Source organism: Nonomuraea sp. NPDC026600 (genome assembly GCF_040638335.1).
Taxonomy (GTDB): Bacteria; Actinomycetota; Actinomycetes; order Streptosporangiales; family Streptosporangiaceae; genus Nonomuraea.
In genome coordinates, this window is record NZ_JBEZYD010000012.1 from 56,450 (window position 1) to 276,153 (window position 219,704).

Genomic DNA, 219,704 nt, shown 5'->3' on the forward strand with positions numbered 1-219,704 from the left:
CCGCTGTGTGACCATCCGTACGTCGAGGTCGCCGAGATCGTCCCAGCCCCGCAGCAGGGTGGCGGCTCCGAGCAGCCGTCCCGCCTGCTTCGACCGATCGCGGCGCTGCTCGATCGCGGCGACCACGGCCGCGATCGAGGCCGCGACCGGCGTATGCCAGGTCAGTGTCAGGTGCACCGCCGGGTGGTCGAGCCGGCGTAGCGCCTTGTCCGGGAAACCCTCCGCGACGTCCACTTGGGCGAGCACGCCCAGCAGCAAGGCGGCCAGGTGCGGGGTCGACCGGCCGGGTGGCGCCTCGGCCAAGCCGGCCCGGGCATGTTCGCGGGCCGGCCCCGGCCGCCCGGCCCGCCACTCCAGTCGCGCCAGGCCCAGGCGCACCTGAGCTTGCGACTCCGCCGACCCGGTCCGCTCGGCCTGGTCCAGCAAGTACGTCAGCTGCCGCCGCCCGCCATCCACGTCGCCGGCTTGGGCCAGATGCAGTGCGGCCGCCACCTCGCTCTCCATCGTGTGCTCGGGCATGCCGAGTTCCTGGAAGTACCGGCTGGCCCGCTCGGCCAGCCCCAGCGCACCGGCCGGGTCGCCGGCCCGCTGCAAGGCCGAATTCAGGGTGCTCAGCGTGATCCCCAGGCCCCATCGCTCGCCGAGTTCCTCGAAGCCGGTCAGCGCGCGCGACAACAAGTGCGTCGCCTCGGAGGCGTGCCCGATGTTCATGGCCAGCACGCCTGGAACCAGCAGAGCCAACGATCGGCTCCAGGGATCCGTTCGCTCATCCGGGGTACTGAGCATGTCCGGTGCGCTTCGATCGTGTCCCGAGCCTACGGCGAGTGCCAACCGGGCCATCTCCAGAATGGGGTGGGTGCCGGGGGCGACGCGCTCCAGCGCCTTCTTGATCCGATCGAAGGCCGCTTGCGACTCCTCCGGTCGGCTGATGGCCTCAGTGGTGGCGAGCGCGTGCGCGGCGACCACCAGCGCGCGTGCCTGCGGCTCGGTCGAGCCGCGAGCCTGGAGCACCCGGCCGAGCAGGTCCAGCGACTCCGGCGGGTGGTCCCGCATGAACCAGAACCAGCACAGCGCGACACCGAACCGGACCGCCAGGTCCGCGTCGCCGGACTCGACCGCCCAGCGGATCGCGGCCGACAGGTTGTCCCGTTCTGCGGACAGGCGGACCAGCCAGCGCAGTTGGTCGGATGTGCGCAGGTACGAATCCGCCGTCTCGGCCAGCTGAAGAAAGAACCTGGCGTGCCTCCCGCGTACGACATCGACTTCGTCACGCCGGGTCAGTTGCTCGAGGCCGTACTCCCGGATGGTCTCCAGCACGCGGTAGCGCGGCTCGAGCGGGTCGGCAGGCTCGGCCGGGTGTAGCAGGGACTTGTCGACCAACGCCGCCAGGAGTTCCCGGACGTCGCCCAACCGGCCGATCGCTTCCGCCGCGTCCTCGGTGAAGGTGCCGGTCACGACCGCCAGCCGTTCGAGCAGCGCTCGCTCGTCGGTGTCGAGCAGGTCCCAGCTCCAGGCCACCGCCGCGCGCAGGGTCCGGTGTCGCGGAAATGCGGTGCGGCTGCCCGCGGTGAGCAGCCGGAAGCGGTCGTCCAGCCGTGCCGCGACCACCTCTACCGGCAGGGCCCGCAACCGTGCCGCCGCCAGCTCGATCGCCAGCGGCAGGCCGTCCAGGCGGCGACAGATCTCCACCGCCGCCGTCAGCGTGCTGCCTTCCAAAGTGAAGCCCGGCCGCACCGCGGCGGCCCGGTCGCGGAACAGCCGGACCGCCGGGCAGGCGCGGGTCCGCTCGACCGTCGACCCCGGTTCCGGCAGCTCCAGTGGCAGTACCGGATGCAAGGTCTCGCCGTCGATCCGCAGGGGTTCCCGGCTGGTAGCCAGCACCCGCAGCCTCGGGGACCGGCCGAGCAGGGCCCCGGCGAGCGCCGCGGCGGCCTCGATCGCGTGCTCGCAGTTGTCCAGCACCAGCACCAGGTCGTCGTCCGTGAGTGTCTCCGCCAGGTGGTCCAGGACCTCCTGCGGGGTGACAGGCCGTGACGGTACGCCCTCTTCGCGCACCCGCAACACGTCGAGCACCGCACGGGGCACGTCGTCCGCGCTGACCGGGGCCAGCGGGACGAACCACACCCCGCCGGATGGCGTGAGCTGCCGGCCGATGGTGTTGGCCAGCCGGGTTTTGCCCGCTCCTCCGGGACCGACCAGGGTGACCAGCCGAACTCGACCGAGCAGTCCGACTACGCGGCGAACGTCGTCATCGCGGCCTACGAAGCTGGTGAGCGGGACGTCCAGGTTGCCGGGCGATCGCCGGGGACGGGGAAGTTCACCGCGCAACACCGCCAGGTGGGCCTCCTGGAGTTGCGGCCCGGGATCGCTGCCGAAACTGTCCGCAAGCAGGCCGCGGATCCGCTGGTAGGCGGCCAGCGCCTCGGCTCCGCGACCGTTCAGCGCCAGGGCCCGGATCAGCTGGGCGTGCAGCCGTTCGCGCAACGGGTGCGCGGCGGTCAGCGATTCGAGTTCGGCGACCAGGTCGAGGTCGGCGCCGAGCACAAGCTCGGCTTCGACCCGGTCCTCCAGGGTGGCCAGCCGGGCCCGCTCAAGCCGTTCGGCCTCGGCGGCGGCGAACGGCGCCTGCCGTACGTCCGCCAAGGCCGGGCCGCGCCACAGGCTCAGGGCTTCGCGCAAGGTGGCGGCAGCCTCGGCGGGCCGGGACTGCGCGTGCCGGCGCCGACCCGCGCGGGCCAGCCGCTCGAACCGGACGGCGTCGACTGCGTCCGGCTCGGCGGCCAGCCGGTACCCGGCCGGGCCCGAGGTGAGCAGCGTGGGGTCGCCCAGGACGCGCCGCAACCGGGACACCAGCGATTGCAGCGCGTGCAGGGGGGCGTCCGGTGCCGCCTCGCCCCACAGCGCCTCGACCAAGGTCGCCGGCCGGACGGCACGCCCGGCGTCCAGCGCCAGCCGGGCCAGCAACGCCCGTAGCCGCGCGCCCCCGACCCGCGTCGGGCCGGCAGCGGTGTCCAGCACCAGGGAGCCGAGGACGCCGACGCGCACCCGTCCACTATCGCCGCACGACTCGACCGCATTTGCCATGGCCAGGAGTCTGTCAGAGAACAACCCCAGCGCCGGGATCTCCACTTACCACGCCTACACCCTTTGCTTCGTGCATCGCCGTCGAGTTCCCCTTGGCCGAAGAACCCTCACCACGAGGCCCCCGAGCTCGGCAGCGAACGGGCGGAACCCGCATCCGCTGCGGAGCAGCGATGACCATCAATCCCGCCTGACCTGCTCAAAGGACGAGTAACACCAGGTCGGGGGTATATCTGTTGGATTTTCCGCGATTGTTACCGGGACCCCCCTTAGGACCGGAGCAGCCTGCGGGGCGGGACCCGGCCGCCGGACCGGCCCGACCCTGGGCGGGTCGGGGCCCACCTTCGGGGCGGAGACGTACGGGTCAGAGCGCCCACGGGGTGAGCTCGGGGCGTTTCGGGTCGAGGCCGTCGCCGGAGGAGGCGCCGCGCAGGCGGCGGGACACCCACGGCACCAGGTGCTCGCGGATCCACTGGGCGTCCTCGCGGCGCCTGGCACGGGGGTCGAGGGTGCGCTCGGGCCACGCCTTCTGCCAGTCGTCGAACGGCACGCCCAGCACGTCCAGGACCCGGGCGGCCACCAGCCGGTGCCCGTCCTGGTTCATGTGCAGCCGGTCCTCGCTCCACGCCCGCCAGTCCCGCAGCCCCTGCATGGACCACTGGTCGACGAGCCGGCACCCGTACAGGTCGGCGATGGAGCGGATGTGCAGGTAGAAGATGGCGAACCGGCCGCGCAGCCGCCGCATCACCGGCGTGTCACGCGGGTCGACGCCGGTGAACAGCAGCACGTCGGCGCCACTGGCCCGCAGCTCGCGCACGGCGCGGGCGAGCCGCTTGGCCATCACGTCGGGGTCGCTGCCCGGCCGGAGCAGGTCGTTGCCGCCCGCGCACAGGCTGACCAGGTCGGGCGCCATCTCGACGGCGATCGGCACCTGCTCGGTGACGATCTGGTCGAGCAGCCTGCCGCGTACGGCCAGGTTCGCGTAGCGGAAGGACGGGTTGTCGGCCGCCAGCCGCTCGGCCACCCGGTCGGCCCAGCCACGGTAGTGGCCGTTCGTGCCGGGGTCGTTCAGTCCTTCGGTAAAGCTGTCACCAAGAGCGACGAATGAGTCGTATTGCCTCATGACCTGCTGCTCATCTCCGCCGTGCCGTGGTGCGTCAGGACATCCGACTGTAGTGCGAACCCCGCCGCCACGCCCGGCGCCACCCCGACACGAGCGAAAGGCGTCCGTACGAAAGGCGTCATCGGGCGACCGCCCGGTAGGCCGCCTCCAGGAGCTCCTCGGACGGGCCTTCCAGCCGTCCCGGCTTCGCCAGTCCGTCGAGTACGACGAAGCGCTGCTTGGCGCCCCGGTTCTTCTTGTCCAGGCGCATATGGTCGCGCAGTTGCGGCCAGGCGTCGGCCCGGTAGGCGGTGGGCAGCCCGACCGAGGTGAGGATGGACCTGGTGCGCTCGACCAGGTCGATCCCGATGCGCCCGTCGAGCCTCGACAGCTCGGCGGCGAACACCATGCCGATGGCGACGGCCTCGCCGTGGCGCATGCTGTAGTCCTCGGCCCGCTCGATCGCGTGGGCGAGCGTGTGGCCGTAGTTGAGGATCTCGCGCAGCCCGGCCTCGCGCAGGTCGGCGCCGACGACGTCGGCCTTGACCTGGATCTTCCGCTCGATCAGCTCGCGGGTGTGCGGCCCCTCCGGCGTCGCGGCGGCGTCGGGGTCGTCCTCGACCAGCATGAGGATGGTCGGATCGGCGATGAAGCCGCCCTTGATGATCTCGGCGAGCCCGGCCACGTAGTCGGCGCGCGGCATGCTCGACAGCGTGCCCAGCTCGCACAGCACGCCCGCCGGGGGCAGGAAGGTGCCGACGAGGTTCTTGCCTTCGGGTGTGTCGATGCCGTTCTTGCCGCCGACCGCCGCGTCGACCATGGCCAGCAGCGTCGTCGGCACCAGCACCACCTGGACGCCGCGCAGCCAGGTCGCGGCGATGAACCCGGCCAGGTCGGTGGTGGCTCCCCCGCCGACGCCCACGACGGCGTCGGAGCGGGTCACGCCGTAGCGGCCGAGGGCGGACCAGAGCTCGGCGGCCACCTCGACCGACTTGGCCCGCTCGCCGTCGGGCACGGGCAGCTCCACCACGTCGTATCCGGCGCCGGACAGCGCCTCGCAGACCGGGCGGGACAGCTCGGGCAGGCCCGCCGGGTGGATGACGGCGACCGTGCGTACGCCCGGCTTGAACAGCCCGGCCAGCTCCGGCAGCACCCCGGTGCCGATCACCACGTCGTACGGGCTGTCGCCGCGTACGGCGATCCTGGTCGCGCTCATGACTGGAGGCCCTTCAGGATCTCTTCGGCCAGCTCGGCGGGCTCGCGCTTGTCGGTCACGACCGTCAGGACGGCGAGCCGCTCGTAGATCGGGCGGCGCTCCTCCATGAGCTTCTTCAGCTGGCTGCGCGGGCTGAGCACGAGCAGCGGCCGGGCGGAGGCGAGACCCACCCGCTGGACCGCGTCGGCCAGGCCCACCTGGAGGTAGACGACCGGGTGGCCGGCCAGCAGCGCCTGCGCCTCCTCGTTAAGCACCGCGCCGCCGCCGAGGGACAGCACGCCGTCATGCTCGGCCAGCGCCTGGCGTACGGCCGCCAGTTCGAGCTCGCGGAAGCGGGCCTCGCCGTCTTCGATGAAGATGTCGGCCACGGGCTTGCCCGCGACCGCCTCGACGTCGGTGTCGGTGTCGCGGAAGGAGACGCCGAGCAGGTCGGCGAGCAGGAGGCCGAGAGTGGTCTTGCCGGACCCCGGCGGGCCGATGAGGACGGCCTTCGTCATTTGATCACCATCGATGAGAGGTAGCCGGACAGGTTGCGGGCGACCTCCTCCACGGAGTCGCCCCCGAACTTCTCGAGCGCCGCGTCGGCCAGCACCAGCGCGACCATGGCCTCGGCGACGATGCCCGCGGCCGGGACCGCGCAGACGTCGGAACGCTCGTGGTGCGCCTTGGCCGCCTCGCCGGTCAGCACATCGATCGTGGCCAGCGCCCGCGGGACGGTGGAGATGGGCTTCATCGCGGCGCTGACCCGCAGGATCTCGCCGTTGGTCATGCCGCCCTCGACGCCGCCCGCGCGGTTGGTGATGCGCTTGACGCCGTCGGCGGCGGTGTATTCGATCTCGTCGTGGGCGCGCGAGCCGGGCCGGCGCGCGGTCTCGAAGCCGTCGCCGACCGCCACGCCCTTGATGGCCTGGATGCCCATCAGCGCCCCGGCCAGCCGGGAGTCGAGGCGACGGTCCCAGTGGGTGTAGCTGCCGAGCCCCGGTGGCAGGCCGTAGGCCAGCACCTCGACGACGCCGCCGAGCGTGTCGCCGTCCTTGTGCGCCTGGTCGATGACGGCGACCATCGCGGCGCTGCCCTCGGGGTCGGCGCACCTGACGGGGTCGGCGTCGATGCGCTCCAGCTCGTTGGGGCCGGGCAGGTCTTCGGTGGGCGTCTGGGCGCCGCCGATGGAGGTCACGTGGCTGACGATGTCGACGCCGAGCGCCTGCTTGAGGAAGCGCCTGGCGACCTCGCCGAGCGCGACGCGGGCCGCGGTCTCGCGGGCGCTGGCCCGGTCGAGGACCTGGCGGGCGTCGTCGAAGCCGTACTTCTGCATCCCGGCCAGGTCGGCGTGGCCGGGTCGGGGGCGGGACCTGGGCGCGTTCCTGGCCAGCCCTTCGAGCTCGGCCGGGTCGACCGGGTCGGCCGACATGACCTTCTCCCACTTGGGCCACTCGGTGTTGCCGATGCGGACGGCGATCGGGCTGCCCATGGTGCGGCCGTGCCGGACGCCGCCGGCGATCGTCACCTGGTCCTGCTCGAACTTCATCCGGGCGCCGCGGCCATAGCCGAGCCGGCGGCGGCGCAGGGCCTCGTCGATGGCGGCCGTGGTCACCTCGACCCCGGCCGGCAGGCCTTCCAGAACGGCAACGAGCTCGGGGCCGTGGGACTCTCCGGCAGTCAACCAGCGCAACATGCGTACAAGTCTTCCACGTGCCGCCTAGTGGGATGTCCGGCGTTCACTGGCCGAGACAGAGCGCCGTGAGCGCGCCGAGCAGCATGAACGGGCCGAAAGGGAACTGCGTGTCGCGTGTGGCGCGTTTGGCGAGGAGCAGGGCGATGGCGTACAGGGCGCCCAACAGCTGGCCGCCGACGGCCGCGACGACCCACGCCTGCCAGCTCATCGCCGCGGCCGCCATGCCGATCAGCCCCGCGAGCTTGACGTCGCCCAGGCCCATGGCCTCCGGCCTGGCGAACCAGAGCACGGCGTACGCGGCGGCCAGCGCCAGCGCGCCCAGCAGCGCCCTGGACAGCTCTCCCGTGGGGAGCAGGGTCAAGGCCAGGATCGGGTACGACGGCAGGGTGATCACGTCCGGCAGCCTCGTGGTCCGCCAGTCGATGATCGCCAGGGCCGTGCCGATCAGGGCGAAGTAGACGTACGGCAGGCCCGCGCGCCAGGCGACGAGCGCGGCGACGGCGGCGGTGGCCACCTCGACGGTGGGCGGCCGGCGCGGCACGGGCGGCGTGCGCAGCAGCGCGTCCAGGGCGGCGTGGGCCTCTTCGCGGGTGTCCGAGGGGTCGGCCACGAAGCAGTCGGCGAGCGTCCTGACGTAGCGGCCGGCGATCAGGCCGAGCAGCGCCACGAGTGCTACCACCCGCCGACCCTACTTCCTGGAGAACCAGCGGCGCTTGCGTACCGGCTCGACGCGGGCCACGGTCGCGCCGGAGATCTGGTCGAGCGTGCCGGACTCGATGGCGGCGAGCGCTTCCAGCACCTCGCCCTCGATCACGAACGGCACCGGCCCCGCCACGTCCACCACGACCGCCGCGACCCGCTCACCGGCGGCGGCCCGGCAGACCTGGAGCAGGGTGGCCTGGATCGGCCGGGCGTCGGGCCGCCACCTGGTCAGCGACTCGGTGCCGGTGAACGCCGGCACCGCCTCCCTGCCGTCCTTGCCGACGAGTTTGGGGAGCGCCATCTCGCTCTCCTTCTCCTGCCGCAGCCCGCGCTCGCCAACCTCGGACTCGGTCAGCAGGGCGACCACGGGGACCAGGAGCCGGACGCCGGTCAGGGCGTTCAGCACGTCGATGGCCTCCGCCGTGCCTCGCTGGTAGGAGGCCAGGGCGGCGGCCACGGCGGGCGCGGCCGCGCCGTCGTCGCCGGGGTCGAGTGGCTGCGGAATGCTGGGCACAACCCTCGACACTACCGGCGGCGGCTCACGGCCAGGCCCGCGACCCGGCGCTCAACCGGACACACCGCGGACCAGTGGCGGGCTCGCTATCCCAGGTCGGCGATGGCGGCGACCGGGCCGCCTCCCGACGGGCCCTGGTGGACGGCGGCGACCGAGACGAACACCGCCGGGTCGCCCGTGACCGCCGCCGCGACTCCCCCCACCGTGGCCTTGATCTGGCGGTGCCAGTGCACGTCGGAGTCGTCGAGCATGATGTTGCGCCGCCCCCTGACCCGGCCGGAGGGGTCGGCCTCGCACTTCATGAAGACGTTCACCAGACGGTCGCCGAGGTCGCTGTGGTGCGGCCGTTCGGGGAGCGGAAGCCCGGAGTCGCGGATCGCCTCCCAGATGCCGTCGGCGTCCAGGGCGTCGCGCATCACGCCGTGACCGATGCGGTAGCGCCCGCCGATGCCCCGGACGTTGCCCACCAGCACGATCTGCGCCCGGTCCAGCTCGACCCCGGACGAGCACGACGCCACCGAGGAGTACAGGGACAGGTCCTTGTGGATCTGGTCGGCCCGCGGCATGTCGATCTCGCCGAGGGCGACGGCGATGCCGAGGGCGGTGGTGGAGTTCGACAGGTCCATGGAGGGGCCGGTCTCCTCGATGGCGGTGTCCTGGCCGCGGCTCTTGGCGTCGGTGATGGTGGCCAGCGTGAGCAGGGGCGTCTTGGTCTGCACGTAGTGGACGTCGCGCGGGTCGTCGATGCCCGCGATCTTCATGGCCTCGCGCACCCCGGCGGCGACCTTCTCCACCATCGCCGGGCGGCCGATGTCCTCCGGCAGGATCACGTCGCTCATCGCGACCCCGACCGTCACCCGCGGCTCGTCCGACTGGGGAGCGTGCGCCGGGTCGGTGGTGGCGAACACGGTCGCGTGCGGGCTGAGCACGCCGTCCGTCCCACCCGACCACACCAGGGGTACGGTCTCCGGCGCCGGATGCCCCTTGGCCGCGAGCACCTCACGGAAGGCCCGGTCGGCCAGGATGCGGGTGTAGTCGTTCACGCCGCCGTTGCCCTCGGTCTTGCCGACCACCGCGAGCACCCGGCGCGCCTCGATCACCCCGTCGTCGATCAGCCGCGCCAGGCCGGAGGCGTCCGTCACGCTCTCGATGGGCACCTTGCGCACTTCTATCGGATCCGGCATGACAACCCCTGTTCGGCTATTCGGCGGCGAGCACACGGGACTCCCAGATGTACCCCGGTGACCCGCAGGACACGCTATCCACCAGCGAATCGGCCTTTCACCGGCAATGTCTGCCCAACGTGGCGGCCGGCCTCGGCGATAGGGTCACCGGTGTGATTCGCGAAGCACACGTCAACGGGATCAAACTCGTCTATCGCGAGGAAGGCGACCCGGCCGCTCCCCCGCTGGTGCTCATCCCCGGACGGACCGCCGACCACAACGACTGGAACGGCGTCACCCAGCACTTCGCCGCCCGCTATCACGTGATCGCCCTCGACCTGCGGGGTCACGGCGCCAGTGACTACCCGGGCACGTACGCGCTGCGCGACATGGCGCGGGACGTCGTCGCGCTGCTGGACGAGCTGGGGTTCGAACGGGCGACGCTGGTGGGGCACTCGCTGGGCGGCGCGGTGGCCTATGTCATGGCCATGACCTGGCCCGATCGCGTCGAGCGGCTGGTCCTGGAGGATCCGCCTCCGCCGGACCCGATGAAAGATCGTCCGCCGATCGTGGAGGACGGCGAGTCCCCCGGGTTCGACTGGCGGATGGTGCACGACACCGAGCGGCAGTTCCTCGCGCCCGATCCGGCGTGGGCCGCGGGGCTGGCCTCGATCACCGCGCCGACGCTGGTGGTGTCGGGCGCGAGCCATCTCGATGTCGAGACGGTGGCGGCGCGGATCCCGGGGGCCGAGCTGGTCACGATCGCCGTCGGGCATCTCATCCACGTCTCCGCGCGCGCGGAGTTCCTGCGGGCCGTCGACGCGTTCCTGGCCGGTTGAGCGGCTCAGCTTGGGTAGTCCAGGGTTCGTGCAGGTGAAGAAGCGTCTGAACAGGCTGGCGCTGATGGCCCCGACGGTCGGGCAGTGCGCCGTGGGGGCCGCGCTGGCCTGGCTGGTGGCCAAGAACCTCCTCGGGCACCCCAGCCCGTTCTTCGCCCCGATCGCGGTGATCATCAGCATCGGCGTGGGTCTCGGGCAGCGGCTGCGCCGGATGGTCGAGATGGTCGCCGGGGTCAGCGTGGGCGTGGGCGTCGGCGACCTGCTGGTGTCCTGGATCGGCTCGGGCGCCTGGCAGATCGCGCTCGTGGTGGCGCTGGCGATGGCCATCGGCGTCCTGCTCGACAGCGGCTCCCTGATCGTTCTGCAGGCCGGGTCCTCGGCCATCCTGGTCGCCACCCTGCTGCCCCCGTCGGGCGTCGGCGGGCTGAACCGGATGCTCGACGCGCTGACCGGCGGCGTCGTGGGGGTCATCGCGCTGGCCCTGCTGCCGGCCAGCCCGTTCACCCTCGTGGCCAAGCAGGCGTCGGGGATGTTCGAGGCGCTGGCCCACGCGCTGCGGCAGATCGCGGTGGCGATCGAGAAGTCCGACCCCGGCCTGGCGGCCGAGGCGCTGGACGCCGCGCGGGGCACCCAGGCGAACGTGGAGCAGTTCAAGCAGGCGCTGGCGACCAGTTGGGAGATCGCCACCATCTCACCGCTGCACCGGCACGGCCGTTCCCGGCTGGACGGGTACGAGACGGCCGCCGTACCGCTCGATCACGCGGTCCGGAACGTCAGGGTGCTGGCCCGGCGGGCCGTCTCGGCTCTGGAGGGGCCGGGCGCGCCGCCTGCCTGGATGCCGGACGCGCTGCGGGACCTGGCCGACGCGACCCTGCTGCTCCGGCAGGAGCTGGCCCGCGGGCACGAGCCGAACCGGGCCCACCAGGCGATCCTGGCGGTGGCGGGGCGGCAGGGGACGGAGCGGTGGGGGTTCTCGGCCAGTGTGATGGTCGCGCAGTTCCGGTCGATCGTCGTGGACCTGCTCCAGGCGAGCGGCGGCGACCGCGAGCAGGCGGTGGCCGCCCTCCCGCCCCTCGACGCACCCGGCGAACAGGACATCCCCTAGCGCTGGTGAACGGCGCTTTCCGAGTGCTCGGCGGGGGCAGCCGACGCGCCCGAATCAGGGCGATGTGACCTTAATGTCACAAAGATCCGCCAGGGTAGAGGGGTGCGAACGAGGCTCAGCGATCATGTACGGGAACGGCTGAGCGGGTTCGGCATGATGGCGCCCTCCATCGCGCAGTGCGCCGTGGGCGCGGCGCTCGCCTGGACCGTCGCCATCCACCTGCTCGGCCACGCCCGCCCGTTCTTCGCGCCGATCTCCGTGTTGATCTGCGTCGGGGTGGGGCTCGGGCAGCGGCTGCGCCGGGTGGCCGAGCTGGTGGTGGGGGTCAGCCTCGGCGTCGGGGTCGGCGACCTGCTGGTGTCCTGGATCGGCTCGGGCGCCTGGCAGATCGCGCTGGTGGTGGGGCTGGCGATGACCACGGCGGTGCTGCTGAACAGCGGCGCGCTCTTCGTGGCGCAGGCCGGATCGTCCGCGGTGCTGGTCGCCGCCCTGGTGCCCACGGACGGCGCCGGGGGCTGGGACCGGATGGCCGACGCGCTCACCGGCGGTGTCATCGCCGTCGCCACGGTGGCGTTGCTGCCCGCCAGCCCCTTCACGATCGCCGCCAAGCACCTGTCGGGCGTGCTCGACGCGCTGTCCACGGTGCTCGAACGGGCCGCGGAGGCGATCGAGAAGCGCGACGTGGACCTGGCCGCCGAGGCGCTGGAGGAGGCCCGCACCACCCAGGCGGCGGTCGAGGAGTTCGAGCGGGCGGTGGAGACCAGCAAGGAGATCACGCTCATCTCACCGCTGCACTGGCACCGCCGCGGCAGGCTGGCCAGGTATGAGACCGCGGCCGTGCCGGTGGACCTGGCCCTGCGGAACGCCAGGGTGCTGGCCCGCCGGACACTGGCGGCGCTGGGCGAGACGAGCCCGCCGCCGAGCTCACTGGCCGAGGCGATGCGCGAGGTGTCGGAGGCGGCGCTGCTGCTGCAGCTCGAACTGGCGGCCGGCCGCGAGCCCACGCTGGCCCGGCAGGCGCTGCTCGCCGTCGCGGCGCGGGAGCGTCCCGAACAGCTGGGCTTCTCCGCGCACGTCATCATCGCGCAACTGCGCTCCATCGCCGTGGACCTGCTCCAGGCGACCGGGATGGATCATGAGGAGGCGACTGCGGCGTTGACCCCGCTGGACGCGCCCCACGACGAGGACGCGACCGCCTGAACCGTGGCCGAGGTGGACACCCGGAGAGCCCACCTCAGCCCCGGAGGTCCGCCAGCAGCCTCGGCGCGTCGAGACCGGCCTCGCCCTTGTTCCAGTTGCAGGCGCACAGCTCGTTGGACTGCAGGGCGTCGAGGACCCGCAGGACCTCCTTGACGTTGCGGCCCACGGAACCGGCGGTCACCATCGCGAACCGGATCTCGTCGTCCGGGTCCACGATGAACGTGGCGCGCTGGGCGACACCGTCGTCACCGAGCACCCCGCACGCGGCGGACAGCTCGCGCTTGATGTCGCTCAGCATCGGGAACGGCAGGTCACGCAGGTCGTCGTGGTGCTTGCGCCAGGCGTGGTGGACGAACTCGGAGTCGACGGAGACGCCGAGCACCTGAGTGTCACGGTCGGCGAACTCGCGGTTGAGCCGCCCGAACTCGGCGATCTCGGTCGGGCAGACGAAGGTGAAGTCCTTCGGCCAGAAGAACACGACCCGCCACTTGCCCTCGTAGCTCGTGTGGTCGATCTCCGCGAACGCCTTCTCGGGGTCGAGGTCGACGCAGGCGGTGAGCTCGTACTCGGGGAAGCGGTCACCGACGGTGAGCAACGTTTCGTCTCCTTTGGGGGGCGATCCCTATCAGCGAGGCGCTGCCCACCCTAGCCCAGCTGCGCTCATTCCTCTCTGTAACCGTTCAGATTCACTTCCGTGAGGGGGCGTCTAGGCCGACAGCCGCTTCAGGCGGCTGACCGCCTCGTCGATGACCTCGTCCTTCTTGCAGAACGCGAACCGGACGAAGTGCCGGCCCCGGTCGGGGTGGTCGTAGAAGACCTGCGTCGGGATGGCCACCACCCCCACCAGCTCCGGCAGCCGCCGGGTCAGCTCCAGCCCGTCGCTGAAGCCCAGCGGCCGGATGTCGGTCTGCACGAAGTACGTCCCGGAGGGCCTGAGCACCTCGAACCCGGCCGTCGCCAGCCCGTCCATCAGCCGGTCCCGCTTGTGCTGCAGCCCGTCGCACAGCGCCGACACCCACTCCAGCTCGTTGCGCAAGCCGTACGCGACCGCGAGCTGCCACGGCGCGCCGGCGGTGAACGTGAGGAACTGCTTGACCGTCTGCACGGCCGTGATCAGCGCGGGAGGCGCGCAGATCCAGCCCGTCTTCCACCCGGTGACGGAGAACGTCTTGCCCGCGGAGGAGATCATCACCGTGCGCTCGCGCATGCCGGGCAGCGTCGCCAGGGGGATGTGCTCGACGCCGTCGAACGTCAGATGCTCGTACACCTCGTCGGTGATCGCGATCAGCCCGGCCTCCTGGCAGAGCTCGGCGATGGCGGTCAGCTCGGCGCGGGTGAACACGGTCCCGGTCGGGTTGTGCGGGGAGTTGACGAGGATCGCCCGGGTCCGCGGAGTGACGGCGGCGCGTAGTTCGTCCGGGTCGAAGGTGAAGCGTCCCTCCACGGGCCGCATCGTCACCGCCACCAGCCGCGCCCCGGCCAGCGCGATCGAGGCGGCGTAGGAGTCGTAGTACGGCTCGAACGCGATCACCTCGTCGCCCGCCTCGCACAGCGCCAGCACGCTGGCCGCGATCGCCTCGGTGGCGCCGACCGTCACGAGGATCTCACCGTCGGGCGCGTAGTTCAGGCCGTAGTGCCCGGCCCGGTGCTCGGCGACGGCCTGCCGCAACTCCGGGACGCCGGGGCCGGGCGGGTACTGGTTCGCGCCGGACACGATGGCCTGCACCGCCCGGTCCAGCATCGCCGCGGGGCCGTCGGTGTCGGGAAACCCCTGGCCCAGGTTGATCGATCCGGTCTGTACGGCCAGCGCGCTCATCTCCGCGAAAATCGTCGTACCGAAGGCGCGCATCCGGGATACAAGTGGTTCCGTCACGGCCCCAGACTATTAGTCTCCTCCTGTGATCACTCGGGTCCTGCTGGCGCTCACCCTCTCCGTGCCGCCCGTCATGGCCCCGGACGGTGCCGGGAAGAGCGCGTGTCCCGTCGCCATGCCCGATCACACGACCTGCGGTTTCCTGGTCGTTCCCGAGCGCAGGGACACGCCGGGCAAGACCATCAAGGTCGGCTACGCGGTGCATACCTCGACGGCCGAGGACCGCAAGCCCGACCCGGTCGTCTACATGAGCGGCGGCCCGGCCTCGGCGTCGATGCAGTTGACGGGGTTCTTGAGCCAGATGTTCCCCGACCGCGACGTGGTGACCGTGGAGCAGCGCGGCAGCAAGTACTCCCAGCCGACGCTGGGCTGCCCGGAGACGGCCGAGGCGATGCTGGACCGGCTGCGCGAGCCGTCGGCCGACGTCGGCGCCGCCGCGCTGAGGTGCCGCGAGCGGCTCCGGCAGCAGGGCGTGGACCTGCGCGGCTACAACACCAAGGAGATCACCGCCGACGTCGTCCAGCTACGCGAAACCCTCGGCTACCCCACCTGGAACCTGTTCGGGGTCAGCTACTCGACCCGGGTCATGATGGACGTGGCCGCCGCCGACCCGGCGGGCGTGCGGTCGGTGGTGCTCGACTCCTACCTGCCGGAGAACGTCGGCTGGTACGACGACGCCGACCGCAACCTGACCGACATCGTGGCCGAGCTCGGCCTGCGCGACCCGTTCGAGGCGATGGTGACCCGGCTGAACGCCCGCCCCGCCCGGGTGCCGACCACCGACCCGCTGCTCGGCACCAGTTTCACCGCCCGGCTGACCGGCGACGACGTGGCGACGATCATGGCGGAGGCGCTGCACGAGACCGACGTGATCGCCGTGGCGCCCGCGCTGATCGACGCGCTGGGCACGGGCCACGACGAGCTGCTGCGCCCGCTGGCCGACGCGGTGGGCGACGGGCTGGTCTCGCACGAGTTCGGGCTGTATCACGCGGTGCAGTGCCAGGACGAGGTCCCCTTTACTACCTTCACCACAAAATCCCGACTTTTCACCGTAAATAGCGACAAAGCGGTGTGTGATGCCTGGAAGCTTCCCAAGTCGGCGCCCGTCAACGCCACGACCAAGGCCCCGGTACTGGTCGTGGGCGGCCAGTACGACCCCACGACGCCGACCCGGACCAGCGAGCCCGCCGCCGAAGCCCTCCCCAACGCCCGCTTCGCGGAGTTCGCGGGCACGGGACACGCGGTGTTCCTGGTCAACGGCTGTGCCCGCCGCCACATCCTCGCCTTCGTGGACACTCCGTCAGGCGGAGCGGCTGCACCGGCCGCCGCTCCGTGCTCACCCGGGCAGGCCGCCGTCCACCCCCGGCTGAACCCGGGCGACGTGCGCGTGACCGGCGCCCCCTACCAGATCTCGCGGTCCCCCTGGCTGGCCGCCCCGCTCGCACTGTTCGCGCTGGTGTCGCTGATCCAGTTCGTCACGGGCGCGCTGAAGGGCAGGGCGCTGGCCGCCTTCGCCGGGCTGGCCGGGACGGCGTTCACGGGACTGGTCGGCGCGGCGGTGTGGGGCCTGATGAAGGAGAACGAGACCGCGCTGGCCGTCGGCCTGCCCGCGTCGGCCTGGCCGTACACCTGGGTGGCGGTGGGGTCGGCCGTACTGACGCTCGGCGCGCTCGCGCGGCGCCGTGGCCGGCCGCAGGCGGTGGCCGCCGTCACGGCGGCCGGATTCCTCGTATGGTGGTTCGCTTGGGTGCTGTGAGGCGTATCCGAGAGCTCGACGCGCTCCGCGGCTTCGCGGTGTGCGGCATCATGCTGGTCAACACCTGGCAGCACGCCGTGCACGACCCCAGGAACGGCATCGACTCGACGCTTGAGGCACTGTTCCAGAGCCGGTTCTACCCGATCTTCTCGCTGCTGTTCGGCATCAGCTTCGTCCTGGTGCTGGAGCGGGCCGGGCGGTGGGCGCTGCTGAGCCGGCTGTTCTGGCTGCTCTGCTTCGGGCTGGTCCAGCGCGTGTTCTACAGCGGCGAGGTGCTGACGGACTACGCGGTGTTCGGGGCGCTGGTGCTGCTGCCCGCCTCGTTCCTGGCCGGTGGGCCGCCCATGCTGATTCTCGGAGCGGCCGCGGTCGTGTGGGCGGTGCAGGTCGGGGCCGGGCCGATTCTCATCCCGGCGCTGTTCCTGCTCGGCATGGCGCTGATGGAGTCGCGCCCGCCCGGGCGGCTGCTGCTGCCGGTCTTCGCGGTCAGCGCGCTGGCCTCCGCGCTGCTCACCGCCGCCTGGTTCGTCACCCGCGCCCCGGGCGCTCCCGGCAACTGGACCGTCTACAGCATCGCCGCGCTCGCCGGAGCCGCCGCCTACTCCACCGGCCTGCTGCTGGCGCTGCGGGCCCGGTGGGCGGCGCCGCTGTCTGCGGTGCTGGAGCCGCTCGGGCGGATGGCGCTGACCAACTACGTCTCCGGCACGCTGGTGATCTTCCTGACGGGCCACCTGCTCAAGGCCGACCCGACCCGCCTTTCGGTGCTCGCGGTCGCGCTGGTGACGCTGGCCGTACAGGTTCCGTTCAGCGTGTGGTGGCAGTCGAAGTACAGGTACGGCCCGCTCGAGTGGATGTGGCGATGCCTGACCTGGTTTCGACGGGTGCCCAACCGGTTAGAGTCGGGCCGTGACCAGAATCGCCCTCTGCCAGATCCCGGTGTCTCCTGACCCGTCGGCCAACCTCAAGAGGGTCCGCGAAGCGCTCGCCAAAGCGGACGGTGCCGACCTGGCGATCTTCCCGGAAGCGACGCTGACCCGCTACGGCAGCCGCATCACCGAGCTGGCCGAGCCGCTCGACGGGCCGTTCGTCTCCGGCATTGCCGAGGCGGCCCGCGAGCACGGCGTCGCGGTGATCGCCGGCGTGTTCGAGCCGGGCCGGGACCGGGTGCACAACACCGCCGTGGCCATCGACGCGCAGGGCGCCATCCAGGCCACATACCGGAAGATCCACCTGTTCGACTCGTTCGGCGCGAAGGAGTCCGAGCTGGTCGCGCCCGGTGCCGAGCCTGTCGTGGTGGAGCTGGCGGGGCTCCGTGTAGGGCTGATCACCTGCTACGACGTCCGCTTCCCCGAGCTGGCCAGGGCACTGGTCGACCAGGGCGCCGAGCTGTTCGCGGTCATCGCCGCGTGGGGGTCGGGCCCGCTCAAGGAGGACCACTGGATCACGCTGGTGCGGGCGCGGGCGCTGGAGAACACGACGTGGACCGCCGCCGTCGGGCAGGCGCCCAATCCGGCCGAGTCGAGTGACGGATTCGGGGTGGGCCGTAGCATGCTGGTCGATCCGCTCGGCGTGGTCCGCGCGGACCTGGGCACCGGCCCGGGCATCCAGGTCGTGGAGGTCGACCCCGAGGTGACCATCTCGGCCAGGACCGCCCTGCCATGCCTCGAACATCGCGTACTAGGTGTCAAGCGATCGTAAAGTGGAACAGTGAGCAGAACGCAGATGCAGAAGGTCGTCCCGCCGCGTCTGCTCGTGCCCTACCTTTCGGGTAAACGCACGGTCATCTCCGGCTACGTCTACCGGTTGCAGGACTGCGCCCGGCTGACGACTCCCAGGCAGCTCTACTATGGACTCGACCTTACGTTCGAGGGATCGGAGCTGACGGCGGACGTGCCCGAGCTCTATGTCATGCGCTGGAACGCCCGCGACGCCGACACCTACGCGGTCCCGTACGGACCTCATATGGGCGGCGACTGGAGCGACACGCCGCCGTTCGCCGGAAACGGGTTCACCACCTCACGCGACCACGTGATCCCGCAGTTCCACACCACACCGATCCCCATCCCCGCGGGCGCCGAGATCGTGCACATCACGCACGAGCACGAGCGCCCCTTCGCCGCCTACGACGGGCTCACCTGGCGGCCCGCCACATGAGCGACGACATCACCCCCGTGGCCTCCGGCTTCGTCGCCCGCTTCGCCGAGCGCACGCTGCCCGCCGCGCTCGGCCCCGACAGCGACCAGGTCGTGCTGTTCAGCGAGGAGGAGCTCGACGGGTTCGAGGCGGGCTCCGGCGGCTACTGGCGGCGTTCGGTCAAGCGCTCCGAGCTCGAATGGCTGGTGCTGATCCGCACCGTGGGGGCCTTCGGCGGCGAGCCGTGCATCGTGCTCGACGAGGACGACGACGGCCTGCACATCGCCTACACCGGCCACAGCGGCATGAAGGCGGAGGCACTCGGCTACTGGATGGTCGACCATGGCGCCTACGAGGTCGTGGTGCCCCGCGAGGAGGTCTTCTCGATCCGCGTCGAACGGATTCCGGTCCCCTAGTCAACCGACACCCGCCTTGGGTGTCTTTGTACTGTGATCGACTCCTCCACCATGGCGCAGCCGTCATTCGCCGAACTGTTCGCCGCCCACTACCAGCCGCTGGTGCGGCTTGCGGGGCTGCTCGGCGCCGACGACCCGGAGGACATCGCCCAGGAGGCGTTCTCCCGGCTGCACGTCAGGCGGCTGCGCGACGACGGGGCGGCGGTCGCGTACCTGCGCACGATCGTCTGCAACCTCACCCGCAACCGCCTGCGGCACCTCAGGCTGGTCCGGTTACGCCGCCCCGATCCTCCAGAGCCGGAACACAGCAGCGAGCACACGGTGATCGTCGCCGAGGAGCACCGCGAACTGCTGGCGGCGCTCGACCGCCTCCCGCGCAGGCAGCGTGAGGCCCTCGTCCTGCGCTACTGGCTCGACCTGTCCGAACGCGAGATCGCCGACGTCATGGGCGTCTCTGCCGGTTCGGTCAAGACCCACGCCAGCAGGGCCCTGGCCGCGCTGGGCAAGGCGCTGAAGGAGGAGGACCAGTGAGCGATCTGGAAGCACGGCTGCGCGCGGCGCTCGAAGCCCGCGCCCAGACCTTCCCGGCCGGCCCGAACGCCTGGCTCGACGTCCAGCGCCGCACGCCCCCGCCGGTGCCCCGCGGGCGGTGGCTGCTCGCCGCCCTGCCCATCGCCCTGCTCGCGATCTTCGTCCCCTTCCTGCTCAACGGGGGCCTGGGCCGCAACAGCGCGAACGATCCCGACGGGGTCTACACGCAGCTCATGGAGGGCAGGACGGCGGCCGGGGAGCAGGTGATGATCGACGACCCGGCGACGGGCAAGCCGCTGCGCCTGTGGTTCACGCGGGACGAGGTCGGCGCTCCCTCGGTGTGCTACGTCGCCCAGCCCGCGGACGGCGATCCCTTCGGCTCGTGCCACGACCTGCGCACGGCCGAGATCTTTCAACGCAGCGGCATGTTCGAGGGCTCCACCCGGAGCGACACCCCATCCGCCTACGTGGACTACGGAGTGGCTCAGACCGACGTGACGAAGGTCACGGCCGTGCTGACGGACGGCAGGCGGATGGAGGCGACCCTGTACCGCTCCGAGGGCGCCCCGATGGTCATCTGGGCGCTGGCGCTGGCAGCCGGGGACCGGGTGTCCAAAGTGGAATTCGCCGACGCCAAAGCCCGGCAGGGCACGGACATGACGCCCAATAGCCTTACCAGAGAGAGCAACAGGGGCACGCCGATCGGCCAGGCGATGCGACTGCCCGGCGGGGTCACCGTGCGCCCCTACGACTTCAAGGTCCTGGGCCGCAGGATCTTCTGGTTCCGCCAGGGCAAAGAGCTCGGCTGGATCAACCTGGACACGAAGGATCCGACACCGGACCCCGTGCCGATGATCTTCTCCGACGAGGGCCTGATCTACACCGCCGCGAGCAGGGACACCGCCAGGATCGAGTTGGCGTTCGACTCCGAGGCGCCGATCACCTTGGTGGGTGTCCCGGATCCGTGGAACCTCGACCGCAACCTGTTCACCCTCACGCTCCCGGTGGTGCCCGACCGGTCGCCCGTCAGCTGGTTGGCGGGCTACGACGCGGCGGGTAAGCAGCTCTGGCGCAAGGTCTACCCACGTCGCACCGAACAGCCGAACTCGGAATTCAAGCGGACCAGCGAGCCCATCACCGTCCCGGGGACCGACGACTTCACCAACGGGCCGGTACAGCTCTCGTTCGGCAAATACACCTACAAGGGCGAGCAGAACGAACTGCAGCTGTGCGCCACCGGTGGCACCGGCTCCGATGGCGGCCCTCAGATCAGTTGCTCCAGGGTGAAACCCGAAGCCCCGTACGGCTCGTTCTCCAGCGGCCGGGTGGAGACCTACCTGCCGCTGCCGGGCAGCGTCCTCGCTTTCGGCGCGGCCGAGGACGACTGGCTGTCCGTCGACGCGGTGCTGGAGGACGGACGCCGCCTTCCCGCCACCCTGATGCGCGGCAAGGACCTGCCCGCGCCCGTGTGGTGGGTCAGGTACCCGCGCGACGCCAAGCTCGGCGCCTTCGCGTTCAAGGTGCGGGGCAAGCAACTCGAACAGGTCGATCTGAATCACCGCGGCTGGTGCTGGGAGGACAACAAGCCTCTGGACGCCGGCCACGTCTTCGACGGCGGGCTCACCGCCAACCTGCACGACGGCGCGTGCGTGAAGTGGGCCAAGGACGGCAAGGCACGGGCGGGCTCCTTCCAGCCCGTCCCGGGCGGGAAGTTGAGCGACCTGATCGCCGCCCCGGAGCTCCCGCTGCAGTGGGCGCAGGATCGGGAGGACTGGTACGGCTTCACCTTGCCCGGCACGGCCAAGGTCGACGTCACGCTCAAGGGAGGCGGACGCGCCACCGCGAGCACGACGCCCGACCCCTGGGGACAGGGCGTGCTGCTCTTCGCCGGGCCGGTGCCTGATGCGGTCGCCAAGCGGGGGCTGTCCTGGCCGGGCATGCGGTTCACCGGCTACAGCGCCGACGGCCGCGTGCTGTGGACGTACGAACCGAAGGAGCCGGGCTAACCACCCAGGTTGCGGAAACGGGCCTGGCGGGCCGCACGACGGTCCGCCGGGCTCCGCGCCAGCAGCTCGACGATCTCGTACTCCAGCGCCCGCCCCACCCGCTCGCAGAACGCGCGCGGCTCGTACGCGGCGTCCGGCACCTCCGGGATCACCCGGTCGACGATCCCGTCACGCCGCAGGTCGGTGGCGCGCACCCCCTGCAACTGGGCGATCTCCGGCGCGAAGTCCACGCTGCGATACAGGATCGCCGAGGCGCCCTCCGGCGGCAGCGGCGACAGCCACGCGTGCTGCGCGCACAGCACCCGGTCGGCCGGCAGCAGGGCGAGCGCCGCACCGCCCGCGCCCTCGCCGAGCAGCAGGCACACCGTCGGCGCGTCGAGCATGACCAGGTCGGCCAGGCAGCGGGCGATCTCCGCGGCCAGCCCGCCCTCCTCGGCCGCCTTCGACAGCGCCGCGCCCGCCGTGTCGATCACCGTGACCAGCGGCAACCCCAGCTCGGCGGCCAGCCGCATGCCACGCCTGGCCATCCGCAGCCCGCCGGGGCCCAGCGGCGAGTTGGGCCGCGTCCTGCGCCGGTCCTGGCCGAGCACGACGGCCGGCGCGCTGCCGAACCGCGCGAGCGCCAGCAGCAGGCCCGGCTCGTTCTCGCCCGCGCCGTTGCCCGTCAGCGGGGTCACCTCGGTGGCGGCCAGCTTGAGCAGCGCACGCGCGCCGGGACGGTCGTCGCGGCGCGAGCGGGTGATCGCCTCCCACGCCTCCACCGGCCGCAGATCCTCCTCGGGCGGCTCGCCGGCGACCAGCCCGGTGCGCTCGGCGCACAGCACGTTCAGCGCGCTGATCGCGATCTCCCGCGCGTCGCCGGCCGACACCACCGCGTCGACCAGCCCGTGCTCGTGCAGGTTCTCCGCCACCTGTACGCCTTCGGGGAACGGGTAGCCGTGCAACGACTCGAACACCCGCGGCCCGATGAACCCGATCAGCGCCCCCGGCTCCGCGGCCGTGACATGCCCGAGCGACCCCCACGACGCGAACACCCCGCCGGTCGTCGGATGCCGCAGATAGACCACGAACGGCAGCCCCGCCGCGCGATGCGCCTGCACCGCCGCGGTGATCTTCACCATCTGCACGAACGCGAGCGCGCCCTCCTGCATCCTGGTGCCACCCGAGGCGGGCGCGGCCAGCAGCGGCAGCCGCTCGCGGGTGGCCCGCTCGGCCGCGACGACGACCCGCTCGGCCGCCGCCACCCCGATCGACCCGGCCATGAACGAGAACTCCGAGACCACGACGGCGACCCGGCGCCCGCCGAGGAGACCCTCCCCGGTGATGATCGACTCGTCGTATCCGGACTTGGCGCGGGCCGAGGCCAGCTCGTCGGCATAGGAAGAGCCCGGCGCCACCGGATCGGCGGGCGGCGCGTCCCACGACTTCCACGATCCCGTGTCGAGGACCGTTTCGATCAGTGTGCGCGCGTCCGGACGGCTCACCATTGCTCCCTACTAACCGGCGTTGTTGCCATGTTGACGCACGAGAGTGCCCGCCGGTGCCACCTGATCCGCATCACCCCTCGCGCTCTTCGAGCCAGCGGAGCACGGCGTCGCCGTCCTGGCCCAGCGCGGGCGGCGCGGTGTGCACCACCTCGGCACCGTTCTCTTCCGGGCCGTTCTCCTCCGGGCTGTTCTCTTCTGGGCCGTTCTCGAAGCGCAGGGGCGGGCCCGGCAGTTCGATGCGGCCGAGTACGGGGTGGTCCACCTCGATCACCAGGCCCTGCGAGCGGGTCTGGTCCCAGGAGTAGACCTCGTCGATCGAACGGATCGCGCCCGCGGGCACTCCGGCCTCGCCCAGCCTTGCCAGCCAGTGACCGCGGTCGTGCGCGGCCAGAGCCTTCTCCATGTCGGCGATCAGCTCATCCCGGTGCGCGAATCTCTCCCTGTTTGTCGCATATTTAGCCATATTTGGATCTATGTCCAGTAGGGCTGCGACCTTCTTCCACTGGCCGTCGTTGGCAGCGGCGATCTGCAGCATCCCGTCGGCGCAATGGAAGGCGCCGTAGGGGGCGATCGAGGCGTGGTGGTTGCCGTTCGCGCGGGGCACCTGACCGCCCACGGTCCACGCGGTGCCGTGGTAGGAGTGCACTCCGGTGACAGCGGCCAGCAGGGAGGTGCGCACCACCCGGCCCTTGCCGGTCCGCTCCCGCTCGTAGAGCGCTCCGGCCACGCCGTACGCGCCGTGGATGCCCGCCAGCAGATCGGCGATGGACGCGCCGACACGGTACGGCTGGTCGGCCGAGGGCCCGGTCAGCGACATCAGACCGGCCTCGCCCTGGGCGATCTGGTCGTAACCCGGCCGCCCGCCCTCGGGCCCGTCGTGGCCGAACCCGGTGATCGACAGGATGACCAGGCGCGGGTTGAGCTCGTGCAACCGCTCGATGGAGAAGCCCAGGCGGTCGAGCACGCCGGTACGGAAGTTCTCGATGAGCACGTCGCTCTGCCGGACCAGACGCTCGACCAGCCGTTTGCCCCCGGCGGACTTCAGGTCGATGGCGATGGACTGCTTGTTGCGGTTCGCCGCCAGAAAGTAAGTGGAAATATCGTGATCCGGCCCGACGAAGGGCGGTCCCCAACTCCGGGACTCGTCACCCCCGTCCGGATGCTCCACCTTGATCACCCGTGCGCCGAGGTCGCCGAGCATCTGGGCGGCATGCGGGCCCGCCAGAGCCCTGGACAGATCCAGCACCACAATGCCGTCAAGGGGTCCGGACAAGGTCAGCCTCCAGAATCGCGTTCGTGGCGAAAGAGTATTCTTTCAGGCTCCGTGTTCTCTTCACTTACCCTGGGAGCCGTGAAATCGCCCGCCCGCCGCATCCAGGCGCTCGATCCGTCGTGCGGGCCGGTCCGCCTGGTCGCCGTCGACGGCCCCGCCGGATCCGGCAAGACCACGCTCGCAGGCGAACTGGCGGCCGAACTCGGCTGCCAGGTGGTGCACAGCGACGACTTCCCGGTGCCGTGGGACGAGGGCCCCGGCGGCTGGTTCGACGCCCTCGACGCGCAGGTGCTCCGGCCCCTTCAGCGCGGACTCCCGGGCGCGTTCCGCCGATATGACTGGGTACGCGATGAATACACCGACCTGATCACGGTTCCTGCCGCGCCGGTCCTGATCATCGAAGGCGTGGGGACGGCCCGTAGGTCGGCGGCTCACCTGTTGGCGTTCACCATCTGGGTGGAGGCTCCCGAAGACGTGCGGCTGCGCCGGGTTGTCGAGCGTGACGGTCCCGAGCTTGAACCCCGGTGGCGGGCCTGGTTCGTCACCGAGCGGGAATGGTTCGACGCCGACGACACGCGGGCCCGAGCGGATCTGGTCAACGTCAACTGTTGATCTCCGCTGCCTGGTGTCTCATCGGCGCTCATGCGCTTCGGGTCGCGCGCTACCACGCCACCGGGTTCGGCGGGCCGACACGGCGGCTCGCCTTTACAAAGTAGATCAATGCAGAAACATGGCCATTTCTCGGTACGCACGGTGAGTTGCCGAGCCGGGAATGCGCTGCACGTCTCTATATTCTCGAACAGTGGACATGGATGGTGCAGCGTCCGGCGATTCCGGCCCGGAAAGGAAGCGCGGCCTCCCCGAAATCGACCCCACTCTCCGGGCCACCGCGGCGGCCTCGGCGGCCGGCGCACTCGCCATCTGGTGGCCCGCGTTCACGCTCGGCGCGTACGACGCCATCTTCTTCGACGCCGTGCTGGGGATCTGGGCCGTGGCCGCGGCCATGCTGCTCTCGGGTCTGCTGCTGCGCAGCAGACGCGCCCTGCCCTGGGCAGGCTGGGTCGCGCTGGCACTCCCCTCGACCTGGATCGTGCTGGCCGTCCTGGCGCCGAGAACGCACGGGTTTCGCTACCTCCACTATTTCGAGGTGGTGCTCACCCTGGCGGGCGCGCCGGCCCTGGCCTGGCTCATGACGAGAATCCTGCTGCCCGACTACGCCGAACTCCCCGCACTGCACCGGCTGCGGGCCATCGCTGTCATAATCGCCGTCGGAGTCCTGGCCTTCCTGCTCGGCAAATTCAATCATCTGTTCCTCACCTGCGCTGATTTCGACGTCAGCGGCAACAACACCCCGCCCGGCTGCGCGCAGGGCCCGCCTTTCCATCTCCTCTGAGAGAATCGCGCCGGCTAGTTGTAGACCACGTCGCAGAGCGTGCCGACGAGCTTGAACGCGTACGCGTGGCTGTACACGCCGGTGTAGGTGCCGTTGAACCCGAACGTGTACGTCTCGCCGATCACCACGTCGGGGTGATACGCCGGGAGGGTGAACACGGGGTGCCACTGATTGCCCACGGTCAGGATCGCGTTCCAGGCGATCTGGGCGGCCTCGTTCTCGGGGAGCTCCATCGTGACCTGCCCGGTGGGCGGGTTGATGCGGCTCCGAGGGTGTCAATAGCCGCGCAGGCCCTAACAGGATGGGTGCGGGCACGGATGACGGCGGAGGTCACGCCTGATCGCGGGGCGGCATGGCGGCCAGCACCTTGGCCAGGGCCTCGGCCAGGTGGACGGCGTGGCGGGGATCGTCCATGAGCATCGACTGCCGGACCCAGACCACCTCCCGAGCAGCCGCCTCAGCGCCCGGGTACGGCTCCGCGCGGGCACCCTCCCGGGCGAGCGCCTCGAACGTCCCGAGCGGCGGATACCCGGCATCGAGCGGCACCCCCTCGGCGGCCATCGCGGCCAGCAGGAACTCCCGGTCCACCGGCACGTGGACGCGGAGCATGAGCAGGTGGCGGGAGTCACGCGTGGTACCCGGCGGTCGCGGCACCACACTCACGGGCAACTGTTCGGCGGCGAGTGCGTGTTCGGCGGCGGTGCAGAAGGACTCGCGGCGGTCGATCTCGGCGTCGAGGCGGTCGAGCCAGGGCAGGAGGAGGGCCGCCTGGATCTCGGTGAGCCGGAGGTTCCAACCGATCGTGGGGTGGCCGTACCACTGGCCGCCCTGTTTGCGGCCGAGGTTGCAGACCGACCAGATCGCCTCGTACGCGGCCTCGTCCCGGCAGACGATCAGGCCGCCCTCGCCCGCCGTCATGGCCTTGCTCGCCTGGAAGCTGTACACCCCGGCGTCGCCCAAGCCGCCGATCGGGCGGTCCTTGTAGGTCGCGCCGTGTGCCTGGGCGGCGTCCTCGACCACGACCAGGCCGTGGCGGGCCGCCAGCGCGTTGAGCGGGTCCATGTCGGCGGGGCTGCCGGCCAGGTGGACGGGCATGATGGCGGCCGTTCTGCCGGTCAGCGCCGCCTCGACGGCCTCCGGTGACAGGTGCAGGTCCACCGGGTCCACGTCGGCGATCACGGGCGTGGCTCCGGCGAGGAGCACCGCCGTGGCCGAGGCGACGAACGTGTAGGCGGGCACGATCACCTCGTCACCGCGCCCCACGCCCAGGCCGCGGAGCGCGGCGAACAGGCCCAGTGTCGCGTTCCCGACCGCCACGCCGTACGGCACGCCGGACCCGCGGGCGAACGCGGCGGTCAGGTCCGTGACGGCGGAGCCGCCCTGGGTGGCGCCCCACCGGCCACTCTCCAGGACCTCGGTGACGAGGGCGCGCTGGGCCGGGTCGAGCGGCGGCGGCCACGCGGGCCAGGGTGCCGAGCGGACCGGCGTACCACCGTGGAGGGCGAGTGTCACGGCAAGCATCCCTTTCGAGTCGGGGTCGGGGCAGACAGGCGTCGGACAGGGAGGCGGACGTCCGGGAAAGGCGGGGAGCGGGCAGGGGCGGGCGTCGGGGAAGGCGGTCAGGCGGGAAGAGCGAGGAGGCGGGCGAGGTTGGCGCCCTGGACGAGGGTGCGGTCGGGGGCGGTGAGCGGGGCGAGGGCGACGCGGCCGAGGCCGGTGCGCAGGTCGAGGAAGCAGGCGTCCGAGCCGAACACCACCCGGTCCGCCCCGATCATGGCGACGAGGCGGGCGATCCAGCGGCCGGTCATCTTGGAGCCGCAGGTTTCCAGGTAGAGGTTCGGGTGGCCGGCCGCCAGGCGGGCCGCGCGGGCGAAGCCGTACGGCCACAGCCCGGTGTGTCCCATCAGCAGCGGCACCTCCGGATGGCGGGCCGCGACGGCGGCGAACTGGGCCGGGTCGCTCCACGGCGAGTCGGTCTGGCCGTGGGCGAGAACGGGCAGGCCGAGGCCCCACACCGGCTCGTAGAGCGGATCGTCGAGGCGGCACTGGTGTACGTCGGGATGCAGCTTGACTCCCCACACGCCTTCGGCGACCAAAGGGGTGCGGTGGTGCGGGTTGTAGACCTGCCAGACGCCGAACCGGCCGGGGAAGCGCTCGGCGATCTCGATGGCCAGCCGGTTGCCGCGTTCGGCGTCCGGGCCGACGGCGAGCAGGTGGCTGATGCCCATCGCCGTGACGCCGATCCGGTCCATCGTGGCCACCAGCCCCTCCGCGGAAGGGTCGGGGATGAGGAAGTCGGGCCAGTCGCCTACGTGGCCGTGCGCGTCGAGGATCACAGGAGCCCGCTCAGGGAGCCGGCGGCGATCAGGTCGACGGCGGACGGCTCCAGGTCGAGGTGGTCGAGGAGGAAGCGGGGGCCGCAGTCGTCGGCGATCGGGGCGCCCGTGCCGAAGACGAGCCGGTCCGCCCCGAACCGGTGGGCGAGCCATTCGACGCCGCCCTGGGTGTTCACGGTGCCCATCTCCACCCAGACGCGGCGGGTCTCCGCCATCAGTTCGGCCACCGCGCGCAGGCGGCGGTAGCCGGGGTTGAGCAGAAGAACGCGCTGCTCGGGCAACCGCGCGAACAGCGTGAGGAGCTGGGCGGGCGAGGTCTCCTCCAGGTCGATCGCCACGGGCAGCGCCAGAGCGGCCAGCCAGCGCAGGGCGATCGGGCCGGTGAGGTCGAAGCGGTGCCGTTCTGGACAGAGCCTGATCATGCGGACGTTCCACTCCAGCACCTGGTGCAGGTCCGCGGGCGCGGACGCCCCCGGTACGCCGGGCACCACGACGGGCACCGGGATGAGCCGGGGGTCGTCCAGCCGGAGGAGGGCCTCGTTGCCCGCCTGCGCGTCCGAATAGAGGCTGAGCGTGTGGGTCACGCAGGCCCGATCGATGCCCAGCCGGTCCATCTCGGCCCGGGGGTCCGACGGCAGATCGTCGAACGGTACGGGGCCGATGAGCCGGTGGGCATCGATCACTGATTTCGGCACAGACCGAAATCTAGCCAGCGGCCGCCGGGACGGTCAAGGGCGGGCAGGCGGGGTTCAGCCTGATCCTGGCCAGGTTCCTGCCCACCAGGGCCCAGGCTCGCCAGGAACCGGGCTCGAAGTGGAGCTGGGGATTGGTGTACCACTCGTCGCCCAGGCCGGTGGCCAGCAGCTTTTCGGTGGTGCCCAGTTCGTAGGCGTTGCCGCCGCCGAAGAAGGTGGACACGAACACCTTGTTCCGATGTACGGTCAGCTCGCCGTAGCCGGAGAGCTTGCCCTGGCTGACCACCTTCTTGGTGGCCAGGTCCAGCGCGATCCAGGCGCCCGAGTCACGCTTGTACACGCCGTACAGCAGGCCGTTGTGCACCTTGATGTCTTGGAACGTACGGAAATTGGGGACCGGATCGACCTGCCAGCGCACCTTGCGGGTCCGCAGGTCGAAGGCCGCCACCGAGGCGGAGGTCTTGACCGGCGGGGTGCCGCCACCGCCCAGCACGTCGCCGCCCAGGTAGACGACGCCGAAGCCCAGCGAGAGGCTCATCAGGCTCTGACCGGGGATGACGTCCACGTACACGTCCATCTTCCCGGTGTCCGGGTCGACCACGGACAGGGCACCCGAGAGCTTCGCGCCGAGCGGGGCGCTGGCCACCAGGAGCTTGTCGGTCAGCGGGTCGTACTCGATGTCCCACGGCCGCTGCTGGTCGTGGCCCAGGTAGCCGAGCCCGCGCACCTGGTCGGTGCGGATGTCGATGGACAGGATCTGGCCGCTGGGGTACATGGCGGCGTAGATCTTGTTACCGCGCCGTACCAGGTCCTTGGGCTCGCCGGGCAGGCGGAACCTGCGCTTTTCGCCCGTACGGAGGTCGCGGACCTCCATCGAGAAGTGACCACCGATGTAGAGGGCGCGGTTGGGCACGAGCAGCATGCTCTGCGGCCGTTCGGCACCGGCGGGCAGTCCGGCCTCGATCAGGTCCACGAACTCCGACTTGCCCGTACGCAGGTCGAGCCACCACATGCCGCCGCTGCCCGAGACGCCGAAGAGGGTGTTGTCGTCGAGCAGTTGCAGCCGCCTGGTCTCGTCGCCGGGGGACGGCGGTTCGGCGATCTTCGTGAGCGTGGTGTCGCCGGGCCGGTAGCGGTAGACCGCGCCGTCCGGGCGGGTGGTGGTGTAGACGGTGCCGTCGGCGGCCACCGTGAGCATGTCGAGACTGCCCTCGGCCAGGGCTGGCTGCCTGGCGTCGGTGCCGTCCTTGCGCACGTCGATGAGCGTGCCGCCGCTGGCCGCCAGCACGCGGTCGCCGTGTTCCGCGACGGCGCCGACTCCCGTGGGGCCGGTGGCGAGCCGCGTGACCGCGCCGGTCGCCCGGTCGATCGACACGAGCTGGGCCTTGTCGAGCAGGCCGGCGTAGACGTGCTCGGCGTCCGCGGCGACCGCCCTGACGTATCGCTCACCTGCTGCCAGCACGCCGAAGTCGCGGACCGCGCCGGTGCTGGGGACGTACTCCCAGACCTTGCCGTCCGGATAGGTCCCCGCGTAGAGGGTGCCGTCGGGCGCCGCGGTCAGGCTCCAGACGAAACCGCCGTTCTTCCCGAACGAGTGCAGCCGCTTCACCTCGCCCGTCGCCGGGTCGAAGCTGTAGAGGTCGGGCACCGGGTACGTACCGACATAGATCTTGCCGCCGGACACGGCGGTGGCCCAGCCACCCTCCGCCTCGCCCGTGGCCGGTCCGTCGGGGAGCGTGACGCTCCTGACGACCTTGCGGGTGGCCAGGTCGATGTCCGCCAGTACGGGCGGCTTGGGGCCGCGTTCGACGACGTAGGCGTGGCCTTCGTGTACGACGGCGCCGACGATCGCGCCGGTGACCGATGCCGGCCCGAACGTCTCCACCCCCGGGCTGTCACAATCGACGGCGACGGCGGCGGCAGCGGTGGGAGCAGTGAGCAGTGCGGGTAACAGGCCTGCCACGACGACCAGGAGGGAGCGGAGCATGTGGGCCTCGCGTTCATTTCTGAGCAATTTTGGCCCTGACCGTAATCTTATGTGCAGCTGTTCGTCAATGGCATGATTGCCCGCATGGCGATTAGGGACAAGGCCGGTATGGTGTTCGACGCCTGGGAGCTGATCGGTGGACTGGAGGTGGCCCTGGATGTCGACGTGCTCGTGGGCGCCTACCCGGACCGCGACGGGCCGCCCGGGACACCGGCTTCCGTACAGGCGATGCTGGCCGAGCACCGGATCCGGGCGGGCGCGGTGGCGAGCCTGCGCGCGGCGCTCTTCGACATGCGCTCGGGCAACGACGCGACTCTCGCCCTGACGGCAGCCGACGAAGGAGCGGCGGCCGGCGGGCAGGCGGAAGCGGCGCCGGCAGGGTTCGTACCGGTCGGGGTGGTGGATCTGCGCGATCCCGTGGGAGCGGGCCGCGAGATGGACCGCCTCGCCGCGGCGGGAGTCAGAGCGGTCCGGCTGTTCCCGGACGAGCAGGGGGTGGAGGCCGGTTTCCCGTCGGTCCGGCATGTCGCCCGGCAGGCGGCGCGGCTGGAGATGGTGGTGCTGACCGGTGGCGACGTGCGCAGGTTCTGGCAGCCGTTCGCCGGGCTGGAGGTCAGCGTGGTCTTCCTCGACACGCACTTCTACCACCTGGGCGACTTCCTGGTGGCCGCCGCCGACGAGCCCGGCTTCCACACCTCCACCCGCCTGCTCAACTCCCCCGACGCGCTGGAGACGGTCGCCGCGGAGCTCGGCGCCGAACGGCTGCTGTACGGCTCTCGAACCCCCCACTACGAACCCCTCGTCCCCCTGCTCAGGCTGGCGACCAGCGGCCTGAAGGCCGACGAGGTGGCCGCCGTCGCGGGCGGCAACGCCAGGAGGCTGCTCGGATGATCATCGATGTCCACGCTCACTGGGGACCCTGGTTCTTCACCATGGACGTGGCCGGGGCCACCCTCGCCACCATGGACCGCTACGGCATCGACCGGGCCGTCGTGTCCTCCACCGAAGCCGTCATCTACGACGCCCCGGCGGGCAACCGCGCCCTGGCCACGGCACTGGGCGGACAAAACGACGGCCCGGAGCGGCTGTTCGGCTACGTCACCGTCAACCCGCGCAGGCTCCGTGAGGCGGACCGTGACCTGCGCGCATATCTGCCGACCGGCCGGTTCGTCGGCGTCAAGATCCACACCGACTACACGGGCTCGCCCGTCACCTCGCCGCAACTGCGCGACGCCCTCGAACTGGTCGCCTCGGCGGGCTGCCCGGCGCTGGTCCACACCTGGGGCGCCTCGGTGCTCGATCTGGCCCAGGTCTGCCTCGACACACCGGGGCTCAGGGTGATCTCCGGGCACATGGGCGCCGACGGGTTCAGGTACGCGATCGAGGCGGCCCGCGCCTGCGACCGCCTCTACCTGGAGCCCTGCTGGTCCCACGCCCCGGCGGGCCGCATCGCCGAGGTGGCGGCGAACGTGGACGCGCGGCAACTGCTGTTCGGCACCGACTCGACGCTGATCGACCCGTCGTCGGCCTTCGGCGCGGTCGCCGCGGCGAACCTCACCGGCGAGACGGCCGAGCGGGTCGCGTGGCGCAACGCGGCGGACCTGTTCGGCCTGGCGGCGACCTAGCCGCGTCAACGACGATCCGGACACGGCGACCTGGCCGCATCTACAACGATCTGGACATTACGGCCCGGCCCGTTATAGCGTGCGGCAAAACTTCATCAAGGGAGCCGCCCATGATCCCCCGTCGTCGTTTCCTGCAAGCGGCCGCCGCGGCCGTCTCCCTGGCCGCCGTACCGGCCCACGCGGCCCGAGCCCAGACCGCCGAAGCCCGGTCGGCCCGCGAGCCCGAGGGCACCGTCACCGGCCTCGGGCCCGCGAGCGTCGCCAGCCCGCTGGGCAACGGCGAGTTCGTGGGCGGCGTCCTGTACGTGGGCTCCCGCGGCCTGTCCCCCAACGTCGTGGGCGCCTACGACCTGGCCAAGGATGCGGTCACCACCCATTACGACATCCCGACCGGCGTGGGCGTCTGGGCGATGTGCCGGGTGGGCACCGACGTCTACGTGGGCACGCACGCCCGCTCCGACCTCTATCGCATCGACACCGTCGCGGGCCAGGTGACGAAGGTCGCCGAGTACCCCGACCGCTACATCTGGACCATGGCCTCCTCCCCGGACGGCAAGGTCTACATGGGCACGTCGGAGCCGGCCCGCGTCTGGGAGTACGACCCCGCGACGGGCACCAGCCGCGACCTGGGCCAGCCCGCCCCCGGCGAGGCGTACGTGCGCAGCATCCAGGCCGACGACAAGTACGTCTACGCGGGCGTCGGCACCCACGCCCACCTCATCGCGATCGACCGGACGACCGGCGAGAAGCGGGAGCTGCTCCCGGCCGCCCTGTCCGACCGCGACTGGGTGTCCAGCATGAACATCTCCGACACCCACATCGCCGGCGGCATGAACTCCCTCGCCGAGCTGGTCGTCATCGACAAGGCCGCGCCCGCCGACTACAAGATCGTCAAGGCCACGGCCCCGGGCGAGAAGTACGTCGTCGCGGTGCTGATCCACGACGGCCACGTCTACTTCGCCGGCCGCCCCTCGGGCACCTTCTACCGCTACGAGCTGGCCACGGGCACGCTGGAAGTGCTCGGCGTGCCGTACTTCGAGGCGCTCACGCACCGGCTACTGGCCCACGAGGGGCGCGTGTACGGCATCCAGGACAGCGCCGTCTTCGTGTACGACCCGGCCACGGGCACCCTCGACTACCTCAACCTGGTGCAGCGCGGGCTCAAGGCGGCGCCGGAGGAGCCGATGTCGGTCCACTCCGACGGCCACCGCGTCTTCGTGGGCGGCAAGGGCGGCGCCGACATCCACGACCTGGCCACGGGCAAGGTGAACAGGCTCGGCATCGCGGGCGAGCCCAAGACGCTGCTGAACGTCGGCGGCACCACCTACATCGGCGTCTACACCCAGGCCGCGCTCTACTCCTACCGGCCGGGCGACGCGGAGCCGAAGCTGCTCGCCCGTACCGGCAACCAGCAGGACCGCCCGCGTGACCTGGCCTATGACTCCCGGACGGGCCTGATCGTGATGCCCACGCAGCCGGAGCCCGGCCACATGAACGGGGCGCTGTCGCTCTACTCGCCGCGCACCGGCAAGTACGAGACCTACCGCCCCGCCGTCGAGCGGCAGACCGTCTACTCCGTCATCGCCCGCCGGGGCACCGCCTATCTCGGCACCACCACCCAGGAGGGCCTCGGCCTGCCGCCCTTCACGACGAGCGCCAGGCTGGCCGCGTTCGACCTGGTCAAGCGGAAGCTGCTGTGGCAGGTCGAGCCGATCCCGGGCGCGCGGTACATCGCCGCCCTCGCGCTGGGCCCGATCACCCTGTACGGCATGGCGAGCACGGGTGATGTGTTCGAGTTCGACCTGATCCGCAGGAAGGTCACCAGGACCCTCAAGGTGGGCGCGAAGGGCGGCGACCTGTTCGTCACCGGCCGCGTCGCCTACTGCACCGACGGCGACAAGGTGTACAAGCTGGACCTGGCCACGTTCACCGCGAAGACGATCGTCGAGGGCCTGGCGGGTCAGTGGTTCGGCGGCGAGCCGAAGCTGGCGCTGGACCCCTCGGGACGGGCCCTGTACGGCGTTCGCGGCCGCGACCTGGTCCGGATCGCCATCTCGGGCCACCGCTGAGCCGTCAGATCCAGCCGCGTTCCCTGGCCGCCATCCCCGCCTGAAAGCGGGTGATGGCGTTCAGCTCGTGCATGAGGTCGTGGATGCGGCGCTGCACGGTGCGTAACCCGAGCCCGAGCGCCCGCGCGATGCCCTCGTCGGTCAGTCCCCCGGCCATCAGCGCCAGCAGGTCCCTGGCCATGTCGTCGGGCCCGTCGGCGGGCGGCCGGGGCGCCGTGCGTAACGGGAAGCCGCGCCGCCACTCCCGCTCGAACAGCGCGATCAGCGCGTCCAGCAGCGCCGAGTGGTGCAGGATGAACGCCGCGTCGATCGAGTACGCCCCGCTGCGGATGGGGATCAATGCGAGCTCGTCGTCGGCGATCCAGATCTTCACCGCCGCGTCCGTCACCACGCGGATTTTCTCGCCGCGCGCCGCCGCGGCCTGGATCAGCTCCAGCCGGCCCGGCATCGCCAGCGCCTCCAGGTCGTAGACGCTGCGGTAGTCGACCCCCGCCTGGAGCATCCGCAGCTCGCGCTCCGTATTGCCGGACAGGTCCGGCATGACGTATGGGGGCTTGTCGATGTTGCGGAACATGCTCTGCGCGCTCTCCTGGAGCGCGTACGCCCGGCTGATGATGTTGTCGGTGCCCATGACCACCTCCACCTGCTCGGCCGGGTGCGCGGCGTACCGCGAGGCGCGCTGGAACGACGTGGTGAGGTCGTGGATGGCCGTGCGCACCTGGTGCAGTTCTTCCTCCTGGCGGCTGAGCATCGGCCGGATGGCGATGTCCGGCGCGACCGCCACATACCGGGCGCGGCGGCCCGGCAGCCGGCTGGCCAGCCCGCGCCTGGCGAATCCCGCGAGCATGCGCGCGGCCAGCGGCGTCGACACCCCGCAGTGCGTGGCCAGTTCGGCGGCCGACGACCTCGGGTTCTCGACGAGCATCGTGTACAGGCGGCTCTCGGCCGGTGACAGGCCGATCGCTTCGAGCATGGCGCCACCATACTCCTCCGGTGGCGGGATGCCGCCACCTGGCGGGTTTTGGCCCGTTCGGCGTACTTGTGCCCTGACTGAATCCCAGATTAGGTCAGCGAAGAAACGATCTCCATACACCTCTGGAGTGTGTTGTGCCCATACTGCCCCTCCCCCCGCGCCGTGGACTCGGGGCCTTACTCGGGCTGGCCCTGGCGGTGCCGCTGATCGCGGTGCCCGGACCGGCCACCGCCGCGGCGACCGCCACCACCGCCGCCGTCCCGGTGGCAGTCGGTACGGGCCCGGTCAAGGTCACCCTGATCACCGGAGACACCGTCACCTACTCCAAGGACGGCTCGGGCCGCGCGTCGGTGGTCGTCGACCCCGACGACGGCCGCGAGGCGCGGACCTACCAGGCCGAGCAGGACGAGCACGGCTACTACGTGATCCCCGCCGACGCCGGGCCGTACGTGAGCAGCGGCCTGCTGGACAAGGAACTGTTCAACGTCGACTACCTGGCCGTCAACGGGTACGGCGACGCCAAGGCCGACCGGCTCCCCCTCATCGTCCAGTACCAGCCGCAGGTGAAGTCCGGCGACGTCGCGGGCAAGGCCCGGTCGCTGAAGGGCGGCGCGGAGCCACTGGTCCTGAAGAGCATCGACGGCGCCGCGCTGAAGGTCGACAAGAAGCAGGCCCGAGCCTTCTGGCAGTCCGTCACCGGGGAGACGACCCCGGAGGCCGCGGCCAAGGCGAGCCCCGCCCTCGAGAGCGGCCTGCGCAAGGTGTGGCTCGACGGGAAGGCCAAGGCGCTCGACGACGTCAGCAACCCGCAGATCGGCGCGCCGAAGGCGTGGGCCGCCGGGTACGACGGCACCGGCGCCACGGTCGGCATCATCGACACCGGCATCGACGCCCAGCACCCCGACCTTCAGGGCCGGATCGCCGAGGCCCGCAGCTTCGTCCCGGCGGGCAGCCCCGGCGGTGGCGACCCGGCCAACGTCTCCGACAAGTTCGGCCACGGCACCCACGTGGCGGGCATCATCGCGGGCAGCGGCGCCGCGTCCAACGGCCGCTACAAGGGCGTCGCGCCCGGCGCCCGGCTGAGCATCGCCAAGGCGCTGGACGACACCGGCAGCGGCAACAACTCCGAGATCATCGCGGCGATGGAGTGGCAGGCGGCCACCGCGCACGCCCGGGTGGTCAACATGAGCCTGGGCAGCAACGGCGCGACCGACGGCACCGACCCGCTGAGCCAGGCGGCCAACGACCTGACCGCCGAGTACGGCACGCTGTTCGTGGTCGCGGCGGGCAACTCGGGCCCCGGCCGGTTCACCGTGGCCGCGCCCGGCGCGGCGACCTCGGCCCTCACGGTCGGGGCGGTCGACTCCGCCGACAAGATCGCGTCGTTCTCCAGCCGTGGCCCGCGCCTGAGCGACGACTTCGCGATCAAGCCGGAGATCACCGCGCCCGGTGTGAACATCATCGCGGCCCGCGCGGCCGGGACCTCGCTCGGCGAGGGCAGCAGCGTCCCGGGCGGCGGGCCGATCGACGCCAACTACACGGCGGCGTCCGGCACCTCGATGGCCACCCCGCACGTGGCCGCCGCGGCCGGCATCCTGGCCGCCCAGCACCCCGACTGGACGGCCGACCAGCTCAAGACCGCCCTGGTGGGCACCGCGAAGCCCCTGGACGCCACCTCGCCGTACGACCAGGGCGCCGGGCGGCTGGACATCGGCCAGGCCGTCACCCAGCAGGTCTTCGACGACCTGTCCACGGTGTCGGCCGGGTTCACCGACCCGTACACCGGCCAGACGCTCACCAAGAAGGTGACCTACCGCAACACCGGCAAGGACCCCGTCACGCTGGCCCTGTCGCTCGCGCTGACGCGCGACGCCGCGCAGGCGCCCGCCGGGATGGCCTCGATCACGCCGTCGTCACTGACCGTCCCCGCGGGCGGCACCGCCTCCGCGGACCTCACCATCGAGCCCAAGCTCGGCGAGCCCGGCTGGTACGAGGGCCGGCTGACGGCGACGGCCGGGACCGACCGGCTGACGGCGCCCATCGCCTTCCGCAAGCAGGCCCAGATGGACACGGTGCGCGTCAAGCTCGTCGGCAAGCCCGAGTGGTCGCTGCACCCCGGGCCGCTGTCCTTGATCAGGGTCAGCGACACCGATCCGCTCCTCGACGGCGAGCCGCTCAGCGTGACCACCGAGAGCTGGCGGACCACCGACGTGCCCGGCACGGTGGAGACCGTGATCAAGCTCGCCCACGGCGCCGTCTACTCCACGAGCGCCCAGCCGTGGTGGTACACCATGCCGGCCCACCAGCTCCAGTACGGCCTGCTGCTCGCCCCGGAGACCAAGCTCGCCGGCGACACCACGATCGTCCTGGACGCGACCAAGACCGAGCAGCTCCAGGTCAGCACGCCGCGCGAGTCGGAGCCGGTGTTCCTGAACACGATGAACGTCCGGACCTCCGCCGCGGGGCGGATGTACGCCGGCGCCGCGCTGCTGAGCTACGAGCCGGTCATCGCGGGCGGCTACTGGGTCACGCCCGTCAAGTCCAAGCCGGCCGTGGGCACCGCCACGTTCCTGTTCGACGAGATCCGCCGGGCCCCGGAGGTCTCGCTGAGCGTGCCGGGCCTGCGGCTGAACCCGCACTACGTCAGTGAGCACGACGCCCTGGTGCCCAAGTTCGCCGCCGACCAGCGCCTCGGCCTGACCACCATCGGCGCGGACGTCCGCGGCAAGCTGATCTACCTCCCCGCCAGGAACTCGCTCCAGCTCCTCCTGGCCGACCTGGATCTGGCGATCAAGGGCGGGGCGGCGGGTGTGATCACCAGCGACCGCTTCGCCTGGATCCTCAGCGCCTCCGCGTACACCGCCCAGAACAAGCTGCCCATCCTGTGGATCGACAGCGCCGAGGCCGACACCCTGGGCAAGGCCATGGCCCGCAAGCCGTACCCGACCGGCAAGCTGACCGTCCAGCCGACCAGCCCGTTCGAGTACAAGCTGGCCTACTACGTGAAGGGCGCCACCGCCGGCCGCCTGACCTTCGCCCCGAAGGCCCGCGACCTGACCGAGATCGACACCACCTACCACGCCCAGTTCCCCATGCAGCAGGGGACGTGGGGGCCGTACCCGAACTTCAACGAGGTCGACCACACCTTCATCCCCGTCCAGCCGCTCAGCGTCCGCGGCTCGCACCTGTTCGGCGCGCCCCTGACCCGGACCGAGTACTACAACACCACCGGCGGCGAGGTGCTGTGGCAGCGCGGCTACCAGTTCCGCGACCCCGCCACGGACACCACCCGCCTGGCCATATCCGAGCGGGCGTTCACCCGCGCCACCCAGGAGCGGGAGGACTGGAACGAGGCCCTCATACCCACCCAGATCACCAACGGGCCTGACAAGCCGGACTGGCCCGCTCCGTCGGTCTTCTGCGACGCCTGCCGCCAGGGCGACCGGATGCGGCTGCGCGCGCTCGCCCCGTTCGGCCTCGGCTACTACACGGACGCCTCCGACCCCAGCCACACCTACGTGGGCGCGCCGGGCGACGAGCAGACCCACCTGTTCAGCGGCAACACGGAGGTGCAGCCCCAGTACGACGAGATCGGCGTGCCCTACTACAGCGTGCCCGCCGGGTCGGGCACGTACCGGCTGACCGATGTGTGGAAGGACGCGTTCGCCGGCAAGCACCCCGGCACCAGCGTCGAGTCCGCCTGGACGTTCCGTTCGGCCCGGCCGGTGAAGGGCAACGCCCCCTACACCTGCATCGACACCGTGCTCTTCGATGACAAGCAGCCCTGCGCCAAGCTGCCGCTGATCCAGCTCCGGTACCAGCTCAACCTGCCGGGGAACGACACCGTGGCGGCGGGCCGCCTGTTCACCTTCACCGTCAAGGCCGAGGGCGCGTCCACGCTGCGGCTCTGGACCTCGGCCGACAAGGGCGCCCACTGGGCGCAGGCCACGGTCCTGCCGGGGCTGGGCGGCTCGTACAAGGTCCTCACGCTCAACCCCGCGGGCAGCATCACGATCAAGGCAGAGGCGAAGGACAAGGACGGCAACACGGTCACGCAGACCGTCGCCGACGCCTACCTCGCGAAGTAACTACCGGGCGGCGAAAGCGCCCGTGCTCACCACCGCGGCCCGTTCCTGCTCCGGCAGGGGCGGGCCGTACGGGTCGTGGGCGTGGGACTCCGGGATCCGGCCCTCGGCCGCCGCGAGCCACAGCATGCGCTGCACGTAGCCCTCCATGGGCTCGGTGAACGTGGCCGTGGCCAGGCGGTCCAGGCGGGCCGACGCGGCGTCGAAGGCACGCAGGTCCGAACCCCGGTAGGTGTCCATCACCGCGGCCGTCACGCCCACCGACGCGGCCGCGAGACCCACCAGGGCGGCTTCGGCACCCCACAGGAGCGACGGGCCGAACATGCGGTCCTCGCCGGTGATGGCCAGCCTGCCCTCCTGCCTGGCGAGGGAGATGGCCCGCTGGCAGCCCATGGCGTCGGACAGCAGCGCGGTCTTGAGCCCCGCCACGCCGGGGTGCCGGAGGAGGTCCCGCATGGTGTCGGGCGGGCAGGGGCGGGTGTAGAGGTCGAAGGCGATCATGGGCAGCCGGGCCGCCCGCCAGATCGCGTCGTGCCCGCCCAGCCGGTCGCCCTCTGCGGGGAAGACCAGAACGCCGTGCGCGCCGAGGGTCGCGGCCACCCGCGCCTCCTCCGCGGCCTTGGCGAAAGGCTCAGCCGCGCCGGACGGCTCAGGTGAGCCGCCGACGCCGACGAGGACCGGCACGCCCAGCGCGACCGCGCGCTCGATCACGGCGGCGCGTACGTCCGGCGCCAGGTACGGCCCCCGGCCGGTGTGGGCGAGCACCGCCAGCCCGTCGACGCCGTCCTCGACCAGCCCGGCGAAGTAGCGCGCCACCACGCCGAGATCCACCTCGCCCGACGCGGTCATGGGGGTGGCCGCGGCGGCGAGCAGGGCGCCGCGAAGACGATCACGCAGGGCTTGTGCCGAAATATCCACCCGAGAGAGCTTATTTCAACCCGGTCATCGCGATGCTGTTGACCAGGTACCGCTGCAACAGGAAGAAGACCACCAGGCACGGCACCACGGAGATCGCCGCCGACGCCATCAGCACCGACAACTGGATCTCCTCGGTCCGCAGCGTGGTCAGGCCGACGGTGAGCGTACGCGTGGCGTCGCTCTGCCCGACGACCAGCGGCCACAGGAAGTCGTTCCAGTGCCACAGGAACACGAACACACCCAGCGTGGCCAGCACGGGCCGGGTCAGCGGCACCACGATCGTCCAGTAGACCCGCCACTCGGAGGCGCCGTCCACCTTGGCCGCGTCGAACAACTCGTCGGGCAGCCCCAGGATGAACTGCCGCATCAGGAACACGGCCTGGGAGTTGGCCAGCGTCGGCACGATCAGCCCCCAGAACGTGTCCACCCCATCGAGGCTGTTGACCAGCACGAACGTCGGGATGAGCGTGGCCTGGAAGGGCACCATCATGGTCGCCAGGAAGGTCCAGAACATCGCCTGGCGGCCGGGGAAGCGCTTCTTGGCGAAGGCGTACCCGGCCATCGAGGCGGTGAGCAGGATGATCACCACCGAGACCAGCGCGTACACCAGCGAGTTGACCGTCCACCCCACGAAGCCGGACGCCGACAGCACCCGCGTGAGGTTGTCGAGCGTGAGCGAGTCCGGCCACCGCACGGGCAGGGTCGGCTTGCCCGCGGGCGACAGCGCGACGACCAGCATGGCGGCGAACGGGCTGACGGTCAGCACCGACAGCACGCCGAGCAGCGCGATCAGCGGCCAGCCGCGCCGCGTGCGCGTCATGTGTTCCCCCGGTCCAGGAAGCGGCGCTGGATCAGCGACACGATGAGCACCAGGGCGAACAGGACCATCCCCCACGTGGCTGCGTAGCCGAAGTCGAAGGACCTGAAGCCGTGGTCGTAGATGCCGTAGATGAGCGTGTAGGTGGCCCTGGCGGGACCGCCGCCGGTCATCACGTAGACGGTGTCGAAGGTCTGGAACGCGCTGATCGTCTCGATCACCAGGACGAAGAAGAGCGCGGGCTTCAGCAGCGGCAGCGTGATCCGGTGGAACCGCTGCCACGCCGACGCCCCGTCGACCCGGGCCGCCTCCAGGTAGGAGCCCGGGATCGCCTTCAGACCGGCCAGCAGGATCAGCATCGAGTAGCCGAAGCCCTTCCACACCGACACCACGGCCAGGGCCGGCAGCACCAGCGACGACTGCTCCAGGAAGGCCACCGGGCCCAGTCCCGCCTTGCCCAGGATCCCGTTGATCAGCCCGTCGAACTCGTAGATCCACCGCCAGATGACGCCCGCCAGCACGAAGCTGGTCACGTACGGCAGGAACAGCATGCCGCGGAACAGGCCGCGCAGGAACACGACCTGGTTCAGCAGCAACGCCGTGCCCAGCGAGACGAGCAGGGTGAGCGGCACGTAGACGGCCACGTACACGAGCGTCACGCGCAGGCTCGTCCAGAAGATCGCGTCGTCGAGCAGCCGGGCGTAGTTGTCGGCGCCGACGAAGTTCCACTCGCCGCCGATGTTCCAGTTGGTCAGGCTCATCCCCGCCGCGGCGAGCGAGGGGAAGATCCGGAATATCAGGAAAAGCACCAGCACGGGCAGCACGAACAGCAGTCCCGTGACCGGATCACGCAGGCGATGGCGCATTCCCTATCCGCCGTTGCTCAGCAGCGCGTCGGCCTCCTTGGCCGCCGCGTCCAGCGCCGTCTTCGCGTCCTCCTTGCCGAGCAGGGCCGCCTGGATGTGCGGGGCGATGACGCCCATCACCTGGCGGGCCTTCGGGTGGGTGTCACCCGGGAAGGCGTACTGCAGCGACTTGGCGAACTCCGTGGCCGCGGCCGACTGTCCCGGCACGGTCACGCCGGTGCGGGCGGGGAAGAAGCCCGACTCCGCGGCCAGGCTGGCGGCGACCTCCGGCGAGGACAGGTAGGTGGCGAACTTCTTCGCGGCGTCCTTGTTCTCGGTGTGCTTGGCCAGCACCAGGGCGCCGGGGATGCCGAACGCGACCCGCTTGGTGCCCTCCAGCGGCAGGCCGATGCCCACGTTCTCGGCGCCGATCGCGGCGCCGAGCTGGACGGCCTGCAGGGCGGTGGCCGCGTGGTACATCGCGGTCTTGCCGCTCGCCAGGGCGCCGCCCTCGATCTCGTTGCCCTTGCTGGCGGCGTCCGCGGGCAGGCCGCCGGCCGCCTTCAGGTCGAGCAGCAGTTGCAGGCTGTCGACGCCTTCCTTGCCGTTGAAGGCCACCGTCTTGCCGTCGGGGGCGAAGACCGTGCCGCCGTTGGCCCACAGGATGGGGTAGAAGCTCTGGTTGAGGCTGACCTCGGGCTTGCCGGGGTAGTCGAGGACGGCGACCTTCTTGGCGGCCAGCTTGGGCGCCGCCGCCTTGAGCTCGGCCAGCGTCTCGGGCGCCTTGTCGACGCCCGCCTCGGCGAACAGCTTCTTGTTGTAGATGGGGGCGGTGATCGTCTGGTAGATCGGCACGCCGTACAGCTTGCCGTTCACGGTCAGCGCGGTGAGCGCGCTGGGCAGGTAGGACGCCTTGTCCTTGGCCACCACGTCGTCGACCGCCTCGATGGTGCCCTGCTGGGCGTACTGCGGGATCTGGTCGGGACCCAGGACGACCAGGTCGAAGCCCTTCTTCGAGACCAGGGCCGTGGTGACCTTCTCCTGACGGCCCTCCCACGGCTGCTGGTCGATCTTGATGTCGATCGTCGCGTTCTTGGCCTCGAAGTCCTTCTCGATCTTGGACCAGAACGCCTGGCTCTTGGCCTGGTCCCCGATGACGGGGTACATCCAGAGAGTCACGGTGGTCTTGTCCGAGCCGCTGGATCCGCACCCTGCGGCGGCGAGGGCCAGGGCGGCCGTCAGGCCGAGTGCCGCGGTCTTCCTCATCGGCGGATTCCTTTCACGTAATACCGGTCCTGACCGAAACCTAATGACGGCGGCCGGTCGGGGTCAATGGCTGATGCCTGAACGTAACTACCGCCACACGGTTATCGCGTGGCGAATCGGGTGATCTCACGGGCGACGGCGTCGGCGTGCTCGGTCGTGTAGTGCTCGTTCCAGTCGATGATCAGGAGCGTCTCGGCGACCAGGCGCTCGGCCTCCGGACACGGGTTCGGGACGTAGCCGTGCAGCGGATAGCGCGAGCTCCCGTAGATGGGGCGGCCCCACAGGGGGGCGCGGTTCAGCGGCTCCTCCAGGTAACCCGCCCGTGCGGGTATCCCGGTCGCGGCCAGGTGCGCGGCCAGCTCCCGGGCGTCGCCCTCCGGCCGCACGACGGGGAACAGCCACCAGGCGTGCCCCTCCGGCCGCGGCAGCCGTACTCCCGGCAGGTCCCGAAGGGCTTCGAGCAGCCGTACGGCCGTGCGACGGCGGGCCGCGACGACGCCCGGCAGCTTGGCGAGCTGGGCCCGCGCGACGGCGGCCTGTAGCTCGGTCATGCGGTAGTTCAGGCCGAAACCGGCGTGCGAGCGCCCCGCCGCCCGGTCCCAGCCCTTGTCGGCGAACAGCCGCATCCGCCGCGCCGGCTCGTCGTGATCGGTGAGCGCCAGACCGCCGTCGCCACAGGTGATGTGCTTCCACTGCTGGAGGCTGAGGGTGCCGACGTCGCCCACGGTGCCCGCGAGCCGCCCGTCCGGCAGCTCGGTGAGCCACGCCTGGGCGCAGTCCTCGATCAGCGCGAGCCCGTGCTCGTCGGCCAGCGCCCGCAGCTCGTCCACCCGGGCCGGCGCGCCGAACAGGTGCACGGCCATGATCGCCCGGGTCCGCGGGCCGATCAGCTTGGCCACGGCGGCGGGGTCGAGATTGCCGTCGGAGGGGTCGACGTCCGCGAAGACAGGGACCGCGTTCTGCGCCAAGATGGGGGCCACGGTCCCGAAGTCCGTGATCGGCGTCGTGATGACCTCGTCTCCGGGGTCCGGCGCAGCCGCCACGACCGACAGATGGAGGGCCGCCGTGCCGGAAGCGCAGGCGACGGCGTGGCGGACGCCGTACATCGAGGCGACCTCGCGTTCGAGCGCCCGCGTCTCGGTCCCCCAGACCGAGCTGAGCATGCCCGAACGGATCACCCGCGTCGCGGCGGCCACCTCCTCGTCGCCGAGTGTGCGGCCCGCGGCCTCCGCCATGGACGGGAACTTCACAGGGGCTCCTCACAAGATATGATTGCGGTCTTGACCGAAATGAGCGAGAGGGAGGCGTGGGTGGGAATCGTCATCGGGGTCGTCGGCCCGCATGATCTGGTCGACGACGTCGCGGCCACCTGCGAGGAGCAGCCCGGCGTCAGCGCGCTGCGGCTCGACTACGACCACGAGTCGCAGGCACCCGCGATCGTCGAGGCGCACGCCGGCGCCGTGGAGGGGTGGCTGTTCACCGGCATCGTGCCGTACATGCTGTCGCGCGACGCCGAGACGCTGACCCGTCCCGCCGCGTTCGTCGACTACTCGGGCGCGACGCTGCTCAGCGCCCTGGTACGACTGCAGCACGAGGGCCAGGACGTGACCAGGCTGTCGATCGACACGCTGCCCGCCGCCGACGTGAGCGCCACGTTCGCCGAGGCCGGGCTGCCCGCCGACGCCCTGCGCACGCTCTCCTACCGGCCGGAGATGACCTCCAAGAAGGCGGTCGCCTTCCACCGGCGCGGCCCCGACCATCCCGTGATCACCTGCCTCAGCTCGGTGCACGAGGCGCTGCGCGGCCAGATGCACGTGCTGCGCCTGGCGCCGTCCGTCCATTCGGTCCGGGTGGCGCTGCGCCAGTTGCTGCTGACCGCCGAGGGGCAGGCGCAGGAGGACGCGCAGATCGCGCTCGGGCTGATCGAGGTCGAGACCGAGGAGGGCCTGCTGCGCGAGGCCACCGCGCTGGGCGGCACGCTGGCCGCCTTCCGGGGCGGCATCCATCTCCTGGTCACCACCCGGGGCCCGCTGTACGACGCCACGGGCGGCTTCACCGGCCTGCCCATGCTGGGCCGCCTGGCGACGCACAACCAGGCCGTACGCGTGGGTTTCGGGCTGGGCCGCAGCGCGGCGGAGGCGGAGAGCCTGGCCCGCCGGGCCCTGGCCCGCGCCCGGCGCATCGGCGACGTCGCGGCGGTCCTGTCGCTGCGCGCCGACACGGACATCGTGCTGGAGTCGGTGGCCGGCGTCCCGGCGTCGGGGCGGAACCTCTCGGTGATCGCCCGCCGGGTGGGCCTGTCGGTGGCGACGATCGAGCGCCTGCTGGAGGCGCGGGCGGCGGCGGGCGACGAGCCCCTCACCACCAGGGAGATCGCCGACCGCCTCGAGGTCCAGCAGCGCACGGCCCGGCGCATGCTGCACCGGCTGGAGCTGGCCGGGCTGGCCGAGCGCACGGGCAACCTCACCAGCGGCTCCAGCGGCCGCCCCCTGACCCTGTACCGCCTCACCCTCTGAGACGGCACACCCGAGGACCCCGGGCTCGCGGATCGCGGGCCTGGGGACGACGGGCTCGGGGATCGCATACGTGGGGGCGGCGCTCGCTGGCATGAGGGTCAGGCCAGCCAGCGGGACAGGCCGTCGCTGACGAAGTCGTCGTCGCGCAGCTGCGGGTAGGCGGCCCAGACCCGGTCGAGCTCCGCGAGCTGCCCCGGCGAGAGCTCCTCCGCCGGGTCCAGGCACCAGCGGCCGGCCAGCAGCCCCTGGCGGCGCAGCACCTCGTGGATGCCGGGGATGCAGCCGTGGAAGCCGTTCGCCGAGTCGAAGATGGCCGCGTTGGCGTCGGTGAGGTGGCCGTCGAGGGTGAGCAGCCGCCGGACGGCCGCGTCGTCGCCCGCGCGGGCCAGCTTGGCCTCCTCCAGCAGCTCGACCGCCCGCCGTACCCAGACCGCCCACTGACCGAGCAGCCCGCCGACGAACTCGATCTCGACCGCGTGCCCGTCCACGACCACCCGGTGCGTGGTGACGAGGTCGGCCAGGATGTGGTCGTCGTTGCCGGTGTAGAGGGCGACCTCGGCCGCGCGCCCGGCCCGGACCACGCCGTGGAGCACGTCGAGCGTGCGGTAACGGTCGAAGGGGGCGACCTTGATGCCCACCACGGACTCGATCGACGCCAACCTTGTCCAGAAATTTCGAGATAAGGTGCGCCCGCCGACGGCGGTCTGCAGGTAGAAGCCGATCACCGGCAGCACCTCGCCCACCGCCCGCGCCCGCTCGATCAGCCCGTCCTCGTCCAGCTCCCGGCACGGGCTCAGCAGCACCATGTGGTAGCCGAGCGACCGGGCCAGCTCGGCCTCCGCCACGGCCTGCCGCGTGCTCCCGGTCGCCCCGGCCACCAGGACGACCTCGCGCTCGTACTCGCCCGCCGTCCGCGCGGCCAGCTCCAGCACCGGCGGCAGCAGGTCGGTGCCGTGGATGGCGAACTGCGTGGTGTGCACGCCCACTGCCAGCCCGCCCGCGCCGGCCTCGACGTAGTAGCGGGTCAGCGCCCGCTGGCGGCGCTCGTCCAGCTTCCTGTCCTCGGTCAGCGCCAGCGGGTGCGCCGGAATCACCAGGCCGCGCCTGAACAGGTCGCGCACGGACATCTGCGCCTCTGGAACCGTGCTGAGCACGTCGAATCCCCCTCGGGTCAATGGGTAGGGCAGGCGGTTAGAAACGGCCGTCACGGCGTTCGAACTTGGTGGGCTTGCCGAGCAGCGGGCCACCGTCCGCCACCCAGCGGGCCGTGTGCTCGATCAGCTCGGCGGGCGTGAGCTCCGGGTAGCCGAACAGGCGGTGGCACTTGCCGGCGTTCGACAGCAGCGCCGTGGGCGCCTCCTCGCCGGTGAACACCGGCTCCTTGCCCAGCGCCGCACCGAGATCCCGCGCCGCCTGCCGCACCGAGATCAGCTCGGGTCCCGTCACGTTGAGCACGTACGGCGGCGTCTCGGCCAGCAGCAGCGAGCGGAGCACGACCTCGTTGGCGTAGCCCTGCCACACCACGTTGACCTGGCCGGTGGACAGGTCGATCGGCTCCCCGGCCAGGATCTTCCCGGCCAGGTCGACGAGCACGCCGTAGCGGAGCTCGACGGCGTAGTTGAGCCGGATCAGCGACATGCGCGTGCTGTTCGCCTCCGCGAAGTGCGACAGCACCCGCTCCCTGCCGAGGCAGCTCATCGCGTAGTCGCCGACGGGCCCGGTCGGCGAGCCCTCGAGGCTGCCGCCGCCGGTGACGGGGACGAGCGGGTAGACGTTGCCGGTGGACAGGGCGGCGATCCTGGCGTCCCTGTACCTGTCCGCGACCCGGCCGGGCAGGTACGCGTTGGTGAACCAGGTGGCGTGCTCGCGGCCCTCGGTGCCGAACTTGGCGCCGACCAGGAACACCACGTTCGGCGCGTCGGGAAGCTCGCGCAGCGCCCCCTCGTCGGCCACGTCGGCGGCGACCACGGTGGCGCCGTCGTCCTGGAGCGCCCGGGCGAGCCCCGGTTCGGAGAACCGGGACACCGCGATGATCCGCCGGTCGCCGCGCGTGGCGTTGAGCGCCAGCCGGACCAGGCTCGGGCCGAGCTTGCCGCCCGCGCCGAGGATCAGGATGTCGCCGTCGAGCCGGCTCAGGTCGCCGACGAGGGCGTCGCCCGGCCGCGCCAGCCGCTCCTCGAGTTCCGCTGTCGTCCGCACGCACTCTCCTCCGTTACGTCATTTACGGTCCAGACCGTAACTGCGCCGGAGTTGGGCTGTCAATGGGCGCCCTCGCGCGCCGCGACCAGAACCTCCAGGATGGCCCGGGTCTCCGCCCACGGGACGGGGCTCGGCGCACCCCCGATCATGGCCAGGAACGCCTCGATCGTCCCCTCGTAGCCGAGGCCCTGGACGTGGTCGTCGCCGCCCTCGATCACGATGGTGTCGGTGCCGCCGCGGCGGTGGACGGTGACGGTGTAGGACTCCTCGTCGGAGACGCCGAGGATCTCGACGGTGCCCGTGACGCCGTTGTCCCAGCGCAGGGCCATGACGCCGGTGTCCTCCGAGCGCAGTCCCGTGTAGTGCCTGGTGGCCGAGGCCGCGCCGGCCAGCCGTACGTCCGGGCCGAGCAGCGCGACCAGCAGCTCCACGCCGTGGATCCCCATGGTCACCATCGTGCCGCCGCCCTCGCCGGGGGTGTCCTGCCAGGCGTTGTAGCCGGTGGCCCAGAGGCCGACGTCATGCCGTACGGTGGCCCGGACCGCGAGCACGTCGGCGGGGTCCACCCGGGTTCCGGCGAAGGCCGGGGCGAAGCGGAGCACCGAGCTGGACAGCACGCGGTCGTGGATCGGCAGCCGGTCCAGCTCGCGCAACTGGGCGCGGGTGGCGACGGCGGGCTTGTTCACGAAGCAGGCCGCACCGGTGCCGAGCACGACCGCCAGTGCCCCGGGCACCCGTGGGTTCGGCACGGTCAGCACCACGCCGTCGGGCTCGGCGGCCAGCAGCGCGGCCAGGCTCGGCAGCACCTTGGCGGCCGGGTGCTCCTCGGTGAAGCGCGTCAGCCGCTCCGGGTCCTCCTCCCACACCAGCAGGTCCGCGTGGCGGGCCAGGGTGTGGGCGTCGGTGAAGGGATGGCTGGTGGCGAGACCGGCGAGGGCGACGCGCATGACGTCCTCCATTTCTGGATTTATCCGGGAATGGAGGACATCATGGCAGCCGCTAGAGTTCGTCCACCTCCGCGTGGGAGCGGCCGCCCGACAGCTTCGCGTAGCCGGGGCCGCGGTCGAAGAAGCGGCCCGCCGGCGGGCGCAGGTTGGCGCGGAGTTCGGCGGTGCCCTGCTCGTCGATGCGGTCGCCGTCCAGCACCACGCCGTAGTCGCCCAGGGCGCCCGCGATCGACACCTTGCCGTCGCGGACGTCCGCCGCCACCGCGCGCGGGTCCCGATCGTACGGCGAGCCCCAGCCGCCGCCCCCGGTGGTGCGGATGCGGATGGTCTCGCCCGCCTGCACCTGGTGGTCGTCCACCAGGCCCTCCATCTCCTTGCCCGCGATCTCGACCCGGAACGGCCGCCCGGCCAGCCCGCCGTTGACGCCCCAGCACGACAGGATCGACCGGTCGGCGATCGACATGTACGAGGCGTCCCGCAGCATCCTGATGTGCTTGTCGTAGCCGAGCCCGCCCCTGAACATGCCCGGCCCACCCGAGTCGCAGGCCAGCGCCAGCCGCTCGACCCGGAACGGCCAGCGCGCCTCGGCGAACTCGACGGGGATGTTGCGCGAGTCGGGCACCACGTGGATGGTGTCCTCGCCGTCGGCGTACCAGCGCCCGCCGGAGCCGCCGCCGAGGACCTCCCTCATCAGGTACGGGACGCCGTCGGCGTCGGCGCCGTGGACGCCGGTGTAGCGGATCGTCTCCTGGTCGGCCGGCATACGGCCGCCGGTGGCCTTGGCCAGCACACCTGCGAGCACGCCGAGCAGGCGCAGGATCACGAACGTCCGGGCGTTGGTGGGAGCTGGGAAGATCGGCGTGAGCAGCGTCCCCTTCTCCGGGAAGACCATCTCGATCAGGGGGACGACGCCCTCGTTGACGTCCAGCTCGGCCATGCGGTCGGGGGTGTCGGCGAGGTTGCGCAGGATGGGGGCCAGCCACTTCTTCAGGAACACGCCGTCGGCGTAGTCTCCCGCGTGGTTGATCGGCCCCTTGGCCTGCGGTGACGTACCGGTGAAGTCGATCTTCAGCGGGGCGTCCGCCGCGTGGTCGACGGTGAGCGTGATCCGCTGGGCGTGCAGTCTCGGCTCGTCCACGCCGTCGTGCTCGGCGTAGTCCTCCCAGGTGTAGGTGCCCTCGGGGATCTTGGTCAGCAGCTCGCGCCGGAACGTCTCCGTCGTCTTGCCGATGATCGCGTCGAAGCACTCCTCGACCTCGGACTTGCCGTACCTGTCGAACAGCTCGCCCAGGCGGCGCGCCCCCATGAGACAGGCCGAACACTCGGCGTCGAGGTCGCCCGCCAGCGAGTCGGGCATGCGCGAGTTGCGGATCATGATGCGCAGCGCGGCCTCGTTGGGCACGCCCGCGTCCCACAGCTTGATCGGCGGGACCATCAGCCCCTCCTCGAACACGCTGCGCGCGTGCGAGGGCATCGAGCCGGGCACCGAGCCGCCGATGTCGTCGTGGTGCCCGAACGCCTGCACGAAGGCCACCACCGAGCCCTCGTGGAAGACCGGGACGGTGACGCACAGGTCGGGCAGGTGGCCGATTCCGCCTTCGGACAGGTAGACGTCGTTGTGGAAGTAGACGTCGCCGGGCTTCATCGTGTCGATCGGGAAGTCACGGACGATCGGCTGGACCAGCGCACTGTAGGAGCGGCCGGTCAGCTTACGCAGCCGCGCGTCGTGGATGCCCGCGCGGAAGTCGTGCGCGTCGCGGATCATCGGAGAGCGGGCGGTCCGCGCGATCGCGGTCTCGACCTCCTTCTCCACGGAGGCCAGGGTGCCCTCGACGATCTCGATGAGAACGGGGTCAGCCACGCCGCACCTCCACGTTGCCGTACTCGTCCACCTCGGCGGTGAAGCCGGGATGGATGGGGATCGTCGAGCCGTACTCCTCGATGACCGCCGGACCCTCGACCACGGTGCCGGGGTCCAGGTCGGACCGCTGGTGGATCGGCGTGTCGGCGGCCGACTCGAAGTGCACGCTCCTGGTCGCCGCCGCAGGCCGCTCCTCGGTGCGCTCCTCAGTGCCCTCCTCAGTGCCCTCCTCAGTGCCCTCCTCGGTGCGCTCCTCGATGCGCGGCGACCGACGGCGGATGGCCGGGCGGGTGATGGGGCCGATGCCGGAGACGCGCAGGTTGACCCATTCGACGCCGTGCCGCTCGTCGTCGCGGTAGCCGTAGCCGTAGAGCTTCTCGTGCGCCTCGTGGAAGCGGTCCAGCACCTCCCGGCGCCACTCCTCGTCCACCTCGCCCGCCGGGGCGGCCACGCGCACCTCGTACGCCTGGCCGTAGTACCGCAGGTCGGCGCTGCGGGCGTAGACCGGCTCGTCGAAGCCCTCCCGGTCGAGCGCCTGCGCCGCCTCGCCCTCCAGCTCGCGGAAGATCTCCCCGGCCGTGGCCGGGGACAGGTCGCGGGTGACGTACGTACGGACGTAGTCGTTCTTGACGTCCACCGTGAGCAGGCCGAACGCCGACACGTTGCCCGGATCGGGCGGCACGATCACCGCCGGCAGGCCCAGGATGTCGATCAGCCGGCAGGCCAGCAGCGGCCCCGAGCCGCCGAACGTCACCAGCGGGAAGTCCCGCACGTCGAGCCCGCGCTTGACGGTGAGCTGGCGGATGGCGTTGCTCTGGTTGAACGCGCTGATCTCCAGGACGCCGGTCGCGGTCCGCTCGGCGCTGAGCCCGAGCTTGTCGGCCAGCGCCTCGATGCCGGTGCGCGCGGCCGCCACGTCGAGCGGGATCTCGCCGCCGAGCAGGTGCGGCGGGATGCGGCCGAGGAAGACGTGCGCGTCGGTGACCGTCACCTCGGTACCGCCCCGGCCGTAGCAGAGCGGTCCCGGATCGGCCCCCGCCGACTTGGGGCCGACCTTCAGCGTGCCCTCGGGCGAGATCCAGGCGATGGAGCCGCCGCCCGCGCCGACGGTGACGATGTCGATCATCGGGATCTTGCACGGGTAGCGGCCGATGGCGCCCTCGGTGGTGATGGACGGCTCGCCGTCGATCACCACCGAGACGTCGGTGGAGGTGCCGCCGCCGTCGAGGGTGATCACCGACGGGTGCCCCGCCGTGGCCGCGATGAGCGCCGCGCCCAGCGCGCCGGCCGCGGGTCCCGACAGCACCGTGGTGATCGGCTGGTTGACGACCTCGCGGGCCGACAGCACGCCGCCGTTCGACTTCATCACCGAGAACGGCATGCCGAGCCGGGCCGACAGGTTGGCCAGGTAACGGCGCATCGTCGGCTTGACCGCCGCGTCCACGAGCGTGGTGACCGACCGCTCGTACTCGCGGTATTCGCGCAGCACGTCGCTCGACAGCGAGACGACCGCCTCGGGGTGCTCGCGGGCCAGCACGTCGCGCATGCGCCGTTCGTGGTCCGGATTGGCGTACGAGTGCAGGAAGCACACACCGATCGCGGTGACGCCCTTGGCCTTGAACCAGCGCGCCACCTCGGCGGCCTGCTCCTCGGCGAACGGGCGCACCTCGGCGCCGGTGTGGTCGAGGCGCCCCCCGATGGTCTTGACCAGGTGGATCGGGACGATCCTCGGTGGTTTGACCCAGAAGTAGGAGTTGCCATAGCCGTCGGGCACGCTCTGCCTGGCGATCTCCAGGATGTACTCGAAACCCTCGGTCGTGATGAACCCCAGGTTCGCTATCCGATCCTCGAGCAGTTGGTTGGTGGCCACGGTGGTGCCGTGCACGACGGAACTCGCGTCGAGCTGGCCCAGCTTTTCGATACCCCTGACGAACCCGTCGGCTGGGTTCGCCGGGGTCGAGGGGGTCTTGGTCGTGACGATCTCACCGGTCTGGTCGTCCACCGCCACCACGTCGGTGAAGGTGCCTCCGGTGTCGACTCCGATACGGACGCTACGCATGGCTCCTCAGCTTCGGCGCCGGCCGAGCACTTCATCGATGACACGGGGCGCGTTCTCAGTGCCAACATATGCCGCCAACCGCACTACCAACTCCTGTGACCTGGCCAGTTCGGCCTCCACCCTGGCCTTTCCCGACTGCCCCGCCTGCACGCCGAAGTAGGCGCCGATGATCGTGCCGACCACCCCGGCCACACCCGCGAACAACGCCGCGAACTCCCTCGTGGCGAACACGGCGGCCCCGAAGGCCACCAGGATCGCGACGATCCCCGTCACGACCACGAGGAAGCCGTACCGCCACCTCGTGGCGTCGGCCTGCGCCGCCGTGAGGTCGTCGGTCGTCATCATCGCGTCGAGTGCGGGTGGTGGCTTCTCTGTGACCACGGATCCTCCTGATAACTCCAGGGGAGAAATGTCCCACGAGGTCATGGAACAAGCCAACCGCTAAGGTGGCCCCCTGTGACCGAATCGTTTGCCCTGTCCGCCGTCCCGGCCGGCGCCCGTGATGCCGTACTGAAGTTCTACTTCGGTCCCATGGACTGCGGGAAGTCCACACTCGCGCTTCAGATGAACTACAACCACGGCCGCCAGGGCAGGCGCGGGCTGGTCCTGACCAAGCACGACCGCTCGGGCGGACCCCAGGTCACCAGCAGGATAGGGCTCGGTCTCGAAGCGATCGAGGTCGTGGACTCGCTCGATCTGGTGGCGCTGGTGAACGGGCACGACCGGATCGACTACCTGATCTGTGACGAGGCCTGCTTCTACACCGTCGACCAGATCGAGCAGCTCGCCGACCTGGTGGACGACCACGGCATCGACGTCTACGCCTTCGGGCTGGCCTCCGACTTCAGGTCCGTGATGTTCCCGGCGGCGCAGCGGCTGTTCGAGCTCGCGGACGAGGTGTGCCGGTTGCAGGTCGAGGTGCTGTGCTGGTGCGGGCGGCCCGGACTGCTCAACGGGCGGATCGTGGGCGGGCAACTGGTCCGTACGGGCGAGCAGGTCGTGATCGGCGACACGGACGCGTCTCCGGTGCGCTACCAGGTGCTCTGCCGGCGCCACCACCGCTCCGGCCTCCTGGGCGAGGGCACTCTCTGACCCGACCCTGGGTCAGCTACCAGCTCTGGATCAGCCGACTCTGGATCGGCCGACTCTAGATCAGCCGGTCGAGCAGCTCTCTGAGGCGGGCCGCGTCGTCGGCCGGCAGCTTCGCCAGGAAGGCCCGCTCCGCCTCCTCGACGGCCTGACCCCCTTCGCGCAGCGTGTCGCGGCCGCGCGTGGTCAGCTCGACCATGTTCTTGCGCCGGTCGTCCGGATGCGGCCGGCGGCTGACCAGCTTCTTGCCTTGGAGCGTGTCGATCAGGGCGACCATCGTCGTCCTGTCGATCCGCAACCGCCGCGCGGCCTCCTGCTGCGACAGCGGATCGGCCTCGTCGAGCACGTGGAGCACGGCGAGCTCACGGCCGTCGATCCCGTACGGCTCCAGGGCCGGCCCGGTGAGCTGGGTCAGGCGCAGGTTCGCGTGCTTCAGCAGGTATCCAAGGCGACGTCTCGACACCTCCCGATTCTCGCACTAGCCTAATCATCAGTAGCACTGACAATCAGTGGAGCTGATCCATGCTGAGCTTTGGAATGAAGACCGTCCCCGTCGGCGTCACGTACGACGCGCTGCTGCGGACCTGGCAGCAGGCCGACGCCGTCCCGGTCATTGAGCACGCCTGGCTCTGGGACCACATGCTGCCGCTGTTCGGGCCGGTGGACGCGCCGATCCACGAGGGCTGGACGATGCTCGCCGCCCTGGCCGCGCGCACCTCCCGGCTCCAACTGGGGCTCATGGTGACGAGCAACCTCACCAGGCCGCCGGCCGTACTCGCCAAGATCGCGGCGACCGTGGACGCCATCGCGCCCGGCCGGCTGGTCCTCGGCCTCGGCGTCGGCGGCACGCACCAGCCGGGCGACACGCTCGTGCCCAGGGAGTACAACGCGTACGGCCTGCACATCGCCTCACCCGCCGAGGGCGTGGCCAGGCTGGCCGAGTCCTGCACGATCATCAAGCGGATGTGGACCGAGGACCGGTTCGACTTCTCCGGCCGCTACTACCAGTTGCGCGAGGTGGTGTGCTCGCCGAAACCCGCCGTCCCGCCACCGCTCCTGATCGGCGGGTGGGGCGACAGGACGCTCGGTGTGGTCGCCGAGCACGCCGATATCTGGAACGTGCCGGGGCCGCCGCACAACACGATCGAGTTCATCAGAGAACGGAACAAGGTGCTCGACGAGAAGTGCGCCGCCATCGGGCGCGACCCGGCGGAGATCACCCGCTCGACCCAACTCGTCGTCTCCACCGACGACCCCGCCACCGCCCGGTCATTGATCGGCGAGCTGGCCGACACCGGTGTGACGCACTTCGTCCTCGGCGTCCGCCCGCCCGGCCCCGCGAACGTGGCCGAATGGCTGGCCGAAGAGATCATCGCTCACACGGCACGGTAGCCGAGGACGTCACTCACCGCTCAAACGGCGCGGTAGCCAAGGACGTCACGGCTCAAACGCCGAGATAGAGCAGGGACGTCACCGCTCAGACGGCGCAGTACCCGTCGTCACAGCCGTCGGCCGGGTCCGCGAGGATGGTCACCGGCGTCTGGCCGGTGCGCGCCGCGACCTCGTCGAGCGCGGCGTCGAACGTCTCCGCAGGCTGCGCCCCCGAAACCGCGAACTGCCCCTCGAACAGGAACAGCGGCACACCCGTTATCCCCAGCGCCCGCGCCCGGTCAAGCTGCTCGCGCACCTCCTGGGCGCCCTCACCCGGCGGATGATCCACGCCCACCTCGGCGGCCAGCTTCGTGAGCACGTCCTGGTCACCGACGTTCAGCCCGTCGGTGAAGTGCGCGCGGAACAGCCGATCGACCGCCTCCTGGCCGCGCCCCTGCCGGGTGGCGAGCTCGACCAGCCGGTGCGCCTCGAACGTGTTCGCGCTGACGGCCTGCTCGAAGCGCACGTCCAGCCCCTCTTCGGCGGCCACGCCGGTGACCCGGGAGGTCATCTGCGCGACGTTCTCGCCGAACTTCCGCTCCAGGGCAGGGAGCAGCGGCTCACCTTCGGCGGGGGCGTCCGGGTTCAGCTGGAACGGGCGCATGGTGATGTCCACGATGCCGCCCTTGGCGCGGAACCGGTCGGCGGCGCGGGCGAAGCGGGCATGACCGATGTAGCACCAGGGGCAGACGATGTCCGAAAATATCTCGACTTTCACGCTCGATGACAACCTCCAGGACCCGGTCCCCATTCCACGGGCCTTGAACGTCCCATCAGGCCGGTCACCACATGGCCAGCTCCCCGACAGGCCGGTGGCCTGTACTCATCAGGCCGGTCACCCAGCAGCCGTTCCCGACAAACCAGTCACCCGGCGGCCAGTTCCTCCAGCCGGTAGGGGAGGTAGGCCGAGTCGTCCACCAGGGCCGAGGCACCGCGCCACCAGCCGAACCACTCCCCGCTCCGCCACATCCAATCGACCCGCTCAATGGTCGCCACCACGTCGCCGACCGTCTGCCACCGCTCGCCCAGTTGCTCGCGGGTGGCGCCGTGCCGTAGCGCCCAGGCACGCAGGATGCCGGCGGCGGCGGTGGGGACCTCGCGGGCGTACGGATCGGGGTCCTCCCCCGGCAGCCGGTGCGGCCCGAGCCCGGCCGCCACGCCCCAGCTCCACTGCGCCTCGGCGGGACGCGAATAACGCAACGAGTGGAAGTCGAGGTTCGAGCCCAGGTCCTCGTCAGGCCGCCGGGTGACGACCGCGTCGAGCCGTCCGCCGGCATCGAAGTGCACGACGAGCCGCTGACCCGGCTTCGCCCCCGCGGGCAGCTCGAAGCGGTCCTCGGCCTGCCACGAGTTCAGGTCCACCTGGGCAACGGGCTCGCCCCACATCTGGTCGGCCGCGTCGTCGGAGATCCAGGCGGCCAGCATCTCCAGCGCGGTCAGATCGGTCCACGGCTCGATCGCGACGGCCGTACGCAGCACCTCGTCGGGCGCGGGCAACTTGCCGCCCCTGGGCCGCGTCCACCACTCGTCACCCAGCTCGCGGGCGCCGACCAGCAGCGCGGCGATGGCGGCCAGCTCGGCGGACCGCCTGGTGAGGGACGCGCCAAGCGCCAGACCCAGACAGCGTTCGGTCCGCTCGTCGCCGAGCGCGGGGCGCGCGTCGCCGATCAGCGCCTCGGCGGTCGGGCGCTCCTCTCCGAGTAGGTTGCGTATGACTCGCCGGGCCTCGGTTCGTGCGTCTTCAGCGTGTGCCTGCCGCATAAAGCCACGCTACGCCTGGAGATCCTTTTCCGCGAGAGCTCAGCCCCACCCTCATGAGCAGCCGGTTTGACAACCTGGCCACCTTCGAGACCTCTGCCCCCTCGCCAGCGGCCGGTCCGTCGGAGGCGACGCCGAGCGCCGGACATCCCCCAAAAGCGAGGCCCAGCGCCAGGCGTCCCCAAAACGATGCCGACGTCCCTCGGGGCGATACCTGGTGGCGGGCGCGGCCGTTCTTCTCCGTATCGTCTCTCGACCGACGGGATGGTGAGCCGGCGGTCAGGGGCGTGGGCGTCGGCCCGTCCGGCCGAGCAGCCAGCCCACGGCGACGCCGGTCAGGGCGATGCCCGCCCCCATCCCGAACGACGCCAGCATCACCCACGGGCGCGTCTCCGTGTGGGTCCTGGGCGGGCGCTCGTACACGGCGGATGGGCGTTCATACACGGCAGGCGCCCGACGCCCCTCCGCACCCGCGGCCTCATCGGCCGCGCGCGCCACCGCGGCTCGGCGTGCGGCCAACTCGTCCACCCCCACCCCGCGCTCAGCCTCTCCCTCCGCGACCGCTCCCTGCCCGGCTCCGGAACGCACCAGCGCTCCCTGTCCGGCCCCGGAACGCTCCGCCGCTCCTTGCCCGGCCCCACGATCCGCCGCCGCCCGCTGCCCGGCCTCTCCGGCCGCGGGTACGCCACCGCGCACGGCGTACTCACCCTCCGGGGCGCGCAGATGATCCTCGACGGCCGCGAAGAACTCCCCCGCCGTCCTCTTGGCCACCGAGCCGAGCATCCGCTGACCCACCCCGCCGATCATGCCGCCGATGACCGCGTCGGCGTCGTAGTCGACCCGGGTCCCTTCGTCGACCTCGCTGAGCCGTACCAGCACGGTCGCCTCCACCGTCCCCGGAGCGCCCTGGCCGCGCGCCCGCAGCACGAAGCTCTCCGGCTCCGACGGTTCGGCCAGCGACACCTCGCCCTGGTAGACGCCCTTGATGGACGCGACCCCCGCCGTCACCGTCATCCGGTACGTATCCGGCCCCGTCTCCTCCAGGCGCTCACAACCCGGGATGGTGCGCACCAGCACCGCCGGATCCTGGAGCGCGTCCCACACGCGATGTCTCTCGACGCCGATCATGGCGCTACCTGCCACCTTCACATCGCCACTCTAGGGACGAAGCGACGTTCGCGATAAGGGCAACACTCGCCAGCCGGACGATCACTCCTTATCGGATGCGCTCACCTCGCGATCATGGCTGGCAGGATGGGGCCAATGTTGAAGGGTCGAGTCAGGGGACGAATCGTGTCGATCGTGGCCCATGTGGCCGATGTGCTGGGTGCCCGAGTCGCCCGCACATTCCCCGCAGGGCGCATGGCCGGTGTGGCCCGAGCAGCCCAAGTGGGCGGTTCGGCCCCCGTGGCCCGGCCCGGCCGCGTGGCCGCCGTGGCGGCGGTCGCGGTCCTGCTGGCCGGCTGCGCGACCGGCGGCGGGTCAGGCGGTACGGCAGACGGTCCAGGAGGCGACATGACCGGCGCCACGCCAGGCAGCACGTCCACCAGCACCACCGCCCCCAGATCCGACACGACCACGCAGCGACCCGACGGCCCGCCCGGCGCGGTGCCCAGGCGCGGCGAGGTGCGCGAGATCCCGGCCACCGGCTCCCTGCCTCCGGTGATCAGCTCGATCCCCACCACCCGCAAGGTCGTCTTCCTGACCATCGACGACGGCTGGGAACAGGACCCCGGCTTCGTCCAGCAGGTACGCGACCAGCGGATCCCGATCACGGCGTTCGCCATGCGGGACGCGGTGGAGGCCAAGGGCACGCCCGACCCCGCTGGCGGCCCCGGCCAGTTCGTAGGAGCCGGTAAATGGGGATATTTCCGGTCGTTACGTGACGCCCACGTACCCATCGAGAACCACACCCTCACCCACCCGAACCTCCGCCTCCTCGGCTACGACGCCCAGCGACGGGAGATCTGCGGCTCCTCCACCATCATCAGGAGAGAGCTGGGCACCAGGCCGACACTGTTCAGACCACCGTTCGGCAACTACAACACCGACACGCTCAGAGCCGCCAAGAACTGCGGCCTCAAGACGGTCCTGCTCTGGACGGCCACCGTGCAGCCCGGCGGCAAGATCGCTTACCAGGTGCCGGACAAGAAGCTGCGCCCCGGCGACATCCTCCTGATCCACTTCCGCCCGAACCTGGCCAGGGACTTCCGCATCCTGGTCGACAAGATCAAGCGCCGCGGTTTCGAACTGGGCAACCTCCAGGCGTACTTGGAAGCCGCCACCACCCGCTGAAACCGCCTGCTCCGATGGCATCCCCATACGAGGCGACATGCGCATCGCGGCGAGCCGGCTCGATAACCTGATCGCCTGCGTGAGCATGACGGCGGGAACGCGATGCCAATCCCGTTGAAGAGCCGGTGGGGTGGATCGTAAGCTGGCCCTGGTTGCTCCTCGCCGGGTCAGGCCCGGCCGATCACGAGAAGGCGATGCCATGGTCACCGCCCGGTCACTCCGGGGCGGATGACGAGACGGCCGTTCCAGCGGCCGGTGCGGTGCGGGTGACCGCACTTTTTCCGTCGTGTCCCGGTCTCGCGGAGATTCTCTCGTCCGCGCGGCGCCGGTCGCCGCGCACCTGATCTGGAGCACACGGAAATGTCGCACGACTCCCTGTCCGCGTGGTACGCGGACTTCTTCACCGAGCTGCCCAACGCTTTCTGGCGCGCGGCCGTACCCGAGTGGACGACCGCCGCCGAGGCTGACTTCGTCGCCCGCCTGGCCGGGCTCCGTCCCGGTTCCCGGGTGCTGGACGTGGCCTGCGGCAGCGGCCGGCACGCCCTCGAACTCGCCCGGCGCGGCCACCAGATCACCGGCCTGGACGTCTCGGCCGAGGCCATCGCCTACGCCCGCGCCACCGCCGCAGACGAGCGGCTCGACCTCGATCTGCGCCAAGGCGACATGCGGGCGCTTCCCGCCGACGTCCGGGCCGATGCGGCGATGTGCATGGGCAACGCCTTCGGCTACCTGGAGCATGCCGGCACGCAGAAGTTCCTCGCGGGCCTCGCCGGGCTCGTCGTGCCCGGAGGCACGCTCATCCTGGACTACGGGTTCGTGGCCGAGTCGCTGCTGCCGAACCTGACCCTGGAAGAGCCGCCGATGACACTCGGCGGGATCGAGGCCGTCTCGGTCAACGAGTACGACGCGGCGAACAGCCGCTGGCTCACCTCCTTCACCTTCCGCCGTGGTACGCAGGAGCACCGCGGGACCTCGGTGCAGTACGTCTACACCGCCGCGGAGGTCGTCCGGCTGGTCCACGAGGCCGGGTTCAGCGGCGTCGAACTGTACGGCGACGCCGACGGCACGCCGTTCCGGCTCGGCAGCCCCCGGCTGCTCTTGGTGGCCCGACGGCCGTAGGCCACCGGGCGGAGATCAAGGAACCGTTCCGGGCGCCGGCCGCGCCCGCCGACCAGGCGGGCATGGCCGGCGCTCCGCCATCGAGCCGCCGCGGTCTCCGACTCGCGCCGAGGCCAAGGCCCGCGCCACCCCGGCCCCCACCCAGCCCATTGGCGCAACCGGCTGACGCCCGGCGCCGTGGACCAGGTCCACCCCAAGTCGTACGCACGAATCAGCCCCTCGGCTGACGCGCCCGGACACCACCGCACGCCATCGTGAGACCACCGATCCGCAGGCTTGTGACGAAGATCGCATAGCCCAGCTCTACAGGCTGTAGTACTACTGTAAGTAGACGCACTACAGCTTGTAGAGCAAAGCACCCGGTGGGGGGAAGATGGACGCGCTCGATCTCGCGCGGTGGCAGTTCGGGGTGACCACCGTTTACCACTTTCTGTTCGTGCCGCTGACGATCGGCTTGGGCATCTTCGTGGCCGGGCTCCAGACCGCCTGGCACCGGACGGGCAAGGAGCACTACCTCCGGCTGACGAAGTTCTTCGGCAAGCTGTTCCTGATCAACTTCGCCATGGGCGTGGTCACCGGCATCGTGCAGGAGTTCCAGTTCGGCATGAACTGGAGCGAATACTCCACGTTCGTCGGCGACGTGTTCGGCGCACCCCTGGCCATGGAGGCGCTGCTGGCGTTCTTCATGGAGTCCACGTTCCTGGGATTGTGGATCTTCGGTTGGGAACGGCTGCCGAAGAAGGTCCATCTGGCGTGCATCTGGGCCGCCGCCATCGGCTCCAACTTGTCGGCATATTTCATCCTCGCGGCCAACGCCTGGATGAAGCACCCGGTCGGCTACGAGGTGGTCGACGGCCGCGCCAGGATGACCGACCTGTGGGCGGTGCTCACCAACCCCACCGCGACCACCCAGGTGCCGCACGTCATCGCCGCCGCCTTCATCGTGGCGGGCGGGTTCGTGCTGGCGGTGAGTGGCTACTGGCTGCTGAAGACGAAAGCCCCCATGTGGCGCAGCGCCGCGCGGGCCGCGCTGATCATGACCGCGCTGGCCGGGGCCGTCGTCGCGGGCACCGGCGACACCTCGGCCAGGCTGCTGTACGAGCAGCAGCCGATGAAGCTGGCCTCCGCCGAGGGCCTCGAACACGACACCGCCGGAGCCCCGTTCTCCATCGCCCCCGGCATCGAGATCCCGAACGTCCTCAGCTTCCTGTCCACCCACGACTTCACCGCCACGGTCCAGGGCACCGAGGACCTGCAGGCCAGGTTCGAGCGGCAGTTCGGCCCCGGCGACTACCGGCCGAACCAGCCCGTCGTCTTCTGGTCGTTCCGGGTGATGATCGTCTTCGGCCTGACCACGGTGGCGCTGTCGGTGCTCGGCCTCTGGCTCACCCGCCGCAGACGCGACATGCCCGATTGGCTGGCCCGGACCATGGTGCTGGCCCTGCCTCTGCCGTTCCTCGCGATGATCGCCGGCTGGCTGCTGAGCGAGATAGGCCGCCAGCCGTGGACGGTGGCGGGCGAGCTGCTCACGGCCTCGAGCGTGTCGCCCGGCGTGAGCCTCGCCGAGGTGGCCACCTCACTGACGATCTTCACCCTCCTGTACGGCGCGCTCGCCGTGGCCGAAGCCGTACTCCTGACCAGGCACGTACGCAAGGGCCCCGAACAGACGGAGCCCGTCCCCGCGACCGAGCGACTCCAGCCGTCGCTGATGTATTGAGGTGCAGACAGTGATCAACCTGTGGTTCGTCATCATCGCCTTCCTCTGGACCGGCTACTTCGTCCTCGAGGGCTTCGACTTCGGCGTGGGCCTGCTGGCACCGTTCGTGAGCAGGGGGCCCGAGCAGCACCGGCAGAGCCTGGAGACGATCGGCCCGGTCTGGGACGGCAACGAGGTGTGGCTGATCACCGCGGTGGGCGCCATGTTCGCGGCCTTCCCCGCCTGGTACGCCGGCATGTTCAGCGCCTTCTACCTGCCGGTGGTGCTGATCCTGGTCGGCCTGATCGTCCGCGGCGTCGGCCTGGAATGGCGCGGCAAGGTGACCAACCCGGTCTGGTGCGACCTGGGCATCGTGGCCGGCAGCGCCCTCCCGGCGTTCCTGTGGGGCGCGGTCTTCGCCGACCTGCTGTTCGACAGCGCGCTCGCCGCGCTCGTGGGCGGCCTCTTCACGCTGGCCACGTGCGTCCTGCACGGCGCCGTCTTCCTGTCCCTCAAGACCGACGGCCCGGTACGCCGACGCGCCCGCACGACCGCGCTGGCCGCGAGCGCCGTGGTCCTGCCGCTGGCCGTGGCGGCTCTGTCCGCCCTGGGCTCGATCCCCGCCCTGATCTCCATGGCGGCGCTGGCCGCCGCGGCGGCACTGACGTTCCGCCGCAGGGAGGGCTGGGCCTTCGCCGCCACCGCCGGCGCCATCGCCCTGGCCTCGGTGGCGCTCTTCGCCGAACTCCGGTGGGCGCCGCTACCCGGCCTCACGCTCACGGACGCGGCCTCGGGGCCGTACACCCTCACGATGCTGAGCTGGATCGGGCTGATCACACTGCCGTTCGTGCTGGTGTACCAGGGGTGGACCTACTGGGTGTTCCGCAAGCGCGTGGTCCTGACGCACTGACAGGACTCACCCGCGGGTGATGGAGAGGCGCATGTCGGTGTAGTCGAAGGTGATCGCGAAGGGCTTGAAGAACTCGTGGGTGAAGTTGGCGATCAGCTCGAAGCCGAACTGCGCGGACTGGCCTGGGCCGGGGAATCCGGGAAAGACCTGCTCGGCGGCGTGGCCGCGCACCTTGCGCCCGACCGCCCCGCCCAGGCTGATGCGCTCGGCCGTGATCGGATAGAGCTTGGTTCCGGCCTGTGGGATGGGATGGTCGTAGTCCACCTCCATGCCCACCCGCTCGGCGATCTCCACCGTGGTGTCGAGGCCGACGCCGATGCCGCCGGTGTCGACGGTGACCATCCGCGGCCCGTAGTCGCCCAGACTGCCCAGCGTGCAAGGGTAGTGGTCGCCGGCCAGCCACAGCGGGAGCCGGTCGGCGGCGCGTGCTCGCGGCGCGGTTCTGGTCTTGCGCCGCAGGATCAGGGCGCGGCCGGCGTAGTTCATCGTGGTCAGGAAGTGGTAGAAGATCGTCGTTCCGAACGCGCCCGCCGCCGGTGACCCGTCAGGCAGGGACGGCCGCTGCGCGTCGCTCCACTGCACCGGAAGGTTGCGGATCTCGACGTTACCGATCTTGAACGAGTCCAGGACGCCAAGCCAGATGGTGATCGGCTGATTGTTGGCGACCCCTCCCGAGTGGCTGGCCACCGCGCGCAGCCCCGCCGCTTCCGCCACCTCACGCGACAGGTCGAGCGTCGCGTAGGTGTCGAGCCAGAACCTCCCCGGTGTCCCCCCGTTCAGGCTGGCTTCGACGGCAGGCACGGGATCCAGGGTGACGAAGGGCACGTGCGCGCTCTGCGCCCCGCGAATCTGCCATGGTGTGCCGCTTATGTGGGAGTAGAGATCGCCGTACGCCTTGTCGCGAGGGCGGCCGGTGCCCTGGAGCAGCGGTACGGCGCGGGCGAGCTGATCTTGCCGGACGAAGCACTCGGCCAGCCGCTGCGCCGAGGCGATGTCGCCGGGCTGCAGGGCGACGGCCTTGGACAAGTGCTTCTCCGCGTCGCCGAAGCGGTTGGACAGCAGGGCGATGTAACCGACCTGGGCGTAGGCGTGCGCGTTCTGCGGATCTTCGCCCAGGAGGCGCCGATAGCCGCGCTCGGCCGCGGCGAACCTACCCTCCTTGAACAGCTGGTCAGGATCGTCCGCGGACGCGGACGCCGGGTTCGGGACGGAACCCAGCAGGGGAAGGCTCGCACCCGCGGCCACGGCCAGGCCCGCGCGCCGCAGGAACGCGCGCCGGTCGGGGGCCTGGAAATCGGCTGAAGGGGTCATATCAAGGTCCTCACGTCGTGCTCGACACGTCGCACCGCCGCGGTGATCGCAGCGATCGTGAGGCCACACAACCCGGAGGCATGTTTCCCCGGCGTTTCCACGGCCGCGCAGCCCTCGAAGTGGCCCCCGCGGCTCTTTCCGCAACCCTGTGAAGGATTCAGCGCAGCGCGGCCCGGCGACAGCGGAGCCCTTTAGGGGCGGTCCCCCTTGGTGTCCCAAAGCCCGACGAACGGTGCAGCGGTGGCGGTCAGGTCGGCGAGCATCCGCAGGGCGGCTTCGGAGGGTGAGCCCGGTTCGGCGTTGAACACGGCCACACGCTGCCCCTCATCGTCCGGCAGGACCATGAACTCGGCCATCAGCGCCATGGTGCCCACCACCGGATGGCAGTAGGTACGGGCCGCGGTGCCGCAATCACCCACCGCGTGGGCGGCCCAGAGTTTCGCGAACTCGGGACTTCCGAGGGCCAGTTCGCCGATGAGCTCGCTCAGCTCAGGGGCACCGGGGTGGCGTCCGGCGATCAGCCGCAGATCGGCGACGGTGGACCGGGCCTTACAGGTCCACTCGGAATAGAGCTCCCGCATGTGGGGGTCCAGGAACAGCATGCGGGCGATGTTGGGCCGGTCGGCGATCCGGTTCGGCGCGTCCAGGTCAAGATGGCCGGCCAGCAGAGCGTGCGCCATCGGGTTCCACGCGAGGACGTCGAGGAAGCGCCCCATGACCAGGGCGGGCACGTCCCCGAACGACTCGATCATGAGTCGTACACCCGGCCGTACCTGCTCGGGCTTGGCGGCGACCCGGCGGCGGGTCACCGAACGCCTCGGCCGGGCCAGTGAGTATAGATGGGCACACTCGGCATCGTCCAGACGCAGAACGCGGGCGACAGCGTCGAGCACGGCATCCGAGGCATTGGGACTCTGCCCTTGTTCGAGCCGGGTGTAGTAGCCGGCGCTCACCCCGGCGAGCTGAGCCAGCTCCTCGCGACGCAGGCCCGGCACCCGGCGCTGCCCCCCGTACGTGGGCAGCCCGGCATCCTCCGGCCGCAGCCGCGCCCGCCTCGATCGCAGAAACTCCCCCAGCTCCGCATATATCCCCATACGTACCAGTGTCGCGGAGCCACGGCTGTCGAGCCTGCACCTGTCAGATGTAGTCACCGCAGGTGTACACCCGGCAGGTGGCTGGGCCCGGCATGCCTGCCTGTCGCAGCCTGGTCCCTGCCAGCCACCAGACGAAACGGACATGCTGTGAAGATTCTTGTGATCGGTGCGACGGGAACCATCGGGAGCGCGGTGGCCGATCGGTTGGCGGTGCGCCATGAGGTGGTGCGTGCGTCGCGCCGTGGCCCGCTGCGAGTGGACATGGCGGACACCGCCTCGATCGACGCCCTGTTTACGCAGGTCGGCGAAGTGGACGCGGTAGTGTGCTGCGCCGCCAGTGGCAGCCTGACCCCGCTGGGCGCGCCGTCGGACCCGGACTTCTGGAACGGCCTCGACGGCAAACTCGTCGGGCAGGTGAACCTGGTACGGCGAGCGCTCGCCCACGTACGCGACGGCGGATCCGTGACGCTCACCAGCGGCCGGTTCGCCGCCCCCGTCCCGGGAAGCTCACTCGGCTATCTGGTCAACGCCGGCTTGGAGGCGTTCGTACACGCCGCAGCGACGGAGATGCCACGTGGCGTCCGCCTGAACACCGTCAGCCCCGGCTGGGTCCGCGAAACCCTCCTCGGCCTGGGCATGGACCCGGCTCTTGGCACCCCGGTGGACGAGGTCGCCCGCGTGTACATGGAGGCCGTGGAAGGCGCCGCCCACGGCCGTACGCTCACCGTGGGCACGTCGTGAACGCCGCAAGCCATCCGACGCCGCCCCAACAGACAGCTATTCCACAAAATCCCTCCACCTAGGGTGGTGTACGGCTAAGAGCCTCGGGCTGAAGGGCAGCGGCTAGTACACCTACCCCCGGAGTGGGAACTGTACGACCTGCGAAACAACTCCGAAGAACTGCGCAACGTCTACGACGCCCCGGCCTACGCCGGGATCCGCGAGGAGTTGAAGACCGCCATGTGGCGCGAACAGGCTCGCCTGGGCGACACTCCGCACCCGTCTCAGCCACGTCCGGCAGGGGCCGGGGACCTTCCCACCACTCCCAGCCGAACCTGAGAGGGCGCCAACCGGACGTTCTCCCAGGCGGGCTGACGCCCGCCCACTTGAAGGGCCTCGCTGCGCGCGAACTGACTTCCTGTGCGCTTTGCCAGCTTGACCGGCTGAACCAAGTTCGCCCGAGGCATGCGGAGGCGGGTAGACACCGTGTGGATGCCGACCTCCGCGGGGATCTCATCAGCCTGGCCCGCGCCGCTCTTCTTGACGTCCAAACAATTTCTCTTGCGAGAGCTGCGACAGGGGCCGCAACGCCTCCAAACCGCCCTCGCTCCAGGCTATGCGGCCTAAGCGCCCTCACCCCCCGAACGATCTCCCTGGTAGTCCTCCCCGCCTGAACCGGTCCGCCGTCCCCGCCGAAACACTCGTGATACTTCTGCTCGGTAGGTGTGCACCCACGCCCCTACGCATACTTCCGTCGTATCGCATTGCCAGCAGACCAACACAGCCCTGCGGTCCAATAAGGATAAAAGGAACAAAATCGCCGTTACAAGGAGTAAGGGATCGCTGCCCTGCATGCGAGGAGCAGTTAGGCACGAGCAAACGACCCAGCGGCCTTTGGGACCACTCCCGCATCCCGGGGTAGTCGCGCTGCCAGGTGGCGCTTACCAGCTCCCACCCTGGGACGAACCGCTGTACACACGGATGCAGCTGGTCAAATGAACGTCCCCAGCCACAGATCACGATGGCGCGAGTGGTTCAGTTAATGCGCTCGCCCTATAAGATCTCTCTTGGGCAACCGAAGATAATTCGGCTCAGGCCGTGACTACCATGCGAGCGGCAGATACATTGGTGCTGACGTTGTCATGTCACTGAGCTCTCCCGACTTGTGCAGGGGGCCGAAAGATGGGCGACGATATACCGGGACTGGTGGCAGAGCTGTCTCCTTACGTCGCGGCAGCAGTCGGGGCATACGGCGCGGCCGTGCTCGACAAAGTCACCGATGAGAGTGCTGATACGACAGTTGTTTGGGGCCGCCGCGTACTTCAGCGTGTTTTCGGCGCCAAAAAGGCAGAAGACGCCCCTGATGCCCTACGTGACTTGGCAGATAACCCTGATGACGCGGACCTCCAGGCGGTCTTGCGCGTAGCAATCGACAGAGCCCTGCAAGGGGATGACGAACTCGCACGAGAGGTCCAGCGACTGATTGATGAGGCGCGCCGGCGGTCTAGCTGTTATGGCCTCAATGTGAGCGTCAATGCCTCGGCTTCCGACCAGGCGCAGCAAGCAATTCAAGGTCATGGCACACAGACCAACACATTCCATGGCACCACAAGATAACGATGTACAAAGTTCAGATCAGCCACAAGGCAACCTTTATCATGAACCGACGGTAGTGAATGACAACATCGCGGGGACAAATCCGTCTTGCTTTAGAGACGACACACCGCTGGCAGTCGCTAGATGCACTCTTGCCGGAAGTTACGTTGCTGATCGAGCGCGGCGGCTACGACCTCCTCGAATCACCGTCAAATGCCTACATGCTCACGCAAACGCACCACTTGAAGCCCGACGACCTCGCAACATTATGGCGAGAACTGGACAGCACTACAGCCCTTCCCCTGGTGGCTGGACCTGATGCATACCAGAGCTTGGACGAGTTGCTCCATTGGTGGCGCGAGGCCTGTCAAGATAGTAAAAGACTCAGCGCGCCACAGGCCCACGTCTATCTGATGTGGCCCAGCCGGGAGACGTGGGGCATTCCTGTCCTTTACCAGCATGGCTTTATTCCCCAGACCTCGTTGGCGATCCGGGATCAAAACAAAGGCTCCTCTGCACAGGTGACCACAGGCCGCGATCCCATCGTACGGATTGCCACCCTTGGAGATATCGATATTATCGTCTCTCTCTGGCTTGAAGTAGTGGCCTACGATGCCGCGCTAGGGGTCGGCAGCAATCATCCTCGCGCTCCTACGCTTTTACGCGGTGCCGTGCTCGCTCTCTTTCAGAGATGTGAAACCTGGATATGGCTGGCAGAGGTCGATGGCAATGCCGTTGGCCTGTGCATAGTCGACCTGCCAGCGTTCTGCGCGGGTGTGGCGCCCTACGTCCGCAAGGCGCAACCAGTATACATATCGACGCTCGGCACGCAGATGGCTCATCGTGGCACGGGGGTAGGGACGGCACTGATAAGGCATGTGCACTCGGCTCTGAATAACGCTGGCCACCGGACCATTCTTTTGCATCATGCACTGCTCAACCCTCTTTCCGCACCGTTTTGGGCGCGACTGGATTATCGTCCGCTATGGACGATCTGGCGTAGCAATAGAACAACAGCCACCGGAGCATAAGATCCTTACATTCATAACATTGCAGCTTGGCCATAAAAGGAAAGGATCCCGCCACTGCGTCGTGCGGCACCAAATTGTCAACGCGATCTCCCCTTTTCATCCATCAGGATGAGAATAATCTCTGGAGAGGGTTATGTTCAAAAAACGCATCGGCCCGCATCCGCACGCGGCCGAAGGAAACGGAAGCGCCGGAGCGAACAGCTGCCCTGACATCTGGGAGCTCGAGTCCGGTGACTTCGCCATCATCGGCATGGAACAGACCGCAGCGCTAGAGCCGCATCTGCCCTCGGATGCCTTCCTAGACCCGGGCGAAGGAATTGTGGTGCTTCCAAGGCATGTGCTGATCAAGGCCCGCGAGAGCATCCCCTTAGAGTGACACTCCGACAGCAGATTCATCGGGCAGCGTCAGCACATTCCACTTCAGTAGAGTGGTTTGCGCTGACGCGCACCGAAAGGTGATCCGATTCGTCCATATTGTCACTTCTTGCCCGAGGAAGGCGTTATGAAAATCTACCCGCCAGCAACATATCGCCCGTTGAGTACCACATCGGGTGGAGTAGACGATTTTATGACCTTTTTCCGAGGGTTGCGCTCACGATGGGTAAAGGTTGAATTCCTACAAGAGTATGACGAGTCCGGATTTGCTGGATATGAAGCGTTCAAGCGCGGGGATCATGTCGAGGCCGCACGGTTGGTTCGCGATCAGGTTATGAATCAAGATGAGATTTATTCGCATGCGCGCGAGCGGGAGGTCGCCATGATCCGCCTCCGCATATGCCAGCTTCCCTTGACCTCATATCTGATTCACTACGAATTTGCCGCATACCTGGCTGACATTGAGCAGGGGGAAGATATACGGTTCATCGACGCGAGCGACGTCGGACGAATGTTTGCGGAGACGAACATCTCCGACTTTGTGCTTTTCGATGACAGAGTCGTCATCGCACTAATCTACGATCTTCAGACTTCCACGTTGGAGGAAGCACGACTGGTGGAAGATCCCGCGCTGGTGAAAGCATATGCAGGGGTCGCTGATCGATTGATTCAAGAATCCGTTCCCATGCTTGAGAGCCGAATCTATCTGGACGCGACAGCCAGCTAGTCAACGACTTCCCATATGTCACTCGTCGAGTGGAGTCATGATGGAAGCCAGCGAAAGCCGTGATGCGACTTGGAGGAATGAGCCTGCGCCTCGCCACGCAGCCATTCAAGCTTCCCGAGCGCAAGATCATGCGCAGCAGGCGGCACAGCAGTCTGGCATCCAATACAACTTCTTCCTCGGTTCCGCGCAGGCACGTTCCGTAGCCGCTACCGCACCGCCCATCGTCGTCCCACAATTGCGCATCCCCTCCCATGCCCTGCGCGGACGGGGCGAAATTCTTCAGCGCATAGACGATCTTATCCAGCTATCAACGCACGGCGAAGAGAAGCAGCCCTACGTGGAGCTTTTCTACGGTATGGGAGGGATCGGGAAGACGGCGCTCGCTCTGGAGATCGCTCATCGCGCCATGAAGAACCAGGTCAGAGTCTGGTGGATCCCCGCAGATGAATCGGACGGGATGAGAGCCGCCCTCTACGCTCTGGCTTTCTCACTGGGCGCCCGAGACGATGATTTCGATCATGCACACCCAGCCGATGTCCTGTGGACATACCTGAACGCGCTGAACTATTCCTGGCTTCTCATCATCGACAACGCGGACGACCCCGCCGCTCTCGGCAGCTCAAGCCGAGGAATAAAAGAAGGAACCGAATGGCTGCGCCCGCCGGCAACGGCAGGAAACGGAATCATCATATCGAGCCGTAACGGCAGGCCCGAACGATGGGCCCCGTGGATCAACATGCGATACGTACCTCCGCTGAGCTCCGACATAGGTGCTCAGGTGCTTGTTGATCACGCACCTCATGCGGGACGCACAGAGGACGCCGCATACTTGTCGATTGCTCTGGGCGGGGTGCCTCTCGCATTAGAACTTGCCGGGCGCTATCTCGCTTCGGTGGCGACTGATCCTTTTCCACACAAAGACTCGCTTAGAACTTTCCATGCCTACCGAATGAATCTCGATATACGACTAGGACAATTAGAGATGCCTGCAGAGGGACCGGGGGAAGCGGCCGACAACCGACGCGCTTTGAGCACCACGTGGGAGATGTCGCTCGATCTACTCGAAAGGCAAGGGCATGATCTGGCTCGGCCGCTGCTCAGGCTCCTTGCCTGCTGCGGAGCCTCTCCTGTGCCATACCTGGCCATCGTCAAGCCCGAGGTCCTGCAACGAAACACGCTGTTCGCCGACCCTTCACCCCAAAAAATAGGAGCGTCATTGCGCGCCCTTGCCGGTCTTGGGCTGATCTCTCTCGATCTTAACAACGCTCCTGAGGAACGGCCCATCCCCTCGGCAAGGGCGGAAGAGTGGAGTTACCGCCTCAGCATGCATCCACTTGTCCGCACGGTCACACTACGCAACCTCCGTAGCGAAGGAAAGCTGGCTGCCTACATAGCTGTCCTCGCCGAAACGATGGACGAAGTGACGCAAGTGCTAGACCCGGACGATGCAAGCCACTGGCCAGCATGGTCGGTCGTGGCTCCGCACTGTATCGCCCCTCTTGAGCTGATCGCGAGCTCAGATACATTCGATGCCGAGATCTGCAAGGCCGCCTTGGTCTCAGCGGAGCGTTCAGCCTGGTACCGATACATGGCAGGGCAATACATGCAGGCATGCATTGACTACCACATAATGCGAAATGTCGCCGATCGTTTCTTGGGCGCGGAGAGCATCGAAACGTTGACGATAGGAAACAACCTTGCGCGCTCCGTGAGGGAGAACGGTGACAACAGAAAAGCACAGGAGATGCTTCGAACAATTCTGGCCGTAGGACAACACTCACACGGACTCGAGCATCCGCTTGTGGTCAGCATCCGGCTCAACCTCGGCCGAACCCTTCGTGAGGACGGTCAAGTCGACGCTGCTGAGACGGAATTTCGGGATCTGTTGCAGCTCGCACGCCGCGTGCTCGGAGAACTGCATCCCGATACGATAAACACAGCGTTGAATCTTGGAGTCTGCCTCAGACGTCAAAGCCGATTCGATGAAGCGGAAACAGTCTATCGCAAGGTGTTGGCCGATTGGCGCGAGTTTCATTCCGAAGCCGAGCTCACTACATTGGACATCCGGTTCGAGCTGGCGGAGACGATGCAGCAAAGGGGCAATTTCGTCGCCGCCGAGACGGAATTGCGTGAGCTTCTGGAGACGGCCACTCGGGTATACGGAGAAGCCCACCCGAACACCTTGATCATCAGACATGGGCTTGCGGCCGTCATGAGATCCACCGGCCGCCTCGACGAGGCCCACACCGAGTTTCTTGAGGTATTGCGCCTGAAACGAAGTGGGCTCGGCGAAGATCACCCGCTTTCGAAGGCCACAGAGGCCGTCCTGGACGAGTCGGAGTGAGGTCTGGCCAAGCGGCTTTTCAAGCTCAATGAGGAAACGAAGCGAGACCCACCAGGGGTCTCTCTGAAACCGCGTCGAGCGTAGTGAGGGACGGGTGAGCGGCATGGTGAACCGGTGATGATCGGTCAATGCTGCGGGTTGACGGGTTCGTTTGGTTGACCCATCCAGCCAGCCTGGCGAAGCGTTCAGGAAGGCAGTCCGAGCGTAGTGAGGCCCTTCAGGGGGCAGGCGTCAGCCCGCCTGGGAGAGCGTCCGGAGCGAAGCGGAGGGCCTTTAGGGAGGGCCGGTGGTGCTGGCGCGGAGAATGACCCGGCCCGCGATCCGTTCGATCCGCCGTCGCCCCCGACCCCCATCCCGCAGAGCGAGGGCGATCACCCGCTCCCCCATCTCCTCCAACGGCAGCGCCACCGTGGTCAGCGGCGGCGTCAGGTCGCGTACCACGGGAATGTCGTCGAACCCCGCCAGCGACACATCATCCGGCACCCGCACCCCCCGCTCCCGCAACGCGGCCAGCGCCCCCACCGCCATCACGTCGGTGGCGGCGAACAGGCACGTGGCATCAAGCCCCCGGTCCAAAAGGGCGGACGCCCCGGCGTAGCCGCCCTCGCGGCTGAACGGCCCCTCCACGACCTGGCCGGCCGACACCCCGGCCGCCGCCAGCGCGTCGCGGAAGCCGCCGACCCGGTCCACGACCGTACTGAGGCCAGGCGGCCCGGACAGTACGGCGAAGCGCCGGTGCCCGAGCGCCAGCAAGGCCCTGGCCAGGGCGGCGGCGCCCGCGCGGTTCTCCGGCAGTACGGTGTCCACGCGCAGGCTGCGGTGCCGGCTGACCACCGCCACCCGGCCGCCGGCGTTCAGATAGGGCCGCAGTTCGACGCCCATGGCCCGCTCCCACCGCCGATCCTCGAAGCCGGAGCCGATCAGCAGGATCGCGCGGGCCCGCTGGGCGCGCAGCATCGAGACGTAGGCCACCTCGCGCGCGCTGTCGCGGAACGTGCTGGCCAGCATCACCAGCAGGTCGCGCTGCGCGGCGGCGCGCATGACGCCCCTGGCGATGCCGGAGAAGTAGGGGTCGCTGACGTCGTGGCAGATCACGCCGACGGTCTCGTTGGAGGCCCGGACGAGGGCCTGGGCGTGGGCGTTGGGTGTGTACGCGAGCTCGGAGGCGGCGGCCTCGACCCGGTCGCGCAGGTCTTCGCGGACCTTGGCGGTGCCGTTGAGGACGCGTGAGGCGGTGGCGAGGGAGACTCCGGCGGCCGTCGCCACATCCTGCAGGGTGACGTGAGCACGATCGGCCACTCGCCCTCCTGTAACAGGAAGTTCACGACCTTGACCCCTCGGCCGTACCGGGTTAGCGTACCGCAGGAAAGCGCTTTCAGATAGCGCTTTCTCGCATATGGCCTGATGGCACGCGGTGAAGGGAGACCTTCGATCGTGGTACAGACCGTTGATGGGATCATGCGGCGCGAGAGCCCGAGCTCGCGCGACCGCGTCGTGGAACTGGTGGACCGCTCTTGGCGGCCACTCGCCCTGCTCGCCGCCTGCTATGCGATCTGGTGGGCGATCACCGAGTTCGAGATCGTGCCCAGATATCTCGTACCGTCACCCGGGACCACCCTCCAGGTGATGGCCGACAAGGCCGGCTATCTCGGTCACCACACGCTGGTGACCGGCTATGAGACGGTGCTCGGCTTCGCGATCGCCGTCGTCGTCGGCATCGCCGCGGCCGTGCTGATGGTGGCCTCGGCGGAGGTCGAGAAGACGCTTTATCCGCTGCTGCTGTTCGCGCAGGTCGTCCCGAAGATCGCGATCGCTCCGCTGTTCGTGGTCTGGCTGGGGTTCGGGCTGACCCCGAGGATCGTGGTCGCCGTGCTGATCGCGTTCTTCCCCGTCGTCATCTCCATGGTCACCGGCCTGAAGTCGGTGGATCCGGAGATGCTCCAGCTGGCTTCGACCATGGGCGCGAGCCCGGCGAAGACCTTCGTCAAGATCAGATTTCCCGCCTCCCTGCCGTTCCTGTTCTCCGGGTTGAAGGTCGCCGTGACGCTCGCGGTCACCGGGGCGGTCGTGGGCGAGTTCGTCGGCGGCAACGACGGGCTCGGCTCGGTCATCCTGCAGGCCAACGGCAACATCGACACGCCCATGCTGTTCGCGGGACTCCTTGTCATGTCATTCCTCGGCGTCGTGCTCTTCGTCGCCGTCGAGTTCGCCGAACGGCTGCTGCTGCCCTGGCACGCCAGCCGCCGCGGTGACGCCGTAACCGTGACCTACTGAGGAAGCCATGAAGACACGCACGCTGATCGCCGCCTTAGCCTCGGCCCTGCTCCTGTTCGCCACCGCGTGCGGCTCCGGTGGCGGCGAGAAGACCACCAGCTCGTCGGGCAAGCAGCTCGACAAGGTCACGCTCACGCTCAACTGGTACCCGTACGGCGAGCACGCGCCGTTCTACTACGGCAAGTCCAAGGGCATCTTCGAGAAGCACGGCATCGACCTGACGATCCAGGCCGGGCAGGGCTCCCAGAAGACCGTGCAGGCCACCGGTGCCGGCCAGACGGACTTCGGGTGGGCCGACACCCCCGCGCTGCTCGGCGGGGTGAGCCAGGGCGTGCCGGTGAAGAGCCTGGGCGTCTTCCTGCAGACGACCCCGGCCTCGGTGCAGTTCTTCCAGGAGAAGAACATCACCAAGCCGGCGGACCTGAAGGGCAAGACGATCGCCTCGACGGCCGGTGACGCGCTCACCAAGACGTTCCCGGTGTTCCTCAAGGCCAACGGGATGACCGACGCCGACGTCAAGATGCAGAACACCGACCCGGCCGGCAAGATCGCGGCGGTCATGTCGGGGCAGACGGACGCGCTGCTCGGCTACGCCTCCGACCAGGGCCCGACCATGCAGAACAAGGCCGGCAAGCCGGTGGCGTACCTGCGCTTCTCGGAGTTCGGCCTGAACTACTACAGCAACGGCCTGCTCACCTCCGCCAGCTTCCTGCAGAGCAAGGCCGACCTGGCCAAGCGGATGGTCGCGGCCACCAGCGAGGCGTGGGCCACGGCGGAGAAGGACCAGCAGGCCGCGGTGGACGCCATGAAGGGCGCCTCGGAGCAGTTGCCCCCGGCGCAGGTGCTGCTCGACCAGTTCAAGACCACGACCACGCTGCTGCACACGGACGCCACCCAGGGGCAGGCGCCGGGTGTCAACACCGAGGCCGACTGGCAGAAGACGATCGACACGTTCGCCAAGGCCGGCCTGGTCTCCAACCCGCAGGCGCCCAGCGCCTACTGGGACTCCAGCGTGGCGCCGAAGGGATGACCGTGACGCAACAGGCCCCCGCCGTCGAGATCGACAAGGTGGCGGTGCGGTTCCGGGCGAAGAAGCGCGACGTGCTCGCGCTGGAGAACGTGTCGATGGACGTCCGCCCCGGCGAGTTCGTGTCCATCGTGGGCCCGTCGGGGTGCGGCAAGTCGACGCTGCTCAAGCTGGTGTCCGGGCTGCTCAAGCCGTCAGCGGGCGCGGTGCGGCTGCTCGGCGGCACCGTCGGCGGCCCGCGTCACGACGTCGGGTACGTCTTCCAGCGCGCCGCCCTGCTGGAGTGGCGTACTGCGCGCAAGAACATCCTGCTGCAGGCCGAGATGCGCGGCATGCCGCAGAAGGAGGCGGCCGCCCGGGCCGGCGAGCTGATCGCCATGACCGGGCTGACGGGCTTCGAGGACTCCTTGCCGCACGAGCTGTCCGGCGGGATGCAGCAGCGGGTGGCGCTCTGCCGCGCGCTGCTGCACCGGCCGCCGGTGCTGCTCATGGACGAGCCGTTCGGCGCGCTCGACGCGCTGACCCGGGAGCAGATGAACGTCGAGCTGCACCGCATCTGGCACGAGACCGAGACCACGGTCCTGCTGGTCACGCACTCCATCGCCGAGGCGGTCTACCTCGGCAACCGGGTGGTCGTCATGACGCCGCGGCCCGGCACGATCGCCGAGGTCATCGACGTGGCGCTGCCGCGGGTGCGTGACTACGCGGCGACCATGTCCCAGCCCGCGTTCGCCGCCGCGACCAGCCACATCCGCGATCTGCTGGGGGCCGCCAGCCACAGCGACTGACCGCTCCGGCCGCTCGGATCCGCCCCTCCCCCCACTGAGAGGATTCCGATGCCCACGTTCATCCGCCTATGCGCGCTCGGCCTGGTGCTGATCCTGGCCCAGTTCATCGCGCCCACCGCTCACGCGACCGCCGCAGATCAGCCGGCGACCGGCCAGGCGGGAGCCACAGCCGAGTGCGGCAGAGGCCGTACGGTCGTCCGCAACACCAACGCCGCCGCCAGTTGGGCGCCGGTGACCCCGGCGAAGTGGCAGTTCCCGGGCGACCAGGTGATCCTGGCCGAAGCGGGTGAGGCGCGTCCGGGCCCGCGCCGTCCCTTCGAGTACGCCGTGCTCGAGAAGGGCCCGGCCTTCGACTCGGTGCAGATCGACGCCGAAGTACGCCTCGACACCCCGACCAGCGTCAGCAACCGCGACGTGATCATCGTGTTCGGCTACCGCTCGGACACGGAGTTCTATTACACCCACCTCTCCCAGGACAACACCATCTACCCGCACAACGGCATCTTCGTGGTGAACAACGCCGACCGGCTGCGCATCGACGACCAGTGGAACGGGCAGGTCGGCGCGCCTCCCGCGGTCACCGACGAGCAGTGGCACAAGGTCCGCGTCCGGTTCTGCACCGACACCGGCCGCATCTCGGTCTTCGTCGACGGCTCGGCCACGCCGCTGATGACGGCCACGGACCACACCTTCACCTCGGGCCGGGTCGGCTTCGGCTCGTTCGACAACATCGGCAGGGTGCGCGGCCTGACCGTCACGGGCACCGCGGCCTGCAAGACCAACTGAACAACTCCCAACAACCCTCAGGTGGTGCACAGGAATGCCGAAATCCCTCCGATACCTCTTCGCCGCAATACTGGCGACCGCGTTATGGGCCCCGCCGGCAGCCGCGATGGATTCGACCCCGATCGACGATCCCATTCCGGAGAATCCCACCGCGTCCGGTCTCACGCTGACGCTGACCGAGTACGCCGCCTTCCCCAAGACCGAGCCGACCCCCGCGCCCACCGACCAGCGGCTGATGCGCTGGGCCAGGATCAACAACATCGGCGAGATCCCCGACGGGTCGCACCGCCAGTTCGTCAACGACCTCAACGGCAAGCTGTACCTGCTGAAGAACGGCCAGCCGCAGGAGTACCTCGACGTCGGCGCCACGTTCGCGCCGGACTTCCTCTCCGGCCGCGGCCTGGGCTCCGGGTTCGGGTACGTCGCCTTCCACCCGGACTTCGCCCGTAACGGGAAGTTCTACACCGCACACACCGAATGGGGAGCGGCGCTCACCACCAAGACGCCGGACCTGACCCCTCAGCCCGACACCAAGTTCCACGGCGTGCTCACCGAGTGGACGGCCACGAACCCGAAGGCCGACACCTTCAGCGGCACCCGCAGAGAGGTGCTCAGGCTCGGCTTCAACGGCCAGGTCCACGGCATCCAGCAGATCGACTTCAACCCGTTCGCGCGGCGCAGGGACGCCGACTACGGCCAGCTCTACATCGCGGCGGGCGACGGCGGCCGGGGCGTGTCGAGCGACGACCCGCAGAACCTGGCCATCCCGCAGGGCAAGCTGCTGCGCATCGACCCGCTGGGCACGAACGCGGCCAACGGCAAGTACGGCATCCCGGCGAACAACCCGTTCGTCACCAAGGCGGGCGCGATCGGCGAGATCTACGCGTACGGCATGCGCGACCCGCACCGGTTCAGCTGGGACCCGCAGGGCAACAGGCTGTTCCTCGGCCACATCGGCGAGCACGCCATCGAGGCGATCTACGAGGTCAAGGCCGGTAACAACCTGGGCTGGAGCGAGCGCGAGGGATCCTTCGTGTTCAACAAGGCCGACCGCTGCCACCTCTACACGCTGCCCGACGACGACGCGACGCTCGGCTACACCTACCCGGTCGCGGCCTACGACCACGACCCGCCGCCCGGACACTCCTGCACGGCCGACAGCGGTCACGCGGTGGCCGGTGGATTCGTCTACCGCGGCTCGCGGCTGCCCCTGCTCTACGGCAAGTACCTGTTCGGCGACATCGTCGACGGCCGCGTCTTCTTCACGATCGCCAGTCAGATGAAGCAGGGCGCCGCGCGCGCCACGATGTACCAGCCCAAGCTGGTGAACGCGGCCGGCACCGCGGTCACCATGCGCGACCTGGCCGGGGACGCCCGGGTGGACCTGCGCCTGAGCCGGGACGCCGCGGGCGAGCTCTACCTGCTGTCCAAGGCCAACGGCAAGATCTGGAAGGTCACCGGCGCCTGCTTGACGACGGCGACGCCATGAGACACCGGTATCTGGCCCCGGTGCTGGCTCTCGTGCTGACGGCGACGGTCGCCACCCCGGCCGCCGCCCACGACCGGCCCGGCGTGCTGCCCACGCTGCGCCACAACCTCGTCGCCGCCTACGACTTCGAACACCCGGTCCCCGGGGACCCCGCGCAGGAGCGCGACCAGGGCAGGTCGGGGACGAACATCACGCTGATCAATGGCGGCGCCGCCATGCGCGTGGCCGACAACGCCCACCGGGGCAGCGGGAACGCCATCCAGCTCCAGCAGGTGAACCCCGCCACGACGGGCAACGACGACTGGAAGGCCGGGGTCTACTCCGAGACCGGAGTGCCCACCCTGCGTGCCTTCAACGCCGTCAAGGGCGCCACCGTCATGGGCTGGTTCAAGATGACCGGCCAGAACCCCAGCCCCAACTCCAACACCGAGAACCCGGCCGACCAGTACGGAGCGATCGGGCTGGCCGGGGTGCTCAGCGGCAACTCCCAGGGCCACGACGTGCGGGCCCTGCTCGAACTCATCACGGTCAACGGGGAACTGCGCGTGGTCGCGCTGGGCAGGCGCGTCGACGGCGGCAGCTCCCAGACGTTCGCCGCGAGCGAGCCCTGGCAGAGCGTGCTCCCGCTGAACGAATGGGTCTTCCTCGCGGCCACGTTCGACTACGACGACACCACGATGAAGCTGTACAAGAACGGCCACCCGCTCGACGGCTTCTACACCCTCACCGGCGACCCGTGGGCCGTGGAGGGGGCGCCCGAACCCGATCTGACCTCGGCCACCGACCCCCGAGGCATCAAGATCGGCGGAAGCTACCCGCAGAACACCAGAGAGAACAACCCGTGTAACTGCCGGATGGACGACCTGATGTTCCTCGACAGGGCCGCCGCGCCCATCGAGATCTGGGCCCAGTACAAGCTGGCGACCCGAGGCTGACCGACTGGGGCTGGGAGGACTCCCACCGCCTTCCCAGCCCTCCGTCAGCCGCCAGTCTGCATCTGTTTGGTCCTGTGGTCCTTGAGATGGAGCTCACCGTGGAGACGCTCCTTTATCAGATCAAGCACCTTGCGGCTGGACAGCACGGTCCACCGGTTTCCGACCAGGTGCGGGTTGTATTCCGGCGCGGTGTCCATCCAGACGTCCTTACCGGCCTGGGTGGCGAACGTGTTCACGAAGAACTCGCCGTCCTGGGTCTTGCAGAAGCCCGTACGAAGTTCCTTGGCGTCCACCTGGATCTTCGGCTTGCAGCCCACCTTCTCCGACAGTTGCTCGACGGTGTATACGTTGTTGTCGGCCACAGCGGGCTTCTGCACGATGGCTTCGCCCCCAGCGTTCGCAGCGCTCTCGCCCGCTCCTACGGCGCCGCTGGCGTTCGTACAGCCGGCGGCGAGCCCGACCAGCAGTACAGAAGCAGCCAGACGTGGAAATGTCGTCATGTGCCGAGATACGCAACCCTCATAGGGCCGGTTCACTTTCGTTTGCGATAAAACCGAGATTCACCGCAAGACGACGCAGCCGCGCTCGGCCAGGCGGCGCAGCGCGTCCGGTTCGCCGTCGAGTTTGTTCCAGCGCAGGTCGAGCTTCTCCAGCGCGGGCAGCTCGCCGAGGCTCTCGGGCAGCGTCCTGAGCCGGTTGTTACGGAGGTCCAGATGCGTGAGCCGGGCCAGCCCCGCGACCGCGCCGGGGAGCGAGCGCAACTGGTTGTTGCGCAGGTCGAGCACGCGTAGCTCGCCGAGCTCGCCGATCAAGGCAGGCAGCGCGGCTAGCCGGTTGCCCTGCAGGTGCAGCTCGCGCAGCCGGCCCAGGCCGCCGATGGAGGCGGGCAGCTCCGCCAGCCGGTTGTTGTAGAGGCGCAGCTCGACCAGCGACGCCATGCCGCCGAGCGCTTCTGGCAGGCCGGTCAGCCGGTTGTCGGTCACGTTGAGGTAGGCGAGCCGGTCGAGCCGGCCGATCGCGGCGGGTACCTCGGTGAACCGGTTGTCGCTCAGGTAGAGGTAGTCGGTCAGGTCCAGGTCGCCGATCTCCGGCGGGATCGCGGTGAGCTGGTTGTGCCCGAGGTCGAGCATGCGCAGCCGGGTCAGGCCGCCGATCGCGGCGGGCACGTCGGTGAGCGCGTTCTCGGCCAGGTTGAGCGATTCGAGCCGGGTCAGCTTCCACAGCGCGCCGGGGACGCCGGTCAGCCGGTTGCCGCCCGCCGCCAGGTGCCGCAGCCCGCCGGCGAGCCGCGTGGGCAGCGTCTCGATGGCGTTGCCGTACAGGGAGAGTGTCTCGAGGGACGGCGGGCACCCGGGCACCTCGGTCAGCCGGTTGCCGTCGAGGTGCAGCGCCCGCAGCGCGGTGAGCCCGGCCAGGCTCGGCAGCGAGCTCAGGCGGTTGCCGTCGAGCCGGAGTTCGGCCAGCGACGTCAGGCCGCCCAGCCACGCGGGCACCTCGGCGAGCTCGTTCCAGGCCAGGTCGATCAGCCGCACCTCGCCGAGTTCGGCGGCCGAGCCGGGGAACGTGGTCAGACCCGCGCCGGGTGCGCGCAGTTCGTCATGGATCGTCACGGCGCCGATCATCGCACGGGGTCCGGCTCACGTATCGGGCTGAGTGTCCTGCCCGGCGAGGTTCCTGAGGTCGAACAGCTCGGACGGCGAGATCGGCATCCGGTCGATCTCGATGCCCTCCGCGTCCTCGATCGCCCCCGCGATCACCGCCGAGACCGGGATCACCCCGGCCTCCCCCGCGCCCTTGATGCCGAGCGGGTTGAGCGGCGACGGCGTCTCCAGGTGGGCGGTCTCGATGTGCGGGATCTCGGTGACGTACGGCATGAGGAAGTCCATGAACGAGGCGTTGAGCAGTTGCCCGTGCCCGTCGTACACCATCCGCTCGTACAGGGCGCCGCCGATGCCCTGGGCGACTCCCCCGTGGATCTGCCCCTCCACGATCATCGGGTTGATCAGCCGGCCGCAGTCGTGCACGACCGCGTACCGCAGGACCTTGATCTCGGCGGTCAGCGGGTCGGTCTCGACGATGGCGGCGTGCATCCCGGCCGCGAACGTGGACCTGATCGGCGAGTAGTAGTCGCGCCCCTCCAGCCCCGGCTCGTCACCCTCGGCCACCGGCGGTTTGTCGGGCGAGGAGGTGCCGGAGAACTGGGTCGCCTTGGCCGTCTCCTCGTCGAAGGCGTACCGCAGCGGGTTGGCCAGGACCGCGACCGTGGACAGCGGGATCGAGGCGGACGGGGTGCCCACCACGTGCACCAGGCCGTCGGCGATCTCCAGGTCGCCCGGGTCGGCCTCCAGCGCCTCGGCGGCGATGCGCAGCGCCTTCTCGCGCACCTTGCGGCAGGCCAGCGCGATGGCGTTGCCGCTCATCACCGCCGCGCGGGAGGCGAACGTGCCCACCGCGTACCCGAACCTGCGCGTGTCGCCCGTGACGACCGAGATCCGCTCGATGGGCACACCGAGCTCGGTGGCGGCGATCTGGGCGAACACGGTCTCGTGCCCCTGCCCCTGCGAGGTGAGCCCGGTAGAGACGTGTACGCGGCCGTCGGAGGTGATCTGGACGTGGCCGCCCTCGTACGGGCCGACGCCGGTGCCCTCGACGTAGCAGCCGATGCCGATGCCCCGGTGCTCGGCGGGCTCGAAGTCGTCCCAGCCGATGAGCTCCTTGAGCATGCGGAGCATCGCGGGATAGTCGCCACTGTCGTAGATCAGCGGGCGGCCGTCCTGGAAGATCAGGCCCTGGTCGTAGGGGAACTCGTCGGGCCCGATGAAGTTCGCCGCGCGCACCTCGGTGCGGTCCTTGCCCAGGTAGCGGGCGATCTTGTCCATCGTCCGCTCCATGCAGAACACGGCCTGCGGCCGTCCCGCCCCCCGGTACGGGGTGACCTGCACGGTGTTGGTGTAGACGGCGGAGAACTCGACCCGATAGGCACCGATCCGGTACGGCCCGAGCAACTGCGTCGAGGTGATGATCGGGACGATGATCCCGTACGGCGTGTAGGCGCCGTGATCGTGCAGGATCGTCACGTCCAGCCCGTTGACCACCCCGTCGTCGTCGAACCCGACCCTGACGTGCTGCACCTGGCCCCGCTCGTGCGCCGAGGAGATGAAGTGCTCGCGCCGGTCCTCGGTCCACTTGACCTCCTGGCCGAGGCGCATCGCCGCCCACGGCACCAGGATCTCCTCCGGCCACGGGTGCACGATCTTCACCCCGAACCCGCCGCCCACGTCGGGCGCGATCACCTCGACGTGCGGCAGGGGCAGGCCCAGGGCGGCGGCGACGGCCATGCGGACGCTGGTCGAGGTCTGAGTGCTGGTGTAGACGCGCAGGTCGGAGCCGTCCCATCGGGCGTACACGCCGCGGCCCTCCAGCGGCATGCTCGCGCTGCGCTCGATGTCGAGCCGGAAGGCCAGCGTGTGCGGCGACGCCTCGATGGCCTCGCGGGCGCTCCGGCCCGTCCGGCTCGGCACCTCCTGCACCAGGTGAGCGCCCACGTTGCCCGGTACGTCCTCATGCACGAGCTGCGCGCCCTGGACCGCCTCCTCCAGGCCCACCACCGGCTTGAGCGGCTCGTAGTCGACCTCGATCAGCCCGCACGCGTCCTCGGCCAGGTAGCGGTCCTTCGCCACGACCATCACCACCGGCTCGCCCACGTGCCGGACGACGTCCCTGGCCAGCGGGTAGGCGGTGCGGCCGTGGGTGAGCGCGGGATGCGGGATCAGCAGCGGCAGGGGGCGGCCCACCCGCTCGGGCAGGTCCTCCCAGGTGTAGATCGCGACCAGGCCGTCGACGTCGAGCGCGGCGCTCACGTCGATGTCGCGGATGCGGGCGTGGGCGTGCGGCGACCGCACGAACGCCGCCTCCAGCGCGCCGGAGCCCAGGTCGTCGAGGTACCGGCCGCCGCCGGTGAGCAGCCTGGGGTCCTCCCGGCGCTGGACCGCCTCCCCGAACAGCCTGGTGGTCATCCCTAGGTCTCCTCGGCGATGAGTTCCGCCGCCCGGTGGACGGCCTTGACGATGTTCTGGTAGCCGGTGCAGCGGCACAGGTTGCCGGACAGGCCTTCGACCACCTCCTCGTCGGTGGGCGCCGGGTTGTCCCGCAGCAGCGCGGTCACCGTACAGAGGAAGCCGGGTGTGCAGAAGCCGCACTGCAGCCCGTGGCACTCCGCGAACGCCCGCTGCACCGCCGACATCCCGTCCGCCCCGGCCAGCCCCTCCACCGTGGTGATCTCGTGCCCGTCCACGGTCACCGCGAACGTCAGGCACGACCGCACCGGCTCGCCGTCCAGCAGCACCGTGCAGCATCCGCACACGCCGTGCTCGCAGCCCACGTGGGTGCCGGTCAGCCCGAGGTCGTGACGCAGGCAGTCGGACAGCAGCCGCCGCCCGGGCACCCGCACCCGCCGCGCGGCGCCGTTCACCACCAGCGTGATCTCGTGCTCCAAACCGGCCTCCCTTCATGTCCCTGCTGAATCGCTACCCCACGGTCGCGCCGCCTCACGGGCCGCGTCCTTCAGCGCCTGCTCGGCGAGGACGCCGACCAGCTGCAGGCGGTACGCGGCGCTCGCGTGGATGTCGCCTTCCGGCTCGGTCTCCGCTCGTACGGCCTGCGCCACGGCGGCCCAGTCGACGGCCGAGGCGGGACGGCGCTCGCACAGCCCGCCCACGTCCACGACGACCGGCACCGGGCCGACGCTGACGCAGGCCACCCGGGCGGCGGTGATGCGCAGGTCGTCGTCCAGCGTGACCATCGCGCACACCCCGGCCAGGGCGTAGTCACCGTGCCTCCTGGCCACCTCACGGAACGCCGTGCCGGACCTCGGCGGAAGCGCCGGGAAATATGCGGAGACGGCCAGCTCACCCGGCTGGACGGCCGACTCCATCGGCCCGACGAAGAACTCGGCGGCCGCCACCTCGCGCAGACCCTCCAGGCGGGCCAGCCGCACCGACCCGCCGAGGAGGGCCAGCACGGCGGGGAGCTCGGCGGCCGGGTCGGCGTGCACCAGACTGCCCACCACCGTGCCCCGGTTGCGGATCACCGGGTGGGCGACCAGCCGGAGCGCCTGCCGCAGCAGCGGATGCCCGGCCAGCCGCTCCACCTGGGAGTGCCTGGCCAGCGCGCCCACGGTGACGCCTTCCGTGGACGGGTCGACGGTGGCCAGCGATGCGATGCGGTTGATGTCGACCAGGTGCTCGGGCGCCGCCAGCCGCATGTTGAGCATGGGGATCAGGCTCTGGCCGCCCGCGAGCACCTTGCCGTGCGGGCCCACCTCGGCGAGGACGTCGAGGGCCTCGCCGAGGTCGCGCGGCGCGTGGTGCTCGAACGGCGGCGGCTTCACCCGGCGTCGCTCCCCAGGGGGGCCGGGCCGCTGCCCGGGGCGGGTCCGGCGATGGCCCGCAGTAGGTGATAGCCGCCCACGACGACGATGGTGCCCAACGCGATGCCCTCCAGCCGGAAGTCGCCGCTGATCAGTTGCTTCACCGGTCCGATCGCCAGGATGATGCCCGCGCCGATGGGGACCATGTTGACCGGGTCGGCGAAGTCCACCCGGTTCTCGATCCAGATCTTGGCGCCGAGAAGGCCGATCATGCCGTACAGGATGACGGTCACACCGCCCAGTACGCCAGAGGGCGTGGCGGAGACCAGCGCGCCGAACTTCGGGCTGAGCCCGAACAGGATGGCGATGAGGCCGGCGATGTAGTAGGCGGCGGTGGAGTAGACCTTGGTGGCGGCCATGACGCCGATGTTCTCGGCGTAGGTGGTGGTGGGCGAGCCACCGACGGCGCTGGTCACCACGGTGGCGATGCCGTCGGCGGCGATGGCGCGGCCGACGTACGGATCGACGTCGGTCCGCGTCATCTCTCCCACGGCCTTGACATGACCGATGTTCTCCGCGATCAGCGCGATCACCGCGGGCAGCACGAGCAGCACGGCCGAGAACTTGAAGTCTGGCAGATGAAACGACGGCAGGCCCACCCATGGCGCCTCACCGAGCTTGGAGAAGTCGACGCGCAGGTGCGGGGCGATCTTGATCGCGCCGTCGGTGTAGGCCGGGACCTGGCCGAAGAGCTGGTCGGCGACCCAGGACACTGCGTACCCGACGATCAGGCCGATGAGGATGCCGATCCGCCCGATGAAACCCTTGAACGCCACCACGACCACGAACGTCACCAGCATCGTGATCAGCGCCATCCACTGGTCCTGCGGCCAGTAGACGTCCGCCACCACGTACGCCAGCCCGAACCCGATCAGCATGACCACCGCGCCGGTGACGATCGGCGGGAAGATCCGGTGGATGATCTGCACCCCGAGGAAGTGCACGGCCACCCCGGCCAGCGCGAGCACCAACCCGACGACCAGGATCGCGCCGGTCACGATGGCGTCGGCGCCCGCGGTGTCGCCGCCGAAGATCGCCCTGATGGCGAACACCCCGCCCACGAACGAGGCGCTGGTGCCCAGGTAGCTGGGTATCCTGCCCTTCACGATCAGCAGGAACAGGATCGTGGCCACGCCCGACATCATGATCGCGACATTGGGGTCCAGCCCCATCACCAGCGGGAACACGAACGTCGCGCCGAACATCGCGATCACGTGCTGCGCGCCGAACCCGATCATGCGCGGCCAGGTCAGCCGCTCGTCGGGCCGGACGATCTCACCGGGAGCCAGGTGCTTGCCGTCGCCGTGTTTGGTCCAACCGAAAACCATGTGAGCCCCTCTTCACCCGGGCTGCCGCTTCCAGTGCCGCCCCGCAGGCTCCTTCTGCATCCCGCCTGAGATTCGTGCTGCCGTTGCGGGCACATTAGGCCCGTGAGCGTGCTCGTACACGGGCATGATCTGCCAAATTCGCTTTCCTGACCAGAGGTGTGGTTGCGCACTACCTTCGGGGGGTTCGGTGAGCGGTCAGTTCCAGTGCGGCGGGCGGTGGTAGACGGCGCCGTCGCGGCCATGCACCACGTCGGGGAACTGGGAGCGCCGCACGACGGCCGCACCGATGGGGAACCACGCATCGCTCACCTTCCGCAGGTGATTGGACCTCCTTTCAGGAGGGAACACGGCAACGACCTTGGTCTTCCTGCCTCGCCTCTCATCGAGTCGCCGGATCCCGTGGATGGCGGCACAGAGATCAGAGTCTGCGGACACCAGCAGCACCACATCGACCTGGCTGGTCGCCACATCGCCCACCATCGCCGTGGCGAGCGCGACGTCGGACTGCTTCTCCGTGTACGTCCGCCGGCTCGCTCCGCAACTGCGACACCGCATCACCTGCTCCTGATATCTCCCCATGACCACCTCCACGCCTTGGCTCGCCACGGCCGCCATGTACGCCCCCTGACGCGCCATCGCGGGCGGGTCGTCGCGGATAGCGGCGGTGAAGTAGCGGACCGAGACGAGACGCTGCCCAGGTCGGAGGAGAGCAACGGACATCGACCAGAGGTCCAGCCACAAGAGTCTCCGTCCCGCGAGCTCGCGCAAGCCGTAGTACAGGTTGAAGCCATCGATATACACGCCGACGCGGTCGAATTCCAGATTCGACTTGTCGCCCATCGCCATCACGCCCTAACATGGAGTCACCACCCCCGGGGCTACGTTCCCGGGCTCTACGGCCCCCGGCGACGGGGGCCGTTTCTTTTTTCACTCTCATGTTCGAGGATAGTAAACAGCAAGTAATCTCGCGGTGACTTCCCGTGACTTCAGTGCACCTGGATCGAGAACCCGTCCCCCGTCACCACCTGCCCCGCCCGGATCTTGCACGTCTTGCGGAGCTCCACCTCCCCGTCCACCGACACGAGCCCTTCGGCGATCAGGTGTTTGGCCATGCCGCCCGTCTCCGTGACCCCGCAGTACTTCAGCAGGTCACACAGCGGGATGTACTCGGAGCGCAGTTCGAAGTCCACGACCACTCAGCCTAGATGCCCCGCATGCGCAGCACGTGCAGGGCCAGTGTCAGGTTGAGGCGCAGGTGCGGGTCGTCGGTGAAGTTGCCGAGCAGGCGCTCCAGCTTGCCGATGCGGTAGCGCAGCGTGTTGTAGTGGAAGTGCAGCCGCCTGGCCGTCTCCGCCACGTTGAGGTTCGTCTCCAGGAGCACCTGCAAGGTGCGGCGCAGGTCGGCATTCTCGGCGTCGTTGTCGAGGGCCAGCGGTCCCAGCGTCTCGCGGACGAACGCGTGCAGCTCCTCCGTGTCGTTCACCAGCGACAGCAGCCGATAGACGCCCAGCTGGTCGAAGTGGGCCACCGCGCCGGGGCCGTGGAGCTGGCGGCCGACGCGGGCCGCCTTCAGTGCCTGCGAGTACGCCTCGGGCAGCAGTTCGGCGCCGGGCGACGGGCGGGAGGTGCCGGTCGAGAACGTGGCGGGCGGCACGTCGGCGAACGCGGAGGCGGCGTCCTTGGCCACCCTGGCGGCGTCCACCGTGGCGTCCAGCACCGCCACCACCTCGTGCGAGAAGCCCGCGACCGCGCCCTGGGGGTCGTGGCGGCGCATCGCCGCCACCCAGCACGCGACGAGGCGGTCCTGGGTGGCGCGCTCGTCGCCGTCCGGGTCGAGCTCGGCGACGAGCACGGTGACCGGCCGTTCCAGGTCCCAGCCGAACGCCCTGGCCCGCGCCGTGACGCGCTCGGCCGTGCCCGCCCGGCCGGTGAGGACGTCGCGCAGGAAGTCCGCCCGGTACTTGCTCTCGACGGCGTTGACCGCCTCCTGCCTGGTGACGACGAGGGCGGCGACGGTCGCGGCGCGCTCCAGGATGCCGACGTCGCTGTCCCGGATCGTCCCGGCCGGGCTGTAGGCGACGATGCGGCCGTGGTGGTGGCCGCCCGCGACGACGGGCACAGAGGCGAACGCCCGGGTGCGGCCGGCCGTACCGGAAGCGGGCGTGCCGGAAGGGGTCCGGCCCGAGGCGGGGGCGGGGATGAGCGGCGGTCCCTCGTGCGCGATCGACTCCCACAGGAGGGTCACGTGGTCGGCCGGCCCGGCCGTGGCGAGCACCCGCCCGCCGCCGTCCACCGCCGCCACCGCGACGTCGAGCAGCGCCGCCACCTCGGCGGTCACCTCGTCGAGCCCGCCGCCGGCCAGCACCACCTGTACCAGCGCCCGGTGCGCCTCCTCAGCGCGGGCCAGCACGGCGGCCTGCCGGTTGAGGATGTCGGTCAGCACCTGGTTCAGGATGTCGTCGAAGCCGACGTCGTTCGGCAGGATGATGAGCGGGAACCCGAGCCGGTCGGCCTGCTCCACCATCTCGTCGGGCAGTTTGTCCACGTACCTGCCGAGTTTGATGGCCAGCGCCGCCAGTTTGCGCTCGTCGAGGTCGGCCACCAGGCGGCCGAGCGACTGCGGGGTGTTGCGCAGCGGGTAGCCGGTGGTCAGCAGCAACTCGTGCGGTTTCACCCAGGCCAGGATGTCCGGCACCTCCATGACGTTGAGGCGCTGCACGATGCGGCCCAGCCCGCTCTCGCCCGCGATCAGGCGGGCGTCCGCGAGGGTCGAAACGCCGAGCACCTCGCCCACGGACACGCCGTGGGTGATCGTGCCCGTGCTGGCGAGTCGGACTGGGGGCTCCATGGGGAGATTGTGACCCCAGAAGCGGTCTGTCAGGAAGAGCCAACCTTCCCGCTGACTGTTGGCAAATTTCTCCGTACGGAGGGTTGTCCGAGACGTTCTACGGTCAGGTCCAGGTTCGGTAGGGAGGTTCGGTGACCGTCGGTACTCATGCGAGGCGCCCGCGTACCCATGTGACAGGGGCGGCCAGCGCGGCGGTACGCCCTGTGCTGGAGGCGCCGCGACGGCCCGCGCGCGTGCTGGCCGTCTTCCCCGCCGGGGTGTACGTGGAGGTCAGGACTGATCTTGAGCCGTCCGTGATCGCCGTCATCACGGGCGCGGCGACCCGGCTGCCCAACTCCGTGCTGCTGGCCGCCGACCTGCCGCACCTCACCGTGGGTGACGAGGCCGCCGTGGGCGACGGTTCCATCGAGCTGGGGCGGCTGAGCCTGCGGGCACGCCGCTGGTGGGATCCCGCGCCGCCGCTCGGTCAGGTCGATCCGGTACGGCTCAGGCAGGCCGCCCCTCTCCTGGCCCCCGGCGAGCCGGGACTGGCGGGCAACGCCGCCATCGAACTCCTGGCCACCAGCTGCGCGAGCGGCCGGTTGCTGGGCGTGGTGACGGCGGCCGAGCAACTGGTCGGCCTCGGTCCGGGGCTGACGCCGAGCGGGGACGACGTGCTCGCCGGGCTGCTGGTGACGCTCAGGCACCTCGGCGCGGCGGCCGGGGCGGACCGGGCGGTGTGGCTGGCGGACTGGCTGGCCGCGACCGTGACCTACGACGCCCGCGCCCGTACGACGCCGATCTCGGCGACGCTCCTGCACTGCGCGGCCAGAGGCGAGGCGAGCCCCGAGGTGATCGCCGTGCTGCGCGGCATCGCCGGGCGGCAGGAGCTCGAACCGGCGCAGCGGCGGCTGCGGCGGCTCGGCCACACCTCCGGATCCGATCTGCTCCAGGGCATCTCCATCGGCCTGAACTCCATCCTTGCCATGACCGAATCCCCGAGTCCGACCGAAAGCGGGATCGGAACCCCGGTGAGCGTGCTCGGATGACCCGCGACGCGGTGCTGCTCCGCAAGGGCGTCTACCACGACTCGGTCACCCTCATGCGGGTGAGCCGCTCGCTGTCGGACCTGCCCGGCATGCAGGTGGCCATCGTCGCCATGGCCACGGAACTGAACCTCGGCCTGGCCCGCGACCTGGGCTTCGACCTGCCCCCCGCCGACCCGGGCGACCTGCTCGTCGCCCTGCGCGGCGACGGTGTGGACACCGCCGCCGGCGAGCTCGACCAGGTCCTGGCCCGGCTTTCCGCCTCCCGGACCCAGGCGGCCGACCAGCCCCCGCTCACCACCCGCTCGGCCGCCAGGACCCCGGCCGACCTGGTGCTGGTGTCGGTCCCCGGCGAGCACGCCTTCTGCGAGGCGCTCGACGCGGTCCACGCGGGCCTGCCCGTGATGATCTTCAGCGACGGCGTCCCGGTCGCCCAGGAGCGGCGGCTCAAGCTGCTGGCCGAGGAGCGTGACGTGCTGGTCATGGGCCCCGACTGCGGCACCGCCGTGATCGCCGGCGCCGGGCTGGGCTTCGCCAACGTGCTCAGGCCGGGCCCGGTCGGCGTCGTCGCGGCCTCCGGCACCGGCGCCCAGCAGGTGACGTCCCTGCTCGACCAGGCGGGGGCCGGGGTGAGCCACGTGCTCGGCGTGGGCGGCAGGGACCTGTCGGCCGAGGTGGGCGGCCTGTCGACGATGCGGGCGCTGCGCATGCTGGACGACGACCCGGCCACCGAGCTGATAGTGCTCGTCTCCAAGCCGCCCGACCCGGCGGTGGCGCGGGCCGTACGGGAGGTGGTGGAGACGCTGCGTACGCGGGTCGTCTCCGCGCTGCTCGGGGAGCGCGACCTTACGGTGGCGGCGGAGGAGGCGCTGCGCGCCCTCGGCAGGCCGGTCCCCGCATGGGAGTCGTGGCCCGGCTGGTCGCCCACGTCGACGTACACGAAGCTCAAGGGCATCTACTCGGGCGGCACGCTCTGCGCCGAGGCGAGCCTGATCGCCGGGGCGGGCGAGTTCACCGACTACGGCGACGACGCCTACACCCGGGGGCGCGCCCATCCGATGATCGACCCGACGCTGCGCCTGGAGGCGCTCGCCCAGGTGGAGCCGGGCGACGTGATCCTGATGGACGTCGTGCTCGGCCACGGCGCCGACCCCGATCCGGCGGCCTCGCTCGCCTCGGCCATCGCCCACGTCACCGCCCGCACCGCCCATCACGCCCCCAGCCACGCGACCGGGCACGGGGCCGCCACCGTCATCGTCGCGCTCATCGGCACCGAGGGCGACCCGCAGGGCCTGCACCGGCAGGCCGCCGCATTCCGCGAGGCGGGCGCGACCGTCTTCACGTCCAACGCCCAAGCCGCCCGGCACGCCAGGAACCTCCTATGACCCTGCTCTCCGGCCCGCCCCACGTGATCACCGTCGGCGCGGGTCTCCTCCAGGAATCGCTCGACGCGCAGGCCGTGCCCACGACCGCCGTCGCGTGGCGCCCGCCCCTGCCCGGCACCGCGGACGCGCTCGCCCGGGTGCTCGCCGACCCGCGCCTGCCCGCGGCCAACGAACGCGCCGTCGGCCGCCTGACCTCGGCCCGTCCCCAGCTCGTCGGCGTACGACGGGCGTCGGAGGTGCTCGCCCTGCCGGATCTGATGTTCCTGCACGCGGGCCCGCCCATCGACTGGGAGCGCGCGTCGGGCCCGATGCGCGGGGCGCTGATCGGCGCGATGCTGCTCGAGGAGTACGCCCACGACGTGCCGGCGGCCGAGCACCTGCTCGCCTCCGGGCGGGTGCGCCTGGAGCCCTGCCATCGGCACGCGACGGTCGGCCCGATGGCGGGCGTGGTGAGCCCGTCGATGTGGATGCTGGAGGTGCTCGACACCGAGCACGGCGGCACGGCGTACTGCTCGCTCAACGAGGGCCTGGGCAAGGTGCTGCGTTACGGCGCGTACGGGCCCGAGGTGCTCGACCGGCTGCAGTGGATGGACCGGGTGCTCGGGCCCGTCCTTTCGGCGGCGATCGAGCTGAGCGGGCCGATCGACCTGCGCGCGCTGATCGCGCAGGCGCTGCAGATGGGCGACGAGCTGCACAACCGCAACCGCGCGGCCACCTCGCTGCTCCTGCGCGAGCTGGCCCCGTGGGTGGTCGAGGCCGCGGCCGGCAGCGCCGCCGAGGTGCTGCGCTTCGTCAACGGCAACGACCACTTCTTCCTGAACGCCGCCATGGCCGCGGGCAAGGTGAGCACCGACGCGGCCAGGGACGTGCCGGGCTCCTCGATGGTCGTCGCCATGGCCCGCAACGGCACCGATTTCGGGGTGCAGGTCTCGGGGCTGGGCGATCGGTGGTTCACCGGTCCGGCGGGCGTACCGGACGGGCTCTACCTCGGCGCGTACGGCCCTGCCGACGCCAACCCGGACATCGGCGATTCCACGATCACCGAGACGTCCGGCCTGGGCGGGTTCGCGATGGCGGCGTCCCCGGCCATCGTCCGCTTCGTCGGCGGCGAGGTGGCGGACGCGGTGGCGGCGACCCGGTCCATGTACGAGATCACGCTGGCCGAGCATCCCGCCTATCAGATTCCGGGGCTCGGATTTCGCGGCACGCCGGTCGGCATCGACCTCACGCTGGTGGCAAGGACCGGTGTGCTGCCCGTCGTCAACACGGGTATCGCGGGCCGCGTGGCGGGCACCGGCCAGGTCGGCGCGGGCCTGGTGAAACCGCCCGTAGAGGCATTCACCAGCGCATTGATGGCACTGGCCGACTGCGCTGACTGATCCATTTGATGGATGATATTTCCGCACGTCAAGGCATGAGTAAGAAGCGAGTTGGGTTTCCCTTGGCAATGACCTGCCTATATCGTGGCCAACGCTCATAATCTGGAAGTATGGCGGCGCGACGCTTGTGACCGATGAGGCTGGAGATTGGGGCGGGAACATGGCAGCCGACCGCTTGCTCAGCGGCCCCGGTGCGGAGGGAAACGCTTCACAGAGCCAGGGTCGTCTGATCGGCAGGCGTTACCGGTTGATGTCACCGGTCGGCCGAGGCGGCATGGGGATCGTGTGGCACGCGCATGACGTGCTGCTCGCCCGCGACGTGGCTGTCAAGGAGCTGATCCTGCCGTACGGGCTCGACCAGACGGGCAGGCAAGTGGCCCACCGGCGCGTGCTGCGCGAGGCCAGGTCCGCCGCGCGGCTGACCCACCCGGGCATCGTGACCGTGCACGACGTGGTCGAGGAGGACGGCCGGCCGTGGATCGTCATGGAGCTGGTCCGGGCCTGGTCCCTCGAACAGGCGGTCCGGCAGAGCGGACCGCTCCCGGTGATCCAGGCCGCGGAGATCGGCATCCGGGTGCTCGACGCGGTCAGGCACGCGCACGCGGCCGGGATCCTGCACCGTGACATCAAGCCGGGCAACGTCCTGCTCACCGCGGACCGCGTGGTCCTGACAGACTTCGGCATCGCCGCGATCGAGGGCGACGTCACCATCACGCAGACCGGGCTGCTCATGGGGTCGCCCGCCTACATCCCGCCGGAACGGCTGTCCGGGCAGTCGATCACCCAGGCGGCCGACCTGTGGTCGTTCGGGGCGACGATGTACGCCGCGGTCGAGGGGCGCCCGCCGTACGAGGGGCCGGACCCGATCGCGGTGCTGGGCGCGGTCCTCACGCAGGAACCGGTCACGCCGCAGCGGGCGGGCGCGCTGGCACCGGTGATCGAGGGCCTGCTGCGCAAGAACCCGGCCGAACGTTTCACCGCCGAACAGGTCACCGACATGCTGGAACGGGTCCTGCACGCGCACGGCTCGGTCCGCCCGCGCCCCGCCGAGTCCGCGCGGTCCCTGCCGACGCAGTCGGACTCGACGCCGGCCGAGTTGCTGCCGCCGCTGGACCCGCCGTCCGGGCCGATGCCGTCACGGATCGTGGAGACGCCCTCGGGGCCGGTACGAGTGCCGTACGACCCGCTGAACAGCCCGTCGGGCGGGTACTCCATGCCGTACGACGGGATGTCCAGCCCGTCCGCCAGCCACCGCACGGACGCGCTGCCCCGGGCGGACGGGTTCGACGCGTTCACCAGCCCGTCGGGGTCGCACCGGGTACCGGAGGCCGGCCCCGGGCAGAGCGGCGCGCACCCGTCGCTGAGCGACCCGGCCGGGCCATCAGTGGTACGCCCTTTCACCAGCGGCCAATCAGGACCGCCGAGCGAGCACCCGTCGCGGGACTTCCCGTCCCAGGGCTTCGCCTCGCAGGACTTCGCCTCGCAGGACTACGCGTCCCAAGGCTTCGCGTCACAGGACTACGCGTCGCAGGGCTTCCCCTCGCAGGACTACGCATCGCAGGGCTTCCCGTCGCAGGACTACGCGTCAGGCGGGCAACCGTCGTCGCCGGGCTTTCCGCCAGGGGGGCCACCGTCGTCACCGGGCTTCGCGTCCGGCGGGCCGCTCGGAGCGCCGCCTTCGTCGACGTCCGGTGCGCCGCCTTCGTTCGGCAGCCCATCGGGATCGCACCGGGTGCCCGACAGCACACCGTTCGGCGGCCCGTCGGGCCCGCGCCGCGCCTCGGAGTCCCGGGAATCGCGCGACGACCCCTTCGGCCCGTCGGGACCGCAGCCGATCCTGCCCCTGACCAGTGACAGCCGCGCCGCCCCCTGGCCCCTGGCCTCGTCCGACCACCTGCGCGACCAGTCCATCGACCTGTCGCGCGACCTGACCCACAACCGTCTGGCCAGCCTGCCCACCGCCTCGCAACGCCTGACCAAGAGCAGGCGCAGAGTCGAGGACGAGGACGGCGGCTGGCTCCGCGACGGCCGCCCCACCCTGCGCCTGATCGTCACCGCCATCGCGGGACTCGGCGTGATCGTGGCCGTCGTCCTGTTCGTCCGCATGGATGGCACGCCCGCACCGGTGGCGAGCACGGCGATCGCCAGCGCGTCGCCGCCCGCCGCCGACGACCCCCTGACGGCGACGGTGCCCGACGGCTTCAGCGAGCAGACCCCGCCCGGCTTCTCCGCCGCCGTACCCAACGGCTGGAAGCTGACCGCGTCAGGCGGCGACGCCACGTTCACCGGCCCCAAGGACTCGGGCATGACGGCCCGAGTCGAGCAGGCGACCCCGCAGCCGGACGGCGGCCTGGCGGAACTGACCCGCGAGGAGGCGGACGGCCGCGTCGACGGTTACATCCAGGTACAGCTCCAGGCGACGCGGTATCGCGACTGGAAGGCGGCCGACTGGGAGTACACCTACACGCTGGCCAACGGCGTCCCCATGCACGCCCTGACCCGGTACGTCACGATGGACGACAGCAACGCCTTCAAGATCATCTTCACCATGCCCGAGCTCAAGTGGGACGACCAGGCCGAAACCCGCAAGGTCTTCTTCAGCACCTTCCGCCAGACCACCTGACACCCCCCACCGCGCCATGAGCGCGGGTGGGTGGGTGCGTCACGCGGCCAAGATCTGAGCGGCAGAGGTCCGAACGGTCACCGCGCGCCGAGGGCGCGGTCGAGGAAGTCGCGGACCGTCGTGGCCAGTTCGGCGCGGTGGTCGGACAGGGCGTGGTCGGTGGCCCATTCATGGTGTTCGAGCGCCGCCCCCGCATACGCGGGCACCAGCGGCCGGTGGTGCACTTCGGCGGGCGTCACGGGGTCGAGTCCGGTCCCGATGAGCATCACCGGGCGTCCGGCGAACGCGGGCGCCAGCGAGGCCAGGCTCCATCGCTCCCCCGCGGCCTCCAGCTCGGCCACCAGCGCCGCACCGCTGGTGCCGGTGAGCGGGAGCAGCTCGCCGTCGAACGCCTCGACGTACTCCCGCCGCCCCTCGGCGTCGAGCCCGCGGGAGACCGTACCGAAGTCGAAGGCGGACACCGACACGGTGGCCGCGATGCCCGGATCAGCGGCGGCCGTCATGAGTGCGACGAACCCCCCGAAACTATGTCCGACCACGGCGACCCGCTCCGGGTCGAGCCGGTGCTCCACCGCGAACGCCTTCTCCCGCACGGCCGCCACCACCCGCGCCGCGTCCGCCAGGCCGTTCCCCCACGACCAGTCCCCGCCGACTCCCCAGGATCCCCGGTAGTGGAAGACCAGGCTGGCGTACCCGGCCCGGCGCAGCGCCTGAGCGAGATCGAAGTTGCGCTCATTGCCGGGAAAACCGTGCAGCAGCACCACCACCGGATGCGGCCCCTCGCCCGCCGGCAGGTGCAGCACTCCCAACAACGGCACCCCGTCACTGTCGAATGTCACCCCAGGTGTGGCAGCTCTCATAGCGCTCTCCTCTCTCGGAACGATCAGAACGCTAACAGCCGCCCGACGACCCGCCCCCGACGCCTCGACCCCCGGCGAATCGCCGGACCCCGCCGCAGGTGGGCGTCGGGTACCGTCGGCCGCATGAAGCTGGCGAGCATCCACTTTTATCCCGTCAAGTCGACGAGCGGACACGACGTACGAGAGGCCGAGGTCCAGCCTTGGGGCCTGGCCGGTGACCGGCGCTACCTCGTCCTCGACGAGCGCGGCGAGATGCTGACGGCCCGTGATATCCCCCGGTTGCTGATGTGCCTGCCGGAGCTGGACGGTGACACGCTCACGCTCACCGGCCCGCACGCCGCGCCGCTGCGGGTCATCCCCACCTCCACGCGTTCCTTGGTCAACGTGCGGACCACGCCGGTGGAGCTGACCGACTGCGGTGACGACGCCGCCGCGTGGCTGACCGCGCTGATCGACCGCCCCGCCCGGCTGGCCTGGCTGGACGACCCGACCCGCCGTCCGGTCAATCCCGAGTACGGCCGGCCGGACGACCGGGTCAGCCTGGCCGACGCGTACCCGCTGCTGCTCACGTACACGGCATCGCTGGCACAGCTCAACGACTGGATCGCGGAGACGGCGGTCGAGCGCGGCGAGGAGCTGCCCGAGCCGCTGCCCATGAGCCGGTTCCGGCCGAACGTGGTCGTGGACGGCGCGGAGGCCGCCTTCGCCGAGGACGGCTGGAAGCGGATCCGCATCGGCGACACGGAGTTCCGGGTGATCAAGAGCTGCGACCGATGCGTGCTGACCACCGTCGACACCCGCACCTACACCAAGGGCAAGGAGCCCATCCGCACCCTGGCCAAGCACCGCCGGTGGGACGGCAAGGTCTGGTTCGGCAGGAACCTCATCCCGGAGGCACCGGGCCGGATCGCACAGGGCGATCCGGTATCGATCCTTTAGGCCTGGCAGCGAATCAGGGCGGCACCCCAGGCGACAGGCGATCGAGCACCCGAAAGCATCCCGCAAATGGTTGAATACCGCCACCTGGGGTGATTTGGGCCTTTGGGGGCGTCTCGGGGGCTATGCGAGACTTCACAAGTGACCAGCGCCCCTATTAAGCCCCATATTTCGTCCCCTGACCGGATCCGGGTCGTCCAGAGGCGCACTCTCGCGATCCTGTCCGCCGCGCAAATAGTGGGTGGTGTAGGCGTCGCCGTCGGTCTGGCCCTGAGTTCGGTCGTCGTCGACGATCTCTCCGGCTCCACCGTGATCAGCGGCTTCGCGGGCACCGCGACCGTCCTCGGCGCGGCCCTGCTGGCGCTGCCGACCGCCAAGGCGTCCGGCCGGGGAGGCCGGCGGGCGGGCCTGACGCTGGCGTACGCGGCCGCGCTGGCGGGCTGCGCGTTGTCGGTCGGCGCCATCAGCCTCCGCAACTGGCCGCTGCTGCTGGCCGGGCTGGTCCTGGTGGGCGGCGGCAGCGCGGGCAACCTGGCGGCTCGCTACTCGGCGACCGACCTGTCACCGTCGGGGCACGCCGCCCGGCACCTGTCCCTGGTCGTCTGGGCGGCCACCATCGGCTCCGTCGCCGGCCCGAACCTGGCCAGGCCCGCCGACCAGATCGGCATGTCCGCGGGCCTGGTGGAGAAGGCCGGGCCGTTCGCGTTCGCGGCGCTGGCGTTCGCGCTGGCGATGCTCATCATCCTGGTGGGCCTGCGCCCGGACCCGCTCAAACTGGCCCGCGAGCTGAACGGCACGCAGCCCCCCGCCCCCGGCCGGAACCGGACGATCAGGAACGCGTGGACGACCCTGCGCACCACCCCCATGGCCCGCAAGGCCCTGGTCATGATCGCGATCAGCCACACCGCGATGGTGTCGGTCATGTCGATGACCCCGGTCAAACTCCACCACGACGGCTCGAACCTGGACGTCATCGGCCTGGTGATCAGCCTGCACATCGCCGGGATGTACGTCATGTCGCCGGTGGTGGGCTGGCTGGCCGACAAGGCGGGCAAGGTGCCGGTGCTGCTGCTCGGCATGGGGTTGCTGCTCAGCGCCGCCGTTCTGGCGGGTACGGCCGGGCACCGCGTCTGGCAGGTGACGACCGCGCTGGTCCTGCTCGGCCTCGGCTGGTCGTGCGGCCTGGTTGCGGGGTCGGCGCTGGTCTCCGAGTCGGTGCCGGTCGGGAGCCGTCCCGCCGTGCAGGGCCTGTCCGACCTGCTGATGAACGTGTGCGGCGCCACCGGCACGATCGTCGCGGGCGCGATCGTGGGCGGGCTGTCCTACGGGGTGCTCGGGCTAGTGGTGGGCGTGATGGTGGCACTGGCCGGAGGCTGGCTGGCGATCACCTGGCACCGCGCGAGCAACGACCCGCTGACAGCCGCGACCTGACGTCCAGAGAGGTCACCACATGACGTCCGGAGGAACACCTCACTTCGCGTCGGCGTAGCAGTCGACCGCGACCGCCTCCATCGGGAAGCGCACCGGCGACTGCCCGAACAGCAGCCTGCTGGCCTCGGCGGCCGACTCCGACACCGCGGCGATGACCTCTTCGGCCTGGCCGAGCGGGCAGTGCACCATGATCTCGTCGTGCTGGAAGAACACCAGCCGGGCCGGGCCGGACAACCGCCCCCGCAGCACCGCCATCAGCACCAGCGCCCACTCGGCGGCGGTGGCCTGCACGACGAAGTTGCGGGTGAACCGCCCCCGATCGCGCAGCGCCCTGTTTCCCTCGGGCCCCGACACCAGGGACTTCCACCGGTCGGACGGCGGCGGGCTGGTGCGGCCGAGCCAGGAACGCACCAGCCGCCCCTCCTCCCCCGCCTTGGCCGCGTCCTCGACGAACTGGTACGCCTTGGGGAAGCGCTGCCGCATGACCGCCAGCAGCTTGGGCGCGTCACCACTGGTGCCCCCGTACATGGCGGACAGCATCGCGATCTTGGCCTTGTCGCGCTCGCCCCCGAACGACTTGGCCAGCGCCGAGTAGAGATCGATCTCCCCCGCCGCCCGCGCCAGCCCGTTGTCCCCAGCCATCGCGGCCAGCACCCGCGGCTCCAGCTGGGCGGCGTCGGCGACGATCAGGGTCCAGCCGTCGTCGGCGACCACCACGCGGCGCATCACCTTGGGGATCTGCAGCGCGCCGCCGCCGTCGGTGGCCCACCGCCCCGACACCACACCGCCCACCACGTACTCGGCACGGAAACGCCCGTCGCGCACCCATTGGTCGGCCCAGACCCACCCGTGGAAGCTGTACAGCCTGGCCAGCTCCTTGTAGGCGAGCAGCGGCGCGACGACCGGATGGTCGATCTGCTTGAGCTCCTCCGACCGGGTGGTCTTGAGCGCGACGCCCGCCGCCCTGAACGCCTTGACCAGTTGCTGCACCGAGTCGGGATTGACCGGATGCCCGAACGCCGCCGACACCTCGTCGGCCAGCGCCTGGAGCTTGACCGGGCGCATGCCGTGCACCGGGCGCGGCCCGAGCAGGTCGGTGAGCAGGGCGTCGTGCACGTCCTGGCGCCACGGCATGCCGTCGTGGCCCATCTCGGCGGCGATCAGCGCGCCCGCCGACTCGGCCGCCACCAGCAGCCGGAACCGCCCCGGATCCGGCAGCGCCTCGATCCGGCGCAACTGGTCGGCCAGCACCTCCGCCACCGCCTCCGCGCCGAGCGGCTCGGGCGCGAACAGGGTGTCGGGCATGTTGGGCTGCTCGTCGGGCACCGGCAGGCCGTGCAGCCTGGCGTGGGCGGCCTTGGCCGAGCGCGGTTGCCCGTAGCGTCCCTCATGAGCGAGCAGCAGGCCCTCGGTGAGGGCCAGGTCGTGACAGCGTGACACCCGCACGCCGCTACGCAGCAGGGGCGGATACGCCTCGCGCGCGTCCGCCCAGACCCAGCGCGGCCGCTCGGCTTCGAGCTCTCGTACGGCCGACGCCAGGTCGTCGACCTGACGGGCCGGACCGCCGATCGGGAGGATCGTCCGGTCTGTCACCACTACGTGCACGCCGTTCAGCCTGCCAGGCGACTACGACAAACTGATGTGCACCTCGTCCTCCATCGGCGGGTCCACCTCCTGCGTCAGGCAGCCGGTGGCGGCGAAGCAGCGCACCTTGAGCAGGTCGGGCGTGACCGAAAGGTGCAGGAACTGCTTGAAGAACGGTGGTGTGTCCCAGTCGGAGAGCTCGGAGAGGTACCGGTGGAAGACCGTGCCCACGGGCAGCCGGAACGGCATCGGCCAGGCCCCGAGCAGCCGGGCCGCCCACCTCATCCTGCGGGTGATCTTGATGGACCCCGCGACGGGCCGGACCGGGGTGTTCTTGATCTGCTCCGCCATGATGCAGGCGGCCTCGGCCGGGGTGAGGTAGATCCACTTCATCCGGAGCCGCTTCGCGTACAACTGGCTGTAGAAGGACAGCGAGTCGCCGCGCAGCGGGTAGCACTTGAAGTCGTCCTCGTGCACGCCCGCCACGTCCACCCGGCGGGTGGTGTGGGTGGCGTGCATGAACGCGCCCCCGCCGCCGGAGACGATGTACTGGATCACCCGGTCGCCCACTCTGACGGGGTAGCGCTGGTAGTTGTGCACGTCGCCGCCGATGGCGGCCACGTAGCGGTGTTCGGGGGCGCGGATGATGTCGTCGATCGTGCCGCCGCCCTCGAGCGGGGACGGCTTGTAGTCGTTGCGCGTGTAGATCGGCTTGCCGGTGACGAGGATCTTCGGGCGCGGGTCGAGGGAGACGCGCCGCAGCCACTCGGTCTGCTGCCCGTCGATCCCCCCTTGGATGCCGGTGTCGACGCCCACGATGAGCAGGCTGGGGGTCTCGATCACCCAGTACGGCCCCGGCTGCGCGGCCCGCTGCGACGGCTGCTCCCTGAACTTGCGGGCCTCGGCCAGGAGTCGCTCGTCGATCGTGTCCGACTTGCGCCAGAGCAGGCCGCGTAGCCCGAACTCCCGCTTGGGCTTGAGCGGCGGGGCGTCGCAGAACACGCGCATGAAGCCGCCGAGCCCGTCATACCAGTCGTGGTTGCCGGGGATCGCGTAGATCGGAGCGTCATAGTCCTTGTACGGGCGGAAGAACTTGTTCTCGTACTCGTTGCCGGACCCGGCCGGATACAGCACGTCGCTGGCGATGACGGCGAAGGAGGTGCCTTCGCCCACCTTGAGCAGGCCGGGCACGACCGCGTACTGGGAGGCGTCGCCCTCACCCGTGTCGCCGAGCAGCAGGAAGCTGAAGCTCTCCCCCACCTCGGGCCGGACGCGGAAGTCCGGGTCCGCGCCACGGGCCTCCTGCTCGGCCACCCACCTGCGGCGCACCTGCCCCGACGGGTCGCCTAAGAGCCCGGCGACGATCTGGTTGCGCGAGTGCCACAGCGTGCGCGGGCTGAACCAGGTGAACCCCTTCGTGTCCGGTCTCAGCTCGTCGAACGTGCCGATCCGCCGGCACGCCCACCCCGCGCCTTCCTCCGACACCCGGGAGGAGAGTTGCTTTCCACGCTCAGCCGCGACTTCCACCATGACCACATCTTTACCGCGATCATCCCCAAGCCGCACGCTCTTCCCCAAGCACATTCGGAACGCAGCGTGCCGCAGGGAACACAATCGGTTCGTGATGGTGTAGCCTCACGCCCCAAGCAAGCGGTTCGTCTCCGCCGAGGGGGGCTGCCATGGCCCGGAACGGTTCGGACGACGCCACCCGGAAAGGCACCACGGGGGTGGCCGCCGTCGAGGGACTGCTGGCGTACGCCGGCAGACGGTCACGCTGGGGCGGGGGCGCGCTCAGCAGGGTTCATGAGGCGATCGGGCTCAGCCGGGAGCTGGTCGCCGCGGACCCCGACGAGCACTCCGTGCTCCTCGCCCGGTGCCTGCAGGCCGCCACCAAGCTGCTGTTGCTGCGCCGCCGGGCCCCGGAGGCGCTGCCTCTCGCCCAGGAGGCCGTCGAGCTCTGCCGCCCGTCGGGTGGCGCGCCGCTGATCGTCGCGCTGGCCTGCCTGTCGGCCGTCCACGAGGCCCTCCAGCAGTACGGCGACGCGGCGGAGGCTATGACGGAAGCCACGGCGGTCGACCCACTCGACTGACCACGGGGGCTCAGGGGATCAGGATGCCCGGGTTCAGGATGCCCGCGGGGTCGAGCCGGGACTTGACCGCCCGCAGGATGTCCACGCCCACCGGCCCCAGCTCCGCCGCGTACGCCTCGCGGTGGTCGCGGCCGACGCCGTGGTGGTGCGAGATCGTGCCGTCCGCCGCCACGATGGCCGCGCTGACCGCCTCCTTGGCCCGCTCCCACTGCTCCACCGGGTCCCCCTTCTGGGCGGTGACGACGGTGAAGTACAGCGAGGCCCCGGTCTCGTACACGTGCGAGATGTGGCACATGACCAGCGGCGACTCCAGCGCCCCGAGCAGCGCCAGCCGCACCGCGTCGTACAGGCGCGGCAGCGCGGACCAGAACCCGGCCGTCTCCACGGTCTCCACCGTCGCGCCGACGGCCAGCAGCGAGTCGCGCAGGTACGGCGCCGCGAACCGGCCGTGCTCCCACGCCTGTCCGGGCTCGATCCCGAGCGGCACCCCGCCCATCCGCGCCAGCACCGCCCCCGCACCGGCCCCGCGCCCCTCGACCGACGTCGCGGACGAAGCCGGGGAACCCTCCGCCGCCGGTCCCTCGTAGCCCGCGATCACCAGGCAGCCGGAGTCGCCGCCCCCGATGGCGTCCGGCCGGGCGAGCCCGATCATGGTCTCCGTCTCGTCCGAGAGCCGCAGCACCGTCGGCAGCGGCCCTTCCTGCGCCAGCACCCGCAGCGCGGCCGTCCCCTCCCGGAACGACCCGAACCGCCACCCTTCGTACACCCGCCGCTCGGGCACCCGCCGCACCCGCAGCCGCAGTGCCGTGATCACGCCGAACGCCCCCTCCGACCCCAGCAGGAGCTGCCGCAGATCGGGCCCGGCCGCCGACTTCGGCGCGCGCCCCAGGGACAGGTCGCCGGAGGGCGTGGCGACGGTCAGCCCCACCACCATGTCGTCGAACCGCCCGTAGCCCGCCGAAGCCTGCCCGCTGGACCGGGCCGCCGCGAACCCGCCCAGCGTGGCGTACTCGAACGACTGCGGGAAATGTCCCAGGGTCAGCCCGTGGCGTCCGAGCAGCCGCTCGGCCTCGGGCGCCCGGAGTCCGGGCTCGACGGTGACGACCATCGACTCGGCGTCGACCGAGACGAGCCGGTCGAGCCGGGCCAGGTCCAGCGCCACCACCCCGGCGAAGCCGGACCGGGACGCCGCCAGGCCGCCCACCACGGACGTGCCGCCGCCGAAGGGCACCACCGCGATCCGCTCGGCGACGCACAGCCGCAGCAGCGCGGCCACCTCGTCGTGCGAGCCGGGCAGCACCACGGCGTCGGGCGCGTCCGAGCCGTCTCCCGCGCGCATCCGCAGCAGGTCGGGCGTCGACTTGCCGCGCGTGTGGCCGATCCGGGCCGCGCGCGAGGTCAGCACGTGTTCGTGGCCCACCACCTCGGCCAGGGCGGCCAGGCGCGCGGGCGAGAGCGCGACCGGGGCCAGCCGTACGGATGCGAATGAGGCGGCGGGCGCGGCCGGCTCGCGCACGCCCAGCAGGTCGTGGAGCAGCTCGCGGATCTGCGGGGGCAGCTCGCGGGCCTTGGCGGGGTCGCCCCAGCCCGACCAGAGCATAGGTTCGTTCAGCACGTCTACACTGTGACATATGACGTCGATTCGTCACAATGACGGCGTGCTGGACGCGGCCCGCGACTGCGTGCTCGCCTACGGGGTGCGGCGCACCACGCTCACCGACGTGGCGCGCCGGGCGGGGGTGTCCCGGATGACGCTCTATCGCCGCTGGCCCGACGTGCGGAGCCTGGTCGCCGACGTGATGACGCGGGAGTGGGTGCTGGCGGTCACGGATCTCGACATGTCGGACCCGGTCGCGGCGGTCGTCGAAGGGGTACGACGGCTGCGTGGACATCCGCTCTGGCGCAAGATCGTGGAAGCGGACCCTGAGCTGCTCCTGCCGTATCTGCTGGATCGGCGCGGCGCCACCCACGAGGCGGTGCTCGCCGTGCTCGAGGACGCCGTCGGCGACCGCCGCAAGGCCAGGGCGGTGCTGCTCGTGGCGCAGTCGTTCCTGCTGTCGGCGCCCACCATGCTCGACCCCGTGACGCTCGACGAACTCGACGCCGAACTCGCCACCCTGCTGGAGGCCTACCTTGGATAGCTCGCTGAACGCGCCACGAAGGGCCCGTGAGCTGGCCGTGGTCGCGGAGGAAACCGTCGATGTGCTGGTCGTGGGTCTGGGCGCGACAGGTGCGGGCGCGGCGCTCGACGCCGCTTCGCGTGGTCTCAGCGTAGCGGCGATCGACGCGCACGACCTGGCTTTCGGCACGTCGCGGTGGAGTTCCAAGCTCATTCACGGCGGGCTCCGCTACCTCGCCAAGGGCCAGGTGGGCATCGCCCGCGAAAGCGCCGTCGAGCGCGGCATCCTGCTGCGGCGTACGGCTCCGCACCTGGTCAAGGCGCACCCGTACGTGCTGCCGCTGACGCCGGAGGTCTCCAGGCCCCAGGCGAAGCTGCTGATGACCGGCTACCGGCTCGGCGACGCGCTGCGCGCCACCGCCCTCACGCCGCGCCGCCTGCTGCCCGGCCCGTCCCGGCTGACGGCCGCCCGGGCGCACACGCTCGCGCCCATGCTGAGCGAGCACGGCCTGCGGGGCGGGCTGCTGTCCTGGGACGGCCGAGTGCTCGACGACGCCCGGCTGGTGGTCGCCATGGCCAGGACGGCGGCGGCGCACGGGGCGCGGATCCTGACCCGTTGCCGCGCCCTGGAGCTGACCGGCGAGGGCGCCAAGGTCCGCGACGAGCTGACCGGCGCGGAGTTCGGCATCCGGGCCAGGACTGTGATCAACGCGGCGGGCGTATGGGCGGGCCTGCTGGATCCTCAGGTGGAACTGCGCCCGTCACGCGGCACGCACCTCGTGCTCCGCCCCGGGACCCTGCCGGGCCTGCTGTCCGGGCTGCACATCCCGATACCCGGAGAGAGCAACCGATTCGCGCTCGTACTCCCCCAAGCCGACGGCCGCGTGTACGTGGGCCTGACCGACGAACCTCTCGACGGCCCCGTCCCCGACGTGCCCGAGGCGCCCGAGGCGGACATCAGGGCGCTCCTGAGCGTACTCAACACGGTTCTGGCGGCACCGGTGGCCCGCGAGGCCGTCGCGGGCGCCTACGCGGGGCTCAGGCCGCTCCTGGCGGCGGACGGGCGGACGTCCGATGTCTCCCGGAAGCACGCCGTGTTCGCGGATGGAGGGCTCATCACGGTCGTGGGCGGCAAGCTCACGACATACCGGCGGATGGCGGAGGACGCGGTGGATCGAGCGATCTCGGCGCGGAATCTCCGGGCGGGTCCGAGCCGTACCACCTCGATCCCGCTCGTCGGAGCCGTCCAGAATCATGGCGCCGTGACCCCAGGCGCCGGGCCGGACCGCGCGCCCGAGCGGCTGGTCGCCCGCTACGGCTGCGAGGCGGCGGCCGTGCACGAGTTCGTCCAGGCGCATCCCGAAGAGGTCTGTCTCGGCATCACGATGGGCGAGCTGCGGTGGTCCGTCGCCCACGAGGGCGCTCTCGACGTGGACGACCTGCTCGACCGCAGGACCAGGATCGGGCTCGTCCCCGAGGACAGGGCGGCGGCGCTGCCGGCCGCCCGGGCGGCGTTTGCCGGATAACACCTTTACCCCCTCGCCGTTAGGTTAGTCTTACCTAATTCGCAAGTGAGGGAGGACGGCGTTGACCAGGGCCTGCGAGCATCCGGACGGCTCCCACGCCGGCGCTGTGCCGAATCTGGCCAGCGCCACCGTGGGAGCCCGGCTGTGGCTACTCGTCGAGCACGACGGGCCGTGGCCGTCGCATCTGGAAAGCTTCGAGCTTCCTGAGAGAATCTCGAAACTCGTGCAGCGAGCCGTGGAACGTGGCATTCGGCCCCAGCTCATCCGCCGCCCCGGCCGGCGAGCCCGCCCACAGGAGCAGGACCTGCGTGTGCTAGTCGGGTACGCCATAGGCCCTAACCCCTGGCTGGCCAGCGGAGTCATCGCAGGTCCCGACGATCTTGACCTTGACGCGCTGGTGGCGGGAGTGGTCCCGGAGTCCTGCATACTTGAAGACGAGCCGGTATTTCTGGTCTGCACGCACGCCAAGCGCAATGCGTGTTGCGCCCGCATTGGACTACCCCTCGCTCGGACACTGGCCGAAAACTGGCCGGACAGAGTGTGGGAAACGTCACACGTTGGCGGCGATCGTTACGCCGCCAACCTCGTGTGCTTGCCACACGGAATTTTCTACGGCAGCATGTCTCAGGCTGCTGCGATCGCAGCGGCTAACGCGTACCGGTCGGGCGAGATCATTCTCGACCGTTACCGGGGACGCGCAGGCATCCCTGAGCCATTGCAAGCCGTCGAGCACTTCGCCCGAGCCCATACGGGAGAGCGTTCTGTCGGCGCAGTGGCCGTGGAATCCTCCAGGTCGGACGGCGACGTCACCGAAGCCATCGTGCGCTGCGGCGACGTCCGGTTCCAGGTTGTGGTTGAGCCATCGGTGCTCCAAGCGCCGTGTGGTACGGCTTGCGCCGAGAAGATCACCACCTACCGGCTGGTTTCGCTGGACAGGCTCAGGCCTGTGCGGTATGCCACGCCCGCGCTTACCTGATCACGGGAACATCACGGCCTACCTTTGCGTTGGAACAGTGACGCCGAAAGCGTCCAATGCGGCTCAATTACTGAAATACCTCTCACGAAGGTGGTTTTCTCATGTCTCAGGTACGTCGGCAGCTCGCCCGCCCGCGCCCCAGCTGGGGTTGGCAGGATGATGCCGCGTGCCGGGGTGAGGACCTCGTGCTCTTCTTCGGCCCCGATGGGGAGCGGCAGCCCGAGCGTGACGTGCGCGAGCGGAAGGCCAAGGCGATCTGCGCCCAGTGCCCTGTCCGCAACGAGTGCCTGGACTACGCGCTGTCCCGTCCGGAGAAGTACGGCACGTGGGGTGGCCTGAACGAGGACGAGCGCGCTTCCGAGCGTCGCCGTCGCATGCGCCGCGCGGCCAGCGCCGGCATCTCCGCCGCCTGACTCCACCCGGCAGCGTCCGTGATCACCGCGTGATCACGCAGTTGTCCCGATGAGCCGAAGCCTGGCCCGCCACGTCCAGGCTCCGGTGAACCCGGTCGGGACAACTGCTTGATCAAGCACCAGCTCTACCCCGAGCACGCGCTTCAGCCCGGCGTCATCCGTGACGCCGGGCTGAAGTGGTTTCCGGATCGGTGTCCCCCAGGATCAGCACCTTCCGGGACAGGTGCCGCTGGATCATTACCTCTGGGTCGGTGCTGCCGGCTCAGACGATCAGGTCGTCGAACTCGCCGTCCTTGGCGCCCAGCACGAACGCGGTAATTTCGGCCCGCGTATAAACCAGGGCGGGACCCTCGGGGAAGCGCGAGTTACGCATCGCCACCTCCCCCGTGGGCAGATCGGCCACCTCGACGCAGTTGCCGTTCGGGTTGCTCCGCCGGCTCTTGCGCCAGATGGCCGAAAGGCGACCGGCGGGCGTTCCGTTCCGGAACTCATGCATGGGGAAGCTCCCTCGCGCGCTTACGGATGCACGTGCAGCCGTGGTTGCGAGATCACGATACGGTAGCGCCAAGATCGCCATATAGGGGATGACCAAAATCCCCTTATGGTGTGGATCACATCGACAGCAGCCGCTCCAGGAAGCGTTTGGTCTGCTCAGGGGAGTCGGCCTGGACGCTCAATCGGTCCATGACCTGCATGTAATGCTCGGACTCCGCCGGCTTGTCGAGATAGAGGGCACTGGTGAGCTGCTCCAGGTAGACGACGTCGGGCAGGTCACGCTCGGGGAAGCGCAGGATGCTGAACGGCCCGCCGGCGGCCGCGTGCCCGCCGCGTTCGAACGGAACGACCTGAACGGTGACGTTGGACCGTGCCGTCATCTCCAGCAGGTGCTCGACCTGCCTGCGCATCACCTCGCGGCCGCCCAGCGCGCGCCGCACCACGGCCTCGTCGATGACCGCCCACAGCTTGAGCGCCCGGTCGCCGGCCAGGCGGTCCTGGCGCCTGATGCGCAGCGCGACGCGCCGGTCGAGCTCCGCGTCGGGAGTCGTCTCGTGCGCCAGCTTGATCACCGCCCTGGCGTACTCGGGCGTCTGGAGCAGGCCGGGCACGAACTGGTTCTCGTACGTCCGGATGACCGAGGCCGCGCCCTCCAGCCCGATGTACACCTCGAACCAGCCGGGCAGCAGGTCACCGTACTTGTGCCACCAGCCGGGGGCGTTGGCCTGCCGGGCCAGTTCCAGCAGCGGCGCCCGCTCGGCGGGGTCGGTGACGCCGTAGAGCGTGAGCAGGTCGGCCACGTCGCGTTCCTTGAAGCTGACCTGGCCGAGCTCCAGCCGGCTGATCTTCGCGTGAGAAGCGCGAATCGCGTACCCCGCGTCCTCCCGCGAGATACGCTGCTCCGTGCGGAGCCTGCGCAGCTGCGTACCCAGCAAAATCCGCAGCACCGTCGGGCTTCCCGGCGAGTGGCCGATCACGTTCCCTTCCGCACTCAGTGCGCTCACACTATCGCTCCCAGATCATCTGCACGTGCAGATGCATTTTGCATCTGTAAACACCAAAAGTCTTGCATCGGTAAGCACACGCCGTAAAGATGGGCATTGGATCACCTATACCGCGCTTCGGGGGCCAAGATGACGACTTTCGACGCTCGGCCGCAAGCCGCCACCGGCGCTCAGGCGCCGGGTTGGCTGCTGCCCATTCTGCTCGAAGGGCGACGCGGTCCGTGCGACGCGGTCTTCCCTTTTCACGAACTCAGTCCGTTCGAGCCCGAGTGTGTGGCCACTGCCAGGCGGTTCGTCGACCGGACGCTCACCTCGTGGGGCTCCGACGGCATCGTCTTCGACGCCCAGCTCGTGGTCTCCGAGCTCGTCACCAACGCGATGCGGCACGGCGGCGGCGCCATCCAGCTCCGGCTGCTGAGCCGGCTGCGCGAGGTGGCGTGTGTGGTGAGCGACTACAGCCGGCACGCGCCGGCCGCCGCCCCCGCCACCGACGTCTTCGCCGAATACGGTCGCGGCCTGCGGCTGGTCGAGGCGCTCACCACGGGCTGGGGCTGGCTCACCCCCAGCGGCCAGGGCAAGCTCGTCTGGGCCGTCCTGCCCGCCTGACTGGCGCCACGCCCGATCCGAGCGCTGAGCGCCTGTCACGCTAAACGTCCGCCAGCAGGTCGAGCACGTCGGCGTCGCTGAGCTGGTCGAAGTGCTCGTACCACTGCCCGACCGCCCGGAAGTCCGCCGGCACCCGCAGCACCACCACCTCGTCGGCCTCCTCGCGCATGGCCTCGACGGTGTCGCGGGCACCCACCGGGACGGCCAGCGTCACCCGGCCCGGCTTGGCCGCGCGGACCGCCCGGAGCGCCGCCCGCGCGGTCGCGCCGGTGGCCAGGCCGTCGTCGACCACGATCACCTCGCGACCGGCGATGTCGGGCAACGGGCGGTCGCCCCGGTAGACCTTGACCCGGCGGGCCAGCTCGCGCCGCTCCTCCGCGACCACCTCCGCCACCGACTCGGGCGTCATCCCGAGCCTGCGCAGCAGGGCCAGGTCGAACACCGGCTCGCCGCCCTCGGCTATCGCGCCGACGCCCAGCTCGGGCGTCGGCGGATAGCCGATCTTGCGGGTGACGAGCACGTCGAGCCGGCCGCCGATGCCGCGGACGATGGGCACGGCCACCGCCACGCCGCCGCGCGGGAGCGCCAGCACCAGGGGATCCCGCGCGCCGCGCAGGCGGCCCGCGAGCATCGTCCCCGCTTGCGCACGGTCCGCGAACAGCAGGTCCATGCAGTGGTATTACCCGATCAGGGCCGGTTTCTGCCCGCCCGGCGCATCTCCTTGTGAATGATCTTCCACTTGTCCCGCTCCTCCTTGCGGAGCCGCCCGTCGGTGCGCGCGGCCATCCAGGCGGCCTCGCGCTGGAGCTTGCGCCAGCTCAGCAGCCGCCGCTCGGGCAGCTCGCCGTTCTCCAGCGCGACGAGCACCGCGCAGCCGGGCTCGCTCACGTGGCCGCAGTCGTCGAACCGGCAGCCGGCCGCCAGCTCCTCGATGTCGGAGAAGACGAGGTCGACGCCCTCGCTCATCTCGTAGAGGCCGACCCGGCGGATGCCCGGCGTGTCGATGACGAGCCCGCCGCCCGGCAGCGGGATCAGCTCCCTGTGCACGGTGGTGTGGCGGCCCCGCCCGTCGGCGGCGCGCACCTGCTGGGTGTCCATCACCCCGTCATCCGCCATGGCGTTGACGAGCGTGGACTTGCCCGCGCCCGACGGGCCGAGCACGACGGCCGTGCGCGAGCCTTCGAGGTAGCCGCGTGCCAGCTCGACGCCGTCGCCGAGCACCGAGGAGACGGCGTGCACGTCGACGCCCGGCGCCGCGGTGCGCACGTCGGCGAGCAGCTCGTCCAGGCCCCGTTCGAACAGGTCGGACTTGGTGACGAGCACGACGGGCGTGCCGCCGGACTCCCAGGCCAGGGCGACGAGCCGCTCGATGCGGCTCAGGTCGGCGAAGTCCGTGGCGTGCATGGACGGCTCGGCGACGAAGACGATGTCGACGTTGGCCGCGAGCACCTGGCCCTGGCCGTCGCCAGACAGCCCGCCGCGCGAGTCGCGGCTGACGCCGCCTCTGACGAAGGCGCTGGTTCGCGGCAGGACCGCGTCGAGCTCGTACCGGCCCTCTGGGAGCTCTCTGAGCGCGACCCAGTCTCCAACACAGGGCAGCGCCACGGGGTCGTCAGCGGACGCCCTGCGGACGCGCGCGCCGTATTTGACGTGATGCTGCCCGTCCGCGGCGATCACCTCGGCGGCGCCGCGATCGACCCGGGACACCCGGGCCGGGACGGTCAGCGGTGGTAGCTCGGCGGCGCGGTATTCGGCCCAGCCGAGCGAGAACAGATCGGAGAACAACGGAGTGACACCTTTGCGGTCGAGAAGGACCCGGATGTCGACGCGTGTTCTACGCGGGCATCCGGAGGTTGATGGACGGCAGGCAAAGCAGAACAGCCCGCATAGTCCTCACCTCCTCGCTCCAGTTGCGATCAGACTCTACGCATCCCTCCTGCGCGTTCGCAACGACTTTCTTCCCGATCTATTGAACCTGGGGCCACATTCTGTCCGTACTTCCTGCCGACTGCACTTTGAAAGGGGAATGATGCGAGTCAGCACGTGTCCCCCGCCCTCGGCCGAGGGAGCCGCCCCCATGGGCAAACCACGCTCACGCCACCGGATGAGGCGAGTACGTCCGGATGACGAAGTGGTCGTCTCCACGCTCTACCGGGAGTACCACCGGCCGCTGCTGGCATTCGTGATCCGGCTGACGGCGGGCGATCGGCAATGGGCCGAGGACGTCGTGCAGGAGACCATGATCCGCGCCTGGCGCAGTTCGGAGCAGCTCGATCCGGACTCGGCTTCGCTTATGCCCTGGCTCGCGACCGTCGCTCGCCGTATCGTGATCGATGACCGGCGGCGCAAGGAAGCCCGCCCGCCGGAATCAGGCGACGGCCCGCTGGAGAGCATGCCCGTGGCGGACGAGATGGAGGGACTGCTGCACCAGGTGGTCGTATCCGAGGCGCTGATGGCGTTATCACCGGCCCACCGCGAGATCCTCAACGAGACGATCTTGCGGGACCGGTCGGTCAACGACGCCGCCTTAGCGCTGGGCATCCCCGTTGGCACAGTGAAGTCCCGGGTTTATTACGCGGTCCGCGCGTTGCGCGTCGCACTGCAGGAGAGAGGGGTGACGGCGTGAACAGAGTCGAGCATACGGACGTAGGCGCCTACGCCCTCGGCCTGCTGGACGACGACGACAGGCTGGCCTTCGAAGCGCACCTCGCCTTCTGTCCGTCGTGTACGGCGGAGCTGTCCGAGCTGGCCGGGGTGGCCAGCGTGCTGACGGGGATCGGGCCGGTGCGAGAAGAGCCCCCTCCTGATTACGGGCAGGCCGATGTCGTCGACCTGCTCCGGCGTAAGAAGGCGGAGGACCGGCGGTCCAGGAGGGGCACGTTCGTGATCGGGCTGGCGGCCTCGGTCACGCTGGTGGCCGGCGGCCTGGCGGTCGGCACGCAGCTCGGGGGCGGTGACGCGGCGCCGGTGGTGGCGTCGGACCAGCATGCCCAGCATCTGGGTCCCGCGGAGCAGTTCTACGCCGACGGCACGCCGATCGCGGGCGTCGGCGCGGACGGCGTGAGCGGCGGGCTGGTGCTGGAGTCCAAGGGCTGGGGCACGCATGCCGCGCTCAAGCTCTCGGGGGTGAAGGGCCCGCTCGAATGCGAGCTGATCTCGGTGTCCAAGTCGGGTCAGAAGCGGATCATGACGGGCTGGTCGGTGCCGCCCGCCGGATATGGCGTGCCCGGTTCGCCCGATCCCCTCTACATGCACGGCGGCAGCCCATGGAAGATCGCGGATATCGATCATTTCGAAGTGGTCACCGCAACAGGTAAGACTTTACTTACCGTCAGAGCCTGAACGAGCGCTTCAGAAGCCCTTCCACCGCAGGTGGGAGGGCTTTTTTATACCCCTCTCCCTATGTGTACTTTTACCGATAACTCGATTGAACCTCTTCTGGGCCGGGTCGCGTACTGCTTGCCGTACCAACCCGAATGACAATCCTTTAAGAGGTTTCATCATGTCGATTCGCACGCTCGCCCTGTCCGGGGCACTGCTCGCCACCGGCCTCCTCGCTCCCGTCACCGCAGCTCAGGCGACTGTCGCGGCCTCCGGTGACGATGTGTACCTCGCCGCCGGACTGCGCGGCGCCAACGAAGTGGGCGTCAAGGGTGACGCCGATGGCCGTTCGACCGTCGTCATCAAGATCAGTGGCAACGAGGTCACATTCGCGGCTCGCTGGAACAAGATCGACTCACCTACCGCCGGGCACATCCACCTGGGTGCCAAGGGCGCCAACGGCGACGTCAAGCTCGAGTTCTTCACCAAGCCGCTGCCCAAGTCCGCGCTCGGCGTGACCGGCACGGTCACGGCCGACCCGGCGCTGGTCAAGTCGCTGATCGACGACCCGGGCGGCTTCTACGCCAACCTGCACGACGCCGCCCACCCCAAGGGCGCGGTCCGCGGCCAGTTCCACCGGCTGAACAAGCCGATCGACCTCAACGGCGTCCTTCAGGGCAGCAACCAGGCCACGCTCTCCTCGCGCGCCGACGGCACCAAGGAAGTGCCGGCCGACGACGGCAAGAAGCGCGGCGACCAGGACGGTCAGGCCACCTGGTGGCTGCGCCCGGACGGCTCGGTCATCGGCTACACGGCCTTCTGGACCGGGCTCGCCCCGGTGACCAACGGCCACATCCACAAGGGCGCGAACGGCAAGAACGGCGACGTGGTCGCCGACCTGTTCGCCGACGCCGCGGGCCTGCCGTCAAACCTGACGGGCATCGCGGGCGAGACCAAGGTCGCCGCGGCGATCGTCAAGCGCATCGCCGCCAACCCCGGCCGCTACTACACGAACCTGCACACCACGGAGTTCAACGGCGGCGCGGTGCGCGGCCAGCTCTCCGGCGACCCGTTCGACCACCCCCGCGCGGTCACCGCCGAGGTCCTGGAGGGCGCCCAGATCTACGCCTGCACCCAGCAGCCCGGCGCGACCCCCGCCTTCACCCAGTTCGGCGTGTCCGCCAAGCTGCGGCGCGGCATCGACCACTCCTTCGTGACCCCCGCCGCGGGACCGCCGCAGTGGATCGCTCCAGACGGCAGCGCGGTGCGCGGAACACTCGTCACCAAGACCCCGAACGGCGACGGCAACATCCCCGAGCTGGTTCTGGACGCCACCCAGTCCGGCAAGAACACCGGCCTGCTGGCCCACGCCACCACGATCCTGCGCCTGAACACCGAGGGCGGCGTGGCCCCCGCGGGCACCTGCACGGTGGGCGCCAAGACCCAGGTCGACTACAAGGCCGACTACCTGTTCCTGGGCTGATCGCGGACGATTTCGGTCCCGCCCGACCCCCTGTTCCTGAGCTGATCGACCAGGTCCACGTGGACGATTCGGTCCCGCCCGACCACCTGCTCCCGAACTGACCGACCAACTGAAGACCAGGTCCACGCGGGCGATTCGGTCCCGCCCGCAAGGACCGCCCCCGGCCGATGGCGGCGACTTTCCCCCGCCCGCCACCGGCCACCGCCTCCGGGGGTAATCCGGCCCACCCCCGAAGGCACCCGACGCCCCGCCGTAACCCTCCGTACGGCGGGGCGTCCGCGTCTCCTCTTGGTGATTTGTTCACGACCTGCCGTGCCCACCCGCCGACCAGGGCCTTTACAGCCGATCTGTTACGGCCAGCCGCCCCCACCCCACCCCCCGACCGGGGCTGAGGACTGTCCAGGGGCACGCTCCTCCGGTTTACGGGGTCGGGCGCCGTTACGTGCGCATTGTTGACCATGGGAGCGGTCCATGGCTCGCGTCAGTGCTCATCCGGTTCAGATCACCGGACCTCCCGGTGGTCACCTTCCGGGAGGGACGCCTCCGGCCCGCCGAACCCACGCCACCGGCCAACTGGACGCACGTGACGGCGCCCGGCCATGTGCGGGTTCAGCGGGCGTTTTCCTGGAGGCCCCCGGCCATGTGCGGCGGGTGGCGGTGGGTGTGGCTGTGCCGTAACGGATGAAAGCGGTTCACCCGAAACGGCCAGCCGGGTCAGCGGCCGATTTCCCGCAGGCCCTCACCCACGCGCGGTGGGTGCGGCTGTGCCGAAACGGATGAACGCGGTTCACTCAAAGAAGCCAGCCGGGTCAGCGGCCGGTTTCCTGGAAGCGATTTACCCGAAGCGGCCGGGGATCAGGCGAGGCCAGGCGCTGGGAACTGGGCGGTGAGCTCGCTGACCTCGTGGTGGACGCGGCTGATGACGTGCTCGGCATCGCCCTTGGCCAGGGCGGTGACGACCTCGTCCATCCACGCGCCGATCTGCCGCATCTCGGCCGGCCCCATGCCCCGCGAAGTGACGGACGGGGTGCCGATGCGGATGCCGCTCGGGTCGAAGGGCTTGCGGGTGTCGAAGGGGACCGTGTTGTAGTTGGTCTCCAGGCCCGCGCGGTCGAGCGCCTGCGCGGCCGGCTTGCCGCCGATGCCCTTGGGCGTGAGGTCGAGCAGGATGAGGTGGTTGTCGGTGCCGCCGGAGACCAGGTCGAAGCCGCGGCTCGACAGCTCTTCGGCCAGTGCCTTCGCGTTGGTCACCACCTGGTGCGCGTAGGTCTTGAAGTCGTCGGTGGACGCCTCGTGCAGGGCCACGGCGATGGCGGCGGTGGTGTGGTTGTGCGGGCCGCCCTGCAGGCCGGGGAAGACGGCCTTGTTGAGCGCGGTCGCGTGCTCGTCGGTGGTGGCCATGAGCATGGCGCCGCGCGGGCCGCGCAGCGTCTTGTGCGTGGTCGTGGAGATCACGTCGGCGTGGCCCACCGGAGACGGGTGCGCGCCGCCCGCGACGAGGCCGGCGATGTGCGCGATGTCGGCGGCGAGTACGGCGCCCACCTCGCGGGCGATCGACGCGAAGCCCTCGAAGTCGATCGTGCGCGGGATCGCGGTGCCGCCGCAGAAGATCAGCTTCGGCCGGTGCTCCAGTGCCAGCGCCCTGACCTCGTCGAGGTCGATGCGGCCGGTGTCCTGGCGCACGCCGTAGCGGACCGGGTTGAACCACTTGCCGGTGGCCGAGACCGACCAGCCGTGCGTGAGGTGGCCGCCGAACGGCAGGCCCATGCCCATCACGGTGTCGCCCGGCTGCAGGAAGGCCATGTAGATGGCCAGGTTGGCGGGCGAGCCCGAGTAGGGCTGGACGTTGGCGTGGTTGACGCCGAACAGTGCCTTGGCCCGCTCGTTGGCCAGGGTCTCGACCTGGTCGATGACCTGCTGGCCCTCGTAGTAGCGCTTGCCGGGGTAGCCCTCGGAGTATTTGTTGGTCAGGACGGTGCCCGTGGCCTCGAGCACGGCCTTGGACACGTAGTTCTCCGACGCGATGAGCTTGACGGTGTCGGCCTGACGACGCTCTTCCGCCTTGATGAGCTCGGCTATCTGCGGGTCTACGGTAGCGAGAGAACTCATGACTCTCCTGTCATCGTTGACAATGCGCGAAGACCCAGGCGCACGGCCTTCGCCCCTCCGCTCCCCGGTGGTTCGCCCCACCTAACGCGCCAGTCGCTACGTTCTAGACGATAGCGGATGTGGCCGGGGCTCATTCCTCGTTGATCTGGACGTTCCTCGTGATGCACGACCCCGGCCTGGTGGATCGCGGCCAGCGCGGTGGCCACGCCGACGGCCAGGGCCTCCAGGTTCGAGCCGGTCAGCGGCCCCTGCCGGGCGACCACGCCGGACAGGTCGGGGCCTTCGACGTATTCGGTGACCAGGTAGGCGGTCCCGTCCTCGATCCCGGCGTCGAGCACGGGGGCGGTGCAGAACCTGGCGACCCTCCTGGCGGCCTCGGCTTCCTTGCCGAACCTGCGCCGGAACTCCTCGCGGGCGGCCAGCTCCGGCCGCATCATCTTCAGCGCGACGGGCCTGCCCGCCGCGTCCCGCGCCAGGTAGACGAACCCCATCCCGCCCTCGCCCAGCTTGCGGACGAGGGTGTACGGCCCGACCCGCTGGTGTACGTCCATCGGGGGGATTATTTCCTATTTGGTACGGCTAGCGCCTGGCCAAAGCCGATCGATCTCGGCGTTCAGGATGGCCCCGATCAACACGGCGAGCGCGGTGATGTAGAGCCAGAGCAGCAGCGCGATGGGCGCGGCCAGGGAGCCGTAGACGGACACGGGCGAGAACCACGCGGCCAGTACGGCGCGCAGCACGGCGGCGCACACGATCCACAGGAACAGCGCCAGGATCGCCCCCGGCAGCTCCCGGTACCACTTCGTGCGAATCGGCACGCTCACGTGGTAGAGCACGGTCAGGAAGAGCACCGAGCCGATGATCACCACCGGCCAGTACAGCAGGTCGACGAGGATGCCGTACTCCCCCGGCAGCGCGTCCTTGATCAGTGTCGGCCCGATGACCAGCACCGGCATCACGATGATGCCGATGACCAGCCCGATCACGTACAGGCCGAACGACATCAGCCTGGTCCTGATGATGCCGCGCGCCTCGCCGAGCCCGTAGGAGACGGAGATGAGGTCGACGTACACGTACAGCGCCCGCGAGCCCGACCAGAGCGACAGCAGGAAGCCCACCGAGATGATCGACACCTTGCTCGCGTCGTCGCTGAGGACGTCGGTGATGAGCGGGTTGACCACCTTGTGCACGGCGTCGTCGGTGAACAGCAGCCCGGCCTGCTCGATGACCCAGGTTTTGACCTGCACGACCACCTGGGGCCCCAGCCAGCTGCCGAGCTTGGCCAGGACGCCGATGAGGCCCAGCACGAACGGCGGGAGGGACAGCAGCGCGAAGAAGGCAGCCTCGCCTGCCAGGCCCGACACCCGGTAGGTGACGCCCGCGTTCGTGGTCGCGCGGACGGTCGCCCACGACTTCGTGTCGCGCACCCAGCTCAGCCTGGCACGGGCGTTGGAGGCGAGCTGCCTCCGCTTCGACCGGCTAGGCGCATCGGTGGACGTCATGGCACCCAACGGTTGTGTGGCAGTGACTCTTCGGGACAGCTTACGTCCCCCGAGTACTGCCCTAGTCGACGTCGACGATGCGTGCGCCCAGCGGGAGGAGTGAGACGGGGATGAGCTTCAGATTGGCCACGCCCAGCGGGATGCCGATGACCGACAGGAACAGCGGGATCGAGGTGAGCACGTGCCCGATCGCCAGCCAGAAGCCGGCGAAGATCAGCCAGATGATGTTGCCGATCGTGGACAGCGCCCCCGCGTCCGGGTCTCGGACGACGGTCCTGCCGAACGGCCAGAGCGCGTAGGCCGCGATCCGGAACGAGGCGATACCGAAGGGGATCGTGACGATCAGGATGCAGCAGATGATCCCGGCGATCGCGTAGCCGATGGCCAGCCAGACCCCCGCGAAGATCAGCCAGATGACGTTCAGGATTGTCCGCATACCACCAGCATGACACCGTGGTCGCTCCTCAGATCATCGGGAATGCCCCTGGCCTTTCCCTGATCGACCCTTACCCGGTGGTCCGGCGAACGCCTGCGCTGTCTCCATCCAGGCGCGGGCCGTCTCGCCGGTGATCTCCAGGGTGGTGTCGTCCCGGTGGACGCGCTGGGTGACGAGCAGGCAGAAGTCCAGCATCGGCCCGCGTACCGCGTCGGCGGCGTCCTCGGGCCCCGCCGTCCACGGGGTCCCGTCGGGCATCGTCAGCTCCACGCGGACCGGCCGCTCAGGGAGGGGCAGGTTCCGGACGGCGAAACCGTACGGCAGGGCCCTGACCCCGATCATCGCCACGTGCCGCAGCCGGCGGGTGGGCTCCCTGGTGACGCCGAGCGCGTCGGCCACGTCCTGGCCGTGCGCCCAGGTCTCCATCAGCCGGGCGGTGACGAAGGACGCGGCCGACATGTCGGGCCCGTACCACGGCAGCCGGTCGCGGGCCGACAGCCCAGCGAACACCTCGATGCTGCGGGCGCGGGCCGTACGGAACCAGTGGAGCAGTTCGCCGGAGGCGAGCCCGCGGAACTCCGCGGCGAGGTCGTCGGTGGAGGTGAAGTGAGCCGCCGCCGTCCGGAACACGTCGGGGTCGGTCACGGCGGTGCGCGCCGCCTCGTCGAACCAGGCCAGATGGCTCACCTGGTCGCGCACGGCCCACCCCTCGGCGGGCGTGGCCAGCTCCCAGTCTCCGGGTTCGAGGGTCAGTAACAGATCGTCGAATGACGCGGTCTCCGCGCGCAGGTCGGCCAGCAACTCGCCCATCAGGTCCACGCGGGCCAGCCTAACCGAACAACGTTCTACGAGGAATAATGCAAGGGTGATCTGCGAGAACTGCAAGAGCAAGCGCCACGAGGAGTGTCGCGGCGGATCCTGGTGCGATTGCCAGCACCAGCAGGCGGAGGAACCGGCCGAGTCGGACCTGGACTGGCCTCGTCAGGGGTAGTGAGGCGTCCACAGTATGGACCCTGTCTTGGACATAACGGATACCTAGCGTATCTTCGAGATATGCCAGCGGACCCCATGCTTGTCGGTCGACGACACGTCGATCTTCAGCGTGTCCGCAGTGCCATCTGTTGCGACGCCCGCTAACCCACCCGTTTTCTCCGTTGCGCGCGTCGCAAATCTCCTCCTTCACCCCTGCCCTCAATGATGAGGCGGGAGGAAGCCTGCGCGCGCCCATCCACCGAAGGACGCGCAATGAGCACCCCTGCCAGCCGGCATCACAAACGCCCGCGCGGCGAAGGCCAGTGGGCTCTCGGTTACCGGGAGCCGCTCAACAAGAATGAAGAGAACAAGAAGAACGACGACGGCCTGAACGTCCGCCAGCGGATCATCGACATCTACTCCAAGCGTGGTTTCGACTCGATCGACCCCGCTGACCTGCGGGGCCGGATGCGCTGGTACGGCCTCTACACCCAGCGCAAGCCCGGGATCGACGGCGGCAAGACCGCGATCCTGGAGCCCGAGGAGCTCGACGACCGCTACTTCATGCTCCGGGTGCGGATCGACGGCGGTCAGCTCAGCATTCCGCAGCTACGGGTCATCGCCGACATCTCCAACGACTACGGCCGGGGCACCGCCGACCTGACGGACCGGCAGAACGTCCAGCTCCACTGGATCGAGATCGAGGCCGTGCCCGACATCTGGGAGCGGCTCGAGGCGGTCGGCCTGTCGACCACCGAGGCGTGTGGCGACACCCCGCGCGTCATCCTGGGCTGCCCGCTGGCCGGGATCGACACCGAGGAAGTGCTGGACGCCAGCGAGGAGATCCGCCTGCTGAACGAGCGGTTCGTCGGCGACCCGGCCTTCTCCAACCTGCCGCGCAAGTTCAAGTCGGCGGTGAGCGGGTGCCCGTCGCACTGCACGGTGCACGAGATCAACGACGTGGCGTTCGTGGGTGTCGAGCTGCCCAGCGGGGAGAAGGGCTACGACCTGTGGGTCGGCGGGGGGCTGTCCACCAACCCGATGTTCGGCAAGCGGCTCGGGGTGTTCCTACGCCCTGACCAGGTGGGCGACGTCTACGGCGGCGTCATCGGGATATTTCGTGATTACGGGTATCGGCGGCTGCGGCACCGGGCGCGGATCAAGTTCCTGGTCAACGACTGGGGCGTGGAGAAGTTCCGGGAGATCCTCGAGACCGAGTACCTCAAGGAGGCGCTGCCCGACGGGCCCGCGCCCGAGGCGCCACGAGGCTCCCGCCGCGACCACGTCGGGGTCTACCCGCAGAAGGACGGCAACTTCTACGTGGGCTTCGCGCCCAAGGTCGGCCGCCTCGACGGCGACAAGCTGCACCTGATCGCCGACATCGCCGAGCGGCACGGCTCCGGCCGCGTCCGCACCACGGTCGAGCAGAAGATGGTCGTCCTAGACGTCGCGCCCGACCAGGTCGACTCCCTGGTCGCCGAGCTGGAGGCGAACGACCTCCAGGTCAACCCGTCGACGTTCCGCCGCCAGACGATGGCCTGCACCGGCATCGAGTTCTGCAAGCTGGCCATCGTCGAGACCAAGGCCACCGCCGCCAACCTGATCGACGAGCTGGAGCGGCGCCTGCCCGACTTCGCCGAGCCGCTCACCATCAACGTCAACGGCTGCCCCAACTCCTGCGCCCGCATCCAGGTCGCCGACATCGGCCTCAAGGGCCAGCTCGTCGTCGACGAGAACGGCGAGCAGGTCGAGGGCTACCAGATCCACCTGGGCGGCTCGCTCGGCGTCAACCCCGGCTTCGGCAGGAAGGTACGCGGGCTCAAGACCACCGCCGAGGCGCTGCCCGACTACGTGGAGCGGGTCGTGAAGCACTACGACGCCCAGAAGAAGGAAGGCGAGTCGTTCGCCGACTGGGTGCAGCGAGCGGACGAGGCGGACCTGAGATGACCACGCGAGCCGTTCCCTTCCACTGCCCTTACTGCGGCGACGAGGACCTCGAGCCCTACGAAGGCGATCCCAACGCCCCCGACTCCGCGGCGCACGGCGGCTGGTACTGCCGGTCCTGCGCCCGCGCCTTCAAGCTTAAATTTCTCGGAATCGGAGTGAAGATATGACGCTCGTCGACATCGAGGTCGGTCTGAGAGAACAACGCGGCACGCTCGACCTGCAGGACATCGTCGAGTCCGCCGCTGTGTTCCTGGAGGAGGCGTCCGCCCGCGAGATCATCCGGTGGGCGGCGGCGACGTTCGGCGACCGGCTGTGCCTGACCTCCTCGATGAGCGACGCCCTGCTCATCGACCTGGTCAGCCGGGTCAAGCCCGGGGTTGACGTGCTGTTCATCGACACCGGATTCCATTTCGCCGAGACGATCGGCACCCGTGACGCGGTTCAGCAGGTCTATGACGTCAATGTGATCAATGTGCGGGGGCCGCGCACGGTGGAGGAGCAGGAACGCGAGCTCGGGCCGCGCCTGTTCGGCCGCAATCCGGACCTGTGCTGCTACCTGCGCAAGGTGGAGCCGCTCAACCGGGCGCTCGAACCGTACCTGGCGTGGATCTCGGGCATCCGCCGCGACGAGGCGGCCACCCGCGCCGACACCAAGGTCGTGGAGTGGGACGCCAAGCGGCAGATGGTCAAGGTCAATCCGATCGCCAAGTGGACCCAGGACGACGTCGACAACTACATGGCCGACAACGGGGTGCTGATCAACCCGTTGCACTATGACAACTACCCCTCGATCGGCTGCGCTCCCTGCACCCGGCAGGTCGCGGACGGCGAGGACCCGCGCAGCGGCCGCTGGGCGGGGCTGGGGAAGGTCGAATGCGGCATTCACCTGTAAACCCCAGCATGTGGCCCGTCTCGTTGGCAGACGGGACGGGCCAGGACGTGCCACTGGTCGCGGTAGCGCACGGGTCTCGCGACCCGCGCGCCGCCGCGACCGTGGAAGCCCTGCTCGACGAGGTACGGCGGGCCCGGCCGGGGCTGCCGGTGCGGACGGCGTACCTCGACCACGCGACCCCGTCACTGGCGCAGGCGCTGCGCGGGCTGGACGAGGCCGTGGTGCTGCCGCTGCTGCTCACCGAGGCGTACCACAGCCGGGTGGACCTGCCGGCGGCGCTCAACGAGGCCAGGGCGCGCAACCCCCGGCTGCGCGTGCGCTACGGCGCGACGCTGGGACCGCACCCGCTGCTGCTGACGACGCTGGAACGGCGGCTGACTGAGGCGGGAGTGGTGATCGGAGATCCGGATACGGCGGTCGTGCTGGTGTCGGCCGGGTCCAGCGATCCGCGCGCCAACGGCGTGATCGCGCGGATGGCCCGCGACTGGCGGCGGCCGGCGCGCTCAGGGGCCGGCTTGGGCGTCAGCGCCCGCTCGGGCTTCAGCGGTGGCTCGGGCTTCAGCGGTGGCTCAGGTGCGGAGGGGCGAGGGTGGTGGGCGGTGACGGCGGCGTACGCGTCGGCGGCCGAGCCGACGCCCGCGCAGGCCGTGGCGCTCCTCCGCGAAGCGGGCGCGCCACGGGTGGCCGTCGCGCCGTACCTGCTGGCGCCCGGTTATTTCGCCGACAAAGTACGGCGGAGCACCCTCGAAGCAGGCGCCGACGTGGTCGCCGACGTGCTCGGCCCGGCTCCCGAACTGGCCGAGGTCCTCCTGGAGCGCTACGCCACCGCCGCCCGCGCGCCGGCTGGAGCGGCGGCCTCGTAACAGCGGCCCATGGCGTCAAGGGGCCTCGTAACGGCGGCCCATGGCCCAGGACGTCAAGCGGCCTCGTAGGAGCGGCCCTGGCCCAGGACGTCAGCCCGACTCCCCCGCCAGGCTCTCGAAGCACGGGCGCAGGAGGGCGAGGATGTCATCGGCGGGGGCGTCCGCCAGGGAGCTCAGCTTGAGCAGGTAGCGATCGAGCACCACCCCGTTGATGATCGCGCTGATCAGCCCGGCACGCAGCTCGGCGTCGGCGGCCGGGATGGCCGCCCCCACCCGGTCGAGCCAGGCCGACGCCGCCACCCGGAACTCCCCTGACGCCTCCGCGTGCGTGAGCATGGAACGCAGCACGACGAGCGAGGCGACCGGTTCGTCGTCGAGCCGCCGGCGCAGCGAGGTGAGCAGGGCCTCGGCCGGATGCCCCACCGGCAGCTCCTCCTCCGGCAGCATGGCCGCGCGCGAGAACAGCTCCTCCTTGCTGCCGAAGTAGTGCATCACCAACCCTGCGTTGACGCCGGCGGTGGAGGCCACGCCCCGGATCGTCGTGCGCTCGTAGCCGAGCTCGGCGAAGGTGGCACGGGCGGCGGCGAGGATCCGGTCCTCGGTCTCACGGCGCTGTTCGGCGCGGGTACGGCGCGGCTTCTCGTCGGGCACCGATTCATTGTACGGGCGTTGACCGAACCACGATCTTCGTTATACGGTCGTTCAATGAACACGTGTTCAACGAAAGGGGGGTGGCCGTGAACGCGCGTGAAGTGGCCGAGCGGGTGCTGGAGCTGAGCCTGTCGGCGGACGTGGAGCGGTTCGTGGAGTTGATGGCTCCCGACGGGGTCATCGAGTGGCCGTACCGTCCCGAGGGCGTCCCGGAGACCCTCATCGGGCAGGACGAGATCCGCGCGTTCCTGGCGGCGGGTGGGCGGCTGATCGAGTTCGAGACGCACGTCGATGTGATGATCCACGAGACGGCCGATCCCGAGGTGGTCATCGTCGAGTACACCGTCCACGGTCACGTCAGGGCCACCGGGGCGCCGTTCACGCAGCGGGTCATCGCCGTGCTCCGGGTCCGTGACGGACATATCGCGCACTATCGCGACTACATCAACCCGCTGCCGCTGATGGCGGTGCTGGGCTCGTAGGGGCGCGCCCAGCCCCCGAACGCGTCAGTAGCCGCGGTGCAGGCTGCGGTGGTCGTCGCGGAGCTGCCTGCGCATGCTGCGCCAGTCGTCGCCGTGCAGCTTGCGCCACTGCTCGCGCCAGGCGGCCAGACCGCGCTGGAGCGGCTGCGCGCGGGAGTCGCCGATCACCTTGATGTCGCCCATCACCGCATACGCGTGCACCCGGATGACCGGCGCGTTCGTGCCCGGCGGCGCTTCCAGGACGTCGACCCGCTTGTCGCCCATGACGGCCATGCCGTCGAGGTCCACGTTCACGCCGTCGGGGACGATGATCTTCACGTCGCCCATCACCGAGACGGCCATGATGTCGACCACATTGGTGCGGACCTCGGCCTCGCGCAGGTCCAGCAGCACGTCGCCCATCACGGCGACCGCGCCCAGCTCCTGGTCGATCCGCCAGGTGCCGCGCCGCTTGGAGTCGCCCATGATGCCGACGAACCAGCGCCGCTTGCGCACAGGCTGTTCCTGGTGGACCGGGGGCACGGGCACGGCACCGGAGGCGGGCAGGTCCTGGGTGAGCATGGCCAGCTCGGCGTGGGTGGTGGCGGTGTAGGCCGCCTCAGTACGGTCGGTCAGCTCGACGAGCGTCAGCCGCCCGTCGACCGAGGCGACGCGGAGCTGCTCCACGACAGCTTCTCGTTCGGCGTCGGAGGCCCTTACCTCACCAGGGTCAGTCATACTCGCAACATATCGCGTTTCACGAAGATCTGGCTCCTCCCGTGGGAGGAAGAGTCATACCTCTAAGAGCTGAGGCGGGTGGCGAGCCTTTCGGGGGGCTGACCCGGGCTTGGCCTGATCCAGGTTAGGGTCCAGTCATGCATGAGGAACAGCTCTACCAGGCCGCGTTGAACGGCGAGTCGGAGAAGGTGAGCGAGCTGCTCGCCGGTGGCACCGACCCCAACCTGGCCAGTGCGGGCGAGGAAGGCGGGTTGCCGCTCTGCGCGGCCGCCGCCTGGGACCGGGCCGAGGTCGCGGGCCTGCTGCTGGCCGCCGGTGCCGACGTGAACGGGCGGGAGAACGGCGGCTGGACCGCGCTGCTCTGGGCCGCGGCCAAGGGGCAGGCCGAGACGGCCGAGTCGCTCATCGAGGCCGGAGCCGAGGTCGACGCCGCCAACGACGACGGCGACACCCCGCTCTCGCTGGCGGCCAGGCGCGGCGCCCTGGGCGTGGCGCGGCTGCTGCTGGACAGCGGGGCCGACGCCGGCAAGTACGACGGAGACGGCGACAGCCCGCTCGACATCGCGATCGACTGGGTGGGCGTGCATCTGGAGACCGCGCTGCTCGACCAGATCGGCCACGACGACTGGGAGTACGTCGTGGCGCGCCAGTTCGCCAAGGACGGCACCGAGCTCGTCACCGTGGCCGGGCGCTCCCCCGACGGCGAGCAGACCGAGCAGGTGCAGGCGCAGCGCGGGCACGCCGCCATCGCGACGCTGCTGGAGGACGCCATGAGCGCCTACACGTCGGCCGACCAGCTCGTGGCGCGGGCCCTGGCGCATCGCGACACCGACGAGGACGCCGAGACGTGGTGGATCGTCGCCGACTCGCTGGGCAAGCGGGCCGACGACGAGACGTATGAGGTGCTGGCCAGGCTGTGCGTGAGTGAGGACGCCAGGGAGCGGGAGTTCGGGGTCGACGCGATCGCCCAGTTCGGGTTCGCCGACGACGCCAAGCCGTACCTGGAGCAGACGCTGCCGCTGCTGCAGAAGATGGCCACCACCGAGGGCAACCCGCAGGTGCTCCGTTCGGTGCTGGCGGGGCTCGGCCATCAGGGCGACCCCCGGGCGCTGCCGCAGGTGCTCGACATCATCGGCCGTCCGGACCACCAGCGCACGATGACCGACGCGATCGCGCTGGCCGACGTGCTGCCGCCGGACCACGAGGAGGGGCTGGAGCTGCTGATCGGCATGACGCGGGACGACGAGGCGGAGATCCGCGACTGGGCCACCGCCGGGCTGGCCTCGCTCAAGGCCGACACGCCGCAGATCCGCGAGGCACTCGCCGACCGGCTCGACGACGCCGACTTCCGTACGGTGGCGGAGGCCACGCGCGGGCTCGCCGACCGGGGCGACCCGCGGGCCGAACAGGGCGCCAAGCGGGTGCTGGCGGAGAGCGACGACGAGTACGCCAGGGATCTGGTGACACAGGCTCAGTCGTCCTGACCGCCTGCCCCGCGGAGGCACAGACCCGACTGCTTTGGGGAGGCCCAAGCCCGGCCCTCAGGGGCCCGAGAGGGCCGGAGCGGTGTCGAGGACGTCGTGGGCCAGGGCGAGGTCGCCTTCGAGGTCGGCGGGGAACGACCGCGAGTCGCCCCGCCCGCCCAGCAGGAAGCAGAACCCCACCACGTCCGCCGTGATGTGCGCGTCCGGGGCGTCGCCGCCGGCGGCGTCCCCCACGCCCAGCGGCACGTGCCACTCGCCGCCCCCCGGCCCGGTCAGCGTGAGCAGGAGCGTGCGCCCGCTGCCGTCCAGGCCGGACAGGAGCATCGTCCACGGCAGCAGCCGCGCGCACAGGTCGGCCGTGGGGTGGATGTGCTCGGGGATCGGGTCCGGCAGCCGGAGGCCGGCGGTGCGGGCGGCGTCGTCGGCGTGTACCCACGTCTCCAGGCATCTGGCCAGCACGTGGTCCGACACCGGCGCGTCGAGGCCATCGAGGCCCGCGACGGTGCCGGGGGCGAGGGCGGCCAGGTGGCGGCAGAGGGCGTCGGCCTGGGCGCGCCAGTCGCGCCTGGTCTGTTCCGGGCTGCGGGCCCGCTCGTAGTTCTGGACGTCGGCGGTACGGCCCAGCGCGTCGTTCGCGCCGATGGCCGGGCCCAGTACGGGGGCGCCGACCGAGGCCGCCAGCAGGCCGTCCTTGGCGGCGAGGTGGGCGACGAGTTCCTGGAGCGTCCAGCCCTCGACGATGACCCGTGACCAGTCCTCCTCCGCGGCGGAGGCGAGCAGCGCGTCCATGGCGGCGACCCGCCCCGCGTACGGCTGCGCCCAGGGCGCGGTGGGAGCGGCGGGCCTGCGGCGGGCCCTGGCCCCGGCGAGAAGCTGGGGACGCAGAGAGCGTTCCGGTACGGCCGGGTCCTCCATCAGCGCGTCCAGATAGAGACGCTCGACGGGCTCCATCACACCTCTTCCTCTGCCAGCGCGTCCGCCAGGCGGCGCAACGCCAGCCGGATCCGCGACTTGACCGTGCCCTCGGGCACGCCCAGTTCCTCGCCCACCTGGCGGTATGTCCTACCACCGTAGTAGGCCAGTTCGACCGCTTCCCGCAGGCCCTCGGGCAGCGCCGTCACCGCCTGCCGTACCCGCTTGGCCTCGTCGGCCGCGAGCACGTTGTCCTCCAGCCTGGCGGGCTCCGGCTCGTAGAGCCTGGGACCCAGCGTGGAGACCCGCCGGCGCTCCTCGGCCCGCACGTGGTCGACCGCGCGGCGGTGCGCGATCGTGGCGAGCCACGCGCGCAGCGTGCCACGGTCAGGGTCGTAGGCCAGCGGCCGTTCCCAGAAGACCAGGAACACCTCCTGTGTGATGTCCTCGGCGATCACACGGTCCCTGGTGACCCGCAGGGCGAGACCGAAGATCAGCGAGGAGAGCCGATCGTAGACCTCCCCGAGCGCGGCCTCGTCGCCGCCGACCACCCGCTGATGTAGCAGGCGGTCGTCGTACGGTGCCTCCACTGGCACCACACTCCCGTGATCCGGACCAAGGCGGCGGGTGCGCCGCGACCCGAGCATGTCATTATTCGCCGGAAAAGTGCACACGGATGACCGAGCCGCAGAACTTTGTCGAGCCCGCGATAGGGTCGGAATCCCACGACCAGAGGGAGCAACCGATATGGCCACCACTCGCACCGCCACCACTCAGTGGAAGGGCGCGCTGCTCGACGGGTCGGGCACGGTGTCACTCGACACCTCGGGTGTCGGCACGTTCGAGGTCTCCTGGGCTTCCAGGGCCGAGGCGGCGAACGGCAAGACCTCGCCCGAGGAGCTCATCGCGGCCGCCCACTCCTCCTGCTTCTCGATGGCGCTCTCGCACGGCCTGGCCGGCGCCGGCACGCCGCCGGAGTCGCTGCAGACCAGCGCGGACGTGACGTTCCAGCCGGGTGAGGGCATCACCGGAATCGTCCTCAGCGTGAAGGGACACGTGCCCGGGATCACGGCCGAGCAATTCCAGGAGGCGGCGGAAACCGCGAAGGCGAATTGCCCGGTGAGTAAGGCGTTGGCGGGCACGACGATCAGCCTCAACGCCGAACTCCTCTAGCGGGACCGCGATCGCGTGCGACAATTGGGTCACATGCGCGAAGTCTGGCCGGGAGAGCCCTATCCACTTGGCGGCACCTGGGACGGCGTGGGCACCAGTTTTGCGGTGTTCTCCGAGGTGGCCGAGCGAGTCGAGCTATGCCTTTTTGACGATGACGGCTCCGAAGAACGTGTGGATCTGCCGGAAGTCGATGGATTCGTCTGGCATGGCTACCTGCCGGGCATCGCGCCGGGACAACGTTATGGATATCGCGTGCACGGCCCGTACGAGCCGTCGCACGGACACCGGTGCAATCCGGCGAAACTGCTCCTCGATCCCTATGCCAAGGCGATCGACGGTGATCTGACGTGGAATGAAGCATTGTTCCCGTATCACTTCACCGACCCGACGCGGCTCAACACGGCCGACAGCGCCCCCTTTATGCCGAAAAATGTGGTCGTCAACCCGTTCTTCGAGTGGGGGAACGATCGGCCGCCGCACACCCCGTACCACGAGACCGTGATCTACGAGGCGCACGTGCGGGGGCTCACCATGCGCCACCCGGCGGTGCCCGAGGACCAGCGCGGCACCTACGCGGGCGTGGGGCACCCGGCGATCATCGACCACCTGCTCTCGCTCGGCGTGACGGCGGTCGAGCTGATGCCGGTGCACCACTACATGCCCGAGCACTTCCTGGTGGCGCGGGGGCTGACCAACTACTGGGGCTACAACACCATGGCCTACCTGGCCCCCCACGGCCGCTACAGCAGCTCGGGCACGCGGGGCGAGCAGGTGCTGGAGTTCAAAGGCATGGTGCGGGCGCTGCACGAGGCGGGCATCGAGGTCATCCTCGACGTGGTCTACAACCACACGGCCGAGGGCGATCACATGGGGCCCACGCTGGGGTTCAGGGGGATCGACAACTCGGCCTACTACCGGCTGCACGACGGTGACCGGCGCTACTACCTCGACTACACGGGCTGCGGCAACTCACTGAACGTCCGGTCGCCGCACGCGCTCCAGCTCATCATGGACTCGCTGCGTTACTGGGTGCTGGAGATGCACGTCGACGGGTTCCGGTTCGACCTGGCGGCGGCGCTGGCGCGGGAGCTGCACGACGTCGACCGGCTGAGCGCCTTCTTCGACCTGATCCAGCAGGATCCGGTGATCTCGCAGGTCAAACTGATCGCGGAGCCGTGGGACGTCGGCCCCGGCGGCTACCAAGTCGGAAATTTCCCGCCATTGTGGACGGAGTGGAACGGGAAATACCGCGACATAGTGCGAGATTTCTGGCGGGGCACCCACTCGGCGCTGCCCGAGTTCGCCTCCCGCCTGACCGGCTCCGCCGACCTCTACGCCTCCTCCGGCCGCCGGCCCGTCGCCTCCATCAACTTCGTGACCTGCCACGACGGCTTCACCCTCACGGACCTGGTGTCGTACGACCGCAAGCACAACGAGGCCAACAGCGAGAACAACCGCGACGGCACCGACGACAACCGCTCCTGGAACTGCGGCGCCGAGGGGCCCGTCGAGGACCCCGAGATCGTCCGGCTCCGCGACCGCCAGCGCCGCAACTTCCTGACGACGCTGTTCCTGTCGCAGGGCGTGCCGATGCTCTCCCACGGAGACGAGCTCGGCCGCACGCAGCGGGGCAACAACAACGGCTACTGCCAGGACAACGAACTCGCCTGGATCGACTGGTCGCAGCTCCACACCGAGTCGGAGATGCTGGACTTCGTCCGCGAGCTGTCGCGGCTGCGGCGCGAGCACCCGGTCTTCCAGCGCCGCCGCTTCTTCCATGGCCGCCACCCGGAGGACGGCAAGCGCGACCTGGTGTGGCTCACGCCCGGCGGCACGGAGATGACGGCCGGCGACTGGCACATCGGCTACGCCAAGTCGCTGATGGTCTATCTCAACGGCGAGGCGATCACCGAGCCGGGGACGCGCGGCGAGCGGATCGTGGACGACTCCTTCCTGTTGCTGATCAACGCCCACCATGAGGACATGACCTTCACCTTGCCGGGCGCGGAGTTCGGCGACCACTGGCTGCCGATCCTCGACACCGACGACAAGGGCGTCTCCGACGGAGAGCATCCGTTCTCCGCTCAGGTGACGGTGACCTCCCGCAGCATGCAGGTGCTTCATCGGCCGCGGTGACCGCTGCTAAAAGCTGTCGAAGACGCACGCGCCGCCGACGTAGGTCAGCTGCGGGGTCAGACCCGAGAGTTCGTGGTCGGCCACGCTGTGCAGATCTTCAGCCAGTACGACGAAGTCCGCGAGCTTGCCGGGTTCGAGGCTGCCCTTGGTGTGCTCCGCACTTTCGAGGCTGGCGCCGGCATTGGTCCACAGCCGCAGTGCCTGGGTCCGGGTGAGCCGTTCGGTCGCGGCCCGGGCGCCGTACCCATCGCCGGTGACGAGGGTCTGCAGACCGCGCCGCCAGTCCGGGGGTACGACGGGAGCATCGGAGGAGTCGGCCACCTGGACGCCGGCGGCGAGGAGCGAGCCGGCCAGGAAGGTCGCGTGCGCCCCCTCCTCGCCAAGAGCTGATCGCAGGCCCGCGGCGAGTCCGGCCTTCATGACCGAGCTGGTGACCACGCCGATGCCGTGGTCGGCGAGGCGCCGCATGGTCAGCGGGTCCTTGATCAGCGTGCCGTGCAGGATCGCGTGCCGGGCGTCGGGCCACGGGTCGCGGCTCTGGGCACGCAGTACGCCGTCGATCACCGCGTCGACGGCCCGGTCCCCGGTGGCGTGGACCTGGGCATGCATCCGGTTCCGGTGAACGACCTCGATGATGTCGAGCAGTTCGTCGTATCGGGCCGTGTCGTCGGCGCCGGGGGTGGTCAGGCCGCCGGTGCAGTCGTGGTGGTAGGGCTGGTACGTCCAGGCTGTGCCCTGGCTGGGAACGCCGTCGGAGAAGACCTTGACCCCGCCGATCCGCAGCCATTCGTCTCCCAGCCCGGCGGCCAGGCCGGAGGTGCGCAGGCCGGTGCCGACCTTCTCGAGCGAGGTCGACATGGCGGAGTCCCAGTACATCAAGACGCTGGTCCGGACGGTCAGCTCGCCGGATCGTCGCAGCAGGACCAGATCGCGCAGGGCGTCCGGGGAGACCATCGGGTCGGTGAGACTGGTGATGCCGAGGCTGTTGAGCAGGCGCAGGGCGGCGCGCAGGGCCTCCTGCCGCTGCTCCGCGCCGGCAGGTGGGATGTGCGCTGTCAGCAGTTCGGACGCGGTCTCCAGCAGGAGCCCGGTCGGCTCGCCGTCGGCGTCGCGGACGATGATCCCGCCCTCCGGATCCGGTGTGGCGGACGTGATCCCGGCGATCCGCAGCGCCGCGGTGTTGGCCCACACTCCGTGCTTCGAGATGTGGTGCAGCGCCACCGGGCGGTCGCCGCTGTGCGGGTCGAGGTCGTGCCGATGCGGTGGCCGGGCCCGATCCGCGAACTCGGCGATCTCTCCTTCGCTCCAGCTCGTGCCGATGAGCCATTCCCCGTGCGTCGTGGCCGCCGCGGTGGCCAGCGTGCGTTGCAGGTCTTCGAGGCTGCGTTGCGGTGAGAGGTCGATGACATGAGGCGGCATCGCGAGCCCGAGGAGGGACAGGTGCAGGTGCGCGTCGTTGATGCCGGGGAGAACGGTGCGACCGGCCAGATCGATCACTGTCGTGGCGTGGCCGGTGAGGGCACGGATGTCGTCGTCGGTGCCCGCTGCCAGGATCCGATCGCCGGCTACGGCGAGCGCGGTGGTCTCGGTGGCGTGCTGGTCCAGCGTCAGCACCCGTCCGTTGACGAGGACGAGATCAGCCGGCTGATGGTGCATCGGTCTCCTTGTCAGTTGTCCAGCCAGGGCCGGACGGGCGGGATGATCGGGTCTATCTCGTGGTATCCCTTGGCCCGCCGCGCGGCGGCTCCGATGACCTCGTCCAGGTGGGTCACGCCGTGTCGATCGAGGTAGGCGTCGAGTTGGCTGATCGTGTCGGCCAAGGCCGGCGCGCCGTTGGTCAGCAGCAGACTCGCCATCTCCACCGCCCGCGCGCCGGACAGGAGGAAGCGGGCGACGTCGAGGCCGTCGCGCGCGCCGTTGGTGCCGATCAGGGCGGGTACGGTGCCGAAGCACTTGCTGATCCAGTACAGGCTGATCGGCAAGGCCCAGGGACCGCCGATCGCGCCCCAGGAGCCGAGCTCCGGGTCCCAGGTGTCGAGGTTCGGCACGAACCCGTTGAACCGGCCGGTCAGGCACACCGCGTCGGCGCCGTTGCCGGCCGCCGCGCGCGCCATTGCCACGATGTCGCCGGCCTGGCCGGGCAGCTTGACGATCAGCGGGCAGTCGACCGCGGCCCGGACGGTCCGGGTGTAGTGCGCGACGCCCTCCGCCTCGGTGATCTGCCGGACAGCGGCGGCTTCACGGCCGTGCGGCGCGCCGACGTTGACCTCGATCGCGGGAACGACCTCGGCCATCGCCGCGGCCAGCCGGGCGGCACCTTCGGCGGAGGCGACCGTCACGCTGCCGATCACCGCCGAGCCGGTCGCGGACGCGTGCCGTTGGCAACGTTCCAGCATCGCCACCCACTCCTCGAGCGTGGTCTGGGCGAGGCCGGAGCGGTTGAACAGCGTCTCCGTGCCGTGGGCCGAGGTCCACGGCACCGCGTGCAGGTCGTGGTCGAGCAGGAGGTAGTCGGCGATGTCGAGCTGCTTGGCGGCGGCGGGCGACTCGTTGATCGACTTCGCCACGACCGCCCCCGCGCCGGCGTCGAGGCAGGCGAGGATGCCCGGCTCGGTCATCGTGTACTCACAGGACGCCGCGATGACCGGGTTGGGCAGCCGGAGACCGCCGAACGCGGTCGACAGATCAGCCACGCGCGCCTCCGACGGCCTCCATCAGTACGGTGAACCGCTCCTGGGCCGCGGTGGTCAGCAGGGCGAGATCACTCGCGACCGCGATGTAGCGATAGCCGGTGGCGACGGCCCGCTCGGCCTCGGCCGCGGTCGTCGCGAATATGCCCAGCGGGGTGTCGGTCCGGCGGGCCGCGGCTTCGATCTCGCCGATCTTGGTCCGCACCGCCGGGGCACCTACCTGTCCCGGTACGCCGAGATCCACTGACAGGTCCATGGTGCCGATGAAGGCGATGTCCAGCGACGACATGATGTCGTCGAGGGGGTCGTCGTACCGTGCCGACTCGAGTTGGCCGACGCGCAGGACCTGGTCGTTGCTCAAGGTGATGTATTCGGCCAGGGGGATGGTGCCGAACCGCGCCGCGGGTTGCGCGGTGCTCAGCCCACGCGCCCCGGTCGGCGGGTAGGTGGTGAAACGCGACAGCTTCTCGGCGCTGTCGGCCGACGTCGTGCTGGACAGCTGGATGCCGGCGGCTCCGGCTTCGAGCAGCCGGTTGATCTGCCCGGGGTCGATGGTCGGCACCCGGACGACGATCGGGATGCCGGCGGCGCGACCGGCCTGGATGACGGTGCGTGCCCCGGATTCGTCGATCTGCGCGTGTTCGGTGTCGCAGATCAGGAAGTCCAGCCCGGCGATGGCGAGGATCTCCACCACCTCCGGCTGGGGGAGCTTGAGGAACGTGCCGATCGCCGGCCGCTCGCGGACCAGTGACCGCAGCCCGGGCACGTCAGACTCCCAGCAGTTCGCCGGGGTTGGTGCTGATCATGGTCCGGATGTCGTCGTGGCTGACGCCGAGGTCGAGCAGGCCACGCACGATCCGGCGATAGGCCTGGACCGGCAGCGGGTTGTTCAGCTGGCCGAGGTCCGAGCCGATCAGGCTGTGTTCGACGCCGGTCGCCTTGACGTACTCGAGCATGGTGTCGAGCTCCCAGTGGTAGAACGACGACCGGTCGTCGTACATGCAGAGTTCGTGCTCGAACTTGACGCCCAGGCCGGACCACTCGCGGCACAGCTCGGGCACGGCGCCGATGACGAAGTTCGGGTGGCTGACGATGATCTTCTCGATGCCCTTCGCCGCCGCCGCGCGGATGACCGCGTCGAGTTCGCCGACGCCCATGTGGCCGCCGGAGAGGATGGCGTCCGCGGCCTTGATCAGGTCCAGCACGTCGTGGACCTCGGGCAGGATGGCGCCGTTCTCGTCGAGGACCGGGGTCGGGGTGTCCTTGCGGAAGGGCTTGGCCGTGCGGGGGAACTTCAGTTCCTCGTTGTGCACGCAGATGTGCTGGTCTGAGGAGATGGTCGGGAACCAGATGATCCGACCGCCCAGGTTGAGCGCGAGCTCGACCGCCGCCGGATTGATCCCGCCGACCTGGTTGTTCAACGCCACGCCGGAATGGACCGGGATGGGGAGGCCGCCGACCGCGTCCGACACGGCCAGGACGTCGGTGACCATGCTGTGGTGGTGGGACTTCACGATCAGACCCTTGAAGCCCGCCGCGTGGGCCTGCCGGACCGCCTGCAGTAGACCGAGCCGGCGCGGGAACGGCGACGGCGCCGGATGCACGTGCAGGTCGACGGCACCGGTGAGCAGCTCGCTCACCTCCGGATCGCCGACGGCATCGAAGTCCGGGTCGAACTCCACGTCGTCCGTGGCGTCGATCATCTCTCCTCCTTGGATGCGGAACCCGCGATGCGGGACACGATCGTTGACCATCGACTGGCCACCGGAGCCTGGGATTCCGCATGAATAGCGTGGGTGGTGGCGTTTTGGGCTGCTATTGACAGCCGCTTGGTGGAACCTTAGCGTTCCCTTCAGTTCCCGTATAGAGCGACTTGATTCGCACGATGCGGGACACGCCATCAGTCAGCTCTAGCCCGTGGGGACACACCGTGACGGAACCGAAGAGCCGCAGCGAGCTGCGCGACGGCGACATCCAGGCCGTGACCAGGTGCGCGGAGATCCTCAGGATGCTGGCCACGGATCAGACCGTCCGCGCGGCCGATGTCGCCGCGGGCCTGGGCCTGCAGCGGTCGACCGCGCACCGCTACCTCGCCTCGATGGCCAACGCCGGCCTGATCGAACGGGGGGAGGACGGGGCGTTCGAGCCCGGCCCGATCGCCGTACATCTCGGTGCGGCCGCGATGCGCCGGGCACGGGTCCTGGAGATCGCGGCGCCGTACATGGCCGCGCTGAGCGCCGAATCGCACGAGACCGTGGTCCTCAGCCTCTGGGGCGGACGGGGTGCCGTGGTCACCCGGGTCGAGATGGACACCGATCGGCTGGCCGTCGTGCATGTGCCGGAGGGTCGTGAATTACCGCTGAACGCCGCGCAGTCCCTGGTGTTCCTGGCCTACCTGCCCGACCGCCAGTTGGTCGATCGGCTGCTGTCCTCGCTGTCGATGCCGGTGCGCCACGACATCGAGCAGAGCATCCAGCAGGTGAAGTCCGACGGGATGGGCGCGCACTCCATGGTGGTGCAGGGAATCCACGCCGTGGCCGCCCCGGTCTTCGACGCCCGCGGAGTGATCTGTACGACGGTCGCCCTCATCGGGACCTCCGACACGTTAGTGGCCGGACCCGAGTCGGGGCTCTGGAAGGCACTGAAGGCGACCGCGGAACAGATCTCGGCACACCTCGGCCACGCCTCGGTGCCGCCGGCATGACACACAGCGCGTAACGACAGCAGAAGGAGCAGCAGGTGAGCAGCAAGAACCTCTACAGGACCGTTGTGCGGTGGGACGACCTGGCGCTGGAGGACGTGCGGCCCGGAGTCAAGCGGGCCGGCTACGTCACCGACGACGTGATGCTCGTGATGAACCACGTCGAGCCGGGGATGGCGCTCAACCCGCACGTCCACGAGGACTTCGACCAGCTCGCGTACATCGTGTCCGGCCGGGCGAAGTACTACATCGACGGCGTGCCGCACGAGATGGGCCCCGGCTCGATGTTGCTGGTGCCGGCGGGCTCGCCGCACTACATCGAGCCGTACGAGCCGACACTCAACCTCGACATCTTCACGCCGCCCCGGGCCGACCTCGCCCACCTGGCCGGTTACGAGAAGGACCTGAAGAAATGATCGTCCGCGACACCATCTACATCGACGGCCGATGGGTCGCCTCCGAGGGCACCGGTTCGATCGAGGTACTCAACCCGGCGACCGGTGAGGTCCTCGGGACGGTTCCGGCGGGGACCGCGGCCGACGTGGACCGCGCGGCCCGGGCCGCGCGCCGGGCGTTCCCCGGCTGGGCGGCGACACCGGTCGGCGACCGGGTGAACAGGTTGCGCGCGGTCGCCACCGGTCTGCGCGAGCGCGAGAAGGAGATCGTCGACCGCGTCATCAGCGAGGTCGGCACGCCGCGCGCGCAGGCCGGGATCATGCAGTTCGGCATCGTGGTGCAGACCTTCGAGGACGCCGCCGACCGGGCCGAGGAACTCTTCGAGGTCGAGCAGCTCGGCAACTCGCTGATCCGGCGGGAGCCGATCGGCGTGGTCGGGGCGATCGCACCCTGGAACTACCCGCTCTACCAGATCGCGCTCAAGATCGCGCCGGCGCTGGCCGCCGGCTGCACCGTGGTCATCAAGCCCAGCGAGGTCGCCGGGCTGACCCCGTACCTGCTGGCCGAGATCCTGGACCAGGCCGGATTCCCGCCGGGTGTGGTCAATCTGGTCTCCGGCACCGGTCCCGAGGTCGGCGAGGCCATCGCCGCGCATCCCGAGATCGACATGGTGTCCTTCACCGGTTCGGATCGCGCGGGCCGGCGGGTGGCCGAGGTCGCCGCGGCGACGGTGAAGAAGGTCGCGCTCGAGCTGGGCGGCAAGAGTCCGATGGTGGTCCTCGACGACGGGGATCTGGAAGCGGCCGTGTCGTACGGCGTGACGAGCTGCTACGCGAACGCCGGCCAGATGTGCGCGGCGCTGACGCGGATGATCGTGCCGCGCTCGCGGTTGGCCGAGGTGGAGCAGCTCGTCGTACGGGTCGCGGCATCGTATGTGCCGGGTGACCCGGACGCCGCCGAGACGAAGCTGGGGCCGGTGATCTCACCGGTCCAGCGTGACCGGGTGCTCGGCCTCATCGACGCCGGGATCCGCGAGGGCGCCAAGCTCCTGCTCGGCGGCCCCGCCACGCCGACCGGCCGGGACCGCGGATTCTATGTTCCCGCGACCGTCTTCTCCGAGGTGAAGCCCCATGCGCTGATCGCGCAGGAGGAGATCTTCGGGCCGGTGCTCGCCATCATCCCGGTCGACGACGAGGACGAGGCCGTCGCGGTCGCGAACGGGACACGGTACGGCCTCAACGCCGCGGTCTGGTCCGCGGACGTGGCCCGAGCCGAGCGCGTCGCCGCACAGCTCAACGCCAGCACGGTCTACATCAACGGCGGGAAGTTCAACCCGTCCGCTCCGTTCGGTGGCACCAAGGGCTCCGGATACGGCCGGGAGCGCGGCCGCTTCGGGCTCGAGGAGTACCTCCGGACGAAGTCCTACCAGTACTGAGGCAAGACCCGGCTCGTCGCCCCCTGGCGAGCCGGCCGAAAGAAGGCAGCATCCGCTGACCTGGGAAGCCCGGAGGGCCCCATGCATCGCAACACGTTCCTGGTCCCGGCGGCCCTCGTCCTGTCGGCCACGGTGCTCACCGCCTGTGGCGGCGGTGGCGGTGGCGGCACGACGTCCGCACAGTCCAACTCGCTTACCTTCGTCTCCTACGGCAGCGCGTTCCAGGAGAACCAGAAGAAGGCGTGGCAGGCGCCGTACACCGCCGCCACCGGCACGACATTCCGCAACGACGGACCGACCGACGACGCCAAGACCAAGACGATGGTCGAGGCGAACAAGGTGTCCTGGGACGTCGTCGACTCGGGAGCGGCGTTCGCGGCGCAGAACTGTGGCAAGTACCTGGAGAAGCTCGACCTGTCGCAGCTCGACACCAGCAAGTTCCCGGCCGGCACGGTGACCGACTGCGGGGTGCCGGCGTACTTCTACGGCCTGCACTTCCTCTACAACACGAAGAAGTACGGCACCAACCCGCCGACCACGATCGCGGACTTCTTCGACACCGCGAAGTTCCCGGGCCAGCGCATGCTCCCGCCCGAGGTCGCCGCCGGCATCCTCGAGGACGCCCTGCTCGCCGACGGTGTCCCGGCGGACAAGCTGTACCCGCTGGACGTGGACCGGGCGCTGAAGAAGCTGGACGCGATCAAGGCGTCGGCCACGCTGGCGAAGACCTACGGCCAGATGCAGCAGGCGATGGTGGACAACCAGGTCGACATGGTGCTGACGGTCACCGCACGGGCGACCTCCTCACTGAACGCCGGTGCGACCTTCAAGCCGGTGTGGGACAAGACGATCCTCACCTGGGACTCCCTCGTCATCCCGAAGGGCACGCCGCACAAGGACGCGGCGATGAAGTTCATCGCGTTCACCGCCAAGCCCGAGCAGTCGGCGAAGTTCACCGAGCTGGCCAACGTGCTGCCGTCCAACAGCGACGCGAAGCCGACCCTCACCGCGGCACAGCAGCAGCTGAACCCGAACCTCGACGACCGCAAGAGCGGCACCATTCTCAGCGACGTGAAGTGGTGGTCGGAGAACCTCGACGCGGTGACGAAGAAGTACACCGCATGGCAGGCGGGCTAGGAGACCGAGAATGAGCGAGACCACTGTCCCGGTCGCGACCGGGACCCTGCCGCGCCGTCGGCCGCGGGCGGCCACGCCGGTCTGGCTGCTGTTGCCGGCGACCGCGATGTTGCTGGTGTTCTTCGTCTACCCGCTGACGGCCATCATCTGGCGGAGTTTCACCGATCCGGCCGCCGGGTTGGGCAACTACACCGCGCTGCTGCACGACGACGTGTCGATCAAGATCCTGCTCCGGACCTTGCGCACCTCGCTGATCGTCGCCGTGTGCACCCTGATCATCGCCTACCCCTACGCCTACGCGATGACCAGAGTCGGTCCGCGGGCCAGGAGCGTGCTGACCGTACTGGTCCTGTTGCCGTTCTGGACCTCGCTGATGGCGCGCAACTTCGCCTGGTACATGCTGATGCAGCGCGGTGGGCCGATCGACCGGTTCTTCGGCGCGATCGGTGTCGACGGTGTGGTCCTGCTCGGCACCGTCGCCGGGGTCACGATCGCCATGGTGCAGGTGATGCTGCCGTACATGGTCCTGCCCTTGTACAGCGGGATGGAGAAGATCGACCGGCGGTTGCTGGACGCCGCCACCAGCCTGGGGGCTCCCCGATGGCGAGCGTTCGTCCGGGTCTACCTGCCGCTGTCCATCCCGGGGGTGCTGTCCGGCTTCTCCCTCGTCTTCGTCATCACGCTGGGCTTCTACATCACGCCGGCCCTGCTCGGGACGCCGCAGCAGTCGCTGATCTCCCAGCTGATCGGTACGCAGGTCTCCAGCTTGCTGGACTTCGGCGGTGCCGGCGCTCTCGGGACGGTGCTGCTGGTCGTGACGTTGCTGGTGCTGTTCGCCGTCAGCCGCGTCGCGCGGCCGACGGCAGCACTGGGTCAGGCGGTGGGCAGTGAGTGACAAGCCTTCCAGGACGAGGGTGCGCGCCGAGCGCCAGGACAACCTCGGCTGGGGCCTGCGGGTGGTCGTGACATTGGTCGGACTGCTGCTGGTGGCGCCGACCATCGTCGTGATCCCGATGAGCTTCTCCGGCGGCCAGACGTTCGAGTTCCCGCCCAAGACCTGGTCATGGCGCTGGTACGGCGAGTTCTTCGGCTCCGATGCCTGGATGTCCTCGCTGATCACTTCGGTAAAGATCGGCCTGGTCGTCGCCACGATCGCCACCGTTCTGGGGGTCGCCGCGGCCTTCGGTCTGGATCGATCGCGGTTCGCCGGAAAGGGAGCGCTCCGGTCGTTCGTGATGGCACCGATGATCATGCCGGGCATCGTGGTGGCGGTGGCCGTGTACGCGGTCTTCCTGCGCTGGCAGCTGAACGGCACGTTCACCGGTTTCGTCCTCGCGCATACGGTGCTGGCCCTGCCGTTCGTCATCACCTCGGTGTCGACGAGCCTGGCCGGTTACGACCGCACACTCGAGAACGCGGCAGCCAGCCTGGGTGCCCGGTCGTGGACCACGTTCCTGCGGATCACCGTGCCGCTGATCCTGCCGGGGGTGCTGTCCGGGTTCCTGTTCGCGTTCGTCGCATCGCTCGACGAGATCGTCATCGCGCTGTTCCTGCAGACCCCGGAGATCCGGACCCTGCCGGTGCAGATGTACAACTCGATCACCCTCGAGATCGACCCGACCATCGCGGCGGCGTCCAGCCTGATCGTCGTGGTCACCACCCTTGCCTTGCTGATTCCCCAGCTCGTCCGACGACAGCGGAGTACCTCATGAGCCAGCCATCGACACTCGGCCAGGCCAGCCACGGCATCCGGATCTCGGCCGTGAGCAAGATGTACGCCGGTACGTCGCAGCCCGCGGTGAACGATGTCTCGCTCGACATCGCGCCAGGGGAGTTCATGACCTTCCTCGGCCCGAGCGGTTCCGGCAAGACCACGATGCTCTCGATGATCGCCGGGTTCGTCGCACTGACCGCCGGCCGGATCGAGACCGACGGCCGGGACATCAGCCGGCTCAAGCCGCACAAGCGCGACCTGGGTGTGGTGTTCCAGCACTACGCCCTGTTCCCGCACATGACGGTGGCCCGCAACATCGCCTTCCCGCTGCAGCAGCGTTCCGTGCCGAAGGCCGAGATCGCCGCGAGGGTGCGGGCGGCCCTCGAGCTCGTCCGGTTGGAGCAGTACGCCGATCGGCTGCCCAGGCAACTGTCCGGTGGCCAGCAGCAACGAGTCGCCCTCGCCCGCGCGGTCGTCTACCAACCGCGGGCACTGCTGCTCGACGAGCCGCTGGGCGCGCTGGACAAGAAGCTGCGCGACCAGTTGCAGCGGGAGATCGCCCGGATGCACCGCGAGCTGGGAATGACGTTCATCTTCGTCACTCACGACCAGGAAGAGGCGTTGACGCTGTCGGACCGGATCGCGGTGTTCAACGAGGGCCGGATCGAACAGGTCGGACCACCGGCCGAGCTCTACGAGCGGCCGGCCACCTTGTTCGTGGCCGAGTTCCTCGGTGAGTCCAACGTGTTCGCCGGTGTGGCGGACGGACAGCTGGCTGTTGTCCGGCCGGAGCGCCTGGAGTTGTCCAGCCGGGCGGATGCCGTCCCTGCCGGTCACCCGCAACGCCCGGCCCTCGTCACCGACATCGTGTACGTCGGCAACCATCACCGGATCGGGCTGCGGTTCGCCGACGGCACCAGTGGGTGTGCCATGCGGGTGAGCGGCGCGCCACTGCCGGCCGCGCCCGGTGAGTCCGTGATCGCCAGCTGGACGCCGGCGCACCACAGCCTGGTCGCCGACTCGACAACCACTCGCACCGAACACCAGAGCCCCGTCGGCATCGGTTAGCGCCGCATTTCATCGTATGGGTAGACAGGAGATAACCATGTCCACGAATCAACGAGCGCTGGCGGCCGCGGACAAGCAGTACATCGTCCATCCGCACACCGTGGTCGGACAGCCACCTGAGCCGCTGATCATCGAACGCGGCGAGGGCGCGCTGGTATGGGATGTCGATGGCAAGGAGTATGTCGACGGCACCTGCGGGCTCTGGCAATGCGCGGTCGGCCATGGCCGCCGCGAACTGGCCGACGTCGCCGCGGAACAGATGGCCAAGCTGGAGTTCTACCCGTCGTTCTGGGACTACTCCAACGAGCCGGCGATCAGGCTGGCCGAGCGGCTGGTCCAGTTGTCGCCCGAAGGCCTGAACAAGGTCTTCTTCACCAACGGCGGCTCGGAAGGCACCGAGACCGCGATCAAGCTCGCCCGGCTGGCCCACCACGCCAACGGGCAGCCCGAACGGACCGTCATCCTGTCGCGCGAGTCGGCCTACCACGGCGTCAGTGCGGTCTCCCTGGCGGCTACCGGCATGCCGGCGATGAAGGAGGGGTTCGGGCCGCAGCCGGACGGCTTCGTGCACCTGAGCGTCCCGCACGCCCGCAAGATCGGCCCGAACGCCACCGACGTGCTGGTAGCCGAGCTCGAGGAGACCATCGAGCGGATCGGGGCGGACAAGATCGCGGCCTTCATCGGTGAGCCGGTGCTCGGCGTCGGCGGCATGGTGCCGCCACCGGACGGCTACTGGCCACGGGTGGCCGAGGTCCTGAGGAAACACGGAATCCTGCTGATCCTCGATGAGATCGTCACCGCTTTCGGCCGCACCGGGTACTGGTTCGCCGCCGAGCGGTACGGCGTCACGCCCGACCTGCTCGTCACCGCCAAGGGCCTGTCCAGCGGCTACATCCCGATGGGTGCGGTGCTGATCGGCGACCAGGTCATCCGGATGGCGCACGGCGCCACTTTCTGGCACGGATTCACCTACAACGGCCACCCGGTAGGCGCCGCGGTATCACTGGCGAACCTCGACATCATCGAACGAGAAGGCCTGCCGGCTCGGGCACAGCACATCGGCACGTTGATGCTCGAAGCCCTCAAGCCACTGCCCGACCTCCCCGAGGTGGTCGAGGTCCGTGGCGTCGGCCTGGCCCTCGGCATCGAGTTCGATGGGATCGACGCGGCGGCGATCGCGGCCTCCTGCCGTGAGGACGGGGTCATCGTCCGCGCAGGGATCGGCCGGATCGTCCTCTCCCCACCACTGGTCATCACCGAGGGCCAGGCCGATGCGATCTGCACGGCGTTGGAGAAGCACATCACCGCGGCGGTTCAGAAGTAAGAACGCGCAGGGACACCGCCCGGCAGCGGCGAGACGGCGCCTCCTGACCGAGCACACGTGGGTACCCGCTCACAGGCGGCCGGCCACGCTGGCGGTGAGGAGTACCAGGACGAACGTCGCCACGCCCGCCACGCCGTGCAGGAGGACCGCCAGGAGCGGGAAGCGTCGCTCCGCGCCTCGGGCGTGGCGGCCCGTGCCCAGCCAGCGGGTGAACATCGTGAAGCCCAGCAGGGCCGCCACCGCCAGCACCCCGAACGCCGTCCAGGCCAGCAGGCGGCTGCCCGTGATCAGGAAGGCCATCCAGCAGGTCAGCGCCGACAGCGCCAGCACCGGGTGGGAGAAGATCAGCGTCACCGGAAAGCGGGTGACCTTCGTCGCCTGTTGCCGCAGGCCGCCGCCCGACAGCCAGAGGTAGAGCAAGTAGATTCCTACGAGCGCGGTGAACAGCCATGTCACGGCAGTGATCAGCCCCACTGGGCCTCCCTCGCGTGCCCGATCCCCAAGTGCCCCGATCCCCATGTGCCTGCCGCCACGTTATGCGCATCACGCTACGTGTGTCCCTCGATACAGCAAAGTGCTATCCCTCCCGTCAAAGGCCCCTACATCGGCTCGTTGTCGGAGGCGTGTGCCAAGGTGGAGGAGTGCGTCGCATCCATCCCGACATTCAAGACGAACCAGACATCGAGCAGGCTTACGCCTGTCCGGCGGGCCGGCCATGGCTGCGCCTCAACATGGTCGCCAGCGCCGACGGGGCCGCCTGGCTGAAAGGGCTGTCGGGCGGGCTGTCCAGCGAGGGCGACCGGCGGATCTTCCGGGTCCTGCGCGGGATGTCCGACGTGGTCATGGCGGGCGCCGCGACCGTGCGCACCGAGGGGTACGGGGCGGTCAAGCCGCGCGAATCATGGCAGACCCTGCGGGAGGGCCGGCCGCCGGCCCCGCCGATCGCGGTGGTCAGCCGCCGGCTCGACCTCGATCTGGGCAGCCCGCTGTTCACCGAGGCCGTCAGCCGGACGATCGTCATCACCTGCGAGGCCGCGCCCGCCGAGCGCCGCGCCGACGCCTCCCGGGTGGCCGACGTCGTGGTGGCGGGCGGCGACCTGGTCGACATGTCGGTGGCCGTGCGCGAGCTGCACGAGCGCGGCCTGACGCGGATCCTGTGCGAGGGCGGCCCCCGGCTCAACGGGCAGCTCGCGGCGGCCGACCTGATCGACGAGCTCTGCCTGTCGATCAGCCCGCTGCTGGTCGGGGGCGGGGCCGCGCGCATTCTGAACGGCGAGGCATCGCAGGTCGAGCTGCGGCTCAGCCAGGTGCTGGAGGAGGAGGGGGTCCTCTTCTGCAAGTACACGAGGGAGTCAACGACATGACCGAGCCCACCCAGCCGTCCGTCGAGGTCGCGGTCGCCGAAGAGCCGGAGCCGGTGCCCAATCTGCCGGTGCGCCCGCCTGTGGCGCCGATGCTGGCCAAGCCGGTCAAGAAGATGCCCGAGCAGGACGGCACGCTGTTCTACGAGCCGAAGTGGGACGGGTTCCGGTGCATCGTGTTCCGCGACGGTGACGAGGTCTATCTGGGCAGCCGCAACGAGCGGCCGTTCACCCGCTACTTCCCCGAGCTGGTCGAGGCGGTCAGGGCGGAGTTGCCGGAAAGGTGCGTGGTCGACGGCGAGATCGTGCTGCCACAGGGCTCGCAGCTCGACTTCGACGCGCTGCAGCAGCGCATCCATCCGGCGGCATCGCGGGTCACGATGCTGTCCGAGCGGACTCCCGCGTCGTTCGTGGCGTTCGACCTGCTGGCGCTGGGCGACGAGTCGCTGATGGAGGCGCCGTTCAGCGAGCGGCGGGCGCGGCTGGAGCAGATCTTCCCGGAGAAGGGCAGCTCCATCCGGCTGACCCCGGTCACGACCAACACCGAGCAGGCGTCCGAATGGTTTGAGATGTTCGAGGGCGCGGGGCTCGACGGCATCATCGTCAAACCCGGCGACCAGCCGTACATCCCCGACAAGCGCACGATGCTCAAGGTCAAGCACGAGCGCACCGCCGACGTGGTGGTGGCCGGCTACCGCGAGCACAAGACCGGGCCGATCGTGGGCTCGATCCTGCTCGGCCTCTACGGCGACGACGGCAGGCTGCATCACGTGGGCGTGGCGGCGTCGTTCCCCATGGCGCGCCGGGCCGAGCTGGTCGAGGAGCTCAAGCCGTACATCGCCGAGCTGGGCGAGCATCCGTGGGGCCACTGGGCCGAGCAGGCGGCGGCCACCGTCGGGCAGCCGACGGCCGGGCCCGCGACGGGCGGGCAGCGGGTGCCGGGCGCGGTGTCGCGCTGGAACGCCAAGAAGGACCTGTCGTTCATCCCGCTCCGGCCGGAGCTGGTGATCGAGGTGGCCTATGACCAGATGGAGGGCGACCGGTTCCGGCATACCGCGCAGTGGCGGCGGTGGCGGCCGGACCGGACGCCTGAATCGTGCACGTACGAGCAGTTGGAGAGACCGGTCTCGTACAACCTCGACGACATCCTTGCTCGATAGCCCTTTAACCCGTTATATCTCGATATATGAGTACCGGTGATGAGTTGCGGGCGGCGGTGGGCGCCCGTCGCGACCTTGGGCCCGATTTCGAGGACGCGATAGTCGAATCCTTCCTCGAGAAGATGGGGCAGGAGGTCGACCGGCGAGTCGACGAACGGCTCGCCACCTTGGGGCCCAAGGGCAAGGGCAAGGACGTCTCCGCGCGGCAGGGGCCGAGCGAGGGTCAGCGGCTGGCGCTGGCGATCGTGTCGCTCGCTCTGGGCACCGTCCTGACCCTGGCCGTGATCTTCGGCGGCAAGGAGATGTGGGTGATCGCGCCGATCTGGTTCGCGGTCATCGTGATCAACGGGATCTTCGGCAGCAGCCGAAACTGACCTCGACACCCACCGCCGTGGCGGGCACACCAGATCAGCCAGGGTCAGGCCCTGTCGGGGTCAGGCGAGCCAGATCAGCTGAGGTCAAGCCGAACCGGGTCCGCTGGGTTCGGCCCAGACGGGGTCAGGCGAGCCAGATCAGGCCAGCGAAGCGGCCGCCCGGCTGTTCGCGGCGGTGGGAGTAGAGCTCCTGCGACTCGATCGTGCATCGGGCGTCGTGCCGTACGTCGGCGACGCCCGCCGTGCGCAACTGGGCCTCGATGCCTGCCCGGAGGTCCAGGGCGGGCGTGTCCCACGAGGTGGTGGACCAGGTCTCCGGCACCCGGGACGCGACCCGTTCGCGCAGCTCGGCGGGCACCTCATAGCAGCGGCCACACGCGCCGGGCCCGATCAGCGCCACCATCCGCCCGGGCGCCGCGCCCTTGGCCGCCATCGCCTCTACCAGGGCGGTGGCGATGCCCGCCTCGGTGCCGGGCCGTCCGGAGTGGGCGGCGGCGACCATACCCGCGACCGGATCGGCGACGAGCACGGCCGGGCAGTCGGCGCCGAGTGAGGCGAGCGCCAGGCGTGGCTCGGTGGTGAAGACGCCGTCGAGCGGCGGCGCGTCGTCGCCGAACGGCTCGCTGACGTACGCGACGTCGGCGCTGTGGACCTGCCGCATGAACACGACGGCCCGCACACCCAGCTCGGCCGCGACACCCGCCCGGTTGGCGCGCACCGCGTCGGGGTCGTCGCCGACGAGGCCGCCGAGATTCCGCGACGCGTACGGCGGAGCACTCACTCCCCCGTGGCGATCGGTGATGACGACGTGCACTCCGGGGGCCAGCTCCATGCCTCCGATCTTAGGGCCGCCCCGCCATCCCACCCGCCCCGGGCGTACGCCGGCGCCCCTGGCCTGCCTTTCGGGGCTCAGGGGCGGGTGTCGGCGTAGTGGCGCGGGGTCAGCTGGAGTGGGCCGGTTCCTTGGGGGTTTCGGCCAGGGGTGGTGCGTCGGGGCGTTCCGCGCGGCGGGTCCGGATCTTCTCCTTCCTGCTTTCGACCATGGTGTAGAGGGTCGGGACCAGGACGAGGGTGAGGAGCGTGGAGCTGATCAGGCCGCCGATGACGACGATGGCGAGGGGTTTGGAGATGAAGCCGCCGCCGCCGGTGATGCCCAGGGCCATCGGCAGCAGGGCGAAGATCGTGGCCAGCGCGGTCATCAGGATGGGGCGCAGCCGGTTGCGGCCGCCTTCGATGACCGCCTCGTGCAGCGGCATGCCCTGGCGGCGGTATTGGTTGATCAGGTCGAGCAGCACGATGGCGTTGGTGACGACGATGCCGACGAGCATCAGCAGGCCGATCATGGCGGCCAGTCCGAGGGAGGTGCCGGTGATGAGCAGCAGGCCGATCGCGCCGGTGGCGGCGAACGGGATCGACACCAGCAGCAGCAGCGGCTGGATGAGGCTGCGGAAGGTGGCGACCATGACGAAGAACACCAGCGCGATGGCCGCCACCAGGGCCAGGGCGAGGCTGCCGAAGGCTTCGTCCTGGTCGGCGCTGGCGCCGCCGATGGAGTAGGTGGCGCCGGCGGGCAGGGTCAGCTTGGCGAGCCGGGTCTGCAGGTCCGCGCTGATGGCGCCGAGGCTGGCGCCGGTGCTCTTGCCGGAGACGGTGACGGTGCGGTCCCCGTCGATGCGGGTGACCGAGACGGGTCCGTTGACCTGCTTGACCTCGGCGACGTCGGCGAGGTCCACCTTTCCCGGCAGTTCGAGCTTGCGTAGCTCGGCCAGGGAGACGGGGGCGTCGCCGGTGTGCAGGAGGACGTCGGCGGTGGTGCCGTCGAAGGTGAGCTGGGTGACGGTGGTGTCGCGGAAGGCCTGGGAGACCGCCTGGCCGATGGCGGCCTCGGACAGGTTGTGCTTGGCGGCCTCCTTGCGGTCGACGGTGACGTCGATGCGGGGCGCGGTGTCGGCCAGGGTGCTGGTCGTCTCGGTGACGCCGGGCATCGCCGCCATGCTCTGCTGGACGACTCGCGCCGCGTCGCGCAAGGTGTCCTGTTCGCCGGCGTGGACCAGGACCTCGAGCTTGTCGCCGCCGAACCCGCCGCTTTCGCCGATGCTGATCTGGCCCGCGTCGGTCAGCTTGCCCAGCCGATCGCGCAGAGTGTTCTCCACGGTCGCGGTGTCGCTGCCCTCGTGCAGGGTGAGGGAGTAACTGGCGCGGGCCGTACCTCCCCCGCCACCCCCGCCGGGACGCCCGCCGCCGAAGCCGACGCCGCTCGCGCCTCCCACGGTGACCTGGTAGGACTGGATCTCATCGAGGCCGGTGAGGATCTTCTCGACCTCTTTGGCCTTGGCGTCGGCTGAGGCCAGGGAGGTGCCGACGGGCAGGTTCTGGGTGACGTTGACCGTGTTCTGTCCCGCGTTGTCGATGAAGCTGGTCTGCAGGCTGGGGACCAGGGCGAGGGTGCCGATGAGGATCGCCAGGGCGCCGGCGACCGTGGTGAGCCGGTGCCGGGTGGCGAAGCGGATCACCGGGACGTAGGCGCGCTGGAGCAGGCTGCGGCGCTCCTTCTCCTCGGCCTTGTCGCGGTCGCCGTCCTTGGGCGGCTTGAGGAACCAGTAGCTCAGCACCGGTACGACGGTCAGCGACACCAGCAGGGAGGCGATCAGGGCCACGGTGACGGTGATGGAGAACGGGCCGAACAACTCGCCGACGAAACCGCCGACGAAGGCGATCGGCAGGAACACCGCGACGGTGGTGAGGGTGGAGGCGGTGACGGCGCCCGCGACCTCGCGTACGCCGTTCTCGATCGCCTGCCGTTTGCGCTCGCCGTAGGACAGATGGCGTTTGATGTTCTCCAGGACCACGATCGAGTCGTCGACGACGCGGCCGATCGCGATGGTCAGGGCGCCGAGGGTGAGCATGTTCAGGGAGTAGTCCTTGACCCACAGCCCGATCAACGCGATCAGCACCGACAGCGGGATGGAGACCACGGTCACCAGCGTGGAGCGTACCGAGACCAGGAAGATCAGGATGACCAGCACGGCCATGGCCAGGCCCAGCAGGCCCTCGGTGGTCAGGCTCTCGATCGACTTCTGCACCTGCGGCGCCTGGTCGAAGACGATGGTGAGCGCGGTGCCGGTGCCGAGCGCGGTGGCCAGGGCGGGCAGTTTCGCGCGTACGTCCTGCGAGATCGACACCGCGTTGCCGTCGGGCTTCATGGTGATCGAGACGCCCAGGCTGGGCTTGCCGTCGGTGCGGGTGAGCGTGGCCGCCTCGGCCAGTCCGAGCTTCACGGTGGCCACGTCGCCCAGCCGTACCGGCTTCGGCTTCTTCGGCTTGGCGGCAGCAGGGTTGGCCTGCGGCGCGCCCGGACGCTGACCCTGGCTGGTGGGCTGGGCCGGGGACGCCGGGGACGCCTGCGCGGCGGGGGCCAGGTAGAGGTCCTTGAGGTCCTCGATCGAGTCGTACCGGCCGCCGACCTGGACGCTCAGGGTGGTGTCGGAGTGGGTGAGGGAGCCGGCCGGTATCGGCTGGCCCGCGCCCTGGATGGCGGTGGAGATCGCGCCGGCGTCCAGCCCGTGCTTCTTCAGCTCATCGGTGTCGGGGGTGATGGTGATGACCTGATCCCGGGTACCGGTGACCGAGGCCTCCTTCACGCCCTCGACGCCGGTGAGCGCCGGCACCACCTGGGTGTCCAGGTGCTCGGCGAGGCGCTGCTGGGAGCCCTCGGAGGCGGCGGCGAGCTGGATGACCGGCAGGTCGTCGGTGCTGCCCACGACCACCTGGGGCTCCACCCCGTCGGGCAGCCGGCTGGACAGTCCGCCGACCACCTGCTGGATCTTGCTCTGCGCGTCGTCGATGTCGGTGCCGAAGTCGAAGGCCACCTGGATCGTCGCGCTGGACTCCCGCGAGGTCGAGGTCACGCCGGTGACGCCGGCCACCCCGCGTACCCCCTCTTCCAGCGGTACCGTGACCCGGTCCTCGACGATCTGCGGCGCGGCACCGGCGTACGTCGCCACGACCGACACTTGCGGAAACGACAGTGAGGGCAAGAGCTGCTGTTGCAACGCCGGGGTGATGTAGGCGCCGAACGCGACCACCACGATCGTGATGAGCGCGATGAGCCCCCGATTCGCCAGGCTCAATCTAGCCAGAAACGACATCATTCCACTTCTCTTCAGATGGGTGTCAGACCGCTCAGCGCGCAGGACCGGGAGAGCCGGAGACGACAGCTGCTCGTACGAGTCGTGCCGCCTCACCATGGGCGGAGCACGGCATCGTCGTGGTCACTACTCAAGACTCGTGGCGTCGTCCCGGGAGAACGTCCCCCTGGAGGAGGGTCTTGATCTGCGGCGATCGCGGTAGACGCGGGGGGCGGGCTACCGCGCCCGCGGTTCCCGGCCGATCAGTGGGCCTGGGACGGATCAGCGGGCCTGGGGACGGATCAGGCCGGTCTCGTAGGCGATGATCACCAGTTGGGCGCGGTCGTGCGCCTTCAGCTTGATCATCGCCCGGTTGACGTGCGTCTTGGCGGTCATCCGGCTGATCCCCAGCAGGTCGGCGATCTCATCGTTGGTACGCCCGCAGGCCACCAGGATCATCACCTCCCTTTCGCGCTCGGTCAGCACGGCCAGGTCCTCCAGCACGTGCTCGGCCGAGGCGCCGGGGCTGGCCAGGAACCGGGTGATCAGCCCTCTGGTCGCCGACGGCGACAGCAGCGCCTCGCCCCTGGCCACCACCCGGATGGCCTCCTGCAACTCGCCGGCCTCCACGCTCTTGCCGAGGAACCCGCTGGCGCCCGCCCGCAGCGCGGCGAAGACGTACTCGTCGATCTCGAACGTGGTCAGGACCAGCACCCGGACCCCGGCCATGGCCTTGTCGGAGGTGATCTCACTCGTCGCCGCGAGACCGTCCATTCCGGGCATGCGGATGTCCATCAGCACCACGTCGGCCATGGTCTCCCGCGCCAGCCGTACGGCGTCGTGACCGTTGGCGGCCTCGCCGACCACCTCCAGGTCGGGCGCCGAGTCGACCAGCACCCGGAACCCGGCGCGGACCAGCGCCTGGTCGTCGGCCAGCAGGATTCTGATCGTCATGGGCGGCTCTTCCTGGAGGTGGGGAGCACGGCGCGGACCCGGAATCCACCGTCTTCCACGGGCCCGGCGACGAAGGTCCCCCCGACCGACCGGGCCCGCTCCCGCATGCCGATCAGCCCGTGACCGGTCCCGGAGGAGACCCCGCCCGGATCGCTGTCACCGTCATCGGCCACGTCGACGACCACCGCATCGGAGGTGTAGTCGATCCGCACGGTCGCGGTCGCCCGTGGCGCGTGCTTGCTCACGTTGGTCAGCGCCTCCTGGACGATCCGGAACGCGGCCAGGCCCACGGGAGCGGGCAGCGGCCTCGGGTCGCCGTAGATCAGCCAGCCCAGTTGCAGCCCGGCGGTGGTGAACGAGTCGACCAGGTCAGGCAGCCGATCCAGGCTCGGCGCCGGCTCGGTGAGGAGCTCGTCGCGGCTGCCCGGGCGGCGCAGCAGCCCCACCGTCGTCCGCAGCTCGTCCAACGCCTCCTTGCCCGCGTGCCGGACATGGCCCAGCGCCGTACGGGCCTGCTCGGGTTCGGTCGCCAGCAGGTGCGCGGCGACCTGCGCCTGTACGTTGATCAGCGCGATGTGGTGGGCGAGAACGTCGTGCAACTCCCGCGCGATGTGCAGCCGTTCCTCCATCACCCGGCGTTCGGCCTCCTCCTCGCGCGTCTCCTCGGCCCTGCGCGCCCGCTCCTCGATGGCGGCCACATAGGCCCGGCGGCTGCGCAGCGCGTCCCCGATGGCGGTGGCCATGCCGATGGGGGCGATCTGTGCCAGCACTTCGGGCGCCAGCCACGCGTTCCCGGCGAACACCACCTTGGCCACGGTGACCACCAGCGCGACGAGCCCTCCGTAAACCCACGCGTCCCGGCGTGGGTAGCGCGCGGCCACGGTGTACACCGCGATCCCCAGCACCAGGTCCAAGGGGCTGCGCCCGCCGCTGACCATGAGGTAGGCCACGAACCCGGTGACCGTGACCGCGAGAACGGCGCGCGGCCACCGCCGCCGGAAGACCAGAGCCCCGCAGACGACCGTCGCCAGCGCGATGCTGTACGCGGTGAGGGGCTGCATCTGGCCACGCCACATCGCCCCCGGCGGCAGGGGCGCCTCCGGCGTCAGCAGCGTGGCCGCATACAGGAACACGGCCAGGATCGTGTCCGCCACATAGGGTCGGGCACGGAGTTCCTGTCTCAGCCAGGTCAGCGGACGCACCCCTACACGTTAGGTCTGAGCTGGGCGCATTCCCTCATCCGGTGGTACCGACCCGCGCTACTGCGACCGCGGTACGCGGGCCGGGGCTGCGGTGCGGCGGGCGCAGGCCGGCGCCCGCCGTAATGCTCGGCTGGAGTCAGAAGTCGGCTATGGTCCCTCCCAAAGATGCCCAGTCGGCTCTCCAACCGCCGTCCTCCAGCTGCCACTTGTGCCACACGGCGGAGTCGTAGCCGAGGTAGAAGGCCTCCAGACGGCCGTCGTCGTTGCGGGCCAGAACCGGATCGCCGGCCGCCTCGCCACCGAGGGAGCTCCACGAGCCCCAGGTGTCCTCGATCTGGGAGATTTCGTAGATCTCGGAGTCCTCGGATCCTCGGGCGAGAACGACGAGGCGGTCGTCATTGTCCTGGAAGATCGCCGGTACGCCGTAGGCCTTCCCGCCGAGGCTCTCCCATTCGCCCCAGGCGCCGTTGGCGCTGGTCTGCTTGATGTGCCACAGGGTGTTGTCGGGGCGGTGCGTGAACACCTCCAGGCATCCGTCAGCGTTCTGGAACACCGCCGGATCGGTGTCCACGCTGCCGCCGAGGCTCTCCCACGTGCCCCAGGCGCCGTTGGTGCCGCTCTGCCGGATGTGCCATACGGCGTCGCCGTCCCACCGTACGAACACCTCCAGCCGTCCGTCGGCGTTCTGGAACACCGCCGGGTTGCTGCGCAGTTCGCCGCCGAGGTCCTTCCACCCTGTCCATTCGCCGCCGGGGGTGGTCTGCCAGGCGCATTGGAGAGTGTTGTTGATCTCGCGCATGAAGGCGCTCAGCCCTCCGCCGGCGTCCTGGAACACCGCGACTTCGCTGCCGAAAGACTCGCCGCCGAGGTCGTTCCACTCGCCCCATGCGCCAGGGCTCGTCTGCTGGATGTGGTGAATGCCGTTGTCGATGCCTGGGGCGAGCACCTCCAGGCGGTCTTCGCCGTCGCGGAAAACGGTCGGGGCGGCGACGACCACGCCGCCGAGGCTGTCCCAATCGCTCCAGTCGCTGTTGGGGGCGGTCTGCCAGACGTGCTGCAAGGTGCTGTCGATGCCTCGGGCGAACGCCTCCAGGCGCCCATCGGCGTTGAGCGCGACATGGATGCCGGCGAGTTTGGGATCGAGAAGCATGGCCTCTCCTCACATAACGGAGTTGATTGACAACGGAGAGTCAATCACGGCGACTGAGAGGGTGACGGGTGGCCGCGGCGAGAGGCCCGGACCGGGGGTCCGGATACAGAAGACGCCTGCCTGGACTTCCGACCGCCTCGTTTCGGCCGTCAACCCCTTGCCTGGCGGGCCATTATTCAAGAATTCCATGGATGTGATTAGCGGTGGCGAGCATCGACATCGGTCAAAACATCACCATGGCGCCCATCGATCAGCAAAAGGAAGATCTTGCTGAAATGGGTGGAGTGAAGCCGGGGCGGTTTCCCGGCAACCTGAACGGCGCTGATAGTTTCAGCGAATGGGCCGGCCGAAGGTCGCGGAGATTAGGCGGGACCTGCTCCGCCGCAAATTCTTCATGGTCGAGAGCCCAGCGCCGCCCCGCCGGTGCGGTCGGAAAAATCATACAAAAGGAGTTCATTATGGGCTGGCTGGATGCTGCTCTCTCTGTAGGGACGACCATCGGCAAGATCGCGGGAGCCCTTCAGGGGAGTACGGGGACGCTGACTCATATCGGCCCGACAGGCAGCGGCATCAACCCGAAGATAGGTCAGGTGATTTTCTGGCTGGATGAATTCAACCATATCTGGGCGGTAAATCAATCGGACGACGAGGTGGGGATCTACTTCCCGGCCGCCAAGAGCGGCAAGCCCGAGGGAGAGAATTATACGATCAGCGGGAATAATAGGTTTCCCATTTCAGGCGCGTTCAATACGTACTCGCTGGCGGACGTGGACGAGTTCGTCGTCACCCCACGCGCGGGTAATAACTCGGCGAGGGTCGGCAATGGCGAGAAAAACAACACGATCCAAGCGTCGGCTTCGAACCAGCCCGCGAACGCGGAATTCAATATCGGCCCCTTCATTCGCATGAGGGTGAGCGGGTCGGAGCGGTTGGCCTTGGTCACCGTCGTCGGCGGTCTGGCCCTGACGGGTATCTACCTGTTCACCATCAGGGGAGCGGGTCGCACCGAAGGCCGGTTGACCAACCTCGAGCCTCCCAAGTCGGCGAACGGAGGGGTGTCGAGCATGACGGTTCCGCTTCCGGCTGGTGTCGACGTGAGCGCGGGTGTGTCGTTCGTCGACATCACCGTGGCCGTCCAGAACATGGAGCCGCTTCTGGCGAGCATCGCACGTGAGCACGCGGATCTGATGGTGCCGCTCACCCAGGAGGATCGCGAGAGGATCGCCGCCTACGCGGGACCGTGACCGCTCCTGCCTGATCCGCCGTACCGACTACCCGGCCCTCCGTTCGCCGGGTAGGACCGCCGGAAGTGCCGGAGCTGCGGGTGCGAGCCTGCCGCAGCTCCGGCCGGCGGCCCCAAGGACGCCGAGGCGGCCCAGGAGGCGTTCCCCCGCTGTCAAGGCTCAGGGCAACTGTTCGAGCAGGTGATGATCCGTCCGCAGACGACGAGGGATTCGGCCATCTCCAGGCCGATGTAGCCGGCGCTGACAATGACCGCGTGGGTGGCCTGTATCGACCAGTCAGGTTGGGCCGTTCCTGGGTAGCCTTGATCCATGAGTGTGGGTGGTGCGGGCGGGTTTGATCGCCGGAATCTTCGCGAGCGTTGTGTTGCGTATCTTCGCGATGAGATCGTGTCGGGAGCGTTGCAGCCTGGTGAGCATGTCAAGGAAGCCCACCTCAGCGAGGCGTTGGGGATCAGCCGAGGCACCTTGCGTGAGGCTCTGCGTTCGATCGAGAACGAGGGTTTACTCGTCAACGACGGCAAGGGTCACATGCGCGTGCGAACCCTGAGCGCGGCAGAGATCGCCGATGTCTTCGAGGTGCGCAACGCCCTTGAGGTCTTGGCGGCATCCAAGCTTGCGCGGAGTTCTCGGCGCGGGGAGTTCGCCGAATTGCTGGAGAGCAAGATCAGGCCTCTGCAGCGGCAAGACCTCAGCTTTGGCGAGCGGATCGAGGTCGATCTTGGTTTTCATGCCTACTTGTGTGAGCTGACAGGGAACAACACGTTGAGCACCGCATGGCGGCAATTGATCGGCCGGATCCGCATGATGATCATCGCCGCCGGACCGGATCGCGCCGTGGGGCGGATGCGTTATGAGGAGCATCTGCCGATCGTTGACGCTATCCGGTCCGGCGACGCCGACGCGGTGGAGGAGACCCTCACCAGCCACATGGCCGACTTCTCGCAACGCTATGTCAGCGACGCCCTCGAAAGGACCTCAGCCGAGACGTCATCTCACACGTCGTAGGGTCTCGAAGAACGCGCGCTTCGTTTCCGTACCGGCTCCCCAGTTGATCGGCACGGCTTGGTAGCCGTTCGTGTAGTTCCCGAGCGTCGGCTGAGGAGGGTTGGTCGTGACCGAACCGGGGTCGAAGTATCCCCAGGACGCGCCGGCGGCGAGAGCGGCCTTCATATGGTTGTGGGGCTTGTCGAAGTCGAAGTGATCGTCTTCGTTGAACATGATGGGCTTCGGCGCATATCCAGGAGTCGACTTCACCTCTTCGACCATCTCTCGTAGCCTGTCCGGGCCTGGGGTGCCGTTCCCGTGCAGAAGGACGAAGTCCGACTCGGTGAGCACTTCGGGGGTGATGATGGGTGGGAGGGCGAGAAAGCTCGTGCTCACCAGCAGTCGCCGGCCGTGGTGTGACACCGACTTCGCATGCGCGATCAGCTCGTGCACGCGCGGGGCCTTGATCAGGCCGTGTGTGTAGTGCGTGTCGAGATTCACCTCGTTCGCGATCTCCATCAGGACGTGTTGCCAGCCCGACTGGAGCACCCACTCGCACACCTCGGTAATCGCGGTCCTGATCGCGTCCTCGTCGCGCAGCCGATGATCCTGGCCGTGATAGAAGATGTCGAGGATGACGACGAGGCCAAGGCGGTCGGCCTCTTCGAGGATGTTGCCGACGCGACGCCGGTAGTCGTCTTTGAAGTGGCCGTCGGCAGTGAATCCGGCGTTGTCCCAGGGCTGTTCCGAGCTGTAGCCCTGGGGGCTGCCGCCCTGGATGCCGAGCGTGAAAGCGTTGAGCCCGTCTGCTTTCCACTGGGGCATCGCGGCGATGAACTCGCGGTTGTTGCGTTCCGCGTCCCACGCTCCGGTGTCCGGGTAGGCCCACTGGTGAACGGTGGCCGGGTTCGCGTCGTCGAATGCTCCATTGATCATCCGGCTGTTCAGCAGAAGGCCGTCGAGGGGAATGTCGTCGAGCTTGCGGCCTTGGTTGGCGATCTGACCATCGATGAGGAAGTCAGTGCCCTGGATCGAGATCGTAGTCATTGTGGTCTCTCTAATTGGCCTTGACCCTGGCGGGCTGTGCGGCGGAGCGATCGTGTACTGCGACGACCAGGCGCGCGGCGGGTGCGGCGATGATGAACGCGCTCAGCGGTTGGAGATAGATCAGTACAGCGCCGCCGGCGGCGATGAGCGCGGTGACGATCGCGGCGAACGGATGGTTGACGATGCGCTCGAGAGTCCGCTGATATGCCTGGCGGACCCGCAGATCCTCACCGGCCGTCGCCGGAATGAGATTGGCGCTGAACAGCAGGAAGGGGATCGCTATCGACACCAGAACAGCCGCCACGTACATCCCTTGTTCGCGCATGAGGGGGACGATGGCGAAGTTGACCGCCAAGAGCGCGCCGATCGGCAGCAAGATCGCTACGGCGGCGGTGCTCGTGCGTACGGTACGTCGCATGTTCGCGAGGAAGGTGGTGAGCACGGGACCGTGGTCGCCGCGCGAGCCGCCTCGTGCGGTCTCGACGAGCGCGGAGGTGGCGGCCGGCGCGGTCACCACCAGTGCTGTCCCGACCGTCCACAGTGTGCTCAGCAACAGATATCGGCAGACGGTGTCGAGCGCCTCGAGTGTGGCGCCGGTCCACCGGTACCGACGGATCGAGTGGTTCATCCTTTCAACCCTGACGTGGAGATGCCGTCGACGATCAGACGTTGGAAGAGCAGGAACAGGATGAGGGTCGGCAGCAGCGAGACCACGCTCATGGCGAACATCGGCCCGAACTCGGATTGCCCGGTGCCGTCGATGAACTGCCGCAGCGCGAGCGAGACGGTGTACAGCTGTGAGCGCGAGATGTAGATCAGCTGCGAGAAGAAGTCGTTGTAGGTCCAGAGGAAGGTGAAGATCGCGGTCGTGACCAGAGCGGGCCTCAGCAGCGGCAAGATCACCCGCAGATAGATCTGGCCCGGATTGCACCCGTCCAACGCGGCCGAGTCGTCGAGCTCACGAGGGATGCCGCGGATGAACTGGACCATCAGGAAGATGAAGAAGGCGTCGACGGCGAAGAACTTCGGCAGGATGAGCGGCGTGTACGTGTTCACCCAGCCGAGGTAGTGGAACAGGATGTACTGGGGAATGATCGTCACCTGAGCCGGCAACATGATGGTCACCATCATGAGCGCGAACGCGGTGCGCTTGAATCGAAACTCGAGCCGGGCGAAGGCGAATGCCGCGAGCGAGCACGCGATGACGTTGCCGGCGACAGCTCCGGCGCCGACGAGAATCGAATTCAGCAGCGGCTGCCCGAACGTCGTCCCGGCCGCGGTGCGCCAACCGCGCAGGTAATTGCCGAAATCCCAGCTTCGAGGCAGCAAGGCGGCGGAGTTGAAGATCTCGTCGGCGGGTTTGAACGAGCTTGCGAGCAGCCAGAGCAAGGGGTACAGCATCACGATCGCGCCCACGCCGAGGATGACGTAGATGATCGTACGTGCCGCCGGTCTGGGCGGGGACACGCGACTGCGGACGCGTGTTCGGTCTGATTGCGAGGTGGTGGTCATAGCACGTCTACCTAGTCATCTGAGTAGTGGACCCAGTAGCGGCTGATCCAGAAGTTGACGGCGGTCACCGCGCCGATGATCACCAGCAGTACCCAGGCCATTGCCGCCGCATAGCCCATCTGGAAGTTGTTGAACGCGGCCTGGTAGAGGTACAGGGTGTACACGAGCATCGAGTTCGCCGCGCCACCTGTTCCGCCGCCGATGATGAAGGCGGAGCCGAAGATCTGGAAGGCGTTGATCAGCTGCAGGATCAGGTTGAAGAAGACGATCGGTGTCAGCATGGGCAATGTGACGGAGAAGAATTTCCGGAGGCCCCCCGCGCCGTCGAGCGAGGCAGCCTCGTAGAGTTCGGCGGGAATCTGTTTGAGACCGGCGAGGAAGATGATCATCGGGGAGCCGAACTCCCAGACACGCAGCAGTATCAGCGTGCCGAGAGACCAGTTCGGGTCGCCGATCCAGCTGGTGGTGGAATGGATCCCGATGACGCCCAGCAGGGTGTTGAGCAGGCCGGCCGAGCCAAAGATCTCGCGCCAAAGGATCGCGATGGCGACGCCGGATCCGAACAGGCTGGGAACGTAGTAGATGGCCCTCCAGACGGCCAGGCCCTTGACGCCGCGATTGAGCACGATGGCCAGCAGCAGCGCGAAGGTGAGTTGCAGGGGAACGGAGACAGCGACGTAGATCGCGGTCACCTTCACCGACTGCCACCACAGTGGGTCCGCGGTGAACATCCTGGTGTAGTTCGCCACGCCGATCCATCGAGGCGTGTCCAGCAGGTCGTAGTCGGTGAATGACATCAACAGCGACGCGCCGATCGGCCCCAGGGTCAGCAGCACCAGCCCGACTATCCAGGGGCCCAGAAACAGCAGAGCCCACTTGCCTTGGGAGCGCCGCCAGGTTGTGGCCGGTGGCGAGCCCATGGCGGTTGCCGCTTTTCCGCGAAGGACGGTGCTCGTGCTCATGTGAGGAATCCCGCGGCCTGGGACATGAAGCTGTCAACGCCGTCGGAGATCGTCTGCTTGCCGGTGGCGATGCTCTGGCTGACCGTGACGAAGGTCGTCATCACCTGAGGAGAGCCACTCGGGAACTCGTCGGCCAGCGACGGCACGGGGTGAGCGAACTCCTTGGCCACCAGGCCCACGTAGTCGATGAAGAGCTGATCAACCTTGTTGTAGGTGATCGACTTGCGCAGTTGGAGGTTCGGCGGGGCACCGAACTCGGCCTGCAGCACCTTGCCCGCCTCTTCGTCATTGACGATGAAGTTCACCAGATCGACCGCATCCGCGGGATGCTCTGAGCGCGCGTAAACACCAACCCAGTTGGACCCGCGCAGGAAGTGCCCGGACTGGGCGGCGCTCGGCATGGGCATGGTCGTCACGGCGAGTTCGGTCTTGGTGAGCGCCTGGAGCGCGCCGAGGACGTTCGGGTAGATGAAGAAGTTCGGCGCCTTCTTGCCGACGAGGAGCGTGGTGCCGAAACCTCCGGTGGAGCTCTGGACGGTCAGGTCGCCGGGCGGGGCGGCGCCGGTCTTGCGGAGCCCGGCCCAGATTTCGAACCACGCCTGCACGTCGTCACGGGAAACTCCGAGCTTGCCCTCCTTGTACAGCTCTTTGCCCCGCTGGCGGGCGAACACCTCGAAGCCGTTGAAGTCGCCGCTGTCATCCACGGTGCCGTAGTAAGCGCCGCCCGACTTCTTCTTGACGTCGTTCGCGAAGGCGATGAAGTCGTCCCATGTGTGGCCGGGCTTGGGCACCGACATCCCGATGGCGTCCAGGGCACCCTTGTCGTAGATCGCGCCGTAGGCGTTGTCTCCGAGCGGAAGTGCCGCACGCTTGCCGTTGATCACGCCGCTGGCGATGGAGGACTGGTCGAGCTGGGAGATGTCCAGGACCTTGGGAACATAGTCGTCGAGCGGGGCGAGCACGTTCTTGAGGGCGTACTGCGCGACGATGTTCTGGAACAGCGCGATCGTGTCGGCGGCGGCGCCGCCGGCGATCTCGGTGGCCAGCTTCTGCGAGTACGCGTCGTTGGCGAGGAGCGAGAGCTCCACCGAGCCGCCGCGCTTCTTCTTGTACAGGTCGTAGACCTGTTGCAGCTTCTGCTGGCGCGCGGTCGAGCCGTAGGCGGACATCCGCAGGGGTACGTTTCCCGCGGGCGTACCTCCTCCGGGCTTCGGACCGTCCTCGGACGGCGAACAACCGGCCAGGGCCGGTGCGGTGAGGCCGGTCGCCGCGGCTCCATAGCGGAGGAGGGAGCGCCGGGACAGCCCCGTGTCAGTGTTGTACATGGGGGGTGTTCCTTTCTTCAGTGCAGGTGGGGCTCAGAAACCTTCCACCCGATGCGGGATGTAGTGCTCTTCCAGCTGCCGCATCTCCTCCGCGCCGAGGGCGAGCTCAACCGCGGCGACCGCATCGTCGAGATGCCGGAGCTGGGTCGCTCCGATGATCGGTGAGGTGACGGCGGGGCGGTGCAGCAGCCAGGCGAGAGCGACCTGAGTGCGGCTGACACCTCGGGCTTCGGCGATGGCGGCGACCTGGTCGGTGATCTTCCGGTCTTCCGCTTCGGCCTGCTGGTACAGCGTCTTGCCCAGCGGATCGGTCTTGATCCGGTCGCTACCGACGTCCCACGGACGCGCGAGCTTGCCGCGTGCCAGGGGGCTCCACGGCAGCACGCCGACGCCTTGGTCGAGGCAGAACGGGTGCAGTTCTCGTTCGTCCTCCCTGGTCAGGAGGTTGTACTGGGACTGCATCGAGATGAACGTCGTCCAGCCATGCAGGCGCGCGGTGTACTGGGCTTTGGCGAACTGCCAGGCATACATCGACGAGGCTCCGATGTAACGGGCCTTGCCTGCTTTCACGACATCCTGGAGGGCCTCCATCGTCTCCTCGATCGAGACGGTGTCGTCCCACCGGTGGATCTGATAGAGGTCGACGTAGTCGGTTTGCAGGCGTCGCAGACTCGCGTCGATCTGCTCCATGATGTGCCGGCGCGACAGCCCGCCTCCGTTGGGTCCGGGGCGCATCACGCCGTGCACCTTCGTCGCGAGGACGACTTCCTCACGACGCGTGAACTCGCGGAGGGCACGCCCGAGGATCTCCTCGCTCTGGCCCAGGGAATAGATGTTCGCCGTGTCGAAGGTGGTGATGCCAAGGTCGAGCGCGTGTCTGATGAACTCCCGGCTGGGCTCCTCTGGGAGAGTCCAGCCATGTGCGCCCTGGGCAGGATCGCCGTAGCTCATACAGCCCAAGGTCACCGCGGAGACTTCAAGTCCGCTCGCACCGATTCTGCGGTACTTCATCGGTCATCAATCCTTCTCGAACACGCGGATGACGCTGGAGTCGTCGCTCCTGCCCAGCCCCTCGCGGCTGGCCAAGGAGAAGATCTTGCTGGCTTGTTCCGTCAGCGGCGTCACGGCGCCCACCCCGCGGGCAGCGGTGAGGACGAGTGCGGAATCCTTGACGAAGATGTCGATCGCGCTGAGCACCTGCGTGTGCTCAGCGGCAAGCATCCGGGGGCCTCGGTCGCTCAACATGAACGACGCGGCGGCCCCGGATTCGATGGCGGCGAGCACCTTGGCGGGATCGAGACCGAGTCGCTGTGCGAACTGAAGTCCCTCGGCCGCGGCGGCGAGGTGCACTGAGCACAGCAGTTGATTGACGAGCTTCACGGCCTGTCCGTCGCCGACACGGTCGCCGCAGTGGGCGACTTTCGCGGTCATGAGGCGGAGGAGAGGAAGCGCCGGACCGAGGGCGTCCGGTTCGGCGCCGACGAGTGCGATGAGCTCCCCGGTCACGGCTCTGACGACACCGCCGGTGACCGGGGCGTCCACGACGTGTGCACCGAGCGTGTTCAGGCGCCGGCCTGCCTCGACCGCCGCATCGATGCCGACCGAGCTCATGAGGATGACGGTCGTGCCGGCGGCGAGTCCGGCATGCACTCCGTCATCGCTGAAGAGCGCCTCCTCGAGCTGGGCGGACGTCGCCACCATCACGATCACCGCGTCCGCCCCCTGTGCGGCGGCCGCCGCGCTGGCGGCTGCTTGTGCTCCCTCGGCGACGAGTTGGGCGACCCGGTCGGCATCGAGGTCGAAGACCGTCAGCGGATGATGGCGCCCCACCAGGCGCGCCATCGGCAGCCCCATCGCGCCGACGCCGACGAACGCGACGTTCACTGCTCCTCCCGGCCGATCGCGGCGGACGCTGCTGCGCTTCTCAGCTGGTTCAGGGCGGATCGCACTTCCTCTTCCTTCGATTCGAACGGGCTGTCGTGTGTCTCCAGCTCGAGGACGAACGGTCCTTCGAAGCCGGACGCTGACACGCTGGCGAAGACACCGCCGAAGTCCACGTCGCCCAAGCCCATCGGCCTGCGGATGTCGGCCAGGAGCGCGTCGCGGAGATGGACAATCGACACGCGATGCGCGAACTGCGGGAACAACCCGGCTGGATCAGCACCGGAGGCTCGCACATGGGAGACGTCCCACGCCTGCCGCACCGCTGGTGAGAGCGCGGCCAGCAGTGCTTGTGCCCTGGGGATCGTGTTGACCAGCCGGAAGTAGTGGGGCGCTTCTACCACGAGCTCGATCCCCAGCTCCTGGGCCCGTTCAAGCGCGGTGTTCAGCCCATCGGCCACCAATCCGAGCTGGATATCAGACGCGACGGCCGGCTGCTCGGGAGCTCCACAGGTGAGGACGAGACGAGGACTTCCGGCCTCGACACAGAAGTCGAGCAGACGATGGATCGCCCCAAGGACGGTCGAGCGGGTTTCGGCGGTGTTGAACGAGCCCGGATCGGCGTTGACGCTGGTCACCATCAGCGAACTCGCGCGCACCTGGGTCGCGACCTCGGAGAGCGCCGCCACGCTGCCGTTGGGGGGGACATGTTCGCACAAACCGGCGAGGGCGCCGAGGTCGACCTGGCTGAACCCCAGCTCCGCGATGGTGTCGAGTGCCTTGCGTAGCTGGTAGTGCCGGAAAGTGATCGTGGAACAGGCCAAGGGCGGGACCGTCGTCATGATGCGTCGCGACTTTCGGTAGCGGGGTGCGGGATCTCTCTGGCGCGCAACTCGTCAGCCAGCGCGTCCTCGATGTACTTGCGGCAGAAGTCACCCATGTGAGCCGACACGACGGCGGCCACGTGAGCCGAGTCGCCGGTCTCTATCGCGTCGGCGATCGCGACGTGTTCGGCGTAACGCATCCGGTCAGCCGCGCGTTGTGGCCCGGCAGCGATGATCATCATCTCGATCTGACCGATCAACCGACCCCACGTGGACACGAGGGTCTCGCTGCCGGTCAGTTGGACCAGCCGGGCGTGGAATCCGAGGTCCAACTCGATCTGCTTACCGAAGGCCAGATCATGTGACTGCAGCGGGACAAGGAGCTGACGCAGCTCCGCGGCGATCGCCAAACGGTCTTCGAGCTTGGCCAACTTCGTCGCCGCCAGCACCTCCAGCGCTTCACGGACCTCAAAGACCTCGAGGATCTCGTGCGAGAGAAGCTCGCGGACGAGTATGTGGCCACGACCGTCGCTGACGATGAGGCCCTCGGCTTCGAGCGGGCGAAGGGACTCCCGCAACGTCCCGCGGCTCACGCCCAGTTCGCGGCTCAGCGGCACCTCGACGATGTGTTCGCCGGGGCGCAACTCCCCAGAGATGATCCGTTCTCGCACAAATGCCGTGCACCGTTCGCGCAGGGTGCTGCGGTCGAACGTGGCGCGCGTCCCGTTGTCCATAGTCGGCAACATTATCCGTTGACATTTTTTTGTCAACAATTATCCTAACGAGCGACGCATCGGCGAGTGAGAGGCAGCAACGCAATGACCCGTCTGTGGAACGTGCCGGACGACTTCGCCGACGAGATGCTCGAGGGCTTCGCCGCAGCCTGCGGTCGGTGGGTGCGGCAAGTGCCAGGTGGAGTCGTACGCTCGACGCGAGACCCGCAGCCGACGGTGTCCGTGGTCATCGGCGGAGGATCAGGGCATTACCCGGCCTTCGGCGGACTCGTCGGCCCAGGGCTCGCGCACGGGGCCGCCATGGGCAACCTGTTCTCCTCGCCATCAGCGCGCCAGGTCGAGTCGGTCGTGCGCGCGAGCGACCAAGGCAAGGGCGTGCTGCTGTCCTACGGCAACTACGCCGGCGACGTACTGCACTTCGGCGCCGCGCAGGAGGCCCTCCGGGCCGATGGAGTCGACTGCCGTACGGTGCTCGTCACTGACGACATCTTCAGTGCCCCCGCACGCCACACGGCGCAACGGCGCGGGATCGCCGGCGACTTCGCGGTGTTCAAGATCGCCGGTGCCGCCGCAGCAGCGGGATACGACCTGGACGCGGTCGAGACCGTAACCGAACGCGCGAATCTCCACACGAGATCGATGGGGGTCGCCTTCTCCGGCTGCAGCCTGCCGGGCGCCCCCGAGCCGTTGTTCACCGTCCCGCCCGGGCGGATGGCGATCGGGCTGGGGATCCACGGCGAGCCCGGAATCGACGAAGTCGAGATGCCCACCGCGGACGGGCTGGCCGAGTTGTTCATCGAACAGCTGCTGGCCGCCGACGAGACGCCGCCGGCGACCGGGCCTGGCGGCGGGCGAATCGTCCCCATCCTCAACGGCCTTGGATCGGTGAAGAACGAGGAGCTGTTCGTCGTCTACCGCCGGATCGCCGAACTCCTCCATGGCGCGGGACTCGTCGTCACCGACCCCCACGTCGGCGAGTACTGCACGAGCTTCGACATGGCAGGCGTCTCCCTGACACTGCTGTGGCTCGACGACGAGCTGGAACGACTGTGGGCGGCGCCGGCGGACACGCCCGCATTCCGCACCGGCGCCGTCGACACCGCCGCCCTGCGCCCGTTCATCGCCGAGCACGCGCAGGCCGATGCGGAAACGCCGCCGGAATCGAGTGAAGCGTCCCGCCGTCTTGCCGCGCGGATCGCCTCGGCCCTCGACGCGGCCTTCATCGCGATCGACGCCGCATCAGACGACCTCGGCCGTATCGACGCCGTGGCCGGCGACGGCGACCACGGGATCGGCATGCGGCGTGGTACTCGCGCGGCGGCGAAGGCGGCCGCGAACGCGGTCAGCAGAAGCTGCGGGGCCGAAACGGCGCTCGACACGGCCGCCGACGCGTGGTCCGACAAGGCGGGCGGTGCGTCAGGCGCCCTCTGGGCGGTCATTCTGCGGGCAATCGGCCGAGAGTTCGGCGACACCAAGGAACCCACGACTCGCGATCTCGTCCGCGGCCTGAACCGTGCGGTCTCTGACGTCACCGCGTACGGGCAGGCCGCCGTCGGCGACAAGACACTCGTCGACGCACTCGTACCGTTGGCTCACACGTTCAGCGCCGCAGTCGAAGCCGGCGAAACCCTCGCCTCCGGATGGGCAAAAGCCGCAGCCGCCGCCACAACATCCGCAAACGCAACTGCCAACCTGCTTCCACACCGTGGAAGGGCACGCACGCACGGCGAGAGATCGCTCGGCACACCCGACCCCGGGGCGGTGTCGCTGGCCATCATCGCCCATGCCGTCGGGCCCCATGCCGTCGGGCCCCACACCATCGAGCGCTGCGTCGCCCCCACGACGAGCCACACTCTCTGACCGTCGCCCAACGAACGGACACCCTCCATGAACACCTTCCGTGTCGTCGTCGGCTCCGACGAAGCAGGATACGAATACAAGCAGCGCATCAAGACCGACCTTCAATCCGACTCGCGCGTCATCGAGGTCACCGACGTCGGCGTCGACGCCAATGGACTCACCAACTACCCGACCGTCGCCATCCGAGCCGCAGAGATGATCGCGCGCGGAGCAGCGGACCGCGCCATCCTCATCTGCGGAACCGGGCTCGGCGTGGCCATCGCCGCCAACAAGGTCAAAGGCGTGCGAGCCGCCACAGCACACGACAGCTACTCCGTCGAACGATCGATCCTGTCCAACAACGCCCAGATCCTCTGCATGGGACAGCGCGTCATCGGCATCGAACTCGCGCGAAAGCTCGTCCGTGAGTGGCTCAGCCACACCTTCGACGAGGCCAGTCCTTCGAACGCCAAGGTCGGCGAGATCAACAGTTACGAAGCCCACTAGGGACTGCTGGGAGTTCGGAAGATTGGGCGCCTAGCCCGTACGAGGCAAGCAAGCATATGCTTGGCTACGTGGCTGACTATCGCAATCTCATCGGCGGCAAGCTCGTCCCGGCCGCCGACGGTAAGACCATGGACTCCGTCAATCCGGCCACCGGCGAGGTATGGACCACCATCCCGGCCGGCGGCCCCAAGGACGCCGAGGCGGCTGTGGCGGCGGCTCAGGAGGCGTTCCCTCGCTGGTCGGCCATGCCGGCGCTGGGCAGGGCGCACTTCCTGCGCAAGGTGTCCGAGCTGTTCGCCCAGCATGCCGAGGAGCTGGCCCGGCTGGAGACGCGCGACAACGGCAGGATCCTGCGCGACACCCTGAAGAAGGACCTTCCGGGCATGTCCTACCTGTGGCAGCTCGCCGCGGGCCAGTGCCTCGACGCGGTCAAGGGGGACACCGTCATCCTGGGGCCCGACGCCCTGGGCATGACGCGTCGCGAGCCGTACGGCGTGGCCGTCTGCATCATCCCGTGGAACTCCCCCATCTCGACGTTCTCCGCGAAGGCGGCATTCGCCCTCGCGGCCGGCAACACGGTCATCGTCAAGCCCGCCGAGCAGGCGAGCGTGTCGGTGTTGCGGCTGGGTGAGCTGCTCGCGGAGGTGTTCCCGCCCGGGGTGCTGAACATCGTCAGCGGCATGGGTGAGGACGTGGGTGACGCGCTGGTACGGCATCGGGGCGTCGGCAAGATCAGCCTCACCGGCTCGACGGCCACCGGTCAGGCCATCACCCGCGCCTCCGCCGACTCTCTCAAGCCGATGACCTTCGAGCTGGGCGGCAAGTCGCCAAATATCGTCTTTCCTGATGCTGACCTGGAGGCGGCGGCCCAGGGCATCACGGTGAACTCCATTTTCACCGGCAACGCCGGGCAGGTCTGTGTGGCCGGTTCGCGGATCCTGATCCATCGGTCCATCTGGGATGAGGTGCTGGACCGTACCCGGCAGATCGCGGAGAGCCTCATCCTGGACGACCCGCTCGACCTGGCGACCACGATGGGGCCGATCGTGTCGGCCGGCCAGTACGAACGCGTCGTGTCGTACCTGGAGGTGGCCGAGAAGGAGGGCGCCGAGCTGGTGTTCGGCGGCCGGGCGGGCGCCGAGGTGGTGCCGCATCTGCCCGGCGGGTACTGGGTCGCGCCCACCCTCTACACGACCGGCGACAACGCGCTGCGCATCTGCCAGGAGGAGATCTTCGGGCCCGTGGCGGTGGCGATCCCGTTCGACACGGACGAGGAGGCGCTGACGATCGCCAACGACTCGCCGTACGGGCTGGCGGCCGGTCTGTGGACGCGTGACCTGGGCCGCGCCCACAGGTTCATCCGTGATCTGCGGAGCGGGACGGTCTGGGTGAACACCTTCCGGCAGATGCCGCCGGGGCTGCCTTTCGGCGGCGTGAAGGACAGCGGCTACGGGCACGACTCCGTCCTCGCATACACCCGGGAAAAGGCGGCCATCATCCAGATTTAGTTGGATAGATTCCCTTCATGAGCGAGGGGATCAACGAAAAGCCGGAGCTTTCCGAGGCTGCCGCGCAGTCTCGCGCCTCGGTGCTGCGCAGCCGGGCCGAGTCGTACATCGCACTGTCAAGACACGACGCCGCCATCGCCGACCTTACGGAGTCGATCGCGCTCGTACCGGACAATGCCCGAGCCTGGCGGCTGCGGGGTGAGAGCCATCGCATCATCGAACGCTACGAGGCCGCCCTGTCCGACTTCGACGAGGCGGTGCGGCTGGAGTCGGACAGCGCGTACGCCCTGGGCTCGCGCGGCCAGACGTACGCCGCGCTCGGCCGCCTGGAGGAAGCCATGGCCGACTTCGAACACGCGCTGACCCTCTCGCCCGAGTCGCTGTGGATCCTGGAGGCCAAGGCGGACACTCTGGCCGATCTCGACCGTCTGGACGAGGCACTGGAGGAGCACGCGAAGATCATCGCCCTGAACGAGGGGATCGCGTACTCGTGGCTGGCCAGAGGCGACCTCTACCAGCGCATGCACCTGTACTCCGAGGCCATCGACGACTACGCCAAGGCACTGGAGGTGGAGCCCGAGTACATACGGGCGTTCAGCAGGCGCGGCGAGGCGCTGCGCATGGTCGACCGCTACGACGAGGCCCTGTCCGACCTGAACCGGGCCATCGAACTCGACCCGGAGAACGACCGCGCGCTGGGCAGCCGTGGCGCGGTCCTCAGCGAGATGGGCGACAACGAGGGGGCGGTGCGGGACCTGGACCGGGCGATCGAGCTGGACGAGAACTACACCTGGGCCTACCGGGTGCGCGGGGAGGTCCTACAGGAGATGGAGCGGCACGAGGAGGCGGTGGCCGACTTCACCCGGGCGCTGGACCTGGAGTTCGGCGACTCCTGAGACAGCCTCCTGAGGCAGCCGCTCACGAGCCGGACAGGTGCAGGGCTAGTTGGGTGCGGTCGCGTAGCCCGAGTTTGCGCAGCATGCTCGACACATGGTTCTTCGCTGTGCCCTCGGTGATGAACAGCCGGGCGGCTATCTCCCGGTTCGTCGCGCCCACCGCGATCATCCTGGCCACCTCGAGTTCCCGGCTCGACAGGCGCTCCTGGCCGCGAAACGGGCTCGCCGAGCCGCGCGGCCACCCGCGCAGCTCGGCCACGAGCCGGGTGGCCACCGGTCCGTCGAGCACGGTCTCGCCCTCGTACGCCTTGCGGATCCCGGCGATCAGCTCCTCGGGAGAGCAGTCCTTCAGCAGGTACCCGCGGGCTCCGGCGCGCAGCGCGCCGAAGATGTACGCGTCCTCCTCGAAGGTGCTGAGCATCAGCGCGGCGACGCGCGGGTGCTCGGCGGCGAGCCGGGCGGTCAGCTCGACCCCGTCCATCCGCGGCATCCTGGCGTCGACGAGCACCACATCGGGCGCGCAGCGCGGCACGGCGGCCAGCGCCTCCCAGCCGTCGGCGGCCTCGCCCACCACCTCGATCCCGTCCTCGATCTCCAGCAGCTTGCGCAGCCCCCGGCGCATGAGTTCCTGGTCGTCCGCGAGCAGCACGCGGATCATGGCCGGGCCACCGGCACCTCGGCCCGCAGCTCGAACCCACCGTCGCGCGCGTTGGCCGCCCGGAAGCTGCCACCGATGGCCCGCACGCGTTCGGCCAGCGAGGACAGGCCGAACCCGGCCGTGTCCACCGCGCCCTTGCCGTCATCACCGATCACCAGCACCACCCGATCCTCGCCGAAATCCAGGCGGGCGCGCACCTGGCGGGCCTCGGCGTGCCGCAGCGCGTTGGTGAACCCCTCCTGGAGTACGCGGTAGAGGACCAGCTCGGAGTCGGGGTCGATGCGGCGTTCGATCCCGTCGACCGTGAAGCTGACCTCGACCCCGGCCCCCTCGAAGGACCGGGCCAACTGGCCGAGCGCGGTGCTGCCGACCTGGCCGTCCAGCGCGAGCGGACGCAGCGCGCGCACCCAGCGCCGCGCCTCGGCCAGCGCCCGGACGGTCATCTCCTTGGCCTGGCGTACTTCCTCCCAGATCAGCTCGGGATGCCGTTCGCGGTAGCGCTCGGCGTTCTCCAGGTTCACCTTGATCACGGTGAGCTGGTGTCCGATCGAGTCGTGCATGTCCCTGGCCATGCGGGCGCGTTCCTCGGCCACCGCCAGCTCCCTGATCCGCTCGATCAGGCGCTGCGCCTCCGCGCGCTGCTGCCTGGCTTCCAGCAGGGCGGCGGTCATGGACAGAGAGAAGACGGCGAGCAGCGTCACCGGTATCAACTGGTTGAGCACTTGGAGCCAGCTCACGTCGAACAGCAGCGGGAGCGGCGCGCCCACGAAGAGCAGGTAGATCACCGTGATCACGATGGCGGTGCGCATGGCGTACACGAAGGCGAGGTTCACGATCGCGGCGAACATCAGCGCGATATGCCATCCGTTCAGGACCTGGCCGATGAACGTGACCATCACCAGCAGCGCCGGCGCGGCCAACTTGCGCACCGTGCTCGCGGCGGGGCTCCACGGCATGATCAGCCACATCGCCCCCACCAGCACCATCAAGCCGGAGAAGAGTGCGAGGCGCGGCCATTCGCCGGTGGTGCCGACACCGCCGACCAGGACCGTCGCGAACAGCGTCCAGAACACCACCGAGAGCAGACCCGGCCGGTCCGGGTCGCGAAACATCACATCTGCGGACCCTACGCGGATGCCGGTCTCCGGGGCATCCCCCCAGCGGCACCGTACTTCGGTCATGTCCGGATCTACCGCGCGCTCGATGTGCGCGCCGATGTATGGGCCCTAGCGTGCCGCCATGCGAATTCTTGGTGCTGTCCTGGTCACGATCGCGATGCTGTTCGCGGCCACGTTCGGAGTCATGGCGATCAGCAACGTCCTGTTCGGCGGCTCCGAGGCGGTGGCGCCGTTGATCACGGTGCTGGTGCTCCTGCTCGTCTACGCCTACCGGCGCTTCGTGGGCCACCGCCCGTGGTCCGGCCTCCGGATCACCTTGAGCTGGTGGGCCCTGCCCCAGGCGGTGCTCGGCATGGTGGTGGGCATGGCCGCCCTGCTCGGGGCCAACGCCGTCTCGGTCTGGGTGGGTGCGGCGACCTGGCTGCCGCCCGCGGACGTCCCACCCCTCATGATCCCGCTCGCCATCGTCGTGATCGCGCTGAAAGCCTCGTTCCCGGAGGAACTGCTGTTCCGCGGGCATCTGTACGACACGCTGTCCGACCGGCTGAGCCCGCGCGCCGTCCTGGCGGTCACCACGCTGTCCTTCGGCTCGATCCACATCCTGTCGCAGAGCCCTGCCTCGGGGATCGCGGAGAAGCTGCTCTATGTCGTGATGGCCATCGCGCTCGGGCTGCTGTGCGGGGCGGCTCGGGCGCGGACGGGGGCGTTGTGGATGTCGGTGGGGGTGCACAACGCGGTCTACCTGAGCCAGTTGTTTCCCACACAAGACATCGACTACGGGGTGCAGCTCACGCTTCAGGCCGCCGCTCTCGCCTTGTCCGCCGTCGCGGTGCTCGCATTCCCGGCGGCCCGAACGGCCTTGCTCCATCGTCAAAGGGCGTAGAGCTTGGTGACGGAGATCTTGGTGTCGCCGAGGAACAGCCAGTCCGGTGGGGTGATGAAGCCCGGAAGTGCGGACATCTCACGGGGGTTCGGGCTCACATCGGTGACCCGCAGCCGGATCTTGTCGCCGGGAACCTCGACGGCCAGCGACACCTCGACTCCCGCCGGTCCCGGGGCGCGGAAGACGAATCCCGCCGGACCGGCCGTGATGGAGCGGCCCTCGACGGTCAGCGAACGTACCGTCGCGGTGTCCCCGTCCACCCGCAGACCGACCGTGTTCGCTCCGCGCTCGGAGTGGATCCGGACGCGCAGGGTTCGTACGCCCTCCCGAGTAGTGTCCGCGAGCACCCGCAGCGAGGGCGCCGGCAGCGCGGCGGCCTTCGCCGGGCTGAGGAGCTTGGACCCGCCCCACAGCTCCGCCGGCGGCCGGCCGGTCGCGTCGGCGCCGCCATAGCGGCGGGCCCACTGGTCGGGCGATTTCGAGGTCAGCCAGACGGCCTTGCCGGTGTCCGCGTCGAGGCCGTACGCCAGGCTGGTTCGGCGCGGGTGCTCCTTGTCGATCGGCTCGACCAGCAGGCCCGCCGCCACCAGGGTGATCGAGACGACCAGCGCGGTCAGCGGGATCAGCGGGGAACGCCGGCGCGGCCAGACCGTCTCGATCAGCGGCAGCAGGAGGCCGCCGAACAGGATCACCAGTGGCATGGGGGCGTAGCCCGCGTACTGCAGGCCCGTCGGCAGGGTGTTCCACGCGCTGGGCAGCAGGATCAGGGCGGCCGGCACGAGACCGGCGGCGAGGATGAGCACGCGCCACCGCGGCGGGCAGCGGAGTGCGGCCAGCCCGCCCAGCGCCGCACCCAAGGCGGGCCAGGCGGCGAGGTGCGAGGCTCCGGGCGACACGAGGCCGAGTCCGAGGCCGATCAGGGCCGCCCAGGTCAGCATGCCCAGAGCCAGTTCGGCGGTGCCGACGCGACGGCGCAGCAGCGCGTACCACGCGACCAGGATCGTGCCCGCGAGCATCACGACGGCGAGCCAGAACAGCTCCGGCTGATACGGCGTCGTGGTGGCGGTTCCGCTGAGTTCGGGCCGGATGACCTTGAGCAGGTCCCAGAAGTAGAGACCGACGCCCACCGCGAGTCCGATCGGGATCAGGGCGAGCGCGGTGCCGAGGAGCGTGCGCCGCAGGGTGACCAGGCCCCGGCGGCGGGCCAGGAAGATCAGTGCCAGCGCCGCCAGCAGGGCGACGGCGCCGAGCAGGGAAGCCGCCCAGACCGGATAGCGGACCAGCAGACCGGGCGGGACGTTGAAGTAGACCAGGTCGTGCCCGGTGGTCAGTCGCGCCAGGTCGGTGCCGCCGAACGCGCGCACGAGCGCCAGCGTGTTGTCGCCCATCTGCTGCAGTGCCGCGAGATCGACGTGCGCGGGGTCGTCGAGAACGCTGTGGTACAGGGTGCCCGCGTTGGCGTAGGCGGAGTCGAGCACGGCCATCCCGCCGGGTTCGAAGGCGGTGAAGTCGGTGTCGTTGTTGAGCAGTTTCATCAGCTCGGCGTACACGGAGTCGGCCACGGGCATAGGCGCCGCCGATCCGAACATGGAGATCAGGCCGGAGTTCGACTCCGTGCTCCGGAACATCAGCACCGGCCCCTTGGCCCCGCGCGCCTCGTTGTTGAGCACCACGCTCCGCCCCTTCGCGAGCGGGTGCTGTGCGACGAACGCCTCCGAGCCCAGGAGCCCGGCCTCCTCGCCGTCGGTGATGAGGAACACGACGTCGTTGCGCAACCGGGTGCCGTCCGCGACCAGCGCCCTGGCCGTCTCGATCGCGCTCGCCGTACCGGCGCCGTCGTCGTTGGCGCCCGGTCCCTCGGGGACCGAGTCGTAGTGAGCGGTGACGAAGACCCGGCCGGTGGGAGCGGTCCCGGGTATCACGGTGACGATGTTGAAGACACGCCCGGCGGTGACGGGGTCGCCCTGCTCGTCGATCGGTGAGACGCCCACCGCCTCGTGCACTTCGGGCCGCAGGCCCAGCCGTCGCAACTCGCCGACCAGGTAGTCGCGGACCCGGGTGTGCTCGGCCGTGCCGACGGGGTGGGGTTCGACGGCGAAGCGCTCGACCTGGGTGAAGGCCCGCTGCGCGCTGAACTCCCGTTCGGGAGCGTCGGCCGGGCTCACCGCGGTGGGGGTGGTGTCCCTGATCGCGCCGATGGCGATCAGCAGGAGCACGCACAGGGCCATGAGTCCGGCGGCGAATGAGCGCCGTCTCGATGCGTGCTCTGGTGTCATCCTCGTTCACTCCCGTGCTTATGTCCCCTCGTGGTGGCATCGGGGATCAACCGCGACGGAGTATTGCAGAAGAAATGCTGCAGCGAAAGTTCTGCAATTCCGGGGCAAGGGGTTGTAGGCTCGCAACGTGGCGAACAGACCGGCGATCCGGCAGCTCAGTGATCCAGGCGCGCTCAAGGCGCTCGGCCATCCGCTGCGACAGCGGATCCTGCAGCATCTCGGCATTCACGGCCCGGCCACGTCCACCACGCTCAGCCGGGCGCTCGGCGAGAACACCGGGACGCTCAGCTATCACCTGCGCCAGCTTGAGCAGAACGGATTCATCGAGGACATCCCCGAGCGCTCGAACGGAAGGGAGCGCTGGTGGCGGCAGATCAGCCGCGACCTGAGGTGGCCCTCGGCGGATGAGCTGGACGAGGAGTCGCAGCAGCTCCTCGACGAGATCACCGAGTTCAAGGTCGAGGAGGAGCTGGAACTCGCCCGGCGCTTCTTCAGAGACCATCGGCGCTACGGCGAGTGGGCGAAGGCGTCCCGCGGGCTCACCCACCTGACCCGGGAAGAAATCGACGAGTTCTTCGAGGCGTACATGGAACTGCTGTCCAGATTCAGCCGCGCGCCGGACGACGCGTCGCCGGGCGCGCGGCCGATGTTCCTGAGATTCTTCACGATGCCCGCCTCCGAGGACCCGCCGTCCTGACCCCCCAGTCGCTACCTCTGGAGATCTACCGAATAAGGTTCTAGATTCGGTGGCATGGGCATCGGGCTGACCGAGGAACACCAGGCGCTGGCCACCTCCGTACGCGGGCAGGCCGAGCGGGACATGAGCCATCAGGCGCTGGCCGAGCAGGGCGTGCTCGGGCTGCACCTGCCCGAGGAGTACGGCGGGCAGGGCTACGGGCTGCTGGAGCTGGCCGTGGCGCTGGAGGTGCTCGGCGAGCGGCGCGTGCCCGGCGCCTACCTGCCGACCGTGCTCGCCTCCGCGGTGCTCGCGCGGTCCTCGGGGTCGACGGACCTGCTCAGCGGCCTCGCCGGCGGGTCGCTCACGGCGGCGGTCGCCCTGCACGGTACGGCCGGCGGCGACACGCTGCTCGCGCTGGGGTCCGCCGAGGCCGATGTCTTCCTGCTGCCCGTCGGGGACGGGGAGTGGTCGTTGTTCGAGCGCGAAGACGTCACCGCCGAGCCGTTCGAGGGCGTGGATCTGGACCGGGCCGTGTGCTCGATCGTGGGGTTCGCCGGGGCGCGGAAGCGGCCGCTCGGTGCCGTGCCGGTGCGTGAGGTGGCCGCTGTGCTGCTGGGCGCGGACGCGTGCGGGGTGGGGGCGTGGGCCGTGGCAACGGCCGCCGAGTACGCCAAGGTGCGGGAGCAGTTCGGGCGGCCGATCGGGCAGTTCCAGGGGGTCAAGCATCGGGTGGCGGCGGCGCTGGTGGCGCTGGAGCAGGCACGCGCCGCCGTCTGGGACGCGGCCAGGGCCCTGGACGAGACGATCCCCGCCCCAGGCGCCGGCGTCAGAAACCCGCCAACCGCAGACAGTTCGCGATCGTGGATTGTTGACGATGAGGCGCGGTTGGCGGTCGGGGTGGCGGCGGTGCTGGGGCCCGATGCGGCCGTACGGTGCGCGGCCGACGCGATCCAGGTGCTCGGCGGCATCGGCTACACCTACGAGCACGACGCCCATCGCTACTACCGCAGGGCCCTGTCCGACAGGATGCTGGCCGACGACCCGGGCGAGTGGGCCGAGAAGGTGGCCGGGCTGGCCGTGGCGGGGGTGCGGCGGCGGATGGAGCCCGATCTTCCGGAGGAGGCGGCGGACGTACGGGACGCGATCCGGGCCGAGGCGGCGTCCCTGCGGGCGATGGAGCGGGGAGACAGGCCGGCGAGGTTCGCCCGGGAGGGGTGGATCATGCCCTTCCTCCCGAAGCCGTGGGGGCGGGCGGCGTCACCACTGGAGCAGGTGATCATCCATCAGGAGTTCCGCGACCTCAACCGCCCGAACCTCGGCATCGCGGCCTGGGCCGTGCCGTCCATCGTCAAGTACGGCACCCCCGAGCAGGCGGAACGCTTCCTGCCCAGGACGTTCACCGGCGAGATCGTGTGGTGCCAGCTCTTCAGCGAGCCGGGCGCGGGCTCCGACCTGGCGGGCCTGTCGACGAAGGCGACGCGGGTGGAAGGCGGCTGGTCCCTGACGGGCCAGAAAATCTGGACCTCTCTCGCCCAGTACGCACATTTCGGGATATGTCTGGCGCGGACATCTCCCGAAAAATCCAAGCATGAGGGCATCACTTACTTCCTGGTGGACATGTCCACGCCGGGCATCACCGTCAGGCCGCTCAAGGAGATCAACGGCGAGGAGATCTTCAACGAGGTGTTCCTGGATGACGTCTTCGTACCCGATGACCTGGTGGTCGGCGAGGTCGACGGCGGCTGGCGGGTGGCCCGCGACACGCTGTCGCACGAACGGGTCGCGCTCGGCGACTCCTGGGGCCCCGGCTCCCAGCACACCGACATGATCGAACTCATCGGCAAGCTGCCCGGCCTCCGGCAGTCCCAGCGCGAACAGGCGGGCCGCCTCTGGGCGGAGGGCCAGGCCATCTCGGCGCTCGGCCTGCGCGTGACGCTCTCCCAGCTCTCGGGCGCCGACCCGGGAACGGCTCCCAGCGTGCGCAAACTCCTTGGCATGCGCCACGCCCAGGCCATCTCCGAGTACTGCTGGTCGCTCGACCCGTCGAACGCCCGCTGGTCACGGATGATCCTGACCACCCGGGCGTTCACCATCGGCGGCGGCACCGCCGAGGTCCAGCTGAACATCATCGCCGAACGCGCCCTCGGCCTCCCCCGCGATCCCTAGCCTTTCGGATAGTACGGCGCCGCCAGGTGGGCGAACACGATGGTGTTGTCGCGATAGCTGTGCGCCTGCCGGTCAAAGGTCCCCCCGCAGGTCACCAGCCGGAGCCCCGGGTAGTTGATCTTCCCGTACACCTTCTTGGCCGGGAAGCTCTTCTTCGGCGTGTGCTCGACCCGGTCCACCACGAACACGGCCACGGACCGGTCGGCCCGCAGCACCTGCACCTGTTCGCCGCGTTTGACGTTCTTGAGGCTCGCGAACACAGCCGGGCCGTTCTTCGTGTCGAGGTGACCGGTGATCACGGCGGCGCCGCGCCCGCCGGGGACGGCGCCGTAGCGGTACCAGCCGGCCAGGTTCGGCGGGTCGAAGGGCGGGTTCTGGATCGCTCCGGCGGCGTCGAGCCCGAGCTCCATCAGCGGCGCCGACACGCCGATCGAGGGGATGTAGACGGCCATGGGCCGCGCGGCCTTCATCGGCTTGGCGACCTTGTCGAGCGGCACGTCCAGCGACGGCAGACCGGTGGCCTTGAGCGCCCGGGGCCCGGCGGCCGCCACGGGCTCGGACTCGCCACCGCCGAGCATGCCGTTGATCCCGAACCCGATCAGCAGCACCCCGGTCAGCGAGGCCACACTCGCCCCGGCCCAGATCGCCTTCGACCCGGCCACCCGGCTCACCGTCCCGTCACTCCCGCCTCGCCCACGCCACCGTCGCACCGCCTGCTCCGCGCCCCTTTCATGCCGGCCTGCCCGCGCCACCTCAGGCCAGGCGCCCGTGAGCGCCGCCGAGCGCGTCGAGGCCGGGCCGCCTGCGTCACCGCTGGCCCGCCGGCGCCATCCTCTCCGCGTCCTCCGCGCCCTCCGCGCCCTTGCCGCGCCGCACGGCGAACCCGGTCAGCCCGGCCCCGGCGAGCAGCGCGACGCCACCCGCCGCGAACGGCCACACCGGCGGCTCGGGCACCAGCCCGCCCGCACCCGTCTCGGGATGGCCCTGCGGCATCCGGCGCTCGTCCTCGTCGACCGGCTTCCACGGCCGGTCCGGTTCCTTGGAGGGCTCCGGCTCACCGGGCGGCGACCACGAGTCGTCCGGCGCGGGCTCGCTCGACCTGCCGTCGAGCAGGTTGGGGATGGGCAGGTCAGGCACCGTGAGCGACGGCTGAACCTCGCACGGCAGGATGGGCAGCAGGCAGGTGGCCGCCGCGTTCGGCTCGTCCCGCGTGGCGGCTGAAGCGGTTCCGATGCCCGCCGCCATGCTCACGCCACCGGCCACGAAGGCAGCCAAGGCTCCGGCGGCTGCGAGACGTCGCGCTCTTGTCATTACAAGGCTCCGAATCGGTTGTCACGCCCCGAGATAGAAGGAGAGCCTCGCGAACTATTAGACTAACAGTCAAGTAATGAGACCGAAGTGAAATCAGTCACTTACTCAGCGTTTTGTCCGAGTCGGCGAACCACGAAAGTCACCTACAGCCAGTGACCACTTACAGATCAGCCTTGGTCGCTGTCCCTGGCCTTGCTGGGCTGCACGCGCTTGGGCTCGCCGGGCATCTTCGGATAGTTGGGGGGATAGGGCATGTCGCCGCGTTCGTCGTCGTGGAACCGCTCTAGCAGGGTGTCGAGCGAGTACGCCTGGTCGTCGATGGCGGCGTGGACGTCGCCCAGCTTGGCGAAGCGGGCCGGGACGGTGCGGATGTCGAAGTCGCGCGGGTCGGCGTCCGCCAGTTCGTCCCAGGTGAGCGGGGTGGAGACGGTGGCGTCCGGCCTGGCCCTGACGGAGTAGGCGCTGGCTATGGTGCGGTCGCGGGCGTTCTGGTTGAAGTCGATGAAGACCCGTTCGCCGCGTTCCTCCTTCCACCAGGCGGTCGTGACCAGGCCGGGGTCCCGCGCCTCGACGGCCCTGGCCAGGGCGATGCCCGCGTACCGCACCTGGACGAAGTCCCAGCGCGGCTCGATCCGCACGGCGATGTGCACGCCGCGGTTCCCCGAGGTCTTCACGAAGGCGGTCATCCCCAGCTCGTCCAGCACCTCGCGGGTCAGGAACGCGGCCTTGCGCGCGGCGTCGAACTCCAGGCCGGGCTGCGGGTCGAGGTCGATGCGCAGCTCGTCGGGGTGTTCGGTGTCGGCGGCGCGCACCTGCCAGGGGTGGAAGTCGATGGTGCCGAGGTTCGCGCAGTAGGCGATGGCGGCCACCTCGGTGACGCGCAACGAGTCGGCCTGGCGCCCGCTGGGGAACGTGACGGTCACGGTCTGGAGCCAGTCGGGATGCTTGGGCGGCATCCGCTTCTGGTAGATCGCCGGACTGTGCACCCCGTCGGGGTGGCGTTTCAGGTTGGTCGGCCGGTCCTTCAGCGCGCGCAGGGCGCCGTCGCCGACGCTCACGTAGTACTCGACGAGCTCGCGCTTGGTCGCCCCGATCTCCGGAAAGTACACCTTGTCGGGATTTGTGACCTTAACGGTCCGCTCCCCCACCTCAAGCTCAACAAACGGCGACGCCATGCCCCCAACCTACCCGCTCGTTCTTTTTCGATCTTGTACGGCAGGCCAGGTGAGCCCCACCCGCCCTACGGGGCTGGGGTCTATCCAGGGAAACGCTCCCCCGGCGGAGGTGGCCGAGCGCCGCGACGTGACGGCACGACCATCCGCGTTGAAGGGCTGAGACGAGCGCCAAGCAACCCGCGTTGACTAACTTCAAATTAGTCAACTATGGTTGCTTACGCGAGCTTCACCGCGCGAAGAAGACCACCCCAACCACACGAAAGGCGAAACGATGGCGACGAGCGAAGTCGTGCTCGAGGTCGACGGCCTGCGTATGCGCTACGGCACGACCGACGTCCTGCGTGACGTGAACTTCCGGGCGCATCACGGCGAGGTGCTGTGCCTGCTCGGGCCGAACGGGGCCGGAAAGACCACCTCGATCGAGATCATGGAAGGTTTCCGGATGCGGTCGGCAGGCCGGGTCGAGGTGCTCGGCACCGATCCGGCACACGCCGGCGAGCATTGGCGGGCGCGGGTGGGGATCGTCCTGCAGTCCTGGCGTGACCATGGCAAATGGCGGGTCCGCGAGCTGCTGGAGCATCTCGGCTCGTACTACGCCGCCTACTCCACCAAGATGATCAAACGGCCGTGGAACGCGGATCAGCTCGTCGCGGCGGTCGGCCTGACCGGACAGGCGGACAAGAAGGTCAGGATGCTCTCCGGCGGGCAGCGGCGCCGGCTGGATGTGGCGATCGGTCTCGTTGGCCGCCCCGAGCTGGTGTTCCTCGACGAGCCCACCGCCGGGCTCGACCCGGTGGCCCGGCGTGGTTTCCACGAACTCGTCGAAGGCCTCGCCGCGGCGGGAGAGACCACGATCCTGCTCACCACCCACGACCTGAACGAGGCCGAGAAACTCGCCGACCGCATCCTGGTCCTCGACGGAGGGCAGATCATCGCGGACGGCACGGCGGCGGAACTCGCCCGGCAGATCGCCGGTCAGGACGAAGTGCGCTGGACTCGCGACGGGCAGAGCTTCCGGCAGTCGACCACCAAGTCGACCCGGCTGGCGTTCGACCTGTTCGAGCAGTACGGCGAGGCGATCGAGAACCTCGAGGTCACCCGGGCCTCGCTGGAGGACACCTACCTCTCCCTGGTGCGCCAGGCGGAATCCACCCCAAATGAGACAGCGGCCACGGAAGAGGTAGCCCGATGAGTCCGACCGCGATGGCATGGCGTGCGGGCTGGTCCCGCGGTCTGATCGAGCTGCGGCAGTCGCTCACCAACGCCGGTGATCTCGTCAACCACTTTTTCTGGCCCACGTTGATGTTGATCACCACGTTCTTCCTGCGAGACGTGTCGTTCGGGCAGAGCGGGTTCTCCCTCGGTACCCTGGCGCTGCCGAGCATCCTCGGCATGAACGCCGCGATGTCCATGATGAGCATGAGCCAGCAGCTCACCGCCGACCGTGAGGACGGGACCCTCCTGCGGGCGAAGGCAACACCGAACGGAATGGTGGGTTATCTGCTCGGCAAGATCGTCTCGGTGTCCGGTGGTCTGCTGGTCGACCTTGCGATCTTTCTGATTCCCGGCATGTTCCTCGTTTCCGGCCTCGCGATCGGCGACCCCGGCTCCTGGCTGACCCTGAGCTGGGTGCTGGCGCTGGGGCTGGTGGCGACTCTGCCGATCGGCGCGGTGCTGGGATCGGTGTTCGTCAGCGCGCGCAGCCAGGGCTTGCTCACTCTCCCGATCCTCGGCATGATCGCGATCTCCGGAATCTTCTACCCGCTCACGGTGCTGCCGGAGTGGGTGCAGTGGATCGCCCAGGCCTTCCCGATCTACTGGCTCGGCCTGGGCATGCGCTCGGCCCTGCTGCCCGGCGGCGCGGTCACCGTCGAGATCGGCGAATCCTGGCGGCACCTGGAGACCATCGGAGTGCTCGGGGCCTGGGCCGTACTCGGCCTGCTGCTCGCGCCGGTCGTCCTGCGCCGGATGGCCCGCCGGGAGTCGGGTTCCAGCGTGGCCGAACGCCGGGAGAAGGCCCTGCAACGAATCGGGTAAGGCGAGCATCGACCACGGAACCCGGCCAAGCATGCGCACGTAACGGCGCCCAGCCCGCTCCACCGGAGGAGCGTGCCCCTGGACAGACCCCGGCCCCGTAAGGCGGGTGGGGCTCACCGTGCCTGCCGTAAAGAAAAACAAAGATTTCAGGTTGATCTGGATGAGGCGGCCCGGCCCGGAGCCGCCGCGGTGGCGGGACCGGGGGCTCGACGGGACGGACCTAAAGATCACTCAGCACCGTTCCGGGCGCTGGCGCGCCACCCGGCCGGTTTTCGGATCGTCGGCGGCGCCAGCACGGGCGTGGGCTGTGCCGCCCAGACGATCCGGCGAGTGATCTCACCTCTGGGCAGGGGGTGACGACACCCCCTTGTCGTCAAAGACGCGAATTAGTCCCAGAAGGGATGCTTCACCCAACGGAGATCTCTTTTTGCCGGATCTCGTACGCTGGAAGCATGGAAAAGGTGGTCAAGAGCGATGCCGAGTGGCGGATCCAGCTCTCTCCCGATGAGTTCCGCGTGCTCAGGGAGGCGGGCACGGAGCGCCCGTTCACCGGCGAGTACGTCGACACGAAGACCGAGGGCGTCTACTCCTGCCGGGCGTGCGGGGCTGAGCTGTTCAGGTCGGACACGAAGTTCGAGTCACACTGCGGGTGGCCGAGTTTCTTCCAGCCGTCGGAGTCGGACGCGGTCCGGCTGATCGAGGACTCCAGCCTCGGCATGACGCGGACCGAGGTGCGATGCGCGCGCTGCGACTCGCACCTGGGGCACGTCTTCCACGGCGAGGGGTACGCCACACCGACGGACGACCGTTACTGCATCAACTCCGTGTCCCTGCGGCTCGAACCCAGTGCGTGAACAACCGGCGACACCACGTGTCGATCCTGCGGGGCGGGTAAGAACACGGCTGTGAATCTTGTTCATCTTCGCCACCGCTGGCTCACGATCGAGGCCATCGGCCGCATCGTCACCCAGCGGTGCGAAGTGTGCTTCAAGACCCGCACGCGAGTGCGCTGACCGGGCGCTCCCGCCGAGCGCCCGGTCGAGGCTGCCCGCGGCCAGAGAAGCACCTTGAAGAGATCCCTTCGGTCAGGAAAGCACCCCGAGGAGACGGGAAAGCACGCTGAAGAGACGGGAAAGCACGCTGAGGACCGACGTCTTCGTCACGTCCACAGCGCGGCGACGCAGTCGACGAGCGCGGCGCCCTGGGCGTATCCGGCCTCGGCGCTGACGCCGCGCACCTCGGGGTCGAGCGGGTCGGCGCCGGCCGCCGCCACTGACGCCTCGTCGGGCTCGATCACCTCGATCTGGCCGCCCACCGCCTCGAAGCCGGGGAGGAGTTCGGGCATCGGCGCGAGGATGAGGATCCGGTCGTAGCCGGAGGCGAGGTCGGCGTTGGTCGTCGAACGCACACCGCCGTCGACATAGCGCACACCGTCGATCGTCACCGGGGGCCAGACACCCGGAACCGCGCAACTCGCCGCCACCGCGTCGACCAGCGCCACGCCCGAGCCGGGCCTGAACAGGGCGGGCTCGCCCGTGACCGCCTCCACGGCCACGATGACGAGGTCGCGGTCCGGCCAGCCGTGAACGGGCAGGCGCGCCTCGATCACCTTGCGGCGTTCGGCTTCGCTGACGGTGTCCGTGGCCAGAGCCATCGCACCGACCCTGGCCCGCTGCTCGGCCGGGTCCGCCGTGCTCTCGTAGATCTTCTGGAGGGTGGCCCACAACTGGTCCATGGGCACGCCGCTCGGGAGCTCGGGGGCCTGGAGGGCGGGGTTGGTCTGGCGTTCGAGGAGTTCGGGGAGCGACAGGCCGCTGGTGACCTGCGCGGCGACGGCGGATCCCGCCGAGGTGCCGATGATCTTGGCAGCGGAGCCGGCCACGTCCAGTCCGCCGGCGGCCAGGGCGGCCAGCACGCCGGTGGTCCACGCGATCCCGGCGACCCCGCCGCCGCCCATCACCAGTGCCCGTTTGATCTCGCTCACGAAAGGCCCCCTCGCCCGCTCCGGAAAATGTCGATCACACAAACCCAAACGAGCCGGGAGCCGGTCGTCTTCCCTGGTGCGGACGGGTTGGCTAGTCGGGTTCGGGGTGGGTGACGCGGCAGGTCTTGTCGGCGGGGCCGAGGATGTTGGCCAGGACCGGGTTGCCGTTCTCACCGAACTTGGCCTGGACGAAGACGATCGGGTTCGGCTCTCCGCTCTCCCTCAGGTACTGCAGGCCGCGTTCGCACAGCGTGATGGCCTGGCTGGAGTTGCCGGCCGACTCCGGAAGGTCGGTGTATATGCGGAGATATCCGCCCACGCTGCGGATGTCCTTGAGACGTCTGGCCGCCTTGTCGTCCGGGGGCCAGTGGGTGCGGAAGTACTCGGCCGCCTCCTGGTCGGTGTGTGTCGAGGGACCGTCGGCCTTGTAGTCGGACGGGTCGTCTCCCGTCGACGGGTCGACGGCGCCGGTGTCCAGGGGCGCTTCAGCCTGGGGGTCGCCTCCTGTGACGAAACCCGCCGTGGCGCCTGCTGAGGCCGGGGTGCCGGCCGAGGCGGGCGTGCCTGCTGAGGCCGGGGTGCCGTTCTTCGAGCCGCCCGAGGGCGGGGCGCCTCCGGAGCGAGGGGTGCTCGCCGGGGTCGGGACGACGCTCATCGGGATGCGGGTCGTGCCGCCCCGCGCGAGGTCCGGCGTTCCCGAACCACCGTCCCCGGCCGAGCCGCTGCCGGAACTCGTACCTCCGGATGGGCGCGCGTCTTCAAAAATACGGCTCGCGTCCGATCGGGGCGCCGGCGTGCCGTCCGTGCCGAGCAGCCACAAGGTCACACCTGCCAGCACCGCCGCCCCCGCGGACAGCCCCACGGCCCACGGACGCCGTTCCCACAGACGCCGGGCCTGGGGACGGCGCCGCCGCCCAGCCCGCCGGGACCTCGGCGGCGGCCCGTACGCGGAGACCGCCGCACGCCGCTCGGAGGGTTCGAAGAGCGTGCGACGGCCCGGCGGAGGCCGCTCGGGGGGTTCGAAGAGCGTGCGGTCCCGGGGTCGCCGAGCGGATGGGCGCTCGCTGGTCGCGGCGTCGCCGCGCAGGCCCGGCGGAGGCGTGGTGGACCGTTCCGCCGCGTGTCGCCCAGAGCCGTGCCCTTCCGACCGCCGCACTCCGCCCGCCCCCTTGGAACGTGACACCCTCGCTCGCACCGCACAGGCAAGGGAATTCCCATGATTGTGACAAGAGGCGGTAGATCAATTCAGTTGGATCCCCAACTTGGGGCGGCAGTGACGAGAGTGGTTACGGCAGCGCCGTGATGAGCTCCTGGACGGGCTTGCGCACGCCGGTGTAGAACGGCACCTCGATGCGCGTGTGCTCGCGCGCCTTGGCCCCCCGCAGATGACGCATCAGGTCGACGATCCGGTGCAGCTCGTCGGCCTCGAACGCCAGCATCCACTCGTAGTCGTTCAGCGCGAAGCACGACACCGTGTTGGCCCGGACGTCCGGATAGTCACGCGCCATGTGACCGTGCTCGGCCAGCATCGCCCGCCGCTCGGCGTCGTCGAGCAGGTACCACTCCAGCGAGCGGACGAACGGGTAGACGCTCACGTAGGGACGCGGCTCCTCCTCGGCCAGGAAGGCCGGGATGTGTGACTTGTTGAACTCGGCCGGCCGGTGCAGCGCCATCGCCGACCAGACCGGCGCGCTGTGGCGGCCGAGCGCGGTGCGGCGGAAGCGGGAGTAGACGTCCTGCAGGTCCTCGGCCGTCGGCGCGTGCCACCAGAACATGTAGTCGGCGTCGGCCCGGAACCCCGCCACGTCGTAGAGACCGCGGGTGACGACGTCCTTCAGCGCCGCCTCCTCCAGCAGGTCGACGACCTCGCCGATCATGTTCTCGCGGTTGTCGGGACACGGGTCGGTCGCCTTGAAGACGGACCACATCGTGTAGCGGATCACCTGGTTCAGATCGCGGGCCTTCGGCCGCGGTGCGCCTTCAGTCATGAGTCCATTGTCCTTCCGGCGAGAGGTGGTCCAGAATCCGGGCCGCGGCCGTACGCGCGGTGGAGACGCACGCGGGGATGCCGAGCCCGTCGTAGGCCGCCCCGCACACCGCCAGCCCGGGTTGCCCGGCGACCGCCGCGCGGATGCGGGCCACCCGGTCGAGGTGGCCGACGTTGTACTGCGGCAGCGCCCCGCCCCAGCGCGACACCCGGGTGTCGACCGGCAGCCCGCGTACGCTCATCACGCCGCCCATCTCGGCCGTGGCCAGCGAGACGAGCTCGGAGTCGTCGCGCTGGAGCAGTTGTTCCTCGCCGATCCGGCCGATGGAGCAGCGCACCAGCACCAGGTCGCCCGCCAGGTGCGGCCACTTGACCGAGCTGAACGTGACCGCCTTGACCGGCCGCCCCTCGACCGGCGGGACGAGGTAGCCGCTGCCCGTCGGCGGTGTGGGGAAGGCGTCGACGGCGTAGGCGAGGGTGACGATGGCCATGCTGGCGTAGTCGATCCGGTCCAGCTCGCTCGCCGCCTTGGGCACCTCGGCCCGCAGCAGCCTGGCGGCGGCGGCTCCCGGCGTGGCGATGATCACCGCGTCCGCGTCGATGACCTCGGGTCTCGGCACGGGGCCGGTCACGATCCGCCAGCCGTGTTCAGTGCGGTGCAGCTCGCGTACGGTGACGCCGGTCCTGACGTCGGCGCCCGACGCCTTGGCGACCGCTTCCGGCAGGCTGCCGAGCCCGGTCCTGAGCGAGGTGAAGACGGGTCCCGCGTCCCGGGGCGCCTCCTCCACGATCTGCCTGGTCACCGTGAGCAGCGAACGCTCGGCGCGCGCGGCGGCGGCGATCCCCGGCATCGTGGCCTCCAGCGACAGCCGGTCGGCCCGGCCCGCGTAGACGCCGCCGAGCAGCGGCTCGACCAGCCGGTCGAGCACCTCGCCGCCCATCCTGGCCCGGATGTAGGAGGCTACGGAGACGTCGGTGCGTACCAGGGTGGCGGGCAGGATCTGGTCGAGCGGCACGCGGGCCAGCCCGCCGGGCGACACGATGCCGGATTTCGCCAGTTCCATGAGGTCGGCGGGCACGCCCATGACCTGCCCCTTGGGCATCGGCCGCAGCGCGCCCCGGGTGTAGATGGCGGCGCGGGTGACGCCGGGGTCCACCAGGTCGTCGCCGAGCCCGACGGCCTTGGCGAGCTCCTTGCCCTCGGGCCGTCTGGCCAGCATGGCCTCCGCGCCCGCGTCGATGTTGACGCCCGCGACCTCTGAGACGAGCAGCTTGCCGCCGATGCGCGGGCTGCCTTCCAGCACGGTCACCTTCACGCGCTCGCCCGCGCCCTGCTTGAGGTGCCACGCGGCGGCCAGCCCGGAGATCCCGCCCCCGATGACGACCACGTGCGCCTGTTTACCTGCCACCCCCTGACGCTACCTGTTTATGGCCTCACTCCGTTCGGCGGGCTCGGTCGCCTCACGCCGCCGCCTTCCCCCGTCGCTCTGGTCGCTACGCTCCCGGCGCTCCTCCTCCAGGCGACGGCGCTCCCTCGCCGGGGGCGCGTGACCGGACCGTGACGCCCGCGGTCAAACCCGCCCGAGTCGCCGCTCGTCTTATGTTCATGGAGAGATTCCGGTTCGGCGTAGCGTTAACGGCCGCCTGCGCGGTCCTGGTCCTGTCAGGCTGCGGTGGTAGTGGGTCGTCCACCTCAGAACGGGCCATAGCCCCGGCAGCGGCGGCGCCCGAGGCGGCGTCCGGCCAGAGCGGGGAGTCGAATGCCGCCCAGGACAGCGCGTCCACCGCACAAAGGCAGCCGGCCGCCAAATCCGCCGAGAACATCGCCTCGAACGTCAAAGTGACCCAGGAGGACCGCCAGGTCATCTACACGGCGAGCATGACCGTACGGGCCAAGGAGGTCACGGGGGCGGCGCTCCAGGCCAAGCAGATCGTCACCACGGCCGGCGGCTACCTGTCGAAGGAGGAGTCGAACTCCGCCGAGGGCAGCGAGGCCAGCGCCATGCTGGAGTTCAAGATCCCGCCCGCCCGCTACGGCGAGGTGGTCACCGCGCTCGGCAAGAACCTCGGCAAGCAGTTGTCGCTCCAGCAGGGCACCCAGGACGTCACGCTGCAGGTGGCCGACGTCAACAGCCGGTTGAAGTCGGCGCAGCAGGCGCTCGACTCGCTGCGCACGCTGCTGAAGAAGGCCGACACGATCGGCCAGGTCCTGCAGGTCGAGCGGGAGATCTCCGGCCGCGAGGCCGACCTGGAGTCGCTGCAGGCCCAGCAGAAGGAGCTGGCCACCCAGGTCGGCATGGCCACGCTCACGCTCAGGCTGGTTGGCCCCGTCGCGGTCGTGGAGGAGCCGTCAGAGGAGCCGGCCGGCTTCCTCGGCGGCCTGAAGGTGGGATGGGCGGCGCTGGTCGGGTTCGTGAAGGTCGCGCTGACGGTCGTCGGCGCGCTGCTGCCGTGGCTGATCGTGGTCGTGCCCCTGATCGCCCTGCCGGTCTTCCTCGTACGGCGCCGCCGCCCGGCGCGCCCGGCGGCGGCCCCGGCGGAGACTCAGGCTTCGTGAACCAGGTCGGTCAGCCGCTTGAGCTGGTCGGGGTCGGTCGAGGGCAGCACGCCGTGACCGAGGTTGAAGACGTGGCCCTCGGCCGCCTCGCCACGGCGCAGCACCTCGCGGGCCTTGCGCTCGACGACCTCCCACGGGGCCAGCAGGAGGGCGGGGTCGAGGTTGCCCTGCAGCGCCTTGCCCGGCCCCACGCGGCGGGCGGCCTCGTCGAGCGGCACCCGCCAGTCGACGCCCACCACGTCGGCCCCGGCCTCGCCGAGCAGGCTCAGCAGCTCGCCGGTGCCCACGCCGAAGTGGATGCGCGGCACGTCGAGGTCGGCCAGCCCGTCGAAGATGCGACGCGTGTGGGGCAGCACGAACTCGCGGTAGTCGTCGGGGGCCACCGCGCCCACCCACGAGTCGAACAGCTGGACGGCCGACGCCCCGGCCCGGACCTGGACGCGCAGGTGCTCCAGGACGATGGTGCTGAGCCGGTCCATCAGCGCGTGCCACAGCGCCGGTTCGCCGTACATCATGGCCTTGGTGCGGTCGTGGTTCCTGGACGGGCCGCCCTCGATGAGGTAGGCGCCGAGCGTGAACGGCGCGCCCGCGAAGCCGATCAGCGGCGTGGCGCCCAGCTCGCCGGTCAGCGCCTCGATCGCCTCGGTCACGTAGGGCACGTCGCCGGGCTCCAGCGGGCGCAGCGCCTCGATCCCGGCGGCGTCGCGGATCGGGTCGGCCACGACCGGGCCGACTCCCGGCTTGATGTCGAGGTCGACGCCGATGGCCTTGAGCGGCACGACGATGTCGCTGAAGAAGATGGCCGCGTCGACGCCGTAGCGGCGGACGGGCTGCAGGGTGATCTCGACGATGAGGTCGGGCGTCGCGCACGCGGTGAGCATCGGCACGCCCTCGCGGACCTTCAGGTATTCGGGCAGCGAGCGCCCTGCCATCCGCATGTACCAGACCGGGGTGTGCGGAGTGGGCTGGCGGCGGCAGGCCCGCAGGAACGCTGAGTCGGCGAGATTCACCCTCCAAGGGTGCCATGACCTCGCGCCGGTCCGGCCACCGGTGCGAGGTGTCGGAAAAGTATGCATTGATTGGGCCAAATCATGATCAGATAGCCAGATGGATGTTTACCGGTCGGCTCGGCATCGGCGGCGCACACGGGTCGTCCACACCCCATGGGCGACCAGAAAGCCGGTCTCGTCTGGACCAAAAGTTGGCCAAGCCACCGCGCGGCATCGATTCAGCATCCACTTTCGGGACACGCCGAGCGCGTTGCGGCGAATTGTCATCGTGCCGTGCCAACGTCGGAGCGACGACCCGAAGAAAGGCTCCGGTGCGATGACCGCGTTGTGGGGTTCCCCAGGACACCGCAGTGAGCACTGCGCTCCCTGCGCCGGCGAGCGGCTGTTCGAGCAACCTCCGTGTCTCGATGGGCACGAGCCGGGCGAGTGCCCGGAGTGGGCCCGCGCCGACCGCGGCCACACGACCATCCTCGGCGGGATCGCTCTGCCGGTCCGTCAGCTAGCTATGGCATCGGTTTGATCGCGAACTATGAGCACCCCCGTGGTCCCCTTCCGCCCGTCTTCGACCTACGCTTCGGCTATGACCCTCGGTGAGCAGCCACCGGCCCCCGCCTCCTTCAGGCGCGCGGTCGAAAGCCTGCGTCAGGCCGAGGTCCGGCCGGAGATCGAGCTCGAAGACCTGCCCGCGCCCCAGCGGCTGGCCCCCTTCGCGGCCGCGATCGGCGCCTCGGTCTACCGCGAGGACGACGAACTCGCGGTCGGCAGGCTGATCCTGCTCTTCGACCCCGACGGCCAGCGCGGCTGGGAGGGTCCGTTCCGGCTGGTCGCCTACGTCAGGGCCGACATGGAGCCGGAGATCACCTCCGACCCCCTGCTCGGCCCCGTCGCGTGGAGCTGGCTCACCGAAGCGCTCGAGGCCCATCAGGCCGACTACTCCGCCGCTGGCGGTACCGTGACTAGAGCCGTGTCCGAGGGGTTCGGCAACAAGGCCGAAGATCCGGTCACCACCGAGCTAGAGCTGAGGGCGTCCTGGTCGCCCGCGCATGAGGATCTCTCCGGCCACGTGGCCGCCTGGTGCGATCTCATGTGCCTGGCGGCCGGGATCCCACCGCTCCCTCCCGACGTGGCCGCCATGCCACGCCGACGTGAAGATCCGGAGAGTGACCGTACGAAGTGAGGGCACCAGTCAATACCGCACAAGGGTCATGAGGTCGGTGAACTCATGACAGAAGAACGAACCGTCGTCCCACTGCTGGAGCCGCGTGAAGGCATCCCGCAGGTCGTCGAGGATGCCGCGTCTTTGGCGCGCGTCGTCGAGGCCTTCGGGGCCGGCACCGGTCCCGTCGCGGTCGACGCCGAGCGGGCCTCCGGCTACCGCTACGGCAACCGCGCGTACCTGGTGCAACTGCGCCGGGTGGGCGCGGGCAGCGCGCTGATCGACCCGATCGCCTGCCCCGACCTGTCGGAGCTGGACGAGGCCGTGTCGGGCGCGGAGATCGTGCTGCACGCCGCATCGCAGGATCTGGCGTGCCTGCTGGAGGTCGGGTTCAGGCCGCGTGACATGTTCGACACCGAGCTGGCGGGCCGGTTGCTCGGCTACGAGCGGGTGGGGCTCGGCACGATGGTCGAGACCGTGCTGGGGCTGCGGCTGGAGAAGGGCCACTCGGCGGCCGACTGGTCGACCAGGCCGCTGCCCGAAGACTGGCTGCGCTACGCCGCGCTCGACGTCGAGGTGCTGGTCGAGCTCCGCGACGTGCTCTACGAGGAGCTGGTGGAGAGCGGCAAGCTGGAGTGGGCACGCGAGGAGTTCGCCACCGTGCTCAACACCCCGCCGCCGGTCCCCCGCTCCGATCCGTGGCGCCGTACGTCGGGCATCCACAAGGTACGCAACATGCGGGCGCTGGCGATCGTGCGTGAGCTGTGGACCATGCGCGACCGCATCGCCCGCGAGAGCGACCTGGCGCCCGGCCGGGTGCTGCCCGACTCGGCGATCGTCACGGCCGCGCTGGAGGTGCCACGCACCAAGAAGGCGCTCACCGAGATCTCGGCGTTCACCGGACGCAGCGCGCGCAGGCACATGACCGACTGGCTGGCCGCGGTGAGCAGGGCGCGCGGGCTGCCCGAATCCGAGCTTCCGCAGCCGAGCACGCCCGGCGACGGGCCGCCCCCGGCCAACCGCTGGGCCGACCGCGATCCGGCGGCGGCCAAACGGCTCGCCGCCGCCCGCGCCGTCGTGGCCGCGCTCGCCGACGAGCATCGCATGCCCACGGAGAATCTGCTGCAGCCCGACGCGGTGCGCAGGCTCACCTGGGAGCCGCCGGAAGAGATCACCGACGACGCCGTGACCGCCCGGCTGCGCGGGCTCGGCGCCCGCGAATGGCAGCTCTCCCTCACCGCCCATCCGCTCGCCAAGGCACTGGCCCGGCTGGAAACCAAGGGCGAGCTCTAGGTACGGCCCACTTGACGCCCCCACGGGGGCGGCCTTACCGTTCGGGAAAGCGCTTTCCGTGAAAGGATCCTCATGAGCGTGCGCACCATCGGCGTCGTGATGAACGGCGTCACCGGCCGGATGGGCTACCGCCAGCACCTGGTCCGCTCGGTTCTGGCCATCAACGAGCAGGGCGGAGTGGTCCTCTCCGACGGCAGCCGGGTCAAGCTCAGGCCGGTCCTGGTGGGCAGGAGCTCGGACAAGCTTTCCAAGATCGCTGCCGATCACCATATTTCCCGCTACACCACTGACCTCGACGCGGCCCTGGCCGACGACGACAACCTCATCTACTTCGACGCCCAGGTCACGGGTGCCAGGGTGAAGGCGGTGCTCAAGGCCATCGAGGCGGGCAAGCACATCTACGCCGAGAAGCCCACGGCCGAGTCCGTCCAGGAGGCGGTCGCGCTGGCCGAGGCGGCCGAGGCCAAGGGCGTCAAGAACGGCGTGGTGCAGGACAAGCTGTTCCTGCCGGGCCTGCTCAAGCTGAAGCGCCTCATCGACGGCGGCTTCTTCGGCCAGATCCTCTCGGTGCGGGGTGAGTTCGGCTACTGGGTGTTCGAGGGCGACTGGCAGGAGGCCCAGCGGCCGTCGTGGAACTACCGTGCCGAGGACGGCGGCGGCATCGTGCTCGACATGTTCCCGCACTGGCACTACGTGATGGAGAACCTGTTCGGCCGCGTCGAGTCCGTCTACGCCAAGGCCGTGACGCACGTTCCCCAGCGGGTCGACGAGCAGGGCAAGGTCTACGCGGCCACCGCCGACGACGCCGCGTACGGCATCTTCGAGCTGGCGGGCGGCGTGATCGCCCAGATCAACTCCTCCTGGACCGTCCGCGTCAACCGCGACGAGCTGGTGGAGTTCCAGGTGGACGGCACGCACGGCAGCGCGGTCGCGGGACTGCGCAACTGCCGCTTCCAGCACCGCGCCGCCACCCCCAAGCCGGTCTGGAACCCCGACCTGCCCGCCACGGCCCGCTTCCGCGAGGGCTGGCAGGAAGTGCCGGACAACGCCGACTTCGACAACGGCTTCAAGATCCAGTGGGAGCAGTTCATCCGCCACGTGTGCGAGGACGCGCCGTTCCCGAACGACTTCGCCTCGGGCGCGCGCGGCGTGCAGCTCGCCGAGCTGGGCCTGCGCTCCTCCGCCGAGGGCCGCCGGATCGAGGTGCCCCACCTGTGAACATCGACCTGCCCGGCGGCTCGTACACCCTGCGTGAGCCTGTGACCTGGCCCGTCGTCGAGCAGCCGGCGGCCGGCCGCGTCGTGTACGCGGCCGCGCACGTGGTGGCCGACCCGCTCGGCGACAACACGCCCGGCTCCCCCGCCGCCGTCGACTGGGACGCCACGCTCCGGTTCCGCAGGCACCTGTGGTCGCACGGCCTGCGCGTCGCCGACGCCATGGACACCGCCCAGCGCAACATGGGCCTGGACTGGGCCGCCACGAAGGAGCTCATCCGGCGCAGCGCCGACGAGGCCCGCTCGTTCGGCGACCCCGCCGCGCTGGTGGCCTGCGGCGCGGGCACCGACCACGCCCCCGACGCGGCCGACCTGCGCGCGATCACCGCTGCCTATACGGAGCAGGTGGAGACCGTGCAGACGGCGGGCGCCGGGGTGATCATCATGGCCTCGCGGCAGCTCGCGCGGGTGGCGAGCGGGCCCAAGGACTACCACCAGGTGTACGGAGAGCTGCTCGGGCGGGCCGACCGGCCGGTGATCCTGCACTGGCTGGGCGAGATGTTCGACCCGCAGTTGGCCGGTTACTGGGGCTCGCCGGATGTGGGCACGGCCACGGAGTCGTTCCTGGAGCTGATCCACGCCCACGCCTCGATGGTGGACGGGGTGAAGGTGTCCCTGCTCGACGAGGAGCACGAGGTGGGGCTGCGGGCCGCGTTGCCCGCGGGGGTCCGGCTTTATACCGGGGACGACTTCAACTACCCGTCGTTGATCAAGTCGGGGTCGCACGCGCTGCTGGGCATCTTCGACGCGATCGCTCCGGCGGCGGCCGCGGCGTTGCGGGCACTGGACGCGGCCGAACAGGGCACCGGCGCAGAGGCCACCCGAAATTTCGCACTTTACGATGAGATCTTGGCGCCGACCGTGCCTCTGTCCCGGAAGATCTTCGAGTCGCCGACGTACAACTACAAGACCGGCATCGTCTTCCTGGCCTGGCTGAACGGCCACCAGGACGCGTTCGCCATGGTGAACGGCGCCCAGTCGGCCCGCTCGCTGGTCCACCTGTCGGAGGTGTTCCGCCTCGCCGACCAGGCCGGGCTGCTGGCCGACCAGGAGCTGGCCGTACGGAGGATGAAGGCGTTGCTGGCGGTGAACGGGCTGTGAGCCTCGCACTCAACCAGCGGACGACCAAGCGGTGGTCGGTGGCGGAGGCCGTCGAGGGCTGCGTACGGCATGGCCTGGAGGCCGTGGGGCTGTGGCGCGAGGAGGTGGCCGAACAGGGGCTGGCCGAGAGCGTCAAGCTGGTCCGCGACGCCGGGCTGCGCGTGTCGTCGCTGTGCCGTGGCGGCTTCCTCACGACCCCCGGCGATCCGGCGAGCGGCACGGCCGGTCGCGTGCCCAGCGGCGCAGCCGGTCGAGTGCCCAGCGGCGCGGCGGGCAGTGCGCGGCAGGCGGCGCTCGACGACAACCGGCGGGCCATCGATGAGGCCGCGGAGCTGGGAGCTGCCTGCCTGGTCATGGTCGTCGGCGGCCTCCCGGGCGTCAGACCGGGCGAACCGCTGCCGGGCGAGCCAGACGCCGAGGGGCGGGCCCCCCTGTTCTCGCGCGATCTGGCCGGGGCGCGCGAGCAGGTGGCCGAGGCGCTGGAGGTGCTGGCCCCGTACGCCGGTGAGCGGGGCGTCAAGCTGGCGCTGGAGCCGCTGCATCCGATGTACTGCGCCGACAGGGCCGTCCTGTCGACACTGGCCCAGGCGGTCGACCTGTGCCTGCCGTATCCGGAGGAGCAGGTCGGGGTGGTGGTCGACACCTTCCACGTGTGGTGGGACCCGCGGCTGTTCGAGGAGATCGCCAGGGCGGGCAGGCGGATCGCGTCGTACCAGGTGTGCGACTTCCTGCAGCCGCTTCCGGCGGACGTGCTGCTGGGGCGGGGGATGATGGGCGACGGAGTGATCGACTTCCCGCCGATCACCCGTGCCGTGGCCGAGGCCGGGTACACGGGAGACGTCGAAGTGGAGATCTTCAACGCCGACATCTGGGCCGCCGACCCGGACGAGGTGGTGGCCACCATGAAGCGCCGCTACGCCCAGGTGGTGACCGGCGCCCCGTAACGCCCCGGCCGTGGCCGGCCTGGCCGCTGTGGGTCAGGCCGGGCTGGTGGCCGGTTCGTCCTTTGCCGCGTCCTCGTTGTCAGCACCCGGCTCAGGCTCGGTGATCGTCACCGTGCCCGCGGCTCCGTTCACCGTGATCTCCTGACCGGTGACGATGCGGTGGGTGGCGTCCGGGACGCCGACCACCGCCGGGATGCCGTACTCGCGGGCCACCACCGCGCCGTGCGACATGGCGCCGCCCATCTCCATCACCAGCCCGCCCGCCGTGAGGAACAGCGGCGTCCAGCCGGGGTCGGTCGACGGGCAGACCAGGATCTCGCCCGGCTCCAGGTGTGCCCCGACCGGGTCGAGCACCACCCTGGCGGGGCCGGTGACCGTGCCCGCGGACGCGGCGCTGCCGATCAGCGCCCCCTCCGCGGCGACGGATGACAGCGCCTCGGGCTCGGTGCCGTCCGACAGCACGATCCTGGGCACGTGCCTGCGGCGTGACTCCCGCTCGTAGGCCGCCCGCCGCTCGATCACCAGCTCACGCAGATCGCCTCCGCCCAGCGCCGACCGCGCCTCCTCGATCCGCAGGAAGAACACGTCGTCCGCCCTCTCCAGCACGCCGGTGGTCACCAGGTGCGCGCCGACGACGAGCAGGCTCCGTCGTACCGCGGCCAGGGTCTGCACCGCGTAGAACTTCGGCATCTCCCGCACCCCCGCGAACATCCTGGTGCGCCGCAGCCCGAACCGGGCGACAGTGCCCCGGAGCGCGCCCTTGCGGCGGGCCGTCGCCACGATCCGCGCGACGGCCGCCTCGGCCTCGGCCGCTCCCCTCGCGAACATCTTGTCGGGCGCGAGGTCGCCGCCGTCCTCCATGCGCAGGTAGTTGGCCAGTACGCCGAGGATGTGCGTCGGGTCCTCGGACCAGCGCGGGAGCCCCAGATCGATCTCGGCGACCCCGCGATGCCCGTACTTATCCAGAAAAGCGGTGATTCCTCGCTGGGCCTTCGGGGGCAGTTCGGCGGCTCTGAAGCGGCGTACGAGCTCACTCACCGGCTCGTTCCTGAACGGTTCCGGCTCGATCCGCATCGCCAGCGCCCAGAGTTCGAGGTCCATCTCGGTGGTCGGGTTGTTGGGGACGCTGCGGAGCACGTCCTGCATGTCGCTGATGGACAGGCCGGACAGCTTCGCGGCCAGCCCGAACAGGCCATAACCGGTGATCGCGATCGGCATGAGCGAGATGATCACCGGGAATGTGCCGCTGAGCATCCGCTCCGCGTGGTCGAGACGCTGGACGGGTGTGGCGGAGCCGGGCACCCGCAGTCGCCGGTCCAGATCCTCGCCGAGCCGCCTGGTGTAGGCGAGCGCCCTGGTGGGCCTGGTGAGCGCCTGTAGCACCCGCGTCGGGGCATGCACACGGCGGGCGAAGTGCGCCACCGCGCGGAGGAACGGGCGGCGCGAGGTGTGGATCATCGAGAACCGGGGGTCCGCGAACAGGTCCGTCAGCAACGCCGCGGCCCTGGCCTCGCCCATCGTCAGTGCACGCGGCAGGATCACCCGGCCCATCCGGCTGCGCAGGGCCGTGGTGAGGTCCAGCCAGAGGCGCTGTCCCGACTCGAACATGAACGCGGCCCCATCCCGCGCCCGCTCCGGACCATAACCGAACAGTCCCGCGGCGCCCGCGCTGATCAGCTTGAACGCGGACAGGCCCATCGGGGTGAGCGGGCCCATGACGCCCTGGGCGACATTGAGCGAGAAGTAGGCCCGCAGGCCCTCCCTGGTGGTCTCGGGCAGCGGGTACAGCGTGGTGATCGGCCTCGCCTGGGTGAGCCAGAGCGTGCCGCCGGCGTCGATGGCCCACTCGGTGTCCTGCGGCGCGCCGTAGTGGTCCTCGACGCGCGTGCCGAGCGCGGACAGGTCGCGTACCTGCTCGTCGGTCAGGCAGAGGCCGTCGTGGGCGGACTCGACGCGTTCGGTGCCGCCGCCGGGCAGGGCGCGGATCGCCAGCCGCTTGTCGCCCGTGTGCCGGTCGAGGATCTCGCCGCTCGCCGCGTCGACCACGAACCGGTCGGGGTTGACGGCACCGGACACCACGGCCTCGCCCAGGCCGGGGTTCGCGTCGATGACGGCCTCGTGCCTGCGTCCGGTGAGCGGGTTCGCGGTGAACATCACGCCCGCCGTACGCGAGTCGACCATGACCTGGACGACCACCGCCAGCCGTACGGAGGCGTGGTCGATGCCGTTGGAGTCGCGGTAGACGACGGCGCGGTCGGTCCAGAGCGAGGCCCAGCAGCGCCGTACGGCGTCGAGCACGTCGTCGGCGCCGACGACGTTGAGGTAGGTGTCCTGCTGCCCGGCGAAACTGGCGAACGGCAGATCCTCCGCCGTAGCCGACGACCGCACCGCGACCGGCACTGCGTCCGTCGGCGCGTCCGTCGGCGCGGCATGGGCCGACGTGGCGCTCTTGGACGCGGCCTCCTTCGGTGCGCCGTCCGCGGACACGATCTCTCTTGGCGTCCGTACGGCCTTGCTCAGCGTGGTGTACGCCTCGCGGATCGACTGGGCGATGGCCTCGGGGATCGGGGCCTCCAGCAGCCGGGCCCTGGCGGCCTGCGCGAGCCCTGGGCCGCCGGTCGCGATGACGTCGTCCAGGCCCGCCGCCTGGGCCACCTCGTGGTACGCCTCGGTGGTGAGCACCCAGCCGGGCGGGACCGGGAGCCCGGCTCGGGTCAGCTCACCGAGGTTGGCCGCCTTGCCACCTACTTCGGCCAGCATGCCGCCGTCGATCTCGGAAAAGTCCAGTGCCGTCTTCATTGGGCGTACCCCCACCGTTCAGCTTCTCGTAACGAGTCTCACGCTTCGCGGCAAAGAATTCAACACTTGATGAACTGTGGCGTCGCTCACACCTCCAGGAGCATGCCGTCGAGGCCCCAGGCGGGGTCGGGCTCGATGCCGAGCAGGGCGAGCGCGGTCGGGCCGACGTCCACCAACCTCGGGCCGCCGAGGTCGGCGCCGCCCAGGTCCTCGCCGAGATGGGCGGCGATGACGAAGACCGTGCGCTCCTCGACGGAGGTGCCGCCGTGGCCGCCGCCGTCGACGTGGCCGTGGTCGGTGGTGACCAGCACGGTCCAGCGCTCGTCGGCGAACGTCCGCCGGCCCCGGATCGCGTCGAGGAGACGGCTCAGGTAGGCGTCCTGGGTTCGTAGCGCCTCGGTGTATTCGGGGCAGTGCGGGCCGAGGTCGTGGGCCACCTCGTCGGTCTCGCCCAGGTACACGAACGTGAGGTCGGCACCCTTACTCGCGAGGTGACGCTCGGCGGCCTCGATGACCTGCTTGTCGGCGATCGGCCAGTCGACCGTGTAGCCATCGAGGACGAAGCGGGTGTCGATGGCCGGGCCGAACGCGCCGTGCTCCGCCAGCGCCGCCCAGGAGAAGAACGCCGCGGTGACCAGGTCGGGGCGGGCCGCCTTGGCGCGGGTCAAGAAGTCAGGATATTTCGCGAACTGTTGGTGGGTGAACGCGTTGTCGACGACGCCGTGTTTGTCGGGCCACACCCCGGTCGCGATCGACGACCACCCGGGCCCGGAGTCGGTCCGGGATCTGATGGCACGGACGGCACTCCGCGAATCGAGCTCACCGCGCGCCCCGACACCGTGCTCGGCGTGCTCGGCGAGCCCGCTGGGGCCGGTGGGCTCGGCGGCGGAGGCGGCGGAGGCGGTGGAGGCGGCTGTGGAGGCGGCTGTGGAGGCGGCTGTGGAGGCGGTGGCCTCGGGGACGATCTCGCCGGGGGACTCGGTGCGAGGAGCCGCGGCCTCTCCGTACGGGAGGAGGCTCGTTCCGTACGCGCCTCCGGACATCAGTCTGGTCAATTCCGGTGGCCCCACCGCGAGCAGGCGGTCGAAGCGCAGCCCGTCCATGCCGACGACCAGCACCTTGTCCCTCACTGGCTACTCCCTTCGGAAACGCCGCACCCATTCGGCGGCCCCAGGCAGTATCTCCTCCACCGGGGCGACCTGGGGATACCAGGTGCGCTCCCACTCGAGTGACACCCAGCCCGAGTAGCCCCACGCGCGCAGCAGTTCGCCGGACTCGTCCAGCGGTACCGTGCCGGTCCACATCGGCACCGGTGTGGTGTCCTGGGCGGAGACCGCGTCCTTGACCTGGACGTAGGCGAGGTACGGGCCGAGCAGGGCCAGGGTGTCGGCTGGGGACTCGCCGTGACGCCAAGGGTGGAGCAGGTCCCAGAGCGCTCCGGCCGTCTCGGGGCAGGCCGCTTCGTCGAGCAGCCGGGCGACGGCCGCGCCGGTGGCCATCTGGTCGTGGGTTTCGACGAGGACTCGCAGGCCCAGTTCGGCGGCCGTACCGGAGACGGCTTTGAGCCTGCGTGCTCCGATCGTGGGGTCGTCGCCGCGCGGGAACACCCGGACGCCCGGGGCGCCGAGGTCGGCGGCGAGCGTCAGGTCCGCGATGAGCGCCTCGACGAGGGGCTCATCGGGGCCCGGCTCGCATACGCCGACATATCCGGCTAGCGCGGATATTTCCAGACCGGCTGCTTCGACCCGTTCCCGCACCGACGACCGCTCGGCCGCCGACAGGCCCCGGTGTACGCCGGTGTCGGGGTGCAACCGCAGCTCCAGGCCCTGGCAACCCTGCCCGGTCGCCACCTCGATCGCCCTGTCGAGCCCGTCGCCCGGCATCCCGAGCGTGCTGACCGCCAGTTTCATCGTGCCCTCCCGAGCGACCGTACCGCCTGTGCAGCGCCTCCCCTTCGGAGACACCCTTGTCCCTGGACCCCTTCGCAAGCGCCCCTTACGGGAAGCGCGAACTCACCGCACCGCCCGCACGCTCGCCCGCAACACCACCTCGCCCGCCACCTGCTCCACCGTCGGCTCCTCCCCCGCCGCCAGCGCCAGCTCAAGGGCGCGGGCGCCCATGTCCTGCAGCGGCAGCCGTACCGTGGTCAGCGCGGGCACCTGGTCCCGTAGCGTCGCGATGTCGTCGAAGCCGGCCACCGACACGTCGTCCGGCACCCGGACCCCCCGCTCCCGGTACGCGGCGAGCGCCCCCACGGCCATCACGTCGTTGACGGCGAACACGCACGTCGCGTCGCCCGTCTCCTGAGCCGCCCGGTAGCCGCCGTCGCGGTCGAAGGGGCCCTGGATGACGCGCGGCTCCGGCAGGCCGAGTTCGGCGAGTGCCGAGGCGAATCCGGCGCACCGGTCGCGGGCGGTCATCAGGTGCGGCGGCCCGGCCAGGATGGCGAAGCGGGTGTGGCCGAGTTCGGCCAGCGAGCGGGCCAGCGCGGCGGCGCCCTCGTAGTTGGCGGGCGCGACCGTGTCGACGCCGAGCAGGTCCTGGCCCACGCAGGCGACCCGCCCGCCGCTGGCCTGGTAGCGGTCCAGCTCTGCTCGGAGCCGTTCGGTCACGCCGGGATCGGCGACCCGGGAGCCGACCAGCAGGACGGCGCGCACGCGCTGGGCGTTCAGCGTCGCGACGTAGGCGATCTCCTGGCCGGGATCGCGGTGCGTGGTGCCCACCATGACCAGCAGGTTCTCGCCGGCCGCGGCCCGCATCGCGCCGTCGGCCAGCGCGGCGAAATAGGGGTCGGTCAGGTCGTGTACCACGATGCCGATGACGTTGCTCGCCCCGCGGGCCAACGTCTGCGCCGCGATGTTGGCGCGGTAGCCGAGCTCGTACGCGGCCCGCTCGACTCGCGCTCGCAGGTCGGCGCCCACCTGGCGGGTGCTGCCGTTGAGCACCCGCGAGGCGGTCGCGAGCGAGACGCCCGCCTGCTTGGCGACGTCTTCCAGCGTGACCACGAGACCTCCAGGAAAGCGGTTTCCAGTGTGCCAGACCGACACCTGGGTCCGCATCCTTACACGTCTCCGGGCCGGCGCGACAGGAAGCCGCCACCGAAAGGCATCAGGACCAGGGGAAAAGGATGTCGAACAGACCCTTGCTGCTCTGCGTCGGGGCCGGCGCCGGAGCCTGCGTCTGGACCGCCTGCGTCGGCTGGCTGGTCTCCTGCTTGGCCGACGGCTGCGAGGTCGCGGTGTCGGTGTCGGTGTCCTTGATGGTCTCCTGCGGCGCCCTGGTGGTCCGGCTGCTCGGCTTGGCGGTCGGCTGGCCGATGCGCGTGCGGGTGGCCCGGGGCGTGGGCGTACGGGTGGCGCGCACCTTGGCGGCGGTCGGGCGAGGGCTCTGCGACGTGGTCGGCTCCGTGGTGTCGGTGTCCGTGGGATCGGCGACCGGCTCCTCCGCGTCCTCGCTCGCGTCCGACTCCGTGGGAGAGGCGGCGGGCCTGTTCGCCTGCTCGGCGCTGGCGCACTTCGCGCCGGCGCACGGGTCGTCGGACGACGTGCCGGTCAGCATCCAGCCGGCCCCCGCGCCGAGCACGACGACCGCGACGGCCGCCATGAGCAGCACCTTGGTACGGCGGCGCACCTCCCTGTCGCCGTCGGCCTGGTGGCCGCCACCGTGGGAGCTGTCGTCGGTCCAGCCGGAGCCGAGGAAGCCACGCTTGGGCGCCTCGGGCTCCTCATCGTCGTACGGGGACTCGTAGCTCTTGTCGATGGGCAGGTAGGCGTCGCTCGGCTGGTCACCGGTGTAGAGCGGACCGCTGGGCGCGTCACCGGTGTAAAGCGGCGCGTCGCCGGAATAGAGCGGACCACTGGCGGCGTCGCCGGTGTAGAGCGAACCACTGGGCGCATCACCGGTGTAAACCGAGCCACTGGGCGCGTCGCCGGTGTAGAGCTGGTCACCGCCCGGGTAGAGCGAGTCCCCATAGAGGGCGCCACTGGGCGCGTCACCGGTGTAAAGCGGGCCGTCACCCTCGATGCTCTCAACGCGGTGCTGACCCTCGGCATGCGGGGTGTACAGCTCGGGCGCGCCCCTGTCCGGCGGGAGGATGTAGGTCTCGTTGCCCGAGACCACGATGGCCGGCTGCTCGTCGGTGTCATCCGTGCTCCACCGCGGGGACAGAACGTCGCCGGTCAAATCCGGGTTCAGCGACCTTCCCTGCCCATCCTCATATGGCCTGTCGTTCTCGTCGCGCGCCACGATGGAACCTCTCTAATACGAATCTGGACCGCGACCTTTCCTAACAGACTCCACCACCACTTGTCCGGAAATTTCACAGGATGCTCACAAATAAGCTGGTGTCACAACTCCGATCTTCTGTTTCATAGAACCCCCCGGAGGGTATGACCGCGAGTTGCCTGTACATGGCCACTCACCTGGCTCATTCCCATACGCACCGTAACGACACACGGCCGACCCAAAGCCAACAAATGCCGCACATGACCGCGCTGATCTCGGTCAGGACGGGGATTTCGGTCTCATCTAGGGCTCCATCCAAAAGACCGGAATTCAGAGCACAGTTACGCCCTGTGACGACATCATGACCAGCATGACCGAGGTTGCACCCCCTCCCGGCGCCCTGGCGATGACCGGATTGCGCGCTCGGGCCCGCGCCGCGCGCCGGACCGCGATCGTCACGCTCTCCTGCTCGCTCGCACTGATCGCCTTCTCCCAATCGCTCGCCGAACGGGCTCCGGCGGGCAAGGAGACCCTGCCGCTGGCCGTACTGGCGCTCACGCTCTTCCTCGCCACGCTGCCCGCGCTGGCGGTCACCCAGGCCGTCTGGGGCGCGCGGACGCGGGCCGTGCGCAGACGCGAGCACGAGCTGTACGCGCCCCCGCCCGGCACGCCGCTGCGGGCCCTCAGCAGGCTCGGCGTCGGCTCCGGGTGGGCGGTGACGCTGCTGCTCGGCTGTACGGTGCCGCGCCCGTTCCGCGAGTCGGGCCTGTACGACCTCGCCCACGCCCTGGGCCAGGTCACCGAGGGGCTGGCGCTGGTGGGTTCGGCGGCGGGCGTGTGCTTCGCGATCTGGTGGGCACGTGAGGCGTGGGGGCAGCCGGCGCGTGGCGGCCGGCCGGGTGGATCACCTGGTGATCCGTGGGACCCCGACCGGCTCGCGCGTCGGCGAAAAAGCCCGACGCTCCGCGCGAGCGCGACACCCGACGCGGGCACGGCACTCCGTGCGGGGGCGGCGCTCCGTGCGGGGGCGGCGCTCCGTGCGAGTCCCGGGCTCCAGGTGGGCGCGGTTGTGGCGGTCGGGGCCCTGGTCGGGGCGCGTGCTCATCTGTGGGAGCCGGCGACCGTGACGCTCTACGCGCTGCTGGCGACCGTGCTCGTCTGCGGCGTGGTTACTGGCGAGTAGCATAGGCGCGGTAACTGCCGAGCAACGAGGAGCGAATCCGTGCCTTCCTCTCGTGACGTCGTGTTCGTCGACGGCGTACGCACACCTTTCGGCCGGTCCGGGCCCAAGGGCATGTACGCGGAGACCCGCGCAGACGACCTGGTCGTACGCGTCATCCGCGAGCTGATCCGGCGCAACCCGGGACTGCCGCCGGAGCGCGTGGACGAGGTCGCGATCGCCGCGACCACCCAGATCGGCGACCAGGGCCTGACCATCGGCCGCTCGGCGGCGGTGCTGGCCGGGCTGCCCAAGACCGTGCCGGGCTACGCGATCGACCGCATGTGCGCGGGCGCGATGACCGCGGTGACCACGGTCGCGGGCGGCATCGCGTTCGGCGCGTACGACGTGGCGATCGCGGGCGGCGTCGAGCACATGGGCCGCCACCCGATGGGCGAGGGCGTCGACCCCAACCCGAGGTTCCTGTCGGAGCGGCTGGTCGACCCGAGCGCCCTGGTCATGGGGATGACGGCCGAGAACCTGCACGACCGCTTCCCGACGATCACCAAGGACCGTGCCGACGCCTACGCGGTGCTGTCGCAGGAGAAGGTGGCCAAGGCGTACGCCGACGGCAGGATCCAGCCGGATCTGGTGCCCACGGCGATCAGGACGGCCGAGAAGGGCTGGGGGCTGGCGGTCGAGGACGAGGCGCCGCGCCCCGGCACCACGCTGGGCGGGCTGAGCGCGCTCAAGACGCCCTTCCGCTCCCACGGCAACGTCACGGCGGGCAACTCCTCGGGCATCAACGACGGCGCCACAGGCTGCGTCGTGGCCGCCGCCGAGACGGCCGCCGAGCTCGGCCTGACGCCGAAGATGCGGCTGGTCTCCTATGCCTTCGCCGGGGTGGACCCCGAGGTGATGGGCGTGGGCCCGATCCCGTCCACGGAGCGGGCGCTCCGCCTGGCAAATCTTGATATTTCCGATATCGGGCTGTTTGAGATCAACGAGGCGTTCGCCGTTCAGGTGCTGGCCTTCCTGGAGCACTTCGGCCTCGCCGACGACGACCCGCGGGTGAACCCCTACGGCGGCGCCATCGCCTTCGGCCACCCGCTGGCCTCCTCGGGCGTGCGGCTGATGACGCAGCTCGCGCGGCAGTTCGGCGAGCGCCCCGACGTGCGCTACGGCATCACCACCATGTGCGTCGGCATGGGCATGGGCGGCACCGTGATCTGGGAGAACCTGGCATGAGCAACCTCGACACCTGGCGCTCTCTGCTGACCGAGCGCGGCACCGACGAAGTCGTCACCAAGGCCCTGGTCCGCGACGTCGAGCTGCCCGGCGGGGCCGGCACGATGGCGCTCATCACGCTCGACAACGGCTTCGACCACACCAAGCCCAACACGTTCGGCCCGCACGGGCTGTTCGCGCTGAACGGCGCGCTGTCCGAGATCGCCGCCCGCACCGACCTGGCCGCCGTGGGCGTGACGGGCAAGCCGTTCATCTTCGCGGTGGGCGCCGACCTCAAGGGCGCGGCGAGCATGGCCGCGCGCGAGGAGGCGCAGGCCATCGGCGCGCTGGGGCATCACGTGTTCCGCCGCTTGGGCGAGCTGCCGATCCCGTCGTTCGCGTTCGTCAACGGCGCGGCGATGGGCGGCGGGCTGGAGGTGGCCCTTCACTGCACCTACCGGACGATCTCCTCGGGCGTCCCGGCGGTCGCGCTGCCCGAGTGCTTCCTCGGGCTGGTGCCGGGCTGGGGCGGCACGCAGTTGCTGCCGCGCCTGATCGGGCCGGCCCGCGCGATCAAGCTGATCGTCGAGAACCCGCTGTCGCAGAACCGCATGCTCAAGGGGGCCCAGGCGTTCGAGCTGGGCGTCGCCGACGCGATGTTCGAGCCGGCCGACTTCCTGGAGGAGTCGCTGCGCTGGGCCGCCCGGGTGCTCACCGGCGACACCGTCGTGGCGCGCGACTCGCACGAAGACGACGACTGGGACAAGGCGGTCACCGACGCGCGCTTCCTGGTCGACATGAAGCTGCGCGGCGCCTCCCCCGCGCCCTACCGAGCGCTCGACCTGATCTCGATGGCCCGTACGGCCTCGCGCGACGAGGGCTTCGCCGCCGAGAACGAGGCGCTGGCCGACCTGCTGATGGGCGACGAGCTGCGGGCCGGGCTCTACTCCTTCGATCTGGTGCAGCGGCGGGCCAAGCGCCCGGCGGGCGCCCCGGACGCCGCGCTGGCCCGCAAGGTGACCAAGGTCGGCGTGGTGGGCGCGGGGCTGATGGCCTCGCAGATGGCGCTGCTGTTCGCCCGCCGCCTGGAGGTGCCGGTCGTGCTGACCGACCTCGACGAGGCCCGGCTCGGCAAGGGCGTGGGCCACGTGCACGCGGAGGTCGACAAGCTGCTCGCCAAGGGCCGCGTCTCGGCCGACCAGGCCAACCGGCTCAAGGGGCTGGTGACCGGCTCGCTGACCAAGGACGCGTTCGCCGACGCCGACTTCGTCATCGAGGCGGTCTTCGAGGAGCTGTCGGTCAAGCGGCAGGTGTTCGCGGAGGTGGAGGCGGTGGTCTCGGCCGGCTGCGTGCTCGCGACCAACACCTCCTCGCTCTCGCTGGCCGAGATGGGCGCCGCGCTGGAGCGTCCGGAGCGGCTGGTCGGGTTCCACTTCTTCAACCCGGTCGCGGTGATGCCGCTGCTGGAGATCGTCAAGGCGCCGTCGACCGACGACGCGACGCTGGCCACCGCCTTCGCCGTGGGCCGGTCGCTGAAGAAGTCGTCGGTGCTGGTGAAGGACGCTCCGGCGTTCGTGGTGAACCGGCTGCTCACCCGCTTCATGGGCGAGGTGATCGCCGCGGTCGACGAGGGCACGCCGCTGGAGACGGCCGAGCACTCGCTCGACGACCTCGGGCTGCCGATGACGCCGTTCGCGCTGCTGCAGCTCGTGGGCCCGGCCGTCGGCCTGCACGTGGCCGAGACGCTGCACGCGGCCTTCCCCGAGCGCTTCGGCGTCTCGGCGAACATGGCCAAGCTGGTCGCCTCCGGCAAGCCGGGCGTGTACCTGCCCGACTTCTCGCTCGACCCCGAGGCGGTGGCGCTGTTCGAGGGTGGCGCCACGCCGTCCACCGCCGCCGAGGTACGGCTGCGCGTGCTCCGGGCGCTGGCCGAGGAGATCCAGATCATGCTGGACGAGGGCGTGGTCGCGGCGGCGCAGGACATCGACCTGTGCATGATCCTCGGCGCCGGCTGGCCGTTCCACCTGGGCGGGATCACCCCGTACCTGGACCGGTCGGGTCTGGCCCGGCCGCGCTTCCTGGCGCCCGGCGTGGCCTCCGTACCCGCTTGACCCAAGCTTGGGGAGGCCCGCACGGCGGGTCTCCCCGGGCCTGACGCTCCGCCACATAGCGTGATCGCCGCGCTACGAACGGAGAAGATCGAATGATGAGAGCAGCCGGCACGATCGTGTTGTGCGGAGCCGTCCTCGCGACGGCCTCCCCCGCACTCGCCGATCCCCGCCCCCAGGCGACACTGAGGATCGTCGTCGTGGTGAAGGACCGGCCGCCGAAGGCGGTCCTCCTCACCTGCGACCCCGACGGCGGCGGGCACCCCACCCCGGCCGCGGCCTGCGAGCTCCTGCGGAAGGTCGACGGCGACCCGGCCAAGCTGAACGTGGTGCCCAATCCCGTGTGCACCGACGAGTACGAGCGGCACACCGTCCTGGTGGGGGGCAGGTGGCGCGGCCGGATGATCAAGTGGTCCCACACCTACTCCAACTCCTGCCGGATGAAGGCAGCGGGCGGAGCCGTCTTCACCTTCTGACGATCGCCGAGGGGGTGGGCGTCCGGGCGCGTCTACCCCTTCGGACTGGGCACCTCGACCCGGCTGTGGCGGTAGCCGTACACGAAGTAGAGAACCGCGCCGATGATCATCCAGATCACGAACCGCAGCCACGTCTCGACCGGCAGGTTGAGCATCAGGTAGACGCAGGCCAGCACCGACAGGATCGGCAGCCACGGCACGAACGGCGTACGGAAGGCCCGGTGCAGGTCGGGCCGGGTGCGGCGCAGGATGATCACACCGGCCGAGACCACCACGAACGCGAAGAGCGTGCCGATGTTCACCAGTTCGGCCAGCGCCCCGAGCGAGATGAACCCGGACAGCGCCGCGGCCACCAGCCCGATGATGATCGTCAGCCGGGCCGGCGTGCCGAACCTGGGGTGGACCTTCGCCAGCCCGCGCGGCAGCAGCCCGTCGCGGCACATGGCGAACAGCACCCGGCTCTGCCCCAGCATGAGGATCATCACCACGGTGGTCAGGCCGGCGATCGCGCCGATGCTGATCAGCGCCGCCGCCCAGGGCTGCCCGACCGCGGTGAAGGCGTCGGCGAGCGGCGCCTTCTCGCTCAACTGGTCGTAGCGCTGCATGCCGACCACGACCACCGACACCGCGACGTACAGCGCGGTGCAGATGACCAGGGAGCCGATGATGCCGCGCGGCAGGTCGCGCTGCGGCTCGATGGTCTCCTCGGCGGCGGTGGCGACGATGTCGAAGCCGATGAAGGCGAAGAACACGATCGCGGCGGCCGAGAAGATGCCGATCACGCCGAAGGCGACGGGCGTGATGCCGAACAGCACCTGGATCAGCGGCGCCTTCAGCCCCTCGACCCCCGGCGTGGACACCGGCGGGGGGATGAACGGCGAGTAGTTCGCCGCCTTGACGAAGAACAGCCCGGCCACGATGACCAGCAGGATCACCGCCACCTTGATGGTCACGATGACCAGGTTGACGCGCGACGACAGCTTGATCCCGGCGGTCAGGATGCCGGTGAGGATCAGCACGACGATCACCGCCGGCAGGTTGATCACCGGATCCTCCCCGGCCATCCACGCGGGCAGCTCGAGGCCGATGGAGGACATCAACGACGCGAAGTAGCCCGACCAGCCGACCGCCACCACGGCCGCCGCGAGCGCCATCTCCAGCATCAGGTCCCAGCCGATGACCCAGGCCGGGAACTCGCCCAGCGTGGCCAGCGAGAAGGTGTAGGCGGACCCGGCCACCGGGATCGTCGAGGCCAGCTCCGCGTAGCACAGCGCCGCCAGGCCGCAGACGATGCCCGCCACGATGAAGGAGAACGCCACGGCGGGGCCGGCCGTCTCCTTGGCCACGCGCCCGGTCAGCACGAAGATGCCGGTGCCGACGATGACGCCGATGCCGAAGACCGTGAGGTCGATGGCGGTCAGTCGCTTTCGCAGCCGGTGCTCGGGGGCTTCGGTGTCGCGGACCGACTGCTCGACGCTCTTGGTGCGAAAGATGTCCACATCCAGCGTCTTCCCCCACCCCAGGTGATCATTCCTGTCCTGAGGGTGAGGAGGGCGCTCAGTGCGGCGCGGACTGGCTCTCGACCGGGCTGCTCCGCTTGGCGACCGCCTCGGTGATCTCACGGGCCAGGTCCTGGGCGGTCAGCCCGATCTGGCCGAGGATCGCGGCCCGCTTGGCATGGTCGAGGAAGCGCTGCGGGATGCCGTAGCCGCGTACGGGCACGTCGACGTCGGCGTCACGCAGCAGGCGGGACACCGCGTCGCCGACGCCGCCCACACGGCCGTTGTCCTCGACGACCGCGACCAGCTTGTGGGCGCTCGCGAGCGGCACGAGCGCCTCGTCGAGCGGCTTGACCCAGCGCGGGTCGACCACGGTCGCCGAGATGCCCTGCGCGTCGAGCAGGACGGCGGCGTCCATGCAGACCCGCGCCATCGGGCCGACGCCCACCAGCAGCACGTCGGGGTCGCCCGCGCGCAGCACGTCCATCTCGCCCAGCTTGCCGACGGCCTCGATCGGCTCGGCGACCGGGCCCTTGGGGAAGCGCAGCACGGTCGGCCCGTCGGAGATCGCCACGGCCTCGCCGAGCAGCTCGGTCAGCCGCTGGCCGTCGCGTGGCACGGCGATCTTCAGGCCGGGTACGACCTGAAGGATCGACAGGTCCCACATGCCGTTGTGGCTGGCGCCGTCGTCGCCGGTGACACCCGCCCGGTCGAGCACCACGGTGACGGGCAGCCGGTGCAGCGCCACGTCCATGAGCAACTGGTCGAAGGCCCGGTTGAGGAACGTCGCGTAGACGGCCACGACCGGGTGCATGCCGCCGAGCGCCAGCCCGGCCGCGCTGGTCAGGGCGTGCTGCTCGGCGATGCCGACGTCGTAGATGCGGTCGGGGTAGGCCTCGGCGAAGGCGGCCAGGCCGGTCGGGTGGAGCATCGCGGCGGTGATGGCGACCAGGTCTTCGCGGTCCTTGCCGAGCCTGACCAGCTCCTCGCTGAACACGTTGGTCCAGATGCGGCCCTTGGGCTTCTCGGCGCCGGTGGCCCGGTCGAAGGCGCCGGGCGAGTGGAACTGGTCCTCGTCGTGGTTCTCGGCCGGTGAGTAGCCGCGGCCCTTCTGGGTGAGCGCGTGCACGATGACCGGGCCGCGGAAGTCGCGGGCCTTGCGCAGCGCCGTCTCCATGGCCTGCTCGTCGTGGCCGTCGATCGGGCCGACGTATTTCAGGCCGAGGTCCTCGAACATGACCTGCGGGGCCAGGACGTCCTTGACGCCCTTCTTGATGCCGTGCAGCGCGTCGTAGAGCACGGGAACGTTCCCGATCTTCTCCTTGACGTACTCGAGCATGTCCTCATAGCGGCGGTTGACCCGCAGCGAGGACAGGTGGGAGGCCAGCCCGCCGATCGTCGGCGAGTAGGAGCGGCCGTTGTCGTTGACCACGATGACGAGCGGCAGGTCCTTGCCCGCCGCGATGTTGTTGAGCGCCTCCCAGGCCATGCCGCCGGTCAGCGCGCCGTCGCCGATCACCGCGATGACCGTGCGGTCGTGCTCGCCGCGCAGCTTGAACGCCTTGGCCAGGCCGTCGGCGTAGGACAGCGCGGTGGAGGCGTGGGAGTTCTCGACGAGGTCGTGCTCGGACTCGGCCTGGCTCGGGTAGCCCGACAGGCCGCCCTCCTGCTTCAGCGCGCCGAAGCCGGCGGCCCGGCCGGTGAGCAGTTTGTGAACGTACGTCTGATGCCCGGTGTCCCAGACGAGCGGGTCGCGCGGCGAGTCGAAGACGCGGTGCAGCGCGATGGTGAGCTCCACCACACCGAGGTTGGGGCCGAGATGGCCGCCGAACCGGGCGCACGAGTCGACGAGCAGGTCACGGATCTCCCCGGCCAGCCGAGGCAGCTCCTCCACATCCAGGCGTTTGACGTCGTGAGGTCCCTTTACCGAGCCCAGCAACCCGCTCACGGATGCGATCCCCTCTGCTCCTGTGCGCTAACGCGACCGAGTCTAGTTCGTGCGGGCCTCACTGACTCCATCGAGTCAAATCCACCCACATTTGTCCGATCTTGACCTAGTCTTTCCCTCACTATGAACACTCTCCCCATGAAGAAACTGTCGTCCCTCGTGGTCGTCGGCGCGGTCATCGCGCTGGCCGGCGCGGGTACGGCGACAGCCGCCACAAAGCCCGTCAGCGCGGGTCAGCAGGTCGTCAAGCAGGCCGCCCAGCAGGCGGCACCGCCCCGTGGCAAGGCCGCCGCGACGGCGAACCCGCTGTACAGGACGGGACGGCTCGCCAGCTCCAACTGTTCGCCCGGCGAACTGCCCAAGGGCAGCACGACGGCCTACAAGCGCTTCCTCACGACCGTGACGAACTGTCTGAACCGCTCTTGGGCCTCGCAGTTCCGCAAGGCCGGGCTCTCGTTCAGCAAGCCGCGGCTGCGCATCATCACCAGGAAGGTCCGCACGCCTTGCGGCCCGTGGAGCACGGGCGCCGACGGCGTCTACTGCTCGAGCGACCGCACGATGTACATGTTGATCACCAAGGCCCAGCTGCGCCAGCCGTTCGCGCTCGGCATCACCCGGCTGATGGCTCACGAGTACGGCCACCATGTTCAGAACATGTCGGGCATCTGGAACTACTGGTTCGCCGCCAGGAACGCCACCGGCAGGTCCGGCCAGCTCGCGCTGTCGCGCCGTTCGGAACTGCAGGCGGAGTGCTTCTCCTCGGTCTTCATGCGCACGGTCACGAACACGCTGCCCGTCGACTCGCGCGAGTGGGACTACACCGTTGACTGGTTCCGCAAGAACGGCGCCAAGGGCTGGCCGCAGAACGATCACGGCAAGGGCCCGACGCAGGCGTACTGGATGAACCGCGGCTACGGCTCGGCCTCGCCCGGCTCCTGCAACACGTGGGCCGCGCCCACGCGTACCGTCACGTAATTTCTGCCCCGATGCGGCCGTGCCTTACTGGCGCGGCCGCATTGCGCTTTCCGGACAAAGAACAAGACTCCCGAACGTAGCCCCATCTAGTGGTCTAGTATCCGCGATCGTGCGTATACCCCTTATCGCCGCATCTGTCGGCATGGTCGTGGGTTTGGCCCTCTCTGGGACGGCCAACGCGGAGACCAAGGCCCCGCAGGCCGCGCCGCCCGCCGTACTGGCCAAGAACAAGATCTACGGGTCCGGCACCCCGTCGCCGCAGTCGTGCGCGATCCCCGGGATCCGCGAGGGCAGCGCCGCCTCGCTCAAGACCTTCCACCGGGCCATGGCCAGGTGCGCCAACACCTTCTGGGCCACCAGGTTCAAGGCCGCCGGACTGCGTTACAGCCCGCCGAGGATCGCCATCACGACCGGCAGCCAGTCGGTCTGCGGCAAGATCACCAGCAACGGCGCCCAGTACTGCCCCGCGCAGCGCACGATCGCCATCCGGATCATGAAGCGGGACCTTCAGGACCCGTTCCGGATGAACCTCGCGCACTCCATCGCCCACGAGATAGGCCACCACGTGCAGCAGCTCACCGGCATGCTGGACGAGCAGAACAGGCTCTACTGGCGAGCCGGAGGGAGCGCGCGCACGATACTCAGCCACCGCCTGGAGATGCAGGCCGAGTGCTTCGCCGGCGTCTTCTACAGCGCCACGCTCGACTCCATCGACCCGGGCATCACCTGGGACCAGTGGACCGACGCCGTGAGCAGGGCCGGGGAGAGCAAGGTCCACGGCAAGCCGCGTAACCTCGCCTACTGGCAGGAGCGCGGCTACAGCGGCGGATCGGCCCGCTCCTGCAACACCTGGACCGCACCGAGGAGCCGGGTCTCCTAACCGTTCGCCCTGGCCAGCACTTCCAGAGGGTCCGCGAGCACGTGGGCGAAGGCCAGCTCGGCCGCGCCCACGAGCGTCGCGTCGTCGGCCAGCGACGACGTGCGCAGCCGCAGCTTCTCGCGCTGCGGCGCCATGGCGTGCAGCGTCAACCTGGTACGCACCTGAGCGGCCGACCCGAGGTAGATCTCCCGCAGCATCCCGCCGAAGATGACCATCTCCGGGTTGAAGATGTTGACCAGGTTGGCGACGCCCAGGCCGAGCCAGTCGCCGACCCTCTTGAGCGCCTCCTGCGCCACGATGTCGCCCCGGTCGGCGGCGTCGACCACCGCCCGCACCGCGTCCCTGCCGTGCTGCTCGCCGGTCAGCCGGCCGGCGGTCTCCAGCAGGGCCCGCTCCCCCACCTCGGCCTCCAGGCAGCCGTGCGAACCACAGCCGCAGGCCCGCCCGCCGGGATTGACGACCATGTGGCCGACCTCGCCGCCGTAGCCGTCGTGACCACCCAGCAGATGGCCGCCCGCGATGATGCCGCCGCCGATGCCGACGTCTCCGTGCAGGTAGATCAGGTCTCTGACGGCGGCTCCGACGCCGCGGCTGTGCTCGGCCAGCGCGGCCAGATTGGCGTCGTTGCCCACGCTGACGGGCAGGCCCAAGCCCAGCCTGCGGCCCAGTTCCTCGCCGAACGGCACCTCCTCGGCACCGAGGTTCGGGCCGAACCTGATCACGCCGTCGCCCTTGCGCACCCCACCGGAGACCGCCGCCGCCGCACCGACGCAGACCGTGTCGTCCCTGGTCTTGCGCCGCATCTGCCTGGCGAAGCCGGCCAGGATCCCGGTCAGCTCCTCCAGCTCGAACGGGCCGCGCAGACGTACGGCCTCCCTGCGGTCGAGGATCACCCCGCCCAGCCCGACGCGCGCGACGGCCAGCCGGTCAGGGCCGACGTCGAAGGCGAACACGTAGACCCGCGCCGACTCGGGACGCACCACGAGCGAGGGACGGCCCGCGCGGCCCGTCTCCCGCGGCAGCTCCTCGCGTACCAGCCCGGCCGCGGTGAGGTCGGAGGTGAGCGCCATGATCGTGCTGCGGTTGAGGCCCATCTTCGAGGTCAGCTCGGCGCGGGAGATCGGCCCGCCCAGATGAACGTGGCGCAGGAGGGCACCCAGGTTGTGACGCCTGATGTCCTCCTGCGAAGGGCCGGCACGCATCGTCTGAGCTTCCTTAAAGGGGTGGGAGTCGCTGATCACCTTAGACCAGCGGCAGCCGCCCGCTTGCGCGCCAGTGCGTCGACACCCGCGGCCAGCAGCAGGACGAACCCGGTAACCAGGTATTTTACGCTCGCACCGTACCCCATCAGCCCCATGCCGTTCTCGATCACCGCGACCACGGCGCCGCCGAGTATCGCGTCGAGGACCCGCCCCTTCCCGCCGAACAGGCTGGTGCCGCCGATGACGGCGGCGCCGACCGCGTACAGCAGCACGGAGCTGCCGCCGGTGTTCGGGTCGACCGAGCTGGCCCGGGAGGCGGCGATGATGCCGCCGACGGCGGCCATCGAGGAGCAGATCACGAACGCGCTGATCCTGATCCGGTCGACGCCGATGCCGGCCCGGCGCGACGCCTCCGCGTTCCCGCCGACCGCGTAGATGTGCCTGCCGAACGCGGTACGGCGGAGCACGAACGTCCACACGACCAGCAGCACGAGGATCACGGGCACCACGATCGGCACGCCCATGAGGGAGCTGATGGCCGGGTTGCGGGACCGCTCCAGGTTGAGCACATAGACGAGGACGCCACCGATGACCGCCAGCGCTCCCACCCGGGCGCCGATCAGCGAGAGCGGGTCGGCGATCAGCCCGCGCTTCGCCCGCCTCCTGGCCCTGACGAGCTGGACGGCGGCGTAGCTCGCCACGCAGGCGGCGAACAGCGCCCAGCCGAGCCAGACCGGCAGGTTCTTGTTGGCGACGGCGACGATGACGGAGTCCCGGATCGAGATGTTCGTTCCCTCGTCGACCAGCACCAGGACCAGACCCTGGAAGGCGAGGAAGGCCGCCAGAGTCACCACGAACGACGGTATGCCGACCTTGGCCACCAGCGTGCCGAGCACGGTGCCGATGACCACGCCGGTCAGGATCGCGGCCACCACACAGACGTACCAGGGCAGGCCCATGTTGGTGAGCGTCACCGCGAGCACCGCCGCGCACACGCCGCTGGCGAAACCGGCCGACAGGTCGATCTCGCCGAGCAGCAGCACGAAGACCAGGCCCATCGCGATCACCGTGACCGCGGCACCCTGGGTGAACAGGTTCGCGACGTTGATCGCCGTCAGGAAGGCGGGACGGGCGATGGCGAAGACGGTGCAGAGCACGAGCAGCCCGAGCACGGCCGGGAGCGCGCCCATGTCGCCGCCGCGTACCCGCTCGATGTAGGCGAAGACGCTGTTTCCGATCGACGGCGACTGCGTCGCGGTGACGATCGCCTCGCCGGGGAGTTCCTTGACCTCGTTCATCTGAATTGTGGCGCGGAGACCTGGTCAGTCAGGGCTGGGAGGAAGCGCCACTCCTCCTTTCGAAAACAGTATGGAAAGACTCGGTCACGTTCGGTAATGTGTGCGGTAGGTGATGGCGCTGTGACAGGAGGTGCGTGATGGCGATCCGCCGCTCGGCCGCCAAACGGCACGGCCTGCCCACGGTCGTGCAGCTGCGGCTCACGCCCGCCCCGGCCCAGGCCGACGCGCTGGCCGCGGCGGTGCAGGTGTGCAATCAGGCGGCCACCATGGTGTCCCGGCTGGCGTGGCAGCACCGCACCTTCGCTGTGGTGGAGCTGCACCGGCTCGCCTACTACGAGGTGCGGGCGCAGGTGGCCGGGCTGGGCGCGCAAGCCGCCGTGCGGGCGATCGCCCGGGTCGCCGGCGCCTACGCCAACCGGCGCGCCACCAAGAAGCGCGCCCACATCTTCCGCCCGCACGGCGCCATCCCCTACGACGCCCGGCTGATGAGCTTCAACCGTGACGCCCGCACGGTGTCGCTGTGGACCCCCGCAGGCCGCGTCACCGTCCCCTACACCGGCCGACCAGACGACCTCAAAGCCATCGATACGCTGCCGATGGGAGAGGCCGACCTGATCTGCCGACGCGGCGTGTGGCTGCTGCAGGTCGCCCTCACCCTGCCCACACCAGCGGTGCGTGAGCCGGTCGGCGGCTTCGTCGGGGTGGATCAAGGGATAGCGAACCTGGCGGTCACCAGCGACCGGGTGGTGCTGCCCGGCCCCGCCTTGCCCGGCCCGATCGGCGGCAACGGCCACGTCCGCACCCTGCGGGAACGGCGGCACCGTCAACGCCGCCGGTTGCAGAAGAAGGGCACCTCGGCGGCGCGGCGGGTGCTGCGCCGCCTTGCCGGGCGTGAGCACCGGATGATGACCGACCTCAACCACCAAATCAGCAAATATGTGGTGCGTGAAGCCGAACGCACCGGCCGCGGGATAGCCCTGGAGGATCTTCAGGGTATCCGCGGCCGGGTCAGGGCTCACCGGCTCCAGCGACGCACCCTGCACAACTGGGCCTTCGCCCAGCAGCTCACCTTCACCCGCTACAAAGCCGCCCGAGCCGGAGTCGCCTTCATCCTGGTCAACCCCGCCTACACCTCGCAGGCCTGTCCAGACTGCGGGCATGTCAGCAGGGCGAACCGGCCGACGCGAGGCCGGTTCGTCTGCATCGGGTGTGGCCTCGCTGGGCACGCCGACCACATCGCAGCCCGCAACATCGCCACACGCGGCGCAGCGGGCTGGGCTGCCATCAACCAGCCACACGCTACCGGCCTCCCTTCACCCAGACGGGACCGCGAGAGCAAACCACCAGATTCAGCCAGTGGTAGTTGATTGCGCGATCCCCAGGTCTCCGCTGCGGCCGGATGTGATCAGTTCGACGACCTGCGCGTGCGTCACGTCGGCGGTCCTGACCTGTGCGGCCATCCTGCCGAGATAGAGCGCCGCGATCTGGTCGGAGACGGCGAAGACGTCGTTCAGGTTGTGCGAGATGAGCACGACGGCCAGGCCGGTGTCGGCGAGCCGGCGCACCAGCTCCAGCACCTGCGCGGTCTGGGCGACGCCCAGGGCGGCCGTCGGCTCGTCGAGGATGACGACCTTGCTGTTCCAGAGCACGGCTTTGGCGATCGCCACCGTCTGGCGCTGGCCGCCCGAAAGGCTGGACACCTGCTGCCTGATGGACTTCACCGTACGCACGGACAGGCCGTCGAGGGTCTGCGCGGCCAGTTCCTCCATGGACGCCTCGTCGAGGACGAGGCCGCTGCGGCGTTCCCTGCCGAGGAACATGTTCTGGACGATGTCGAGGTTGTCGCAGAGCGCGAGGTCCTGGTAGACGATCTCGATGCCGAGCTCGCCGGCGTCACGCGGGCCGTGCACCTGGACGGGGCGGCCGTCGAAGAGGATGTCGCCCTCGTCGATCGGGTAGATGCCGCCGATGCACTTGACCAACGTCGACTTGCCCGCGCCGTTGTCACCGACCAGGGCGGTCACCTCGCCGGCCTGGGCGGCGAACGTGACGTCGTGCAGGACCTGTACCGGGCCGAAGCTCTTGTCGATCCCGCGCACTTCGAGCAGGGGGGTCATGAGGCTCCCTTGGGGAGGGGTACGGCCGTCTTTCGTGACGGCCGTACCCGATTCCACTTTCTTACTGAATTCCGGCTTCGGTGCACTTGGCGGCGAAGTCACCGGTGCACAGCTCCGCCTTGGTCACGTACCCGTCCGCCACGACGTCCTTGACGTTGTCGAGGTAGATGGCCTGCGGGTCCATCAGCTCGGCCGGTACGTCCTGGCCGCTCTGCGGGTCCTTGACGCTGCCGCTCGCCGTGGGCTTCTCACCCTTGGCCAGCGCGACCGCGAGCTTGGAGGCCGCGTCGGCCTCCTTCTTGACGGCCTTGTAGACGGTCATGCACTGGTCGCCGACCAGGATGTTCTGCAGGCCCTGGACGGTGGCGTCCTGGCCGGTCACCGGGACCTTGCCGTTGAGGTTGTTCTTCTTCAGGACCGTGATGGCGGCGTTGCCGAGGCCGTCGTTGGCGGCCAGCACACCGGCGATCTTCGGCGCGCTGGTCAGCATCTGCTCGAAGATGGTGCCGGCCTGGGTGTTGTCCCAGTCGGGCACGGACTGGTCAGGACCCTTGACGAAGTCGCCCGAGTCGTACTTGGGCTTGAGCACGCCGTCGTATCCGGCCTTGAACAGGGTGGCGTTGTTGTCGGTCGGCGAGCCGTTGAGCTCGGCGATGATCGGCTTGCTGGCCTTCTTGTCGGTCAGGCACTTGACCAGGCCCTCGCCCTGAAGGGTGCCGACCTTGGTGTTGTCGAAGCTCACGTAGTAGGCGGCGCCGCCGCCCAGCGTCAGCCGGTCGTAGTCGATGGTGGCCACGCCCTGGGACTTGGCCTTGTCGATGACGGTCTTGCCGGTGCCGCTGTCCAGGTTGACGATCATCAGCACGGTGGCGCCGTTGGTGATCATCTGGTCGGCGATGGTCTGGAAGGCCGTCTTGTCGTTCTGGGCGTTCTGGATGTCGTAGGCCACCCCGGCGGCCTTGAACGCCTCTTCCAGGTACTTGCGGTCCGCCGTCTCCCAGCGGGCCGAGGACTTGCTGTCGGGCAGGATGACGCCGATCTTGCCGGCCTTCTGCGAGCTCGACGCGGAAGACGTGGACGAGGTCGGACCGCTGTTGCCCCCGCAGGCGGTGAGACCGAGGGCTAGAACGGCGGCCGCGGCGGTCAGGCTGAGGATCCCCTTGCGCATAGTGCAGGGTCCTTTCTTCCGGAGGGCCCGGATGAATGTTGTTTGCGGCAACGTATTCCGGGATGGCCTGCTTTGGAAGACCTTGCGAGGGGGGAGTTTGTTGTTCCGGATAACAATCCAGAAACGCGCCCGACACCAGAGGTTCACCTACCGTGTGAGGCTGACGGCCTCTGGGCGCGAGATCTGGGACGTAGGTGGCCTCGGGCCTCAGCCAGGGGCCGTCGACGAACGTGCCGCCGGCCCCGGCGAGCAGAGTCTCCCTGATCACAGCACCGGCGACATCTTCGGTTACCAGCGTATTGTCGCAGGTCAGAGCTCAGGAAGTCCAAGGCGCGGGGTCCAGCGCCTGCCGCAGGCCGGCCCGGTTGCCGACGCCGAGCTTGCGGTACACGCTGGTCAGGTGCACCTCCACGGTCTTGGGGGTGACGAAGAGGCGCTGGGCGATGTCCCGGTTGGAGTGGCCTGCCGCGGCGAGTTCGGCGACCCGCCGCTCAGCGTTCGTCAGTGCCTGCGGCCCCGACAGCAGGCGGCCTCGCCGGGGCCGTGCTCCCGCCGCCAGCAGTTCGTTCCTGGCGGCCTGGGCGAGTCCGGGTGCGCCGCAGGCCACGGCCAGGTCGAGCGCCCATCCTCGGGGCCTTCGCCGGTGCCTCGCTAGGGCTCCGCAGAAGCCGCTTCGTCGACGTTCAGGCTCGCGATAGCCGTGGCCAGACTGGCCAACACCGTCCGGGGGTACTTCTGGATCTCCGGGAAGCGCTCCAGCGTGCGGATCTCCACCTGCGACAGCGTCCGAGTCACGAGCACCGGCCGGCCCTCGGCCTCGTGCTTGATGAGCAGGATCGATCCCACCCGCAGGCAGGCCTCGGGGATGTCAGCCAGGCTGGCCACGAGTGTGGAGACGGCCTCGGCTACCTTGCCGTCGACCTCGGCCTGGTGGGCGTCGAGGGCGACGAGCTCCAGCGCCCGCTCGGCCTTGATCATGCGCTCGCGGATCTCGGGGGACCTAAGCCACTCAGCGACGACCGCCCTGGCCCGCCGCCAGAACGAGCCCCTCTCCAGGGAATTCTGCTCGACGTAGGCATAGCCGACGGCGCGGCAGAAGGCGTCGAGCGCCTCGAAGACCTGGCGGGCGGCCTGTTCGTCGTCGGTCGCGAGGTAAGCGTCGACGGTGATCGCCTCGGGGTCCGTCTGGGTCGTGGCCAGCACAGGCATGCCGTCGGCGCCTCGCACCACGTTGCCGGCCACGACCTCCGCGGCGACCTGGGAGATCTGCATACGCTGGTTGATGGCGACATCCTGCAGCCAGGCCAGCCCGCGATCCATCGACAGGCCGAACCGGCCGTTCAGGTAGCCCTCGGCCTGGGACACGGTCGACCTCCCCTCGCCGCCGGAGTTCAGCTGGTCCAGAGCCCGCCGCTCGGCGTGCCGGGCCAGAACCAGGTCGATGGCGGGACGGAGATCGGCCATGGTGAACGGCTTGACCAGGTAGGCGTAGCCACCCGCGTCTCGCGCCTTGTCAACAAGGTCGCGCTGGGAGAAGGCGGTGAGGAACATGACCGGCGCCAGCCGCTCGGCGTGGATCTGCGCGGCGGCGCTGATCCCGTCGCGGATCGGCAGCTTGATGTCCATGATCACGATATCGGGATGCAGCTGCCTGGCCAGGTAGACCGCGGTCTCGCCGTCGCCCGCCTCACCGACCACCTGGTAACCGTCGTCGGTGAGCATCTCCGCGAGGTCCAGCCGGAGCAGGGGCTCGTCCTCGACGATGAGGATTTGCGGGGCCGCCTTCAAACCGCACCTCCGGGGGCGTTTCCTCCGGACGATACGCGCTCTGGCCATCTCCGTCAGGCCGTGTCCGTCAGGCCGCGCCCATAAGGACAAGCCTGCCAGGGGGATGGCACCCACTGGCCACCTCCGGGCACCCGCACCCACGCGTCCGGCGGCCCAATGACCGAACGGACGAGCAACCCTGCGCCGGGTGCGGCCGGCTGGCCCTGCTGCGCAACCGTCGCCGCCGCTTGTGCTGGAACCAGGCCCGGGCCGAGGCTCACGAGACCCCGCTAACCCCTGGCTGAGGTGAGCGATCTATCTCGCCCACCAACTCGGCGAGGCCCACGGCTGGCGGCGGCATACCCATGACGATGTCCAGCGGGCCCTGACCGTCGTGCTGTCCCCTCACGTCCCCGGCGACGTTACTCTGAGCTGTTTCCCACTGTCCGGGCCCTGGACATCAGCGTCGAGCGGATCGCCGAGGTCGTGGCCGAGATGGGCGTTGTCGGCGTACTACTTGGAGTGCAGAGCTGAGTACGGGTAAACGTGCAGAGCTGTCAGCGCTGGTCGGTCGAGAGTGGTTCGGGTGGGTGGCGTA

Annotated in this window: 201 protein-coding genes (1 of these 201 cut by a window edge); 96 read left to right on the forward strand and 105 right to left on the reverse strand. The window is 69.8% G+C overall.

Annotation, left to right across the window (positions count from 1 at the left end; all coding sequences use genetic code 11):
- From AB0F17_RS27200 to AB0F17_RS27235, 8 genes are all read right to left on the reverse strand, one after another.
- Positions 1–3,084: the 5' portion of a BTAD domain-containing putative transcriptional regulator gene (locus AB0F17_RS27200; RefSeq protein ID WP_358028033.1), read on the reverse strand. The gene continues 138 nt to the left of window position 1, outside the view; the window shows 3,084 of its 3,222 coding nt (coding positions 1–3,084); the start codon lies at positions 3,082–3,084; its stop codon lies beyond the left edge, outside the window.
- Between the two features lie 361 nt (positions 3,085–3,445).
- The gene (locus tag AB0F17_RS27205) at positions 3,446–4,204 is read right to left on the reverse strand and encodes an SGNH/GDSL hydrolase family protein (RefSeq protein ID WP_358028035.1); all 759 of its coding nucleotides are present in this window, start codon (positions 4,202–4,204) and stop codon (positions 3,446–3,448) included.
- Between the two features lie 118 nt (positions 4,205–4,322).
- Positions 4,323–5,399, reverse strand: coding sequence for a 3-dehydroquinate synthase (gene aroB, locus AB0F17_RS27210; RefSeq protein WP_358028037.1), 1,077 nt, complete (start codon positions 5,397–5,399; stop codon positions 4,323–4,325).
- Positions 5,396–5,896, reverse strand: a complete 501-nt coding sequence (locus AB0F17_RS27215; RefSeq protein WP_358028040.1) for a shikimate kinase — start codon at positions 5,894–5,896, stop codon at positions 5,396–5,398. Before AB0F17_RS27215 ends, aroB begins: the two co-directional genes overlap by 4 nt.
- Complete coding sequence (gene aroC, locus AB0F17_RS27220; protein WP_358028042.1) at positions 5,893–7,074, reverse strand: chorismate synthase; 1,182 nt, start codon at positions 7,072–7,074, stop codon at positions 5,893–5,895. The genes AB0F17_RS27215 and aroC overlap by 4 nt, the downstream gene beginning before the upstream one ends.
- 43 nt (positions 7,075–7,117) lie before the next feature.
- On the reverse strand, positions 7,118–7,753 hold the full coding sequence (locus AB0F17_RS27225) for an A24 family peptidase (RefSeq protein ID WP_358028045.1): 636 nt from the start codon (positions 7,751–7,753) through the stop codon (positions 7,118–7,120).
- A 9-nt stretch (positions 7,754–7,762) separates the two neighbouring features.
- Entirely contained in the window at positions 7,763–8,290 is a 528-nt protein-coding gene (locus AB0F17_RS27230; RefSeq protein ID WP_358028047.1) for an SseB family protein, read from the reverse strand.
- Between the two features lie 86 nt (positions 8,291–8,376).
- On the reverse strand, positions 8,377–9,474 hold the full coding sequence (locus AB0F17_RS27235) for a ring-opening amidohydrolase (protein WP_358028050.1): 1,098 nt from the start codon (positions 9,472–9,474) through the stop codon (positions 8,377–8,379).
- Between the two features lie 152 nt (positions 9,475–9,626).
- Here AB0F17_RS27235 and AB0F17_RS27240 point away from each other — a divergent pair, with 152 nt between their 5' ends.
- The 3 genes from AB0F17_RS27240 to AB0F17_RS27250 all read left to right on the forward strand — a co-directional run bounded on the left by AB0F17_RS27240 (position 9,627) and on the right by AB0F17_RS27250 (position 12,597).
- Positions 9,627–10,292, forward strand: a complete 666-nt coding sequence (locus AB0F17_RS27240; RefSeq protein ID WP_358028053.1) for an alpha/beta fold hydrolase — start codon at positions 9,627–9,629, stop codon at positions 10,290–10,292.
- A gap of 34 nt (positions 10,293–10,326) precedes the next feature.
- Positions 10,327–11,397 (forward strand): FUSC family protein, encoded by a 1,071-nt coding sequence (locus tag AB0F17_RS27245; protein WP_358028055.1) that lies wholly within the window; start codon positions 10,327–10,329, stop codon positions 11,395–11,397.
- 102 nt (positions 11,398–11,499) lie between these two features.
- Positions 11,500–12,597 (forward strand): FUSC family protein, encoded by a 1,098-nt coding sequence (locus AB0F17_RS27250; protein WP_358028057.1) that lies wholly within the window; start codon positions 11,500–11,502, stop codon positions 12,595–12,597.
- A 34-nt stretch (positions 12,598–12,631) separates the two neighbouring features.
- Here the strand turns inward: AB0F17_RS27250 and AB0F17_RS27255 are convergent, their stop codons facing one another.
- Both AB0F17_RS27255 and AB0F17_RS27260 read right to left on the reverse strand, forming a co-directional pair.
- A complete protein-coding gene (locus AB0F17_RS27255; protein ID WP_358028060.1) occupies positions 12,632–13,192 on the reverse strand; it encodes a peroxiredoxin in 561 nt (186 codons plus the stop codon).
- A 111-nt stretch (positions 13,193–13,303) separates the two neighbouring features.
- Positions 13,304–14,470: a pyridoxal phosphate-dependent aminotransferase gene (locus AB0F17_RS27260; protein WP_358028062.1), complete on the reverse strand. Its 1,167-nt coding sequence runs from the start codon at positions 14,468–14,470 to the stop codon at positions 13,304–13,306.
- Positions 14,471–14,495: 25 nt separating this feature from the next.
- Here AB0F17_RS27260 and AB0F17_RS27265 point away from each other — a divergent pair, with 25 nt between their 5' ends.
- Genes AB0F17_RS27265 through AB0F17_RS27295 form a run of 7 tightly spaced genes read left to right on the forward strand, consistent with a single transcriptional unit; the run spans position 14,496 to position 21,312 of the window.
- The gene (locus AB0F17_RS27265; protein WP_358028064.1) at positions 14,496–16,226 is read left to right on the forward strand and encodes an alpha/beta fold hydrolase; all 1,731 of its coding nucleotides are present in this window, start codon (positions 14,496–14,498) and stop codon (positions 16,224–16,226) included.
- A complete protein-coding gene (locus AB0F17_RS27270) occupies positions 16,223–17,173 on the forward strand; it encodes a DUF418 domain-containing protein (RefSeq protein WP_358028067.1) in 951 nt (316 codons plus the stop codon). Before AB0F17_RS27265 ends, AB0F17_RS27270 begins: the two co-directional genes overlap by 4 nt.
- Entirely contained in the window at positions 17,133–17,924 is a 792-nt protein-coding gene (locus tag AB0F17_RS27275) for a carbon-nitrogen hydrolase family protein (RefSeq protein WP_358028069.1), read from the forward strand. The genes AB0F17_RS27270 and AB0F17_RS27275 overlap by 41 nt, the downstream gene beginning before the upstream one ends.
- A 9-nt stretch (positions 17,925–17,933) precedes the next feature.
- A complete protein-coding gene (locus AB0F17_RS27280; protein ID WP_358028071.1) occupies positions 17,934–18,380 on the forward strand; it encodes a hypothetical protein in 447 nt (148 codons plus the stop codon).
- The gene (locus AB0F17_RS27285) at positions 18,377–18,775 is read left to right on the forward strand and encodes a hypothetical protein (protein WP_358028073.1); all 399 of its coding nucleotides are present in this window, start codon (positions 18,377–18,379) and stop codon (positions 18,773–18,775) included. The genes AB0F17_RS27280 and AB0F17_RS27285 overlap by 4 nt, the downstream gene beginning before the upstream one ends.
- A gap of 51 nt (positions 18,776–18,826) precedes the next feature.
- Positions 18,827–19,306: a SigE family RNA polymerase sigma factor gene (locus tag AB0F17_RS27290; protein ID WP_358028076.1), complete on the forward strand. Its 480-nt coding sequence runs from the start codon at positions 18,827–18,829 to the stop codon at positions 19,304–19,306.
- The gene (locus AB0F17_RS27295) at positions 19,303–21,312 is read left to right on the forward strand and encodes a hypothetical protein (RefSeq protein ID WP_358028078.1); all 2,010 of its coding nucleotides are present in this window, start codon (positions 19,303–19,305) and stop codon (positions 21,310–21,312) included. The genes AB0F17_RS27290 and AB0F17_RS27295 overlap by 4 nt, the downstream gene beginning before the upstream one ends.
- Here the strand turns inward: AB0F17_RS27295 and AB0F17_RS27300 are convergent.
- Together AB0F17_RS27300 and AB0F17_RS27305 are read right to left on the reverse strand one after the other, a co-directional pair.
- Positions 21,309–22,799 carry a carboxyl transferase domain-containing protein gene (locus tag AB0F17_RS27300; protein WP_358028080.1) on the reverse strand — a complete coding sequence of 497 codons (1,491 nt, stop codon included), beginning with the start codon at positions 22,797–22,799 and terminating at the stop codon, positions 21,309–21,311. The two genes, AB0F17_RS27295 and AB0F17_RS27300, sit on opposite strands and share 4 nt — an antisense overlap.
- Before the next feature lie 70 nt (positions 22,800–22,869).
- On the reverse strand, positions 22,870–24,072 hold the full coding sequence (locus tag AB0F17_RS27305; protein ID WP_358028083.1) for a CoA transferase: 1,203 nt from the start codon (positions 24,070–24,072) through the stop codon (positions 22,870–22,872).
- Between the two features lie 78 nt (positions 24,073–24,150).
- Here AB0F17_RS27305 and AB0F17_RS27310 point away from each other — a divergent pair, with 78 nt between their 5' ends.
- Positions 24,151–24,684 carry an AAA family ATPase gene (locus AB0F17_RS27310; RefSeq protein ID WP_358028086.1) on the forward strand — a complete coding sequence of 178 codons (534 nt, stop codon included), beginning with the start codon at positions 24,151–24,153 and terminating at the stop codon, positions 24,682–24,684.
- Between the two features lie 190 nt (positions 24,685–24,874).
- Positions 24,875–25,465, forward strand: a complete 591-nt coding sequence (locus AB0F17_RS27315; protein WP_358028089.1) for a hypothetical protein — start codon at positions 24,875–24,877, stop codon at positions 25,463–25,465.
- 14 nt (positions 25,466–25,479) lie between these two features.
- Here the strand turns inward: AB0F17_RS27315 and AB0F17_RS27320 are convergent, their stop codons facing one another.
- The 5 genes from AB0F17_RS27320 to AB0F17_RS27340 all read right to left on the reverse strand — a co-directional run bounded on the left by AB0F17_RS27320 (position 25,480) and on the right by AB0F17_RS27340 (position 30,483).
- Positions 25,480–25,698: a cellulose binding domain-containing protein gene (locus AB0F17_RS27320; protein ID WP_358028092.1), complete on the reverse strand. Its 219-nt coding sequence runs from the start codon at positions 25,696–25,698 to the stop codon at positions 25,480–25,482.
- Positions 25,699–25,795: 97 nt separating this feature from the next.
- Positions 25,796–26,977 (reverse strand): DegT/DnrJ/EryC1/StrS family aminotransferase, encoded by a 1,182-nt coding sequence (locus AB0F17_RS27325; RefSeq protein WP_358028095.1) that lies wholly within the window; start codon positions 26,975–26,977, stop codon positions 25,796–25,798.
- 107 nt (positions 26,978–27,084) lie between these two features.
- Positions 27,085–27,801, reverse strand: a complete 717-nt coding sequence (locus AB0F17_RS27330; protein WP_358028098.1) for an amidohydrolase family protein — start codon at positions 27,799–27,801, stop codon at positions 27,085–27,087.
- Positions 27,798–28,496 carry an amidohydrolase family protein gene (locus AB0F17_RS27335; protein WP_358028101.1) on the reverse strand — a complete coding sequence of 233 codons (699 nt, stop codon included), beginning with the start codon at positions 28,494–28,496 and terminating at the stop codon, positions 27,798–27,800. Before AB0F17_RS27335 ends, AB0F17_RS27330 begins: the two co-directional genes overlap by 4 nt.
- A gap of 10 nt (positions 28,497–28,506) precedes the next feature.
- Positions 28,507–30,483 (reverse strand): hypothetical protein, encoded by a 1,977-nt coding sequence (locus AB0F17_RS27340; RefSeq protein WP_358028104.1) that lies wholly within the window; start codon positions 30,481–30,483, stop codon positions 28,507–28,509.
- 84 nt (positions 30,484–30,567) lie between these two features.
- Between AB0F17_RS27340 and AB0F17_RS27345 the strand changes: the two genes are divergently transcribed.
- The 3 genes from AB0F17_RS27345 (at position 30,568) to AB0F17_RS27355 (ending at position 34,177) form a co-directional block, all read left to right on the forward strand.
- Positions 30,568–31,374 (forward strand): amidohydrolase family protein, encoded by an 807-nt coding sequence (locus AB0F17_RS27345; RefSeq protein ID WP_358028107.1) that lies wholly within the window; start codon positions 30,568–30,570, stop codon positions 31,372–31,374.
- Positions 31,371–32,108, forward strand: coding sequence for an amidohydrolase family protein (locus AB0F17_RS27350; protein ID WP_358028109.1), 738 nt, complete (start codon positions 31,371–31,373; stop codon positions 32,106–32,108). The genes AB0F17_RS27345 and AB0F17_RS27350 overlap by 4 nt, the downstream gene beginning before the upstream one ends.
- A 110-nt stretch (positions 32,109–32,218) precedes the next feature.
- Complete coding sequence (locus AB0F17_RS27355) at positions 32,219–34,177, forward strand: hypothetical protein (RefSeq protein WP_358028112.1); 1,959 nt, start codon at positions 32,219–32,221, stop codon at positions 34,175–34,177.
- A gap of 4 nt (positions 34,178–34,181) precedes the next feature.
- Here the strand turns inward: AB0F17_RS27355 and AB0F17_RS27360 are convergent, their stop codons facing one another.
- Positions 34,182–35,150, reverse strand: a complete 969-nt coding sequence (locus AB0F17_RS27360; protein ID WP_358028114.1) for a helix-turn-helix domain-containing protein — start codon at positions 35,148–35,150, stop codon at positions 34,182–34,184.
- Between the two features lie 134 nt (positions 35,151–35,284).
- Between AB0F17_RS27360 and AB0F17_RS27365 the strand changes: the two genes are divergently transcribed.
- The gene (locus AB0F17_RS27365; RefSeq protein ID WP_358028117.1) at positions 35,285–39,238 is read left to right on the forward strand and encodes a S8 family serine peptidase; all 3,954 of its coding nucleotides are present in this window, start codon (positions 35,285–35,287) and stop codon (positions 39,236–39,238) included.
- Here the strand turns inward: AB0F17_RS27365 and AB0F17_RS27370 are convergent, their stop codons facing one another.
- The 5 genes from AB0F17_RS27370 to AB0F17_RS27390 form a co-directional block, all read right to left on the reverse strand.
- Entirely contained in the window at positions 39,239–40,153 is a 915-nt protein-coding gene (locus tag AB0F17_RS27370) for a dihydrodipicolinate synthase family protein (protein ID WP_358028120.1), read from the reverse strand.
- A 10-nt stretch (positions 40,154–40,163) separates the two neighbouring features.
- Positions 40,164–40,973 carry a carbohydrate ABC transporter permease gene (locus AB0F17_RS27375; RefSeq protein ID WP_358028123.1) on the reverse strand — a complete coding sequence of 270 codons (810 nt, stop codon included), beginning with the start codon at positions 40,971–40,973 and terminating at the stop codon, positions 40,164–40,166.
- Positions 40,970–41,836: a sugar ABC transporter permease gene (locus AB0F17_RS27380; protein WP_358028125.1), complete on the reverse strand. Its 867-nt coding sequence runs from the start codon at positions 41,834–41,836 to the stop codon at positions 40,970–40,972. Before AB0F17_RS27380 ends, AB0F17_RS27375 begins: the two co-directional genes overlap by 4 nt.
- 3 nt (positions 41,837–41,839) lie before the next feature.
- Positions 41,840–43,081: a sugar ABC transporter substrate-binding protein gene (locus AB0F17_RS27385; RefSeq protein ID WP_358028128.1), complete on the reverse strand. Its 1,242-nt coding sequence runs from the start codon at positions 43,079–43,081 to the stop codon at positions 41,840–41,842.
- Between the two features lie 101 nt (positions 43,082–43,182).
- Positions 43,183–44,331 (reverse strand): DegT/DnrJ/EryC1/StrS family aminotransferase, encoded by a 1,149-nt coding sequence (locus tag AB0F17_RS27390; protein ID WP_358028130.1) that lies wholly within the window; start codon positions 44,329–44,331, stop codon positions 43,183–43,185.
- Positions 44,332–44,370: 39 nt separating this feature from the next.
- Here AB0F17_RS27390 and AB0F17_RS27395 point away from each other — a divergent pair, with 39 nt between their 5' ends.
- Positions 44,371–45,597 carry a hypothetical protein gene (locus tag AB0F17_RS27395; RefSeq protein WP_358028511.1) on the forward strand — a complete coding sequence of 409 codons (1,227 nt, stop codon included), beginning with the start codon at positions 44,371–44,373 and terminating at the stop codon, positions 45,595–45,597.
- Between the two features lie 98 nt (positions 45,598–45,695).
- On the opposite strand, the gene AB0F17_RS27400 is transcribed toward AB0F17_RS27395, so the two are convergent.
- From AB0F17_RS27400 to AB0F17_RS27425, 6 genes are read right to left on the reverse strand one after another with little or no spacing between them, the layout of a single operon-like run.
- Positions 45,696–46,751: a dihydrodipicolinate synthase family protein gene (locus tag AB0F17_RS27400; protein ID WP_358028132.1), complete on the reverse strand. Its 1,056-nt coding sequence runs from the start codon at positions 46,749–46,751 to the stop codon at positions 45,696–45,698.
- Between the two features lie 37 nt (positions 46,752–46,788).
- Complete coding sequence (locus tag AB0F17_RS27405) at positions 46,789–47,796, reverse strand: NAD-dependent epimerase/dehydratase family protein (protein ID WP_358028134.1); 1,008 nt, start codon at positions 47,794–47,796, stop codon at positions 46,789–46,791.
- 59 nt (positions 47,797–47,855) lie between these two features.
- Complete coding sequence (locus AB0F17_RS27410) at positions 47,856–48,743, reverse strand: Gfo/Idh/MocA family oxidoreductase (protein WP_358028137.1); 888 nt, start codon at positions 48,741–48,743, stop codon at positions 47,856–47,858.
- Positions 48,744–48,795: 52 nt separating this feature from the next.
- A complete protein-coding gene (locus tag AB0F17_RS27415) occupies positions 48,796–50,604 on the reverse strand; it encodes a hydantoinase B/oxoprolinase family protein (RefSeq protein ID WP_358028139.1) in 1,809 nt (602 codons plus the stop codon).
- Positions 50,597–52,663: a hydantoinase/oxoprolinase family protein gene (locus AB0F17_RS27420; protein ID WP_358028142.1), complete on the reverse strand. Its 2,067-nt coding sequence runs from the start codon at positions 52,661–52,663 to the stop codon at positions 50,597–50,599. Before AB0F17_RS27420 ends, AB0F17_RS27415 begins: the two co-directional genes overlap by 8 nt.
- Before the next feature lie 6 nt (positions 52,664–52,669).
- Positions 52,670–53,044, reverse strand: coding sequence for a hypothetical protein (locus AB0F17_RS27425; RefSeq protein WP_358028145.1), 375 nt, complete (start codon positions 53,042–53,044; stop codon positions 52,670–52,672).
- Between the two features lie 75 nt (positions 53,045–53,119).
- Between AB0F17_RS27425 and AB0F17_RS27430 the strand changes: the two genes are divergently transcribed.
- Positions 53,120–53,755 carry a thymidine kinase gene (locus tag AB0F17_RS27430; RefSeq protein ID WP_358028148.1) on the forward strand — a complete coding sequence of 212 codons (636 nt, stop codon included), beginning with the start codon at positions 53,120–53,122 and terminating at the stop codon, positions 53,753–53,755.
- A gap of 55 nt (positions 53,756–53,810) precedes the next feature.
- On the opposite strand, the gene AB0F17_RS27435 is transcribed toward AB0F17_RS27430, so the two are convergent.
- Positions 53,811–54,215 carry a MarR family transcriptional regulator gene (locus tag AB0F17_RS27435; protein ID WP_358028150.1) on the reverse strand — a complete coding sequence of 135 codons (405 nt, stop codon included), beginning with the start codon at positions 54,213–54,215 and terminating at the stop codon, positions 53,811–53,813.
- A gap of 59 nt (positions 54,216–54,274) precedes the next feature.
- Between AB0F17_RS27435 and AB0F17_RS27440 the strand changes: the two genes are divergently transcribed.
- Positions 54,275–55,144, forward strand: coding sequence for an LLM class flavin-dependent oxidoreductase (locus AB0F17_RS27440; RefSeq protein WP_358028153.1), 870 nt, complete (start codon positions 54,275–54,277; stop codon positions 55,142–55,144).
- A gap of 85 nt (positions 55,145–55,229) precedes the next feature.
- Here the strand turns inward: AB0F17_RS27440 and AB0F17_RS27445 are convergent, their stop codons facing one another.
- The 3 genes from AB0F17_RS27445 to AB0F17_RS27455 all read right to left on the reverse strand — a co-directional run bounded on the left by AB0F17_RS27445 (position 55,230) and on the right by AB0F17_RS27455 (position 58,090).
- A complete protein-coding gene (locus tag AB0F17_RS27445) occupies positions 55,230–55,901 on the reverse strand; it encodes a DsbA family oxidoreductase (protein WP_358028156.1) in 672 nt (223 codons plus the stop codon).
- 146 nt (positions 55,902–56,047) lie between these two features.
- Positions 56,048–56,944, reverse strand: coding sequence for a hypothetical protein (locus tag AB0F17_RS27450; protein ID WP_358028159.1), 897 nt, complete (start codon positions 56,942–56,944; stop codon positions 56,048–56,050).
- Positions 56,945–57,220: 276 nt separating this feature from the next.
- Positions 57,221–58,090, reverse strand: a complete 870-nt coding sequence (locus AB0F17_RS27455; protein WP_358028161.1) for a carbon monoxide dehydrogenase subunit G — start codon at positions 58,088–58,090, stop codon at positions 57,221–57,223.
- Between the two features lie 144 nt (positions 58,091–58,234).
- Between AB0F17_RS27455 and AB0F17_RS27460 the strand changes: the two genes are divergently transcribed.
- The 4 genes from AB0F17_RS27460 to cydB all read left to right on the forward strand — a co-directional run bounded on the left by AB0F17_RS27460 (position 58,235) and on the right by cydB (position 62,961).
- Positions 58,235–59,236 carry a polysaccharide deacetylase family protein gene (locus AB0F17_RS27460; RefSeq protein WP_358028163.1) on the forward strand — a complete coding sequence of 334 codons (1,002 nt, stop codon included), beginning with the start codon at positions 58,235–58,237 and terminating at the stop codon, positions 59,234–59,236.
- 360 nt (positions 59,237–59,596) lie between these two features.
- Positions 59,597–60,355, forward strand: coding sequence for a methyltransferase domain-containing protein (locus AB0F17_RS27465; RefSeq protein ID WP_358028166.1), 759 nt, complete (start codon positions 59,597–59,599; stop codon positions 60,353–60,355).
- A gap of 373 nt (positions 60,356–60,728) precedes the next feature.
- A complete protein-coding gene (locus AB0F17_RS27470; RefSeq protein ID WP_358028168.1) occupies positions 60,729–62,072 on the forward strand; it encodes a cytochrome ubiquinol oxidase subunit I in 1,344 nt (447 codons plus the stop codon).
- Positions 62,073–62,082: 10 nt separating this feature from the next.
- A complete protein-coding gene (cydB, locus tag AB0F17_RS27475) occupies positions 62,083–62,961 on the forward strand; it encodes a cytochrome d ubiquinol oxidase subunit II (RefSeq protein WP_358028171.1) in 879 nt (292 codons plus the stop codon).
- A gap of 6 nt (positions 62,962–62,967) precedes the next feature.
- On the opposite strand, the gene AB0F17_RS27480 is transcribed toward cydB, so the two are convergent.
- Entirely contained in the window at positions 62,968–64,272 is a 1,305-nt protein-coding gene (locus AB0F17_RS27480; RefSeq protein ID WP_358028173.1) for an aspartyl protease family protein, read from the reverse strand.
- A 191-nt stretch (positions 64,273–64,463) separates the two neighbouring features.
- Entirely contained in the window at positions 64,464–65,366 is a 903-nt protein-coding gene (locus tag AB0F17_RS27485) for a helix-turn-helix transcriptional regulator (RefSeq protein WP_358028175.1), read from the reverse strand.
- 147 nt (positions 65,367–65,513) lie between these two features.
- Here AB0F17_RS27485 and AB0F17_RS27490 point away from each other — a divergent pair, with 147 nt between their 5' ends.
- The 7 genes from AB0F17_RS27490 (at position 65,514) to AB0F17_RS27520 (ending at position 72,159) form a co-directional block, all read left to right on the forward strand.
- A complete protein-coding gene (locus AB0F17_RS27490) occupies positions 65,514–66,107 on the forward strand; it encodes a short chain dehydrogenase (RefSeq protein WP_358028178.1) in 594 nt (197 codons plus the stop codon).
- Positions 66,108–66,236: 129 nt separating this feature from the next.
- On the forward strand, positions 66,237–66,425 hold the full coding sequence (locus tag AB0F17_RS27495; RefSeq protein ID WP_358028513.1) for a hypothetical protein: 189 nt from the start codon (positions 66,237–66,239) through the stop codon (positions 66,423–66,425).
- Positions 66,426–67,268: 843 nt separating this feature from the next.
- Positions 67,269–67,703 carry a hypothetical protein gene (locus AB0F17_RS27500; RefSeq protein WP_358028180.1) on the forward strand — a complete coding sequence of 145 codons (435 nt, stop codon included), beginning with the start codon at positions 67,269–67,271 and terminating at the stop codon, positions 67,701–67,703.
- Positions 67,704–67,849: 146 nt separating this feature from the next.
- Positions 67,850–68,713: a GNAT family N-acetyltransferase gene (locus AB0F17_RS27505; protein WP_358028182.1), complete on the forward strand. Its 864-nt coding sequence runs from the start codon at positions 67,850–67,852 to the stop codon at positions 68,711–68,713.
- 133 nt (positions 68,714–68,846) lie between these two features.
- Positions 68,847–69,089, forward strand: coding sequence for a hypothetical protein (locus AB0F17_RS27510; RefSeq protein ID WP_358028184.1), 243 nt, complete (start codon positions 68,847–68,849; stop codon positions 69,087–69,089).
- Between the two features lie 108 nt (positions 69,090–69,197).
- Positions 69,198–69,815 carry a DUF6879 family protein gene (locus AB0F17_RS27515; protein ID WP_358028186.1) on the forward strand — a complete coding sequence of 206 codons (618 nt, stop codon included), beginning with the start codon at positions 69,198–69,200 and terminating at the stop codon, positions 69,813–69,815.
- Positions 69,816–69,852: 37 nt separating this feature from the next.
- Positions 69,853–72,159: a tetratricopeptide repeat protein gene (locus AB0F17_RS27520; RefSeq protein WP_358028188.1), complete on the forward strand. Its 2,307-nt coding sequence runs from the start codon at positions 69,853–69,855 to the stop codon at positions 72,157–72,159.
- A gap of 273 nt (positions 72,160–72,432) precedes the next feature.
- On the opposite strand, the gene AB0F17_RS27525 is transcribed toward AB0F17_RS27520, so the two are convergent.
- Positions 72,433–73,458, reverse strand: a complete 1,026-nt coding sequence (locus AB0F17_RS27525; protein ID WP_358028191.1) for a LacI family DNA-binding transcriptional regulator — start codon at positions 73,456–73,458, stop codon at positions 72,433–72,435.
- A 135-nt stretch (positions 73,459–73,593) separates the two neighbouring features.
- Between AB0F17_RS27525 and AB0F17_RS27530 the strand changes: the two genes are divergently transcribed.
- The 6 genes from AB0F17_RS27530 to AB0F17_RS27555 all read left to right on the forward strand — a co-directional run bounded on the left by AB0F17_RS27530 (position 73,594) and on the right by AB0F17_RS27555 (position 79,458).
- A complete protein-coding gene (locus tag AB0F17_RS27530; protein WP_358028193.1) occupies positions 73,594–74,433 on the forward strand; it encodes an ABC transporter permease in 840 nt (279 codons plus the stop codon).
- 7 nt (positions 74,434–74,440) lie between these two features.
- Positions 74,441–75,463 (forward strand): ABC transporter substrate-binding protein, encoded by a 1,023-nt coding sequence (locus AB0F17_RS27535; protein WP_358028195.1) that lies wholly within the window; start codon positions 74,441–74,443, stop codon positions 75,461–75,463.
- 2 nt (positions 75,464–75,465) lie between these two features.
- Complete coding sequence (locus AB0F17_RS27540) at positions 75,466–76,248, forward strand: ABC transporter ATP-binding protein (protein ID WP_358028197.1); 783 nt, start codon at positions 75,466–75,468, stop codon at positions 76,246–76,248.
- A 48-nt stretch (positions 76,249–76,296) separates the two neighbouring features.
- Complete coding sequence (locus AB0F17_RS27545) at positions 76,297–77,034, forward strand: hypothetical protein (protein WP_358028200.1); 738 nt, start codon at positions 76,297–76,299, stop codon at positions 77,032–77,034.
- 106 nt (positions 77,035–77,140) lie between these two features.
- Positions 77,141–78,523 carry a PQQ-dependent sugar dehydrogenase gene (locus tag AB0F17_RS27550; protein ID WP_358028202.1) on the forward strand — a complete coding sequence of 461 codons (1,383 nt, stop codon included), beginning with the start codon at positions 77,141–77,143 and terminating at the stop codon, positions 78,521–78,523.
- Entirely contained in the window at positions 78,520–79,458 is a 939-nt protein-coding gene (locus tag AB0F17_RS27555; RefSeq protein WP_358028204.1) for a hypothetical protein, read from the forward strand. Before AB0F17_RS27550 ends, AB0F17_RS27555 begins: the two co-directional genes overlap by 4 nt.
- A 44-nt stretch (positions 79,459–79,502) precedes the next feature.
- On the opposite strand, the gene AB0F17_RS27560 is transcribed toward AB0F17_RS27555, so the two are convergent.
- The 9 genes from AB0F17_RS27560 to AB0F17_RS27600 all read right to left on the reverse strand — a co-directional run bounded on the left by AB0F17_RS27560 (position 79,503) and on the right by AB0F17_RS27600 (position 89,062).
- Positions 79,503–79,958, reverse strand: a complete 456-nt coding sequence (locus AB0F17_RS27560) for a hypothetical protein (protein WP_358028206.1) — start codon at positions 79,956–79,958, stop codon at positions 79,503–79,505.
- A 60-nt stretch (positions 79,959–80,018) separates the two neighbouring features.
- Entirely contained in the window at positions 80,019–81,068 is a 1,050-nt protein-coding gene (locus AB0F17_RS27565; protein ID WP_358028208.1) for a leucine-rich repeat domain-containing protein, read from the reverse strand.
- A 27-nt stretch (positions 81,069–81,095) separates the two neighbouring features.
- A complete protein-coding gene (cutA, locus tag AB0F17_RS27570; RefSeq protein ID WP_358028211.1) occupies positions 81,096–83,474 on the reverse strand; it encodes an aerobic carbon-monoxide dehydrogenase large subunit in 2,379 nt (792 codons plus the stop codon).
- A 2-nt stretch (positions 83,475–83,476) separates the two neighbouring features.
- On the reverse strand, positions 83,477–83,953 hold the full coding sequence (locus AB0F17_RS27575; RefSeq protein ID WP_358028214.1) for a (2Fe-2S)-binding protein: 477 nt from the start codon (positions 83,951–83,953) through the stop codon (positions 83,477–83,479).
- Between the two features lie 12 nt (positions 83,954–83,965).
- Positions 83,966–84,847 carry an FAD binding domain-containing protein gene (locus AB0F17_RS27580; protein ID WP_358028217.1) on the reverse strand — a complete coding sequence of 294 codons (882 nt, stop codon included), beginning with the start codon at positions 84,845–84,847 and terminating at the stop codon, positions 83,966–83,968.
- Entirely contained in the window at positions 84,844–86,214 is a 1,371-nt protein-coding gene (locus tag AB0F17_RS27585) for a solute carrier family 23 protein (RefSeq protein WP_358028219.1), read from the reverse strand. The genes AB0F17_RS27580 and AB0F17_RS27585 overlap by 4 nt, the downstream gene beginning before the upstream one ends.
- A gap of 195 nt (positions 86,215–86,409) precedes the next feature.
- On the reverse strand, positions 86,410–87,060 hold the full coding sequence (locus tag AB0F17_RS27590) for an NYN domain-containing protein (protein ID WP_358028222.1): 651 nt from the start codon (positions 87,058–87,060) through the stop codon (positions 86,410–86,412).
- A gap of 140 nt (positions 87,061–87,200) precedes the next feature.
- A complete protein-coding gene (locus AB0F17_RS27595) occupies positions 87,201–87,404 on the reverse strand; it encodes an RNA-binding S4 domain-containing protein (protein ID WP_358028224.1) in 204 nt (67 codons plus the stop codon).
- Positions 87,405–87,415: 11 nt separating this feature from the next.
- The gene (locus AB0F17_RS27600; RefSeq protein ID WP_358028227.1) at positions 87,416–89,062 is read right to left on the reverse strand and encodes a PucR family transcriptional regulator ligand-binding domain-containing protein; all 1,647 of its coding nucleotides are present in this window, start codon (positions 89,060–89,062) and stop codon (positions 87,416–87,418) included.
- Between the two features lie 131 nt (positions 89,063–89,193).
- On the opposite strand from AB0F17_RS27600, the gene AB0F17_RS27605 reads away from it, so the two are divergent.
- From AB0F17_RS27605 to AB0F17_RS27620, 4 genes are all read left to right on the forward strand, one after another.
- Entirely contained in the window at positions 89,194–90,090 is an 897-nt protein-coding gene (locus tag AB0F17_RS27605; protein ID WP_358028229.1) for a DUF2877 domain-containing protein, read from the forward strand.
- Positions 90,087–91,472 carry an FdrA family protein gene (locus tag AB0F17_RS27610; protein WP_358028232.1) on the forward strand — a complete coding sequence of 462 codons (1,386 nt, stop codon included), beginning with the start codon at positions 90,087–90,089 and terminating at the stop codon, positions 91,470–91,472. The genes AB0F17_RS27605 and AB0F17_RS27610 overlap by 4 nt, the downstream gene beginning before the upstream one ends.
- Positions 91,469–92,851 carry a DUF1116 domain-containing protein gene (locus AB0F17_RS27615; protein WP_358028235.1) on the forward strand — a complete coding sequence of 461 codons (1,383 nt, stop codon included), beginning with the start codon at positions 91,469–91,471 and terminating at the stop codon, positions 92,849–92,851. The genes AB0F17_RS27610 and AB0F17_RS27615 overlap by 4 nt, the downstream gene beginning before the upstream one ends.
- Before the next feature lie 250 nt (positions 92,852–93,101).
- Complete coding sequence (locus tag AB0F17_RS27620; RefSeq protein WP_358028515.1) at positions 93,102–95,474, forward strand: protein kinase; 2,373 nt, start codon at positions 93,102–93,104, stop codon at positions 95,472–95,474.
- Positions 95,475–95,551: 77 nt separating this feature from the next.
- On the opposite strand, the gene AB0F17_RS27625 is transcribed toward AB0F17_RS27620, so the two are convergent.
- Entirely contained in the window at positions 95,552–96,334 is a 783-nt protein-coding gene (locus AB0F17_RS27625) for an alpha/beta fold hydrolase (protein WP_358028237.1), read from the reverse strand.
- Positions 96,335–96,457: 123 nt separating this feature from the next.
- On the opposite strand from AB0F17_RS27625, the gene AB0F17_RS27630 reads away from it, so the two are divergent.
- On the forward strand, positions 96,458–97,273 hold the full coding sequence (locus AB0F17_RS27630) for an MOSC N-terminal beta barrel domain-containing protein (RefSeq protein WP_358028239.1): 816 nt from the start codon (positions 96,458–96,460) through the stop codon (positions 97,271–97,273).
- A 138-nt stretch (positions 97,274–97,411) separates the two neighbouring features.
- Complete coding sequence (locus AB0F17_RS27635) at positions 97,412–98,701, forward strand: MFS transporter (RefSeq protein WP_358028242.1); 1,290 nt, start codon at positions 97,412–97,414, stop codon at positions 98,699–98,701.
- Between the two features lie 39 nt (positions 98,702–98,740).
- On the opposite strand, the gene AB0F17_RS27640 is transcribed toward AB0F17_RS27635, so the two are convergent.
- Together AB0F17_RS27640 and AB0F17_RS27645 are read right to left on the reverse strand one after the other, a co-directional pair.
- Positions 98,741–100,306: a bifunctional 3'-5' exonuclease/DNA polymerase gene (locus tag AB0F17_RS27640; RefSeq protein WP_358028245.1), complete on the reverse strand. Its 1,566-nt coding sequence runs from the start codon at positions 100,304–100,306 to the stop codon at positions 98,741–98,743.
- 21 nt (positions 100,307–100,327) lie between these two features.
- Positions 100,328–101,815 (reverse strand): metallophosphoesterase, encoded by a 1,488-nt coding sequence (locus AB0F17_RS27645; RefSeq protein ID WP_358028248.1) that lies wholly within the window; start codon positions 101,813–101,815, stop codon positions 100,328–100,330.
- A 149-nt stretch (positions 101,816–101,964) separates the two neighbouring features.
- On the opposite strand from AB0F17_RS27645, the gene AB0F17_RS27650 reads away from it, so the two are divergent.
- Positions 101,965–102,375, forward strand: a complete 411-nt coding sequence (locus AB0F17_RS27650) for a hypothetical protein (protein WP_358028251.1) — start codon at positions 101,965–101,967, stop codon at positions 102,373–102,375.
- A gap of 10 nt (positions 102,376–102,385) precedes the next feature.
- Here the strand turns inward: AB0F17_RS27650 and AB0F17_RS27655 are convergent, their stop codons facing one another.
- Positions 102,386–103,975 carry an FAD-binding oxidoreductase gene (locus tag AB0F17_RS27655; RefSeq protein WP_358028518.1) on the reverse strand — a complete coding sequence of 530 codons (1,590 nt, stop codon included), beginning with the start codon at positions 103,973–103,975 and terminating at the stop codon, positions 102,386–102,388.
- A gap of 31 nt (positions 103,976–104,006) precedes the next feature.
- Here AB0F17_RS27655 and AB0F17_RS27660 point away from each other — a divergent pair, with 31 nt between their 5' ends.
- From AB0F17_RS27660 to AB0F17_RS27675, 4 genes are all read left to right on the forward strand, one after another.
- Positions 104,007–104,516 carry a helix-turn-helix domain-containing protein gene (locus AB0F17_RS27660; protein ID WP_358028254.1) on the forward strand — a complete coding sequence of 170 codons (510 nt, stop codon included), beginning with the start codon at positions 104,007–104,009 and terminating at the stop codon, positions 104,514–104,516.
- The gene (locus tag AB0F17_RS27665; RefSeq protein ID WP_358028256.1) at positions 104,509–106,020 is read left to right on the forward strand and encodes a glycerol-3-phosphate dehydrogenase/oxidase; all 1,512 of its coding nucleotides are present in this window, start codon (positions 104,509–104,511) and stop codon (positions 106,018–106,020) included. Before AB0F17_RS27660 ends, AB0F17_RS27665 begins: the two co-directional genes overlap by 8 nt.
- Before the next feature lie 61 nt (positions 106,021–106,081).
- Positions 106,082–106,996, forward strand: coding sequence for a sucrase ferredoxin (locus AB0F17_RS27670; RefSeq protein WP_358028259.1), 915 nt, complete (start codon positions 106,082–106,084; stop codon positions 106,994–106,996).
- Positions 106,997–107,097: 101 nt separating this feature from the next.
- A complete protein-coding gene (locus AB0F17_RS27675) occupies positions 107,098–107,409 on the forward strand; it encodes a WhiB family transcriptional regulator (protein ID WP_080036407.1) in 312 nt (103 codons plus the stop codon).
- A 262-nt stretch (positions 107,410–107,671) separates the two neighbouring features.
- On the opposite strand, the gene AB0F17_RS27680 is transcribed toward AB0F17_RS27675, so the two are convergent.
- Positions 107,672–107,905: a DUF397 domain-containing protein gene (locus tag AB0F17_RS27680; RefSeq protein ID WP_358028262.1), complete on the reverse strand. Its 234-nt coding sequence runs from the start codon at positions 107,903–107,905 to the stop codon at positions 107,672–107,674.
- A gap of 115 nt (positions 107,906–108,020) precedes the next feature.
- Positions 108,021–108,908: a helix-turn-helix transcriptional regulator gene (locus tag AB0F17_RS27685; RefSeq protein WP_358028265.1), complete on the reverse strand. Its 888-nt coding sequence runs from the start codon at positions 108,906–108,908 to the stop codon at positions 108,021–108,023.
- Positions 108,909–109,037: 129 nt separating this feature from the next.
- Between AB0F17_RS27685 and AB0F17_RS27690 the strand changes: the two genes are divergently transcribed.
- The gene (locus AB0F17_RS27690; protein ID WP_358028268.1) at positions 109,038–109,514 is read left to right on the forward strand and encodes an ATP-binding protein; all 477 of its coding nucleotides are present in this window, start codon (positions 109,038–109,040) and stop codon (positions 109,512–109,514) included.
- Positions 109,515–109,554: 40 nt separating this feature from the next.
- On the opposite strand, the gene AB0F17_RS27695 is transcribed toward AB0F17_RS27690, so the two are convergent.
- Together AB0F17_RS27695 and rsgA are read right to left on the reverse strand one after the other, a co-directional pair.
- Positions 109,555–110,184: a phosphoribosyltransferase family protein gene (locus AB0F17_RS27695; protein ID WP_358028271.1), complete on the reverse strand. Its 630-nt coding sequence runs from the start codon at positions 110,182–110,184 to the stop codon at positions 109,555–109,557.
- Positions 110,185–110,201: 17 nt separating this feature from the next.
- On the reverse strand, positions 110,202–111,299 hold the full coding sequence (rsgA, locus tag AB0F17_RS27700) for a ribosome small subunit-dependent GTPase A (protein ID WP_358028274.1): 1,098 nt from the start codon (positions 111,297–111,299) through the stop codon (positions 110,202–110,204).
- Positions 111,300–111,591: 292 nt separating this feature from the next.
- Here rsgA and AB0F17_RS27705 point away from each other — a divergent pair, with 292 nt between their 5' ends.
- The 3 genes from AB0F17_RS27705 (at position 111,592) to AB0F17_RS27715 (ending at position 114,318) form a co-directional block, all read left to right on the forward strand.
- On the forward strand, positions 111,592–112,140 hold the full coding sequence (locus tag AB0F17_RS27705; RefSeq protein ID WP_358028277.1) for a sigma-70 family RNA polymerase sigma factor: 549 nt from the start codon (positions 111,592–111,594) through the stop codon (positions 112,138–112,140).
- Positions 112,137–112,856 carry a zf-HC2 domain-containing protein gene (locus AB0F17_RS27710; RefSeq protein ID WP_358028280.1) on the forward strand — a complete coding sequence of 240 codons (720 nt, stop codon included), beginning with the start codon at positions 112,137–112,139 and terminating at the stop codon, positions 112,854–112,856. The genes AB0F17_RS27705 and AB0F17_RS27710 overlap by 4 nt, the downstream gene beginning before the upstream one ends.
- Positions 112,857–113,016: 160 nt before the next feature.
- Complete coding sequence (locus tag AB0F17_RS27715) at positions 113,017–114,318, forward strand: CHRD domain-containing protein (RefSeq protein ID WP_358028282.1); 1,302 nt, start codon at positions 113,017–113,019, stop codon at positions 114,316–114,318.
- 855 nt (positions 114,319–115,173) lie between these two features.
- Here the strand turns inward: AB0F17_RS27715 and glyA are convergent.
- The 5 genes from glyA to AB0F17_RS27740 all read right to left on the reverse strand — a co-directional run bounded on the left by glyA (position 115,174) and on the right by AB0F17_RS27740 (position 119,175).
- Positions 115,174–116,427, reverse strand: coding sequence for a serine hydroxymethyltransferase (gene glyA, locus AB0F17_RS27720; protein WP_214636001.1), 1,254 nt, complete (start codon positions 116,425–116,427; stop codon positions 115,174–115,176).
- Positions 116,424–116,978 carry a protein kinase gene (locus AB0F17_RS27725; protein WP_358028285.1) on the reverse strand — a complete coding sequence of 185 codons (555 nt, stop codon included), beginning with the start codon at positions 116,976–116,978 and terminating at the stop codon, positions 116,424–116,426. The genes glyA and AB0F17_RS27725 overlap by 4 nt, the downstream gene beginning before the upstream one ends.
- 15 nt (positions 116,979–116,993) lie before the next feature.
- A complete protein-coding gene (locus tag AB0F17_RS27730; protein ID WP_358028287.1) occupies positions 116,994–117,929 on the reverse strand; it encodes a YihY/virulence factor BrkB family protein in 936 nt (311 codons plus the stop codon).
- A 61-nt stretch (positions 117,930–117,990) separates the two neighbouring features.
- A complete protein-coding gene (locus AB0F17_RS27735) occupies positions 117,991–118,365 on the reverse strand; it encodes a YccF domain-containing protein (protein WP_358028289.1) in 375 nt (124 codons plus the stop codon).
- 33 nt (positions 118,366–118,398) lie between these two features.
- On the reverse strand, positions 118,399–119,175 hold the full coding sequence (locus AB0F17_RS27740) for a TIGR03084 family metal-binding protein (RefSeq protein ID WP_358028521.1): 777 nt from the start codon (positions 119,173–119,175) through the stop codon (positions 118,399–118,401).
- 243 nt (positions 119,176–119,418) lie between these two features.
- On the opposite strand from AB0F17_RS27740, the gene AB0F17_RS27745 reads away from it, so the two are divergent.
- From AB0F17_RS27745 to AB0F17_RS27765, 5 genes are all read left to right on the forward strand, one after another.
- On the forward strand, positions 119,419–119,502 hold the full coding sequence (locus AB0F17_RS27745; protein ID WP_311132608.1) for a putative leader peptide: 84 nt from the start codon (positions 119,419–119,421) through the stop codon (positions 119,500–119,502).
- 108 nt (positions 119,503–119,610) lie between these two features.
- A complete protein-coding gene (locus AB0F17_RS27750; protein WP_358028292.1) occupies positions 119,611–121,284 on the forward strand; it encodes a nitrite/sulfite reductase in 1,674 nt (557 codons plus the stop codon).
- A complete protein-coding gene (locus tag AB0F17_RS27755) occupies positions 121,281–121,451 on the forward strand; it encodes a DpnI domain-containing protein (protein WP_246651562.1) in 171 nt (56 codons plus the stop codon). The genes AB0F17_RS27750 and AB0F17_RS27755 overlap by 4 nt, the downstream gene beginning before the upstream one ends.
- A complete protein-coding gene (locus tag AB0F17_RS27760; protein WP_358028295.1) occupies positions 121,448–122,176 on the forward strand; it encodes a phosphoadenylyl-sulfate reductase in 729 nt (242 codons plus the stop codon). The genes AB0F17_RS27755 and AB0F17_RS27760 overlap by 4 nt, the downstream gene beginning before the upstream one ends.
- Positions 122,177–122,199: 23 nt before the next feature.
- Positions 122,200–123,039 carry a CbiX/SirB N-terminal domain-containing protein gene (locus tag AB0F17_RS27765; protein WP_358028298.1) on the forward strand — a complete coding sequence of 280 codons (840 nt, stop codon included), beginning with the start codon at positions 122,200–122,202 and terminating at the stop codon, positions 123,037–123,039.
- 90 nt (positions 123,040–123,129) lie between these two features.
- On the opposite strand, the gene AB0F17_RS27770 is transcribed toward AB0F17_RS27765, so the two are convergent.
- Positions 123,130–123,690, reverse strand: a complete 561-nt coding sequence (locus AB0F17_RS27770) for a TetR family transcriptional regulator (RefSeq protein ID WP_358028301.1) — start codon at positions 123,688–123,690, stop codon at positions 123,130–123,132.
- 86 nt (positions 123,691–123,776) lie between these two features.
- On the opposite strand from AB0F17_RS27770, the gene AB0F17_RS27775 reads away from it, so the two are divergent.
- On the forward strand, positions 123,777–124,172 hold the full coding sequence (locus AB0F17_RS27775) for a nuclear transport factor 2 family protein (RefSeq protein WP_358028303.1): 396 nt from the start codon (positions 123,777–123,779) through the stop codon (positions 124,170–124,172).
- Between the two features lie 24 nt (positions 124,173–124,196).
- Here the strand turns inward: AB0F17_RS27775 and AB0F17_RS27780 are convergent, their stop codons facing one another.
- Positions 124,197–124,889, reverse strand: a complete 693-nt coding sequence (locus AB0F17_RS27780) for a DUF1707 domain-containing protein (protein ID WP_358028306.1) — start codon at positions 124,887–124,889, stop codon at positions 124,197–124,199.
- A 137-nt stretch (positions 124,890–125,026) separates the two neighbouring features.
- Between AB0F17_RS27780 and AB0F17_RS27785 the strand changes: the two genes are divergently transcribed.
- The gene (locus tag AB0F17_RS27785; RefSeq protein WP_358028308.1) at positions 125,027–126,373 is read left to right on the forward strand and encodes an ankyrin repeat domain-containing protein; all 1,347 of its coding nucleotides are present in this window, start codon (positions 125,027–125,029) and stop codon (positions 126,371–126,373) included.
- Positions 126,374–126,430: 57 nt separating this feature from the next.
- Here the strand turns inward: AB0F17_RS27785 and AB0F17_RS27790 are convergent, their stop codons facing one another.
- Both AB0F17_RS27790 and AB0F17_RS27795 read right to left on the reverse strand, forming a co-directional pair.
- A complete protein-coding gene (locus tag AB0F17_RS27790) occupies positions 126,431–127,324 on the reverse strand; it encodes a maleylpyruvate isomerase family mycothiol-dependent enzyme (protein WP_358028524.1) in 894 nt (297 codons plus the stop codon).
- A complete protein-coding gene (locus tag AB0F17_RS27795; RefSeq protein ID WP_214635990.1) occupies positions 127,324–127,881 on the reverse strand; it encodes a sigma-70 family RNA polymerase sigma factor in 558 nt (185 codons plus the stop codon). The genes AB0F17_RS27790 and AB0F17_RS27795 overlap by 1 nt, the downstream gene beginning before the upstream one ends.
- A 151-nt stretch (positions 127,882–128,032) precedes the next feature.
- Here AB0F17_RS27795 and AB0F17_RS27800 point away from each other — a divergent pair, with 151 nt between their 5' ends.
- Together AB0F17_RS27800 and glgX are read left to right on the forward strand one after the other, a co-directional pair.
- Positions 128,033–128,458, forward strand: coding sequence for an OsmC family peroxiredoxin (locus AB0F17_RS27800; RefSeq protein WP_214635989.1), 426 nt, complete (start codon positions 128,033–128,035; stop codon positions 128,456–128,458).
- A gap of 33 nt (positions 128,459–128,491) precedes the next feature.
- Positions 128,492–130,594: a glycogen debranching protein GlgX gene (gene glgX / locus AB0F17_RS27805; protein WP_358028312.1), complete on the forward strand. Its 2,103-nt coding sequence runs from the start codon at positions 128,492–128,494 to the stop codon at positions 130,592–130,594.
- Between the two features lie 6 nt (positions 130,595–130,600).
- Here glgX and AB0F17_RS27810 read toward each other — a convergent pair whose 3' ends face one another.
- Genes AB0F17_RS27810 through AB0F17_RS27825 form a run of 4 tightly spaced genes read right to left on the reverse strand, consistent with a single transcriptional unit; the run spans position 130,601 to position 134,987 of the window.
- Positions 130,601–132,250, reverse strand: coding sequence for an amidohydrolase (locus AB0F17_RS27810; RefSeq protein WP_358028314.1), 1,650 nt, complete (start codon positions 132,248–132,250; stop codon positions 130,601–130,603).
- Positions 132,251–132,261: 11 nt separating this feature from the next.
- A complete protein-coding gene (locus tag AB0F17_RS27815; protein WP_358028316.1) occupies positions 132,262–133,287 on the reverse strand; it encodes a hypothetical protein in 1,026 nt (341 codons plus the stop codon).
- A complete protein-coding gene (locus AB0F17_RS27820; RefSeq protein ID WP_358028318.1) occupies positions 133,280–134,050 on the reverse strand; it encodes an aldolase/citrate lyase family protein in 771 nt (256 codons plus the stop codon). Before AB0F17_RS27820 ends, AB0F17_RS27815 begins: the two co-directional genes overlap by 8 nt.
- Before the next feature lies 1 nt (position 134,051).
- Positions 134,052–134,987, reverse strand: coding sequence for a DUF6282 family protein (locus AB0F17_RS27825; RefSeq protein WP_358028320.1), 936 nt, complete (start codon positions 134,985–134,987; stop codon positions 134,052–134,054).
- A gap of 227 nt (positions 134,988–135,214) precedes the next feature.
- Here AB0F17_RS27825 and AB0F17_RS27830 point away from each other — a divergent pair, with 227 nt between their 5' ends.
- The 8 genes from AB0F17_RS27830 to AB0F17_RS27865 all read left to right on the forward strand — a co-directional run bounded on the left by AB0F17_RS27830 (position 135,215) and on the right by AB0F17_RS27865 (position 143,059).
- Positions 135,215–135,988, forward strand: coding sequence for an IclR family transcriptional regulator (locus AB0F17_RS27830; protein WP_358028322.1), 774 nt, complete (start codon positions 135,215–135,217; stop codon positions 135,986–135,988).
- A gap of 35 nt (positions 135,989–136,023) precedes the next feature.
- On the forward strand, positions 136,024–136,401 hold the full coding sequence (locus AB0F17_RS27835; protein ID WP_358028324.1) for a cupin domain-containing protein: 378 nt from the start codon (positions 136,024–136,026) through the stop codon (positions 136,399–136,401).
- Positions 136,398–137,816, forward strand: coding sequence for an aldehyde dehydrogenase family protein (locus tag AB0F17_RS27840; protein ID WP_358028326.1), 1,419 nt, complete (start codon positions 136,398–136,400; stop codon positions 137,814–137,816). Before AB0F17_RS27835 ends, AB0F17_RS27840 begins: the two co-directional genes overlap by 4 nt.
- Positions 137,817–137,897: 81 nt before the next feature.
- Positions 137,898–138,953 (forward strand): ABC transporter substrate-binding protein, encoded by a 1,056-nt coding sequence (locus AB0F17_RS27845; RefSeq protein WP_358028328.1) that lies wholly within the window; start codon positions 137,898–137,900, stop codon positions 138,951–138,953.
- 10 nt (positions 138,954–138,963) lie between these two features.
- Positions 138,964–139,848 (forward strand): ABC transporter permease, encoded by an 885-nt coding sequence (locus tag AB0F17_RS27850; RefSeq protein ID WP_358028331.1) that lies wholly within the window; start codon positions 138,964–138,966, stop codon positions 139,846–139,848.
- Positions 139,841–140,665: an ABC transporter permease gene (locus AB0F17_RS27855; protein WP_358028334.1), complete on the forward strand. Its 825-nt coding sequence runs from the start codon at positions 139,841–139,843 to the stop codon at positions 140,663–140,665. Before AB0F17_RS27850 ends, AB0F17_RS27855 begins: the two co-directional genes overlap by 8 nt.
- A complete protein-coding gene (locus AB0F17_RS27860; protein ID WP_358028336.1) occupies positions 140,662–141,735 on the forward strand; it encodes an ABC transporter ATP-binding protein in 1,074 nt (357 codons plus the stop codon). Before AB0F17_RS27855 ends, AB0F17_RS27860 begins: the two co-directional genes overlap by 4 nt.
- Positions 141,736–141,772: 37 nt before the next feature.
- On the forward strand, positions 141,773–143,059 hold the full coding sequence (locus AB0F17_RS27865) for an aspartate aminotransferase family protein (RefSeq protein ID WP_358028339.1): 1,287 nt from the start codon (positions 141,773–141,775) through the stop codon (positions 143,057–143,059).
- Between the two features lie 69 nt (positions 143,060–143,128).
- Here the strand turns inward: AB0F17_RS27865 and AB0F17_RS27870 are convergent, their stop codons facing one another.
- Positions 143,129–143,533, reverse strand: coding sequence for a hypothetical protein (locus AB0F17_RS27870; protein WP_358028342.1), 405 nt, complete (start codon positions 143,531–143,533; stop codon positions 143,129–143,131).
- A 167-nt stretch (positions 143,534–143,700) separates the two neighbouring features.
- Here AB0F17_RS27870 and AB0F17_RS27875 point away from each other — a divergent pair, with 167 nt between their 5' ends.
- The 3 genes from AB0F17_RS27875 to AB0F17_RS27885 are packed head-to-tail and all read left to right on the forward strand — an operon-like array spanning position 143,701 to position 145,954.
- Positions 143,701–144,423, forward strand: coding sequence for a pyrimidine reductase family protein (locus tag AB0F17_RS27875; protein WP_358028344.1), 723 nt, complete (start codon positions 143,701–143,703; stop codon positions 144,421–144,423).
- The gene (locus tag AB0F17_RS27880) at positions 144,420–145,580 is read left to right on the forward strand and encodes an ATP-dependent DNA ligase (RefSeq protein ID WP_358028347.1); all 1,161 of its coding nucleotides are present in this window, start codon (positions 144,420–144,422) and stop codon (positions 145,578–145,580) included. Before AB0F17_RS27875 ends, AB0F17_RS27880 begins: the two co-directional genes overlap by 4 nt.
- Positions 145,581–145,606: 26 nt before the next feature.
- Positions 145,607–145,954, forward strand: coding sequence for a hypothetical protein (locus tag AB0F17_RS27885; RefSeq protein ID WP_358028349.1), 348 nt, complete (start codon positions 145,607–145,609; stop codon positions 145,952–145,954).
- 124 nt (positions 145,955–146,078) lie between these two features.
- On the opposite strand, the gene pgeF is transcribed toward AB0F17_RS27885, so the two are convergent.
- From pgeF to AB0F17_RS27910, 5 genes are all read right to left on the reverse strand, one after another.
- Positions 146,079–146,786, reverse strand: a complete 708-nt coding sequence (gene pgeF / locus AB0F17_RS27890; protein WP_358028352.1) for a peptidoglycan editing factor PgeF — start codon at positions 146,784–146,786, stop codon at positions 146,079–146,081.
- 109 nt (positions 146,787–146,895) lie between these two features.
- Positions 146,896–150,102: an efflux RND transporter permease subunit gene (locus tag AB0F17_RS27895; RefSeq protein WP_358028355.1), complete on the reverse strand. Its 3,207-nt coding sequence runs from the start codon at positions 150,100–150,102 to the stop codon at positions 146,896–146,898.
- Positions 150,103–150,363: 261 nt separating this feature from the next.
- On the reverse strand, positions 150,364–151,035 hold the full coding sequence (locus AB0F17_RS27900; protein WP_358028358.1) for a response regulator transcription factor: 672 nt from the start codon (positions 151,033–151,035) through the stop codon (positions 150,364–150,366).
- Complete coding sequence (locus tag AB0F17_RS27905; protein ID WP_358028361.1) at positions 151,032–152,237, reverse strand: histidine kinase; 1,206 nt, start codon at positions 152,235–152,237, stop codon at positions 151,032–151,034. Before AB0F17_RS27905 ends, AB0F17_RS27900 begins: the two co-directional genes overlap by 4 nt.
- A 136-nt stretch (positions 152,238–152,373) precedes the next feature.
- Positions 152,374–153,387: a hypothetical protein gene (locus AB0F17_RS27910; protein ID WP_358028364.1), complete on the reverse strand. Its 1,014-nt coding sequence runs from the start codon at positions 153,385–153,387 to the stop codon at positions 152,374–152,376.
- 203 nt (positions 153,388–153,590) lie between these two features.
- On the opposite strand from AB0F17_RS27910, the gene AB0F17_RS27915 reads away from it, so the two are divergent.
- Positions 153,591–154,631 (forward strand): hypothetical protein, encoded by a 1,041-nt coding sequence (locus tag AB0F17_RS27915; protein ID WP_358028367.1) that lies wholly within the window; start codon positions 153,591–153,593, stop codon positions 154,629–154,631.
- Between the two features lie 309 nt (positions 154,632–154,940).
- Positions 154,941–155,636: a GntR family transcriptional regulator gene (locus tag AB0F17_RS27920; RefSeq protein ID WP_358028370.1), complete on the forward strand. Its 696-nt coding sequence runs from the start codon at positions 154,941–154,943 to the stop codon at positions 155,634–155,636.
- On the opposite strand, the gene AB0F17_RS27925 is transcribed toward AB0F17_RS27920, so the two are convergent.
- From AB0F17_RS27925 to AB0F17_RS27965, 9 genes are all read right to left on the reverse strand, one after another.
- Complete coding sequence (locus tag AB0F17_RS27925; protein ID WP_358028372.1) at positions 155,619–156,662, reverse strand: hypothetical protein; 1,044 nt, start codon at positions 156,660–156,662, stop codon at positions 155,619–155,621. The genes AB0F17_RS27920 and AB0F17_RS27925 overlap by 18 nt on opposite strands.
- Before the next feature lie 10 nt (positions 156,663–156,672).
- Entirely contained in the window at positions 156,673–157,290 is a 618-nt protein-coding gene (locus AB0F17_RS27930) for a DUF624 domain-containing protein (protein ID WP_358028375.1), read from the reverse strand.
- Positions 157,287–158,078 (reverse strand): carbohydrate ABC transporter permease, encoded by a 792-nt coding sequence (locus AB0F17_RS27935; protein ID WP_358028378.1) that lies wholly within the window; start codon positions 158,076–158,078, stop codon positions 157,287–157,289. Before AB0F17_RS27935 ends, AB0F17_RS27930 begins: the two co-directional genes overlap by 4 nt.
- Positions 158,079–158,185: 107 nt before the next feature.
- On the reverse strand, positions 158,186–159,136 hold the full coding sequence (locus tag AB0F17_RS27940; RefSeq protein ID WP_358028380.1) for a sugar ABC transporter permease: 951 nt from the start codon (positions 159,134–159,136) through the stop codon (positions 158,186–158,188).
- Positions 159,133–160,461, reverse strand: a complete 1,329-nt coding sequence (locus AB0F17_RS27945; protein ID WP_358028382.1) for an extracellular solute-binding protein — start codon at positions 160,459–160,461, stop codon at positions 159,133–159,135. Before AB0F17_RS27945 ends, AB0F17_RS27940 begins: the two co-directional genes overlap by 4 nt.
- Positions 160,462–160,494: 33 nt before the next feature.
- Positions 160,495–161,472, reverse strand: coding sequence for an aldo/keto reductase (locus AB0F17_RS27950; protein ID WP_358028384.1), 978 nt, complete (start codon positions 161,470–161,472; stop codon positions 160,495–160,497).
- A gap of 6 nt (positions 161,473–161,478) precedes the next feature.
- Positions 161,479–162,345 (reverse strand): NAD(P)-dependent oxidoreductase, encoded by an 867-nt coding sequence (locus AB0F17_RS27955; RefSeq protein ID WP_358028387.1) that lies wholly within the window; start codon positions 162,343–162,345, stop codon positions 161,479–161,481.
- Positions 162,342–163,184: a sugar phosphate isomerase/epimerase gene (locus AB0F17_RS27960; RefSeq protein ID WP_358028390.1), complete on the reverse strand. Its 843-nt coding sequence runs from the start codon at positions 163,182–163,184 to the stop codon at positions 162,342–162,344. The genes AB0F17_RS27955 and AB0F17_RS27960 overlap by 4 nt, the downstream gene beginning before the upstream one ends.
- Complete coding sequence (locus tag AB0F17_RS27965; protein WP_358028392.1) at positions 163,181–163,900, reverse strand: GntR family transcriptional regulator; 720 nt, start codon at positions 163,898–163,900, stop codon at positions 163,181–163,183. The genes AB0F17_RS27960 and AB0F17_RS27965 overlap by 4 nt, the downstream gene beginning before the upstream one ends.
- An 84-nt stretch (positions 163,901–163,984) precedes the next feature.
- Between AB0F17_RS27965 and AB0F17_RS27970 the strand changes: the two genes are divergently transcribed.
- From AB0F17_RS27970 to AB0F17_RS27985, 4 genes are all read left to right on the forward strand, one after another.
- Entirely contained in the window at positions 163,985–165,760 is a 1,776-nt protein-coding gene (locus tag AB0F17_RS27970) for a dihydroxyacetone kinase family protein (protein ID WP_358028395.1), read from the forward strand.
- Between the two features lie 27 nt (positions 165,761–165,787).
- Positions 165,788–166,246, forward strand: coding sequence for a ribose-5-phosphate isomerase (locus AB0F17_RS27975; RefSeq protein ID WP_358028398.1), 459 nt, complete (start codon positions 165,788–165,790; stop codon positions 166,244–166,246).
- Positions 166,247–166,314: 68 nt separating this feature from the next.
- Complete coding sequence (locus tag AB0F17_RS27980; RefSeq protein WP_358028401.1) at positions 166,315–167,754, forward strand: aldehyde dehydrogenase family protein; 1,440 nt, start codon at positions 166,315–166,317, stop codon at positions 167,752–167,754.
- Positions 167,755–167,771: 17 nt separating this feature from the next.
- Positions 167,772–168,650 carry a tetratricopeptide repeat protein gene (locus AB0F17_RS27985; RefSeq protein WP_358028404.1) on the forward strand — a complete coding sequence of 293 codons (879 nt, stop codon included), beginning with the start codon at positions 167,772–167,774 and terminating at the stop codon, positions 168,648–168,650.
- A 22-nt stretch (positions 168,651–168,672) separates the two neighbouring features.
- Here the strand turns inward: AB0F17_RS27985 and AB0F17_RS27990 are convergent, their stop codons facing one another.
- Both AB0F17_RS27990 and AB0F17_RS27995 read right to left on the reverse strand, forming a co-directional pair.
- Entirely contained in the window at positions 168,673–169,308 is a 636-nt protein-coding gene (locus AB0F17_RS27990; protein WP_358028407.1) for a response regulator transcription factor, read from the reverse strand.
- On the reverse strand, positions 169,305–170,420 hold the full coding sequence (locus AB0F17_RS27995) for a sensor histidine kinase (protein ID WP_358028526.1): 1,116 nt from the start codon (positions 170,418–170,420) through the stop codon (positions 169,305–169,307). The genes AB0F17_RS27990 and AB0F17_RS27995 overlap by 4 nt, the downstream gene beginning before the upstream one ends.
- 127 nt (positions 170,421–170,547) lie before the next feature.
- On the opposite strand from AB0F17_RS27995, the gene AB0F17_RS28000 reads away from it, so the two are divergent.
- Positions 170,548–171,309 (forward strand): type II CAAX endopeptidase family protein, encoded by a 762-nt coding sequence (locus AB0F17_RS28000; protein WP_358028409.1) that lies wholly within the window; start codon positions 170,548–170,550, stop codon positions 171,307–171,309.
- On the opposite strand, the gene AB0F17_RS28005 is transcribed toward AB0F17_RS28000, so the two are convergent.
- Complete coding sequence (locus tag AB0F17_RS28005) at positions 171,297–173,585, reverse strand: M20/M25/M40 family metallo-hydrolase (RefSeq protein WP_358028411.1); 2,289 nt, start codon at positions 173,583–173,585, stop codon at positions 171,297–171,299. The two genes, AB0F17_RS28000 and AB0F17_RS28005, sit on opposite strands and share 13 nt — an antisense overlap.
- A 127-nt stretch (positions 173,586–173,712) precedes the next feature.
- On the opposite strand from AB0F17_RS28005, the gene AB0F17_RS28010 reads away from it, so the two are divergent.
- Positions 173,713–174,282 carry a helix-turn-helix domain-containing protein gene (locus tag AB0F17_RS28010; RefSeq protein WP_358028414.1) on the forward strand — a complete coding sequence of 190 codons (570 nt, stop codon included), beginning with the start codon at positions 173,713–173,715 and terminating at the stop codon, positions 174,280–174,282.
- A 54-nt stretch (positions 174,283–174,336) separates the two neighbouring features.
- Complete coding sequence (locus tag AB0F17_RS28015) at positions 174,337–176,430, forward strand: acyl-CoA dehydrogenase (RefSeq protein WP_358028417.1); 2,094 nt, start codon at positions 174,337–174,339, stop codon at positions 176,428–176,430.
- Here the strand turns inward: AB0F17_RS28015 and AB0F17_RS28020 are convergent.
- The 3 genes from AB0F17_RS28020 to ligD all read right to left on the reverse strand — a co-directional run bounded on the left by AB0F17_RS28020 (position 176,427) and on the right by ligD (position 178,916).
- Positions 176,427–177,140 (reverse strand): class F sortase, encoded by a 714-nt coding sequence (locus AB0F17_RS28020; protein ID WP_358028419.1) that lies wholly within the window; start codon positions 177,138–177,140, stop codon positions 176,427–176,429. The two genes, AB0F17_RS28015 and AB0F17_RS28020, sit on opposite strands and share 4 nt — an antisense overlap.
- A gap of 97 nt (positions 177,141–177,237) precedes the next feature.
- Entirely contained in the window at positions 177,238–177,741 is a 504-nt protein-coding gene (locus AB0F17_RS28025) for a hypothetical protein (RefSeq protein ID WP_358028422.1), read from the reverse strand.
- A gap of 167 nt (positions 177,742–177,908) precedes the next feature.
- Complete coding sequence (ligD, locus tag AB0F17_RS28030) at positions 177,909–178,916, reverse strand: non-homologous end-joining DNA ligase (RefSeq protein WP_358028425.1); 1,008 nt, start codon at positions 178,914–178,916, stop codon at positions 177,909–177,911.
- Positions 178,917–179,187: 271 nt separating this feature from the next.
- Between ligD and AB0F17_RS28035 the strand changes: the two genes are divergently transcribed.
- From AB0F17_RS28035 to msrB, 3 genes are all read left to right on the forward strand, one after another.
- Positions 179,188–180,108 carry an ABC transporter ATP-binding protein gene (locus tag AB0F17_RS28035; protein ID WP_358028428.1) on the forward strand — a complete coding sequence of 307 codons (921 nt, stop codon included), beginning with the start codon at positions 179,188–179,190 and terminating at the stop codon, positions 180,106–180,108.
- Positions 180,105–180,953 carry an ABC transporter permease gene (locus AB0F17_RS28040; protein ID WP_358028430.1) on the forward strand — a complete coding sequence of 283 codons (849 nt, stop codon included), beginning with the start codon at positions 180,105–180,107 and terminating at the stop codon, positions 180,951–180,953. Before AB0F17_RS28035 ends, AB0F17_RS28040 begins: the two co-directional genes overlap by 4 nt.
- 452 nt (positions 180,954–181,405) lie before the next feature.
- Positions 181,406–181,807 (forward strand): peptide-methionine (R)-S-oxide reductase MsrB, encoded by a 402-nt coding sequence (msrB, locus tag AB0F17_RS28045; RefSeq protein WP_358028433.1) that lies wholly within the window; start codon positions 181,406–181,408, stop codon positions 181,805–181,807.
- 305 nt (positions 181,808–182,112) lie between these two features.
- Here msrB and AB0F17_RS28050 read toward each other — a convergent pair whose 3' ends face one another.
- From AB0F17_RS28050 to hemG, 4 genes are all read right to left on the reverse strand, one after another.
- Positions 182,113–182,937 (reverse strand): patatin-like phospholipase family protein, encoded by an 825-nt coding sequence (locus AB0F17_RS28050; protein WP_358028436.1) that lies wholly within the window; start codon positions 182,935–182,937, stop codon positions 182,113–182,115.
- A gap of 91 nt (positions 182,938–183,028) precedes the next feature.
- Entirely contained in the window at positions 183,029–184,120 is a 1,092-nt protein-coding gene (locus AB0F17_RS28055) for a hypothetical protein (protein WP_358028438.1), read from the reverse strand.
- 103 nt (positions 184,121–184,223) lie between these two features.
- Positions 184,224–184,925 carry a hydrogen peroxide-dependent heme synthase gene (gene hemQ, locus AB0F17_RS28060; RefSeq protein ID WP_358028441.1) on the reverse strand — a complete coding sequence of 234 codons (702 nt, stop codon included), beginning with the start codon at positions 184,923–184,925 and terminating at the stop codon, positions 184,224–184,226.
- On the reverse strand, positions 184,918–186,333 hold the full coding sequence (gene hemG, locus AB0F17_RS28065; protein WP_358028443.1) for a protoporphyrinogen oxidase: 1,416 nt from the start codon (positions 186,331–186,333) through the stop codon (positions 184,918–184,920). Before hemG ends, hemQ begins: the two co-directional genes overlap by 8 nt.
- Positions 186,334–186,530: 197 nt before the next feature.
- Between hemG and AB0F17_RS28070 the strand changes: the two genes are divergently transcribed.
- Positions 186,531–187,481: a DUF4349 domain-containing protein gene (locus tag AB0F17_RS28070; RefSeq protein WP_358028445.1), complete on the forward strand. Its 951-nt coding sequence runs from the start codon at positions 186,531–186,533 to the stop codon at positions 187,479–187,481.
- Here the strand turns inward: AB0F17_RS28070 and hemE are convergent.
- Positions 187,469–188,419 (reverse strand): uroporphyrinogen decarboxylase, encoded by a 951-nt coding sequence (gene hemE, locus AB0F17_RS28075; RefSeq protein ID WP_358028528.1) that lies wholly within the window; start codon positions 188,417–188,419, stop codon positions 187,469–187,471. The genes AB0F17_RS28070 and hemE overlap by 13 nt on opposite strands.
- A 652-nt stretch (positions 188,420–189,071) precedes the next feature.
- Between hemE and AB0F17_RS28080 the strand changes: the two genes are divergently transcribed.
- The 5 genes from AB0F17_RS28080 (at position 189,072) to AB0F17_RS28100 (ending at position 194,259) form a co-directional block, all read left to right on the forward strand.
- Positions 189,072–189,668, forward strand: coding sequence for a DUF3000 domain-containing protein (locus AB0F17_RS28080; RefSeq protein ID WP_219530972.1), 597 nt, complete (start codon positions 189,072–189,074; stop codon positions 189,666–189,668).
- Positions 189,669–189,713: 45 nt separating this feature from the next.
- The gene (locus AB0F17_RS28085; RefSeq protein WP_358028451.1) at positions 189,714–190,940 is read left to right on the forward strand and encodes a ribonuclease D; all 1,227 of its coding nucleotides are present in this window, start codon (positions 189,714–189,716) and stop codon (positions 190,938–190,940) included.
- Positions 190,941–191,012: 72 nt separating this feature from the next.
- Positions 191,013–192,158, forward strand: coding sequence for a Gfo/Idh/MocA family oxidoreductase (locus tag AB0F17_RS28090; RefSeq protein ID WP_358028453.1), 1,146 nt, complete (start codon positions 191,013–191,015; stop codon positions 192,156–192,158).
- Entirely contained in the window at positions 192,155–193,315 is a 1,161-nt protein-coding gene (locus AB0F17_RS28095) for a dihydrodipicolinate synthase family protein (protein ID WP_358028456.1), read from the forward strand. Before AB0F17_RS28090 ends, AB0F17_RS28095 begins: the two co-directional genes overlap by 4 nt.
- The gene (locus AB0F17_RS28100) at positions 193,312–194,259 is read left to right on the forward strand and encodes a sugar phosphate isomerase/epimerase family protein (RefSeq protein WP_358028459.1); all 948 of its coding nucleotides are present in this window, start codon (positions 193,312–193,314) and stop codon (positions 194,257–194,259) included. Before AB0F17_RS28095 ends, AB0F17_RS28100 begins: the two co-directional genes overlap by 4 nt.
- A 33-nt stretch (positions 194,260–194,292) precedes the next feature.
- Here the strand turns inward: AB0F17_RS28100 and AB0F17_RS28105 are convergent, their stop codons facing one another.
- From AB0F17_RS28105 to AB0F17_RS28125, 5 genes are all read right to left on the reverse strand, one after another.
- Positions 194,293–197,058 carry a PEP/pyruvate-binding domain-containing protein gene (locus tag AB0F17_RS28105; protein WP_358028461.1) on the reverse strand — a complete coding sequence of 922 codons (2,766 nt, stop codon included), beginning with the start codon at positions 197,056–197,058 and terminating at the stop codon, positions 194,293–194,295.
- Positions 197,059–197,144: 86 nt separating this feature from the next.
- Positions 197,145–198,188: an alkaline phosphatase family protein gene (locus AB0F17_RS28110; RefSeq protein ID WP_358028464.1), complete on the reverse strand. Its 1,044-nt coding sequence runs from the start codon at positions 198,186–198,188 to the stop codon at positions 197,145–197,147.
- A 3-nt stretch (positions 198,189–198,191) separates the two neighbouring features.
- The gene (locus tag AB0F17_RS28115) at positions 198,192–198,968 is read right to left on the reverse strand and encodes a sugar phosphate isomerase/epimerase family protein (protein ID WP_358028467.1); all 777 of its coding nucleotides are present in this window, start codon (positions 198,966–198,968) and stop codon (positions 198,192–198,194) included.
- 102 nt (positions 198,969–199,070) lie between these two features.
- Positions 199,071–200,063, reverse strand: a complete 993-nt coding sequence (locus tag AB0F17_RS28120) for a LacI family DNA-binding transcriptional regulator (RefSeq protein ID WP_358028470.1) — start codon at positions 200,061–200,063, stop codon at positions 199,071–199,073.
- A 103-nt stretch (positions 200,064–200,166) separates the two neighbouring features.
- Positions 200,167–201,303 carry a hypothetical protein gene (locus AB0F17_RS28125; protein ID WP_358028472.1) on the reverse strand — a complete coding sequence of 379 codons (1,137 nt, stop codon included), beginning with the start codon at positions 201,301–201,303 and terminating at the stop codon, positions 200,167–200,169.
- A 349-nt stretch (positions 201,304–201,652) separates the two neighbouring features.
- Between AB0F17_RS28125 and AB0F17_RS28130 the strand changes: the two genes are divergently transcribed.
- The 4 genes from AB0F17_RS28130 to AB0F17_RS28145 all read left to right on the forward strand — a co-directional run bounded on the left by AB0F17_RS28130 (position 201,653) and on the right by AB0F17_RS28145 (position 206,252).
- A complete protein-coding gene (locus tag AB0F17_RS28130) occupies positions 201,653–202,465 on the forward strand; it encodes a hypothetical protein (protein WP_358028475.1) in 813 nt (270 codons plus the stop codon).
- A 39-nt stretch (positions 202,466–202,504) separates the two neighbouring features.
- The gene (locus AB0F17_RS28135; RefSeq protein WP_358028478.1) at positions 202,505–203,689 is read left to right on the forward strand and encodes a thiolase family protein; all 1,185 of its coding nucleotides are present in this window, start codon (positions 202,505–202,507) and stop codon (positions 203,687–203,689) included.
- Positions 203,686–205,779 (forward strand): 3-hydroxyacyl-CoA dehydrogenase NAD-binding domain-containing protein, encoded by a 2,094-nt coding sequence (locus tag AB0F17_RS28140; protein ID WP_358028481.1) that lies wholly within the window; start codon positions 203,686–203,688, stop codon positions 205,777–205,779. Before AB0F17_RS28135 ends, AB0F17_RS28140 begins: the two co-directional genes overlap by 4 nt.
- Positions 205,780–205,871: 92 nt before the next feature.
- Positions 205,872–206,252, forward strand: a complete 381-nt coding sequence (locus AB0F17_RS28145) for an SSI family serine proteinase inhibitor (protein WP_358028484.1) — start codon at positions 205,872–205,874, stop codon at positions 206,250–206,252.
- A gap of 32 nt (positions 206,253–206,284) precedes the next feature.
- Here the strand turns inward: AB0F17_RS28145 and AB0F17_RS28150 are convergent, their stop codons facing one another.
- Together AB0F17_RS28150 and dxs are read right to left on the reverse strand one after the other, a co-directional pair.
- Positions 206,285–207,751, reverse strand: coding sequence for an amino acid permease (locus AB0F17_RS28150; RefSeq protein WP_358028487.1), 1,467 nt, complete (start codon positions 207,749–207,751; stop codon positions 206,285–206,287).
- A 58-nt stretch (positions 207,752–207,809) separates the two neighbouring features.
- A complete protein-coding gene (gene dxs, locus AB0F17_RS28155) occupies positions 207,810–209,690 on the reverse strand; it encodes a 1-deoxy-D-xylulose-5-phosphate synthase (protein WP_358028531.1) in 1,881 nt (626 codons plus the stop codon).
- A gap of 147 nt (positions 209,691–209,837) precedes the next feature.
- On the opposite strand from dxs, the gene AB0F17_RS28160 reads away from it, so the two are divergent.
- Complete coding sequence (locus AB0F17_RS28160; protein WP_358028489.1) at positions 209,838–210,674, forward strand: neutral zinc metallopeptidase; 837 nt, start codon at positions 209,838–209,840, stop codon at positions 210,672–210,674.
- A 109-nt stretch (positions 210,675–210,783) separates the two neighbouring features.
- A complete protein-coding gene (locus AB0F17_RS28165) occupies positions 210,784–211,554 on the forward strand; it encodes a neutral zinc metallopeptidase (RefSeq protein ID WP_358028491.1) in 771 nt (256 codons plus the stop codon).
- Here the strand turns inward: AB0F17_RS28165 and AB0F17_RS28170 are convergent.
- Complete coding sequence (locus AB0F17_RS28170) at positions 211,551–212,756, reverse strand: ROK family transcriptional regulator (RefSeq protein WP_358028493.1); 1,206 nt, start codon at positions 212,754–212,756, stop codon at positions 211,551–211,553. The two genes, AB0F17_RS28165 and AB0F17_RS28170, sit on opposite strands and share 4 nt — an antisense overlap.
- Positions 212,757–212,791: 35 nt before the next feature.
- Positions 212,792–214,054 (reverse strand): ABC transporter permease, encoded by a 1,263-nt coding sequence (locus tag AB0F17_RS28175; protein WP_358028495.1) that lies wholly within the window; start codon positions 214,052–214,054, stop codon positions 212,792–212,794.
- Positions 214,055–214,191: 137 nt separating this feature from the next.
- Here AB0F17_RS28175 and AB0F17_RS28180 point away from each other — a divergent pair, with 137 nt between their 5' ends.
- A complete protein-coding gene (locus tag AB0F17_RS28180; protein ID WP_358028498.1) occupies positions 214,192–215,421 on the forward strand; it encodes a transposase in 1,230 nt (409 codons plus the stop codon).
- On the opposite strand, the gene AB0F17_RS28185 is transcribed toward AB0F17_RS28180, so the two are convergent.
- The 4 genes from AB0F17_RS28185 to AB0F17_RS28200 all read right to left on the reverse strand — a co-directional run bounded on the left by AB0F17_RS28185 (position 215,404) and on the right by AB0F17_RS28200 (position 219,127).
- Complete coding sequence (locus AB0F17_RS28185) at positions 215,404–216,171, reverse strand: ATP-binding cassette domain-containing protein (protein WP_358028501.1); 768 nt, start codon at positions 216,169–216,171, stop codon at positions 215,404–215,406. The two genes, AB0F17_RS28180 and AB0F17_RS28185, sit on opposite strands and share 18 nt — an antisense overlap.
- A gap of 61 nt (positions 216,172–216,232) precedes the next feature.
- Positions 216,233–217,339, reverse strand: coding sequence for a substrate-binding domain-containing protein (locus tag AB0F17_RS28190; RefSeq protein ID WP_358028504.1), 1,107 nt, complete (start codon positions 217,337–217,339; stop codon positions 216,233–216,235).
- Positions 217,340–217,655: 316 nt separating this feature from the next.
- The gene (locus AB0F17_RS28195) at positions 217,656–217,946 is read right to left on the reverse strand and encodes a helix-turn-helix transcriptional regulator (RefSeq protein ID WP_358028507.1); all 291 of its coding nucleotides are present in this window, start codon (positions 217,944–217,946) and stop codon (positions 217,656–217,658) included.
- A gap of 44 nt (positions 217,947–217,990) precedes the next feature.
- Positions 217,991–219,127 (reverse strand): response regulator, encoded by a 1,137-nt coding sequence (locus tag AB0F17_RS28200; RefSeq protein WP_358028509.1) that lies wholly within the window; start codon positions 219,125–219,127, stop codon positions 217,991–217,993.
- Positions 219,128–219,704 lie beyond the last annotated feature (577 nt).

Excerpts from the sequence above, each read along its gene's own strand:
- AB0F17_RS27675 (WP_080036407.1), top strand. The coding sequence starts at position 107,098 with ATGTCTCAGGTACGTCGGCAGCTCGCCCGCCCGCGCCCCAGCTGGGGT.
- AB0F17_RS27850 (WP_358028331.1), top strand. The coding sequence starts at position 138,964 with ATGAGCGAGACCACTGTCCCGGTCGCGACCGGGACCCTGCCGCGCCGT.
- AB0F17_RS28090 (WP_358028453.1), top strand. The coding sequence starts at position 191,013 with ATGAGCGTGCGCACCATCGGCGTCGTGATGAACGGCGTCACCGGCCGG.
- AB0F17_RS27485 (WP_358028175.1), bottom strand. The coding sequence starts at position 65,366 with ATGGGGATATATGCGGAGCTGGGGGAGTTTCTGCGATCGAGGCGGGCG.
- AB0F17_RS27865 (WP_358028339.1), top strand. The coding sequence starts at position 141,773 with ATGTCCACGAATCAACGAGCGCTGGCGGCCGCGGACAAGCAGTACATC.
- AB0F17_RS28105 (WP_358028461.1), bottom strand. The coding sequence starts at position 197,058 with ATGAAGACGGCACTGGACTTTTCCGAGATCGACGGCGGCATGCTGGCC.
- AB0F17_RS27725 (WP_358028285.1), bottom strand. The coding sequence starts at position 116,978 with ATGGACGTACACCAGCGGGTCGGGCCGTACACCCTCGTCCGCAAGCTG.
- AB0F17_RS27585 (WP_358028219.1), bottom strand. The coding sequence starts at position 86,214 with ATGGTTTTCGGTTGGACCAAACACGGCGACGGCAAGCACCTGGCTCCC.
- AB0F17_RS27735 (WP_358028289.1), bottom strand. The coding sequence starts at position 118,365 with ATGCGGACAATCCTGAACGTCATCTGGCTGATCTTCGCGGGGGTCTGG.
- AB0F17_RS28080 (WP_219530972.1), top strand. The coding sequence starts at position 189,072 with ATGACCCTCGGTGAGCAGCCACCGGCCCCCGCCTCCTTCAGGCGCGCG.
- AB0F17_RS27740 (WP_358028521.1), bottom strand. The coding sequence starts at position 119,175 with ATGGGCGAGTTGCTGGCCGACCTGCGCGCGGAGACCGCGTCATTCGAC.
- AB0F17_RS27625 (WP_358028237.1), bottom strand. The coding sequence starts at position 96,334 with ATGAGAGCTGCCACACCTGGGGTGACATTCGACAGTGACGGGGTGCCG.
- AB0F17_RS27420 (WP_358028142.1), bottom strand. The coding sequence starts at position 52,663 with ATGCGTAGCGTCCGTATCGGAGTCGACACCGGAGGCACCTTCACCGAC.
- AB0F17_RS27360 (WP_358028114.1), bottom strand. The coding sequence starts at position 35,150 with ATGCTCGAAGCGATCGGCCTGTCACCGGCCGAGAGCCGCCTGTACACG.
- AB0F17_RS27925 (WP_358028372.1), bottom strand. The coding sequence starts at position 156,662 with ATGACTACGATCTCGATCCAGGGCACTGACTTCCTCATCGATGGTCAG.
- AB0F17_RS27825 (WP_358028320.1), bottom strand. The coding sequence starts at position 134,987 with ATGATCGACGCCACGGACGACGTGGAGTTCGACCCGGACTTCGATGCC.
- aroC (WP_358028042.1), bottom strand. The coding sequence starts at position 7,074 with ATGTTGCGCTGGTTGACTGCCGGAGAGTCCCACGGCCCCGAGCTCGTT.
- AB0F17_RS27545 (WP_358028200.1), top strand. The coding sequence starts at position 76,297 with ATGCCCACGTTCATCCGCCTATGCGCGCTCGGCCTGGTGCTGATCCTG.
- glyA (WP_214636001.1), bottom strand. The coding sequence starts at position 116,427 with ATGAGTTCTCTCGCTACCGTAGACCCGCAGATAGCCGAGCTCATCAAG.
- AB0F17_RS27450 (WP_358028159.1), bottom strand. The coding sequence starts at position 56,944 with ATGCGGCAGGCACACGCTGAAGACGCACGAACCGAGGCCCGGCGAGTC.
- AB0F17_RS27985 (WP_358028404.1), top strand. The coding sequence starts at position 167,772 with ATGAGCGAGGGGATCAACGAAAAGCCGGAGCTTTCCGAGGCTGCCGCG.
- AB0F17_RS27680 (WP_358028262.1), bottom strand. The coding sequence starts at position 107,905 with ATGCATGAGTTCCGGAACGGAACGCCCGCCGGTCGCCTTTCGGCCATC.
- glgX (WP_358028312.1), top strand. The coding sequence starts at position 128,492 with ATGCGCGAAGTCTGGCCGGGAGAGCCCTATCCACTTGGCGGCACCTGG.
- AB0F17_RS27555 (WP_358028204.1), top strand. The coding sequence starts at position 78,520 with ATGAGACACCGGTATCTGGCCCCGGTGCTGGCTCTCGTGCTGACGGCG.
- AB0F17_RS27755 (WP_246651562.1), top strand. The coding sequence starts at position 121,281 with ATGACCACGCGAGCCGTTCCCTTCCACTGCCCTTACTGCGGCGACGAG.
- AB0F17_RS27715 (WP_358028282.1), top strand. The coding sequence starts at position 113,017 with ATGTCGATTCGCACGCTCGCCCTGTCCGGGGCACTGCTCGCCACCGGC.
- AB0F17_RS27590 (WP_358028222.1), bottom strand. The coding sequence starts at position 87,060 with ATGGCGATGGGCGACAAGTCGAATCTGGAATTCGACCGCGTCGGCGTG.
- AB0F17_RS27730 (WP_358028287.1), bottom strand. The coding sequence starts at position 117,929 with ATGACGTCCACCGATGCGCCTAGCCGGTCGAAGCGGAGGCAGCTCGCC.
- AB0F17_RS28005 (WP_358028411.1), bottom strand. The coding sequence starts at position 173,585 with ATGACACCAGAGCACGCATCGAGACGGCGCTCATTCGCCGCCGGACTC.
- AB0F17_RS28145 (WP_358028484.1), top strand. The coding sequence starts at position 205,872 with ATGATGAGAGCAGCCGGCACGATCGTGTTGTGCGGAGCCGTCCTCGCG.
- AB0F17_RS28085 (WP_358028451.1), top strand. The coding sequence starts at position 189,714 with ATGACAGAAGAACGAACCGTCGTCCCACTGCTGGAGCCGCGTGAAGGC.
- AB0F17_RS27920 (WP_358028370.1), top strand. The coding sequence starts at position 154,941 with ATGAGTGTGGGTGGTGCGGGCGGGTTTGATCGCCGGAATCTTCGCGAG.
- AB0F17_RS27650 (WP_358028251.1), top strand. The coding sequence starts at position 101,965 with ATGGCCCGGAACGGTTCGGACGACGCCACCCGGAAAGGCACCACGGGG.
- AB0F17_RS27290 (WP_358028076.1), top strand. The coding sequence starts at position 18,827 with ATGGCGCAGCCGTCATTCGCCGAACTGTTCGCCGCCCACTACCAGCCG.
- AB0F17_RS27395 (WP_358028511.1), top strand. The coding sequence starts at position 44,371 with ATGAGCGAGAGGGAGGCGTGGGTGGGAATCGTCATCGGGGTCGTCGGC.
- AB0F17_RS27690 (WP_358028268.1), top strand. The coding sequence starts at position 109,038 with ATGACGACTTTCGACGCTCGGCCGCAAGCCGCCACCGGCGCTCAGGCG.
- AB0F17_RS27845 (WP_358028328.1), top strand. The coding sequence starts at position 137,898 with ATGCATCGCAACACGTTCCTGGTCCCGGCGGCCCTCGTCCTGTCGGCC.
- AB0F17_RS27705 (WP_358028277.1), top strand. The coding sequence starts at position 111,592 with ATGGGCAAACCACGCTCACGCCACCGGATGAGGCGAGTACGTCCGGAT.
- AB0F17_RS27500 (WP_358028180.1), top strand. The coding sequence starts at position 67,269 with ATGGGCGACGATATACCGGGACTGGTGGCAGAGCTGTCTCCTTACGTC.
- AB0F17_RS28015 (WP_358028417.1), top strand. The coding sequence starts at position 174,337 with ATGGGCATCGGGCTGACCGAGGAACACCAGGCGCTGGCCACCTCCGTA.
- AB0F17_RS27385 (WP_358028128.1), bottom strand. The coding sequence starts at position 43,081 with ATGAGGAAGACCGCGGCACTCGGCCTGACGGCCGCCCTGGCCCTCGCC.
- hemE (WP_358028528.1), bottom strand. The coding sequence starts at position 188,419 with ATGCGGATGGCAGGGCGCTCGCTGCCCGAATACCTGAAGGTCCGCGAG.
- AB0F17_RS27355 (WP_358028112.1), top strand. The coding sequence starts at position 32,219 with ATGATCCCCCGTCGTCGTTTCCTGCAAGCGGCCGCCGCGGCCGTCTCC.
- AB0F17_RS27465 (WP_358028166.1), top strand. The coding sequence starts at position 59,597 with ATGTCGCACGACTCCCTGTCCGCGTGGTACGCGGACTTCTTCACCGAG.
- AB0F17_RS27990 (WP_358028407.1), bottom strand. The coding sequence starts at position 169,308 with ATGATCCGCGTGCTGCTCGCGGACGACCAGGAACTCATGCGCCGGGGG.
- AB0F17_RS27630 (WP_358028239.1), top strand. The coding sequence starts at position 96,458 with ATGAAGCTGGCGAGCATCCACTTTTATCCCGTCAAGTCGACGAGCGGA.
- AB0F17_RS27930 (WP_358028375.1), bottom strand. The coding sequence starts at position 157,290 with ATGAACCACTCGATCCGTCGGTACCGGTGGACCGGCGCCACACTCGAG.
- AB0F17_RS27345 (WP_358028107.1), top strand. The coding sequence starts at position 30,568 with ATGGCGATTAGGGACAAGGCCGGTATGGTGTTCGACGCCTGGGAGCTG.
- AB0F17_RS27510 (WP_358028184.1), top strand. The coding sequence starts at position 68,847 with ATGTTCAAAAAACGCATCGGCCCGCATCCGCACGCGGCCGAAGGAAAC.
- AB0F17_RS28130 (WP_358028475.1), top strand. The coding sequence starts at position 201,653 with ATGACCGAGGTTGCACCCCCTCCCGGCGCCCTGGCGATGACCGGATTG.
- hemQ (WP_358028441.1), bottom strand. The coding sequence starts at position 184,925 with ATGACTGAAGGCGCACCGCGGCCGAAGGCCCGCGATCTGAACCAGGTG.
- AB0F17_RS27965 (WP_358028392.1), bottom strand. The coding sequence starts at position 163,900 with ATGGACAACGGGACGCGCGCCACGTTCGACCGCAGCACCCTGCGCGAA.
- AB0F17_RS27380 (WP_358028125.1), bottom strand. The coding sequence starts at position 41,836 with ATGCGCCATCGCCTGCGTGATCCGGTCACGGGACTGCTGTTCGTGCTG.
- AB0F17_RS27610 (WP_358028232.1), top strand. The coding sequence starts at position 90,087 with ATGACCCGCGACGCGGTGCTGCTCCGCAAGGGCGTCTACCACGACTCG.
- AB0F17_RS27940 (WP_358028380.1), bottom strand. The coding sequence starts at position 159,136 with ATGAGCACGAGCACCGTCCTTCGCGGAAAAGCGGCAACCGCCATGGGC.
- AB0F17_RS27950 (WP_358028384.1), bottom strand. The coding sequence starts at position 161,472 with ATGAAGTACCGCAGAATCGGTGCGAGCGGACTTGAAGTCTCCGCGGTG.
- AB0F17_RS28000 (WP_358028409.1), top strand. The coding sequence starts at position 170,548 with ATGCGAATTCTTGGTGCTGTCCTGGTCACGATCGCGATGCTGTTCGCG.
- AB0F17_RS27910 (WP_358028364.1), bottom strand. The coding sequence starts at position 153,387 with ATGCTTCTCGATCCCAAACTCGCCGGCATCCATGTCGCGCTCAACGCC.
- ligD (WP_358028425.1), bottom strand. The coding sequence starts at position 178,916 with ATGGCGTCGCCGTTTGTTGAGCTTGAGGTGGGGGAGCGGACCGTTAAG.
- AB0F17_RS27750 (WP_358028292.1), top strand. The coding sequence starts at position 119,611 with ATGAGCACCCCTGCCAGCCGGCATCACAAACGCCCGCGCGGCGAAGGC.
- AB0F17_RS27655 (WP_358028518.1), bottom strand. The coding sequence starts at position 103,975 with ATGCTCTGGTCGGGCTGGGGCGACCCCGCCAAGGCCCGCGAGCTGCCC.
- AB0F17_RS27600 (WP_358028227.1), bottom strand. The coding sequence starts at position 89,062 with ATGGAGCCCCCAGTCCGACTCGCCAGCACGGGCACGATCACCCACGGC.
- AB0F17_RS27645 (WP_358028248.1), bottom strand. The coding sequence starts at position 101,815 with ATGGTGGAAGTCGCGGCTGAGCGTGGAAAGCAACTCTCCTCCCGGGTG.
- AB0F17_RS27960 (WP_358028390.1), bottom strand. The coding sequence starts at position 163,184 with ATGACGACGGTCCCGCCCTTGGCCTGTTCCACGATCACTTTCCGGCAC.
- AB0F17_RS27550 (WP_358028202.1), top strand. The coding sequence starts at position 77,141 with ATGGATTCGACCCCGATCGACGATCCCATTCCGGAGAATCCCACCGCG.
- AB0F17_RS28190 (WP_358028504.1), bottom strand. The coding sequence starts at position 217,339 with ATGCGCAAGGGGATCCTCAGCCTGACCGCCGCGGCCGCCGTTCTAGCC.
- AB0F17_RS28185 (WP_358028501.1), bottom strand. The coding sequence starts at position 216,171 with ATGACCCCCCTGCTCGAAGTGCGCGGGATCGACAAGAGCTTCGGCCCG.
- AB0F17_RS27810 (WP_358028314.1), bottom strand. The coding sequence starts at position 132,250 with ATGCACCATCAGCCGGCTGATCTCGTCCTCGTCAACGGACGGGTGCTG.
- aroB (WP_358028037.1), bottom strand. The coding sequence starts at position 5,399 with ATGAGCGCGACCAGGATCGCCGTACGCGGCGACAGCCCGTACGACGTG.
- AB0F17_RS28035 (WP_358028428.1), top strand. The coding sequence starts at position 179,188 with ATGGCGACGAGCGAAGTCGTGCTCGAGGTCGACGGCCTGCGTATGCGC.
- AB0F17_RS27620 (WP_358028515.1), top strand. The coding sequence starts at position 93,102 with ATGTCACCGGTCGGCCGAGGCGGCATGGGGATCGTGTGGCACGCGCAT.
- AB0F17_RS27205 (WP_358028035.1), bottom strand. The coding sequence starts at position 4,204 with ATGAGGCAATACGACTCATTCGTCGCTCTTGGTGACAGCTTTACCGAA.
- AB0F17_RS28040 (WP_358028430.1), top strand. The coding sequence starts at position 180,105 with ATGAGTCCGACCGCGATGGCATGGCGTGCGGGCTGGTCCCGCGGTCTG.
- AB0F17_RS27885 (WP_358028349.1), top strand. The coding sequence starts at position 145,607 with ATGAGTACCGGTGATGAGTTGCGGGCGGCGGTGGGCGCCCGTCGCGAC.
- AB0F17_RS27860 (WP_358028336.1), top strand. The coding sequence starts at position 140,662 with ATGAGCCAGCCATCGACACTCGGCCAGGCCAGCCACGGCATCCGGATC.
- AB0F17_RS27780 (WP_358028306.1), bottom strand. The coding sequence starts at position 124,889 with ATGACTGACCCTGGTGAGGTAAGGGCCTCCGACGCCGAACGAGAAGCT.
- AB0F17_RS28115 (WP_358028467.1), bottom strand. The coding sequence starts at position 198,968 with ATGAAACTGGCGGTCAGCACGCTCGGGATGCCGGGCGACGGGCTCGAC.
- AB0F17_RS27660 (WP_358028254.1), top strand. The coding sequence starts at position 104,007 with ATGACGTCGATTCGTCACAATGACGGCGTGCTGGACGCGGCCCGCGAC.
- AB0F17_RS27840 (WP_358028326.1), top strand. The coding sequence starts at position 136,398 with ATGATCGTCCGCGACACCATCTACATCGACGGCCGATGGGTCGCCTCC.
- AB0F17_RS27535 (WP_358028195.1), top strand. The coding sequence starts at position 74,441 with ATGAAGACACGCACGCTGATCGCCGCCTTAGCCTCGGCCCTGCTCCTG.
- AB0F17_RS28025 (WP_358028422.1), bottom strand. The coding sequence starts at position 177,741 with ATGACAAGAGCGCGACGTCTCGCAGCCGCCGGAGCCTTGGCTGCCTTC.
- AB0F17_RS28180 (WP_358028498.1), top strand. The coding sequence starts at position 214,192 with ATGGCGATCCGCCGCTCGGCCGCCAAACGGCACGGCCTGCCCACGGTC.
- AB0F17_RS27995 (WP_358028526.1), bottom strand. The coding sequence starts at position 170,420 with ATGTTTCGCGACCCGGACCGGCCGGGTCTGCTCTCGGTGGTGTTCTGG.
- AB0F17_RS27760 (WP_358028295.1), top strand. The coding sequence starts at position 121,448 with ATGACGCTCGTCGACATCGAGGTCGGTCTGAGAGAACAACGCGGCACG.
- AB0F17_RS27560 (WP_358028206.1), bottom strand. The coding sequence starts at position 79,958 with ATGACGACATTTCCACGTCTGGCTGCTTCTGTACTGCTGGTCGGGCTC.
- AB0F17_RS28175 (WP_358028495.1), bottom strand. The coding sequence starts at position 214,054 with ATGAACGAGGTCAAGGAACTCCCCGGCGAGGCGATCGTCACCGCGACG.
- AB0F17_RS27235 (WP_358028050.1), bottom strand. The coding sequence starts at position 9,474 with ATGCCGGATCCGATAGAAGTGCGCAAGGTGCCCATCGAGAGCGTGACG.
- AB0F17_RS27880 (WP_358028347.1), top strand. The coding sequence starts at position 144,420 with ATGACCGAGCCCACCCAGCCGTCCGTCGAGGTCGCGGTCGCCGAAGAG.
- AB0F17_RS27410 (WP_358028137.1), bottom strand. The coding sequence starts at position 48,743 with ATGCGCGTCGCCCTCGCCGGTCTCGCCACCAGCCATCCCTTCACCGAC.
- AB0F17_RS27470 (WP_358028168.1), top strand. The coding sequence starts at position 60,729 with ATGGACGCGCTCGATCTCGCGCGGTGGCAGTTCGGGGTGACCACCGTT.
- AB0F17_RS28070 (WP_358028445.1), top strand. The coding sequence starts at position 186,531 with ATGGAGAGATTCCGGTTCGGCGTAGCGTTAACGGCCGCCTGCGCGGTC.
- AB0F17_RS27480 (WP_358028173.1), bottom strand. The coding sequence starts at position 64,272 with ATGACCCCTTCAGCCGATTTCCAGGCCCCCGACCGGCGCGCGTTCCTG.
- AB0F17_RS27970 (WP_358028395.1), top strand. The coding sequence starts at position 163,985 with ATGACCCGTCTGTGGAACGTGCCGGACGACTTCGCCGACGAGATGCTC.
- AB0F17_RS27615 (WP_358028235.1), top strand. The coding sequence starts at position 91,469 with ATGACCCTGCTCTCCGGCCCGCCCCACGTGATCACCGTCGGCGCGGGT.
- AB0F17_RS27320 (WP_358028092.1), bottom strand. The coding sequence starts at position 25,698 with ATGGAGCTCCCCGAGAACGAGGCCGCCCAGATCGCCTGGAACGCGATC.
- cutA (WP_358028211.1), bottom strand. The coding sequence starts at position 83,474 with ATGACCACCAGGCTGTTCGGGGAGGCGGTCCAGCGCCGGGAGGACCCC.
- AB0F17_RS27340 (WP_358028104.1), bottom strand. The coding sequence starts at position 30,483 with ATGCTCCGCTCCCTCCTGGTCGTCGTGGCAGGCCTGTTACCCGCACTG.
- AB0F17_RS27785 (WP_358028308.1), top strand. The coding sequence starts at position 125,027 with ATGCATGAGGAACAGCTCTACCAGGCCGCGTTGAACGGCGAGTCGGAG.
- AB0F17_RS27285 (WP_358028073.1), top strand. The coding sequence starts at position 18,377 with ATGAGCGACGACATCACCCCCGTGGCCTCCGGCTTCGTCGCCCGCTTC.
- AB0F17_RS27975 (WP_358028398.1), top strand. The coding sequence starts at position 165,788 with ATGAACACCTTCCGTGTCGTCGTCGGCTCCGACGAAGCAGGATACGAA.
- AB0F17_RS27350 (WP_358028109.1), top strand. The coding sequence starts at position 31,371 with ATGATCATCGATGTCCACGCTCACTGGGGACCCTGGTTCTTCACCATG.
- AB0F17_RS28170 (WP_358028493.1), bottom strand. The coding sequence starts at position 212,756 with ATGCGTGCCGGCCCTTCGCAGGAGGACATCAGGCGTCACAACCTGGGT.
- AB0F17_RS27790 (WP_358028524.1), bottom strand. The coding sequence starts at position 127,324 with ATGGAGCCCGTCGAGCGTCTCTATCTGGACGCGCTGATGGAGGACCCG.
- AB0F17_RS27745 (WP_311132608.1), top strand. The coding sequence starts at position 119,419 with ATGCCAGCGGACCCCATGCTTGTCGGTCGACGACACGTCGATCTTCAG.
- AB0F17_RS27300 (WP_358028080.1), bottom strand. The coding sequence starts at position 22,799 with ATGGTGAGCCGTCCGGACGCGCGCACACTGATCGAAACGGTCCTCGAC.
- AB0F17_RS27440 (WP_358028153.1), top strand. The coding sequence starts at position 54,275 with ATGCTGAGCTTTGGAATGAAGACCGTCCCCGTCGGCGTCACGTACGAC.
- AB0F17_RS27375 (WP_358028123.1), bottom strand. The coding sequence starts at position 40,973 with ATGACGCGCACGCGGCGCGGCTGGCCGCTGATCGCGCTGCTCGGCGTG.
- AB0F17_RS27695 (WP_358028271.1), bottom strand. The coding sequence starts at position 110,184 with ATGGACCTGCTGTTCGCGGACCGTGCGCAAGCGGGGACGATGCTCGCG.
- AB0F17_RS27900 (WP_358028358.1), bottom strand. The coding sequence starts at position 151,035 with ATGACGATCAGAATCCTGCTGGCCGACGACCAGGCGCTGGTCCGCGCC.
- AB0F17_RS27895 (WP_358028355.1), bottom strand. The coding sequence starts at position 150,102 with ATGTCGTTTCTGGCTAGATTGAGCCTGGCGAATCGGGGGCTCATCGCG.
- AB0F17_RS27520 (WP_358028188.1), top strand. The coding sequence starts at position 69,853 with ATGATGGAAGCCAGCGAAAGCCGTGATGCGACTTGGAGGAATGAGCCT.
- pgeF (WP_358028352.1), bottom strand. The coding sequence starts at position 146,786 with ATGGAGCTGGCCCCCGGAGTGCACGTCGTCATCACCGATCGCCACGGG.
- msrB (WP_358028433.1), top strand. The coding sequence starts at position 181,406 with ATGGAAAAGGTGGTCAAGAGCGATGCCGAGTGGCGGATCCAGCTCTCT.
- AB0F17_RS28140 (WP_358028481.1), top strand. The coding sequence starts at position 203,686 with ATGAGCAACCTCGACACCTGGCGCTCTCTGCTGACCGAGCGCGGCACC.
- AB0F17_RS27800 (WP_214635989.1), top strand. The coding sequence starts at position 128,033 with ATGGCCACCACTCGCACCGCCACCACTCAGTGGAAGGGCGCGCTGCTC.
- AB0F17_RS27945 (WP_358028382.1), bottom strand. The coding sequence starts at position 160,461 with ATGTACAACACTGACACGGGGCTGTCCCGGCGCTCCCTCCTCCGCTAT.
- AB0F17_RS27215 (WP_358028040.1), bottom strand. The coding sequence starts at position 5,896 with ATGACGAAGGCCGTCCTCATCGGCCCGCCGGGGTCCGGCAAGACCACT.
- AB0F17_RS28160 (WP_358028489.1), top strand. The coding sequence starts at position 209,838 with ATGAAGAAACTGTCGTCCCTCGTGGTCGTCGGCGCGGTCATCGCGCTG.